This window comes from Streptomyces sediminimaris (assembly GCF_047049295.1).
Taxonomy (GTDB): Bacteria; Actinomycetota; Actinomycetes; order Streptomycetales; family Streptomycetaceae; genus Streptomyces; species Streptomyces sediminimaris.
This window is the reverse complement of the sequence record NZ_JBJWOT010000001.1, coordinates 1,566,662-1,792,837: the sequence shown is the minus strand read 5'-3', so window position 1 is coordinate 1,792,837 and position 226,176 is coordinate 1,566,662. Positions and strand designations below refer to the sequence as shown.

Annotated in this window: 204 protein-coding genes, 7 tRNA genes and 6 pseudogenes (2 of these 217 only partly in view); 140 read left to right on the top strand and 77 right to left on the bottom strand. The window is 72.2% G+C overall.

The window, feature by feature from the left end; genetic code table 11:
* Positions 1 to 188, bottom strand: partial view of a DUF5703 family protein gene (locus ACJ9NR_RS08345; RefSeq protein WP_005485166.1) — the 5' portion only. The gene continues 1 nt to the left of window position 1, outside the view; 188 of the gene's 189 nt are visible here — the first part of the coding sequence; the start codon lies at positions 186 to 188; its stop codon straddles the left edge of the window (only 2 of its three bases are visible, at positions 1 to 2).
* 47 nt (positions 189 to 235) lie between these two features.
* Here ACJ9NR_RS08345 and ACJ9NR_RS08340 point away from each other — a divergent pair, with 47 nt between their 5' ends.
* On the top strand, positions 236 to 955 hold the full coding sequence (locus ACJ9NR_RS08340) for a hypothetical protein (RefSeq protein ID WP_412488944.1): 720 nt from the start codon (positions 236 to 238) through the stop codon (positions 953 to 955).
* A 92-nt stretch (positions 956 to 1,047) separates the two neighbouring features.
* Here ACJ9NR_RS08340 and ACJ9NR_RS08335 read toward each other — a convergent pair whose 3' ends face one another.
* Positions 1,048 to 3,501 (bottom strand): helix-hairpin-helix domain-containing protein, encoded by a 2,454-nt coding sequence (locus ACJ9NR_RS08335; protein ID WP_412488945.1) that lies wholly within the window; start codon positions 3,499 to 3,501, stop codon positions 1,048 to 1,050.
* Complete coding sequence (locus ACJ9NR_RS08330; protein WP_412488946.1) at positions 3,498 to 4,484, bottom strand: aldo/keto reductase; 987 nt, start codon at positions 4,482 to 4,484, stop codon at positions 3,498 to 3,500. The genes ACJ9NR_RS08335 and ACJ9NR_RS08330 overlap by 4 nt, the downstream gene beginning before the upstream one ends.
* A 112-nt stretch (positions 4,485 to 4,596) precedes the next feature.
* Between ACJ9NR_RS08330 and ACJ9NR_RS08325 the strand changes: the two genes are divergently transcribed.
* Both ACJ9NR_RS08325 and ACJ9NR_RS08320 read left to right on the top strand, forming a co-directional pair.
* Positions 4,597 to 5,652 (top strand): LLM class F420-dependent oxidoreductase, encoded by a 1,056-nt coding sequence (locus ACJ9NR_RS08325; RefSeq protein WP_412488947.1) that lies wholly within the window; start codon positions 4,597 to 4,599, stop codon positions 5,650 to 5,652.
* Between the two features lie 253 nt (positions 5,653 to 5,905).
* Complete coding sequence (locus tag ACJ9NR_RS08320) at positions 5,906 to 6,694, top strand: ferritin-like domain-containing protein (RefSeq protein WP_412488948.1); 789 nt, start codon at positions 5,906 to 5,908, stop codon at positions 6,692 to 6,694.
* Between the two features lie 63 nt (positions 6,695 to 6,757).
* Here ACJ9NR_RS08320 and corA read toward each other — a convergent pair whose 3' ends face one another.
* Positions 6,758 to 7,756 carry a magnesium/cobalt transporter CorA gene (gene corA / locus ACJ9NR_RS08315; protein ID WP_412488949.1) on the bottom strand — a complete coding sequence of 333 codons (999 nt, stop codon included), beginning with the start codon at positions 7,754 to 7,756 and terminating at the stop codon, positions 6,758 to 6,760.
* A 62-nt stretch (positions 7,757 to 7,818) separates the two neighbouring features.
* Between corA and ACJ9NR_RS08310 the strand changes: the two genes are divergently transcribed.
* From ACJ9NR_RS08310 to mshC, 4 genes are all read left to right on the top strand, one after another.
* Complete coding sequence (locus tag ACJ9NR_RS08310; protein WP_412488950.1) at positions 7,819 to 8,505, top strand: histidine phosphatase family protein; 687 nt, start codon at positions 7,819 to 7,821, stop codon at positions 8,503 to 8,505.
* A gap of 110 nt (positions 8,506 to 8,615) precedes the next feature.
* Positions 8,616 to 9,206, top strand: coding sequence for a DUF3090 domain-containing protein (locus ACJ9NR_RS08305; RefSeq protein WP_412488951.1), 591 nt, complete (start codon positions 8,616 to 8,618; stop codon positions 9,204 to 9,206).
* Positions 9,170 to 9,988 (top strand): SCO1664 family protein, encoded by an 819-nt coding sequence (locus ACJ9NR_RS08300; protein ID WP_412488952.1) that lies wholly within the window; start codon positions 9,170 to 9,172, stop codon positions 9,986 to 9,988. Before ACJ9NR_RS08305 ends, ACJ9NR_RS08300 begins: the two co-directional genes overlap by 37 nt.
* A gap of 94 nt (positions 9,989 to 10,082) precedes the next feature.
* The gene (gene mshC, locus ACJ9NR_RS08295) at positions 10,083 to 11,312 is read left to right on the top strand and encodes a cysteine--1-D-myo-inosityl 2-amino-2-deoxy-alpha-D-glucopyranoside ligase (protein ID WP_412488953.1); all 1,230 of its coding nucleotides are present in this window, start codon (positions 10,083 to 10,085) and stop codon (positions 11,310 to 11,312) included.
* 82 nt (positions 11,313 to 11,394) lie between these two features.
* Here mshC and ACJ9NR_RS08290 read toward each other — a convergent pair whose 3' ends face one another.
* The 8 genes from ACJ9NR_RS08290 to ACJ9NR_RS08255 form a co-directional block, all read right to left on the bottom strand.
* Positions 11,395 to 11,997 (bottom strand): hypothetical protein, encoded by a 603-nt coding sequence (locus ACJ9NR_RS08290; RefSeq protein WP_412488954.1) that lies wholly within the window; start codon positions 11,995 to 11,997, stop codon positions 11,395 to 11,397.
* A 33-nt stretch (positions 11,998 to 12,030) separates the two neighbouring features.
* Positions 12,031 to 13,755, bottom strand: coding sequence for a S8 family peptidase (locus tag ACJ9NR_RS08285; RefSeq protein ID WP_412488955.1), 1,725 nt, complete (start codon positions 13,753 to 13,755; stop codon positions 12,031 to 12,033).
* 262 nt (positions 13,756 to 14,017) lie between these two features.
* Positions 14,018 to 14,998, bottom strand: a complete 981-nt coding sequence (locus ACJ9NR_RS08280) for a PAC2 family protein (RefSeq protein WP_412488956.1) — start codon at positions 14,996 to 14,998, stop codon at positions 14,018 to 14,020.
* A gap of 166 nt (positions 14,999 to 15,164) precedes the next feature.
* Positions 15,165 to 15,836: a FadR/GntR family transcriptional regulator gene (locus tag ACJ9NR_RS08275; RefSeq protein WP_412488957.1), complete on the bottom strand. Its 672-nt coding sequence runs from the start codon at positions 15,834 to 15,836 to the stop codon at positions 15,165 to 15,167.
* A 192-nt stretch (positions 15,837 to 16,028) separates the two neighbouring features.
* Positions 16,029 to 17,645: a glycerol-3-phosphate dehydrogenase/oxidase gene (locus ACJ9NR_RS08270; RefSeq protein WP_412488958.1), complete on the bottom strand. Its 1,617-nt coding sequence runs from the start codon at positions 17,643 to 17,645 to the stop codon at positions 16,029 to 16,031.
* A 57-nt stretch (positions 17,646 to 17,702) separates the two neighbouring features.
* Positions 17,703 to 19,262, bottom strand: coding sequence for a glycerol kinase GlpK (gene glpK, locus ACJ9NR_RS08265; RefSeq protein WP_412488959.1), 1,560 nt, complete (start codon positions 19,260 to 19,262; stop codon positions 17,703 to 17,705).
* A 51-nt stretch (positions 19,263 to 19,313) separates the two neighbouring features.
* On the bottom strand, positions 19,314 to 20,108 hold the full coding sequence (locus ACJ9NR_RS08260) for an MIP/aquaporin family protein (RefSeq protein ID WP_412488960.1): 795 nt from the start codon (positions 20,106 to 20,108) through the stop codon (positions 19,314 to 19,316).
* Positions 20,109 to 20,469: 361 nt separating this feature from the next.
* On the bottom strand, positions 20,470 to 21,234 hold the full coding sequence (locus tag ACJ9NR_RS08255) for an IclR family transcriptional regulator (protein ID WP_412488961.1): 765 nt from the start codon (positions 21,232 to 21,234) through the stop codon (positions 20,470 to 20,472).
* Between the two features lie 305 nt (positions 21,235 to 21,539).
* Here ACJ9NR_RS08255 and metH point away from each other — a divergent pair, with 305 nt between their 5' ends.
* From metH to ACJ9NR_RS08235, 4 genes are all read left to right on the top strand, one after another.
* The gene (gene metH / locus ACJ9NR_RS08250; protein WP_412488962.1) at positions 21,540 to 25,061 is read left to right on the top strand and encodes a methionine synthase; all 3,522 of its coding nucleotides are present in this window, start codon (positions 21,540 to 21,542) and stop codon (positions 25,059 to 25,061) included.
* Positions 25,062 to 25,233: 172 nt separating this feature from the next.
* Complete coding sequence (locus tag ACJ9NR_RS08245; RefSeq protein WP_412488963.1) at positions 25,234 to 25,929, top strand: HAD family hydrolase; 696 nt, start codon at positions 25,234 to 25,236, stop codon at positions 25,927 to 25,929.
* Positions 25,930 to 26,470: 541 nt separating this feature from the next.
* On the top strand, positions 26,471 to 28,075 hold the full coding sequence (locus ACJ9NR_RS08240) for an ABC transporter substrate-binding protein (RefSeq protein WP_412488964.1): 1,605 nt from the start codon (positions 26,471 to 26,473) through the stop codon (positions 28,073 to 28,075).
* Positions 28,076 to 28,146: 71 nt separating this feature from the next.
* Entirely contained in the window at positions 28,147 to 29,727 is a 1,581-nt protein-coding gene (locus ACJ9NR_RS08235) for an ABC transporter substrate-binding protein (protein WP_412488965.1), read from the top strand.
* A 146-nt stretch (positions 29,728 to 29,873) separates the two neighbouring features.
* On the opposite strand, the gene ACJ9NR_RS08230 is transcribed toward ACJ9NR_RS08235, so the two are convergent.
* Positions 29,874 to 30,545: a response regulator gene (locus tag ACJ9NR_RS08230; RefSeq protein ID WP_016434400.1), complete on the bottom strand. Its 672-nt coding sequence runs from the start codon at positions 30,543 to 30,545 to the stop codon at positions 29,874 to 29,876.
* 111 nt (positions 30,546 to 30,656) lie between these two features.
* Positions 30,657 to 31,661, bottom strand: coding sequence for a RecB family exonuclease (locus ACJ9NR_RS08225; RefSeq protein ID WP_412488966.1), 1,005 nt, complete (start codon positions 31,659 to 31,661; stop codon positions 30,657 to 30,659).
* Between the two features lie 175 nt (positions 31,662 to 31,836).
* Here ACJ9NR_RS08225 and ACJ9NR_RS08220 point away from each other — a divergent pair, with 175 nt between their 5' ends.
* From ACJ9NR_RS08220 to ACJ9NR_RS08210, 3 genes are all read left to right on the top strand, one after another.
* Positions 31,837 to 33,525 (top strand): site-2 protease family protein, encoded by a 1,689-nt coding sequence (locus ACJ9NR_RS08220; protein ID WP_412488967.1) that lies wholly within the window; start codon positions 31,837 to 31,839, stop codon positions 33,523 to 33,525.
* Between the two features lie 73 nt (positions 33,526 to 33,598).
* Positions 33,599 to 34,501, top strand: a complete 903-nt coding sequence (locus tag ACJ9NR_RS08215; RefSeq protein WP_412488968.1) for a tRNA (adenine-N1)-methyltransferase — start codon at positions 33,599 to 33,601, stop codon at positions 34,499 to 34,501.
* Positions 34,502 to 34,715: 214 nt separating this feature from the next.
* On the top strand, positions 34,716 to 35,294 hold the full coding sequence (locus tag ACJ9NR_RS08210) for a hypothetical protein (protein ID WP_412488969.1): 579 nt from the start codon (positions 34,716 to 34,718) through the stop codon (positions 35,292 to 35,294).
* Between the two features lie 55 nt (positions 35,295 to 35,349).
* Here ACJ9NR_RS08210 and ACJ9NR_RS08205 read toward each other — a convergent pair whose 3' ends face one another.
* Complete coding sequence (locus ACJ9NR_RS08205; protein ID WP_412488970.1) at positions 35,350 to 35,652, bottom strand: ferredoxin; 303 nt, start codon at positions 35,650 to 35,652, stop codon at positions 35,350 to 35,352.
* Between the two features lie 242 nt (positions 35,653 to 35,894).
* Between ACJ9NR_RS08205 and arc the strand changes: the two genes are divergently transcribed.
* From arc to prcA, 6 genes are all read left to right on the top strand, one after another.
* Positions 35,895 to 37,661 carry a proteasome ATPase gene (gene arc / locus ACJ9NR_RS08200; protein ID WP_412488971.1) on the top strand — a complete coding sequence of 589 codons (1,767 nt, stop codon included), beginning with the start codon at positions 35,895 to 35,897 and terminating at the stop codon, positions 37,659 to 37,661.
* Positions 37,662 to 37,895: 234 nt separating this feature from the next.
* Positions 37,896 to 39,407: a depupylase/deamidase Dop gene (gene dop, locus ACJ9NR_RS08195; protein WP_412488972.1), complete on the top strand. Its 1,512-nt coding sequence runs from the start codon at positions 37,896 to 37,898 to the stop codon at positions 39,405 to 39,407.
* Positions 39,408 to 39,563: 156 nt separating this feature from the next.
* On the top strand, positions 39,564 to 39,782 hold the full coding sequence (locus ACJ9NR_RS08190) for a ubiquitin-like protein Pup (RefSeq protein ID WP_412488973.1): 219 nt from the start codon (positions 39,564 to 39,566) through the stop codon (positions 39,780 to 39,782).
* Positions 39,783 to 39,955: 173 nt separating this feature from the next.
* A complete protein-coding gene (locus tag ACJ9NR_RS08185; RefSeq protein ID WP_412512686.1) occupies positions 39,956 to 40,336 on the top strand; it encodes an endonuclease VII domain-containing protein in 381 nt (126 codons plus the stop codon).
* Positions 40,288 to 41,133, top strand: coding sequence for a proteasome subunit beta (gene prcB / locus ACJ9NR_RS08180; RefSeq protein ID WP_412488974.1), 846 nt, complete (start codon positions 40,288 to 40,290; stop codon positions 41,131 to 41,133). Before ACJ9NR_RS08185 ends, prcB begins: the two co-directional genes overlap by 49 nt.
* Positions 41,134 to 41,194: 61 nt before the next feature.
* Positions 41,195 to 41,956: a proteasome subunit alpha gene (gene prcA, locus ACJ9NR_RS08175; RefSeq protein ID WP_412488975.1), complete on the top strand. Its 762-nt coding sequence runs from the start codon at positions 41,195 to 41,197 to the stop codon at positions 41,954 to 41,956.
* 57 nt (positions 41,957 to 42,013) lie between these two features.
* Here the strand turns inward: prcA and ACJ9NR_RS08170 are convergent, their stop codons facing one another.
* Positions 42,014 to 43,030: a LacI family DNA-binding transcriptional regulator gene (locus ACJ9NR_RS08170; protein WP_412488976.1), complete on the bottom strand. Its 1,017-nt coding sequence runs from the start codon at positions 43,028 to 43,030 to the stop codon at positions 42,014 to 42,016.
* A gap of 109 nt (positions 43,031 to 43,139) precedes the next feature.
* Here ACJ9NR_RS08170 and ACJ9NR_RS08165 point away from each other — a divergent pair, with 109 nt between their 5' ends.
* The 11 genes from ACJ9NR_RS08165 to ACJ9NR_RS08115 all read left to right on the top strand — a co-directional run bounded on the left by ACJ9NR_RS08165 (position 43,140) and on the right by ACJ9NR_RS08115 (position 54,539).
* Positions 43,140 to 44,399 carry an MFS transporter gene (locus ACJ9NR_RS08165; RefSeq protein WP_412488977.1) on the top strand — a complete coding sequence of 420 codons (1,260 nt, stop codon included), beginning with the start codon at positions 43,140 to 43,142 and terminating at the stop codon, positions 44,397 to 44,399.
* Positions 44,400 to 44,408: 9 nt separating this feature from the next.
* A complete protein-coding gene (pafA, locus tag ACJ9NR_RS08160; RefSeq protein ID WP_412488978.1) occupies positions 44,409 to 45,770 on the top strand; it encodes a Pup--protein ligase in 1,362 nt (453 codons plus the stop codon).
* 126 nt (positions 45,771 to 45,896) lie between these two features.
* Positions 45,897 to 46,901, top strand: a complete 1,005-nt coding sequence (locus ACJ9NR_RS08155; RefSeq protein ID WP_412488979.1) for an FKBP-type peptidyl-prolyl cis-trans isomerase — start codon at positions 45,897 to 45,899, stop codon at positions 46,899 to 46,901.
* Between the two features lie 61 nt (positions 46,902 to 46,962).
* Complete coding sequence (locus tag ACJ9NR_RS08150) at positions 46,963 to 47,334, top strand: FKBP-type peptidyl-prolyl cis-trans isomerase (RefSeq protein WP_412488980.1); 372 nt, start codon at positions 46,963 to 46,965, stop codon at positions 47,332 to 47,334.
* A gap of 132 nt (positions 47,335 to 47,466) precedes the next feature.
* Positions 47,467 to 48,444, top strand: coding sequence for a helix-turn-helix transcriptional regulator (locus tag ACJ9NR_RS08145; RefSeq protein WP_412488981.1), 978 nt, complete (start codon positions 47,467 to 47,469; stop codon positions 48,442 to 48,444).
* A 19-nt stretch (positions 48,445 to 48,463) separates the two neighbouring features.
* Positions 48,464 to 49,504, top strand: coding sequence for a helix-turn-helix transcriptional regulator (locus tag ACJ9NR_RS08140; RefSeq protein ID WP_412488982.1), 1,041 nt, complete (start codon positions 48,464 to 48,466; stop codon positions 49,502 to 49,504).
* A 69-nt stretch (positions 49,505 to 49,573) separates the two neighbouring features.
* Positions 49,574 to 49,867, top strand: a complete 294-nt coding sequence (locus ACJ9NR_RS08135; RefSeq protein ID WP_412488983.1) for a hypothetical protein — start codon at positions 49,574 to 49,576, stop codon at positions 49,865 to 49,867.
* 9 nt (positions 49,868 to 49,876) lie between these two features.
* A complete protein-coding gene (locus tag ACJ9NR_RS08130; protein WP_412488984.1) occupies positions 49,877 to 50,071 on the top strand; it encodes a hypothetical protein in 195 nt (64 codons plus the stop codon).
* A gap of 260 nt (positions 50,072 to 50,331) precedes the next feature.
* Positions 50,332 to 50,610 carry a Sec-independent protein translocase subunit TatA gene (tatA, locus tag ACJ9NR_RS08125; RefSeq protein WP_412488985.1) on the top strand — a complete coding sequence of 93 codons (279 nt, stop codon included), beginning with the start codon at positions 50,332 to 50,334 and terminating at the stop codon, positions 50,608 to 50,610.
* A gap of 92 nt (positions 50,611 to 50,702) precedes the next feature.
* Positions 50,703 to 51,587 (top strand): twin-arginine translocase subunit TatC, encoded by an 885-nt coding sequence (tatC, locus tag ACJ9NR_RS08120; RefSeq protein WP_412490489.1) that lies wholly within the window; start codon positions 50,703 to 50,705, stop codon positions 51,585 to 51,587.
* Between the two features lie 99 nt (positions 51,588 to 51,686).
* On the top strand, positions 51,687 to 54,539 hold the full coding sequence (locus ACJ9NR_RS08115; protein WP_412488986.1) for a DEAD/DEAH box helicase: 2,853 nt from the start codon (positions 51,687 to 51,689) through the stop codon (positions 54,537 to 54,539).
* Between the two features lie 94 nt (positions 54,540 to 54,633).
* Here the strand turns inward: ACJ9NR_RS08115 and atzF are convergent, their stop codons facing one another.
* Genes atzF through ACJ9NR_RS08095 form a run of 4 tightly spaced genes read right to left on the bottom strand, consistent with a single transcriptional unit; the run spans position 54,634 to position 61,298 of the window.
* Entirely contained in the window at positions 54,634 to 56,295 is a 1,662-nt protein-coding gene (gene atzF / locus ACJ9NR_RS08110) for an allophanate hydrolase (RefSeq protein ID WP_412488987.1), read from the bottom strand.
* A 34-nt stretch (positions 56,296 to 56,329) separates the two neighbouring features.
* Positions 56,330 to 59,842, bottom strand: coding sequence for a 5-oxoprolinase/urea amidolyase family protein (locus ACJ9NR_RS08105; protein WP_412488988.1), 3,513 nt, complete (start codon positions 59,840 to 59,842; stop codon positions 56,330 to 56,332).
* Complete coding sequence (locus ACJ9NR_RS08100) at positions 59,839 to 60,477, bottom strand: urea amidolyase associated protein UAAP2 (protein WP_412488989.1); 639 nt, start codon at positions 60,475 to 60,477, stop codon at positions 59,839 to 59,841. The genes ACJ9NR_RS08105 and ACJ9NR_RS08100 overlap by 4 nt, the downstream gene beginning before the upstream one ends.
* A complete protein-coding gene (locus ACJ9NR_RS08095) occupies positions 60,474 to 61,298 on the bottom strand; it encodes an urea amidolyase associated protein UAAP1 (protein WP_412488990.1) in 825 nt (274 codons plus the stop codon). Before ACJ9NR_RS08095 ends, ACJ9NR_RS08100 begins: the two co-directional genes overlap by 4 nt.
* Positions 61,299 to 61,957: 659 nt before the next feature.
* Here ACJ9NR_RS08095 and ACJ9NR_RS08090 point away from each other — a divergent pair.
* From ACJ9NR_RS08090 to ACJ9NR_RS08065, 6 genes are all read left to right on the top strand, one after another.
* Complete coding sequence (locus tag ACJ9NR_RS08090; RefSeq protein ID WP_412488991.1) at positions 61,958 to 62,593, top strand: TetR/AcrR family transcriptional regulator; 636 nt, start codon at positions 61,958 to 61,960, stop codon at positions 62,591 to 62,593.
* A 249-nt stretch (positions 62,594 to 62,842) separates the two neighbouring features.
* A complete protein-coding gene (locus ACJ9NR_RS08085) occupies positions 62,843 to 64,435 on the top strand; it encodes a sensor histidine kinase (RefSeq protein WP_412488992.1) in 1,593 nt (530 codons plus the stop codon).
* Positions 64,432 to 64,839 carry a roadblock/LC7 domain-containing protein gene (locus tag ACJ9NR_RS08080; RefSeq protein WP_412488993.1) on the top strand — a complete coding sequence of 136 codons (408 nt, stop codon included), beginning with the start codon at positions 64,432 to 64,434 and terminating at the stop codon, positions 64,837 to 64,839. Before ACJ9NR_RS08085 ends, ACJ9NR_RS08080 begins: the two co-directional genes overlap by 4 nt.
* Positions 64,836 to 65,246, top strand: a complete 411-nt coding sequence (locus tag ACJ9NR_RS08075) for a DUF742 domain-containing protein (protein ID WP_412488994.1) — start codon at positions 64,836 to 64,838, stop codon at positions 65,244 to 65,246. Before ACJ9NR_RS08080 ends, ACJ9NR_RS08075 begins: the two co-directional genes overlap by 4 nt.
* Complete coding sequence (locus ACJ9NR_RS08070) at positions 65,227 to 65,847, top strand: GTP-binding protein (RefSeq protein ID WP_412488995.1); 621 nt, start codon at positions 65,227 to 65,229, stop codon at positions 65,845 to 65,847. Before ACJ9NR_RS08075 ends, ACJ9NR_RS08070 begins: the two co-directional genes overlap by 20 nt.
* Positions 65,848 to 65,960: 113 nt before the next feature.
* Positions 65,961 to 67,445, top strand: coding sequence for a cytochrome P450 (locus ACJ9NR_RS08065; protein ID WP_412488996.1), 1,485 nt, complete (start codon positions 65,961 to 65,963; stop codon positions 67,443 to 67,445).
* A 106-nt stretch (positions 67,446 to 67,551) separates the two neighbouring features.
* Here ACJ9NR_RS08065 and ACJ9NR_RS08060 read toward each other — a convergent pair whose 3' ends face one another.
* Both ACJ9NR_RS08060 and ACJ9NR_RS08055 read right to left on the bottom strand, forming a co-directional pair.
* Positions 67,552 to 68,562, bottom strand: coding sequence for a terpene synthase family protein (locus ACJ9NR_RS08060; RefSeq protein WP_412488998.1), 1,011 nt, complete (start codon positions 68,560 to 68,562; stop codon positions 67,552 to 67,554).
* 631 nt (positions 68,563 to 69,193) lie between these two features.
* Positions 69,194 to 70,144, bottom strand: coding sequence for an RluA family pseudouridine synthase (locus ACJ9NR_RS08055; RefSeq protein ID WP_412488999.1), 951 nt, complete (start codon positions 70,142 to 70,144; stop codon positions 69,194 to 69,196).
* Between the two features lie 73 nt (positions 70,145 to 70,217).
* Between ACJ9NR_RS08055 and ACJ9NR_RS08050 the strand changes: the two are divergent.
* Positions 70,218 to 70,565: pseudogene (locus ACJ9NR_RS08050) on the top strand (GNAT family N-acetyltransferase); the annotation flags it as partial.
* 89 nt (positions 70,566 to 70,654) lie between these two features.
* Here ACJ9NR_RS08050 and ACJ9NR_RS08045 read toward each other — a convergent pair.
* The gene (locus ACJ9NR_RS08045; protein WP_412489000.1) at positions 70,655 to 72,214 is read right to left on the bottom strand and encodes an amino acid permease; all 1,560 of its coding nucleotides are present in this window, start codon (positions 72,212 to 72,214) and stop codon (positions 70,655 to 70,657) included.
* Positions 72,215 to 72,506: 292 nt separating this feature from the next.
* Here ACJ9NR_RS08045 and ACJ9NR_RS08040 point away from each other — a divergent pair, with 292 nt between their 5' ends.
* The 3 genes from ACJ9NR_RS08040 (at position 72,507) to ACJ9NR_RS08030 (ending at position 75,095) form a co-directional block, all read left to right on the top strand.
* The gene (locus ACJ9NR_RS08040; RefSeq protein WP_412489001.1) at positions 72,507 to 73,127 is read left to right on the top strand and encodes a PadR family transcriptional regulator; all 621 of its coding nucleotides are present in this window, start codon (positions 72,507 to 72,509) and stop codon (positions 73,125 to 73,127) included.
* 172 nt (positions 73,128 to 73,299) lie between these two features.
* Positions 73,300 to 74,322 (top strand): ATP-binding cassette domain-containing protein, encoded by a 1,023-nt coding sequence (locus ACJ9NR_RS08035; RefSeq protein ID WP_412489002.1) that lies wholly within the window; start codon positions 73,300 to 73,302, stop codon positions 74,320 to 74,322.
* On the top strand, positions 74,319 to 75,095 hold the full coding sequence (locus ACJ9NR_RS08030; RefSeq protein WP_412489003.1) for an ABC transporter permease: 777 nt from the start codon (positions 74,319 to 74,321) through the stop codon (positions 75,093 to 75,095). Before ACJ9NR_RS08035 ends, ACJ9NR_RS08030 begins: the two co-directional genes overlap by 4 nt.
* 230 nt (positions 75,096 to 75,325) lie before the next feature.
* Here the strand turns inward: ACJ9NR_RS08030 and ACJ9NR_RS08025 are convergent, their stop codons facing one another.
* The 10 genes from ACJ9NR_RS08025 to ACJ9NR_RS07985 all read right to left on the bottom strand — a co-directional run bounded on the left by ACJ9NR_RS08025 (position 75,326) and on the right by ACJ9NR_RS07985 (position 80,700).
* Positions 75,326 to 76,174: a siderophore-interacting protein gene (locus ACJ9NR_RS08025; protein WP_412489004.1), complete on the bottom strand. Its 849-nt coding sequence runs from the start codon at positions 76,172 to 76,174 to the stop codon at positions 75,326 to 75,328.
* A 145-nt stretch (positions 76,175 to 76,319) separates the two neighbouring features.
* On the bottom strand, positions 76,320 to 77,249 hold the full coding sequence (locus ACJ9NR_RS08020; RefSeq protein WP_412489005.1) for a 5'-3' exonuclease: 930 nt from the start codon (positions 77,247 to 77,249) through the stop codon (positions 76,320 to 76,322).
* Positions 77,250 to 77,340: 91 nt separating this feature from the next.
* A complete protein-coding gene (locus ACJ9NR_RS08015; RefSeq protein ID WP_412489006.1) occupies positions 77,341 to 77,580 on the bottom strand; it encodes a DUF4258 domain-containing protein in 240 nt (79 codons plus the stop codon).
* Positions 77,580 to 78,134, bottom strand: coding sequence for a hypothetical protein (locus tag ACJ9NR_RS08010; RefSeq protein ID WP_412489007.1), 555 nt, complete (start codon positions 78,132 to 78,134; stop codon positions 77,580 to 77,582). The genes ACJ9NR_RS08015 and ACJ9NR_RS08010 overlap by 1 nt, the downstream gene beginning before the upstream one ends.
* A 199-nt stretch (positions 78,135 to 78,333) precedes the next feature.
* Positions 78,334 to 78,546: a DUF7848 domain-containing protein gene (locus ACJ9NR_RS41740; protein ID WP_491074829.1), complete on the bottom strand. Its 213-nt coding sequence runs from the start codon at positions 78,544 to 78,546 to the stop codon at positions 78,334 to 78,336.
* Between the two features lie 14 nt (positions 78,547 to 78,560).
* Positions 78,561 to 78,812: a hypothetical protein gene (locus ACJ9NR_RS08005; protein WP_412489008.1), complete on the bottom strand. Its 252-nt coding sequence runs from the start codon at positions 78,810 to 78,812 to the stop codon at positions 78,561 to 78,563.
* A 5-nt stretch (positions 78,813 to 78,817) separates the two neighbouring features.
* Positions 78,818 to 79,009 (bottom strand): hypothetical protein, encoded by a 192-nt coding sequence (locus ACJ9NR_RS08000; RefSeq protein WP_412489009.1) that lies wholly within the window; start codon positions 79,007 to 79,009, stop codon positions 78,818 to 78,820.
* An 88-nt stretch (positions 79,010 to 79,097) separates the two neighbouring features.
* The gene (locus tag ACJ9NR_RS07995; protein WP_412489010.1) at positions 79,098 to 79,946 is read right to left on the bottom strand and encodes a helix-turn-helix domain-containing protein; all 849 of its coding nucleotides are present in this window, start codon (positions 79,944 to 79,946) and stop codon (positions 79,098 to 79,100) included.
* Between the two features lie 15 nt (positions 79,947 to 79,961).
* A complete protein-coding gene (locus ACJ9NR_RS07990) occupies positions 79,962 to 80,486 on the bottom strand; it encodes a DUF6879 family protein (protein ID WP_412489011.1) in 525 nt (174 codons plus the stop codon).
* Complete coding sequence (locus ACJ9NR_RS07985) at positions 80,458 to 80,700, bottom strand: hypothetical protein (RefSeq protein WP_389829301.1); 243 nt, start codon at positions 80,698 to 80,700, stop codon at positions 80,458 to 80,460. Before ACJ9NR_RS07985 ends, ACJ9NR_RS07990 begins: the two co-directional genes overlap by 29 nt.
* Positions 80,701 to 81,027: 327 nt before the next feature.
* On the opposite strand from ACJ9NR_RS07985, the gene ACJ9NR_RS07980 reads away from it, so the two are divergent.
* Complete coding sequence (locus tag ACJ9NR_RS07980; protein ID WP_412489012.1) at positions 81,028 to 81,342, top strand: hypothetical protein; 315 nt, start codon at positions 81,028 to 81,030, stop codon at positions 81,340 to 81,342.
* A 64-nt stretch (positions 81,343 to 81,406) separates the two neighbouring features.
* Here the strand turns inward: ACJ9NR_RS07980 and ACJ9NR_RS07975 are convergent, their stop codons facing one another.
* The gene (locus ACJ9NR_RS07975) at positions 81,407 to 82,891 is read right to left on the bottom strand and encodes a recombinase family protein (protein ID WP_412489013.1); all 1,485 of its coding nucleotides are present in this window, start codon (positions 82,889 to 82,891) and stop codon (positions 81,407 to 81,409) included.
* Positions 82,892 to 83,092: 201 nt separating this feature from the next.
* Here ACJ9NR_RS07975 and ACJ9NR_RS07970 point away from each other — a divergent pair, with 201 nt between their 5' ends.
* The 4 genes from ACJ9NR_RS07970 to ACJ9NR_RS07955 all read left to right on the top strand — a co-directional run bounded on the left by ACJ9NR_RS07970 (position 83,093) and on the right by ACJ9NR_RS07955 (position 88,738).
* Positions 83,093 to 84,142 (top strand): quaternary amine ABC transporter ATP-binding protein, encoded by a 1,050-nt coding sequence (locus ACJ9NR_RS07970; RefSeq protein ID WP_412489014.1) that lies wholly within the window; start codon positions 83,093 to 83,095, stop codon positions 84,140 to 84,142.
* Positions 84,135 to 86,747 carry an ABC transporter permease/substrate binding protein gene (locus tag ACJ9NR_RS07965; protein WP_412489015.1) on the top strand — a complete coding sequence of 871 codons (2,613 nt, stop codon included), beginning with the start codon at positions 84,135 to 84,137 and terminating at the stop codon, positions 86,745 to 86,747. Before ACJ9NR_RS07970 ends, ACJ9NR_RS07965 begins: the two co-directional genes overlap by 8 nt.
* 699 nt (positions 86,748 to 87,446) lie before the next feature.
* Positions 87,447 to 88,013 carry a helix-turn-helix domain-containing protein gene (locus ACJ9NR_RS07960; protein ID WP_412489016.1) on the top strand — a complete coding sequence of 189 codons (567 nt, stop codon included), beginning with the start codon at positions 87,447 to 87,449 and terminating at the stop codon, positions 88,011 to 88,013.
* A gap of 5 nt (positions 88,014 to 88,018) precedes the next feature.
* Positions 88,019 to 88,738, top strand: a complete 720-nt coding sequence (locus ACJ9NR_RS07955) for a helical backbone metal receptor (RefSeq protein ID WP_412489017.1) — start codon at positions 88,019 to 88,021, stop codon at positions 88,736 to 88,738.
* Here ACJ9NR_RS07955 and ACJ9NR_RS07950 read toward each other — a convergent pair.
* Complete coding sequence (locus ACJ9NR_RS07950) at positions 88,650 to 89,831, bottom strand: TDT family transporter (RefSeq protein ID WP_412489018.1); 1,182 nt, start codon at positions 89,829 to 89,831, stop codon at positions 88,650 to 88,652. The two genes, ACJ9NR_RS07955 and ACJ9NR_RS07950, sit on opposite strands and share 89 nt — an antisense overlap.
* 70 nt (positions 89,832 to 89,901) lie before the next feature.
* On the opposite strand from ACJ9NR_RS07950, the gene ACJ9NR_RS07945 reads away from it, so the two are divergent.
* Positions 89,902 to 90,828 (top strand): LysR family transcriptional regulator, encoded by a 927-nt coding sequence (locus tag ACJ9NR_RS07945; protein ID WP_412489019.1) that lies wholly within the window; start codon positions 89,902 to 89,904, stop codon positions 90,826 to 90,828.
* A gap of 446 nt (positions 90,829 to 91,274) precedes the next feature.
* On the opposite strand, the gene ACJ9NR_RS07940 is transcribed toward ACJ9NR_RS07945, so the two are convergent.
* Positions 91,275 to 91,979 carry a gamma-glutamyl-gamma-aminobutyrate hydrolase family protein gene (locus tag ACJ9NR_RS07940; protein WP_412489020.1) on the bottom strand — a complete coding sequence of 235 codons (705 nt, stop codon included), beginning with the start codon at positions 91,977 to 91,979 and terminating at the stop codon, positions 91,275 to 91,277.
* A 43-nt stretch (positions 91,980 to 92,022) separates the two neighbouring features.
* Positions 92,023 to 92,757: a FadR/GntR family transcriptional regulator gene (locus tag ACJ9NR_RS07935; protein WP_412489021.1), complete on the bottom strand. Its 735-nt coding sequence runs from the start codon at positions 92,755 to 92,757 to the stop codon at positions 92,023 to 92,025.
* Positions 92,758 to 92,852: 95 nt separating this feature from the next.
* On the opposite strand from ACJ9NR_RS07935, the gene ACJ9NR_RS07930 reads away from it, so the two are divergent.
* From ACJ9NR_RS07930 to ACJ9NR_RS07915, 4 genes are all read left to right on the top strand, one after another.
* Positions 92,853 to 94,226, top strand: a complete 1,374-nt coding sequence (locus ACJ9NR_RS07930) for a glutamine synthetase family protein (protein ID WP_412489022.1) — start codon at positions 92,853 to 92,855, stop codon at positions 94,224 to 94,226.
* An 11-nt stretch (positions 94,227 to 94,237) separates the two neighbouring features.
* Positions 94,238 to 95,617 carry an aldehyde dehydrogenase family protein gene (locus tag ACJ9NR_RS07925; protein WP_412489023.1) on the top strand — a complete coding sequence of 460 codons (1,380 nt, stop codon included), beginning with the start codon at positions 94,238 to 94,240 and terminating at the stop codon, positions 95,615 to 95,617.
* Between the two features lie 11 nt (positions 95,618 to 95,628).
* A complete protein-coding gene (locus ACJ9NR_RS07920) occupies positions 95,629 to 96,396 on the top strand; it encodes a 3-oxoacyl-ACP reductase (RefSeq protein WP_412490490.1) in 768 nt (255 codons plus the stop codon).
* 72 nt (positions 96,397 to 96,468) lie between these two features.
* Positions 96,469 to 97,374 (top strand): DUF2510 domain-containing protein, encoded by a 906-nt coding sequence (locus ACJ9NR_RS07915; protein ID WP_412490491.1) that lies wholly within the window; start codon positions 96,469 to 96,471, stop codon positions 97,372 to 97,374.
* Positions 97,375 to 97,390: 16 nt separating this feature from the next.
* Here ACJ9NR_RS07915 and ACJ9NR_RS07910 read toward each other — a convergent pair whose 3' ends face one another.
* On the bottom strand, positions 97,391 to 98,593 hold the full coding sequence (locus ACJ9NR_RS07910; RefSeq protein ID WP_412512685.1) for an amino acid deaminase/aldolase: 1,203 nt from the start codon (positions 98,591 to 98,593) through the stop codon (positions 97,391 to 97,393).
* 1,769 nt (positions 98,594 to 100,362) lie between these two features.
* Here ACJ9NR_RS07910 and ACJ9NR_RS07905 point away from each other — a divergent pair.
* Both ACJ9NR_RS07905 and mycP read left to right on the top strand, forming a co-directional pair.
* Positions 100,363 to 101,154, top strand: coding sequence for a hypothetical protein (locus ACJ9NR_RS07905; protein ID WP_412489025.1), 792 nt, complete (start codon positions 100,363 to 100,365; stop codon positions 101,152 to 101,154).
* The gene (mycP, locus tag ACJ9NR_RS07900; protein WP_412489026.1) at positions 101,154 to 102,398 is read left to right on the top strand and encodes a type VII secretion-associated serine protease mycosin; all 1,245 of its coding nucleotides are present in this window, start codon (positions 101,154 to 101,156) and stop codon (positions 102,396 to 102,398) included. Before ACJ9NR_RS07905 ends, mycP begins: the two co-directional genes overlap by 1 nt.
* A gap of 58 nt (positions 102,399 to 102,456) precedes the next feature.
* Here the strand turns inward: mycP and ACJ9NR_RS07895 are convergent, their stop codons facing one another.
* On the bottom strand, positions 102,457 to 103,416 hold the full coding sequence (locus ACJ9NR_RS07895) for a serine hydrolase (RefSeq protein ID WP_412489027.1): 960 nt from the start codon (positions 103,414 to 103,416) through the stop codon (positions 102,457 to 102,459).
* Positions 103,417 to 103,616: 200 nt separating this feature from the next.
* Here ACJ9NR_RS07895 and ACJ9NR_RS07890 point away from each other — a divergent pair, with 200 nt between their 5' ends.
* On the top strand, positions 103,617 to 104,345 hold the full coding sequence (locus ACJ9NR_RS07890) for an SseB family protein (protein ID WP_412489028.1): 729 nt from the start codon (positions 103,617 to 103,619) through the stop codon (positions 104,343 to 104,345).
* 157 nt (positions 104,346 to 104,502) lie between these two features.
* Here ACJ9NR_RS07890 and ACJ9NR_RS07885 read toward each other — a convergent pair whose 3' ends face one another.
* The gene (locus ACJ9NR_RS07885; protein ID WP_412489029.1) at positions 104,503 to 104,862 is read right to left on the bottom strand and encodes a DUF1844 domain-containing protein; all 360 of its coding nucleotides are present in this window, start codon (positions 104,860 to 104,862) and stop codon (positions 104,503 to 104,505) included.
* A gap of 346 nt (positions 104,863 to 105,208) precedes the next feature.
* Here ACJ9NR_RS07885 and infC point away from each other — a divergent pair.
* The 10 genes and pseudogenes from infC to ACJ9NR_RS07835 all read left to right on the top strand — a co-directional run bounded on the left by infC (position 105,209) and on the right by ACJ9NR_RS07835 (position 116,269).
* Positions 105,209 to 105,881, top strand: a pseudogene (gene infC, locus ACJ9NR_RS07880) (translation initiation factor IF-3).
* Between the two features lie 111 nt (positions 105,882 to 105,992).
* Positions 105,993 to 106,187, top strand: a complete 195-nt coding sequence (gene rpmI, locus ACJ9NR_RS07875) for a 50S ribosomal protein L35 (protein WP_007829094.1) — start codon at positions 105,993 to 105,995, stop codon at positions 106,185 to 106,187.
* A gap of 101 nt (positions 106,188 to 106,288) precedes the next feature.
* On the top strand, positions 106,289 to 106,672 hold the full coding sequence (gene rplT, locus ACJ9NR_RS07870) for a 50S ribosomal protein L20 (RefSeq protein ID WP_004933571.1): 384 nt from the start codon (positions 106,289 to 106,291) through the stop codon (positions 106,670 to 106,672).
* 95 nt (positions 106,673 to 106,767) lie between these two features.
* On the top strand, positions 106,768 to 107,616 hold the full coding sequence (locus ACJ9NR_RS07865) for a TrmH family RNA methyltransferase (RefSeq protein WP_412489030.1): 849 nt from the start codon (positions 106,768 to 106,770) through the stop codon (positions 107,614 to 107,616).
* Between the two features lie 54 nt (positions 107,617 to 107,670).
* Positions 107,671 to 108,816 carry a sensor histidine kinase gene (locus ACJ9NR_RS07860; protein WP_412489031.1) on the top strand — a complete coding sequence of 382 codons (1,146 nt, stop codon included), beginning with the start codon at positions 107,671 to 107,673 and terminating at the stop codon, positions 108,814 to 108,816.
* Between the two features lie 150 nt (positions 108,817 to 108,966).
* The gene (pheS, locus tag ACJ9NR_RS07855; RefSeq protein ID WP_412489032.1) at positions 108,967 to 110,088 is read left to right on the top strand and encodes a phenylalanine--tRNA ligase subunit alpha; all 1,122 of its coding nucleotides are present in this window, start codon (positions 108,967 to 108,969) and stop codon (positions 110,086 to 110,088) included.
* A complete protein-coding gene (pheT, locus tag ACJ9NR_RS07850) occupies positions 110,088 to 112,601 on the top strand; it encodes a phenylalanine--tRNA ligase subunit beta (RefSeq protein ID WP_412489033.1) in 2,514 nt (837 codons plus the stop codon). The genes pheS and pheT overlap by 1 nt, the downstream gene beginning before the upstream one ends.
* Before the next feature lie 332 nt (positions 112,602 to 112,933).
* Positions 112,934 to 114,028, top strand: coding sequence for a PP2C family protein-serine/threonine phosphatase (locus ACJ9NR_RS07845; RefSeq protein ID WP_412489034.1), 1,095 nt, complete (start codon positions 112,934 to 112,936; stop codon positions 114,026 to 114,028).
* A 279-nt stretch (positions 114,029 to 114,307) separates the two neighbouring features.
* The gene (locus ACJ9NR_RS07840; RefSeq protein ID WP_412489035.1) at positions 114,308 to 115,648 is read left to right on the top strand and encodes an NsdA family TPR-like regulatory protein; all 1,341 of its coding nucleotides are present in this window, start codon (positions 114,308 to 114,310) and stop codon (positions 115,646 to 115,648) included.
* 75 nt (positions 115,649 to 115,723) lie between these two features.
* A complete protein-coding gene (locus ACJ9NR_RS07835; protein ID WP_412489036.1) occupies positions 115,724 to 116,269 on the top strand; it encodes an NUDIX hydrolase in 546 nt (181 codons plus the stop codon).
* A gap of 27 nt (positions 116,270 to 116,296) precedes the next feature.
* Here the strand turns inward: ACJ9NR_RS07835 and ACJ9NR_RS07830 are convergent, their stop codons facing one another.
* Both ACJ9NR_RS07830 and ACJ9NR_RS07825 read right to left on the bottom strand, forming a co-directional pair.
* On the bottom strand, positions 116,297 to 116,554 hold the full coding sequence (locus ACJ9NR_RS07830; protein ID WP_412489037.1) for a hypothetical protein: 258 nt from the start codon (positions 116,552 to 116,554) through the stop codon (positions 116,297 to 116,299).
* A 221-nt stretch (positions 116,555 to 116,775) separates the two neighbouring features.
* Complete coding sequence (locus ACJ9NR_RS07825; RefSeq protein WP_412489038.1) at positions 116,776 to 117,651, bottom strand: 3-hydroxybutyryl-CoA dehydrogenase; 876 nt, start codon at positions 117,649 to 117,651, stop codon at positions 116,776 to 116,778.
* Between the two features lie 176 nt (positions 117,652 to 117,827).
* On the opposite strand from ACJ9NR_RS07825, the gene ACJ9NR_RS07820 reads away from it, so the two are divergent.
* Positions 117,828 to 119,051 carry a glycoside hydrolase family 10-like protein gene (locus ACJ9NR_RS07820; protein WP_412489039.1) on the top strand — a complete coding sequence of 408 codons (1,224 nt, stop codon included), beginning with the start codon at positions 117,828 to 117,830 and terminating at the stop codon, positions 119,049 to 119,051.
* A 1-nt stretch (position 119,052) separates the two neighbouring features.
* Here ACJ9NR_RS07820 and ACJ9NR_RS07815 read toward each other — a convergent pair whose 3' ends face one another.
* Positions 119,053 to 119,247: a DUF1918 domain-containing protein gene (locus ACJ9NR_RS07815; protein WP_412489040.1), complete on the bottom strand. Its 195-nt coding sequence runs from the start codon at positions 119,245 to 119,247 to the stop codon at positions 119,053 to 119,055.
* Between the two features lie 91 nt (positions 119,248 to 119,338).
* Positions 119,339 to 120,259, bottom strand: coding sequence for a DMT family transporter (locus ACJ9NR_RS07810; protein ID WP_412489041.1), 921 nt, complete (start codon positions 120,257 to 120,259; stop codon positions 119,339 to 119,341).
* On the opposite strand from ACJ9NR_RS07810, the gene ACJ9NR_RS07805 reads away from it, so the two are divergent.
* The 3 genes from ACJ9NR_RS07805 (at position 120,258) to ACJ9NR_RS07795 (ending at position 122,924) form a co-directional block, all read left to right on the top strand.
* On the top strand, positions 120,258 to 121,694 hold the full coding sequence (locus ACJ9NR_RS07805; RefSeq protein ID WP_412489042.1) for an aminotransferase-like domain-containing protein: 1,437 nt from the start codon (positions 120,258 to 120,260) through the stop codon (positions 121,692 to 121,694). The genes ACJ9NR_RS07810 and ACJ9NR_RS07805 overlap by 2 nt on opposite strands.
* 81 nt (positions 121,695 to 121,775) lie before the next feature.
* Positions 121,776 to 122,210, top strand: coding sequence for a GNAT family N-acetyltransferase (locus ACJ9NR_RS07800; protein ID WP_412489043.1), 435 nt, complete (start codon positions 121,776 to 121,778; stop codon positions 122,208 to 122,210).
* Positions 122,211 to 122,330: 120 nt separating this feature from the next.
* Positions 122,331 to 122,924 carry a histidine phosphatase family protein gene (locus tag ACJ9NR_RS07795; protein ID WP_412489044.1) on the top strand — a complete coding sequence of 198 codons (594 nt, stop codon included), beginning with the start codon at positions 122,331 to 122,333 and terminating at the stop codon, positions 122,922 to 122,924.
* Between the two features lie 80 nt (positions 122,925 to 123,004).
* Here ACJ9NR_RS07795 and ACJ9NR_RS07790 read toward each other — a convergent pair whose 3' ends face one another.
* A complete protein-coding gene (locus ACJ9NR_RS07790; RefSeq protein WP_412489045.1) occupies positions 123,005 to 123,448 on the bottom strand; it encodes a DUF6314 family protein in 444 nt (147 codons plus the stop codon).
* 337 nt (positions 123,449 to 123,785) lie between these two features.
* On the opposite strand from ACJ9NR_RS07790, the pseudogene ACJ9NR_RS07785 reads away from it, so the two are divergent.
* From ACJ9NR_RS07785 to ACJ9NR_RS07750, 8 genes and pseudogenes are all read left to right on the top strand, one after another.
* Positions 123,786 to 126,439, top strand: a pseudogene (locus ACJ9NR_RS07785) (YfhO family protein).
* A gap of 21 nt (positions 126,440 to 126,460) precedes the next feature.
* A complete protein-coding gene (locus ACJ9NR_RS07780; protein WP_412489046.1) occupies positions 126,461 to 127,411 on the top strand; it encodes a glycosyltransferase family 2 protein in 951 nt (316 codons plus the stop codon).
* Positions 127,411 to 127,806 (top strand): GtrA family protein, encoded by a 396-nt coding sequence (locus ACJ9NR_RS07775; RefSeq protein ID WP_412489047.1) that lies wholly within the window; start codon positions 127,411 to 127,413, stop codon positions 127,804 to 127,806. Before ACJ9NR_RS07780 ends, ACJ9NR_RS07775 begins: the two co-directional genes overlap by 1 nt.
* Before the next feature lie 44 nt (positions 127,807 to 127,850).
* Positions 127,851 to 128,879: an N-acetyl-gamma-glutamyl-phosphate reductase gene (gene argC, locus ACJ9NR_RS07770; protein WP_412489048.1), complete on the top strand. Its 1,029-nt coding sequence runs from the start codon at positions 127,851 to 127,853 to the stop codon at positions 128,877 to 128,879.
* Positions 128,876 to 130,027, top strand: coding sequence for a bifunctional glutamate N-acetyltransferase/amino-acid acetyltransferase ArgJ (gene argJ, locus ACJ9NR_RS07765; protein WP_412489049.1), 1,152 nt, complete (start codon positions 128,876 to 128,878; stop codon positions 130,025 to 130,027). The genes argC and argJ overlap by 4 nt, the downstream gene beginning before the upstream one ends.
* A complete protein-coding gene (gene argB / locus ACJ9NR_RS07760; protein ID WP_412489050.1) occupies positions 130,024 to 130,932 on the top strand; it encodes an acetylglutamate kinase in 909 nt (302 codons plus the stop codon). Before argJ ends, argB begins: the two co-directional genes overlap by 4 nt.
* Positions 130,929 to 132,134, top strand: coding sequence for an acetylornithine transaminase (locus tag ACJ9NR_RS07755; RefSeq protein ID WP_412489051.1), 1,206 nt, complete (start codon positions 130,929 to 130,931; stop codon positions 132,132 to 132,134). The genes argB and ACJ9NR_RS07755 overlap by 4 nt, the downstream gene beginning before the upstream one ends.
* A 7-nt stretch (positions 132,135 to 132,141) precedes the next feature.
* The gene (locus ACJ9NR_RS07750) at positions 132,142 to 132,681 is read left to right on the top strand and encodes an arginine repressor (RefSeq protein WP_412489052.1); all 540 of its coding nucleotides are present in this window, start codon (positions 132,142 to 132,144) and stop codon (positions 132,679 to 132,681) included.
* Positions 132,682 to 132,856: 175 nt separating this feature from the next.
* On the opposite strand, the gene ACJ9NR_RS07745 is transcribed toward ACJ9NR_RS07750, so the two are convergent.
* The 5 genes from ACJ9NR_RS07745 to ACJ9NR_RS07725 form a co-directional block, all read right to left on the bottom strand.
* The gene (locus ACJ9NR_RS07745; RefSeq protein ID WP_412490492.1) at positions 132,857 to 133,597 is read right to left on the bottom strand and encodes an FAD:protein FMN transferase; all 741 of its coding nucleotides are present in this window, start codon (positions 133,595 to 133,597) and stop codon (positions 132,857 to 132,859) included.
* Positions 133,598 to 133,652: 55 nt separating this feature from the next.
* Positions 133,653 to 134,540: an FMN-binding protein gene (locus ACJ9NR_RS07740; protein WP_412489053.1), complete on the bottom strand. Its 888-nt coding sequence runs from the start codon at positions 134,538 to 134,540 to the stop codon at positions 133,653 to 133,655.
* 30 nt (positions 134,541 to 134,570) lie between these two features.
* On the bottom strand, positions 134,571 to 135,953 hold the full coding sequence (locus tag ACJ9NR_RS07735; protein ID WP_412489054.1) for a ferredoxin reductase family protein: 1,383 nt from the start codon (positions 135,951 to 135,953) through the stop codon (positions 134,571 to 134,573).
* A 76-nt stretch (positions 135,954 to 136,029) separates the two neighbouring features.
* Positions 136,030 to 136,521: an FMN-binding protein gene (locus tag ACJ9NR_RS07730; RefSeq protein ID WP_412489055.1), complete on the bottom strand. Its 492-nt coding sequence runs from the start codon at positions 136,519 to 136,521 to the stop codon at positions 136,030 to 136,032.
* Positions 136,522 to 136,540: 19 nt separating this feature from the next.
* Positions 136,541 to 137,893, bottom strand: a complete 1,353-nt coding sequence (locus tag ACJ9NR_RS07725; RefSeq protein WP_412489056.1) for a ferredoxin reductase family protein — start codon at positions 137,891 to 137,893, stop codon at positions 136,541 to 136,543.
* Between the two features lie 149 nt (positions 137,894 to 138,042).
* On the opposite strand from ACJ9NR_RS07725, the gene ACJ9NR_RS07720 reads away from it, so the two are divergent.
* Together ACJ9NR_RS07720 and ACJ9NR_RS07715 are read left to right on the top strand one after the other, a co-directional pair.
* Positions 138,043 to 138,783 (top strand): response regulator transcription factor, encoded by a 741-nt coding sequence (locus tag ACJ9NR_RS07720; protein ID WP_412489057.1) that lies wholly within the window; start codon positions 138,043 to 138,045, stop codon positions 138,781 to 138,783.
* Positions 138,780 to 140,234 carry a sensor histidine kinase gene (locus ACJ9NR_RS07715; protein ID WP_412512684.1) on the top strand — a complete coding sequence of 485 codons (1,455 nt, stop codon included), beginning with the start codon at positions 138,780 to 138,782 and terminating at the stop codon, positions 140,232 to 140,234. Before ACJ9NR_RS07720 ends, ACJ9NR_RS07715 begins: the two co-directional genes overlap by 4 nt.
* On the opposite strand, the gene ACJ9NR_RS07710 is transcribed toward ACJ9NR_RS07715, so the two are convergent.
* The 3 genes from ACJ9NR_RS07710 to ACJ9NR_RS07700 form a co-directional block, all read right to left on the bottom strand.
* Entirely contained in the window at positions 140,221 to 140,937 is a 717-nt protein-coding gene (locus tag ACJ9NR_RS07710) for a L,D-transpeptidase family protein (RefSeq protein WP_412489059.1), read from the bottom strand. The two genes, ACJ9NR_RS07715 and ACJ9NR_RS07710, sit on opposite strands and share 14 nt — an antisense overlap.
* Before the next feature lie 3 nt (positions 140,938 to 140,940).
* Positions 140,941 to 141,528, bottom strand: coding sequence for a pyridoxamine 5'-phosphate oxidase family protein (locus ACJ9NR_RS07705; protein WP_412489060.1), 588 nt, complete (start codon positions 141,526 to 141,528; stop codon positions 140,941 to 140,943).
* Between the two features lie 158 nt (positions 141,529 to 141,686).
* Positions 141,687 to 142,568: a hypothetical protein gene (locus tag ACJ9NR_RS07700; RefSeq protein WP_412489061.1), complete on the bottom strand. Its 882-nt coding sequence runs from the start codon at positions 142,566 to 142,568 to the stop codon at positions 141,687 to 141,689.
* A gap of 310 nt (positions 142,569 to 142,878) precedes the next feature.
* Between ACJ9NR_RS07700 and argH the strand changes: the two genes are divergently transcribed.
* The 4 genes from argH (at position 142,879) to ACJ9NR_RS07680 (ending at position 147,842) form a co-directional block, all read left to right on the top strand.
* The gene (gene argH, locus ACJ9NR_RS07695) at positions 142,879 to 144,309 is read left to right on the top strand and encodes an argininosuccinate lyase (RefSeq protein ID WP_412489062.1); all 1,431 of its coding nucleotides are present in this window, start codon (positions 142,879 to 142,881) and stop codon (positions 144,307 to 144,309) included.
* Between the two features lie 341 nt (positions 144,310 to 144,650).
* On the top strand, positions 144,651 to 145,622 hold the full coding sequence (locus ACJ9NR_RS07690) for an aldo/keto reductase (RefSeq protein ID WP_412489063.1): 972 nt from the start codon (positions 144,651 to 144,653) through the stop codon (positions 145,620 to 145,622).
* Between the two features lie 130 nt (positions 145,623 to 145,752).
* On the top strand, positions 145,753 to 146,334 hold the full coding sequence (locus ACJ9NR_RS07685; protein ID WP_412489064.1) for a TetR/AcrR family transcriptional regulator: 582 nt from the start codon (positions 145,753 to 145,755) through the stop codon (positions 146,332 to 146,334).
* Positions 146,331 to 147,842: an MFS transporter gene (locus ACJ9NR_RS07680; RefSeq protein WP_412489065.1), complete on the top strand. Its 1,512-nt coding sequence runs from the start codon at positions 146,331 to 146,333 to the stop codon at positions 147,840 to 147,842. Before ACJ9NR_RS07685 ends, ACJ9NR_RS07680 begins: the two co-directional genes overlap by 4 nt.
* Positions 147,843 to 148,036: 194 nt before the next feature.
* Here ACJ9NR_RS07680 and ACJ9NR_RS07675 read toward each other — a convergent pair whose 3' ends face one another.
* Entirely contained in the window at positions 148,037 to 148,708 is a 672-nt protein-coding gene (locus ACJ9NR_RS07675) for a lysophospholipid acyltransferase family protein (protein ID WP_412489066.1), read from the bottom strand.
* 241 nt (positions 148,709 to 148,949) lie between these two features.
* Here ACJ9NR_RS07675 and ACJ9NR_RS07670 point away from each other — a divergent pair.
* From ACJ9NR_RS07670 to ACJ9NR_RS07660, 3 genes and pseudogenes are all read left to right on the top strand, one after another.
* Positions 148,950 to 149,069, top strand: a pseudogene (locus tag ACJ9NR_RS07670) (glycerophosphodiester phosphodiesterase); the annotation flags it as partial.
* Positions 149,070 to 149,144: 75 nt separating this feature from the next.
* A complete protein-coding gene (locus ACJ9NR_RS07665; RefSeq protein WP_412489067.1) occupies positions 149,145 to 149,663 on the top strand; it encodes a sigma-70 family RNA polymerase sigma factor in 519 nt (172 codons plus the stop codon).
* A gap of 44 nt (positions 149,664 to 149,707) precedes the next feature.
* On the top strand, positions 149,708 to 150,205 hold the full coding sequence (locus ACJ9NR_RS07660) for a GNAT family N-acetyltransferase (RefSeq protein WP_412489068.1): 498 nt from the start codon (positions 149,708 to 149,710) through the stop codon (positions 150,203 to 150,205).
* On the opposite strand, the gene ACJ9NR_RS07655 is transcribed toward ACJ9NR_RS07660, so the two are convergent.
* Positions 150,195 to 150,641 carry a hypothetical protein gene (locus tag ACJ9NR_RS07655; protein WP_412489069.1) on the bottom strand — a complete coding sequence of 149 codons (447 nt, stop codon included), beginning with the start codon at positions 150,639 to 150,641 and terminating at the stop codon, positions 150,195 to 150,197. The genes ACJ9NR_RS07660 and ACJ9NR_RS07655 overlap by 11 nt on opposite strands.
* Complete coding sequence (locus ACJ9NR_RS07650) at positions 150,622 to 150,981, bottom strand: hypothetical protein (protein WP_412489070.1); 360 nt, start codon at positions 150,979 to 150,981, stop codon at positions 150,622 to 150,624. Before ACJ9NR_RS07650 ends, ACJ9NR_RS07655 begins: the two co-directional genes overlap by 20 nt.
* Before the next feature lie 131 nt (positions 150,982 to 151,112).
* Between ACJ9NR_RS07650 and ACJ9NR_RS07645 the strand changes: the two are divergent.
* The 7 genes and pseudogenes from ACJ9NR_RS07645 to ACJ9NR_RS07615 form a co-directional block, all read left to right on the top strand.
* Positions 151,113 to 151,271 (top strand): annotated as a pseudogene (locus tag ACJ9NR_RS07645) (NIL domain-containing protein); the annotation flags it as partial.
* 162 nt (positions 151,272 to 151,433) lie between these two features.
* A complete protein-coding gene (locus ACJ9NR_RS07640) occupies positions 151,434 to 152,072 on the top strand; it encodes a GNAT family N-acetyltransferase (protein WP_412489071.1) in 639 nt (212 codons plus the stop codon).
* 125 nt (positions 152,073 to 152,197) lie between these two features.
* Positions 152,198 to 153,409, top strand: a complete 1,212-nt coding sequence (cbiE, locus tag ACJ9NR_RS07635) for a precorrin-6y C5,15-methyltransferase (decarboxylating) subunit CbiE (RefSeq protein ID WP_412512683.1) — start codon at positions 152,198 to 152,200, stop codon at positions 153,407 to 153,409.
* Between the two features lie 390 nt (positions 153,410 to 153,799).
* Complete coding sequence (cobT, locus tag ACJ9NR_RS07630; RefSeq protein ID WP_412489073.1) at positions 153,800 to 157,930, top strand: nicotinate-nucleotide--dimethylbenzimidazole phosphoribosyltransferase; 4,131 nt, start codon at positions 153,800 to 153,802, stop codon at positions 157,928 to 157,930.
* A gap of 139 nt (positions 157,931 to 158,069) precedes the next feature.
* Positions 158,070 to 159,314 carry a uroporphyrinogen-III C-methyltransferase gene (gene cobA, locus ACJ9NR_RS07625; protein WP_412489074.1) on the top strand — a complete coding sequence of 415 codons (1,245 nt, stop codon included), beginning with the start codon at positions 158,070 to 158,072 and terminating at the stop codon, positions 159,312 to 159,314.
* 54 nt (positions 159,315 to 159,368) lie between these two features.
* Complete coding sequence (locus ACJ9NR_RS07620) at positions 159,369 to 160,190, top strand: TrmH family RNA methyltransferase (RefSeq protein ID WP_412489075.1); 822 nt, start codon at positions 159,369 to 159,371, stop codon at positions 160,188 to 160,190.
* Between the two features lie 8 nt (positions 160,191 to 160,198).
* Entirely contained in the window at positions 160,199 to 160,591 is a 393-nt protein-coding gene (locus ACJ9NR_RS07615; RefSeq protein ID WP_412489076.1) for an NUDIX domain-containing protein, read from the top strand.
* A gap of 137 nt (positions 160,592 to 160,728) precedes the next feature.
* On the opposite strand, the gene ACJ9NR_RS07610 is transcribed toward ACJ9NR_RS07615, so the two are convergent.
* On the bottom strand, positions 160,729 to 162,111 hold the full coding sequence (locus ACJ9NR_RS07610) for a serine/threonine-protein kinase (protein ID WP_412489077.1): 1,383 nt from the start codon (positions 162,109 to 162,111) through the stop codon (positions 160,729 to 160,731).
* A gap of 627 nt (positions 162,112 to 162,738) precedes the next feature.
* Here ACJ9NR_RS07610 and ACJ9NR_RS07605 point away from each other — a divergent pair.
* The 3 genes from ACJ9NR_RS07605 to ACJ9NR_RS07595 all read left to right on the top strand — a co-directional run bounded on the left by ACJ9NR_RS07605 (position 162,739) and on the right by ACJ9NR_RS07595 (position 165,017).
* The gene (locus ACJ9NR_RS07605; protein ID WP_412489078.1) at positions 162,739 to 162,933 is read left to right on the top strand and encodes a hypothetical protein; all 195 of its coding nucleotides are present in this window, start codon (positions 162,739 to 162,741) and stop codon (positions 162,931 to 162,933) included.
* 735 nt (positions 162,934 to 163,668) lie between these two features.
* Entirely contained in the window at positions 163,669 to 164,622 is a 954-nt protein-coding gene (locus tag ACJ9NR_RS07600) for a phosphotransferase family protein (RefSeq protein ID WP_412489079.1), read from the top strand.
* Between the two features lie 80 nt (positions 164,623 to 164,702).
* Positions 164,703 to 165,017, top strand: a complete 315-nt coding sequence (locus ACJ9NR_RS07595) for a TFIIB-type zinc ribbon-containing protein (RefSeq protein WP_412489080.1) — start codon at positions 164,703 to 164,705, stop codon at positions 165,015 to 165,017.
* A gap of 60 nt (positions 165,018 to 165,077) precedes the next feature.
* Here ACJ9NR_RS07595 and ACJ9NR_RS07590 read toward each other — a convergent pair.
* From ACJ9NR_RS07590 to ACJ9NR_RS07570, 5 genes are all read right to left on the bottom strand, one after another.
* Positions 165,078 to 165,149 (bottom strand) — tRNA-Val (locus tag ACJ9NR_RS07590).
* A 34-nt stretch (positions 165,150 to 165,183) separates the two neighbouring features.
* Positions 165,184 to 165,255 (bottom strand) — tRNA-Val (locus ACJ9NR_RS07585).
* Between the two features lie 19 nt (positions 165,256 to 165,274).
* Positions 165,275 to 165,346, bottom strand: a tRNA-Val gene (locus tag ACJ9NR_RS07580).
* A 1-nt stretch (position 165,347) separates the two neighbouring features.
* A tRNA-Cys gene (locus ACJ9NR_RS07575) sits at positions 165,348 to 165,421 on the bottom strand.
* A gap of 39 nt (positions 165,422 to 165,460) precedes the next feature.
* A tRNA-Gly gene (locus ACJ9NR_RS07570) sits at positions 165,461 to 165,533 on the bottom strand.
* Positions 165,534 to 165,711: 178 nt separating this feature from the next.
* On the opposite strand from ACJ9NR_RS07570, the gene ACJ9NR_RS07565 reads away from it, so the two are divergent.
* Genes ACJ9NR_RS07565 through ACJ9NR_RS07555 form a run of 3 tightly spaced genes read left to right on the top strand, consistent with a single transcriptional unit; the run spans position 165,712 to position 168,481 of the window.
* Positions 165,712 to 166,785: a chorismate-binding protein gene (locus ACJ9NR_RS07565; protein WP_412489081.1), complete on the top strand. Its 1,074-nt coding sequence runs from the start codon at positions 165,712 to 165,714 to the stop codon at positions 166,783 to 166,785.
* The gene (locus tag ACJ9NR_RS07560) at positions 166,782 to 167,603 is read left to right on the top strand and encodes an aminotransferase class IV (protein WP_412489082.1); all 822 of its coding nucleotides are present in this window, start codon (positions 166,782 to 166,784) and stop codon (positions 167,601 to 167,603) included. Before ACJ9NR_RS07565 ends, ACJ9NR_RS07560 begins: the two co-directional genes overlap by 4 nt.
* A 53-nt stretch (positions 167,604 to 167,656) precedes the next feature.
* Positions 167,657 to 168,481 (top strand): GNAT family N-acetyltransferase, encoded by an 825-nt coding sequence (locus tag ACJ9NR_RS07555; RefSeq protein WP_412489083.1) that lies wholly within the window; start codon positions 167,657 to 167,659, stop codon positions 168,479 to 168,481.
* Between the two features lie 27 nt (positions 168,482 to 168,508).
* Here the strand turns inward: ACJ9NR_RS07555 and ACJ9NR_RS07550 are convergent, their stop codons facing one another.
* Complete coding sequence (locus ACJ9NR_RS07550; RefSeq protein ID WP_412489084.1) at positions 168,509 to 169,030, bottom strand: DsbA family protein; 522 nt, start codon at positions 169,028 to 169,030, stop codon at positions 168,509 to 168,511.
* A gap of 361 nt (positions 169,031 to 169,391) precedes the next feature.
* Between ACJ9NR_RS07550 and ACJ9NR_RS07545 the strand changes: the two genes are divergently transcribed.
* Both ACJ9NR_RS07545 and ACJ9NR_RS07540 read left to right on the top strand, forming a co-directional pair.
* On the top strand, positions 169,392 to 169,835 hold the full coding sequence (locus ACJ9NR_RS07545) for a hypothetical protein (protein ID WP_412490493.1): 444 nt from the start codon (positions 169,392 to 169,394) through the stop codon (positions 169,833 to 169,835).
* A gap of 154 nt (positions 169,836 to 169,989) precedes the next feature.
* On the top strand, positions 169,990 to 170,142 hold the full coding sequence (locus ACJ9NR_RS07540; protein WP_164932292.1) for a hypothetical protein: 153 nt from the start codon (positions 169,990 to 169,992) through the stop codon (positions 170,140 to 170,142).
* A 65-nt stretch (positions 170,143 to 170,207) separates the two neighbouring features.
* On the opposite strand, the gene ACJ9NR_RS07535 is transcribed toward ACJ9NR_RS07540, so the two are convergent.
* A complete protein-coding gene (locus tag ACJ9NR_RS07535; RefSeq protein WP_412489085.1) occupies positions 170,208 to 170,768 on the bottom strand; it encodes a CGNR zinc finger domain-containing protein in 561 nt (186 codons plus the stop codon).
* A gap of 244 nt (positions 170,769 to 171,012) precedes the next feature.
* Positions 171,013 to 171,426, bottom strand: coding sequence for an SsgA family sporulation/cell division regulator (locus tag ACJ9NR_RS07530; protein WP_004002642.1), 414 nt, complete (start codon positions 171,424 to 171,426; stop codon positions 171,013 to 171,015).
* 201 nt (positions 171,427 to 171,627) lie between these two features.
* Here ACJ9NR_RS07530 and ACJ9NR_RS07525 point away from each other — a divergent pair, with 201 nt between their 5' ends.
* The 4 genes from ACJ9NR_RS07525 (at position 171,628) to ACJ9NR_RS07510 (ending at position 173,886) form a co-directional block, all read left to right on the top strand.
* The gene (locus ACJ9NR_RS07525; protein WP_412489086.1) at positions 171,628 to 172,119 is read left to right on the top strand and encodes a TIGR02611 family protein; all 492 of its coding nucleotides are present in this window, start codon (positions 171,628 to 171,630) and stop codon (positions 172,117 to 172,119) included.
* An 88-nt stretch (positions 172,120 to 172,207) separates the two neighbouring features.
* Positions 172,208 to 172,279, top strand: a tRNA-Val gene (locus tag ACJ9NR_RS07520).
* Positions 172,280 to 173,328: 1,049 nt separating this feature from the next.
* Positions 173,329 to 173,775, top strand: a complete 447-nt coding sequence (locus ACJ9NR_RS07515; RefSeq protein WP_412489087.1) for an SRPBCC family protein — start codon at positions 173,329 to 173,331, stop codon at positions 173,773 to 173,775.
* 39 nt (positions 173,776 to 173,814) lie between these two features.
* A tRNA-Val gene (locus ACJ9NR_RS07510) sits at positions 173,815 to 173,886 on the top strand.
* Positions 173,887 to 174,028: 142 nt separating this feature from the next.
* On the opposite strand, the gene ACJ9NR_RS07505 is transcribed toward ACJ9NR_RS07510, so the two are convergent.
* A complete protein-coding gene (locus tag ACJ9NR_RS07505; protein WP_412489088.1) occupies positions 174,029 to 174,754 on the bottom strand; it encodes a 3'-5' exonuclease in 726 nt (241 codons plus the stop codon).
* Between the two features lie 169 nt (positions 174,755 to 174,923).
* Between ACJ9NR_RS07505 and ACJ9NR_RS07500 the strand changes: the two genes are divergently transcribed.
* From ACJ9NR_RS07500 to thrS, 3 genes are all read left to right on the top strand, one after another.
* Complete coding sequence (locus ACJ9NR_RS07500) at positions 174,924 to 175,490, top strand: DUF4365 domain-containing protein (RefSeq protein WP_412489089.1); 567 nt, start codon at positions 174,924 to 174,926, stop codon at positions 175,488 to 175,490.
* The gene (locus ACJ9NR_RS07495; protein ID WP_412489090.1) at positions 175,487 to 176,731 is read left to right on the top strand and encodes a hypothetical protein; all 1,245 of its coding nucleotides are present in this window, start codon (positions 175,487 to 175,489) and stop codon (positions 176,729 to 176,731) included. Before ACJ9NR_RS07500 ends, ACJ9NR_RS07495 begins: the two co-directional genes overlap by 4 nt.
* 111 nt (positions 176,732 to 176,842) lie before the next feature.
* Positions 176,843 to 178,819: a threonine--tRNA ligase gene (gene thrS, locus ACJ9NR_RS07490; RefSeq protein WP_412512682.1), complete on the top strand. Its 1,977-nt coding sequence runs from the start codon at positions 176,843 to 176,845 to the stop codon at positions 178,817 to 178,819.
* 32 nt (positions 178,820 to 178,851) lie between these two features.
* Here thrS and ACJ9NR_RS07485 read toward each other — a convergent pair whose 3' ends face one another.
* Positions 178,852 to 179,508, bottom strand: coding sequence for a potassium channel family protein (locus ACJ9NR_RS07485; RefSeq protein ID WP_412489091.1), 657 nt, complete (start codon positions 179,506 to 179,508; stop codon positions 178,852 to 178,854).
* 67 nt (positions 179,509 to 179,575) lie between these two features.
* Between ACJ9NR_RS07485 and ACJ9NR_RS07480 the strand changes: the two genes are divergently transcribed.
* Positions 179,576 to 180,136 carry an HIT family protein gene (locus ACJ9NR_RS07480; RefSeq protein ID WP_412489092.1) on the top strand — a complete coding sequence of 187 codons (561 nt, stop codon included), beginning with the start codon at positions 179,576 to 179,578 and terminating at the stop codon, positions 180,134 to 180,136.
* 123 nt (positions 180,137 to 180,259) lie between these two features.
* On the opposite strand, the gene ACJ9NR_RS07475 is transcribed toward ACJ9NR_RS07480, so the two are convergent.
* On the bottom strand, positions 180,260 to 181,921 hold the full coding sequence (locus ACJ9NR_RS07475; RefSeq protein ID WP_412489093.1) for an AbeC-like domain-containing protein: 1,662 nt from the start codon (positions 181,919 to 181,921) through the stop codon (positions 180,260 to 180,262).
* A 218-nt stretch (positions 181,922 to 182,139) separates the two neighbouring features.
* Positions 182,140 to 184,338, bottom strand: coding sequence for an elongation factor G-like protein EF-G2 (locus ACJ9NR_RS07470; RefSeq protein ID WP_412489094.1), 2,199 nt, complete (start codon positions 184,336 to 184,338; stop codon positions 182,140 to 182,142).
* A gap of 219 nt (positions 184,339 to 184,557) precedes the next feature.
* On the opposite strand from ACJ9NR_RS07470, the pseudogene pgsA reads away from it, so the two are divergent.
* The 14 genes and pseudogenes from pgsA (at position 184,558) to ACJ9NR_RS07400 (ending at position 197,155) form a co-directional block, all read left to right on the top strand.
* A pseudogene (pgsA, locus tag ACJ9NR_RS07465) lies at positions 184,558 to 185,296 on the top strand (phosphatidylinositol phosphate synthase).
* A complete protein-coding gene (locus ACJ9NR_RS07460) occupies positions 185,293 to 186,222 on the top strand; it encodes a phosphatidylinositol mannoside acyltransferase (protein ID WP_412489095.1) in 930 nt (309 codons plus the stop codon). Before pgsA ends, ACJ9NR_RS07460 begins: the two are co-directional and overlap by 4 nt.
* Positions 186,219 to 187,388: a glycosyltransferase family 4 protein gene (locus tag ACJ9NR_RS07455; RefSeq protein WP_412489096.1), complete on the top strand. Its 1,170-nt coding sequence runs from the start codon at positions 186,219 to 186,221 to the stop codon at positions 187,386 to 187,388. The genes ACJ9NR_RS07460 and ACJ9NR_RS07455 overlap by 4 nt, the downstream gene beginning before the upstream one ends.
* Before the next feature lie 111 nt (positions 187,389 to 187,499).
* Entirely contained in the window at positions 187,500 to 188,051 is a 552-nt protein-coding gene (locus tag ACJ9NR_RS07450) for a LemA family protein (protein WP_412489097.1), read from the top strand.
* Between the two features lie 116 nt (positions 188,052 to 188,167).
* On the top strand, positions 188,168 to 189,079 hold the full coding sequence (gene pdxS, locus ACJ9NR_RS07445) for a pyridoxal 5'-phosphate synthase lyase subunit PdxS (RefSeq protein ID WP_412489098.1): 912 nt from the start codon (positions 188,168 to 188,170) through the stop codon (positions 189,077 to 189,079).
* 20 nt (positions 189,080 to 189,099) lie between these two features.
* The gene (gene pdxT, locus ACJ9NR_RS07440) at positions 189,100 to 189,705 is read left to right on the top strand and encodes a pyridoxal 5'-phosphate synthase glutaminase subunit PdxT (RefSeq protein ID WP_412489099.1); all 606 of its coding nucleotides are present in this window, start codon (positions 189,100 to 189,102) and stop codon (positions 189,703 to 189,705) included.
* A gap of 49 nt (positions 189,706 to 189,754) precedes the next feature.
* Entirely contained in the window at positions 189,755 to 190,507 is a 753-nt protein-coding gene (locus ACJ9NR_RS07435) for a YebC/PmpR family DNA-binding transcriptional regulator (RefSeq protein ID WP_412489100.1), read from the top strand.
* A 121-nt stretch (positions 190,508 to 190,628) separates the two neighbouring features.
* Entirely contained in the window at positions 190,629 to 191,189 is a 561-nt protein-coding gene (gene ruvC / locus ACJ9NR_RS07430; RefSeq protein WP_412489101.1) for a crossover junction endodeoxyribonuclease RuvC, read from the top strand.
* Positions 191,186 to 191,791 (top strand): Holliday junction branch migration protein RuvA, encoded by a 606-nt coding sequence (ruvA, locus tag ACJ9NR_RS07425; protein WP_412489102.1) that lies wholly within the window; start codon positions 191,186 to 191,188, stop codon positions 191,789 to 191,791. The genes ruvC and ruvA overlap by 4 nt, the downstream gene beginning before the upstream one ends.
* A 32-nt stretch (positions 191,792 to 191,823) precedes the next feature.
* On the top strand, positions 191,824 to 192,894 hold the full coding sequence (gene ruvB / locus ACJ9NR_RS07420; protein WP_412489103.1) for a Holliday junction branch migration DNA helicase RuvB: 1,071 nt from the start codon (positions 191,824 to 191,826) through the stop codon (positions 192,892 to 192,894).
* Between the two features lie 190 nt (positions 192,895 to 193,084).
* On the top strand, positions 193,085 to 193,594 hold the full coding sequence (yajC, locus tag ACJ9NR_RS07415; protein WP_412490494.1) for a preprotein translocase subunit YajC: 510 nt from the start codon (positions 193,085 to 193,087) through the stop codon (positions 193,592 to 193,594).
* A 130-nt stretch (positions 193,595 to 193,724) separates the two neighbouring features.
* Positions 193,725 to 195,500, top strand: a complete 1,776-nt coding sequence (gene secD / locus ACJ9NR_RS07410; RefSeq protein WP_412489104.1) for a protein translocase subunit SecD — start codon at positions 193,725 to 193,727, stop codon at positions 195,498 to 195,500.
* A 3-nt stretch (positions 195,501 to 195,503) separates the two neighbouring features.
* Positions 195,504 to 196,619, top strand: a complete 1,116-nt coding sequence (gene secF / locus ACJ9NR_RS07405; RefSeq protein WP_412489105.1) for a protein translocase subunit SecF — start codon at positions 195,504 to 195,506, stop codon at positions 196,617 to 196,619.
* On the top strand, positions 196,616 to 197,155 hold the full coding sequence (locus ACJ9NR_RS07400) for an adenine phosphoribosyltransferase (RefSeq protein ID WP_412489106.1): 540 nt from the start codon (positions 196,616 to 196,618) through the stop codon (positions 197,153 to 197,155). Before secF ends, ACJ9NR_RS07400 begins: the two co-directional genes overlap by 4 nt.
* A 98-nt stretch (positions 197,156 to 197,253) precedes the next feature.
* On the opposite strand, the gene ACJ9NR_RS07395 is transcribed toward ACJ9NR_RS07400, so the two are convergent.
* Entirely contained in the window at positions 197,254 to 197,481 is a 228-nt protein-coding gene (locus ACJ9NR_RS07395; protein WP_412489107.1) for a hypothetical protein, read from the bottom strand.
* Between the two features lie 399 nt (positions 197,482 to 197,880).
* Here ACJ9NR_RS07395 and ACJ9NR_RS07390 point away from each other — a divergent pair, with 399 nt between their 5' ends.
* Positions 197,881 to 200,409 carry a RelA/SpoT family protein gene (locus tag ACJ9NR_RS07390; protein ID WP_412489108.1) on the top strand — a complete coding sequence of 843 codons (2,529 nt, stop codon included), beginning with the start codon at positions 197,881 to 197,883 and terminating at the stop codon, positions 200,407 to 200,409.
* Between the two features lie 91 nt (positions 200,410 to 200,500).
* Here the strand turns inward: ACJ9NR_RS07390 and ACJ9NR_RS07385 are convergent, their stop codons facing one another.
* Both ACJ9NR_RS07385 and ACJ9NR_RS07380 read right to left on the bottom strand, forming a co-directional pair.
* A complete protein-coding gene (locus ACJ9NR_RS07385) occupies positions 200,501 to 201,730 on the bottom strand; it encodes a DUF349 domain-containing protein (RefSeq protein WP_412489109.1) in 1,230 nt (409 codons plus the stop codon).
* A gap of 135 nt (positions 201,731 to 201,865) precedes the next feature.
* Entirely contained in the window at positions 201,866 to 202,720 is an 855-nt protein-coding gene (locus tag ACJ9NR_RS07380; protein WP_412489110.1) for a peptidylprolyl isomerase, read from the bottom strand.
* A gap of 190 nt (positions 202,721 to 202,910) precedes the next feature.
* Here ACJ9NR_RS07380 and ACJ9NR_RS07375 point away from each other — a divergent pair, with 190 nt between their 5' ends.
* Both ACJ9NR_RS07375 and hisS read left to right on the top strand, forming a co-directional pair.
* Complete coding sequence (locus ACJ9NR_RS07375) at positions 202,911 to 203,633, top strand: MBL fold metallo-hydrolase (protein ID WP_412489111.1); 723 nt, start codon at positions 202,911 to 202,913, stop codon at positions 203,631 to 203,633.
* 11 nt (positions 203,634 to 203,644) lie between these two features.
* A complete protein-coding gene (gene hisS / locus ACJ9NR_RS07370) occupies positions 203,645 to 204,907 on the top strand; it encodes a histidine--tRNA ligase (protein WP_412489112.1) in 1,263 nt (420 codons plus the stop codon).
* A 70-nt stretch (positions 204,908 to 204,977) separates the two neighbouring features.
* Here hisS and ACJ9NR_RS07365 read toward each other — a convergent pair whose 3' ends face one another.
* The 4 genes from ACJ9NR_RS07365 to ACJ9NR_RS07350 are packed head-to-tail and all read right to left on the bottom strand — an operon-like array spanning position 204,978 to position 208,645.
* Entirely contained in the window at positions 204,978 to 205,604 is a 627-nt protein-coding gene (locus ACJ9NR_RS07365; protein ID WP_412489113.1) for a response regulator, read from the bottom strand.
* The gene (locus ACJ9NR_RS07360; RefSeq protein WP_412489114.1) at positions 205,601 to 206,893 is read right to left on the bottom strand and encodes a sensor histidine kinase; all 1,293 of its coding nucleotides are present in this window, start codon (positions 206,891 to 206,893) and stop codon (positions 205,601 to 205,603) included. The genes ACJ9NR_RS07365 and ACJ9NR_RS07360 overlap by 4 nt, the downstream gene beginning before the upstream one ends.
* Positions 206,890 to 207,735 carry an ABC transporter permease gene (locus ACJ9NR_RS07355; protein ID WP_412489115.1) on the bottom strand — a complete coding sequence of 282 codons (846 nt, stop codon included), beginning with the start codon at positions 207,733 to 207,735 and terminating at the stop codon, positions 206,890 to 206,892. Before ACJ9NR_RS07355 ends, ACJ9NR_RS07360 begins: the two co-directional genes overlap by 4 nt.
* 43 nt (positions 207,736 to 207,778) lie before the next feature.
* On the bottom strand, positions 207,779 to 208,645 hold the full coding sequence (locus ACJ9NR_RS07350; RefSeq protein WP_412489116.1) for an ABC transporter ATP-binding protein: 867 nt from the start codon (positions 208,643 to 208,645) through the stop codon (positions 207,779 to 207,781).
* Between the two features lie 146 nt (positions 208,646 to 208,791).
* On the opposite strand from ACJ9NR_RS07350, the gene ACJ9NR_RS07345 reads away from it, so the two are divergent.
* The 3 genes from ACJ9NR_RS07345 (at position 208,792) to rpsD (ending at position 211,817) form a co-directional block, all read left to right on the top strand.
* Positions 208,792 to 209,454: a vitamin K epoxide reductase family protein gene (locus ACJ9NR_RS07345; RefSeq protein WP_412489117.1), complete on the top strand. Its 663-nt coding sequence runs from the start codon at positions 208,792 to 208,794 to the stop codon at positions 209,452 to 209,454.
* A 56-nt stretch (positions 209,455 to 209,510) separates the two neighbouring features.
* Positions 209,511 to 210,893 (top strand): replication-associated recombination protein A, encoded by a 1,383-nt coding sequence (locus ACJ9NR_RS07340; RefSeq protein WP_412489118.1) that lies wholly within the window; start codon positions 209,511 to 209,513, stop codon positions 210,891 to 210,893.
* A gap of 309 nt (positions 210,894 to 211,202) precedes the next feature.
* A complete protein-coding gene (rpsD, locus tag ACJ9NR_RS07335) occupies positions 211,203 to 211,817 on the top strand; it encodes a 30S ribosomal protein S4 (protein ID WP_062674288.1) in 615 nt (204 codons plus the stop codon).
* A gap of 24 nt (positions 211,818 to 211,841) precedes the next feature.
* On the opposite strand, the gene ACJ9NR_RS07330 is transcribed toward rpsD, so the two are convergent.
* Complete coding sequence (locus ACJ9NR_RS07330; protein WP_412489119.1) at positions 211,842 to 213,968, bottom strand: ATP-binding protein; 2,127 nt, start codon at positions 213,966 to 213,968, stop codon at positions 211,842 to 211,844.
* A 190-nt stretch (positions 213,969 to 214,158) separates the two neighbouring features.
* Here ACJ9NR_RS07330 and ACJ9NR_RS07325 point away from each other — a divergent pair, with 190 nt between their 5' ends.
* The 12 genes from ACJ9NR_RS07325 to efp form a co-directional block, all read left to right on the top strand.
* Entirely contained in the window at positions 214,159 to 214,614 is a 456-nt protein-coding gene (locus tag ACJ9NR_RS07325; protein ID WP_412490495.1) for a DUF948 domain-containing protein, read from the top strand.
* A 7-nt stretch (positions 214,615 to 214,621) separates the two neighbouring features.
* Positions 214,622 to 214,975 carry a hypothetical protein gene (locus ACJ9NR_RS07320; RefSeq protein ID WP_412489120.1) on the top strand — a complete coding sequence of 118 codons (354 nt, stop codon included), beginning with the start codon at positions 214,622 to 214,624 and terminating at the stop codon, positions 214,973 to 214,975.
* Complete coding sequence (alaS, locus tag ACJ9NR_RS07315; RefSeq protein WP_412489121.1) at positions 214,975 to 217,647, top strand: alanine--tRNA ligase; 2,673 nt, start codon at positions 214,975 to 214,977, stop codon at positions 217,645 to 217,647. The genes ACJ9NR_RS07320 and alaS overlap by 1 nt, the downstream gene beginning before the upstream one ends.
* 2 nt (positions 217,648 to 217,649) lie before the next feature.
* Entirely contained in the window at positions 217,650 to 218,114 is a 465-nt protein-coding gene (gene ruvX, locus ACJ9NR_RS07310) for a Holliday junction resolvase RuvX (RefSeq protein WP_412490496.1), read from the top strand.
* A gap of 122 nt (positions 218,115 to 218,236) precedes the next feature.
* Positions 218,237 to 219,931, top strand: a complete 1,695-nt coding sequence (mltG, locus tag ACJ9NR_RS07305) for an endolytic transglycosylase MltG (protein WP_412489122.1) — start codon at positions 218,237 to 218,239, stop codon at positions 219,929 to 219,931.
* Between the two features lie 27 nt (positions 219,932 to 219,958).
* Positions 219,959 to 220,774, top strand: a complete 816-nt coding sequence (locus ACJ9NR_RS07300; protein WP_412489123.1) for a shikimate dehydrogenase — start codon at positions 219,959 to 219,961, stop codon at positions 220,772 to 220,774.
* A 154-nt stretch (positions 220,775 to 220,928) separates the two neighbouring features.
* Positions 220,929 to 222,113 (top strand): chorismate synthase, encoded by a 1,185-nt coding sequence (gene aroC, locus ACJ9NR_RS07295; RefSeq protein WP_412489124.1) that lies wholly within the window; start codon positions 220,929 to 220,931, stop codon positions 222,111 to 222,113.
* On the top strand, positions 222,110 to 222,625 hold the full coding sequence (locus tag ACJ9NR_RS07290; RefSeq protein ID WP_412489125.1) for a shikimate kinase: 516 nt from the start codon (positions 222,110 to 222,112) through the stop codon (positions 222,623 to 222,625). Before aroC ends, ACJ9NR_RS07290 begins: the two co-directional genes overlap by 4 nt.
* Positions 222,622 to 223,713: a 3-dehydroquinate synthase gene (aroB, locus tag ACJ9NR_RS07285; protein WP_412489126.1), complete on the top strand. Its 1,092-nt coding sequence runs from the start codon at positions 222,622 to 222,624 to the stop codon at positions 223,711 to 223,713. The genes ACJ9NR_RS07290 and aroB overlap by 4 nt, the downstream gene beginning before the upstream one ends.
* Positions 223,714 to 223,900: 187 nt before the next feature.
* Positions 223,901 to 224,764, top strand: coding sequence for a Pro-rich N-terminal domain-containing protein (locus ACJ9NR_RS07280; RefSeq protein ID WP_412489127.1), 864 nt, complete (start codon positions 223,901 to 223,903; stop codon positions 224,762 to 224,764).
* Positions 224,765 to 224,917: 153 nt separating this feature from the next.
* The gene (locus ACJ9NR_RS07275) at positions 224,918 to 226,021 is read left to right on the top strand and encodes an aminopeptidase P family protein (RefSeq protein ID WP_412489128.1); all 1,104 of its coding nucleotides are present in this window, start codon (positions 224,918 to 224,920) and stop codon (positions 226,019 to 226,021) included.
* A 58-nt stretch (positions 226,022 to 226,079) separates the two neighbouring features.
* On the top strand, positions 226,080 to 226,176 hold the 5' end (the start) of the coding sequence (efp, locus tag ACJ9NR_RS07270) for an elongation factor P (protein WP_412489129.1). Its footprint extends 470 nt past the window's final position; the window shows 97 of its 567 coding nt (coding positions 1-97); its start codon is at positions 226,080 to 226,082; its stop codon lies off the right edge, out of view.

Here is a 226,176-nt window from a genome sequence, read left to right as displayed (position 1 = left end):
CACCACGTGGCGCGCACCTGGCGGATGATCCGCCGGCGCAACCGCACCCTGCGGCTGCCGTCGCGCAGCAGGCTCAGACGGTCCAACTCCCAGTGTCCGTACTCCGCATGGTCCGTCAGCAGGCGTGTGGCGTCCTTGCGGGAGACCCCGCGCGGCACGTACACGTCGACAAATTCGTATTCCGGCATCGCATCTATTGTGCGGGCTGGGGCCCGGTACGGATAGCGTCTGCACTATGTCTGATGCTGCGCAGCCCACCGCTGCCGAGGTACGAGCCGCCGCCGAGGCGGTCAAGACCGCGCTCGACCGCCACCTGGCCGCGGTCGAACGCAGGTCCGGGGAGGACGACCCGGCCGTCTACGAGGCGTTCAACGAGCTCGCCGCGGCCGCCGAGACGTACGACGAGCTGCTCTACGACCGCTACGACGAGGTCACGCCCTTCGAGATCCCCGGCGCGGAGGACGCGCTGCCGCCGTACAAGGGGCCCGAGGAGCCGAACGCGCTGAGTGTGCTCATTCGCCGCGACTACGCGGTGGTGGAGCCGCAGCGGCTGCTTGCGCAGGCACAGAGGGTGGAGGCGGCGGACTCCGACGACTCCCGGGGCGCCGGCGCCGAGGCGTCGACGACCGTGCACGGCGCGCTGGGCATCCTGTTCGGGGAGTTCGAACCGGACGAGATCGCCTCGCGGCACAAGGAGTTCGGGCTGGAGGAGGGCGACTCCACGCTCTGGGTGACGGCCACCGACGAACCGGCCGAGCCCGGCGAGTGGCTGGAGGCGCCGTTCGAGCAGATCGACCCGCAGCGGGTGGTCTGCCGCTTCGACGTCAGCGCGGTCTTCGACGACGATCTCGACGACGTCTCACTCGAGGACGCGGACGACGAGGATCTCGAGGACGACCTCGATCCGGACCTGGACGGCGAGGAGGACCTGGAGCCGCTGGACGCGGATCGCTGACGCCGCGCGGCGCCGCACACCTGCAGCACGGCCGGACGGCGGCGGCCCGGGGGGTGTTCCCGGGCCGCCGCCGTCGTCGTCGCGGCGGGGGGTCAGCCGGAGACCGGCACCTGTGGCGCCAGCAGGAGCGGCAGGCGGGTGGTGCGCGGCCTGGCCGCGACCTCGGACACGGCCCGGGCGAGCGCCTGTTCCACGCCGTGCACCACGGACAGGTGGCGCTCCGCCCTGCCGAACGCCGTGTACACCCAGGGGCGGCTCAGGGCCTGCGCCGCGTCCCCGGGCAGCACCACGACCGCCGCGGGCCACCGGTCGCCCACCGCCTGGTGCGCGGTCAGCGCCCACCCGTGCCGCACGGACTGCTCCACCCGCTCCTTCGGCACGACCACGGGGGCGCCCGCGCACGACAGGTGCAGCCCGTCGGCGTCGGCCTTCACGACGGTGCCCGGCACCGTACGGCCCGGCGCGGGGGAGTAGGCGATCCGGTCGCCCGGGTCGAAGCCGCCGAAGCGGCCGGGGCCGGGGTTGAGGCGTTCCTTCAGCGCCGCGTTGAGCGCCCGGGTGCCCGCAGCGCCGCCGTGGCCCGGCGTGATCACCACGGTCTGCTCGGGCGGCACGCCGATGGCCCGCGGCACCGAGTCGGCGACGAGCTGCACCGTCCGGTGCACGGCCTCGCCCGCGTCCCGCACGGGGACGATCACGATCTCCTTGCCGGGCGCCTCGACCTGCTGGAGTTCGCCGGCACCGATGCCGGAGACCAGTTCGCCCAAGGGGCCCGGATCGGGCCGCCGGGAGGCGATCCGGGGGCAGATCCGCGCCTCCAGCAGGTCGGCGAACACCCGCCCGGGCCCGGCGGACCACAGCACCGCCGGGTCACCGGCCAGCACCAGCCGGGCGCCGTCCGGGAGCGACTCGGTCAGCAGCGCCCCCGACTCGACGTCCAGCCGGGGCGCGTCGAGCACGACGAGGAGGTCGAGGCCCAGCGCGCCGTCGGCGTCCCGGCCGGGGCCCTCGGCGCCGGAGAGCAGACCGCCGACGGTGGTGACGGGGGCGGCGCCCGGCCCGGGGTCCTCCTCCCCCCGCCCGGCCCACAGCGCCGCGAACCGGTCGCGGCCACCGGGGGTGTGCGCCGCCGCCCAGGCGCGCAGCCCGAGGCCGGTCGCCGCCCGCAGAAGGGCCGCGGGTTCGGCCAGTGACGCCTCGCCGCCGGTGTGCAGCACCAGGCCGTGGCCGGCGACCGCGCGGACGAGTTCCGCGCCGGAGCCCGGTGCCGCGGCGGCGGCCCGTTCCCAGTCCTCGGCCGCACCGTCCTGCTTGGGCACCGAGTTGACCAGCCGGGCGAGACCGTCGGCGAGGCTCTCCTCCGCGAGGGCGTACCGCTCCAGGCCGATCAGCACCCGGACCGGACGCTCCCCGGCCTCCTCGCCGTCCTCGCTCGGCTCCGGCTCCGGGGCGACCGGGTCGAGGGCGTCCTGGAAGACCAGGGCCTCGCCCTCCGCGGCGGCGCCGGTCACGGCCGTCTCGGCGTCGGTGACGCCCCGTTGGGCCAGCGCCGCGCTGAGCGCGGGCAGCTCCAGCGCCGTGTGCCCGGCGAGGGCCGCCTGCTCCAGCAGCCACCCCGTCAGCGCCCGGCCCCGCCGCGCGTCGTCCGGTCCGCAGTCCGCGCCGAGCAGGGCCCGTGCGAAACCGTCGGCCTGCTCGGGCCGCACGCCGCCGACCCGCAGCAGGAGCCAGGGATCGGCCCGCAGCCGCTCGTCCGCGCCCTCGCCGAGGGCGGCGGCGACCTGCGGCGCGAGGGCCTGCGGAGCGCCGCCGTCGGCCAGGACGCGTCCCACCGCGTCGACCGCCTCCGGCGCGGGAGCGGCGGCCGGTGCGGCCGCCGGCGTGGGCTGCGGCCGCTGCACCGACTCCGGCGCGGGACGGCGGGGAGCGGGCTCGGGGTCGTCGAACACGGTGGCCGTGGGCTTCTGGCCGCTCTCCACGGCCCGCACCGCGGCGAGCAGGTCGGCGGCCTGGCCGCTGAGCTTCGCACCGCTGTCGATGCGCCCCGCCTTCCCGGCCTTCCGCCGCTCGATCCGCTCCCGCTCGATCCGCTGCGCCGCCAACTCGGCCTCGGCCTCGGAGGTGCCGGTCGCGGTGCCTTCGTCGTTGTCTGCGGGCGTGCCGGTCGGGGTGCCTTGGCCGTCGTCTGCGGAGGTGCCGGTCGTGCTGCCGTCGCCGTCGCCCCCGGAGGTGCCGGTCGTGGTGGTTTCGCTGTTGCCCTCGGAGGTGCCGGTCGTGGTGGTTTCGCTGTTGCCCTCGGAGGTGCCGGTCGTGGTGGTTTCGCTGTTGCCCCCGGAGGTGCCGGTCGTCGTGCCCTCGCCGTCGCCCCCGGAGGTCCCGGTCGCCGTGCCCTCGCCGTCGCCCCCGGACGGGTCCTCGCCCCCGGACGGGCCCCCGCCCCCGGTCGCCGGCTCGTCGGTGGCCGCCGCCTCCCGCGCCCCGCCCTCCGCTGCCGCGCCCGGCGTCCCCGGCTCGGCGTCCTCCGTGGTCTCGGGCTCCGTGCTCACAGCGTGCTCCAGTCGTGATCGGGATAGCGGTGCACGGGCGCCGACACGTCGTCGAGAGCCCGGCAGATCTCGTCAGGAAGACTAAGGGCCTCCACTGACAACGCCGCCGTGAGCTGCTGCGCGTTGCGCGGTCCGATGACGGGGGCGGTCACGCCGGGCCGGTCGCGGATCCAGGCGAGGGCGACCTGGAGGGGCGTCACCGCGAGCCCGTCCGCCGCGGTCCGCACGGCGTCCACGATGCGGCTCGCGGTGTCGTCGAGGTACGGCGCCACGAAGGGCGCCAGTTGCTCCGAGGCACCGCGCGAGTCGGGGGGCGCGGACTCACCCCGGTACTTGCCCGTCAGGACCCCGCGGCCCAGCGGCGAGGACGGCAGCAGGCCGATGCCGAGGTCCAGCGCGGCCGGCAGCACCTCGCGCTCCACGCCGCGCTGGAGCAGCGAGTACTCCATCTGCGAGCTCGCCAGCCGGGTACGGCCACCGGGAACCGCGAGCTGCCAGGTCGCCGCCTTCGCGAGCTGCCAGCCGCAGAAGTTGGAGACACCGGCGTAGCGGGCGCGGCCGCTGCTGACCGCCAGGTCCAGGGCGTGGAGCGTCTCGTCGAGCGGGGTGCGGGGGTCGAAGGCGTGGATGTGCCAGACGTCGACGTGGTCGGTGCCGAGGCGGGTGAGCGAGGCGTCCAGAGCGGAGAGCAGGTGGCCGCGCGAGCCGTCGACGCGGCGGTCCGGGTCCGGCACGCTGCCGGCCTTCGTCGAGATCACCAGGTCCCGGCGCGGGACCAGGCCCTCCATGAGGCGCCCGAGCAGGTACTCGGCCTCCCCGTCGCCGTACACGTCCGCCGTGTCGACGAGGTTCCCGCCCGCTTCCCAGAACGCCTTCAGGAGGTCCGCGGCGTCGTGCTCGTCGGTGCTCCTGCCCCAGGTGAGGGTGCCGAGCCCGATGCGGGACACGCGAAGACCGGTACGGCCGAGATGCCTCTGCTCCATGAACGCCGAGATTACTGGCCTGAACCTACGGTGTGGGGGCCTGTGGACAACCAGTTTCCACACGCTAGGGTCTGCCGAACAGGCACGTTACTGATCGGTAAGGGGAAGCGGCATGCAGCTCGGGATCAACCTCGGCTACTGGGGTGCCGGAATGGACGCGGACAACCTCGCGGTCGCCAAGGAGGCGGACCGGCTCGGGTACGCCGTGTGCTGGGCCGCGGAGGCCTACGGGTCGGACGCGGCCACCGTGCTCAGCTGGGTCGCCGCCCAGACCGAGCGCATCGACGTCGGCTCGGCCATCTTCCAGATCCCGGCCCGGCAGCCCGCGATGACGGCGATGACGGCGGCCACGCTGGACTCGCTCTCCGGCGGACGCTTCCGCCTCGGCCTCGGCGTCTCCGGACCGCAGGTCTCCGAGGGCTGGTACGGCGTCAAGTTCGACAAGCCGCTGGCACGCACGCGCGAGTACGTGGAGATCGTGCGCAAGGCGATGACCCGGGAGCGGCTGACGTACGAGGGCGAGCACTGGACGCTGCCGCTGCCCGGCGGCCCGGGCAAGCCGATCAAGCTGACCGTGCACCCGCAGCGTGAGCACATCCCGCTCTACATCGCCGCGATCGGCCCGAAGAACCTCGAGCAGACCGGCGAGATCGCCGAGGGCGCCCTGCTGATCTTCCCCTCCGCCGGCCACCTGGAGGAGACCACGATCAAGTACCTGCGCGCGGGACGCGAGAAGGCGGGCAAGACCCTCGAGGGGTTCGACGTCTGCCCGACCCTGCCGCTGGCCCTCGGCGAGGACAAGGACGTGCCCGCCCTCGCCGACGCCTTCCGCCCCTACACGGCGCTGTACGTCGGCGGCATGGGCAGCGGCAAGCAGAACTTCTACAACCAGCTCGCCCAGCGCATGGGCTTCGAGGCCGCGGCCGCCGAGGTCCAGGAGAAGTACCTGTCGGGTGACAAGCAGGGCGCCGCGGCCGCCGTCCCGCACGACCTGATCGACCGGACCACGCTGCTCGGCTCCGTGGACCGCATCGCCGACCGGATGAAGGAGTACGCCGCGGCCGGCGTCACCACCCTGAGCCTCAACCCGGCGGGCTTCACGCTCGAGGAGCGGCTCGCGTCGCTCCGCGCCGGCACCGAAGCCCTGGAGCGCGCCGGACTGGCGTGAGGGCCGGGAGGCCGGCGGGGCACTCCGCCGGTGAGGTTTCCGCGGCCGTGGTGGGGGCTCGGGGGTCTTCCCCGCCACGGCCGTCACTGTGAACAACGCGCCCCGCCCCCGGGAGTTACGCACCCGGGGCTTCCGCCGGTCCTCCTTTTGGCGGAGTTGTCCGACACAGCTGTTGCAGCACCTCTCGAGCCGCATTTGACTCGGTCTTCGCGGATCCGGCGCAATTCGCGAGGCCTGCAGAGAGGTGCCCACGATGCTTTCGGCGAAGAGCCTGTTCCAGGAGATCCTCGACGACGACGAGTCCTTTGCCCTGTTCTGCTCGATCGCGGCCAGCGGGGAGTCCCAGGGCGGCTGGGAGAACGCCCGCATCGCCGCGCTCGTACCGGAGAGCCAGCACCGGCTGGCCCCCAGGATCGCCCGCCACGGCGCCGACGAGGACAAGCACGGGCGGATCTTCAACGCCCTGATCAGGAAGCGGGGACTGGAACCCGTCCCGGTGCCGCCCGAGACCGACTACACGATGCTGCTGGAGAGGCACGGCATCGGGCTGGCCCACGACAAGCTCAAGGGCGAGGAACCGCTCACCGTGCCCGACATCGTCACCTATCTCGCCCACAGCCGGGTCACCGAGCAGCGCGCCTCCGAGCAGATGGCACTGCTGCGCAGGCACTTCGCCGACCACCCCGACATCGGCCGGGCGGTGAAGATGATCTCCAACGACGAGGACAACCACCTGGCCTACTGCCACGAGGAGTTGCTCCGCCTCGCGCACGCCGGGCACGGCCGGGTGATCCAGCGGACGCTGCGGGAGTGCGCGCTCGCCGAGATCCGCGTCTACCGCGACGTGAGCCTGGCCGTCATGGAGCACATGGGCCGCGTCCTCGGCTGGTCGGCGGCCAGGTCGGCGCTGCTGGCCGCGGGCATCCGGGCCGTCTACGTCTACGAGCGCGCCGCGGGCTGGCGCCGGATGGTCAGCCTGCGGATGCCGGACCGGCGCGACGCGCTCGGCGGACCCGCGACGACCGCGCCCGAGTTCGCCTGACGTCCCCGCGGCACCCCCGCGGCGGCCCGTGACGGTCCGCGACGGGCTCGTGCCGGCCGCGGCTCACAGCCAGCCCCGGCGCTTCAGCAGCCGGTACAGCAGCACCTCCAGGACGGCCATCAGCACGATCACCGCCGGGTACGACACCGTCCAGTGCAGCTCCGGCATGTGGTCGAAGTTCATGCCGTAGATCCCCGCGATCATGGTGGGGACCGCGGCCATGGCCGCCCACGCGGAGATCTTCCGCATGTCGTCGTTCTGCTGGACGCTCATCTGCGCCAGATGCGCGGACAGCACGTCCGACACCAGCCGGTCCAGGCCCTCCACCGCCTCGTTCACCCGGGTGAGGTGGTCGCTCACGTCCCGGAAGAACGGCCGGGCCTGCTCGTGCACGAAGGGCACCTTCCCGCCGAGCGGCCCGTCGCCCGCGAGCCGGGTCAGCGGCTGGGCCAGCGGGTTCGTGGCCCGGCGGAACTCCAGCACCTGCCGTTTGAAGGCGTAGATCCGGGACGCCGTGTTGCGGGAGCCGCCGGCGGTCGGCGAGAACACCTCCGCCTCCAGCTCCTCCAGGTCGGTGCCGAGTTCGTCCGCCACCTCCACGTAGTGGTCGACGACGGCGTCGGCGATCGCGTACAGCACCGCGGTGGGGCCGTGCCGGAGCATGTCGGGCTCCTCCTCCAGCCGGTGCCGCACCTCCGCGAGGGGCGACTCCTCGCCGTGGCGGACGGTCACCACGAACGAGTCGCCGAGGAAGACCATGACCTCGCCGGCGGTCACGATGTCGCTCCTGGCCTCGTACCCGACCGGCTTGAGGACCACGAACAGCGAGTCGTCGTACACCTCGAGCTTGGGCCGCTGATGGGCCTTCAGGGCGTCCTCCACGGCCAGCGGGTGCAGCCCGAACTCCCGCGTGACCCGGTCGAACTCCTTCCCGGTCGGCTCGTACAGGCCGATCCAGACGAAGGCGTCGAGCCCGCGGCGGCACAGGGCGAGGGCGTCGGAGACGTCCTCGGGTCCCTCCGTGCGACGCCCGTCGCGGTAGATGGCGCAGTCGACGATCACGGAGCGCATTCTCCCGCCGTCCGCCCGTGGACGCACCCGGGAGTGCGCCTACCCTTGGCCGCATGCCCACGCTGATCCTGGTCCGGCACGGACGTTCCACCGCCAACACCGAGGGAGTGCTCGCGGGCTGGACGCCCGGTGTCGCCCTCGACGACCGCGGGGCCGCCCAGGCCGCCGCGCTGCCCGGGCGGCTCGCCGAGCTGCCGATCTCCGAGGTGGTCAGCAGCCCCCTGCAGCGCTGCCAGGAGACCGTCCGGCCGCTCCTCGCGGCCCGGCCCGGGCTCACCGGCCACACCGAGGAGCGGATCGGGGAGGCGCACTACGGCGACTGGACCGGCCGCAAGCTCGCCGAGCTGGGGGACGAGCCGCTGATGCGGGTCGTACAGGCGCACCCGTCCGCCGTCGCCTTCCCGGGCGGCGAGTCGATGCGCGCGATGCAGACCCGCGCCGCCGAAGCCGTACGCGAGTGGAACGCGCGGGTGGAGCGCGACCACGGCGCCGACGCGGTCTACGTCATGTGTTCGCACGGTGACATCATCAAGTCGCTCGTGGCGGACGCACTCGGACTTCATCTCGACCTCTTCCAGCGGATTTCCGTTGAACCGTGTTCCATCACCGCGATCCGTTACACCCGGCTGCGGCCGTTCCTCGTCCGCCTCGGCGACACCGGTGACCTGACCTCCCTGGTGCCGCGCGAGGAACCCCCGGCCGACGACGCCCCGGTCGGGGGCGATGCGGGCGCACCGTGATCGTCGGGCGCAGTAGGGTGAAGCGGTCGCAGTAGCGCCGCACCCCTCCGCACCCGCGGTCCGTGCGGTCACCCGGTCCGATGCCGATCCATGAATCCAGGAGACAGGACGTGTCCCGTCAGGTGTTCCTCTACGACCCGCCGGACCGCTTCGTGGCCGGTACGGTCGGGCTGCCCGGACGCCGTACGTTCTTCCTCCAGGCCACCGCGGGCCCCCGTGTGACCAGCGTGGCCCTGGAGAAGACCCAGGTCGCCGCCCTCGCCGAGCGCATGGACGAACTGCTCGACGAGGTCCTGCGCCGCAGCGGCGGCAGCGCCGCCGTCCCGGCCGTGGCCTCCGCCGAGGTCACCGACACCGATCCGCTGGACACCCCCGTGGAGGAGGAGTTCCGGGTCGGCACCATGGCCCTCGCCTGGGACGGCGAGGAACAGCGCATGATCGTCGAGGCGCAGGCCCTCGTGGAGCTCGACGCCGACTCCGAGGAGGACCTCGCCGAGGCCGAGGAGCGCCTGCTCCAGGACGAGGAGAACGGACCCCCGATGCTGCGGGTCCGGCTGACCGGCGCGCAGGCGAGGGCCTTCGCCAAGCGCGCCCTCGACGTCGTCAACGCCGGGCGGCCGCCGTGCCCGCTGTGCAGCCTCCCGCTCGACCCGGAAGGACACGTATGTCCGCGCCAGAACGGATACCGCCGCGGAGCGTGACCGGCGTCGACCTGCTCGCCGACGGTGAGCTCACCGTCCGCGGCCGCATCCGCGAGGCCTCCAACGCCGCTCTGTACTGCACGGTCTCCCACGAGGGCAGGGAGGCGGCCTGCGTGTACAAGCCCGTCGCCGGCGAGCGGCCCCTGTGGGACTTCCCCGACGGCACCCTCGCCCAACGCGAGGTGGCCGCCTACGAGGTCTCCGAGGCGACCGGGTGGGGCATCGTCCCGCCGACCGTGCTGCGCGAGGGGCCCTACGGCGAGGGCATGGTCCAGCTGTGGGTCGAGGCGGCCCCCGAGTCGGAGCTCCTCGCCCTGGTGGACGGCGAGGAGCCCGAGCCGGGCTGGAAGGCGATCGGCCTCGCCGAGGTGGGCGAGGGACGCACGGCGCTGCTGGTGCACGCCGACGACGAGCGGCTGCGCCGGCTCGCCGTGCTCGACGCGGTGATCAACAACGCCGACCGCAAGGGCGGCCATCTGCTGCCCACGGCCGACGGCCGGCTGTACGCGATCGACCACGGGGTGACGTTCAACACCGAGAACAAGCTCAGGACCCTGCTGTGGGGGTGGGCGGGCGAGCCGCTGGCCCCCGAGGCGGTCGACGTCCTCAAGGCCCTGCAGGAGTCGCTGGGCGACCGGGGAGCGCTGGCCGCGCGGCTGTCGGGGCTGATCACCGCGGCCGAACTGGACGCCACGCGCGCGCGGGTCGCCGTACTGCTGGAGTCCGGCAGGCACCCCGAGCCCAGCGGTGAGTGGCCGGCCATCCCGTGGCCGCCCGTGTAGGGGCACACCGGCCGGTCCGGCGCAAGAGCGCCGTACCGGCCATCCGGACCGGTCCGGTTCGTATACGGAGCTTCCGTCCGGTTAGGCTCATGACATGCATGCCTGGCCTGCTTCCGAGGTCCCCGCCCTACCCGGTCAGGGCCGCGACCTGAGGATCCACGACACCGCGACCGGCGGTCCGGTCCGCCTCGACCCCGGTCCCGTCGCCCGTATCTACGTCTGCGGCATCACGCCGTACGACGCGACCCATATCGGTCACGCGGCGACCTACAACGCGTTCGACCTCGTTCAGCGCGTGTGGCTCGACACCAAGCGGCAGGTCCACTACGTCCAGAACGTCACCGACGTCGACGATCCGCTGCTGGAGCGGGCGCAGCGCGACGGCGTCGACTGGATCGCCCTCGCCGAGCAGGAGACGGCCCTGTTCCGCGAGGACATGACCGCCCTGCGGATGCTGCCCCCGCAGCACTACATAGGCGCGGTCGAGGCGATACCCGCCATCGTGCCGCTCGTCGAGCGGCTGCGGGACGCGGGCGCCGCCTACGAACTCGAGGGCGACCTGTACTTCTCCGTCGAGTCCGACCCGAACTTCGGCAAGGTCTCCCACCTCGACGCGGCCGCCATGCGGCTGCTGTCCGCCGAGCGCGGCGGCGACCCGGACCGCCCGGGCAAGAAGAACCCGCTCGACCCGATGCTGTGGATGGCCGCCCGGGACGGCGAGCCCAGCTGGGACGGCGGTTCGCTCGGCCCCGGCCGCCCCGGCTGGCACATCGAGTGCGTCGCCATCGCCCTGGACCACCTCGGCATGGGTTTCGACGTCCAGGGCGGCGGCTCCGACCTCGCCTTCCCGCACCACGAGATGGGCGCCTCGCACGCCCAGGTGCTGACCGGCGAGTTCCCCATGGCCAAGGCGTACGTGCACGCCGGCATGGTGGCCCTGGACGGCGAGAAGATGTCCAAGTCCAAGGGCAACCTGGTCTTCGTGTCCGCGCTGCGGCGCGACGGGGTGGACCCGGCCGCGATCAGGCTGGCGTTGCTCGCCCACCACTACCGCTCCGACTGGGAGTGGACCGACCGGGTGCTCGCGGACGCCGTGGCCCGGCTGGGCCGCTGGCGCGCCGCCGTCTCCCGGCCCGACGGGCCGCCGGCCGATGCCCTGGTCGAGCAGGTGCGCGAGGCGCTCGCCGACGACCTCGACGCACCGGCCGCCCTCGCCGCGGTCGACCGCTGGGTCGCGCGGCAGGACGCCGAGGGCGGCACCGACACCGGCGCCCCCGGTGTCGTCTCGCGCGCCGTGGACGCCCTGCTGGGCGTGGCCCTGTAGCGCTCCTCGCGCACCGGAAGGGGCGCTCCCTCCCCTCGGGTGGAAGCGCCCCTCGCGTCGCGGTGCCGTTCCCGGACGGCTGTCAGACCCGCTGGACGCGGACGCTGCGCAGCACGTTCGGCGAGCCGGAGTCCCACACGCCGATCACCTGATGGCCGAAGGCGAAGGCCTCCTGGATCTGCTGGTGGATGTGCGGGGTCGGGTTGTTCAGGACCCGGAACTGGTTGTTGATCCGCAGGAAGATCTGCTGCGGCTGCCCCGGGAGCGGCTGCACGATGTCGACGAAGCCGCTGGCCACGCCGGCCGCGAGCGCCTGGACCTGCTGGACGGCCTGCTGGACCACGGCCTGCGCGAGCTGCTGGATCTGCTGCTGGGCCTGCTGCTCCTGCTGCTGGGCCTGCTGGTCGTGCTGCTGTTGCTGGCCGGCGGGTTGCTGCTGCTGCCCGAGCTGCTGCAGCAGGTGCTGGTAGGGCTGCTGCTGCCCGAGCTGCTGCAGCTGCTCGAGCGAGCCGCCCATGCCCATGCCGGCGCCCATGCCCTGGCCCCCGCCCTGGCCCATGCCGAAGGGCTGCTGCTGGAAGGGCTGCTGCTGGTACGGCTGCTGCTGGTAGGGCGCCGTGCTCGGGAACTGCTGTCCCTGCTGTCCCTGCTGTCCCAGTTGACTCATCTGCGGGGTGGTGCTCATGCGGGTGTCACCTTCCCTGATGGTTGGGATACGTCAGCCGGTGACGACCAGGCCGACGATCTCGTCGTCCGAGAACCACACTCGGACGTCGGGCCGTCCCCCCGCGAAGGCGGAGTGCACCGCCTGGCGGATCTCGGGGGACGGGTGGTTGAGGTTGCGCCAGGCACCGGCCACGAACAGCCGCAGCCTCGGCGGGAGTTCGCGCGGATACGGCAGCAGCTCGTCCCAGTACCGCTCGGCCCGGCCCGAGCCGACCGACTGCGGCAGCAGACGGCCCACCGCCGCCTTGATGTCGGGCCGGCCGCCGATCCGCTGGGAGGCGGGCCGGCCCGGCGCGTCCTGCTGCGGCGAGCCCGTCGCACGCAGCACCTCACGGGCACGTTCCGGGGACATCGGCGCCTGGCCGGCCGCCTTGAGCATGCCCTGCAGCGCGGCCAGCGCGCCGGCCACGACCGGGGAGGCGGAGGACGTCCCCGAGAACGTGTCCGTGTACCAGGTGATCTCCTCGGGCCCGCCCTGCAGATCGCCGGGCCGGTCCCAGAAGCCACCGGTGGTCGTGACCTCGCGGCCCCAGCCCTGGGCGTCCACGCGGGCGCCGTAGTTGGAGAACGCGAGCCTCGACCGGTCCGGTCCGTGGTCACGGCCGTGGGTGCCGGGCGGCGGTGCGCCCGCGCCGACCAGGACCGCGCCGGAGGACTGGTTGGAGGGGTTGAACGGGTTGCGCCACCACTCGGGGAACTCGTCGGGGCGGCGCTCGTAGACCGCGTCGTCCAGCGACTCGCCGCCGTTGCCGGCGGCCGCGACGACGAGGACGCCCCGGGCGGTGGCATGCCGGACGGCGGCGAAGTCGTCCGGCCACCACTCGAGGGGGACGTAGCCGCGCTGGTCGTCGCGCTCGGCGTACTCCAGCCGCGGCCCCGGACGGTGGAGTCCGACCAGGACGAGGTCGCCGGGGCCGAGCCGCTCGGCCGCCGCGTGGATCGCCGCGGCCGTGCCGATGCCCTGGAAGGACGCGGCGGCGGTGGCCGCCTCGGGCACGATGCCGCACACGCCGTAGTCGTCGCGGTCGCCGCCGATCACGCCGATCACGGCGGTGCCGTGGTTGCGCCAGGCGAGGTCGGTCAGCGGGGTGCCGACCACGACGCCGGCCAGCTTGGCGGTCAGGTCCTCGTGCCCGAGCTGCCAGGCGCCCTCGACGTCGACGACCGTCACCCCCTGGCCCGAACCACCGGGCCGGTGCCAGGCCCAGTGCGCGTCGATCCCGTCGGGGGCGGGACGCAGATAGCCCTGCCGGCCGCTGAAGTCCGGTGTGACGGGGGCGCCTTCCTTCAGGCGGCGCTCGCCGCCGGCCACCGTGGCGGGAACGGCGCCCGGTTTCACGTACGCCGTGTCGATCCCCGGCAGTGCCGCGATCCGCGACCGCAGCTCCTGGGCGCGGCTCTCCCCGCCCCGCACCCGGTAGAACAGCGCGAGGTCGGGCACGGGCTGTCCGCCCGGCGCGGCGGAGGCCTGCGCCAGCCGCTCCTCGCCGCCGAAGAGCGGCTGCAGCCGCAGCTGTTCGTCGCTGAGGAACATGTTGAGGGCCGAGACGTCGGCACCGGCCGCGGAGCGGACGCCCTCGGTCCGGGCGCGCAGCCGGGCCTCGGCGCTCGCGACGACGATCAGCTCCTGCTCGGCTCCTCGATAGGTGAATCCCGCTCCGTCGGGTCCGGGCCCGCCGGCCCCGGGACCCTGTGCCGGCTGTACCTGGTCGCTCATCGGTGCCGCTCCCTTCGGTTCGGTCCGTGCGGGTGCGCCGTCGCTCCACAACCAAGCACGCGCACGCCGACGCGTAAAGGCTGTTTTCGCCAACTTGGTTTGAAACAAGTTGAATTGGGCAACGTGTGCAATCCGACCGGAAACAGCGGTCACGTCTCATTCCGGCCGAAGTCGCCGTCGTCCTGACGCGTCGGAGCGGCCGTACGGGCAACGAGAAGGGCGGTGCGCCTCGGCGCACCGCCCTCACCCGGCCTTCACCGGCTCATTCCTCCGAGGACTCGTCGTCGTCCGTCCCCGGTTTCGGCGGTTTCGGCGGCTTGGTCCGGCCGCTGGGGTTGTCCCGCAGGTAGGGCGGGCCGTCGCTGCCGTCGGCGGTGGCGTGCCCGCCGCCCGACGGGCCCGAGCCGTCACGGCGCCGCAGGTACCGCTCGAACTCGCGGGCGATCGCCTCGCCCGACGCCTCCGGCAGCTCCGCGGTGTCCCGGGCCTCCTCCAGGGTCTGCACGTACTCGGCGACCTCGCTGTCCTCGGCGGCCAGCTGGTCCACGCCCACCTGCCAGGCGCGCGCGTCCTCGGGCAGCTCGCCCAGCGGGATGCGCACGTCGATCAGGTCCTCCAGGCGGTTGAGCAGGGCCAGCGTCGCCTTCGGGTTCGGCGGCTGCGAGACGTAGTGCGGCACGGCCGCCCACAGCGAGACCGCCGGCACGCCCGCGTGCGTACAGGCCTCCTGGAGGATGCCGACGATGCCCGTGGGCCCCTCGTACTTCGTCTCCTCCAGGTCCATGCGCCGTGCCAGGTCCGCGTCCGACGTGGTGCCGCTGATCGGGACCGGACGTGTGTGCGGGGTGTCACCGAGCAGGGCGCCCAGCACGACCACCAGCTCCACGCCGAGTTCGTGCGCGAAGCCAAGCAGCTCGTTGCAGAACGAGCGCCAGCGCATGGACGGTTCGATGCCACGGACGAGTACGAGGTCGCGCGGCTTCTCGCCGCCGACCCGGACCACCGACAGGCGGGTCGTCGGCCACGTGATCTTGCGCACGCCGCCGTCCATCCACACCGTGGGGCGGTTCACCTGGAAGTCGTAGTAGTCCTCGGCGTCCAGCGCCGCGAACACCTCGCCCTTCCACTCCCTGTCCAGATGCGCGACCGCGGCGGAGGCTGCGTCGCCGGCATCGTTCCAGCCTTCGAACGCGGCCACCATGACCGGGTCGATCAGCTCGGGAACCCCCTCGAGCTCGATCACCCAGGCCTCCTTCCGACGTGCCCTCGCTTGACCACCCAACCTTACGGCGTGCGGCGGGGGCCTCCGCAGCCCCCTTGCACGGGCGGGTGAACGGATCCCTGCCCTGTTCGGCGGGCCGGAACACCCCGCGGCCCCCGCGCGCGGCCGCGGGCCGCCCGGGCGGAACTCACAGCGTGCTGCGCAGCCACTGCTCGACGCTCGCGATGTGCACCGTCGCCCACGACCGCGCCGCCTCCGCGTCCCGGTCGCGCAGCGCGGCGAGGATCGCCCGGTGCTCGTGCAGGGTGCGGCTGACGGCGTCCTCCTGGGTCAGACCGCGCCAGACACGGGCCCGGGTGGTCGGCCCCGACAGGCCGTCCAGCAGCGAGCAGAGCACGGAGTTGCCGGAGCTCCGCACGATGCCGCGGTGGAAGTCGAGGTCGCAGGCGACCAGCTCCTCCACCGACGGCGCGTCGCCGAGCTTGTCCAACTGGGCGGACAGTGCGTCCAGTTGCTGCTCGCTGATACGTGACGCGGCCATCGCGGTGGCGGCCGGCTCCAGGATGCGCCGCACCGCCAGGAACTCCAGCACCGTGTCGTCGCGGTGGAAGTCGACGACGAAGCTCAGCGCCTCCAGCAGCAGTTGCGGGTCGAGGCTGGTCACGTACGTGCCGTCGCCCTGGCGTACGTCCAGGATCCGGATCAGCGACAGGGCGCGCACGGCCTCCCGCAGGGAGTTGCGGGACAGCCCCAGTTCGGCCGCCAGCTCGCTCTCCTTGGGCAGCCGGTCACCGGGGCGCAGCGCGCCGGAGACGATCATCCCCTTGATCTTCTCGATCGCCTCGTCGGTGACCGCCATGTCCCGCCTCCCTGTCCTCAAGACATCCGATGTCTCACCTTATTACGGAGTTTCAGGGTCTCGGCCGTGCGCAGGCGAAAGGGGCGGCTCCGTCGGCGCGGAGCCGCCCCTTTCGCGGATCCGGCCCCCCAGGGGAAAGGGGCCGTTCCGCAGCCGTGCCGGCCCTGGCCAGGGGAAGGGACCGGCACGAGGTCACTTCTTGTCGAGCAGGTCCTGGACCTTCGCGCGGACCTCGTCCGTGGCCAGGCCCCGGATCGTCAGCGTCGTACGGCGGCGCAGCACGTCGTCCGGCGTCTCGGCCCACTCGTTGTCCCGGGCGTAGACCACCTGCGCCCAGATCTCCGGGGCGTCGGGGTGCACCCGCTCGCCCAGCTCCGGGTCCTCGTTGGCCAGCCGGGCGATGTCGAAGGCCAGCGAACCGTAGTGGGTGGCGAGGTGCCTGGCCGTGTCGGCGGCCATCCGCGGCCCCGGCGCCGGGTTGTCCACCAGCAGCCGGTGCGCGACCGCGCGCGGGTTGGCGACACCGGGCAGCGGCAGCTTCTTCGGCAGCGAGGCGATGGGCTCGAAGTCGTCGCCCAGCGGGTGGCCCGGCAGCGACTCCAGTTTCCTCATGACCGTACGGCCGATGTGGCGGAAGGTCGTCCACTTGCCGCCCGCGACGGACAGCATGCCGCCGCGGCCCTCCGTGACCACGGTCTCGCGCTTGGCCTTCGCCGTGTCGCCGGGGCCGCCCGGCAGCACCCGCAGACCGGCGAAGGCGTACGTGATCAGGTCCCGGGAGAGCTGCTGGTCACGGACGGAGAAGGCGGCTTCGTCGAGGATCTGGGCTATGTCCTTGTCGTTGACGGCGACGTCCGCCGGGTCGCCCTCGAACTCCTCGTCGGTCGTGCCCAGCAGCAGCATGTCCTCCCACGGGAGGGCGAAGGTGATGCGGTACTTGTCGATGGGGGTGGCCAGGGCGGCCTTCCACGGCGAGGTCCGCTTCAGGACCAGATGCGCGCCCTTCGACAGCCGGATCGACGGTGCCGCGTCCGGGTCCTCCATCCTGCGCAGGTGATCGACCCACGGGCCGGTCGCGTTCAGCACGAGCCGGGCGTTGACGCCGAACTCCTCGCCGGACACGCGGTCGCGCAGCTCGGCGCCGGTCACCCGGCCCCGGGTGAAGCGCAGGCCGGTGACCTCGGCGTGGTTGAGGACGACGGCGCCCGACTCGACGGTGGCGCGGACCGTCATCAGCGCCATGCGCGCGTCGTTCATCTGGTCGTCGCCGTACACGGCCACGGCCTTGAGGTTCTCGGTGCGCAGCTCGGGCACGTCCTGCGCCGCCTTGGCGGGGGAGAGGAGGTGGCCGACGCCGTCACCGAACGCGGAGAGCGCGGAGTAGGCGAAGACGCCCGCGCCCAGCTTCGCCGCGCCGTGCGGCCCGCCCTTGTACACGGGGAGGTAGAACGTGAGCGGGTTCGCCAGGTGAGGTGCCACCTGGCGGGAGACCGCACGGCGCTCGAAGTGGTTCTCCGCCACCAGCTTCACCGCGCCGGTCTGCAGGTAGCGCAGACCGCCGTGGAGCAGCTTGGAGGAGGCGGAGGAGGTGGCGCCGGCGAAGTCGCCGGCGTCGACCAGAGCCACCCTGAGGCCGGACTGCGCGGCGTGCCAGGCGGTGGAGATGCCCAGGATGCCGCCGCCGATCACAAGAAGGTCGAACGACGCCTTGGCGAGCTGCTCGCGGGTCTCGGCCCGGCTCGCGGTGGAACCGGAGGCCGGGCGCGTGCCCAGGGCAGGCACGGACTGCAGGGTGGACTGACTGGTCATTTCGGGTTCTTACTCCTCATCAGAGCCTCGAGGGCGCGCTCGCGAGCTCTCGTCTCGTCAGCTCTCGTCCTCGAGCCAGCCCATGGTCCGCTCGACGGCCTTGAGCCAGTTCTTGTACTCACGGTCGCGGGTCTCCGCGTCCATGCGGGGGGTCCACTCCGCGGCCCGGCGCCAGTTGGCGCGCAGTTCGTCGGTGCTGGACCAGAAGCCGACGGCGAGACCGGCGGCGTAGGCGGCGCCGAGGCAGGTGGTCTCGGCGACCATCGGACGCACCACGGGCGCGTCCAGGACGTCGGCGAGCGTCTGCATCAGCAGGTTGTTGGCGGTCATGCCGCCGTCGACCTTGAGGGTCACCAGCTCGTCGCCGGAGTCCTTCACCATCGCGTCGGCGATCTCGCGGGTCTGCCAGGCGGTGGCCTCCAGGACGGCGCGCGCGAGGTGCGCCTTGGTGACGTACCGGGTCAGACCGGCGATCACGCCGCGGGCGTCGGAGCGCCAGTGCGGGGCGAACAGGCCGGAGAAGGCCGGCACGAAGTAGGCGCCGCCGTTGTCCTCCACCGACAGCGCGAGTGTCTCGATCTCGGCGGCGGTGGAGATCAGGCCCATCTGGTCGCGCATCCACTGCACCAGGGAGCCGGTGACGGCGATCGAGCCCTCCAGGGCGTAGACCGTCGGCTGGTCCCCGATCTTGTAGCCGACGGTGGTGAGCAGGCCGGCGTAGGAGTTGATGATCTTGTCGCCGGTGTTCATCACCATGAAGGTGCCGGTGCCGTACGTCGACTTGGTCTCGCCCTCGGAGAAGCAGGTCTGGCCGAACAGGGCCGCCTGCTGGTCGCCGAGCGCGGAGGCGACGGGGATGCCGCCGAGCAGCTCGCCCAGCTTGCCGCCGGTGATCTCGCCGTAGACCTCGGCGGAGGAGCGGATCTCGGGCAGGATCTGCTGCGGGACGCCGATCGACTCGCAGATCTTCTCGTCCCACTCCATGGTGTGCAGGTTCATCAGCATGGTGCGGGAGGCGTTGGTGACGTCCGTGACGTGCTTGCCGCCGTCCGTGCCGCCGGTGAGGTTCCAGATGACCCAGCTGTCCATGGTGCCGAAGAGGATGTCCCCGGCCTCGGCGCGCTCCTTCAGGCCCTCGACGTTGTCCAGCAGCCACCGGGCCTTGGGACCGGCGAAGTAGGAGGCGAGGGGGAGGCCGGTCTCACGGCGGAAGCGGTCCTGGCCGACGTTGCGCCCGAGATCCCTGCACAGGGCGTCGGTGCGGGTGTCCTGCCAGACGATGGCGTTGTGGACGGGCTCACCGGTGGTCTTGTCCCACAGCACGGTGGTCTCGCGCTGGTTGGTGATGCCGATGGCCTTGATGTCGTCCCGGGTGATGCCGGCCTTGGCGATGGCCCCGGCGACGACCTCCTGGACGTTGGTCCAGATCTCGGTGGCGTTGTGCTCGACCCAGCCCGGCTTGGGGAAGATCTGCTCGTGCTCCTTCTGGTCGACGGAGACGATACGGCCGTCGCGGTCGAAGACGATGCAGCGGGAAGAAGTCGTGCCCTGGTCGATGGCGGCGATGAACGGGCCCTGCCCGTGGGTGGCGATGCCGGCGGTGTGGGCGTCGGTCACTGGTTGCTCCTGGGGTTCGCTGAGTTGAGAAGGGACTGTTCCACCGGTGCTCTAGGCGAAAGCGACGTTGTAGATGCCTGCGGCTATCGCGCCGCCGATCAGCGGACCGGCCACCGGGACCCAGGCGTAGCCCCAGTCGGAGCCGCCCTTGTTGGGCAGGGGGAGGAGGGCGTGCACGATACGCGGGCCGAGGTCACGGGCCGGGTTGATCGCGTAGCCGGTCGGGCCGCCGAGCGAGAGGCCGATGGAGACGACGACCAGCGCGGTGATCAGACCGCCCAGGACGCCGAGGCCGTTGCCCTTGTCGTTCAGGCCCTGCGTGAGCACGGCGAGGATCAGCACGATGGTGCCGATGATCTCGGTGAGCAGGTTCTGCACCGCGTGCCGGATCTCCGGGCCGGTGGAGAAGATGCCCAGGACCGGGCCGGCGCCCGTCTCCTGCGCCTCGACGGCCTTGACCTTCGTGGCCTGCGCGCCCGGACCGCCGACGATCTCCTTGTCGGTCAGGTGCGCGTGGAACTGGCCGTAGTAGGCGGCCCACACCAGGGTCGCGCCGATCATCGCGCCGAGCATCTGGCCGGCGAAGTACACCGGGACGTTGCTCCAGTCGCTGTTCTTGATGGCCAGGGCGACGGTGACGGCGGGGTTGAGGTGGGCACCGGAGAGCGGGCCGGAGATGTAGACCGCCGTCATGACGGCGAAGCCCCACCCGAAGGCGATGGCGAGCCAGCCGGTGTTACGGGCCTTGGAGGCCTTCAGCGTCACGGCGGCGCAGACGCCACCGCCGAGCAGGATGAGTATGGCGGTACCGATGGTCTCGCCGATGAAGATGTCGGAGCTGGACACCCGCGACTCCTTTGTCCTTCGTCCAGGGGACCGAACCCCGGGTCCCTCCGGGAGTTCGAGCTGCCCTCGGGGTGAGAGCGATGCCGGCCCTTGGCGTTGTCACACTCTAGCGCGTATTGCCGTTTGGTGTTCGACAATGCCGACCGATGGACGGGAGTCTTGCTCCGGCCTCACCTGCCCGTCAAGAGTCCTGTTGTCGAAAATGCGATCGTTATCGATCGCCGACCGCTGTCGATCTTGCAGGTCAGATGTGTACGACGGGGTGACGGGCGCGGTCGTACCGACCGGACGGTCGGCGCCGCGGGGCCGACGAGGGCCGACGAGGGCAGGGAGGGGGCGGGAGGAGGCGGGAGGAGGCGGGTCAGAACCGTCCGGCGCCCAGGTCCCGCGACACGGCGCGGGCGCAGTCGCGTACCGCGGCGACGATCTCCGGCCGCAGCTCGCCGTCCCGGCACAGCCGCTCCACGGCGCCGGTGACGCCCACGGCGCCCACCGGCATCCGCCGCCGGTCGTGGATGGGCGCCGCGACGGAGGCGACGCCCTCCCAGGTCTCCTCGACGTCGGCCGCGTAGCCGCGCGCCCGTGACATGTCGAGGATGTGCTCGAAGTCCTCCAGGTCGCACACGGTCCGGTCGGTGAACGCCTTGCGGTCCGCCTCGATCGCCTCGCTGTGCGCGACCGGGTCGTAGGCCGACAGGACCTTGCCGAGGGCCGTGGAGTGCAGCGGCTGCATGGCCCCGATCTCCAGCACCTGGCGGCTGTCGTCGGGGCGGAAGACGTGGTGCACGATCAGCACCCCGTGCTGGTGCAGCACGCCGAGGTAGACGCTCTCCCCGCTGGAGCGGGCCAGGTCGTCCGTCCAGACCAGGGCGCGCGCCCGCAGTTCGTGCACGTCGAGATAGGTGGTGCCCAGGCGCAGCAGCTCCGCGCCCAGCTGGTAGCGCCCGGAGGGCTCGTCCTGCTCGACGAAGCCCTCCTGCTGCAGGGTGCGCAGGATCCCGTGGGCGGTGCCCTTGGCGAGGCCCAGTGACGAGGCGATGTCCGAGAGGCCGAGCCGTCGCTCGCCGCCCGCGAGCAGCCGCAGCATCGCCGCCGCCCGTTCGAGCGACTGGATGTTCCGTGCCATCGCCGTGCTGCCTCCGTCCCCTTCGACCGTCGACGTGCGACGTCGCTGCCGCTGTTCGGCAATGCCGAACACTACCGGTCGATGCCGACCTCCCGCCAATGGTTCGGCCGTGACATGGCGAGATCCGTCGGGATCTGTTGCGTCACTCGTATCCCGCAGGCGACCTGCCCGTCATCCTCGTCCGCGTCGTGGACGCCCCGTCCGCCCCCGGACCGACCCGGTTACCCTGGCGGGGTGCGCCCTCCGCGGAAGATCCGCGGGCGGGCGCAAAGCCGACAGCCGTCGCACTTCAAGGGAGCCCTTTCATGGCCTCGTCGCCACCGACCCCTTCCGCCGACAGCCGGACCCGTGTGTCCGCGCTCCGCGAGGCGCTCGCCACCCGAGTGGTGGTCGCCGACGGAGCCATGGGCACGATGCTCCAGGCCCAGGACCCCACCCTGGAGGACTTCCAGAACCTCGAGGGCTGCAACGAGATCCTGAACCTGACCCGCCCCGACATCGTCCGCTCGGTCCACGAGGAGTACTTCGACGCCGGCGTGGACTGCGTCGAGACGAACACCTTCGGTGCCAACTACGCGGCGATGGCCGAATACGACATCCCCGAGCGGGTCCACGAGCTGTCCGAGGCGGGCGCCCGCATCGCCCGTGAGACCGCCGACGGCTACCTCGCGCGGGACGGCCGCCAGCGCTGGGTGCTGGGCTCCATGGGTCCCGGCACCAAGCTGCCCACACTCGGCCACATCGGGTACACCACCATCCGCGACGCCTTCCAGCAGAACGCCGAGGGCCTGATCGCGGGCGGCGCGGACGCGCTGATCGTGGAGACCACCCAGGACCTGCTGCAGACCAAGGCCGCCGTGATCGGCGCCCGGCGCGCCCGCGAGATCTCCGGCCTCGACCTGCCGATCATCGTCTCCGTGACCGTCGAGACGACCGGCACCATGCTGCTCGGCTCGGAGATCGGTGCCGCGCTCACCGCGCTGGAGCCGCTCGGCATCGACATGATCGGCATGAACTGCGCCACCGGGCCCGCCGAGATGAGCGAGCACCTGCGCTACCTCTCCCGGCACTCCCGCATCCCGCTGTCCTGCATGCCGAACGCCGGTCTCCCGGTTCTCGGCAAGGACGGCGCCACCTACCCGCTCACCCCGCCCGAGCTGGCCGACGCCCACGAGACCTTCGTACGCGACTACGGCCTCTCCCTCGTCGGCGGCTGCTGCGGCACCACCCCCGAGCACCTGCGCCGGCTGGTCGAGCGCGTCCGCGACGTCACCCCCACCGAGCGCGACCCGCGGCCCGAGCCGGGTGCCGCCTCCCTCTACCAGAGCGTGCCGTTCCGCCAGGACACCTCCTACCTCGCCATCGGCGAGCGCACCAACGCCAACGGATCGAAGAAGTTCCGCGAGGCGATGCTGGAGGGCCGCTGGGACGACTGTGTGGAGATGGCCCGCGACCAGATCCGCGAGGGCGCCCACATGCTGGACCTCTGCGTGGACTACGTCGGCCGGGACGGCGTCGCCGACATGGAGGAGCTGGCCGGCCGCTTCGCCACCGCCTCCACCCTGCCGATCGTGCTGGACTCCACCGAGGTCGACGTGATCCGGGCGGGCCTGGAGAAGCTCGGCGGCCGCGCGGTCATCAACTCCGTCAACTACGAGGACGGCGCCGGCCCCGACTCGCGCTTCGCCCGCGTCACCCGGCTCGCCCGCGAGCACGGCGCCGCGCTGATCGCGCTCACCATCGACGAGGAGGGCCAGGCCCGCACCCCCGAGAAGAAGGTCGAGATCGCCGAGCGGCTGATCGAGGACCTGACCGGGAACTGGGGCGTCCACGAGTCCGACATCCTCATCGACACCCTGACCTTCACCATCTGCACCGGTCAGGAGGAGTCCCGCAAGGACGGCCTGGCCACCATCGAGGCGATCCGCGAGCTCAAGCGCCGCCACCCGGACGTGCAGACCACGCTGGGCCTGTCGAACATCTCCTTCGGCCTCAACCCGGCCGCCCGCATCCTGCTCAACTCCGTCTTCCTGGACGAGTGCGTCAAGGCGGGCCTGGACTCGGCGATCGTGCACGCCTCCAAGATCCTGCCGATCGCCCGCTTCGACGAGGAGCAGGTCACCACCGCCCTCGACCTGATCTACGACCGCCGCCGCGAGGGCTACGACCCGCTGCAGAAGCTCATGCAGCTGTTCGAGGGCGCCACCGCCAAGTCGCTGAAGGCCGGCAAGGCCGAGGAGCTGGCGGCGCTGCCACTGGAGGAGCGCCTGAAGCGCCGCATCATCGACGGTGAGCGCAACGGCCTGGAGGCCGACCTCGACGAGGCGCTGGCCGAGCGCCCCGCGCTCGACATCGTCAACGACACCCTGCTGGACGGCATGAAGGTCGTCGGTGAGCTGTTCGGCTCCGGCCAGATGCAGCTGCCGTTCGTGCTCCAGTCCGCCGAGGTCATGAAGACCGCTGTCGCCCACCTCGAACCGCACATGGAGAAGGTCGAGGGCGACGAGGCCGGCAAGGGCACCATCGTGCTGGCCACCGTGCGCGGCGACGTGCACGACATCGGCAAGAACCTCGTCGACATCATCCTGTCCAACAACGGCTACAACGTCGTCAACCTCGGCATCAAGCAGCCGGTCTCCGCGATCCTGGAGGCGGCCGAGGAGCACCGGGCGGACGTGATCGGCATGTCCGGGCTCCTGGTCAAGTCCACCGTGATCATGAAGGAGAACCTGGAGGAGCTCAACCAGCGCAACCTGGCGGCCACCTACCCGGTGATCCTGGGCGGCGCGGCCCTCACCCGCGCCTACGTCGAGCAGGACCTGCACGAGGTCTACGACGGGGAGGTCCGCTACGCCCGCGACGCGTTCGAGGGCCTGCGCCTGATGGACGCGCTCATCGGCGTCAAGCGCGGCGTGCCCGGCGCGAAGCTGCCGGAGCTGAAGCAGCGCCGGGTCCGGGCGGCCACGCCCGCCGAGGCGGAGGAGCGCCCGGAGGAGGGCCACGTCCGCTCCGACGTCGCCACCGACAACCGCGTGCCGCGGCCGCCGTTCTGGGGCACCCGCGTCATCAAGGGCATCCAGCTCAAGGAGTACGCGACCTGGCTGGACGAGGGCGCCCTCTTCAAGGGCCAGTGGGGTCTGAAGCAGGCCCGCACCGGCGAGGGCCCCTCGTACGACGAACTCGTTGAGACCGACGGCCGGCCGCGGCTGCGCGGTCTGCTGGACCGGCTGCAGACCGAGAACCTGCTGGAGGCGGCCGTCGTCTACGGCTACTTCCCGTGCGTCTCCAAGGACGACGACCTGATCATCCTGGACGAGCACGGCAACGAGCGCACCCGCTTCACCTTCCCGCGCCAGCGCCGCGGCCGCCGGCTGTGCCTCGCCGACTTCTTCCGTCCGCAGGAGTCCGGTGAGACGGACGTCGTCGGCCTCCAGGTCGTCACCGTCGGCTCGCGGATCGGCGAGGAGACGGCGCGCATGTTCGAGGCGAACGCCTACCGCGACTACCTCGAACTGCACGGCCTGTCGGTGCAGCTGGCCGAGGCGCTCGCCGAGTACTGGCACGCGCGCGTGCGCTCGGAGCTGGGCTTCGCCGGTGAGGATCCGGGCCGGATGGAGGACATGTTCGCCCTGAAGTACCGGGGCGCCCGCTTCTCCCTCGGTTACGGAGCGTGTCCGAACCTGGAGGACCGGGCCAAGATCGCCGACCTGCTGGAGCCCGAGCGGATCGGGGTCAAGCTCTCCGAGGAGTTCCAGCTCCACCCCGAGCAGTCCACCGACGCGATCGTGATCCACCACCCGGAGGCGAAGTACTTCAACGCCCGCTGAGTACCGCCGACGGCGCAGCTCACAGCGCCCCCCGGCGTACAGACGGTGTGCCCCGGAGCACGCCGGATAAACGAGGCGTTCCGTCCACGGCGGACGTACACTGGTCGGTCCACTGCAGGCCGGTTCCCCGCACGGGAACCGGCCTGATCGTCCCTCAAGGAGGTGCGCCCGGATGACCAGTACGGTCCCTGCGCTCGGAACCCGTACGGCCGAAGGCTCTGCCCTGCAGGCCGTGCTCCTCGACATGGACGGAACCCTGGTGGACACCGAGGGCTTCTGGTGGGACGTCGAGGTGGAGGTCTTCGCCGGCCTCGGCCACACCCTCGACGACTCATGGCGCCATGTCGTGGTCGGCGGGCCGATGACCCGCAGCGCGGGGTTCCTGATCGAGGCCACCGGCGCCGACATCACCCTCGCCGAGCTGACGGTCCTGCTCAACCAGGGGTTCGAGGACCGGATCGCCGGCGCCCTGCCGCTGATGCCGGGTGCCGCCAGGCTCCTCGCCGAGCTCTCCGAGTACGAGATCCCGACGGCCCTGGTCTCCGCCTCCCACCGTCGCATCATCGACCGCGTGCTCACCTCGCTGGGCCCGCAGCACTTCGCCCTGTCGGTGGCCGGTGACGAGGTGCCGCGCACCAAGCCGCACCCGGACCCCTACCTGCTCGCGGCCGCCGGACTCGGCGTGGACCCGGCCAGATGCGCGGTCGTCGAGGACACCGCGACCGGTGTCGCGGCGGCCGAGGCGGCGGGCTGCCACGTCGTCGTGGTGCCCTCGGTGGCCCCCGTCGCCCCCGCCGACCGGCGCACCGTCGTCACCACGCTCGAAGACATCGACCTGGCGTTCCTGCGGGGGCTGATCGCCTTCTGACAGGGCCGTGGCAGCCCGACGGGAGATCCGATCACAGCGCGGTGACGGACCCGGTGACAGCCCGGCGACAGATGTGATGACAGAGCTAGTGGCAGATGTGATGACAGAAATGCGCCGAGCGTTCACCCAGTGTGCAGAGCCGATAGGACGGGAATTCCGGAGTCCGGCGTGCGAAGGAATTCGAATCAAGTCGACCGGCCGAATTACGGTGCCGATCGGGTCCATCGAGGTGTGACGTTCACCACTTGCGCAGGGCTCGACAGGCCGGGGTGTCTGTGCTGGCGGCCCCGTTTCGAGGCGGTCCGCTGTGCCCTTGTGTCCTGATTGATGGAAGGCTGCACTAATCCTTCCCGTCGCGGGCCTCCGGTCTGTCCACGGTCGGTTCCGCTGCGTGATGACGGCTCAACTCCGGTGGCTGCGAACCCTCGTGCAGGTGCGGACTAATCTCGTCGCGAGAACCATCGCCCCTACCCCCGTGATCCGCCGCGACACCCCTGCATGCCGGGTACACGGACCTGAACAGCTCTGGAGAAAAACGAGCATGAACCGCAAGACATTGGTGCTGCCGGCCGTGGTCGGCCTGCTCGCGCCCGTGCTCGCCGCCTGTGGTGGTTCCGACAGCGGCAGCAGCGGTGGGGACGCGATCGTGGTCGGGACGACGGACCAGTTCACCGCCACGAAGGACGCCCCTGCGCCGCTCGATCCGGCGTACGCGTACGACGTGGGCTCCTGGAACATCCTGCGCCAGACCGTGCAGACGCTGATGATCCAGCCGCGCGGCGAGGGCGAGCCCGTCCCCGAGGCGGCCGAGAGCTGCGGATTCACCGACTCCGGCAACGAGCGCTACGCCTGCAGGCTGCGTGAGGGCCTGAAGTTCAGCAACGGCGACGCCATCACCGCGAAGGACGTCAAGTACTCCATCGACCGCGTGCGGGCCATCAACGCCGAGGGCGGCCCGGTCGGCCTGCTCTCCACCATCGACACGGTGGAGACCAAGGGCGACCGCGACGTCATCTTCCACCTGAAGACCGCCGACGCCACCTTCCCGTACAAGCTGTCGACCCCGGTCGCCGGCATCGTCAACCCCGACGACTACGAGAAGAACAAGCTGCGCGACGGCTTCGCCGTCGACGGCTCCGGCCCGTACACCCTGCAGACCCAGGTCAAGGACGACGCCATCGTCAAGGCGACCTTCACCAAGAACCCCAACTACAAGGGGACGCTCAAGGTGAAGAACTCCAAGGCCGAGATGGTCTCCTTCGCGGACGCCGAGGCCATGGGCAAGGCGCTCGACAAGGGTGACATCGACGTCATGACCCGCACCATGTCGCCGGACCAGATCCAGAAGCTCTCCAACGACTCCGGCAACAGCGTCGACCTGGTCGAGATGGCCGGCCTCGAGATCCGCTACCTCGCCTTCAACACCGACGCCCCGAGCGTGAAGTCGAAGGCCGTCCGCCAGGCCATGGCCCAGCTGATCAACCGCGGCGAGCTCGTCTCCAAGGTCTACGGCACCCAGGCCGAGCCGCTGTACTCGCTGGTCCCGGCCAGCATCACCGGCCACTCCAACTCGTTCTTCAACAAGTACGGCGACCCCAGCACCGCCAAGGCGAAGTCCCTGCTGACGGCCGCCAACATCACCACCCCGGTGAAGCTGACGCTGCACTACACGACCGACCACTACGGCTCGGCCACCAAGAAGGAATTCGAGATCCTTCAGAAGCAGCTCAACGCCAGCGGCCTGTTCGACGTCAGCATCGAGGGCGCGCTGTGGAAGACCTTCGTCCCGGCCGAGCGCAAGGGCCAGTACGACGTCTGGGGCATGGGCTGGTTCCCGGACTTCCCCGACGCCGACAACTACCTGGCGCCGTTCCTCGACAAGGACAACTTCCTCAAGCTGCCGTACCGCAACGACAAGATCATCAACAGCCTCATCCCGGCGTCCCGCCGCGAGGCCGACCGCATCGCCGCCGCTCCCGACCTGACCCAGATCCAGGACATCGTCGCCAAGGACGTGCCGATCCTGCCGCTGTGGCAGGGCAAGCAGTACGTGGCCGCCCGCGACGACGTCACCGGAACCGCGTACGCTCTCAACTCCTCCTCGACTCTCCAGTTGTGGGAGCTCGGCCGTGGCGTGAGCGGCTGACCCTCGTTCCCGGGGGCCAGGGGCGCGCGCAGGGCCCTGGGAGTCCCGACACCGACGAGAAGGCACGTGCAGTGAAGATGCGCAACCAGTGGCCGGTCCTGCCCGTGGTGGCAGGGCTGGCCTCCGGCCTTTTGACGGGCTGCGGAGCCGGCAGCGGCCATTCCGGGGACACCGGACCCGCCGTCGTCATGGGAATGTCGGACGACGTACTGGCCACCGACCCCGCCTCCGGTTACGACCCGGGTTCCTGGCTGCTGTTCAACAACGTCTTCCAGTCGCTGCTCAGCTTCCCCGACGGGGGCACCGAGCCCGAGCCGGAGGCGGCCGAGTCCTGCGCGTTCACCGACGCCTCGGCCAAGGTCTACAAGTGCACGCTCAAGGACGGCCTGAGGTTCAGCAACGGTGACAAGCTGACCTCCGAGGACGTGAAGTTCTCCTTCGACCGCATGCTCAAGATCAACGACGCGGCGGGTCCGGCGATCATGTTCCCCATGCTGCAGCAGGTCCAGGCGCCGGACGCGAGGACGGTCGTCTTCCGGCTGAAGGATCCCGACGCCACCTTCCCGAGCAAGATCGCCTCCGGCGCGGGCTCGATCGTCGACCACACGCAGTACGACGGCGACAAGCTGCGCAAGGACGGCAAGGCGATCGGCTCCGGCCCGTACAAGCTGGACTCCTTCGACAAGGACAAGGCCGTCTTCTCGGTCAACGACACCTACAAGGGCACCGCCAAGGTCAAGAACTCCGGCGTGACCCTGAAGTTCTTCCACGGCGACCAGTCCGCCCTGAAGAAGGCCCTCCAGGACGGCAAGATCGACATCGCCTACCGCGGCCTGACCGCGAAGGACGTCGCCGACCTGCAGAACGCCGGCAACGACTCGAAGATCGAGGTCGTCGAGGGCAGCAGCGCCGAGGTCCAGCACCTGGTCTTCAACATGAAGGACCCGGTCGCCGGAAAACTCGGCGTGCGCAAGGCCATCGCCTATCTGCTCGACCGCGACGCCCTCATCAAGGAGGTCTACCAGGGCACGGCGACCCCGCTGTACTCGATCATCCCGGCGGGCATCGCGGGCCACAACACGGCGTTCTTCGACACCTACGGCGCCAGCCCCTCGCCGGCCAGGGCCGCCGCGGCCCTGAAGGCCGAGGGCATCACCGGCAAGGTGCGGCTCACCCTCTGGTCCACCCCGTCCCGCTACGGCCCGGCCACGGACCAGGAGCTGAAGGCGATCGCCAAGCAGCTCAACGCCAGCGGGCTGTTCGACGCCGACGTGAAGTCCGTCGCCTTCGACCAGTACGAGAAGGACATCGCCCACGGCAGGTACGGCGTGTACGTGAAGGGCTGGGTGCCGGACTACCCGGACGCCGACAACTTCACGGCGCCGTTCTTCGGCAAGGGCAACGTGCTGAGCAACCACTACAGCAACAGCACCATCACCGGCACGCTCATCCCGCGCACCGCCGCCCAGAGCGACCGCTCCGCGACCGACCGCGACTACGGCCGGCTCCAGGACATCGTCGCCGACCAGCTGCCGGTCCTGCCGGTCTGGCAGGCCAAGCAGTACGCCGTGACCCGGCAGAACGTCTACGGCCTCGAGTACTGCCTGGACGCCTCGACGGTCTTCCGGTTCTGGGAGCTCAGCAAGGACTGAGCGGCGGCGGACACGGAAGAAGGGCGTCCCCCGGCGGGGACGCCCTTCTTCCGTCGCGGCCGCGACCGTGCCGCACCGACGGCCGTCGTCACGGCCACCACACGCACCGCCCCGACGGACCGCCGCCACGGCGACGGCCGCGGGCCCTACTGCGCGCCGGGCCGCACCAGTCCGCTCTCGTAGGCGTACACGGCGGCCTGCACCCGGTCGCGCAGCCCCAGCTTGGTCAGCACATGACCGACGTGCGTCTTCACCGTGGTCTCGCTGACGAACAGGTCAGCGGCGATCTCCGCGTTGGACAGCCCGCGGGCCACCAGCTTCAAGACCTCCACCTCGCGGTCGGTGAGGGTGTGCAGCGTGTCGGGCACGGGCTCGTCGCCGGAGGGCAGATGGGTGGCGTACTTGTCGAGCAGCCGCCGGGTGATGCTCGGCGCCAGCATGGCCTCGCCGCCGGCCACCACACGGATCGCCTGCACCAGCTCGTTGGCCGGCGCGTCCTTCAGCAGGAACCCGCTGGCACCCGCGCGCAGCGCCTCCACCACGTACTCGTCGAGGTCGAAGGTGGTCAGCACCAGCACCTTCGCCGGGCCGTCCCGCCCGGGCCCGGTGATCTGCCGGGTCGCCTCGACCCCGTCCATGCGGGGCATACGGATGTCCATCAGGACCACGTCGGGCTGCAGCGCCCGCACCTGGTCGAGAGCCTGGAGGCCGTCTCCGGCCTCGCCGACGACCGCGATGTCCTGCTCGGCCTCCAGGATCATCCGGAAGCCGGTGCGCAGCAGCGGCTGGTCGTCGACCAGTAGGACGCGGATGGCCACGTAAGTCTCCTTCGCTCGTGCCGGCCCCATTCTGCCCTGCGCGCGGTCACCGGACCCGACCGCCCTCACCGGCGGCCGCGTCCTGCGGGGCCGGCCGGGGCCCGCTCCGGGTCACCCGCCGGCGGCCGGCGGACGGCCGGCCGGTTCCGCCCCGGCCGCCGTCACCGCCAGCGGGTACGGCGGGGGAGTGCCGCCGAACTCCGGGCAGTGGGACCGGTGGTCGCACCAGCCGCAGAGCTTGGTGGGGCGCGGGCGCCAGTCACCGGACTCCGTCGCCTTGCGGATCGCCTCCCACAGGGCCAGCAGCTTGCGCTCCACGCGCTCCAGGTCGGCGACGACGGGATCGTAGGTCAGTACGTCGCCGCTGCCGAGATACACCAGCTGCAGCCGCCGCGGGACGACCTTCTTCAGCCGCCAGACCACCAGGGCGTAGAACTTCATCTGGAACAGCGCGCCCTCGGCGTACTCGGGCCGGGGTGCCTTGCCCGTCTTGTAGTCGACGATCCGCACCTCGCCCGTGGGCGCCACGTCGACCCGGTCGATGATCCCGCGCAGCGTCAGCCCCGAGTCGAGCTCCGTCTCGACGAACAGCTCCCGCTCGACCGGTTCCAGCCGGGTCGGGTCCTCGAGGGTGAACCAGCGCTCGACGAGCTGCTCGGCCTCGCCCAGCCAGCGCGCCAGCCGCTCGCCCTCGGGGTCGTCCTCGAACAACTCCACCACTTCCGGCCTGCTCTCGCGCAGCCGGTCCCACTGCCCGGGGATCAGCGACTTGGCACGCGGCGCGGTCCGGTCCGCGGCCGGGGCGTCGAAGAGCCGCTCCAGAACCGCGTGCACCAGCGTGCCCCGGGTCGCCGCCTCGCTCGGCTTCTCGGGAAGCCGGTCGATGACGCGGAAGCGGTAGAGCAGGGGGCACTGCATGAAGTCACTGGCACGCGAGGGTGAAAGGCTCGCGGGCGCTATGGCCACCGGCACCGGCCCGCTCGCCGCGCCGACCGCGGCGGGTTCCACCGCGGCCACCGCCGGCACCGGCTCCGCACGCTCCTCAGGAACCGGCGCCCCCGCCGGCACCGCACCACTGCCGCCGGCTTCCGCCGTGCCCTCCGCACTCGTCTCCATGCCCCCAGACCTTACGGCCCGCCACTGACAGTGACCCAGCCGCGCCTGTGACGGGCGGGACGCCCGGGAAAACAGGAGGGGTGCCGGGGCGGAACACACCACGACGGCCGCATACCATCGACCTCAGACCCTTTCGCCCGGCAGGCGCGGAAGACGCTTCGAACGAGGGGACATCGTGGACGAGAGCGGCGGGAGCGGGCAGCCGCGGTCCGGCACCGACGAGCCGGCCGAGCACCACGCAGGGCCGGTGGCCCCGGCCGCCCCCTCAACCACCCCGGCCGACGGCGACGGACGTCCCGCGAAGGCCACCGAGGGGGAGGACGGCAGCGGGACCGGGGACGGGGGCGTACGGGACCGGGACGCCCCCCAGGACGCCACCGCCCCGAAGGCCCGCCCTGCGGACGGTGCCCGCGAGGAGCCCGCGGCCGGCCAGGACGGCGGGGACACCGCGGCCTGCCAGGACGGCAGGGACACCGCGGACGGCCACATCCCCGCCCGCACTCCTCCCGCCGACGACCGCTCCGCGGAGGACCGCACCTCCCGCCTATCCGACAACACCAACAGCTCAGACATCTCTGGCACCTCGGGCAGCTCAGGCAGCTCAGGCACCTCAGGCACCTCCGGCACCAGCCACCCCTCCAGTCACGAGCGCACCCTCGCCCACTCCGGCTCCACCAGGACCCGCCCGCCCCGGCGCCCCGAGTCCCCCCGAGGCGGCCTGCTGATGGGGCGGCCCTTCGGCGTCCCCGTCTACGTGGCGCCCAGCTGGTTCCTCGTCGCCGCCCTGATCACCTGGGTCTTCGGCGGGCAGCTCGACCGCGTGCTGCCCGGACTCGGCGCCGCCCGCTACCTCGTCTCCCTCTTCTTCGCGGTCGCCTTCTACGCCTCCGTCCTCATCCACGAACTGGCCCACACGGTCGCGGCCCTGCGCTTCAAGCTCCCCGTGCGCCGCATCCAGCTCCAGTTCTTCGGCGGCGTCTCCGAGATCGAGAAGGAGGCCGAGACACCCGGCCGGGAGTTCGTGCTGGCCTTCGTCGGCCCACTGCTCTCCCTGGTCCTCGCCGGCCTCTTCTACGCCGCCATGCAGCCCGTCGAGCCCGGCACCGTCCTCGGTGTCCTGCTGGCCGGGCTGATGATCTCCAACCTGATCGTAGCCATCTTCAACCTCCTGCCCGGCCTCCCCCTCGACGGCGGCCGGATGCTGCGCGCGGTCGTCTGGAAGATCACCGGCAAGCCCATGAGCGGCACCGTCGCCGCCGCCTGGGTCGGCCGCGCGCTCGCCGTCTCCGTCCTGATCGGCCTGCCGCTGCTCACCCAGTCCGGTGCCCTCGGCTCCACCGCCGAGGACAGCGTCGGCATGGACACGGTCACCGACGCCCTGCTCGCCGCGATCCTCGCGGCCATCATCTGGACCGGCGCCGGCAACAGCCTGCGCATGGCACGGCTCCGGGAGCACCTGCCGGAGCTGCGCGCCCGCAACCTCACCCGCCGCGCCGTCCCGGTCGAGACCGACACCCCCCTCTCCGAGGCCCTGCGCCGGGCCAACGCCGCCGGCGCCCGCGCCCTGGTCGTCGTCGACCCCGACGGCACGCCCCTGTCCCTGGTACGCGAGGCCGCCATCGTCGGCGTACCGGAGCACCGCCGCCCCTGGGTCGCCGTCAGCGGCCTCGCCCAGGAGCTCACCGACGGCATGCGCGTCTCGGCGGAACTGGCGGGCGAGGACCTCCTCGACGTCCTGCGGGCCACCCCCGCCACCGAGTACCTGGTGGTCGAGGAGACCGGTGAGATCTACGGCGTCCTGTCGGCGGCCGACGTCGAGCGGGCCTTCGTCAAGGCCATGGCCCGCCCCTCCCAGACCTCGTAGGCCCGGTCCGGTGGCCGGTCCGGTGGCCGGTCCGGTGGTCGGCGGTCCCGGCAAACCCCGGTAGGCTGTTCACATGTCCGAACCGACCGGTGCCGCCCGCAGGCGCGGGCCCTTCAAGGTCGGGGACCAGGTACAGCTGACCGACCCCAAGGGCCGCCACTACACGTTCACGCTCGAGGCCGGGAAGAACTTCCACACCCACAAGGGTTCCTTCCCGCACGACGAGCTGATCGGCGCTCCCGAGGGCAGCGTTGTCCGCACCACCGGTAACGTCGCCTACCTCGCGCTGCGCCCCCTGCTCCCCGACTACGTCCTGTCCATGCCCCGCGGGGCGGCCGTCGTCTACCCCAAGGACGCCGGGCAGATCCTCGCCTTCGCCGACATCTTCCCCGGCGCGCGCGTCGTGGAGGCAGGCGTCGGCTCCGGCTCGCTCAGCAGCTTCCTGCTGCGCGCCATCGGCGACCAGGGCATGCTGCACAGCTACGAGCGCCGCGAGGACTTCGCGGAGATCGCGCGGCAGAACGTGGAGCGCTACTTCGGCGGCCCCCACCCCGCCTGGCAGCTCACCGTCGGCGACCTCCAGGACAACCTGTCGGACGCCGACGTCGACCGCGTCATCCTCGACATGCTCGCCCCCTGGGAGTGCCTGGAGGCCGTCTCCAAGGCGCTCGTGCCCGGCGGCATCCTGTGCTGCTACGTCGCCACCACCACCCAGCTCGCCCGGACCGTCGAGTCCATCCGCGAGATCGGCTGCTTCAACGAGCCGACCTCCTGGGAGACCATGATCCGCAACTGGCACATCGAGGGCCTGGCCGTCCGCCCGGACCACCGGATGATCGGACACACCGGCTTCCTCCTCACCGCCCGCCGCCTCGCGGACGGCGTCGAGCCGCCCATGCGCCGCCGCCGTCCCGCCAAGGGCGCCTACGGCGAGGACTACGCCGGTCCCAACGCCGACGGAGGCTCCGGCCGCTAGGGCGTGCCGCACTCAACGAACGGGCGCCGGGGTCGAGTTCCGGAAGACATCCGGAACTCGACCCCGGCGCCCTTCTGTTGACATGGCGGAGCAAATCGAACAATCCCGGCGGGAAGTCGCCGAGGAACCGAACACCCCGCCGTTCCGCCCCACTGTGACGTGTGGCACGATGCAGCCACCCCCACCGGCACAGCCCTCACAGGAGACGCTCCTAGTGCAGCAATCCGCCGTTCCGGAACTGGCACACGCGCAGACCCGGCCCATCCACTGGGTCGCCACCGCCACGGCCGTAGCGGGCGTCATGGCCCTCTCCTCGCTCCTGCAGCCCGACTCGGCCACCGCCGCCCAGCCGCAGGCCGGCCGCCCCGGGTCCAAGGCCGCCCACGCGGTGGCCGCGCCCGGCACCGCCGGCGTCGCGTTCCCCCTGACGTGCGGCCCGGTGAAGGCCGTCGTGCGGAAGAAGGCCACCGGCGACCTCGACGGCGACGGCCGCCCGGAGACGGTCGCGGTGGTGCACTGCGACGCCCCCATGGGCACCCCACCCGACGGCGTCTACGTCCTCACACGCGCCAAGGACGGCACCCCCCGCGTGGTGGCCACCCTCACCGACCCCAAGGCCGGGGACACGGTGAGTGACCTGGCGGTGCGGGACGGAGCGGTCTTCGCCACCCTGCTCGGCTACTCCTCGAAGGACGTGCCGCGCTGCTGCCCGGACGTCACCGACCACGCGGAATGGCAGTGGAAAAACGGCTCGTTCGCGCGCTCGACATCCGCCGGGACGCACAGCGTCTGAACCGCGCGTGCGGCATGTGAGATTTCAGACAATCTGACGCTCCGTACTCGGACGGCTACGGTGCGTCCGGGCCGTGGACCTCCGCCCCGTCCGAGGCCCGCCGTACGTGGATGCACTCGCCCGGACACTCCCGGGCCGAATCCACCACGTCGGTCAGAAGCGGCAGGGGTACGGGCGTCGTGGCGCCCTTGGCCTGCAGGAGCTCGTCGTCCGGGCCCTTGACGTAGGCCAGCCCGTCGATGTCCAGCTCGAACACCTCCGGCGCGTACTGAGCGCAGATACCGTCGCCGGTGCACAGGTCCTGATCGATCCAGACCTCCAGCGTCTCGCCGGAACCGGCCTCTTGCTGCACGCTCATGTCTCCTGCCGTTTACAAGTCGGGCGGGCGGGAATCCGGCCAGCTCTGACGGGTGTTGAACACTTCGACCCTACCTGGGGCAGCTTTCCAATCATGTTCGGTGGGTATTCCCTGGCGTGAGGGAGAGCGCAAGGGTGAAGATCGGACACACCCCGACCGTCTTTGTGATCTAGGGGTTTCAATCGACACCCACCCAGGTAGGGTCTGGAAGCGTCCAGCTCCCCTTGGAGGAGGTGAGGACCGTGGCAGCCCACGACGACGACATGAACCGCGGCATCCGCCCGGGACGAGGGTCCGAAGACCCCGCCGGGCAGATTGCCTACCTTGAGCAGGAGATCGCCGTCCTGCGACGCAAGCTCGCCGACTCTCCGCGACACACGAGGATTCTCGAAGAGCGGATCGTCGAGCTGCAGACCAACCTGGCCGGCGTGTCCGCCCAGAACGAGCGACTCGCCAACACGCTCCGTGAGGCCCGTGACCAGATCGTGGCCCTCAAGGAAGAGGTCGACCGGCTGGCGCAGCCGCCCGCCGGGTTCGGCGTCTTCCTGCAGGCGAACGAGGACGGCACGGCCGACATCTTCACCGGGGGCCGCAAGCTCCGGGTGAACGTCAGCCCCAGCGTCGACCTCGAAGAGCTCCGGCGCGGCCAGGAAGTGATGCTCAACGAAGCGCTCAACGTGGTCGAGGCCATGGAGTTCGAGCGCGCCGGAGAGATCGTCACCCTCAAGGAGATCCTCGAGGACGGCGAGCGCGCCCTGGTGCTCGGGCACACCGACGAGGAACGGGTGGTACGACTCGCCGAGCCGCTGCTCGACGTGAACATCCGTGCCGGTGACGCCCTGCTGCTCGAGCCCCGCTCCGGCTACGTCTACGAGATCATCCCGAAGAGCGAGGTCGAGGAACTCGTCCTCGAAGAGGTGCCCGACATCGGCTACGAGCAGATCGGCGGTCTGGGCGGCCAGATCGAAGCGATCCGCGACGCCGTCGAGCTGCCCTACCTCTACCCCGACCTGTTCAGGGAGCACGAGCTGCGTCCGCCCAAGGGCGTACTGCTCTACGGGCCTCCCGGATGCGGCAAGACGCTCATCGCCAAGGCCGTCGCCAATTCGCTGGCCAAGAAGGTCGCCGAGGTCACCGGTCAGGCCGCCGGCAAGAGCTTCTTCCTCAACATCAAGGGCCCCGAGCTGCTGAACAAGTACGTCGGCGAGACCGAGCGGCAGATCCGCCTGGTCTTCCAGCGCGCCCGTGAGAAGGCCAGCGAGGGCACTCCCGTCATCGTCTTCTTCGACGAGATGGAGTCGCTCTTCCGCACTCGCGGCTCCGGCGTCAGCTCGGACGTGGAGAACACCATCGTCCCCCAGCTGCTCGCCGAGATCGACGGTGTCGAGGGTCTGCAGAACGTGGTCGTGATCGGCGCCTCCAACCGCGAGGACATGATCGACCCCGCCATCCTGCGCCCGGGCCGCCTGGACGTGAAGATCAAGATCGAGCGTCCCGACGCCGAGGCCGCCAAGGACATCTTCGGCAAGTACCTCACCGAGCGCCTCCCGCTGCACGGCGACGACCTGGGCGAGCACGGCGGCGACAAGGCGTCCACCGTCGAGAGCATGATCCAGACGGCGGTCGAGCAGATGTACGCGGAATCCGAGGAGAACCGCTTCCTGGAGGTCACCTACGCCAACGGTGACAAGGAGGTCCTGTACTTCAAGGACTTCAACTCCGGCGCCATGATCGAGAACATCGTCGGCCGCGCCAAGAAGATGGCGATCAAGGACTTCCTCGACCACAACCAGAAGGGACTCAGGGTCTCCCACCTCCTCCAGGCCTGTGTGGACGAGTTCAAGGAGAACGAGGACCTGCCCAACACCACCAACCCGGACGACTGGGCCCGGATCTCCGGAAAGAAGGGCGAACGGATCGTCTACATCCGTACCCTCATCACCGGAAAGCAGGGCGCGGACACCGGACGCTCCATCGACACGGTGGCGAACACCGGTCAGTACCTGTAAAAGACAGGGCGGCTGCGGGTGCCCTCACCGGGTACCCGCAGCCGACTGTTTTTCAGGCCACGGCTGGAGCAAGGCAATGACGCAAATGATCTCCCCACCAGCGCAAAGCCGTTCTAGGCTCTTCGGTACCGCCGAGTCGCGCAGTGCGGGGACGGGCACCGCACACGCACCGGAGCGCCAGCGGTACTTGAGCAGCGCCCCCGACCGAGGGCGCCGCCGGGCAAGGAGGGCCGCATGACCGTACGGCGAGTAATGGGCATCGAGACGGAGTACGGCATTTCCGTCCCCGGCCACCCCAACGCCAATGCCATGCTCACCTCGTCCCAGATCGTCAACGCCTACGCGGCGGCGATGCACCGGGCCCGCCGGGCCCGCTGGGACTTCGAGGAGGAGAACCCGCTACGGGACGCGCGGGGCTTCGACCTCGCGCGCGAGGCCGCCGACGCCAGCCAGCTCACGGACGAGGACATCGGCCTCGCCAACGTGATCCTCACCAACGGCGCACGGCTCTACGTGGACCACGCGCACCCCGAGTACAGCGCCCCCGAGGTCACCAATCCGCGCGACGCCGTCCTGTGGGACAAGGCCGGCGAGCGGATCATGGCCGAGGCGGCCGAGCGCGCGGCCCAGCTGCCGGGGGCGCAGCCGATCCATCTCTACAAGAACAACACCGACAACAAGGGCGCCTCCTACGGCACGCACGAGAACTACCTGATGAAGCGGGAGACCCCCTTCTCGGACATCGTGCGCCACCTCACGCCCTTCTTCGTCTCCCGCCAGGTCGTCACCGGCGCCGGCCGCGTCGGCATCGGTCAGGACGGCCACGAGCACGGCTTCCAGCTCAGCCAGCGCGCGGACTACTTCGAGGTCGAGGTGGGCCTGGAGACGACGCTGAAGCGCCCGATCATCAACACGCGCGACGAGCCGCACGCCGACGCGGAGAAGTACCGCCGCCTGCACGTCATCATCGGCGACGCCAACCTCTCCGAGATCTCCACCTACCTCAAGCTGGGCACCACCGCCCTGGTCCTGTCCATGATCGAGGACGGCTTCATCGCGGTGGACCTCGCCGTCGACCAGCCGGTGCGCACGCTGCACCAGGTGTCGCACGACCCTTCCCTGCGGCACCTGGTCACGCTCCGCAGCGGCCGCACGCTCACCGCGGTCCAGCTCCAGATGGAGTACTTCGAGCTGTCCCGCAAGTACGTCGAGGAGCGCTTCGGCTCCGACGCCGACGAGCAGACCAAGGACGTCCTGGCCCGCTGGGAGGACACCCTCAACCGCCTGGAGAACGACCCGATGAGCCTGGCCGGCGAGCTGGACTGGGTCGCCAAGCGGGAGCTCATGGAGGGCTACCGGCGCCGGGACAGCCTGGACTGGGACGCCGCCCGCCTGCACCTGGTGGACCTCCAGTACGCCGACGTACGGCCCGAGAAGGGCCTCTACAACCGTCTGGCGGCCCGCGGCCGGATCAAGCGCCTGCTGGGCGAGGACGACGTCGAGAGGGCCCGTACGAGCCCTCCGGAGGACACACGCGCGTACTTCCGCGGCCGCTGCCTCGAGCAGTACGCCGATGACGTCGCGGCCGCCTCCTGGGACTCCGTGATCTTCGACCTCCCGGGGCGGGACTCGCTGCAGCGCGTCCCAACCCTCGAACCGCTTCGCGGAACGCGAAATCACGTCAAGGAGCTCCTGGACCGCTGCCGCACGGCGGAGGACCTGGTCAGGGTGCTGTCCGGCAACTGACGGGGTACCCGGGGCCGATGCGGCCCAACAGGGTGGAAAACCTGGCGTAAGGGAATCATCGAGGTGGTCCCCGGACGTTGAGGGAACTGCGGGGCCGATGTCGGACCCTGCTTGTAGGGTCTGATCAAGAACGTCGAACCGAGCGGGGTGAGGGTTATGGCGACCAAGGACACCGGCGGCGGCCAGCAGAAGGCGACGCATTCCACCGAGGAGGTCGAGGAGCAGGCGCAGGACGCGCAGGGCTCCGAGGACCTCAAGGAGCGCCACGAGAAGCTGAGCGACGACGTGGACTCCGTCCTGGACGAGATCGACGACGTGCTCGAGGAGAACGCCGAGGATTTCGTTCGGTCGTTCGTTCAGAAAGGCGGCGAGTAGCCTTCAGTTTGAAGGGTGCGCGGGCCTGGGATCTCGGCAATCGGAGAAGGTGCGAAGTGCCGCGTGCGGTGCGGTCGGACCAAACCGCTCGCGGCGTTCGCTCGGGGACGGTCCGAGTCGGAGGGTTCGCCCCGACGTGGAGGTCCCAGAGGAGCGCAAGCTCTGTCTGAAGCGTGGTGAGGTCAGGCCGCGGGGCGAGTGGCACCGCAACGCGCCGGCTTCGCACGGGCGGGCCACGCGCCGCGAGGCGTGCCGGGCCACCGAGGGCCGGGCAGGCCCTCAAGCGCCGGTACGGCCGCACCGGAGCCGAGCGTGACGAGACGGTCGCCTCTCGGAGGGGGCTGCGCGTGATCTGCCCAAGGGTTCCCGCCGTGCATGTGGATCATTGCCGAAGGACGGGTAGGGTCCGAGGCGTACTGTGCTTCAACTGCAATTCGGCCATCGGCAAGTTGGGTGACGATCCCGACGCCGTCCGCCGGGCCGCCGCTTACTCGGAAGGAATCGCGTGGAAGCCAACACTCGTAGCACCGGGCGTCTGCCAGCTGCCTTCCTGACGCCTGGGTCCTCGTCCTTCATGGACTTCCTGTCGGAGCACCAGCCGGAGATGCTGCCGGGCAACCGCCGGCTGCCGCCCACCCAGGGGGTCATCGAGGCGCCGCACGGCACCACCATCGTGGCCGTGGCCTTCGCGGGCGGGGTCGTGCTCGCCGGTGACCGCCGCGCCACCATGGGCAACGTGATCGCCCAGCGCGACATCGAGAAGGTCTTCCCGGCCGACGAGTACTCGGCCGTCGGCATCGCCGGCACCGCCGGTCTCGCGGTCGAGATGGTCAAGCTGTTCCAGCTGGAGCTGGAGCACTTCGAGAAGGTCGAGGGGGCGCAGCTCTCCCTCGAGGGCAAGGCGAACCGGCTGTCGACCATGATCCGTTCCAACCTGGGCATGGCCATGCAGGGTCTGGCCGTGGTCCCCCTCTTCGCCGGGTACGACGTGGACCGGGAGAAGGGCCGGATCTTCTCCTACGACGTCACGGGCGGCCGCAGCGAGGAGCACGGCTACGCGGCCACGGGCTCCGGATCGATCTTCGCCCGCGGAGCCATGAAGAAGCTCTACCGGGACGACCTCGACGAGAGCCAGGCCACCACGCTCGTGGTACAGGCCCTCTACGACGCGGCAGACGACGACTCGGCGACCGGTGGTCCCGATGTCGCCCGCCGGATCTACCCGATCGTCACCGTGATCACCGAGGACGGTTTCCGCCGGCTGACGGAGGACGAGTCCTCCGAGATCGCCCGTTCCGTGCTGGAGCGGCGGCTGGAGCAGCCCGACGGTCCGCGGGCCGCGCTGCTGTAGCCGGCGGCCGGTTGTTATCAGGGTGATCCAGTTGACTTCGACAGAAAGGGACGGATAACCGGTGTCGACGCCGTTCTATGTCTCACCCCAGCAGGCCATGGCCGACCGGGCGGAGTACGCCCGCAAGGGCATCGCCCGCGGCCGCAGCCTGGTCGTGCTGCAGTACACCGACGGCATCGTCTTCGTCGGCGAGAACCCGTCCCGCGCGCTGCACAAGTTCAGCGAGATCTACGACCGGATCGGCTTCGCGGCCGCCGGCAAGTACAACGAGTACGAGAACCTGCGCATCGGCGGCGTGCGCTATGCCGACCTGCGCGGTTACACCTACGACCGTGACGACGTGACCGCGCGCGGTCTCGCCAACGTCTACGCCCAGACGCTGGGCACGATCTTCTCCTCGGCGGGTGAGAAGCCCTACGAGGTGGAACTGGTGGTGGCCGAGGTCGGCGAGACCCCGGACGGTGACCAGATCTACCGGCTGCCGCACGACGGCTCGATCGTGGACGAGCACGGCTCCGTCGCGGTCGGGGGCAACGCGGAGCAGATCAGCGGTTATCTCGACCAGCGCCACCAGGACGGCATGACGCTGGCCGAGGCGCTGAGGCTGGCCGTGACGGCCCTGTCCCGCGACACCAACGGCAGTGAGCGGGAGATCCCCGCCGAGCGGCTGGAGGTCGCGGTGCTGGACCGCACGCGCCCGCAGGCCCGTAAGTTCAGGCGGATCGTCGGCCGCCAGCTCTCCCGGCTGCTGGAGAGCGACGGTGCGGCCACCGCGGCGGAGGGCTCGGAGGGAGCCGAGGGCCAGGAGGCGGACGAGGAGTAGCCGGCCTCGCCCCACGTTCGTGTGCCCCGGCCGCCACGCGGCCGGGGCACAGGGCGTTCAGGGGGTGCCCGGGGGCGCCGTGGAGCCGCGTACGACCAGCTCGACGGGGATGTCGCCCGCCTCCGGCACGCGGCCCTCCAGGACGGCCAGCAGCGCCCGCATGCCGCGCTCGCCGAAGAGTTCGGCGTCCAGGCGCACGGTGGTCAGTTCGGGGTCGAGGGCGGTGGCGAGGGCGAGGTCGTCCAGGCCGGTGACGGAGACGTCGTCGGGGATGCGCAGGCCGAGGCGCCGGGCCGCCTTGTAGGCGCCCGCCGCGAGTTTGTCGTCGTCGCAGACCAGGGCCGTGGGCCGGGGTCCGGGCGCCGACAGGGCCGCCTCGGCGGCGGTCAGGGCGTCCTCGATGGAGATCGGCGCGCGCGCCGTGCGCACGGAGGTGCCGGGTACCGTGCGGGCGCGTTCGGCGAGCTCGCGCGCGCGGACGTCGAAGGTCCACGACGCCACGTCCGCGGCCAGGTGCAGGAAGCGCCGGTGGCCGAGGCCCAGCAGGTGGTCGAGGACCTGCCGGACGCCGTCCGCGATGTCGAGGTTCACCGTCGCCGCGCCGAGGCTGCCCTCCGGGTCGCTGTCGAGCATCACCAGGGGCAGCTGGTCGCCGCGGATGGCGGTGAGGGCGTCCGCGGCCATGGAGGAGGCGATGACGCCGTCCAGGGCCGCCTGGGCGGACGCGAAGGGGTCGCGGGCGGGGCCGATGCCCTCGGGGGAGGGGTACAGCACGACGCCGAAGCCGTGGTCGGCGGCGACGCGCGCGGCGCCGGTGTAGACGCCGGCGAAGAACTCGGTGGTCAGTGCCGGGACGACGAGCAGCACCGTGCGGGTGCGCCCCAGGCGCAGGTTGCGGGCGGCGAGGTTGGGCCGGTAGCCGAGTTCGCGCGCGGCCTCCCGTACGCGTTCGGCGGTGGTCTCGGCGACGCGGCCGTGCCACTTGCCGCCCAGCACCAGGGAGACGGCGGCCTGGGAGACGCCCGCCGCCCGGGCGACGTCACGGCTGGTCGGGCGCGTGCTGCTGCGTGCCACCGCGGGCCTGCTCTCTTCGTCTCGGTCGTTCGCCTGGACTGCGGACAGCGCACATGCTACGTATGGGGAGCCGGGTTATACGTACAACGTGAGGCGTGGAGGCGGGGGCATGGCCGCGGGATACCTGGAGATCCTCAGGGCGAGACACGCGGCCCGGCTGCTGGCGGGCACGCTGGTGGGCCGGTTGCCGAACGCGACCGCCGCGATCGCCCTGGTCCTCTTCGTCCGCGCCGAGGGCGGCACGTACAGCCTGGCGGGTGCCCTCGCGGCGGTGTACGGCGTCGCCAACGCCGTCGGCCAGCCCGTGCTCGGCCGGCTGGTGGACCTCCACGGCCAGCCGCGCGTCCAGCTGCCCGCAGCCGTCGTGTCGGCCCTGGCGATGGCGGGCTTCGCCTTCTCCGGCACCGACCCGCTGCCCCTCGCCTACGCGTGCGTGGCGGCCGCCGGGCTCTTCACGCCGCCCCTGGAGGGCGGTCTGCGGGCGCTGTGGCCGTCCGTGCTGCGGCGCGAGGAGCAGGTGCACACGGCCTACGCCATGGACGCCGTGGCGCAGGAGGTCATGTTCACGGTCGGCCCCTTGCTGGTGACCCTGTGCGTGGCGCTGTGGTCGGAGCGGGCGGCCCTGCTGGCGCTGAACGCCGTGGGTGTGCTCGGCGCGCTCTCGGTGGTCCTCTCGCAGCCCTCGCGCGCGTGGCGTTCGGCGCCGCGCGAGGCGCACTGGCTGGGCGCGCTGCGCTCCTCGGGGCTGCTCGCGCTGCTCGGCGCGTTCCTGTTCGTCGGTATCGCGCTGGGTTCCATCACGGTGGCCGCGGTGCCGTACGCGGACCGTCACGGCGGAGACGCCGTGTACGGCTGGCTGATGGCCGCCCTGGGGCTCGGCGCGCTCGTCGGCGGCACCGTCTACGGGGCGCGGCGGTGGACCGGAGAGCCCGCGCGCCGACTGCGGGCCCTGGTGGCCCTGCTGGCGGTGTGTTACCTGCCGCTGACGCTGCTGCCGGGCACGGTCGCCATGGTGCTGCTGACAGCCCTGGCCGGGCTCTTCCTGGCGCCCGTCATCGCGTGCGCGTTCGTGCTCGTCGACCGGCACGCGCCGGCCGGGACGGTCACCGAGGCCTTCTCCTGGCTCGTGACGACGTTCACGGTGGGGGCGTCGGTCGGAACGGGTGTGGCGGGGCCGGTCGTCCAGGCGGGCGGGGCGCTGTGGGGCTTCGCCGTGCCCGGCGCCGCGGGCGGTGTGTCCGTGCTGGTTCTGCTGGCCACCGGACGGGTCCTCGCAGCTCCCGCGGGTGGTGCGGTCGTTGCGGCTTCATCCGAAAATGATCCGAACCGAGCAGCCGAACCCCGTTTCAGCTCAGGGGATCGGGCGTAATGTTCACTCATGGACCGCCGCATCTTCGGGCTGGAGAACGAGTACGGCGTCACGTGTACGTTCAGGGGACAGCGCCGCCTGTCTCCCGACGAGGTGGCGCGGTACCTCTTCCGCCGTGTCGTGTCATGGGGCCGCAGCAGCAATGTCTTTCTGCGAAACGGCGCCCGCCTCTATCTCGACGTGGGCTCACATCCGGAATACGCGACACCCGAGTGTGACAACGTGACCGAGCTGGTCACCCACGACAAGGCCGGCGAGCGCATTCTGGAAGGGCTACTGGTAGACGCCGAACGACGCCTGCACGAGGAGGGAATCGCGGGCGACGTCTACCTCTTCAAGAACAACACCGACTCGGCGGGCAACTCCTACGGCTGCCACGAGAACTATCTCGTCGCGCGTCACGGGGAGTTCTCCCGGCTCGCGGACATTCTCATTCCGTTCCTGGTCACGCGCCAGCTGCTGTGCGGGGCCGGCAAGGTGCTGCAGACGCCGCGCGGCGCGGTGTACTGCGTCAGCCAGCGGGCCGAGCACATCTGGGAGGGCGTCTCCTCGGCGACGACCCGCTCGAGGCCGATCATCAACACCCGCGACGAACCGCACGCGGACGCCGAGCGCTACCGCCGTCTGCACGTCATCGTCGGCGACTCGAACATGTCCGAGACGACCATGCTGCTCAAGGTCGGGGCGACCGACCTGGTGCTGCGCATGATCGAGGCGGGCACCGTGATGCGGGACCTGACCCTGGAGAACCCGATCCGGGCGATCCGCGAGGTCAGCCACGACATCACCGGCCGGCGCAAGGTGCGCCTGGCCAGCGGCCGCGAGGCCTCCGCCCTGGAGGTGCAGCGCGAGTACTACGAGAAGGCCGTGGACTTCTGCGAGCGCCGGGGCATCCGCACCGGCACGGTCGAGCAGGTCCTGGAGCTGTGGGGCCGCACCCTGGACGCGATCGAGACCGAGGACCTCGACCGGATCGGCACCGAGATCGACTGGGTCATGAAGTACAAGCTCATCGAGCGGTACCGGGCCAAGCACAACATGACCATGTCCCACCCGAGGGTCGCGCAGATAGACCTCGCCTACCACGACATCCACCGCCGTCGTGGCCTGTACTACCTGCTGGAGAAGAAGGGTCAGGCAGAGCGGATCTGCAGCGACCTGAAGATCTTCGAAGGCAAGTCCGTCCCCCCGCAGACCACCAGGGCCCGGCTGCGCGGCGACTTCATCCGCAGGGCCCAGGAACAGCGCCGGGACTTCACCGTCGACTGGGTCCACCTCAAGCTCAACGACCAGGCGCAGCGCACGGTGTTGTGCAAGGACCCGTTCCGTTCGGTGGACGACCGCGTGGAGAAGCTCATCGCCGGAATGTGAGCCACGCGTTCCGGTGACAGCCCGGAACGCAACACGGGCGCCGTACGTTTCCAGTGCGGCGCCCTTCTCACGCCGTAGAGTTGCGCGCACGCCATCCACAAGATCGACCGATACGAGGCCCCCACCGTGCGCCGACGCTCCCTTCTCATCGCCGTACCCGCAGGACTTGTCACCGTCGCGGGGTGCGGCGGCGACAACAAGTCCGACTCGAGCAAGGCCAGCGACAGCGCCTCGCCCTCCGCCCCGGCCACCTCCGCCGCGCCGCCGCCGAAGATCGTCGGCGGTCCGCTGCCGGCCGTCACGGCGGGGACGAAGTTCGGCGAGAAGCCGGCCGTCGCCAAGGGCTCCGGGGACCCGTCGAAGCAGCTCGCGGTGAAGACGCTGATCGCGGGCGGCGGCAAGGCGGTCGCCGAGAACGACTACGTGCAGGCCCACTACCTCGGCCAGGTGTGGAGCACGGGGAAGGTCTTCGACAACTCCTACGACCGCAAGACCCCGCTGCTCATCCAGCTCGCCGAGGGCAGCATCATCGACGGCTGGCGGTACGCCCTGCAGGGCAAGAAGGTCGGCAGCCGCGTCCTGTTCTCCGTGCCGCCCACCTGGGGCTACGGCAAGGAGGGGAACTCCCAGGCGGGCATCAAGGGCACCGACACGCTGGTGTTCGTCGCCGACATCCAGGGCGCGTTCAACGCCTCCAGCTCCGCCAAGGGCACCGAGGTCCCGCAGAACGACGCGAGCCTGCCGAAGGTCGGCACCAACACCGACGGCAAGGCGCCCTCCATCGACATCCCCAAGAAGGACGCGCCCACCGGCCTGGTGTCGAAGTACGTCATCGAGGGCGACGGCGAGACGGTCGCCGCCAAGGACAGCGTCCTGGTGCAGTACAAGGGCGTCTTCTGGGACAACGGCAAGGAGTTCGACTCGACCTACGGCCGCAAGGCGCTGACGTCGTTCGGGCTGCAGCAGGTCGTCAAGGGCTGGGCGCAGGGCCTGGAGGGCAAGAAGGTCGGCAGCCGGGTCCTCATCGTCGTCCCGCCGAAGCTGGGTTACGGCGACAAGCCGCCGGCCGGCAGCGGCATCAAGAAGGACTCCGTGCTCGTCTTCTCGGTCGACATCCTCGCGAAGATGTAGCCCTCCCGTGATGTAAGACTGTGCGTGTTGCCTTTCCGCGGACAAGCAGGAGCTGAAAGACGTGAGCATGGACAAGCCCGAGATCGACTTCCCGGGCGGCGAGCCCCCGGCGGATCTCGAGATCAAGGACATCTGGGAGGGCGACGGCGCGGTCGCGCAGGCGGGTCAGACCGTCACCGTCCACTACGTGGGCGTCGCCTTCAGCACCGGTGAGGAGTTCGACGCCAGCTGGAACCGCGGCACCCCGTTCCGCTTCCCGCTGGGTGGCGGCCGGGTCATCGCGGGCTGGGACCGGGGCGTGCAGGGCATGAAGGTCGGCGGCCGCCGCCAGCTGACCATCCCCGCCCACCTCGCCTACGGCGACCAGAGCCCGACCCCGGCGATCAAGCCGGGCGAGACTCTGATCTTCGTGGTCGACCTCCTCGCGGTCTGACCCGCGGTTCCGACCGGACCCGGTCACCCGGGGGCCCGTGCCTGCCCAGGCACGGGCCCTCGGCTTTTGCCACGCCACTTCGGGGCGGTACGGTCAACGTCGACAAGCACCATAGGGAGGCGAAGGGCGTCGATGGCCATTGCCAAGGCCGAGCGGCTGATGAACCTGGCGCTGTGTCTGCTCGGGACCCGGCGGCCGCTCAGCAAGCGCGAGCTGCGCGAGTCCATCGAGGCGTACGTCGAGGCATTCGGGCCGGGACCGGGCACGGCGGGCAGCGACGAATCCTTCAGCCGCATGTTCGAGCGCGACAAGGACGATCTGCGCGAACTCGGCCTGGTCATCGAGACGGTGGAGAACCTCGACGGCGAGACGGGCTACCTGGCCCGCCGCGACAGCAATCGCCTCCCGCCGATCACCCTCGACGCCGAGGAGGCCGCCGCCCTCGGTCTCGCCGCCAAGGTGTGGCAGCAGGCCCGGCTCGCCGGAGCGGCCAGCGGCGCCCTGCAGAAGCTGCGCGCGGCCGGTCTGCCCGAGGACGTCGATCCGTACGAGGCCCACGGCGCCCTGGAACCGCGCATCCCGGTGCACGAGGCCGCCTTCGAACCGCTGATGCTGGCATGCCGCGACCGCCGCCCGGTCGTCTTCGACTACCGCAAGGCCACCGCCGCCCACCCCGAGCCGCGGCACGTCGAGCCGTGGGCGCTGGAGTGCTGGCGCGGCCACTGGTACCTGGCCGGCTTCGACCGCGACCGGGGCGCCGAGCGGGTCTTCCGGCTGTCGCGGATCACCGGCAGGGTGCGCAGCCGCGGCGGGCGGTTCACCGCCGCCGTACCCGACGTGGTCACCGTGCGGGAGACCGTCGCGAGCTGGGCGGGGGAGACCGCCGACCGCTCCGCGCTGATCCGGCTGCGCTCGGGGGCCGGGTACCCCCTTCGGGCGAAGGCCACCGCGGTGCGGGAACTCGGGGACGGCTGGGACGAGTTGGAGATTCCGTACGGGCACGGGCTGGATGCCTGGCTGGTGGAGTTCGGGCCGGACGTGGTGGTCCTGGAGCCGGCCGAGCTGCGTGCGGACGTGGTGGACCGGCTGCAGGCCGTGGCCAAGGGCTGAGGGGGAGCGGAGCAGGACAGTGGCAGGCAAACCGGTCAGGCCCGCGAGCGCCATCGACCAGACCCGGCGGATGCTCTCCCTGGTGACGTATCTCAAGGAGCGTCCGGGGGCCCGGGTCGAGGACGTGGCGCGCGCCTTCGGCATCACCGAGGACGAGCTGGCCTCGGATCTCGACGTGCTGCCCATGTGCGGCACCAGCTTCCGCGGCGGTGACCTCCTCGACATCGACACCGACGGCGAGCGCATCTGGTGGCACAACGCGGCCGCCCTCGGTGAGGAGGCGGCCGAGCCCCTGCGGCTGGCCGCCGACGAGGCGACCGCGCTGCTGGTGGCCGCCCGCGCGGTGTCCACGCTGCCCGGGCTGCGCGAGGGCGACCGGCAGGCGCTGCTGCGCGCCACCGCCAAGGTGGAGGCCGCGGCCGGCGAGGCGGCGGGCGCCAGCTCCCGGCTGTCGGTGACCTTCGAGTCCGAGGGCGGGGTCTTCGCCGACGTCGACCGTGCGATCGCGGAGCGCCGCCGGCTGTGGATCCGCTACTACTCGCCCGCGCGCGACGAGCTCACCGAGCGCGAGATCGACCCCATCCGGCTGGTCAGCGTCGGGCACACGTACGTGGAGGCGTGGTGCCGCCGTTCCGAGGCGCGCCGCACCTTCCGGCTGGACCGGGTCGCCGAGATCAAGATCCTCGACGAGCCGGCCGCGCCGCCGGAGATCGAGCTGCGGGACCTGTCCGAGGGGCTGGTGCAGCCGGCCGCCGAGGACCCGGAGGTCGTGGTCGAGGTCGGTCCGGGCGGCCGCTGGGTCGCCGAGTACTACCCGCACGACAGTGCGGATGAGCTTCCGGACGGCGGGCTGCGTATCAGCCTGCGTACGCCCGACCCGGCCTCGCTGCGGCGGCTGGCGCTGCGGCTCGGGCGCGACGGCCGGATCGTCGCCCCGCGCGAGCTCGCCGACAGCGCCCGCCGGGCGGCCCGCGAGGCACTGGCGGCGTACGACGGCGTGGACGCCCGGGGGCCGCACGGCGGGCTTGTGGTGGACGAGGGGCAGTACGACAGGGAGTGAGCCGTCGCCGCGGGCGGGCACCGGCCGCGGCGCCCGAAGGCGAACGACCCGGAACTAAGGAGCAGGAGCTTGAGCGAGTCGTCGGTGTCCGGTGTGCAGGAGATGTCGGTGGCGGCAGCCTTCGCCGGGATGAGAAGCGTCTCGCCGGTGACCTTCAGGGCGGGCTGCCCGGAGTGCCGCGGCAGCTTCGAGCTCGCCGCGGGTGCGCTGCGCCTCGCCATCGGCGCCACGAGCCGCACCACCTTCTACTCCTTCACCTGCCCCGACTGCGGCTCCTCGGTCCGCAAGCCGGCCGGGGAGCGCATCGTGGAACTGCTGACCGGCGGCGGGGTCAGGACACTGCGGCTGCACTCCGCCCTCTAGGCTCGACCCATGTTCTGGCCGATGTTCGCGGTAGCTGTGGGTTTCCTGGGTCTCGCCGTCCTCGGTGTGCTGGCCGTCCGGGTCTTCGTGGAGGCCGAGCGCCTCGGCAGGCAGGTGTCGGACTCCGCGCGCCGTATCAACGGGGCCGCCGAGGAACTGGAGCGGGCGTCGGTGGGCGTGGCGCGTGCCGCAGACTCGCTGTGAGGGCTGCCGAGGGGGCCTTGTGGGGCGTGGAGCCACAGCGTTCTGGGTCACTTCGCACTGTCACACGGGCCGCTGCGGCGGGTACGCTGCTGGTCGCGGTGCGGAGAACGAGGCCCGTATCGCTGACCGGGAGTACGCACAGGGATTGCCTCCGGTTTACCCCTGAGCGTTACGATCGCTGTCAGTGCGACTGCTCGGACATATGTCCGACTGGTCGGACAGCATCCCACCCAGCCGCCTCGGTGAGAAGGTAGAGACTTATGTTCGGAAGGCTCGGCGCTCCCGAGATCCTGCTCATCCTCGTTGTCGTCGTTCTGCTGTTCGGCGCTAAGAAGCTTCCGGATATGGCCCGCTCGCTCGGCAAGTCCGCGCGCATCCTCAAGAGCGAGGCCAAGGCGATGAAGGAGGACGGCAACTCCTCCTCCCAGACGGCCCCCACCGGGGAGCAGTCCTCCGCGCAGCGCACGATCCAGGCTTCCCCGGGCGACGTCACCAGCTCGCGTCCGGTCAACGAACCGACGGACACCACCAAGCGCTGACGCAGGGCCGGACGCATCCGGCCCGCCGCACGAGACGAGGACGTGGGGTGCTCAAGCCCGCCCGCAAGAAGGAGAAGGACCCCGAGGGGCGCATGCCTCTCGTGGATCACCTTCGCGAGCTGCGCAACCGGCTCGCGAAGGGCATGCTGGCGATCACGGTCGTGTCCGTCGTGGTCGCCTTCTACAGCCAGGATCTGATGAACTTCCTCATCGATCCGGTGCCCCGCTGCAAGACCGGACTGGGTGAGTCCACCGGCGGCGCCTGCGCCGTCATCGCCTACACCGACCTGCTGTCGCCGTTCACCACCACGGTGAAGGTCTGCTTCATGGCGGGCGTGATCATCTCCAGCCCCGTCTGGCTCTATCAGCTGTGGGCGTTCGTGGCGCCCGGTCTGCACCGCCACGAGCGGAAGTACACGTACTGGTTCGTCTCGGCGGCGGTGCCGCTCTTCCTCGCGGGCGCCTGGCTCGCCTACACGATCCTTCCCATCAGCATGCGGGTGCTGCTGGGCATCACACCCGAAGGCTCCGCCAACATCCTGCCGATGGACAAGATCCTGGACTTCGTCGTCCGGATGATCCTCATCTTCGGCGGTGCCTTCGAGCTGCCGCTGATCCTTGTCATGCTCAACTTCGCCGGTATGGTGTCCGGGCGCAGGATGGCGGGCTGGTGGCGCGGTGTGGTGATGGGCGTCTTCGTCTTCGGCGCCGTGGCGACGCCCACGACCGACCCCTTCGGCATGATCGCCCTGGCCGGCCCGATCGTCGTGCTGTACTTCATGGCGGTGGGAGTGGCCCTGCTCAACGACAGGCGCCGCGCCCGCGCGAACCCGGACGCGGAGCTGAGCGACGACGAGGCCTCCGAACTGGATCTCACCCCCGAGGACGTCGGGGAGATCGAGACGGTCTCCGCCAGCCGGGCGCTGCCCGAGCAGGCCAGCACGGACCGGGTCAACGGCTACGACGACGTGACCTGAGGCCTTCGCTCGCACACGCTCGGCAGGAGTTCGTGAGAGGTGCCCGCGTCCCTGGTGACGTCGGCGCCTCTCGCTGTCTGACGCACCGGGTTCCGGATAATGATCGTCCTGTTGTCAGTGTGGCCCGGTACGCTCGAAAGCACGATGACAGAGGACCTCTCCCCGGCCGAGCGGTACGCGGCTGCCCGCAGGCGCGCTGCCGAGCAGGCCACCGCGCTCGCCTCCTTCCGCGAGATGTACGACTTCGGCCTCGACCCCTTCCAGATCGAGGCCTGCCAGGCGCTCGAGGCGGGCAAGGGCGTGCTGGTCGCGGCGCCCACCGGCTCCGGCAAGACGATCGTCGGCGAGTTCGCCGTCCACCTCGCCCTCCAGCAGGGCAAGAAGTGCTTCTACACCACCCCCATCAAGGCGCTGTCGAACCAGAAGTACGCCGACCTGTGCCGCCGTTACGGCGCGGAGCGGGTCGGTCTGCTCACCGGCGACAACAGCGTCAACTCCGGCGCCCCGGTGGTCGTGATGACCACCGAGGTGCTGCGGAACATGCTGTACGCGGGCTCGCAGACGCTCCTCGGCCTCGGCCACGTGGTCATGGACGAGGTGCACTACCTCTCCGACCGCTTCCGCGGCGCCGTGTGGGAGGAGGTGATCATCCACCTCCCCGAGTCGGTGACCCTGGTGTCACTGTCCGCGACCGTCTCCAACGCCGAGGAGTTCGGCGACTGGCTCGACACCGTCCGCGGCCACACCGAGGTGATCGTCTCCGAGCACCGGCCGGTGCCGCTGTTCCAGCACGTGCTCGCCGGGCGGCGGATGTACGACCTGTTCGAGGAGGGCGAGGGCAGCAAGAAGGCCGTCAACCCCGACCTCACGCGCCTGGCGCGCATGGAGGCGAGCCGCCCCTCCTACCAGGACCGCAGGCGCGGCCGGGCGATGCGCGAGGCCGACCGTGAGCGGGAGCGCAGACAGCGCTCGCGGGTGTGGACCCCGGGCCGCCCTGAGGTCATCGAACGTCTCGACGCCGAGGGCCTGCTGCCCGCCATCACCTTCATCTTCAGCCGCGCGGCCTGCGAGGCGGCCGTACAGCAGTGCCTCTACGCCGGTCTGCGGCTCAACGACGAGGAGGCGCGCGGGAGGGTGCGCGCCCTCGTCGAGGAGCGCACGGCGTCCATCCCGACCGAGGACCTGCACGTCCTCGGCTACTACGAGTGGCTGGAAGGCCTGGAGCGCGGTATCGCGGCCCACCACGCGGGCATGCTGCCGACGTTCAAGGAGGTCGTCGAGGAACTCTTCGTACGCGGCCTGGTCAAGGCCGTGTTCGCGACCGAGACGCTGGCGCTGGGCATCAACATGCCCGCGCGCTCGGTGGTCCTGGAGAAGCTCGTCAAGTGGAACGGCGAACAGCACGCCGACATCACCCCCGGCGAGTACACCCAGCTGACCGGCCGTGCCGGCCGGCGCGGCATCGATGTCGAGGGCCATGCCGTGGTGCTGTGGCAGCGGGGCATGAGTCCCGAGCACCTGGCCGGGCTCGCGGGCACCCGCACGTATCCGCTGCGCTCCAGCTTCAAGCCCTCGTACAACATGGCGGTCAACCTGGTCGAGCAGTTCGGCCGGCACCGTTCGCGCGAGCTGCTGGAGACGTCCTTCGCGCAGTTCCAGGCCGACAAGTCGGTCGTCGGGATCTCGCGGCAGGTGCAGCGCAACGAGGAGGGGCTGGAGGGCTACAAGGCCTCCATGACCTGCCACCTCGGTGACTTCGAGGAGTACGCGCGCCTGCGGCGCGAGCTCAAGGACCGCGAGACCGAGCTCGCCAAGCAGGGCGCCGCCCAGCGGCGCGCCGAGGCCGCGGTCGCGCTGGAGAAGCTCAAGCCGGGGGACGTCATCCATGTGCCGACGGGCAAGTACGCCGGTCTCGCGCTGGTGCTGGATCCCGGCCTGCCCGCCGGGCGGTCCAACGGCCATCGCGGCTTCGAGCACCACGACGGGCCGCGCCCGCTGGTGCTGACCGCGGAGCGCCAGGTCAAGCGGCTGGCGTCGATGGACTTCCCGGTGCCGGTCGAGGCGCTGGAGCGGATGCGCATCCCCAAGTCCTTCAACGCCCGCTCCCCGCAGTCCCGCCGGGACCTCGCCTCGGCGCTGCGCACCAAGGCCGGGCACATCCCGCCGGAGCGGGCCCGCAAGAAGCGCTCCCTGGCCGTCGACGACCGCGAGATCGCCCGGCTGCGCACCGCGATCCGCGCCCACCCCTGCCACGGGTGCAACGATCGTGAGGACCACGCGCGGTGGGCCGAGCGCTACCACCGGCTGCTGAAGGACACCTCGCAGCTGGAGCGGCGCATCGAGGGCCGTACGAACACGATCGCCCGGACCTTCGACCGCATCGTGGCGCTGCTGACCGAGCTCGACTACCTGCGCGGTGACGAGGTCACCGAGCACGGCAAGCGGCTGGCGCGGCTGTACGGCGAGCTGGACCTGCTGGCCAGCGAGTGCCTGCGGGCCGGGGTCTGGGAAGGGCTCGGCCCCGCGGAACTGGCCGCGTGCGTCTCGGCGTTGGTCTACGAGGCCCGGGTCGGCGACGACGCGATGGCCCCGAAGCTGCCCTCCGGCAAGGCCAAGGCCGCGCTGGGTGAGATGGTGCGCATCTGGGGGCGGCTGGACGCGCTGGAGGAGGACTTCCGGATCACGCAGAGCGAGGGGGTCGGGCAGCGGGAGCCGGATCTCGGGTTCGCCTGGGCCGCGTACATGTGGGCCGGCGGCAAGGGGCTCGACGAGGTCCTGCGGGAGGTGGAGATGCCGGCCGGGGATTTCGTGCGGTGGTGCAAGCAGGTGATCGACGTGCTGGGGCAGATCTCCGCGGCCTCTCCTGCGGAGGGCTCGACGGTGGGGAAGGCCGCGCGCAGGGCGGTTGAGGGGTTGCTGCGGGGGGTTGTGGCCTACTCGTCGGTGGGGTGAGGGATGTTCGGCGGGTGCGGGCTGTCCGCGGCCGGTCGCACCCACCCGGCGGAGCCGTATGCCGGCACAGCCCCGTGCCCCTGAGGGCGCCCGTCTACCCGGCGCTCAGGAAGTTCCGCCAGCTCCCGTGACGCGTGATGTCCTCGGCGTTCTCCAGGGCGCTCGGTTCGCACAGGAAGCCGGGCGCGCGGGTGCCGTCCGACAGTTCGACGGTGCCCAGTGCCATCGGTCGGGGCAGCGCCGCCAGCAGGCGGCCCAGGCCTTCTGCCGGCAGGCGCCAGATCTCCGTCTCGATCTCGGCTCCGCCCTCGCCCACGTGCACCAGGCCGGGCTTGGGCGGCGTCGTCCGCAGCGCGTGCAGGCGGTAGACGGGGGCCGTGGTGGTCGTGCGGTCCAAGTGGGCGCCCAGGGCCAGGAGCTGGGGATTGAGCGGCTGGCCGGTCAGGTGCGCTCCCACCACCGCCAGCCGCGTCTCCGGCTGGAGCAGGCCCGCGATCCTCGTCAGGCGGTCGTCCGTGAAGGCCGGGCCGATCAGCATGACGCCGAACGGGAGGCCGTTCACCTCGCCGGCCGGGACGGCCACCGCCGCCAGGTCGAGGAGATTGGTGGAGTTGGTGAAGCGGCCGAGGCGGGCGTTGGCGCCCAGCGGGTCGGCGGCCACCTCGGCGAGGGTCGGGTGGCCCGTGGTGGTGGGGAGCAGCAGGGCGTCCGCGTCGGCCAGTTCGCCGAGGGCCCGGGTGCGCAGGGCCGCCAGACGGTCCAGGTCGGTGAAGAGGCGGTGGGCCGGGATGTCGCGGGCGCTGGTGACGACGCCGGCGACCGTGGGGTCCAGGGCCGCGGCGGCCGCACCCCCCTCGCAGGTCAACATGTCGATGAAACTCCCCACCGCCGCATAGCGCTCCGCCACGAACGCGCCCTCGTAGAGCAGCGCCGCCGCCTCGGTGAACGGGGTCAGGTCGAGGGTGCGTACGTCGGCGCCCGCCGCCCCGAGCTGCCGTACGGCCGCGTCGTAGGCCTGCGCCCAGCCCGCGTCCAGTACGCCCAGCTGCTCGTGTGCGGGGACCGCGACGCGCCACGGGCCCGGGGCGCGCCCGGGGAGGGCCGGCAGGTCCCGGGCCGGTGGCGCCGCCATGAAGGACAGTGCCTGCCCGGCCTCCGGGAGGGTGCGGGCGAACACCGTGACGCAGTCGAGGGAGGCACAGGCCGGGACCACCCCTGCCGTGGGGACCAGGCCCCGGGTCGGCTTCAGGCCGACGATGCCGTTGAGGGCGGCCGGCACCCGTCCCGAGCCCGCCGTGTCGGTGCCCAGGGCGAGGTCGGCGATGCCCAGGGCCACCGCCACCGCCGAGCCCGAGCTCGAACCGCCGCTGACCCGCGACGGATCGTGGGCATGGCGGACGGCGCCGTAGGGCGAACGCGTGCCCACCAGGCCCGTGGCGAACTGGTCCAGGTTCGTCGTGCCCAGCACGACCGCGCCCGCCGCGCGGAGCCGGGCGACGGCCGGTGCGTCGTGCTCCGGGCGGTAGGCGTAGGCCGGGCAGCCCGCGGTGGTGGGCAGGCCGGCCACGTCGATGTTGCCCTTCACCGCCAGCACACGCCCCGCGAGCGGCAGTCGCTCACCTGCCGCCACGCGTGCGTCGATCGCCCGGGCCTCCGCCTCGACCTCCGCCCGCGGGCGCAGATCGATCCAGATCTCGGGGCGGTCCACGGCCGCGGCACGCTCGTGCGCGGCGCGGACCCGGTTCACTGCGGACATCTCCCACTCCTCCGTTCCCGCTCCCGCGTGTGCTTCACCGGGCCGCCGGGGCCAGGATCACCAGCGCCGTCCCCGCCTGAACCTGGTCGCCCGGCCCGGCCAGGATCTCCGCGACCACACCGTCGGCCGGCGCGTGCACCCGGGACTCCATCTTCATCGCCTCCAGCGCCAGGAGCGGCTGTCCGGCCCGCACCTCGTCTCCGGGCCTGACGTTGAGCTGCCAGACGGAGGCGGCGAACTCGGCCTCGACGAGGCGGCCGCCCGGCGGGACCGTCACCTCCGCCGGGGCGGGCGCCGGTACCGCGGCCGCCTCTGCGCGCGCGAACTCGCCCGCCGCCTCCCAGGCGTCCCGCTCCGCGGCGAAGGCCGCCTGCTGCCGGGCTGTGAACTCCCGTATGGAATCGGCGTTGTCGGTGAGGAACCGCCGGTGATCGGCGAGCGAGAAGGTGCCTTCCTCGATCCGGGGCACGAAGCGGCCGGAGATGATGTCGGCGCGCAGGCCGAGGAGTTCGTCCGCGTCCACCGGATACCAGCGGATGCGGTCGAAGAAGCGCAGCAGCGAGGGCGATCCGGGTTCGAACGCGCCCCGCTGCCGCCAGCCCGACCACACCTGGGTCGTGCGGCCCACGAGCTGGTAGCCGCCCGGGCCCTCCATGCCGTAGACGCACAGGTAGGCACCGCCGATGCCGACCGAGTTCTCGGCCGTCCAGGTGCGTGCCGGGTTGTACTTCGTGGTCACCAGGCGGTGCCGCGGGTCCAGCGGGGTGGCGACCGGGGCGCCCAGGTAGACGTCGCCCAGGCCCAGGACCAGGTACTCGGCGTCGAAGACGGTGGCGTGGACGTCGTCCACCGACTCCAGGCCGTTGACCCGGCGGATGAACTCGATGTTCCACGGGCACCAGGGCGCGTCGTCGCGGACGCCCGCCGTGTAGCGGGCGATCGCCTCGCGGGTCGCCGGGTCGTCCCAGGACAGCGGGAGGTGGACGGTGCGGGAGGGGACGACGAGTTCGTCCGTGGGCGGCAGCGCCGCCGCGATCTCCCGCACCAGGGGCAGGAGTTCGCGCAGCGGCAGCCGGCCGGGGTCCGTCCGGATCTGCAGGGAGCGGATGCCCGGGGTGAGGTCCGTGACACCGTCGAGGTCCGCCGCGGCCACCGCTTCCATCAGCGCGTGGACCCGCATGCGCAGCGCCAGATCGAGCCGCATGGGCCCGAACTCGACGAGCAGGTTGTCGTCGCCGCCGCGGCGGTGGGTGACGTCGCCGTCCCGGGCCAGTACGCCGCCGTCCACGACGGCTGCGCGGGGCGAGCCGTCGACGGTGACCGGGGTGAAGCGCACCGTGTCGCCGGGCCGCAGCTGCCCGAGCTTCCAGCGCTCGCCGCTCAGGACGGTCGCCGGGCAGACGAACCCGCCGAGCGAGGGTCCGTCCGGACCGAGCAGCACCGGCATGTCGCCGGTGTAGTCGACGGCGCCGACGGAGTAGGGGGTGTCGTGGATGTTGGACGGGTGCAGGCCCGCCTCACCACCGTCCGCGCGCGCCCACCGCGGCTTGGGCCCGACCAGCCGGACGCCGGTGCGGGCCGAGTTGAAGTGGACCTTCCAGTCGGCGGCGTAGAAGTCGCGGATGTCCTCCGCGGTGAAGAACTCCGGTGCGGCGTGCGGGCCTTCGACGGCCCCGACGTGCCACACGGCACCGAAGTAGGGCCGGTCCCGGACGGGCACCGGGGCGCCGGTGGTGACCGTGCCTGCGTGCAGTACGTCGCCGGTACGCAGCGCCCGGCCGCCGTGTCCGCCGAAGCGGCCCGGCGTGAAGGTGCTCGCGCTGCCCAGGAAGTCCGGCACGTCGAGCCCGCCGGCGACGAGCACATAGGTGCGCAGGCCGTGCCCGGCCGGTGCGCCGATCCGCAGTACGGCGCCCGCGGGCACCGTGACCGGTTCCCACTGGGCGACCGGCGTGCCGCCGGCGGTGACCTCGGCCGCGGCGCCCGTCACGCACACGGTCGTCGGGTGCGTGAACCTCAGCGCCGGCCCCTGCAGGGTGCACTCGAGCCCCGGCGCACCCTCGTCGTTGCCGAGCGCGCGGTTGCCCAGCCGGAAGGACAGGTCGTCCATCGGCCCGGACGGCGGCACGCCGACCTGCCAGTGGCCGGTGCGGCCCGGCCAGTCCTGCACCGTGGTCAGGGTGCCGCCGGAGACGACCTCGATCCGCGGCGTGGGGTCGGTGACGGAGGCGAGCGTCGCCGTGGAGTGCACGGCCCCGGCGACGTCCGGGTCGGCGAGCGCCGCGCGGACCAGGCCCAGGTTGGTCTCGATGCCGTCGACGCGGGTGCGGGCCAGCGCCTCGTCCAGCCGCCGCAGGGCGTGGGCGCGGTCGGGGCCGTGCGCGATCACCTTGGCGAGCAGGGGGTCGTACGACGTCGTCACCTCGGTGCCGGCCTCCACCCAGCCGTCGACGCGGACGCCCGGCGGGAACTCCACCCGCGTCAGCAGGCCCGCGCCGGGCCGGTGCCCGCGCGAGGGGTCCTCGGCGTACAGCCGGGCCTCCACGGCGTGACCGCGGGGGGCGCCCGGTGCGCGGACGACGTCCGTCTCGCCGCGTGCCAGGCGCAGCATCCAGGCGACGAGGTCGATGCCGTGGATCTCCTCGGTGACCGGATGCTCCACCTGCAGACGGGTGTTGACCTCCAGGAAGTACGCCTCCTCGCGGGAGGCGTCGTAGACGAACTCGACCGTGGCGGCCGAGCGGTATGCGACGGAGGCGCACAGGTCGCGGGCCGCGGTGGTGAGCCGCGTGCGCACATGAGGGGGGAGGCCGGGCGCCGGTGCCTCCTCCACGACCTTCTGGTTGCGGCGCTGGAGGGAGCAGTCGCGGTCGCCCAGGGTCACGACCCGGCCCGTGCCGTCGCCGAAGACCTGTACCTCCACATGGCGGGCGGGCTCGACGAGCCGCTCGAGGAAGAGGCCGGCGGAGGAGAAGGAGGCCGCGGCGACGCGCCGCACCCGCTCCCAGGCGTCGGCGAGTTCGGCCGCGGACCGGCAGGCCGACATGCCGATGCCGCCGCCACCGCCGGTCGCCTTGAGCATGACCGGATAGCCGATGCGCCCGGCGGCCGCCGCGGCGGAGTCCAGATCCGGGAGCAGGCCCGTTCCCGGCGCCAGCGGCACCCCCGCCGCCTCGGCCGCCGCCCGCGCCGTGTGCTTGGCGCCGAACAGCTCCAGCTGCCCGGGTGTCGGACCCACGAACACGATCCCGGCGTCCTCGCAGCGGCGGGCGAAGACCGCGTCCTCCGAGAGGAAGCCGTAGCCGGGATGGATCGCGCCCGCGCCGGTGTCCTTGGCCGCCTTCAGCACCAGGTCGGCGTCGAGATAGGACTCCTTGGCGGGCGCCGGGCCGAGCCGTACCGCCTCGTCGGCGAGCCGGACGTGGGGGGCGGTGCGGTCCGGGTCGGAGTACACGGCGACCGTGCGCAGGCCGAGCGCGCGGGCGGTGCGGATGATGCGGACGGCTATCTCGCCCCGGTTGGCGACGAGGACGGTGTCGAAGGTCATGCGCCGTCTCCCCGGCCCGCGGCCCCGATCGTCATCTCCACCGCGGTCGGCTCGAAGCCGTTGCAGGGGTTGTTGATCTGAGGGCAGTTGGAGACCAGCACCAGCACGTCGCGTTCCGCGCGCAGGGTCAGCTTCCGGCCCGGCGCCGAGATGCCGTCGACGATGCCGAGGGTGCCGTCCTTCTCGACCGGCACGTTCATGTACCAGTTGATGTTGGAGACGAGGTCGCGCTTGCCGAGTCCGTACCGGGCGCCCTCCGCGAGGAAGTTGTCCACGCACGCGTGCTGCGACCAGGTGTGGTGGCCGTAGCGGAGCGTGTTCGACTCCTTGGAGCAGGCGCCGCCGAGGGTGTCGTGCCGGCCCACCTCGTCGTCGGTGACGGTCATCAGCGGGGTGTGCTCGTTGCTCATGAGCACGCTGCCCGTGGTCAGGAAGACGCCGCCGCGGGCCTGGATCGTGTCGGGCGCGCTGTAGCGCACGGACGTGTCCCGGGCGTCGTAGACGAGGAAGTCGACGGCCTGGTTGCCGTGCAGGTCGGTGATGGTCAGCGTGTGACCGGCGCGGATCACGGCCGACCAGGCGGCCCGGGCGGGAACGACGGCCCGGCGGGCGGCCGGCGGTGTGCTCGTGCTCATGCGAGCCCCCTCGCGGTGAGGTGTTCGGCGGTGTTCAGGAAGGCCCGGCGGCCCTCGGGCGTGGCCTGCCACAGCGGGTCGTCCGGGGCGGTCGGCGCGGCGCGCCAGGCCAGGACCTCCAGCGGGGTGCAGACGTAGTCGGGGCGCGGGTCGGCGGGGTGCGGCACGTTGGCGATCAGCACGGTCAGGTCCTGCTCGGCGCGGAGGGTGACGCTGCCGCCGGGGCCGGTGGAACCGGTGAACTCCAGGGCGCCGTCCTCGCGCACCTCGACACCCTGGAAGAAGGACAGCGACGGGGGCAGGTCGCGCGGCGTGAGGCCGTTCTTCGCGGCCGCCAGCTTCAGCAGCTCGCGGCCCGCGGGGGAGGCGGACTGCGGGGAGCCGTCGCCGTAGCGCTCGGTGTTGCGCACGAGGGTGGAGGTGCCGCACAGCGCGTCGTGCCGCCCGGCGGTGTCGGCGACGACGGAGGCCAGCACGCGGCCCTGGTCGGACAGCAGGAGGCGGCCCTCGCCGAGGTACGCGTTCCACTGGACCTTCACCGTGTCGGCGACGTTCAGCCGCTCCCAGGGCCGGTCGGCCACGTACAGCAGCAGGTGGGCGCAGGCGTCGCCGTGCGGGTCGGTCAGGCGCAGCTCGGTGCCGCGGGCCAGTACCCGGTGGGTGTAGTTTCCGCCCGCCACGGTCTCGGCCCACACCAGGTGGCCCGCCGCGCACGGCGGGTCGGGCCAGTCGGCGGCCGGAACGACGGGCATGGCCCGCGCACCCGCGCCCTCCTGGGCGCGTGCGTGGTCGCGGGCTCCGTACGGGGTGGCTGTCGCCATCGCGGGACCTCCGGCTCCGGGTTGTCGTGGTGAACGCGTGTCTCCGGCAATTTCTGTCGCCCGACAGAAATTAGGCGGCCGCCGGGTCGCCGGAATTGCCCGCGCGTTGCCGACCGGTTACCGAGCCCTCACGGGGCTCGGCGCCGAGCCTTCGGGGGTCAGTCCTTGTGGGGTGTGGCGGAGTGTTCGCGGGACGGCGGCCGAGTGCCGGCGGGGCTCGTCGCCGGGTTCTCGGGTGCCTGTCGCCGGGCTCGCGCCGGGTGGCGGCCGCCCGCACTCGTGGACGCGACCGAGCGTTCGCGGGCGGCGGCCGGGCCCGCAGGCCGCTTCGGTCGGGCCCTCACACGGCATCGGCGGGCCCTCGCACGGCATCGGCGGGCCCTCGCACGGCATCGGCGGGCCCTCGCACGGCATCGGCGGGCCCTCACGCGGCATCGGCCGGGCGCCCGCGTGATTGACCCGGGGGGTGCGTGCTCTGGGCCGGGTCCCCGCGTGGTGTGCCCGGGGGGTGCGTGCTTCTGGGCCGGGTCCCCGTGTGATTGGCCCGGAGGGCGCGTGCCCTGGGCCGGGCGCCCGCGTGGTGCGTCCGAAGATCGCGTCGGCGCCCGCGTGGTGCGTCCGAAGATCGCGTCGGCGCCCCGTGTGCGAGGATCGGGCGCATGGGGACGCCGGGTGGAGGAGGCGGCCGCCGGGTCGGGCGGCCGCGGGTGGCGCAGCGGCCGGACAGCGGGCTGCGGCCGCGTGAGGAACTGCTCGCGGCCGCCGCCGAGTTGTTCACCACCCGCGGCTACGCGGCCACCACCACCCGGGCGGTCGCCGAGCGGGCGGGCATGCGGCAGGCCTCGATGTACCACTACGTCTCCGGCAAGGAGGAACTGCTCGCCGCGCTGCTGGAGTCCACCGTCACGCCCTCGTTGACGTACGCCCGGCGGCTGCTGGCCGACGACGCCCGCCCGCCGGGGGAGCGGCTGTGGCAGCTGTGCCGGCAGGACGTCGAGCTGCTGTGCGGCGGACCGCACAACCTCGGCGGTCTCTACCTGCTGCCCGAGGTGCGCGCCGAGCGGTTCGCCGGCTTCCACGCCGTACGCGGCGAACTCAAGGACGCCTACCGGCAGTTGATCGCTGCCACCGCCGTCGGCGGTGCGCTCGCCGAGGGCGAGCTGGACCTGCGGACGGATCTGGTGTTCGGGCTGATCGAGGGCGTGATCCTCGTGCGCCGTTCCGATCCGGGGCGCCCGGTGCGGGCGTTCGCGGAGGCCACCGCGGACGCGGCGCTGCGGATCGCCGGAATCTGACCTTCACCCGTCACGGTGAGTGGTTCTCGCAAGCCCGTACGCTGTGACGTTCGGTGTTCGAGTGACACCTGAGCGTGTAAATGGACCGAGGGTACTCCTCGGACATGGCCTGTTTCAGGCGCTTGCTGAATATGACACGGCGATGATCCGGTCGGACTAAGCTCGCCCGCAGCGCACCGAGTTGATGTGTATTCGTGCGCTTGTTCCCCATATGTGCGACTCCCCGTCGATTCGTCTCAGAGGGCCTACATGGTGAGTGTCCAATCCCCTCCCCGGCGCCGTGAACTCCCGTATGCGCGCGTGCTGTTGCTGCCCGCCATAGTGATGGCCGCGGCGACCGGGGCAGCCGCCGCCGCGGTGGCCGTGCCGGCCCGGGCGGCCGTTGTCTGGTGCGGCGCCGTCGCCACGCTGCTGGTGGTCGCGACCGCGGCCGAAGCGGTCCGGCGCGGCCGCGCCCTGCACACCCTGCGCGAGGAGAGCGCCCGTCACACTGCGTATCTGGAACGGCGTGTCGCCGGCCACGAGCAGGAGATGCACCGCCTCGCGCACGAGATCGCCCCGACCGCCATCTACTACCTGCGCGGCGGGAATTCCCCCGTAGAGGTGATTCGCCTCCTCGGCGACATGGATCCCTCCTACCGCGACCTGTCCGCGGCACAGGTGGCGCTGCTGAGGAAGGTGCTCGACATCGTCGACACCGAGGAAGCGATGCGGGACTCCTCCCAGCGCTCCTTCGTCAGCATCGCCCGTCGTGTGCAGGCCATCGTCCACCAACAGGCCAAGGAACTCCGGGAGATGGAGGAGGACCACGGCCGCAACCCCGAGGTCTTCGACGACCTGCTGCGCATCGACCACGGCACCGCGCTGATCGGCCGGCTCGCCGACTCGATCTCCGTGCTCGGCGGCGGCCGCCCCGGCCGCCAGTGGCCGCAGCCCGTCCCGCTGTACAGCGTGCTGCGCGGCGCCATGTCCCGGATCCTGGAGTACCGGCGCATCTCCCTGGACAACATCGCCAAGGTCAACATCCGCGGCATCTCCGTGGAGCCGGTCATCCACGCCTGCGCCGAACTCCTGGACAACGCCACCCGCTACTCGCCTCCGCAGACCAAGGTGCATGTCACCGCGACCGAGGTGCAGACCGGCATCGCCATCGAGATCGAGGACGCCGGCATCAGCCTCAGCGAGGAGGCCCGCGCCCGGGCCGAGGGCATGCTGGAGCGCGCCCAGGCCGGCCTCGACCTGCAGGACCTGGGCGAGTCCCCGCGCCTCGGCCTCGCCGTCGTCGGGCGGCTGTGCAAGGCGTTCGACATGCAGATCTCACTGCGTTCCTCGGCCTACGGCGGAGTCCGCGCCGTCCTCGTCGTGCCGCGCGTGATGATGACCAGCGACCCCGCGCCCGGCCTCGCCCACGGCGTCGGCGCGACCGCCGCCCCCAAGCTCGACGTCGGCAACGTCGAGGCGCCCCAGCGCGCCCCCAAGAAGCGGCGTCCCACGAGTCCGCGCATCCCGGCCGGCGTGTCCATGGAGGACGAGGTCCCCGAGGTCACCGAATGGACCGTCGGTGGTCTGCCGCAGCGGCGCAGCCGCGTCAAGATCCCGCTCAGCCAGCGGCTCGCCGAACAGGCCGCGGCCGAGGAGGCCGAGCGGGCGGCCCAGGCGGCCCGGCCCTCCTGGACGGCCCCCGCGCCCGAACCCGAGCCGGAGGAGAAGGAGCCCGAACCCGGACTGTGGGTCGAGGCGTTCTGGGAGGGGCTCAAGGGCGACCCGGATCCGACCGCATTCACCCGGCCGGCCACCGAGCCGGCCCGCATCGAGGCAGACGACGAGAGGGACCACAAGTGATCCAGCAGCGAGCCAACTTCGACTGGATGCTCAAGGATCTCGCCGACGGAGTACCGGGCATCGAGATGATCGTGGTGCTCTCCGCCGACGGCCTGCGTATCGCTCGCCACGGGGGAGACCCGGACGCGGCCGACCGTGTGGCCGCGGCCTGCGCGGGACTGCAGAGCCTGGCGGGAGCCGTCGCCCACGAGATCCCCGGCAGCGACGGCCGGATGAAGCTGGTCATCATCGAGATCAACGGCGGCTACTTCTACCTGATGGCGGCCGGGGCCAACGCCTATCTCGCCGTCCTCTCCGACGTGGTCGCCGAACCCGGTCTGATGAGCAACCGCATGCGCGACCTCGTCGTACGGATCGGAGCCCACCTCACCAGTCCGCCCCGGCGCAACGGGCAGACCGTATGACTCCTCCGCAACGCCGACGGCGATACCCCAGTCAGGACAACGCGGAACCACCCCCGAAACCGAAACCCGCCAAAGAGGGCGACGCGAAGGCCCCGGAGCGGCTCTACGTGGTCGCCGGGCCGGACGGCGAGCGCGCGGACATCGACCTCGTCACGTTAATCGTGGCGCGCGCCGAACCGCCGCCCTCCGCCACCCCGGAGCAGACGGCGATGCTCCGGCTCTGCACGGCACCCCTTTCGGTGGCCGAGCTCTCGGCGTACCTGAGCCTGCCGTTCAGCGTGGTGACCGTGCTGCTCACCGACATGCTCTCGGCAGAGCTGGTGCAGGCGCGCGCCCCCATCGTCCGGCAGGCGCTCCCCGACCGTTCCCTCCTCGAAGCGGTGATGCATGGACTTCAAAGGCTCTGACACCATCCCCGGACCACGCACAGAGGATCATCTGCCGCACACGGCCCAGGCCGCGGTGAAGATCGTGATCGTGGGCGGCTTCGGAGTCGGCAAGACGACGATGGTCGGTTCGGTCAGCGAGATCAGGCCGCTGACCACCGAGGAGACCATGACGCAGGCAGGCGTCGGGGTCGACGACAACTACGGCTCCGACTCCAAGACGGCCACCACCGTGGCGATGGACTTCGGCCGCATCAGCATCACCGACCAGCTCGTGCTCTACCTCTTCGGCACCCCCGGCCAGGAGCGGTTCTGGTTCCTGTGGAACGGGCTGTTCGAGGGAGCGCTCGGCGCGGTGGTCCTGATCGACACCCGCCGGCTCGAAGTCAGCTTCGACGTCATAGGGCGCCTGGAGGAGCGCGGCGTGCCGTTCGTGGTGGCCGTCAACTCCTTCCCGGACGCGCCCCGTTACCCCGTCTCCGACCTGCGCGGCGCCCTCGACCTGGCCGAGGAGATCCCGATCATCGAGTGCGACGCGCGCCGCCGGGCCTCCAGCCGCGACGTCCTGATGACGCTGCTGCGCTTCCTGCACTCGCTGGCGCTGGCGAAGGCCGCCACATAGGCCCGCGCACCGCCCGGACCCCGGTGACCGCGTCCGCTGCCACCTCGCGTACGACCTCTCCCGCCCCCTCCCTCCCGTCAACCCCAGAAAACCTCAGCTTCGGAGCGACCATCGTGACGCCTGAACCCCTCTCCCGGACCGGTACGGACGAACCCCTCACCGGACCGCCCCCCGGCTGCCCCGCGCACGGCGTCGGCCCCGGCGGGCTGCGCCGGCTGTACGGCCCCGAGGCGGAGAACCTGGGAGCCGTGTACGAGAAGCTCCGCGAGGAGCACGGGCCGGTGGCTCCGGCGCTGCTGCACGAGGACGTGCCGATCTGGGTGGTGCTGGGCCACAGCGAGAACCTGCACATGGTGAGCACCCCCTCGCAGTACTGCCGTGACACCCGGCAGTGGACGGCCCTGCAGGACGGCACGATCAAGCCCGATCACCCGCTCATGCCGCTGGTCGCCTGGCAGCCCATCTGCTGCCACGCCGAGGGCGACGAGCACCTGCGGCTGCGCGGCGCGGTCACCGGCGCCATGTCGACCATCAACCACCGGGGCATCCGCCGCCACATCAACCGCTCGACCCAGCACCTCGTCAACAAGTTCTGCGAGGAGGGCAGGGCCGACCTGGTCAGCCAGTTCGCCGAGCACCTGCCGATGGCGGTGATGTGCCAGATCCTCGGCATGCCCGACGAGTACAACGACCGGATCGTGCACGCCGCGCGCGACATGCTCAAGGGCACCGAGACCTCCATCGCCAGCAACGCGTACATCATGGACGTGCTGATGCGGCTCGCCGTCCGCCGCCGGGCGGAACCCGAGGACGACTTCACCAGTCACCTGGTCAACCACTCGGCGGGGCTGAGCGACGAGGAGGTCGGCCAGCATCTGCGCGTGGTGCTGATGGCCGCGTACGAGGCCACCGCCAACCTCCTCGCCAACGTGCTGCGGCTGGTGCTCACCGACCCGGGGTTCCGCGCCCAGCTCAACGGCGGCCAGATGACGGTGCCCCAGGCGGTCGAGCAGTCGCTGTGGGACGAGCCGCCGTTCAGCACCCAGCTGCCCTACGTCGCCAAGCAGGACACCGAGCTGGGCGGCCGGCGCATCCGCCGGGGCGACGGTCTGCTGCTCGGCATCGCGCCGGGCAACGTCGACCCGCGCGTGCGGCCCGATCTGTCGGCCAACATGATGGGCAACCGCTCGCACCTCGCCTTCAGCGGCGGCCCGCACGAGTGCCCGGGCCAGGACATCGGCCGCGCCATCGCCGACGTCGGCGTCGACGCGCTGCTCAACCGCCTTCCGGACATCCAGCTCGACTGCGACGAGAACGAGCTGCGCTGGCGGACGTCGATCCTCAACCGGCACCTGGTGGAGCTGCCGGTGCACTTCGAACCGAGGCCCCGGCAGGACGTGACGGCGCGGCCCGCTCCGCCCGCCGTCCCGGCGCAGCGCACCGACTGGCACATCGGCGGCACCACGCGGCCCGATCCGGCCGCCGTTCCGGAGCCCCGGCCGGCGCCGCCCGGGCAGGAGGCCGCGCAGGCGACCGCGGAGCCGGACCGTCCGCTGGGTGCCTGGCGCCGTCTGCTGCGCTGGTGGCGCGGTTACTGACCGGCCGGGACCGGTGAACTCCGGTGTCCGCGCCGGCCGTCGGGGCAGGTGTCCGCGCCGGCTGTCGGGGCGGGCTCCGCGCCGGCCGTCGGGGCGGGCACCGCGGTCAGGCGGCGGACCGGTACCGCCCGGTGTCCTGGTGCCAGTGGTAGGAGCCCGCCGCCCAGCCCTGGATGGCCCGGGCGTGCCGCAGCACGGCGTGCCGGGTGGCCTGATCCGCGCGCAGGTCGCGCAGCGTCTGCGGGAGGTCGGACCGTACGGTCTCGTCCAGGGTCCTGACGCGCCCCGTCAGGATGCGGTCGACGATGGAGACCGCCTCGTGCAGCGGAACGGCGTACAGCTCCTGCGCCACCTGCACGATGTTGTTCCTGGCGGCGCCCTCGCGGACCTCCTTGGGGTAGGACACGATGTCGTTGTGCAGGTCGACCGTGTCCCGGAAGGCGTTGATCAGGACGGTGAAGGGGCGGGTCGCGCGAATCTCCTCGGTGATCTCCCAGCCCAGCGAGTGCTCCATCAGCAGCGCGCTGCACCCGGCCGCCCCGTAGTCGCGGCGCATCTCCGTCTGCTCGATGAGGTCGGGATAGCGCCCGCGGGTGAGGTTGTCCGCCTCCCACAAGGACGCCTCCAGGAACTGCCGTACGGACCTGGTGTACAGAACCCGCCACGAGCGTGAGGCCTCGGGCGCGGTGCGCTGCCACAGGTCCAGCAGCGCGCGTTCCAGCGGGTGCCGCGGTGCCGGGCCCGAGCCGTAGGAGCTGACCGGCAGGAAGGACATCAGCCGTTCGATGCGCTCCAGGATCCGCGCACGCTCGCCGAGAGCTTCACACCAGGGAAGGAAGACGTCGTCCAGGCACCAGATGACGCTGTGCCAGCTCGACAGCAACTCCAGTTCCCTCGCGGAGGCGTGAGGGTAGGTCAGCGCGGTGAACAGGGTGAAGTCCGCGCGGTCGAAGACCTCGGCGCTCCAGCCGCCGTGATGCGAGTCGGTGTGCTGTGGTTCGAGCAGACCCAATGACCATGCCCAGGCGCGGACGCGCGGCCGGACGTATTCCAGATGCGGATTCACCGTGGCCTTGAACGGCATGTAGAACGCGGGTAGTTGGAAGGTGTCCAACACGGTTGCCTCCTGTGTGGTGAGGTGTCCTTCTGCACCGCGCGGACTGGGCCTGCTGACGGAACGACCGGTCGAACGGGGGGTGGCCGGCCGAGTGCCGGACGCCGAACCGCACAGGCCCGTGGAGAGGCCGCCGTGCGGGGCGCTGTCCATGAGCCATGGGAAGGGGCACCGGGTCTGGTCCGCTGTTCCGAGCAGCCATGACGGCGGTCTCGACGGTAATTTCCGGTGTTACCTCGGAATACGACCCCGGCCCGCATTTCCGGCGAGTAATTCGGCTTTGTCCGGTGTCACACCGCATAAGTGGTGCGAACGGCGCGGAAATTCCTGCGCGAAGCCCTTCCAAGTCGGTATGTCACGGGTTGCTACCGCGAACTCAACGCGACTTGATGCCATGACCCGAGCCTCCGCAAGAACGTCCTACTTCTGGCCGTACTCCCAGCGTGCGTGCGGCCCCGGCGCTCGTGAAGGAGCGTATGAGGAGCGTATGACGGCACACGAGGGGCGCACTTGGTTGAAATGTTGTCATGCGTGGCATCAATCCGAAAGTGTTGGTTCTGATTCGTTCTTGGCTGTACGAGTGAACTGGTGTGAAACGCGCGACAGTTGTCGACTTCGGTCGCGAACGGCGTCGTCAGCGACCGGCCCAGTCGGCGTGGGAACTCCACGCCGTGAGGGCGCGCGCACTGCGGAACCGGTGCTCCGCCCCCGTGACCGGGTCGGTGAAGTCCAGCGCCCGCGCCAGCAGTTGCAGGGGCCGCCGGAAGTCACCGGCCGGCACCGGACCGGTCACCACGGGATAGAGCGGATCACCGAGGATGGGCACGCCCAGCGTGTTCATGTGCACGCGCAGCTGATGGGTCTGCCCGGTGCTCGGAAGCAGCCGGTACCGCGCCGGCCCGCCGGTCCGGTGCTCCATCAGCTCGACACGGCTGACGGCGTTCGGCTCGCCCTGGACCTCGTACGCGGCGAGCACACCACGGTCCTTCACGATCCGGCTGCGCACGGTCCGGGGAAGGACGAGAGAGGGATCGTACGGAGCGACCGCCTCGTACTCCTTGCGGACCCGCCGGTCGCGGAAGAGCGACTGGTAGGCGCCGCGTTCCTCGGGCCGCACCGTGAACAGCACCAGCCCGGCGGTGAGCCGGTCCAGCCGGTGTGCGGCGCCGAGGGCCGGGATGCCCAGCTCCCGGCGCAGCCGCGCGAGCGCGGTCTCGGTGACATGGCTGCCACGCGGGGTGGTGGCCAGGAAGTGCGGCTTGTCCACGACGACGATGTGCTCGTCGCGATGGACCACCTCCAGCGGGAAGGGCACCGGCACCTCGTCGGGCAGCTCCCGGTGGAACCACACGAACATGCCCGGTACGTACGCCGCGTCGGGCGCCACCGCCCGTCCGTCGGCGCCGACGATCCGCCCCGCGGCGAACAGCCCCTCGACGACGCCCGCGCCCGCCCCGCTCAGCCGCTCGGCCAGGTACTCCCGCGCGGTGGCCCACCGCCCCTCGGCGGGCAGCCGCACCCGCACCGGATCGACCCCGAGCCGCTGCGGCAGGGGAGAGGGCGGGATCCGGGACCTTCGGCTCATCACGGTGAAGCCTACGGCCCCCGAAACCCCGTCGGACCGCTCGCGTCCGGCGTGCAGGACGCGCACCACGGAGGAGCGCGTCGCGCTGCGGGCCGTGGCCGGCGCGGGCACCGGCCGGCTGCCGAGGCGGGTGGCGCTGCGCGACAGCGTGCTCGTCGACGGCCTGGCGAGGATCGCGTACGGGACGACGGCGGCGGCCCGCGGCCGGGGCGTGGCCGCCCGCGCGACGGCCGCGGTCACCCGCTGGGCCTTCGAGGAGATCGGCTTCCGCCGACTCGAGCTCCCGCACGCCACCGCCGACCAGGCCTCGTGCCGCGTCGCCGCGAAGACCGGCTTCCCGCTGGAAGGCGTGAGGCGCAGCGCCTTCCTGCACCCCGACGGCCGGTACGACATGCACCTGCACGCCCGCGTCCACCGGGACCGACCCGGACGCGGCCGGCACTCCGCAGGAGACGCCGGGGCTGCCGTCTGCCGTGTGCGGCTCCGGCGTGGCCGGCCGGGCCCCGGACCTCAGGCCCCGGCCTCCTGAACGGCCGCCTCCCGCACGGCGGTCCGGCCGGCCGCACGCCCGCGCCAGGCCCGGTAGCCGGCGCCGACCGCCAGGGTGGCGACCAGGAACAGCACCGTGAACCACTGGAAGTACCAGTGCCCGCCGGTCGGGTCGTACACCGCCGCCCGGGGCCAGGCCAGGTTGACGGTCATGAAGAGGCCGTAGACGAGGGCGAGGGCGTTGACCGGGACGCCCCAGCGGCCGAGCGAGAAGAGTGCGCCGCCGGCCTCGTCGCCGCCCTCGGCGGAGAACTGGCCGCGCAGCCGCCGGACCAGGAGCGGGCCGGTGACCATCGCGTACGCCAGGTAGAGCAGCACGATGCAGGTGGTGCCGATGGCCAGGAAGGCGTCCGGGGAGGCGAAGTTCAGCAGCAGCAGGGCCGCGGCCAGGACGCCGACGACCAGGGCGGGGGCGCTCGGCATGCCGGTGCGCGGGTTGACGCGGGCGAGGCGCGCGGAGAACGGGAGCCGGCCGTCGCGTGCCATGGAGAACAGCATCCGGCAGGCCGCCGTCTGGATCGCGAGCGTCGCCACCGTGATCGCCACCACCACGTCCGCGAGCAGGGTCTTGCCGACGCCGTCGCCGAGGCTGCTGGTCAGCACGTAGCTGAGGCCGTCGGCCCCCAGGCGCCCGTCGGTCAGACTGGGCGCGGCGAGCACTCCGCCGAGGACGACCAGGCCGCCGAGGAGCCCCGCCGCGCCCAGCGCGGTGAGGATCGTGCGGGGCGCGGTGCGGCGCGGACGGTGCGTCTCCTCGCTCATCTCGCCCGCGCTGTCGAAGCCGATCATGACGTACGCCGCCGTGAACGACCCGACCAGCAGCGCCCCCGCCAGGCCGGGCCCGGCGGCGCCCTGGGTGTGGAAGGTGATGCCGGGGGAGCGGCGGGAGTGGGTCAGCAGCAGCACCACGATCAGGACCGCGCCGATGATCTCGGCGGTCACGCCGACGCGGTTGATCAGCGACATCACCCGGTTGTCCACGGTGTTCACCAGCGTGGTCAGCACCAGCAGGATCACCCCCAGGACCGCCGCGTTCGCCGCGCCGTCGGGCGAGGTGGGCGCCGGGTCGCCGCCCACCAGCTGGAAGCCCGGCCAGATCGCCGGCAGCACCATCTGCAGCGCCAGCGCCGCCGCCGCGACCACCACGATCTGCCCGATCACCATGATCCAGCCGGCGAACCAGCCGAAGGTGACGTTCGCCAGGCGCGATGACCACTGGTAGACGGCGCCCGAGATCGGGTAGCGGGCGGCGAGTTCGGCGAAGCAGGCGGCCACCGCCAACTGCCCGGTCAGCACCGCCGGCCAGGTCCAGAAGAAGACGGGGCCGCCGAAGGCGTACCCGAAGGCGAAGAACTGGAAGACCGTCGTCAGCACGGAGATGAAGGAGAACCCGGCCGCGAAGGAGGCGTACCGGCCCAGGCTGCGGTGCAGCTCCTGGCGGTAGCCGAACTCGGCGAGGGAGCCGTCGCCGGGGGAGTGGGGCGGGTCGGGGCGTACGTCGGAGGGGGCGGTTGTCGTCATGTCGGCACCTGCCTTCGGCGCGGAGTCCTGGGAGCGTGAATTCCTGTCAGGCGACAGAAATTAGGGACGGGCCGTTTCGTGCGCGTCACGCCGGCGTGTCCGCGCCGGGCCCAAGTCCTCACGGGCCTCGCTCCGCGGTGCCCGCGCAACGGGTTGGCTCCGCGGCGCCCACGCACTTGCCCCGTACGTGAAAACGCGATACATCGTGTGTATTGACGCCTGTGCGTGGGTCGCGATATGTTCGCTCACGGATATTCGGGAACGAAGCGAGCGGCGGAATGAGGTGATGGTCATGGCGATGAAGCGCCGCAAGCTCGGCAATCCGCTGGCGCTGGCCGTGATGGTCACGCTCTGGCAGAAGCCGATGCATCCGTACGAGATCGCGCAGACGCTGCGCCGTCAGGGCAAGGACGTCAGCACGAAGATCAAGTACGGCTCGCTCTACACGGTCGTGCAGAACCTCGAGAAGCACGGCTTCGTCGAGGTCGCCGACGTCGAGCGGCAGGGCAACCGCCCCGAGCGCACGGTCTACGGGCTCACCGAGGCGGGGCGGGAGGAGATGGCCGACTGGCTGTCCGATCTGCTGGCCGTCCCCGCGAAGGAGTTCCCGATCTTCGAAACCGCCCTCTCACTGGTCGGCGCCCTGCCTCCCGACGAGGTGGTGCGGCTGCTCGAGGAGCGGCTGCAGAACCTCGACGTGGAGGTGGTGAGCGGGCGCGCGGCGCTCCAGAAGCTGAGCGAGACGCTGCCGCGGCTGTTCCTCGTGGAGGTCGAGTACCAGTTGCACATGGTCGAGGCGCAGGCGCGCTGGGTCCGCGGTTTCCTCGAGGAGATCGAGAAGGGCACACTGCCCGGCGTCGACGCGTGGCGCCGCTTCCACGAGACGGGGGAGCTGCCACCGGAGTTCACATGAACGAGAAGGACCCCGGCCGGGCTGTTGCAGCAGCGTGGCCGGGGTCGCGAACCCCGAGCTGACTCCGCCGTGCGGCGGCTCCAGGCGATCGAGGTGCGGCACACCCAGGATAGCCCGGCGCTCCCGGCACGGACGGATCAGCTGTCATCCGCTCATCAGGAGAGCTGTCGTCATGAGTAGTACCCGTGCGCCCGCAGTGGCGGCGCGCCAGCTGATCAAGACCTACGCCGGTGATGTCACCGCCCTGCGCGGCATGGACGTCACCGTCGAACCGGGCACCGTCTTCGGGCTCCTCGGGCCCAACGGCGCCGGCAAGTCCACCACCGTCAAGATCCTCACCACCCTCGCGAGGCCCGACTCGGGCAGCGCCACCGTCGCCGGGCACGACGTGCTGCGCCATCCCGACCGGGTGCGCCGCGCGATCGGCGTGGTCGCCCAGGGCTCCGGCGCCGACCCGGTCGCCACGGGCCGCGAGAACCTCCGGCTCCAGGGCAGGCTCTACGGGCTGAAGGGCGCCGGGCTGAACAGGCGGGTGGACGAGCTGCTCGACCGCTTCAGCCTCGCCGACGCCGCGAAGCGTCCGGTCAAGGGCTACTCCGGCGGCATGCGGCGCCGCCTCGACGTCGCCCTCGGCCTGGTGCACCGGCCCGAGGTGCTCTTCCTCGACGAGCCCACCACCGGCCTGGACCCCGAGGCCCGTACCGCGATGTGGGACGAGATCGACCGGCTGGCGGGCGAGGAGGGCCTGACCATCCTGCTCACCACGCACTACCTCGACGAGGCCGACCGGCTCGCCGAGCGCATCGCCATCGTCGACCGCGGCCGGGTCGTCGTCGAGGGCACTCCGGACGCGCTGAAGGGCGAGCTGCGCGGTGACGCGGTCCATCTGGAGCTGCGGGAAGTGCTCGGCGAGGCCGGCCGCACGCTCCTCAAGGGCGCCGTCGGCGGGCTGTCCGGGCTGCACGAGGTGCTGGTCGACGGGCGCCGCGTGAGCGTCCGCGCCGACGACGGAGCGGCCGCCGTGCCCGCGCTGCTCGGGGCCCTGGAGCGGGCCGGGGTCAGGGTCGCCGCGGCGACCGTCGCCCGGCCCTCCCTCGACGACGTCTACCTCCGCTATGTCGGCCGCCGTTACTCCGAGGCCGAGGCCGGCGCCGGAGCCACCGACCGCCTCGTCCCCGCCGGAGGTGCCCGGTGAGCACGGCCGTCTCCCAGACCTGGTACATGACCCAGCGCCAGCTGGTGGTCTTCACCCGGCAGCCGGCGTACGCGGTCATCACACTGATCCAGCCGGTGATCTGGCTCTTCCTGTTCGGCAGCCTCTTCAAGAAGGTCGTCGAGCTGGGCGGCTTCGGGACCACCACCTATCTCGACTACCTGGTCCCGGGCGTGGTCGCGATGAGCGCGCTCGGCTCCAACATGTGGGCGGGCATGGGCACGCTGGAGGAGATCCAGCGGGGCACGCTCGACCGCTTCCTGACCACTCCGGTCAGCCGGGCGGCGCTGATGAACGGCAACGTCGTCAACAACGGCCTGGTCACCGCGTTCCAGTCGGTCGTCATCGTGCTGCTCGCGCTGGCGGGCGGCGCCGACTACCCGGGCGGCGTCGCCGGCGTCGCCGTCCTGGTCGCCGCCTCCGTCCTGCTCGGCACGGTCTTCGGCGCACTGTCCAACGCGCTGGGCATGCTGGTGCGGGAGCGGGAGTCGATCATCGGCATCAACACCTTCCTGCTGCTGCCGCTGACCTTCCTGTCGAGCGCCTTCATGGCGCCGTCCCAGATGCCCGGCTGGATGCGGCACATCGCCGACTTCAACCCGCTCAACTGGGCGATGGTCGCGGGCCGTTCGGCGCTGTCGGAGCACCCCGACTGGGGCGACGTCCTCAGCCGCGGCGGGGCGCTGCTGGTGCTCGCGGTGGCGGCGGTGTGGCTGTCGATCCGCACGTTCCGCTCGTACCAGCGGAAGGTGTGAGCCCGGCGGCGCGCCGCGTGAGCACCGGGGCGCACGGCGTGAACACGGCCTGAGCAGCAGGGTGTGAACGCGGCCTGAGCAGGGCGTGGGCGCGGCCTTAGCAAGGCCGGGGGGCCTGAGCAAGGCCCCGAAGGCCACGAACCCGAACCGGGCTCTACGAAGAAAGGTGATGGGCGGCGCCTCGATCCGAGGTGCCGCCCCCGGCACGTCTCGCCGTGCGGGCGGCCGTCTCACGCCGCGGGCGCCGAGCCCTCCTGCTCCTGCTCGACGCGGGCGTTCCACTCCCGCTTGGAGGCCTGCCAGCCGTCCTCGTTGTGGCCGAGCCGCCAGTAGCCCGAGATCGACAGGTCCTCGCGCGGGATCCGCAGCTCGACGCGGAGCAACTGGCGCAGCTCCTTCACGAAGTGCGCCTCGCCGTGCACGAACGCGTGCACCCGGCCGCCGGGGAACTCCAGCGCCCGTACCGCCTCGCACAGCCGCTCGCCCACGGGACGCTCGCCGCGGTGCAGCCAAACGACCTGCACGTCGGAGTCGATCTTCTGCTCCTCCTCCGGCCCGGAGACCTCCACGAAGGCGTGGGCGGTGACGCCCTCGGGCAGCGACTCCAGGGAGCGGGCGATGGCGGGCAGGGCGCTCTCGTCGCCGGCCAGCAGATGCCAGTCCGCGCTCACGTCGGGGGCGTAGGCACCTCCGGGGCCCATGAAGCGCACGGTCTCGCCGGGCTCGACACGCGCCGCCCACGGACCGGCCAGGCCCTCGTCGCCGTGGATCACGAAGTCAAGCGTCATCTCGCGGGACTGCGGGTCCCAGGCGCGCACGGTGTACGTCCGCGTCACCGGCCACTGCTCGCGCGGCAGCTCCTCGCGGATGCGCTCCATGTCGAAGGGCTCGGGGTAGCTCACGCCCGGGGCCGGGGGGAACAGCAGCTTCACATAGTGATCGGTGCACGTGTCGGCCGCGAAGCCGGCCAGCCCCTCGCCGCCGAGGACCACACGCTGCATGTGCGGGGTCAGCCGCTCGGTGCGGACGACCTGCGCGGACTGCGCCCTTCGCGGCTTGCGAGCCGGGCGTTCTGCCATGGCGACCTCCATGCTCCCTTGCTTAGGCTTGCCTAAGTTAGCACCTCTCCGCCGTCAGTACGCCATCTGCCCCGGCAATCAAGGCGACATCAGGGCAACGTCGCGGCAACTCCGGGAGCGGCAACTCCGGGAGCCGGTACGGCGTTCACCCGCCCAGTGTGGCCAGCAGGCGCTTCAGCGACCCGCCGAGACCCCAGCGGGCCGCCAGCTCCTCCAGCGCCGCCGGGTCGCGCGGGGTGTGCGGCAGTGCCGTGTCGACGTCCGGCAGCGGGACGTCGCCGGCGACCCTGACGACCTTCGGCGCGACCGCGAGGTACGGCCGCGACTCCTCGAGCCGCTTGCGCTGCGACGGCGTGAGCTTCGCCCTCGGGTCCTCGACCGCGGCCATGATCCCGGCCAGGTCCCCGAACTCGGCGAGCAGCTTCGCCGCCGTCTTCTCGCCGATGCCGGGCACGCCCGGCAGCCCGTCGCTCGGGTCGCCGCGCAGCAGCGCCAGATCCGCGTACCCCTTGCCGTCGACCCCATACTTCTCGCGCAGCCACGCCTCGTCGGTGACCTGGAGCGTGCCGACGCCCTTGAGCGGATACAGCACGCGCACGCCGCGCGCGTCGTCCACGAGCTGGTACAGGTCGCGGTCGCCGGTGACGATGTCGACCGGGCCCTCCGCCCGGGCGGTGAACGTGCCGATCACGTCGTCCGCCTCGTACGGCTCCACACCCACGCGTGCGATGCCGAGCGCGTCCAGGACGGCCTCGATGACGGGCACCTGGGGGGAGAGGGTGTCGGGCACCTCCTCCTCGTCCGGCCCCGCCGCGTGCTCCTCGGCGACGCGGTGCGCCTTGTAGGAGGGGATGAGGCCGACCCGCCACTGGGGGCGCCAGTCGGCGTCCATGCAGGCCACGAGGTGGTCGGGGCGGTGGTCGCGGACCAGGCGGTCGATGAATTCCAGCAGCCCGCGCACGGCGTTCACCGGCGTGCCGTCCGGCGCCTTCACGGACTCCGGGACGCCGAAGTAGGCGCGGAAGTAGAGCGACGGGGTGTCTAGCAAAAGGCACTTTCCAGATCTGGTGGTCATGCGGTCAGGATCGCACTGCTGCCCGCTGGACGTCCCAAAACGGCGAACGCCCCCAGGATGTCCCGGGGGCGTTGCTCGTGCCGTCCTACGGTCAGCAGGCGCGGTCGATGACGTCGCGGTCATCCCAAGTGGTCGCGCGTCCACGAAGGAGGACGGTCACTATCGCGCCGTCCGCCGCTACGACGACGCACAGCGAACCCTTCACGTACCTGGTGCGCCCCTGGTGGGGCTCGGTTCCGTCCGGCCGCCGGATCGCTTCGCCGACCTCCTCGGGGGACACGTCGCGCTTCGCCATCTGCGCCAGGGCGTGCTTCGTGAAGCGGTAGCCCATCACTTGCCCGCCTCCTCGTCCTTCGCGGCGGCGACGGAGCGGCACCCCGAGCACCAGTCGGCCGACCGGCGGCGAGCCGTCCAGGCGGCGCGGTGCGTCGGGTGGAACTCCTGCTCGTCGTGCGTCACGCAGAGAGCCATCCACTTGTCGGCAGCGTCGACCAGGCCGTACTCGGCGCAGTTCACGGACGCGGTCAGTGCGCCGGTCGCGCGGACGACAGAGGCCCAGCGCACGCCGGGGATCGCTGCGGCGGCCTCCGCGTTGTGCGCGGCGGCGAAGACCTTCGTCGGCTCGGTGCGCGTGGTCGCCTTCGGCTTGGCGGCCTTCTTGGCCTTCGCCTTCCGCTTGGCCTTGGGCTTCGGAGCTTCGACCGGGGCGGCGGCGGTCGGCTTCATGAGCTCAGGGGCGCGGCGTTCGCAGGTCTTGCACGTCGCACCGGTGGTGACCGGCTCGCCGTAGACGCCCTGACGGCCGCAAGCGGTCCAGCTGGACGCGAGGACGACGTGCACAGCGGCGCCCTTGCCTATCGTGCGGTGCGTGTGTTCGGCGTTCATTTGGTGGCCCTCCCGGGTCGCTAGCGATAACGACTCGGGCATGTAAAAGCGCTGGTCACGGCCCTGGGAGGAGCCTCCGGGCAGGAAGTGGCTGGAGCCACAGACGACGAAGCCCCCGCCCATGCGTCACGGGGGAGACGCACAGACGGGGGCAGCCGACACGCTGAGCCTTGCTTGGGCCGTCCTCAGCGGGCCGGGGTCATTCGTCCCGCGTCACGCGGGCGTGATCGGTGTACTCGCGTCGGAACAGGTCATGACCAGTGCGCCCGGCGTGCCGTAGCGCCCAGTCCTGAGCTTCATCGGCGGTGTCCTTGGGGCCCGACGACTCGCCGCACCCCTCGGCCGCGCAGACCAGTTGCGCTGCGATGCCGCGCGCCGGGTCGTGCCTGATCGTGTGCGATACGTACCGCATCACTGAGCGCGGGCTCATCCGGTCGCCTCGGCCGACGGCGCGGGGGTGTCGTGCCTACCGGCCGTGCTCAACGGCAGGTCGTCCAGCAGCTTGCTCGCTGTGCCGACCCGGAATGCCCCAAGCTCGACGTACGCCCGCCCGGTGCTGGTCACCAGGGGGCGCACGCGTGCCGCTTCCGCCTCCGGGACACCTGCGCGGGTGAGTGCCGCCCGCAGCAACCCCGCAACGTGTTCCGCTTCCGCGCGGGCGCTCTTGTACTGGTCCATCGGGATCATGAGCGCCGCCGCTTGGGGTGCGGGTGCTTGCGGATCTCGACATTCACGTCCGAGACCTTGGACAAGTCGCCCTGCTGTCGCGCTTCCTCCCGCTCGGCGGCCGGCGCGCCGCACACGTCGCAGCCGGCTACCGGGTCCGGCGCGGTCATGAAGAGGTCAGCGGGTGGGCTGGAGTAGGCGTGGCTCATGGGCACCCCTCGGCGTCGTCCTGATGACGACCACGCTAGGAATCGGCCAGTCCGGGGCTCCACGAAGTTGCACGGAATTGCACGCGACTTACCCGAGGGTGCTGATGGCATCGGTGATCAACGCCCGTGCGTCGGCGCCGTAGACGGCGAGTTCCGCTGCGCGGGTGAACGCCTTTACGTACATCGCGATCTCGGACGGCGCCGTGACGTTGACTGCCGCAGTCAGTAGCTCGACCTGGGCTTGCTCGTTGTCATAGATCGAGAACGTCTCTAGCGGCCACATGCCGCGCTCAGCTGCGAACGGGACCACGCCGAGCGAGACCGCCGGAAGCGACATGATCGAGAGCAGGTGCCCGAGCTGCCCGGCCATCACCTCGGCGTTGCCCATGCGGTACCGCAGGACGGCTTCCTCGACGAGGATCGCGAAGCGGTGGTCACCCTCGCGCAGCACCCGCGCCCGGTCCACGCGGGCGGCGACGGCTTCGGCGACGTCGTTCGGGGTGCCTCGGAAGTCCGTGATCTCGGACAGCAGCGCCGTCGCGTATGCGGGCGTCTGGAGCAAGCCGGGCATCACGTTGGAGCAGTAGATGCGGAACACCCGGGTGCGCTCGAACAACGGCACGTAGGACTCTTGGAGTCGGCGCAGTCCGGTGCGCTGGACCCGCTTCCACTCGACGTACATCGACTCCGCCGAGCGTGAGGCGGCGATCAAGTCGGCGGCCTGGTCAGCGGCTTGGCAGATGCCGCACCACGCGCGGATATCGGCGTCGGACGGCGGGGTGACGCCGTTCTCGATGCGCGAGGACTTCGACGGGTGCCAGCCGGCTCGGAGGGCGACCTCCCGCCCCGTCAGCCCAGCGTCCAAGCGGATCTCCTGCAGACGGGCGGCGACCGCTTCGCGGGCAGCCTGCACGCTGGACGACGGGGAACGGGCCATCGGTGCTGCGGTGCCTCAGATCGTGTAGCGGTCGTGCGGGACGGCGCGCTCCCAGACGGCGTCGAACGCCGACGAGCAGAGCTTGACCACGGCGGGGCGATCGTCGACCTCGTCGCCGAGATACGCGCCGTCGCCGGAGAAGTAGCCGAACCGAACCAGCCGATCATCGAAGACCCAGAAGTCATTGCCCGGCAGGGCGAGGTCCGACGCGTTCCGCCGGGGAAGCCAGCGGATCTCCTCACCGGCGGCGATGTTGGTAAACGTGCCGTCGTACAGGTACCGGGTGTACTCGCTGACCGGCTCCGAGACGATCCGGGCACGCCGGATGACGACGCCACGGCCGACGGCTTCGGCGACCATGTCCAGCCACGGCCGCCACCAGGACTCCCGGTCGTTCGGGTTCGGCCGGTGACCGGACTTCCATGCGGCGACGCGCGGCGCCTCGTCGGGGTCGTCGTAGAAGTCGCGCATCTCCAGATGCACGGCGGAGCGCTGGCAGCTCGCCAGCAGTTCAGTGAACGGCGGTGCCGTCTGCGGCATCGCAAGCCTCCCGGATAGCGGCAACCATGCGCATCGGCAGCCGTACGACGGTCTCACTGTCGGGGATCGGGCCGGTCTTCAAGCACTCGTCGCGGGTGCCGTCGTCCACCGTCCACCCCTGGAACACAAGCTCCTGCTTCTCTTCGTCCACCCACACCGTCGGGCAGTTCGCCCCGTCCGTGTTCGGGTCCTTCGCGATGAACCGTAGCGTCATGATCCCCTCCGTCGTCCTCCGGTTGCACGGACTTCTACGAACCTTCCGAGCACGGCCCAAAGCGTCAAGGGCGCGATTCCGGCCACGCGTCGACGGCGGAACGCGAAAACGCCCCCGCCGGAGTCCCGCAACGGGGACCCTGACGGGGGCGTGTAAACGAGGTCAGGCGACGGCAGCCAGGTACCGGCGGGCGGCCCGTTCGGACACGCCGAGGCGTTCGCCCAACGCACGGCCGGTCGGCCGGACACCGGACGCAGTGGCGCAAAGTCGTGGAGGTTCAGCTATTCACAGGAAGGTGCTGAGGAAGAGGTTGATGAGATGGTCGGAATGCTGGACGAGCTCCAGGATTGGGCGGACATCTCGGGTGACCTGTTTGGGCTTAAACAACAGTGCGATGCTGTCAAGCGGTTCGAGGAGATCGTGCTTCGGGCGGCTGAAATTGGCTACGTCATCTATGCGCGCGAGCTCGCACTCCTCATGACCGGCGGTGCATACGAGGAACCGTGGTCCTGGAAACAGGTCGAGGTGTATGCACCGCGAGCGACAGTGCTCTTTGATGAGGTGGCCAAGCACATGAACTCCGCACCAGCCGATGACGGGGAAGGTACGGCCGCGCCGGAGCCGGGCCAGCCGGGCGCGTAGACGACGAGGGCGACGCCCCGGGACCATCACCCCGGAACGCCGCCCCTCGGTCGTCAGCTGGCCGTCAGTTGCGCCAGTGGATATCAACGCGATCGGGATCGATACCCCGCCGCCCGCGAACGCCTGGCTTGACCACGATGTGCTGAAGCGCGGACGACAGCAGGTCGCGCCGTCCGTCGGTGTCGCGCTGCTCCCATGCCTCCGCGAAGGTCATACCGAGGCTCACGTACTCGACCGCGGGTTCATCAGGCATGGCCAGCAGCTCGCGGCGCTTGGCCTTGAGCGTGCGGAGGTCCGACATCAGCTCGGCTTCGCGCTCGTCATCGTCCACGTCGGCGAGTTCCGCCGTGGTCGACTTGATGGCGGCTTCGGTCGCGGCCAGCTCGGCGATCTCGCGAACCGTCTCGCGGGCTTCGACGACTTCGAGCTTGCCGACCGTCGCGAGGAACGTGCGCTCCACGTGCTCTTCAAGCCGTTCGGCGACGATGGATGTCGCGCGGGTGCAGCCGGTGCCGTCCGAGCGGCCGTGGCAGGCGTACCGCGTGACGGGGTTGTGTCCGCCGGTCTTGTTGACCCGCATGGAACCGCCGCACGACGAGCACCGCAACAAGCCCGACAGCAGCCGGGCGCGCCGCTTGCGCTCGCCGCCTGGAGTCTTTGTCGGTGCGAGCAGCGCGCGGAGCCGCAGCACGTCCTCTTCGGGGAGTAGCGGTTCCCACACCTGCACCGGCTGGCCGTCGGCGTCGGTGACGACCTTCCCCTTGTGCGTCATGTGGCCGAGCGTCGCCGCCTGGGTGAGGACGATACGCAGCGACGTCATCGACCACGCCTTGGCCTTGCGTGGGACCGAGCCGGCTTCGTTGAGCACGTTGGTCGCGTAGTAGACGGACTTGCCGCTCAGGACCAGGTCGGCGGCCTTGCGGACGTACGCGGCTTCGACCGGGTCGACCTCAAGGGCCCTTCCGGCGCCGTCGGTGTTGTCAACGATGCGGTATCCGTACGGTGCCGAGCCTCCTGGCCATCGCTGGGCCTTCACCAGTGCGGCGCGGGCGGCCGTCACACGGTCCCGGATGGTGGCCGCTTCGAACTCGGCAAACACGCCGAGCAACTGGAGCAGCATGCGACCGGCTGACGTCGTCATGTCGAACGGTTCCGTAGCCGAAACCAGCGACACGTCGGTCTTCGCCCACTCCTCAGTGAGCGACGCGAGGTCGGACACGGACCGGGCGACGCGGTCGATGCGCCAGACCATGACCGTGTCGACGCGACCGGCGGCGACGGCGTCCCGTACCCGGGCAAGGCCAGGACGGTCGAGGCGGGTCTTGGTGGCGGATACGTCGACATCCTCGATGATGTCGGCGAGGGCCCATCCTCGTGCGTGGCACGTGGCCTGTATGACCTCTCGCTGGCGTTCGATGGACGTGCTCTCGTCCGTTGCCTTGGAGATCCGGGCGTACCCGATGACCCGTCTCGGCGCATGCTCAGTTGTCATGCGGGTGATGGTAAGACACGGCGAGGCGGTGTCGAGGAGCATCAGTCGTCCGGTCACGTCTCGCATCATGCCGTACGGCACTGACAGTGACCCGCGCGGCGACACCGCGTGACGCTCGCGCACACCGTGTGAGCCGGCCCACTGCGGGTTTGGGCCGGCCGACTCTGGGCAGGCGCCGCCCCGGAGTGATGGCGGTTGCACCTTCAACCGGTTACGCCGCGTCGCCTCCCCTTCCTGTCGTCGAGTCAAGAGGTACGCGTGTCATCCAGGCTTGAGGCCGAGCATCTCTACAAGGTGTTCGGCAGACAACCAGTCAAGGCGGTCGAACGGCTCCGCCGGGGCGCCGACCGCGAGGAACTGCGCGCCGACGGCATCACCGCCGCCGTGATCGACGCCTCCTTCACCGTGGAGCCCGGCCAGATATTCGTGGTCATGGGCCTGTCCGGATCCGGCAAGTCCACGCTGCTGCGCATGCTCAACGGGCTGCTGGAGCCGACCGAGGGACACGTCCGCTTCGGCGACCAGAACCTGACCTCGCTCGGCGACCGCGAACTGCGCGCGGTCCGCGCCCGGAAGATCAGCATGGTCTTCCAGCACTTCGCGCTGTTCCCGCACCGCAGCGTCCTGGAGAACGCCGCCTACGGCCTGGCCGTGCAGGGCGTGCCCCGCGCCGAGCGCGAGAAGCGCGCCGGCGAGGCGCTGGCCCTGTGCGGTCTGGCCGGCTGGGAGAAGTCCTGGCCCGATGAGCTCTCCGGCGGCATGCAGCAGCGCGTCGGTCTGGCCCGCGCCCTCGCCACGGACGCCGATCTGCTGCTGATGGACGAGTCGTTCAGCGCGCTCGACCCGCTGATCCGGCGTGACATGCAGGATCAGCTGCTCCAGCTGCAGAAGACCCTGAAGAAGACGATCGTCTTCATCACGCACGACCTCAACGAGGCCATGCGCCTGGGCGACCGCATCGCCGTCATGCGCGACGGCCGGATCGTGCAGACCGGCAGCGCCGAGGACATCCTCATCCGGCCCGCCGACGACTATGTCGCCTCCTTCACCAAGGACGTCGACCGCTCCCGCGTCCTGACCGCGTCCGCGGTCATGGACACCGAGGTGCGCGGCGACGAGGCCGACTGCGGCTGCGCGAGCGACTGCGAGACCGCCACACCCGACACGCCGTTCACCGAGCTCTGCGCGATGAGCGCCCGGGTGTCGCACCCGGTGGCCGTCGTCGACGACAAACGCAGACTCCTCGGAGTGGTCCCGCAGCAGCGCCTGGTCGGCTTCATCGGCGACGCGGAGGTGACCCGTGCCTAGGATCCCGCTCGGCAGCTGGGTCAACGACACGGTCGACTGGCTGCTCCACCACGTCTCCTGGCTGTTCGACTTCCTCAAGACCGTCTTCACGGGCTTCTACGACGGCGTCAACGCCGTCCTCCAGGCCCCCGAACCACTGCTGCTCGCGGGCATCTTCGCCGTGCTCGCGTTCTGGCTGCGCGGCGCGCTCGCCGGTGTCCTCACCTTCGCGGGATTCGCCTTCATCGACTCCCTCGAACTGTGGGAGCACGCGATGATGACCCTGTCGCTGGTGCTCGTCGCCACCGTGATCGCGCTGGTGATCTCCGTGCCCGTGGGCATCTGGGCCGCGCGCTCCGACCGGGTCAGCGGACTGGTCCGGCCGGTGCTGGACTTCATGCAGACGATGCCCGCGATGATCTACCTCATCCCGGCGATCCTGTTCTTCGGCACCGGCGCCCCCGCGGGCATCGTGGCTACCCTGATCTTCGCGCTCGCCCCCGGCGTGCGCATGACGGAGCTGGGCATCCGCCAGGTCGACAAGGAACTCGTCGAGGCCGCCGAGGCGTTCGGCACCTCGCCCCGCGACACCCTGCTGCGCGTCCAGCTGCCGCTCGCGCTGCCCACCGTCATGGCCGGCGTCAACCAGGTGATCATGCTCGGCCTGTCCATGGCCGCGATCGCCGGCATGGTCGGCACCGGCGGTCTCGGCGGCGACGTCAACGCGGCCATCGGCCAGCTCGACGTCGGCCTCGGCTCCGAGGCCGGTGTGGGCATCGTGATCCTCGCCATCTACCTCGACCGCATGACCGGCGCCCTCGGCACCCACGTCTCCCCGCTGGGCCGCCGCGCCGCCGCCAAGGCGCGTGCCGTGCGGGGCCCGAAGCTGTGGGCGTACCGGCCGAGCCCGCAGATCGCCGTGATCGGCGTCGTCGTCCTCGCGCTCGTCGCGGGCGGCATGGGCGTCTTCGGCGGCAACGGCGACGGCGGTGCCGTGGCCGACGGCGGGAACGTGGGCCAGGGCAAGAAGATCACCATCGGCTACATCCCCTGGGACGAGGGCGTCGCCTCCACCTTCCTCTGGAAGGAGCTCCTGGAGGAGCGCGGCTACCAGGTCGACGTCAAGCAGTTCGAGGCCGGGCCGCTCTACACCTCCCTCGCCCAGGGCAACATCGACTTCGAGACGGACTCCTGGCTGCCGACGACCCACGCGCAGTACTGGAAGAAGTACGGGAGCAAGCTCGACGACCTGGGCTCCTGGTACGGCCCCACCTCCCTGGAGCTGACCGTGCCCGCGTACATGAAGGGCATCGACTCCCTGGCCGACCTCAAGGGCAAGGCGGCCACCTTCGGCGGGAAGATCACCGGCATCGAGCCCAGCGCCGGCATGATGTCCCTGCTGAAGAACAAGGTGCTCAAGGCCTACGGCCTCGAGAAGGAGTACAAGGTCGTCGACAGCTCCACGCCGGCGATGCTGGCCGAGCTCAAGCGCGCCTACAGCAAGAAGGAACCGATCGTCGTCACGCTCTGGTCGCCGCACTGGGCGTACAGCGACTACAAGCTGAAGAAGCTGAAGGACCCCAAGGGCGCCTGGGGCAAGGGCGACGGCGTGCACACGCTCTCCCGCAAGGGCTTCGCCGGCGACGACCCCGTGGTCGGCAAGTGGCTGAAGAACTTCAAGATGAGCGAGAAGCAGCTCACCAGCCTCGAGGCCGAGATCAACAAGGCGGGCAAGGGCAAGCAGCAGGAGGCCGTCCGCGCCTGGCTGAAGAAGAACCCCGGCCTGGTCGACAAGCTCGCCCCGGTGCAGAAGTCCGCCGGGACCCCCGCCGAGGCCAAGCGCCCCCTGGACGTGGCCTGGTTCGCCTGGGACGAGGACATCGCCGTCACGTACCTGTGGAAGCACGTCCTGGAGCGCCGCGGCTACAAGCTGAACCTCAAGCAGATGGACGTCGGCCCGGTCTACACCGGCCTCGCCTCCGGTGACCTGGACGTCAACTTCGACGCCTGGCTGCCGTATGCCCAGAAGAACTACTGGGACAAGAGCAAGGACAGCCTCAAGGACCTGGGCACCTGGTACCAGCCCACCTCCCTGGAGGTCGCCGTGCCCTCGTACGTCAAGGGCGTGAAGTCCTACGAGGACCTCAAGGGCAAGTCGAAGCTCTTCGGCGGGAAGATCATCGGGATCGAGCCCGGCACGGGCGAGATGAACCTGCTGAAGAAGAAGGTCCTGCCCGGCTACGGCCTCGACAAGGAGTACAAGGTCGTCGACGGCTCCACGCCGGCGATGCTGGCCGAGCTCAAGCGCGCCTACGCCAAGAAGCAGCCGGTGGCCGTCGTGCTGTGGTCGCCGCACTGGGCCTACAGCCGCTACCACCTCACCAAGCTGAAGGACGACAAGAAGCTCTTCGGCGAGGGCAACACGATCCGCACCATCACCAACGAGAAGTTCCCCGAGCAGTACCCGCAGCTCACCAAGTGGATCAAGGGCTTCCACATGAGCGAGCAGGAGCTCGGCAGTCTGGAGAGCGCCATCAACCAGCAGGGCCAGGGCCATGAGGAGCAGGCGGTCGCCGCGTGGGCCGACAAGCACCCCGACGTGGTCGGCCGGATGACGTCGCAGTGACGCCGGGCACGGAAAGGATCCGGCCAACCACATAGCGCCAACTCCTCACCCGAGCCTCAGCGCCCGACCGTCCGGGGCGCCGACGGCTCCGCGCCCCCGGGCGCGGTGCCGAAGGCGCCCCGGACGTTGTCGTGTGCCGCCCGCCGGCCCCGCCCGGCCGGACGGCCGCCGACGGGCCGACCGCCCACCGCACCGCCAACCCCCGGCGGTGCCGCGGCACTTCTCATTCGCTCCGCCCGCCCTGATCACGGGCCCGAACCGCACCCGAGCGGGCGGGCCGGCCGCCGGGAACACAGGAGCGCACCGGCGCATTGAAACAGAGGAGGAGAAGGTCGTGCGGACCGCCGTTCGGGCCCTGCCGCGGGGCTCCCCGAGGCGGTGGACGCGGGCTCGCGCTCCTGTCGCCCGGCGCACGGGCGGGCGCGTGCTCCGTCGTCCGGACCACGGCGGTGCGGGCACCGTCCCCGCCGCCGGCGGGAACGGCCGTACGGCCCCCCTGGTCAGCGTCTTCGTCCCGAAGGAGGAATCCGCGCACGGCCGGCCGGACGCGCCCATCGGCCGTCGGTAGATGGCGAATTGACCGCATGCTGTGTTTACGAGTATGTGACGGGCGCGTGAAACGGTTTGCCGAACCTGCGTAAGGTGCAGAGAACTCAGCAGAAGCGCGCGGACCGACGAGCGAAGGAGGGAGCCGGAGCGATGGGCGACCACAAAGAACAGCCCTTGCGCGTGGGCGCGGCCGTACGGCGGCGCCGCCGGGCGCTGCAGCTCACCCTCGCCGTCGTGGCCGAGCGCAGCGGCCTGTCGGTCCCGTTCCTGAGCCAGGTCGAGAACGACCGGGCGCGGCCCAGCAGAGCGTCCCTGGAGAAGGTCGCCGACGCCCTGCGCACCACCGCCGTCGAACTGCTCGCGGCCGCCGACCCGGCGTGCAGCGTCGACGTCGTGCGCGCCGAGGTGTGCGAGCCGACCGCGGCGCCGCACCAGCGTTCCCTGGTGCGGGGTCATCACCAGATGCACGCCTCGGAGTTCACCGGCGACCACGACGCCGGCCGTGAATTCCGCTACCGTAACGACCAGTTGCTGTACGTCGCCGACGGCGCCGTGGAGATCGAGGCGGAGGGACGCGCCTACCGGCTCGGCCGCGGGGACACGCTGTATCTGACGGGCGGTGTGCGCCACCGGTGGCGGGCGACGGTCTCGGACACCCGCGTGGTCGTCGTCGCGGTGGCGGAGCACGTCGAGGCGGTCCAGAACCGGTCGCGGTAGTGCCGGTGCGCGTCGTCTCCCTGGTCCCGTCGCTGACGGAGGCGGTGGCGGTCTCCCTGCCGGGCGTCCTGGCCGGCGCGACGGACTGGTGCACCCACCCCGCGGACCTCGGCGTCCCCCGGGTCGGCGGCACCAAGAACCCCGGGCTCGACCGTGTCCTCGCCCTCGCCCCCGACCTGGTGGTCGCGAACGAGGAGGAGAACCGCGAGCCCGACCTGGCGGCCCTGCGGGCGGCGGGCGTCGAGGTGCTGGTGACCGAGGTGCGCAACGTGCCGCAGGCGTTCCGGGAGCTGGAGCGGGTGCTGCGGGCGTGCGGGGCGGACGCCCGGCCGCGCTGGCTGGACGAGGCCGAGGACGTCTGGTCCCGGCTGTCCCCGCCGCGGCGGCGCAGGACGGCGGTGGTGCCGGTCTGGCGCCGCCCCTGGATGGTGCTGGGCCGCGACACGTTCGCCGGTGACGTCCTCGCCCGCCTCGGCGTCGACCACCTGTACGCCACGCATCCCGAGCGCTACCCGCGCGTCCCCGCCGAGGAGCTGCTGGCCGCGGCGCCGGACGTCGTCGTACTGCCGGACGAGCCCTACCGCTTCACCGCAGGGGACGGCCCGGAGGCGTTCCCCGGGCTGCCGTGCGCCCTGGTCAGCGGACGCCATCTGACGTGGTACGGGCCGTCGTTGGCCGAGGCTCCGCGGGTGCTGGGCGCGGCGCTGCGAGCAGCCGTCCGCTGAGCAGACCGCGGGCGGTGTGCAGGGCGGCGGCGCCCCAGGCGGCGACGAGCAGGACGTACAGGCCGACCGTGAGCCAGTCGTAGGCGAGGAGCCCGGTGCGCCGGGCGAGAGCCTCCGCGCCCGTGACACACGTCCCGACGGGGAAGGTGAACGCCCACCACGTCATCGAGAAACCCATGCCGTGCCGCCGCGCCCGCAGCACGTGCGCCGCGGAGAACGCGAGCCACAGCAGCGCGAAGCCCATGACGGGCACGCCGTACAGGACGGCGAGCACGCCGAATCCGCCGCTGTACGGCGCCGGTACGACACCGGGCGCGGCGTCGGCGACCTTGCCCACGGCGGTCGTGGACTGCCCCAGCGGCCCCAGCACCAGGAACAGGGTGGGGGTCAGCGCCAGTGGCAGCGGCCCGCCGGTGATCAGCCGGGCGAAGATCAACGGCAGCATCACCAGGGTGGCGAGCAGGCTCAGCCCGAACATGGCCAGGCAGGCGAGCAGGAGCGTGGCCCGGGGCTGTCCGGCCGGCAGGTGCGGCACGAGCAGCGGCCCGACCGCCGCGGCGACCATCGGCGCGACGACGGGCAGCAGCCAGACGGGCGAGGCCTGCCCGGGCTCGATCCGGTGCCGTACGGCCATCAGGTACGGCACCGCGACGGCGGCCCCCAGCCCGGTGACCGTCCCGGCGGTGAACAGCACGGTGTCGAGGGCGACGGCGCCCGGCAGGCCGATCCAGTCCCGGCCGACCACCATGGCGCCGGCGCCGACGGCCAGCAGGCCCATGGACACACACCCGTAGAACGGCGCCGCGGCCGGGTCGAGGAGATGGGCGCGGGCCTGGTCGCGGTGGTACCTCCAGTGCAGGGCGCGGGCGGCGAGCACGGCGATTAGGAGACCGAGGGAGAGCGCCCACACGGCGGCGCAGGCGGTGCGCAGACCGGGGACGCGGAGCGGGAGCCCCGCGCCGGCGGTGCCGACGATGGCGGTCCCCATGACGGAGGCGTACCAGTTGGGTCCGAGGTGGCGAACGGCCGTGGCGCGGGCGCCACGCGGGGCACGCGGTGCGGCGTGCGGAAGGTGCTGGGCTGCGGTGACCATGCCTTCACCCTGGCGCCGTCGCAGGCGCGTCACCAGGGAGTATCGCTCTATCACGGCATAAGCTGGATTTATGAGTGACGTGGAGACGCAGACGGGGCCCGGCACGGGCCCGCTGGCGCACCGGGTGCCGGACCTGGGGGCGCTGGAGCTGCTGCTGGCGGTGGCACGGCTCGGGAGCCTGGGCGGGGCGGCGCGGGAGCTGGGCATCACACAGCCCGCGGCCAGCAGCCGGATCCGGTCCATGGAACGGCTGCTGGGGGTGGCCCTGGTCGACCGGTCGCCGCGCGGCTCCCGGCTCACCGACGCCGGTGCGCTGGTGACGGACTGGGCGCGGCGGATCGTGGAGGCGGCGGAGGCGTTCGACATCGGGGCGCAGGCGCTGCGGGACCGGCGGGACTCGCGGCTGCGGGTGGCGGCGAGCATGACCATCGCCGAGTACCTGCTGCCCGGCTGGCTGCTGGCGCTGCGCGCCCGGCGCCCGGACACGGCGGTGTCCCTGCTCGCGGGCAACTCGGCGACGGTCGCGGAGCAGTTGCTGTCCGGCGAGGTGGACCTCGGCTTCGTGGAAGGGGTCGATGCCCCGCAGGGCCTGGACTCCGCCGTCATCGCCCGCGACCGCCTCATCGTGGTGACGGCGCCGGCCCACGCCTGGGCCCGCCGGCGCCGCCCGCTGGCCGCCTCCGAACTGGCGGCGACCCCGCTGATCCTGCGGGAGAAGGGCTCGGGGACCCGCCAGGTCCTGGACGCGGCCCTCGGCGGCCTGGCGCGCCCCCTGATCGAGCTGTCCTCGACCACCGCGGTGAAGGCGGCGGCGGTGAGCGGGGCGGGCCCCGCGGTGCTCAGCGAACTCGCGGTGGGGGAGGAGCTGGCGATGCGGCGGCTGGTGCGGGTGCCGGTGGAGGGGATCGCGCTCGCGCGCGACCTGCGCGCCGTCTGGCCGACGGGGCACCGGCCGGCGGGCCCGGCCCGTGAACTGCTGTCGCTGACGCGGGGCTGAGCGCCGCCGGAGGCGCTGCGACGTGCCGTCCGCCGGGCGGGGCGCCGTGGTGGCCGGTCGCCCGGTTCCCTCCGGGGGCCGGGCGACCGTGGCCCCCGCTCGGTCCGCTCGGTCCGCTCGGCCCGTGAACTGCTGTCGCTGACGCGGGGCTGAGCGCCGCCGGAGGCGCTGCGACGTGCCGTCCGCCGGGCGGGGCGCCGTGGTGGCCGGTCGCCCGGTTCCCTCCGGGGGCCGCCGGACCGCGGCCTCCGCCCGGTCCGCTCGGTCCGCTCGGCCCGTGAAGTGCTGTCGCTGACGCGGGGCTGAGCGCCGCCGGAGGCGCTGCGACGTGCCGTCCGCCGGGCGGGGCGCCGTGGTGGCCGGTCGCCCGGTTCCCTCCGGGGGCCGCCGGACCGCGGCCTCCGCCCGGTGCGCCCGGCCCTCTCCGGCCCGTCCCGCCGCGGCGTTCAGGACACCGCCGCGGAACCCGAGGCCGCCTCCACCAGCCCGCGCACGACCCGCAGGTCCTCTCCCATCTCCGGATGCCACTGCACCCCCAGCACCCACCCGTCCGCGGGCGGCAGCTCCACCGCCTCCACCGTCCCGTCCGCCGCGTGCGCCGACGGCACGAGCCCGGCGCCCAGGCGGTCGACGGACTGGTGGTGGTACGTCGGGACGGACGTCTCCTCGGGGACGTACGAGGCGTACCGGGTCCCCGGCACCGGCTTGACCGGGTGGTGGCCGAAGACGCCCACGACCTCCGCGTGGCCGACGAGATGCTGGACGAGCGTGCCGCCGAGGGCGACGTTCAGCAGCTGCATGCCGCGGCAGATGCCCAGCAGGGGGACCCGCGCGGCCAGCGCGGCCCCGATCAGCGCCAGTTCCCAGGCGTCCCGGGCCGGGGCCGGCGGCCCGGTCCGGGGATCGCGCCGAGCGCCGTAGCGCGCCGGCTCGACGTCGGGCCCGCCCGCGATCACCAGGCCGTCCAGCCGGGCGACGACCTGTGCGGCCCGCTCCGCCGTGTCCGGCGGCAGCATCACCGCCACCCCGCCCGCCCGCTGCACGAGCCGCGGATAGCCGGCCGGCAGCAGCGCCGCCTCCAGCTCCCACACCCCCCAGCGCGCCGCGGCCTCCAGATACGTACTGATGCCGATCAGCGGCCCGCCCGCCATGTGTCCTCCCGCCCGGCGCAATGGATTCGATCCACACCTTTGGTCATGCCAGAAAGCCCCTGAGCAGTGCCGCCGTGCCCGCGCAGTGCTCCCGCATCATCTCCCGGGCCCCGTCCGCGTCCCGGTCCAGCACCGCCGCCACCAGCGCGACGTGCTGGCGCTGCGAGTGCTCGAGGTTGCGCACGAGCAGCGGGATGCAGTCGAGCAGGTCGTTCACCGTGGCCCGTACCGCCGCGTACTGCGCCGTCAGCGTCGGCGACCCGCACAGTTCCGCGAGCGTGAGGTGGAGCAGGGTGTCCAGCCGGCGGTAGTCGGCGAGCGGCGCGTCGCCGGTGCGGTCCAGCGCCTCGCGCAGCCGGTCCGCCCGCTCCCCGTCAAGGCCCTGCGTCGCGCACAGCCCCGCCGCCCCGACCTCCAGCACCTCCCGGAAGCGCAGCACGTCCTCGATGTCGACCTCGGCGATCCGGCGCCGCAGCTCGTCCTCGCCGCCCGCGTCCGGACGGGGCAGGACGAACGTTCCGCCGTACCGCCCGCGCCGCGACTCCACCAGACCCTGGTCCTGCAGCACCCTGAGCACCTCGCGCAGCGTCACCCGGCTGATGCCGAGCCGCTCCGCCAGCTCCCGCTCGGCCGGCAGCCGCTCGCCCCCCGGCACCAGGCCGAGCCGCACGACCTGCAGGATCTGCTCCAGCGCCTCCTCGAAGCCGTTGCCCGCGCGCACCGGCCGCAGCACCGGCGCCAACCGGTCCTCCGGACGGCCGTCCGGATCCACCGACACCCCGCCGCACCCCCTTCCCAAGCAATGGTTCTCGGCAATACCTTATGGCTTCCGGCCCGGTCGAAAAACCGCGCAGCAGCCGAAGGAGATCTCCCGTGGCAGACCGCACACCCCCGCTCGGCGTCGAGGAACTGCACGCCCTCGTCGCGAGCGGTGAGATCGACACTGTCGTCCTGGCCTTCCCCGACATGCAAGGGCGCCTCCAGGGCAAGCGGTTCGCCGCCCGCTTCTTCCTCGACGAGGTCCTCCACCACGGCACCGAGGGCTGCAACTACCTGCTCGCCGTCGACACGGAGATGAACACCGTCGACGGCTACGCCATGTCGTCCTGGGACCGGGGCTACGGCGACTTCGCCATGCACCCGGACCTCGGCACCCTGCGGCGCGTGCCGTGGAACGCCGGTACGGCCATGGTCGTCGCCGACCTCGCCTGGAGCGACGGCTCGCCGGTGACCGCCGCCCCCCGCCAGATCCTGCGCCGCCAGCTCGACCGCCTCGCCCAGCACGGCCTGACCGCCCGGGTCGGCACGGAGCTGGAGTTCATCGTCTTCAAGGAGACCTACGAGCAGGCCTGGGACGCCGGCTACCGGGGGCTGACGCCGGCGAACCAGTACAACGTCGACTACTCGGTGCTGGGCACCGGGCGCATCGAGCCCCTGCTGCGCCGCATCCGCAACGAGATGGCGGCCGCCGGCCTCACCGTCGAGTCCGCCAAGGGCGAGTGCAACCCCGGCCAGCACGAGATCGCCTTCCGCTACGACGAGGCCCTGGTCACCTGCGACCAGCACGCCATCTACAAGACCGGCGCCAAGGAGATCGCCGCCCAGGAGGGCGTGTCGATCACTTTCATGGCCAAGTACAACGAACGCGAGGGCAACTCCTGCCACATCCACCTCTCCCTCGCGGACGCCGCCGGCCACACCGTCATGCCGGCCGGGCCGGGCGGCGGCGCGGACGGCATGTCGGAGGTCATGCGGCACTTCCTCGCCGGACAGCTCGCCGCCCTGCGGGACTTCTCGCTGCTCTACGCCCCCAACATCAACTCCTACAAGCGGTTCCAGCCGGGCTCCTTCGCCCCGACCGCCGTCGCCTGGGGCCACGACAACCGCACCTGCGCCCTCAGGGTCGTCGGCCACGGCCGGTCGCTGCGCTTCGAGAACCGGCTGCCGGGCGGTGACGTCAACCCGCACCTGGCCGTCGCCGGACTCGTCGCGGCCGGGCTGCACGGCATCGAGCAGAAGCTCCGGCTGCCGGAGCCCTGCCCGGGCAACGCCTACACCGCCGAGTACGAGCACGTCCCGACCAGCCTGCGCGAGGCCGCCGAGCTCTGGGAGAACAGCCCGATCGCCAAGGCCGCCTTCGGCGACGAGGTCGTCGCGCACTACCGCAACATGGCGCGGGTCGAGCTCGACGCCTTCGACGCCGCGGTGACCGACTGGGAGCTGCGCCGCTCCTTCGAACGCATGTGAAAGGGTCCCCGTTGTCCCACGAGCACGAGCTGCACGTCCTCAACCCGGCCACCGAGGAGGTCGTCGCCACCGTCCCCGCCGCCACCGCGGCCGACGTGGACGCGGCCGTCGTACGCGCCGCCCGCGCACAGGAGCGGTGGGCCGCCCTGCCGCCCGCCGACCGGGCCCGGCTGCTGCGCCGGTTCGCGGTCGCCGTCGACGAACACCGCGAAGAACTGGCCCGGCTGGAGGTACGCGAGGCCGGCCACACCGTCGGCAACGCCCGCTGGGAGGCGGGCAACGTCCGCGACCTGCTCGACTACGCGGCCGGCGGCGTGGAACGGCTGACCGGCCGGCAGATCCCGGTGCCCGGCGGCCTGGACGTCACCCTCCTCGAACCCCTGGGCGTCGTCGCGGTGATCGCGCCCTGGAACTTCCCCATGCCGATCGCCGCCTGGGGCACCGCCCCGGCCCTCGCCGCGGGCAACGCGGTCCTCCTCAAACCCGCCGAGACCACCCCCCTGACCGCCCTGCGCCTGGCCGGACTCGCCCTGGAGGCGGGCCTGCCCGAGGACCTGTTCCAGGTGCTGCCCGGACACGGTCCCGTCGCGGGCGACGCGCTCGTCGGGCACCCCGGCGTCGCGAAGATCGTGTTCACGGGATCGACGGCCGTGGGCAAACGGGTGCTGGCCAAGGGCTCGGCGCTGCTGAAGCGCGTCACCCTCGAACTCGGCGGCAAGAGCCCCAACATCGTCTTCGCCGACGCCGACCTGGAGGCCGCCGCGGCCGCCGCCCCCATGTCCTTCCTGGACAACTGCGGCCAGGACTGCTGCGCCCGCACCCGCGTCCTCGTCCAGCGCTCCGTCCACGACCGCTTCCTCGACCTGCTCGCCCCCGCGATCGAGTCCGTCGTCGTCGGCGACCCCGCGGACGAGAAGACCGACATGGGCCCGCTGATCTCCAGGACCCAGCTGGAGCGCGTGCGCTCCTACGTCGACCCCGGCGCGCCCGGCATCCGGGGCACGGCTCCCGAGGGCCCCGGCTTCTGGTTCCCGCCCACCCTGCTCACCGGTGTCGAGCCGCACGCGCGCGTGGCCGTCGAGGAGGTCTTCGGCCCGGTCGCCGTGGTCCTGCCCTTCGAGGACGAGGCGGAGGCCGTGGCGCTCGCCAACGCCACCGACTACGGCCTCTCCGGCTCCGTCTGGACCCGGGACGTGGGCCGCGCGCTGCGCGTCTCGCAGGGCGTGAGGGCCGGCAACCTGTCCGTCAACTCCCACGCCAGCGTCCGCTACTGGACGCCGTTCGGCGGCTTCAAACAGTCCGGCGTGGGCCGCGAGCTCGGCCCGGACGCCCTGGCCGCCTTCACCGAGACCAAGAACGTCTTCATCAGCACGGAGGGCCCCGCACAGTGACCGCAGACAGCATGTGCCGGCGTCTCGTCGGCCGTACCGCCGTCATCACCGGAGCCGGCAGCGGCATCGGTCTCGCCACCGCCCGCCGGCTCGCCTCCGAGGGCGCGCACGTGGTCTGCGGCGACGTCGACGAGACCCGCGGCAAGGCGGCGGCCGAGGAGACCGGAGGGATCTTCGTGAAGGTCGACGTCACCGACGCCGACCAGGTCGAGGCGCTCTTCAGGGCCGCCTTCGACACCTACGGCAGCGTCGACGTCGCCTTCAACAACGCGGGCATCTCCCCGCCCGACGACGACTCCATCCTGGAGACCGGCCTGGAGGCGTGGAAACGCGTCCAGGAGGTCAACCTCACCTCCGTCTACCTGTGCTGCAAGGCCGCCATCCCCTACATGCGCCGCCAGGGCGGGGGCTCCATCATCAACACGGCGTCCTTCGTGGCGAGGATGGGGGCGGCCACGTCCCAGATCTCGTACACCGCGTCCAAGGGCGGCGTGCTCGCCATGTCCCGCGAACTCGGCGTGCAGTTCGCCCGCGAGGGCATCCGCGTGAACGCGCTCTGCCCGGGACCGGTCAACACCCCCCTGCTGCGGGAGCTGTTCGCGAAGGACCCGGAACGGGCCGCCCGCCGCCTGGTGCACATCCCGCTCGGCCGGTTCGCCGAGGCCGAGGAGATCGCCGCCGCGGTCGCCTTCCTGGCCAGTGATGACTCGTCCTTCGTCAACGCCACCGACTTCCTGGTGGACGGCGGGATCTCGGGCGCCTACGTCACACCGCTGTAGGCGGCGGACCGCGCTCCCGGCGGGACGGCGTGTACGGCTCGTCCGGCCCCGTCCTAGAGTGCCGGGATGAGCATGTCGCCGCCGCCCGGCTGGTACCCCGACCCCTCGGCCCCCCACCTGCAGCGCTGGTGGGACGGCACGGCCTGGACCGAGCACCGCGGCGCGGCCACCGTACCGCCGCGGCAGCCGGCCGGGGGCCGCGGTCCCGGCCGCGCGAAGACCGTCGCGCTGGTCGCGGCCGGGACCGTGCTCGTGGCGGCGATCGTCACCGGCGCGGTCTTCCTCGGCGGTGACGACGGGGACGGCACGGGTGTGCGGACCGCGCCGGACCCCGTCACCTCCGGCGCCCCGCCGACGAGTGAGCGGCTCTCGCCGTCGCGTTCCTCCGCGCCGCCGTCCACCGACGACCCCTCCGTCGTCACCGACCAGCTCGACGGCATCACCCTGCCCCTGCTCGACGGCTGGGTCAGGCCGCGCTACGTCGCCGAGGACGACGTCGTGATGACCACGGACGGGACGTACGACTGCCCCGGTGACTCCGGCGTGTGCCGGCACGGCCTCGTCATCTCGCGCACGGTGAGCCAGAGCGACCAGAGCTCCCCGCGGGTGCTCGCCGAGCAGGACATCGCGGACGCCGCCGACGCGGCCTACGACCGCGACCTCGTCGGCCGCCGGCCCTTCGGCGGCATCGAGTCCCACCGGCAGGTCGGCTCCGGGCAGATAGCGGTGGCGGGCCGGGCCGGCTACTTCGTGCGCTGGCGGGTCAGAACGGCCGAGGGACCCGGCGGTTACGTCGAGTCGCTCGCCTTCCCCTCCAGCGTCGGCACCGGCGCGCCGGTGATGGTCCGGTTCGTCTTCGACGCGGGCGAGGCCGGTCCGCCGCTCGCCGACATGGACCGCATCGCCCGGGGCATCCGCTCGGTCGACGACGCGGCGACCGGGGGCGGGGTCGGCAGCAGCATCGGCCCGGCGGGATGACCGGCCGGCCCGCGGCTCACAGGAAGGTGTGACCCTCCCCGCGGTACGTCGGGACCGTCGCCGTCACGGCCTCGCCCTCGACGAGACGCAGCACGTCGAACCGCTCGCACAGCTCGCCGGCCTTGGCGTGCCGGAACCACACCTTGTCACCGATCAGCAGGTCGTCGGCGGGGGAGCCGAGCAGCGGCGTCTGCACCTCGCCCGGCCCCTCCTGGGGGTCGTAGCGCAGTCCCTCGGGCAGGTGGGGAACCGGCAGCCGGTCCGGACCGGCCGCTCCGGAGGCGGGATAGCCGCCGCCCAGCACCGTCACCACCCCGACGCCCGGCCGGCGCACGACGGGCAGGGCGAACAGGGCCGCGGGACGCCCGCTGAAGGACGTGTAGTTGTCGAACAGCCGCGGCACGTACAGCCCGGAACCGGCGCCGATCTCGGTGACCGCGTCCTCCGCGGCGGTGTGCTGCACGCTGCCGGTGCCGCCGCCGTTGACGAACTCCAGGTCGGGCACGACCGCCCGCACCGCGCGCACGACCGCGCCGCGGCGCTCGGCCAGCTCCCGGCGGGCGGCGGCCTGCATGAGCCGTACGGCCCGCGACCGCAGCGGCTGCCCGGCGACGGAGTCGCCCACGCCCGCGATGTGCCCCTCGTAGGCCATGATCCCCACGACCTTGAAGCCGGGCCGGCGGGCCACGGCCCGGGCCAGGTCGGCGACCTGGGCGGGGGAGTGCAGCGGCGAACGGCGCGCGCCGACCCGCACACGTCCCCCCAGCAGCCTGAGCGAGGTGTCCAACTCCAGGCAGACGCGGATGACTTCACGTCCGCCGGCGCGCGCCTCGTCGATGAAACGGAGCTGCGCGGGATCGTCGATCATCACCGTCACGGCACCGGCGAGCTTGGGGTCGGCGGCCAACTCGGCGTAGGAGGCGCGGTCCGCGGAGGGATAGGCGAGCAGGACGTCGTCGAACCCGCCGCGCGCCAGCCACAGGGACTCGGCGAGGGTGAAGGCCATGATGCCCGCGAACCCGTCCTTCTGAAGGACCCGTTCCAGCAGGGCCCGGCAGCGTACGGACTTGCTCGCGACGCGGATCGGCTTGCCGCCGGCGCGGCGGACCAGATCGTCCGCGTTGGCGTCGAAGGCGTCCAGGTCCACGATGGCGAGCGGTGCGTCCAGGTGGGCGGTGGCCCGGTCGTAACGGGCCCGGTCGGCGGCGCGCGCAGTCATGAACGAAGCCTGCCAGACAGGATTACCGCAGGGTAGGGGGACGTTCCGGGCAGATCCCCCGGGCTCGTGGACTGGTTCCCGTCCGGACCGGAGCAACCCGTAGAGTGACGCGCACGTACGGCGGAACGACGTCGGCCGCTCACCGTGTACGGGGATGCCTCCGGTCCGGTACGGGTATGCGTGCCCCGGGACCGGCCGAAACCCGCTGCCGATTCGGTTGAGCGCGCGGACCGCGGCCCGCGTACAGGTAGTCGGCCCGGGCGCGAGGAAACGGGGGGTGCATGAGCACGGAAGCGCGGCACGCCTCCATCCCGCCACGCCCGTCCGAGCCCCCGACGGCCGGCCCCGGCCCGGCGGCCCCCGAACCCACGCGTGCCCCGCAGGACACCACCACGTCCGGCGGCGCCTGGTCCCCGTTGCGCACCTCCGAACCGTTCGACGCCTTCGCCCGCCGCGGACCCGCCGGTGACACCCCGGCCGGCCCCCCGGCGGCCCGGGGCCGCGGCGCCCGGACCGACGAGAACGCGCCGTCCGAACGCCCGGACCCCTCTACCGCCGCTCCACCGACCGCACGCGGGGCCGGAGCCGGGGCGGGGGCGCAGCATCGCCCCGGCCCGGACGGAGCGCATCGCCCCGGCCCGGATGCGGGGCAGCGCTCCGGCGGGGACGCGGGGCTTTCCGCGGGTTCGGACGGGCGGCGTGGCCCTGGCCCGGACGGGGCGCGGCAGCGTTCCGGCCCGGACGGAGCGCATCGCCCCGGCCCGGATGCGGGGCAGCGCTCCGGCGGGTACGCGGGGCTTTCCGCGGGTTCGGACGGGGGGCGTGGCCCTGGTCCGGACGGGGCGCGGCAGCGTTCCGGCCCGGACGGAGCGCATCGCCCCGGCCCGGAAGCGGGCCGGCGCTCCGGCCCGGATGCAGGGCATCGCACCGGCACGGACGCGGGGTACCGCAGCGGCCAGGGCGCAGGGCACCAGGCCGGCACCGGACCGGTGCATCGCAGCGACGCCGAAGCGGCGGCGTACCGCACCGGCACGGACGCGACAGGGCACCGCACCGGCCCGGACGCGGACGCGGCGGCGCACCGTACCGGCCCGGATGCGGGGCATCGCACGGACCCGGATGCGGCGCACCGTACCGGCCCGGGCGTGGACCGTGGCCCGGAACGCTCCCCGGACCACCGCACCCGCTTCCCGAGTCTCCGTGCGCCCTCCGCGCAGCGCGTCGGCCCGCCGGGCCCGCCCCCGCCGCAGGCCTCGGCCCGCTTTCCGGACGCTCCTCCGTCGGCCGGTCGTGAGGAACGGCGCGACGGCGCCGGTACGGACGCGCCGGGGCCAGGCGTTCCACCCCGCCCTGCGGGTACGGACGCGCCGGGGCCAGGTCTGCCGACCCGTCCCGCCGGTACGGACGCGCCGGGGCCAGGCGTTCCACCCCGCCCTGCGGGTACGGACGCGCCGGGGCCAGGTCTACCGACCCGTCCCGCCGGTACGGACGCGCCGGGACCGGCCGTGCCGCCACGCCCGGCCCACCGCCCCACCGTGCCGCCGCACCGTACGAGTGCCCCCGCGGACGGCACTCGGGAGACCATCGGGCGCCCGCGCCCGAGCCCGGCGGACGGCTCACCCGGAACGGCCGCCGCGCCTCAGGCGGGCCGGGCCCCCGCCCCGGCCGGGTCCGGCCGTGCCGAGGACGGGGCCGCACGCCCCGATCCCGCGCTCTCCTGGAGTGCTCCGGGCGTGCCCGGCGGGACGCCGGGGTCCGGGCGGCCCGTCGTGTCGTTCGGAAAGCCCGAGAGGTACGAGGAAGAGCCCAGGACGCGGCCGCGCACCGCTGTCGTCGCCGTCTGCCTCGTGCTCGGCCTCGGCCTCATCGGCGGTGCCGTGACCGGCAGTTGGCTGGCGGGGGACGGTGGCGACGGCGGTGCGCGGGACACCTACGCCGTGGCCGGCACGCTGTGGCACAGCGTGCCCGTGGACAAGCTGTTCCCGCCGACCGTGCGGGGCACGGGCGCGGGACCCGGCGGTGCCGACCGCACCTGGACGCGGGTCGCCGTCGCACCGGACACCGGCTGCGGGAACGCCTTCGACCCGCTGCTGCGCAAGGCCCTCGCCCCCGTCGGCTGCGAACGGCTGCTGCGCGCCACCTACACCGACGCCACCCAGAGCTTCGTCACCACCGTCGGCCTGATGTTCACCACGGCCGACGCCGCCGCCATGAACGCCCTCGCGGGGCGCTTCAAGAGCGAGGGGCTCGCCACCCGCACCGACCTGATGCCCCTCCCCTACGCCCGGAAGGGCACCGCCGCCGCCCGCTTCGGCCCCGGGCAGCGCGCCTCGTGGACCGTCTCCGTGCTCACCGACGCCCCCGTCGTCGTCTACGCCGTCTCCGGGTGGGCCGACGGCCGCAGCGTCGACACCCCGGTCCCGGCCGAGCAGGCCATGCAGTCCGGCGCCACCTCGGCCCCTGCCCAGGCCGGCCTCGGTAACGAGGCCCAGGGCCTCGCCGACCGCATCGAACGGTCCCTGCGCAAAGACGTCACCTCGCCCACGGAGAAGCCCTCGTGATGCGCCGTACCCGAGCGAAGGGCGGGGCCGCGGCGAAGCACCGCCTCGGAGCGCTGAGCGTCCTGCTCGCCGCCTCCGTCGCCCTCGTCCCGCCCACCGTCGCGCACGCCGACGGCATACGCGCGCAGCAGTGGGCCCTCGACGCCATGCACACCCAGCAGGCCTGGCAGACCACCAGGGGCAAGGGCATCACGGTCGCCGTGCTCGACACCGGCGTCGAGGCCGACCACCCCGATCTCGCGGGCAACGTCCTGCCCGCGAAGGACATGATCGGCTTCGGGGCGAAGCGGGGCGACCGGGCCTGGGCCCGGCACGGCACCGCCATGGCCGGGATCATCGCCGGGCACGGCCACGGCCCCGGCGACGGCGAAGGCGTCATGGGCGTCGCCCCCGAGGCGAAGATCCTGCCCGTCCGGGTGATCCTCGAGGACGGCGACCCGGCCCGCACCAGGGCCCGCACCACCCGCGGCAACGCCCTCGCGCAAGGCATCCGCTGGGCCGCCGACCACGGCGCCGACGTCATCAACCTCTCCCTCGGCGACGACTCCGCCTCCGCCCACCCAGAACCCGCCGAGGACGAGGCCGTCCAGTACGCGCTGAAGAAGGGCGTGGCCGTCGTCGCCTCGGCCGGCAACGGCGGCGAGAAGGGCGACCACGTCTCCTACCCGGCCGCCTACCCGGGCGTCATCGCCGCGACCGCGGTCGACCGCTTCGGCACCCGCGCGTCGTTCTCCACCCGCCGCTGGTACGCCACCGTCAGCGCCCCCGGCGTCGACATCGTCATCGCCGATCCCGACCACCGGTACTACGAGGGCTGGGGCACCAGCGCCGCCTCCGCGTTCGTCTCCGGGGCGGTCGCCCTCATCAAGGCCGCCCACCCGGGGCTGAGCCCCGCCCAGATCAAGCAGCTCCTCGAGGACACCGCCCGCAACCCACCCGCCGGCGGCCGCGACGACTCCCGCGGCTTCGGCATGATCGACCCGGCCGCCGCCATCAAGGCCGCCGGCCGCCTCCGGCCGGAGGGCCTGCACGCGGCGTCGTACGGCGAGAAGTACTTCGGGCCGGGCCCGGACGCCGCCCCGTCCGGCGGGGACACCAGCGGCTGGGCCGCGCCGCTGGCGGGCGGCCTCGGCGGGGTCCTGCTCGTCGTGGCCGTGGTCATGTGGCGTGCCCGCCGCGACCGCGACGAGGACGACGCGAGCAGCGAGGGCTTCGCGGGTTACGAGGGCCGCTGGACGCCGTAGCCGCGAGGAGACCCTCCCGGGCCCACGGACCGGCACCTGCATACCGTCCAGGCGGCGTCTAGGCGCCGTCGGCCAGCGCCGAGACCGCCGCCTTCGCAGCCGCCTCGACCAGCGAGATCCCCTTCTCCTTCGTCGGGTTGCCGTTCGACAGCACGGCCACCAGGCAGCCGCGGCCGTCCACCGTCACGCGTCCGATGCTGTTGACGTCCCACAATCCGGTGGTGCTGCGGGCCAGCCAGCCGTTCTTCAGCGCCCACCGTCCGCCGTCGGCCGCGGCCGACACCCCCCACCGCTGGTCGGCGGCGATCTGCCCCATCAGCCCCTGGAGGTATGTCCGCGATGCCTCGCTCAGCTCCGAGTCCTGCCCGAACACCTGGCGCAGCAGCGCGAGTTGGTCGGTGGCCGTGGTCTGGGTCAGTCCCCACAGGGTGCCGTCGCCGCCCTCGGTGTCCGTGAGCCCGAGCCGCGCGTTCGCGGCGTCGAGGCCGCCCGCCCGGCCGATGATCCGCCACAGCGCCGAGGCGGAGTCGTTGTCGCTGTTCTCGATCATCGCGGTGGCGTACGTCCTCTCGCTCGCGGTGAGCCGCCGCCCCGCGTCCTGAGCCTGCAGCAGCAGCGCCGCCAGGATGTCGACCTTGACGATGCTCGCGGTGTCGAAGGCGCCGTCCCCGAACGCGGCGCTCGCGCCGGAGTCCAGGTCCAGTGCCGCCACCGACACCTCCGCACCGTCCTCGACCGGGACCGCCTTCATGGCCGCGGTCAGCAGCGCGTCGTGGTCGACCGCCGCCCGTGTCACGGATTCCACCGGTTCCTCCCCGTCCGCCGCGGCCGAGGTGGAGGCCGACGCCGTCGCCGACGACGATACGGCGCCCGTGCCGGAGTGCGCGTGGTCCTTCACGTACACGGTCCCGGCGGCCGTGGCGCCCGTGACGGTCAGGACGGCGAGGGCGACGTGGAGCAGGGGCCGCGTCCTGGACGGACGCGCGCGGCGGCGATCACGGGCTCTGGGGGACTCCATGGCCGGGATGCTCGGGGCGGGGCCTGTGCGAGCCGTTGGACGGAAGTGAGAGGTGCGTCAGGGGACCCTGAGAAAGCCGTGAATGAGGTGAGCCGGGGTGTTGGCCGTGACGGTGTGGGGGGTGTGAGTGGCCGTGAGCGACCGACCGGTTCCCGGGGGCGCCCGAGCCCCGCTGCATCCCCCCTATAGGGTCGGTGACCGTGGCGAACAAGAACATTCCCGACCCCGGCTTCTCCGACGACGACGGCTCGGCCGACCCCCGGCTGAGCGCGGCGCTCACCGCCTGGGCCGAGGACCGCACCGCTGTGGGCCCGGTCCTGGAGGCGCTGAAGGGCGCCCGGCTGCTGGTGCCGGTGGTGGCCGTCCTGGGGGAGGCCGAGAGGGACGAGAACGGGCTGCGCCGCGAGAAGACCAGCGACATGGCCGTGCCGACCTTGAAGGCCGGGTCACGGACCGCCCTGCCGGCCTTCACCTCCACCGACTCGCTGGCCCGCTGGGACCCGGCGGCCCGCCCCGTCGCCGTACCCCTGCACCAGGCCCTGCAGGCGGCGGCCCACGAGAAGGCCGACACGGTGGTGCTGGACCTGGCAGGGCCGGTGCCGTTCGAACTGACCGGACCCGCGCTGCTCGCCCTCGCCGAGGGCCGTACGTCGACCGACCCGCTCGCCGACCCCGCGGTGCGGCAGGCGGTCCGCGCGGTCGTCGAGGCCGAGCCGTCCGTCGTGCGCGCCCACCTCGGGCCCGGCCGGGCCGACGGCACGCTGGCCCTCGTGCTCGACGAGTCCGCCGCGCCGGCCGAGGCCGCCCGCGCGGTGGCCGAGCGCCTCGCCGTCGACGACACACTGAGGGCCCGCCTGGTGCGCGGCCTCGACCTGGCCCTGCTGCCGGCCGGGGCGACGCCTCCGGGCGAGCCCTTGTACGTGAGATGAGCGCCCGGCAGGCTCACCGGTTTCCACGTGCCTCTGCCGGTTTCTGCGAGCTTCTGCCTTCTGCCTGCCTCGGCGCTTCCGCCTTCGCGCCGCTTTTCTGTGCGCCTTTCTGTGCGCCGCTTTCTTCGCGCCGCTTTCTTCGCGTTGCGTGGGGCTGCTAGCCGTAGACCGGCCCGGTGTACTTCTCGCCCGGGCCCTGGCCCGGCTCGTCCGGTACCAGGGACGCCTCGCGGAAGGCCAGCTGGAGCGACTTCAGGCCGTCGCGGAGCGGGGCCGCGTGGAAGGAGCTGATCTCGGTCGTGGAGGCGTCCAGCAGACCGGCGAGAGCGGTGACCAGCTTGCGCGCCTCGTCCAGGTCCTTGTGCTTGTCGCCCTCCTCGGTCAGCCCGAGCTTCACCGCGGCGGCGCTCATCAGGTTGACGGCGACCGTCACGATCACCTCGACCGCGGGGACCTCGGCGATGTCGCGGGTCATGGCGTCGAAGTCGGCGGGGGACTCAGGAGGCGTGTCACTCATGCCCCACACGATAGAGCCCGGTGCCCACCGGTTCGCACCACCCCCGGGGAGCTGCTAACCTTGTGTGACGACCGGCCGGACGCACGCGGCATGTGAGCGGCCCGGCCCACAAGTGGAGGCTCCGAACTCCCACCTGACCGTCCCCCGGGACGGCGGGTCACCCCGGTCAGGCGACCACCATCGTTCCGTACGGACGATGGAGTCGTCCGAAAGTGCGCCCCGCGGCATCGCGGCGGTGCTCCGGTAGTGCTTGGAGCCCCGCCTGTGATCGTCCGGGGCATTTTTTCTGCCTCGGTGCGGTTAGGTCTGTCGAGAAGAGACATACGCGGCTGTCCGCCAGACCGCCGTGTGGTGCTAACCGAGGAGGATCCATCAGCGCCGAGCCCCGCATCAACGACCGGATTCGCGTTCCCGAGGTGCGACTTGTCGGTCCCAGTGGCGAGCAGGTGGGCATCGTCCCGCTGGCCAAGGCACTGGAGCTTGCCCAGGAGTACGACCTCGACCTCGTCGAGGTAGCGGCGAACGCCCGTCCGCCCGTGTGCAAGCTCATGGACTACGGGAAGTTCAAGTACGAGTCGGCCATGAAGGCCCGTGAGGCGCGCAAGAACCAGGCGCACACGGTCATCAAGGAGATGAAGCTCCGGCCGAAGATCGACCCGCACGACTATGACACCAAGAAGGGTCACGTCGTCCGGTTCCTCAAGCAGGGCGACAAGGTCAAGATCACGATCATGTTCCGTGGTCGCGAGCAGTCCCGGCCAGAGCTGGGCTACCGACTGCTGCAGCGTCTCGCTGAGGACGTCCAGGACCTCGGTTTCGTGGAGTCGAACCCGAAGCAGGACGGCCGCAACATGATCATGGTTCTCGGTCCGCACAAGAAGAAGACCGAGGCGATGGCCGAGGCCCGCCAGGCGCAGGAGGCCCGCAAGGCCGACGCGAAGGCCAACCCCGGCAAGTCGCAGAACGCGGCGGACGCCGAGACCGCCGAGGCTCCTGCCGAGGCTTCCGCCGAGGCGTGACCCCGGGGGACGACAGTCCCCAGGACGTAACCGAAACAAGAGCGACGTTCCACCGTGCCCGGTTTCCGTGACCGGGCACCGGAACGCCACCGACGAGGAGATAACGGCGCCATGCCGAAGAACAAGTCGCACAGCGGTGCCAGCAAGCGCTTCAAGGTCACCGGCTCCGGCAAGGTGCTCCGTGAGCGCGCCGGCAAGCGCCACCTGCTCGAGCACAAGTCGTCGCGCCTGACGCGTCGCCTCACCGGCAACGCCGAGATGGCCCCGGGCGACGCCAAGAAGATCAAGAAGCTTCTCGGCAAGTGACCTGTACGGCGCCCGCAGTGCGCGCCGTACGTCTGGACCGGGACCCAATCGTTTCCGGGCCGCGTGAGTCCAACCGCGGCCCCGCTACAAGGAGTTAACAAGTGGCACGCGTCAAGCGGGCAGTCAACGCCCACAAGAAGCGCCGGGCGATCCTCGAGCAGGCCTCCGGCTACCGCGGTCAGCGTTCGCGCCTGTACCGCAAGGCCAAGGAGCAGGTCACCCACTCGCTGGTCTACAACTACAACGACCGCAAGAAGCGCAAGGGTGACTTCCGCCAGCTGTGGATCCAGCGCATCAACGCCGCTGCCCGCGCCAACGGCATCACGTACAACCGCTTCATCCAGGGCCTGAAGGCCGCCAACGTCGAGGTCGACCGCAAGATCCTCGCCGAGCTGGCCGTCAACGACGCCACCGCGTTCGCCGCGCTGGTCGAGGTCGCCCAGAAGGCGCTGCCCGCCGACGTCAACGCGCCGAAGGCGGCCTGACGCCGACACCGGCCCAGTGCCGACGTGACATGAGGGACCCGCAGGCTGAGGAAGCCTGCGGGTCCGCTGTTTCCTGAGCTGCCGAAGGTGAACCCATGCCCTCCGCCACCCCCGAGCTGATCTCCCCCCGCTCCTCCCGTGTCCTGGCCGCCCGGCGGCTCGCCAAGCGGAACTTCCGGGGCAAGGAGCGGCTGTTCCTCGCGGAGGGGCCGCAGGCCGTGCGGGAGGCCGCCGGGCACGGGGACACGCTCGTGGAGCTGTTCGCCACCGTCGAGGCCGCGGAGCGGCACGCCGACATCATCGGTGCCGCCCGTGCCGCCGGGGCCCGCGTCCATCTCGCCTCCGAGCAGGTCATCACCGACATCTCGACCACCGTCACCCCGCAGGGACTCGTCGGCGTGTGCCGGTTCCTCGACACCCCGTTCGCGCGGATCCTCGCCGCGCGGCCCCGGCTGGTCGCCGTGCTGGCGCACGTGCGCGACCCCGGGAACGCCGGGACCGTGCTCAGGTGCGCCGACGCCGCCGGGGCCGAGGCCGTCGTGCTGACCGACGCCTCCGTCGACCTCTACAACCCCAAGGCCGTACGGGCCTCCGTCGGTTCGCTGTTCCACCTGCCGGTCGCCGTCGGCGTCCCCGTGGCGGAGGCGGTCGCCGGGCTCAGGGGCGCCGGTGTGCGGATCCTCGCCGCGGACGGCGCCGGGACCGACGACCTCGACGAGGAGCTCGACAAGGGCACCATGGGCGGGCCGACCGCCTGGGTGTTCGGCAACGAGGCGTGGGGGCTCCCGGAGGAGACCCGCGCGCTCGCCGACGCCGTGGTGCGCGTGCCGATCCACGGCAGGGCCGAGAGCCTGAACCTCGCCACCGCCGCCGCCGTATGTCTCTATGCGTCGGCCCGTGCACAGCGCGCCCTCGGAGGGTGCCGCTCCGTCACCGCGAGCTAGTAGGGTGACCAGCCCGGGGGGCCACCTGCGCCGTCGGAGAGGTGGGGTTCGGGGATGAGTGTCGGCACGGGCGGTGCGAACAGGGCACTGCGAGAGCGTGACGCGCCCCGCGCCCCCGCGCCCCGGCGCGGCGGCCCCGCCGAACTCGGCGTCGACCCCGACGAACTGCCCGACGGCCTCGTCGTCGCCGACGAGCACGGCCGCGTCATCTGCTTCAACGCCGCCGCGCAGCGCATCACCGCGGTCCCCGCCGCGGACGCCCTCGGGCAGCGGCTGGAGAAGGCCCTGCCGCTGGAGGACCTGGAGGGGCGCCGCTGGTGGCAGCTGACCGACCCCTACGGCGGCCTCGCCATCCGGGTCCGCCAGCCCGAGCGGAACCTGCTGCTGCCCGGCGGCCGGGAGGTCCTCGTCTCGGCCCGGTACGTCCGCGCCGAACCCACCGGCCCGGTCCGCCGCGTGGTGGTCTCCCTGCGCGACACCGAGGCCCGCCGCCGTACCGAGCGCAGCCACGCCGAGCTGATCGCGACGGTGGCCCACGAACTGCGCTCGCCCCTCACCTCCGTGAAGGGCTTCACCGCCACCCTCCTCGCCAAGTGGGAACGCTTCACCGACGACCAGAAGCGGCTGATGCTGGAGACCGTCGACGCCGACGCCGACCGGGTCACCCGGCTCATCGCCGAGCTGCTCGACATCTCGCGCATCGACAGCGGGCGGCTGGAGGTGCGGCGCCAGCCCGTCGACATGGGCGCCGCCGTGGGCCGGCACATCCAGGCCTACGTCGCCGCCGGACAGCCCGCCGACCGCTTCCTGCTGCGCGTCGAGCAGCCCCTGCCCGCGCTGTGGGCCGATCCCGACAAGATCGACCAGGTGCTCAGCAACCTGCTGGAAAATGCCGTGCGGCACGGCGAGGGAACCGTCACGATCGACATCACGGCCACGGCGTCACCCCGTGAGGGAGAGGACACCGGCACGTCGGTCACGGTGAGCGACGAGGGGCCCGGCATCCCGGAGGAGTCCATGAACCGCGTCTTCACCCGCTTCTGGCGGGGCAGCAAGCGCGGTGGCACGGGCCTCGGCCTCTACATCGTCAAGGGCATCGTCGAGGCCCACGGCGGCACCATCACGGTCGGCCGGGGCCCCCAGGGCGGGGCCGAGTTCCGATTTACGTTGCCCGTGGCGGCCCCGGCGTATCTCACCTGAGCGCCGGCAAGGGCCCCACGGGCGCATTCGTACACCCCCACCCCGTTAGACTCGGCCTTTGGCACCCTTGTGTCCCATGGACGGCCCTCTGACCTCTGTGTGAGTCGGTGACGGGGACCTTCAGCCAGCCAATCGGAAGCACGGGAAGAGATGTCGGCACCGAATAAGTCGTACGACCCGGTCGAGGTCGAGGCGTTGAAACCGGAAGAGATCGAGCGCATGCGGGACGAGGCGCTCGCCGCCTTCGCCGCCGCGGACTCCCTCGACAGGCTCCAGGAGGCCAAGGTCGCCCACACCGGCGGAACCTCCCCGCTGGCCCTGGCCAACCGGGAGATCGGCGCCCTGCCCCCGCACGCCAAGGCAGCCGCCGGCAAGCTGGTCGGCCAGGCCCGCGGCGCCGTGAACAAGGCCCTCGCCGCCCGCCAGACCGAGCTGGAGGCCGAGCGGGACGCGCGGGTGCTGGTCGAGGAGGCCGTGGACGTCACACTGCCCTACGACCGCGTGCCGGCCGGTGCCCGCCACCCCCTGACCACGCTCTCGGAGCGCATCGAGGACGTCTTCGTGGCCATGGGCTACGAGGTCGCCGAGGGCCCCGAGATCGAGGCCGAGTGGTTCAACTTCGACGCGCTGAACATCGGCCCGGACCACCCGGCCCGCGGCGAGGCCGACACCTTCTTCGTGCAGGGCCCGGACGGGGGCACCGAGTCCGGTGTCGTGCTGCGCACCCACACCTCGCCCGTGCAGATCCGCTCGCTGCTCAGCCGTGAGCTGCCGGTCTACGTGATCTGCCCGGGCCGGGTCTACCGCACCGACGAGCTCGACGCCACGCACACGCCCGTCTTCCACCAGGTGGAGCTGCTCGCCGTGGACGAGGGGCTGACCATGGCCGACCTCAAGGGCACCCTCGACCACATGGTCCAGTCGCTGTTCGGCGAGGGCATGAAGACCCGGCTGCGGCCCAACTTCTTCCCCTTCACCGAGCCGTCCGCCGAGATGGACATGGTCTGCTACGTCTGCCGGGGCGAGTCCGTCGGCAACCCCGACCGGCCCTGCCGCACCTGCTCCTCCGAGGGCTGGATCGAACTCGGCGGCTGCGGCATGGTCAACCCGCGGGTGCTCACCGCCTGCGGCGTCGACCCCGAGAAGTACAGCGGCTTCGCCTTCGGGTTCGGCATCGAGCGGATGCTGATGTTCCGCCACAACGTCGAGGACATGCGAGACATGGTCGAGGGCGACGTCCGGTTCACCCGGCCGTTCGGGATGGAGATCTGATGCGGGTCCCGCTTTCTTGGCTGCGGGAGTACGTCGACCTGCCGGCGACGGAAACCGGCCGCGACGTCCAGGAGAAGCTCGTCTCGGCCGGGCTCGAGGTCGAGACCGTCGAGCACCTCGGCGCCGACCTCAAGGGCCCGCTCGTCGTCGGCCAGGTGCTGACCATCGAGGAGCTGGAGGGCTTCAGGAAGCCGATCCGCTTCTGCACGGTCGACGTCGGCCGGGCCAACGGGACCGGGGAGCCCCAGGAGATCGTCTGCGGCGCCCGCAACTTCGCCGTGGGCGACAAGGTCGTCGTGGTCCTGCCCGGCGCCACCCTGCCCGGTGGCTTCTCGATCTCCGCGCGCAAGACGTACGGCAAGACCTCCCACGGCATGATCTGCTCCAGCGACGAGCTGGGCATGGGCGACGACGGCACGCACGGCATCATCGTGCTGCCGCCGGAGACCGAGACCGGCAAGGACGCCATCGAACTGCTGGAGCTGGTCGACGAGGTCCTGGACATCGCCGTCACCGCCAACCGCGGCGACTGCCTGTCCATCCGCGGGGTCGCCCGCGAGACCGCCATCGCCTACGGCCTGCCGCTGCGCGACCCGGCCCTCATCGACGTACCCGGCCCGAACGCCTTCGGCCACCCGGTCCGCGTCTCCGACCCGGTCGGCTGCGACCGGTTCACCGCCCGCACGGTGACCGGGCTCAGCCCCGAGGCGCGCTCCCCGATCTGGCTCCAGCGCCGGCTGCAGAAGGTCGGCATGCGCCCGATCTCGCTCGCCGTCGACGTCACCAACTACGTGATGATGGAGCTCGGCCAGCCGCTCCACGCCTACGACCGCAACCTGGTCCAGGGCACCATCGGCGTGCGCCGCGCGCAGGAGGGCGAGAAGATCGTCACCCTCGACGGCGTGGAGCGGACGCTGCACGCCGAGGACCTGGTGATCACCGACGACCGCGGCCCCATCGGCCTCGCGGGTGTCATGGGCGGCGCCAACACCGAGATCGCCGATCACGAGGACGTCGAGAACGCCACGAGCGACGTGGTCATCGAGGCCGCGCACTTCGACCAGATCTCCATCGCGCGCACCGCCCGCCGCCACAAGCTGTCCTCCGAGGCGTCCCGCCGCTTCGAGCGCGGTGTCGACCCGCAGGCCGCGGCCGCCGCCGCACAGCGCACGGTCGACCTGCTGGTGCTGCTCGCCGGCGGTAGCGCCGAGGCCGGTGTCACCGAGGCCATCGCCCCCTCCGCACCGCACACCATCACCGTCGCGGCCGACCACCCGGACCAGGTGGCCGGCGTCGACTACGGCCGCGAGACCGTCGTGCGGCGGCTTCAGGAGATCGGCTGCGACGTCTACGGGCAGGACGAGCTGATCGTCACCGTGCCGTCCTGGCGGCCCGACCTCATGGAGATCAACGACCTCGCCGAGGAGGTCATCCGCCTGGAGGGCTACGAGAACCTGCCCTCCACGCTGCCCAAGCCGCAGCCGGGCCGCGGTCTGACCCACCGGCAGCGGCTGCACCGCCGGGTCGGCCGCGCCCTGGCCGGGGCGGGGTACGTCGAGGCGCCGAACTACCCGTTCATCGGCGAGCAGGTCTTCGACCAGCTGCTGCTGGCGGCCGACGACCCGGCGCGCCGTGTCGTGAAGCTGACCAACCCGCTCAACGACGAGGAGCCCGCGCTCCGCACGTCGCTGCTGCCGGGCCTGTTCGGCGCGTTGCGCCGCAACAGCGGCCGCGGCTCCCACGACCTGGCGCTCTTCGAGACGGGGCTGGTCTTCCACCCCGGCGAGGAGCAGCGGGTCGCCGCCGCCCTGCCGGTCGACCGGCGGCCCACCGACGAGGAGATCGCCGGGCTGGACGCCGCGCTGCCCGGGCAGCCGCGCCACGCCGCCGTCGTCCTCGCGGGCGCCCGCGAGCAGGCCGGCTGGTGGGGCAGGGGCCGTCCGGCGGACTGGGCCGACGCCGTCGAGGCGGCCCGGACCGTCGCCCGGGAGGCCGGCGCCGAACTGACCGTCCGCCGCGGGCAGTACGGGCCGTGGCACCCGGGCCGCACCGCCGAGCTGGTGGTCGTCCGGGACGGTGCGGAGAAGGTCGTCGGCCACGCCGGCGAGCTGCACCCGCGCGTGATCAAGGCGCTCGGCCTGCCCGAGCGCACCTGCGCGATGGAGATCGACCTGGACGTGCTGGAGGCGGTCGGCGACGACACCCCGCAGGCGCCCGGCATCTCCACCTTCCCGGTGGCCACGCAGGACGTCGCCCTGGTTGTCGACAAGTTCGTGCCGCACGCCGACGTCGAGGCCGCGCTGCGCGAGGGCGCCGGTGAACTCCTCGAGGGCATCCGGCTGTTCGACGTCTACGAGAACGACGACCAGCTCGGCGAGGGGCGCAAGTCGCTGGCGTACGCGCTGCGCTTCCGGGCCGGGGACCGGACGCTGACGGTCGACGAGGCGTCCGCGGCCCGGGACGCGGCGGTCGCCCTCGCGGGCGAGCGTACGGGGGCTGTTCTTCGGGGTTAGGGCGTGTCTCGAAAGTAGCGTCGTCCGCCCGCCGGGCAGGGGCGGGACTTTCGAAACACGCCCGAGCTCGAGGGGCGGGGGACTGCGGTTCGCCGGCGGCCGCGGATTCGTCGTGGCTCGCCGCGCGGTTCCCCGCCCCCGTAAGACGCCGCAGTTACCTCGTGAATATACCGTTCACCTGCATAAATGCGATCGGCCTGTGGGTGCTCACTCATTCGGGTGACTATCTCGGGTGATCTGGCCCCATCAGGCCATACGGTCGACAGAATCGGACCGGTCCTCAGGGGCCGGTCCGTCCGTGCTGTCGGGGCCTAAATGGGGGGCCAATCGGCATGATCCGCATCAAGCCCGGGGTTCGCCGCGGCGCGGGGAGGCGGCCGCTGGGCCGGGTACTCGCGCTGGGGCTGCCCACCGTGTGGGGCGCCATGGCGATCTCGTACAAACTGGCCTGTCCGCTGGCCCAGCAGAACGGGCTGGGCGCACGCGTCGTCACCAGCGCCGTCTTCTTCGCCGTCGGCACGGGGCTGATCCTGCACGTCCGGCACGCGCTGCTGCGGGAGCTGCGGCAGGCGCGACGGGTCGCGGGCGCCGCGCAGAGCGTGCTGCTGCGTCCCCTCCCGCCGAGGATCGCCGGGCTGGACGTCGCCGCGGCCCAGGTCTCCGCGGACCGCGGCGCGGCCATCGGCGGCGATCTGTACGAGGTCGTCGCCACCGAGTACGGAGTACGCGCCGTCATGGGCGACGCGCGCGGCCACGGTCTGGCCGCCCTCGGCACCGCCGCCGCCGTGCTCGGCAGCTTCCGTGAGGCGGCGCACGACGAGCCCGACCTCGTCCGCGTGCTGCGGCGGCTGGAGCGCGCCCTCGCCCGGCATCTGCGCGAGCGGGCGCGCGGCGAACACCCCTCGGCCGGCGCGGAGCCGGACCACCCGGCCGCCGAGGAGTTCGTCACCGTACTGCTGCTGGAGATCGGCCCCGGGGGAGAGCTGCGCCTGCTCAACTGCGGGCACCCCTGGCCCCATCTCCTGGGCGGGGGACGGGCGGAGCCCGTGGTCCGAGCGGATCCCCTCCCTCCGCTCGGACCGTTCCCGCTCCCGCCCGAACTGGACCTGCAGCACCGCGGCCGTCTGCTCCCCGGTGAGACCCTGCTCCTCCACACGGACGGCGTGGAGGACGCCAGGGACGGCCGTGGCCGGTTCTTTCCCCTGGGCGAGGTCTTGGCCCGATACGTGCGCGACACCCCCGTGGCCGTCCCCCGGGCGGTCCTCGGAACGGTCTTCACCGCGCTGCTCCGCCACACGGCCGGAGCCCCGACGGACGACGTCGCGTTGCTCGCGCTGACGAACGGCCGCCGACTGCAACCGGCCTCAGGGGCGCGGGGGACTGCGCGAACAGCCACGACGCACCCGCAGCCGACCACGCACCTGTGAAGCGACGGCGCCCGGTCGGACGGCCGAGCAGCCGGCGGGCCGTCCGCCCCGCCACGGAGTGTCGGGCAGGCAGCCGGGCGGACGGCGCGGATTCGGGCCGCCGCACTGTACGAGGGGGAGCCGGCGGCCCGGCCGGCCTCTTTGCGAGGCATTTCAGTCAACCGGCTGGAAACTCTCCGCGACAGTGTGCGTACGCTGCGGATCCGGGCACTCCGTTCACACCCCGTGTGAAGCCGTTCGCACTAGTCTGGCGGCACCGAGCCACCCTGGGGGGCATATATGCAGCCCAACACTCTGCTCGACGCGATCCTGGACGAGGCCGGGATCTCGCACGCGGGGCTGGCGGCACACGTCAATCAGGCGGGACGGGCGCGGGGCCTCGCGCTCCGTTACGAACACACCGCCGTGGCCCGGTGGTTGAAGGGGCAGCGACCGCGCGGCCAGGTCCCCGACCTGATCTGCGAGGTGCTCGCGGGCCGGCTGCACCGCCCCGTCACCCTCGACGACATCGGCCTCGGCGTACCCGGCGAACCGTCGGCGCCGCACGGCACCTCCCTCTCCGGCTTCGTCGAGCGGGCGACGGCGCTGTGGCGCTCCGACGAGCAGCAGCGCCCGCACATCCTGGGCGCGCCCGCGGTGACCGGCACGCCCGCGGTCATGCCCGTGTGGGAGTGGGAGAACCCGCCCGAGGACGTCGACGTCTCGCGCGGCGGCCGGCACCGGGTCACCCCCGCCGACCTGGAGATGCTGCGCGCCGCCCGCACCCACTACGAGCAGATGTACCGCAAGGCCGGCGGGATCGCGACCCGCACCAGGATCGTCGGCTTCCTCAACGCCGAGGCCGCCCCGCTGCTGCGCGGCAGCTACACCGACGCCACGGGGCGTCAACTGCACCGGGCGACGGGCGGACTGGTGGCGATCGCGGGCATCTGCGCCTACGACTCCGACGCGCACGGTCTCGCCCAGCGCTACTTCCACCAGGCGCTGCGGCTGGCCAAGGCCAGCGGCGACCGGGGACTCGGGGCGTACGTGATCGCGCTGCTGGTCAACCAGTCCCTGTTCATGCGGGAGTACCGGCAGGCGGTCGCCTTCGCGGAGGCCGCGCTGCGCGCCGCCGGCAAGCACATCACCCCGGCGCTCGCCTGCGACCTCTACGCGATGCAGGCCAAGGCGTACGCGCACCTGGGCGACGGCACGACCGCGCTGTCCTGCATCCGGCGTGCCGAGCAGGCCGCCGAACGCATCCGGCGCGGATACGAGCCGGACGAGACCGGCTATGTCCAGCCGGGGCTGGTCAACGTCCAGGTGGCGGAGGCACTGCTCAGCCTCGGTGAACTCGTGGCCGCGGGCGAGCACGCGGCGGCGGCCGTCGACAACCCCGCGCACGACCGCGGCAGGGTGCACCGGCTCGCCATGCTCAGCACGATCGAACTGCGCCGGGGCAACGCCGACAAAGCGGTGGCCACCGCGGTGCAGATGGCCGAACAGGCCCGGGGGATGGAGTCCCAGCGACTGCGCGACAGACTCCGGGCGGTACGCGAACACCTGGTGCGCAGCGGCTGTGCGGGCACCGCGGAGGCCGCCGAACTCATCGACGGCGCGCTGCGCGTACCGCTGTAGACCGTTTCCCGGGCACCGACGTACCACAGTCCCTGCTGCGATATTGCCACTTACTCGACGGAAGGTGGCAGAACCGTGCAGTGGACGAAACAGAACGAACAGACTGTGTATGCGAACCGCTGGTTCAAGGTCAATCTCGCGGATGTCGAGCTGCCGGACGGCCGGCACCTCGATCACTTCCTGATACGGCTGCGGCCCGTGGCCGTGGCCACGGTGGTCAACGAGGCCAACGAGGTCCTCCTCCTGTGGCGCCACCGCTTCATCACCGACAGCTGGGGGTGGGAACTCGCGGCGGGTGTGGTCGAGGACGGCGAGGACATCGCCGCCGCGGCCGCCAGGGAACTCGAGGAGGAGACCGGCTGGCGGCCGGGACCTCTGCAGCACCTCATGAGCGTGGAGCCGTCCAACGGCCTCACCGACGCCCGGCACCACATCTACTGGGCCGACGAGGGCGAATACGTCGGGCACCCCGTGGACGACTTCGAGTCGGACCGCCGGGAATGGGTCCCGCTCAAGCTCGTCCCCGACATGGTCGCCCGCGGAGAGGTCCCGGCCGCCAACATGGCGGCCGCCTTACTGTTCCTGCACCACCTCAGGCTGGGCCAGGACTCCCGGCCCTGATTTCCCCCGTCGCGTCCTGGTCCGGTGTCAGTGGCCCAGGGCCTGCCATATCGTCGCCACCAGCGCGCCCACCGCGGTCAGCGTCGCGATCGCGGGCAGTGGCCAGCGGGCGTGCTCCAGCGCGACGATCCGCGCGCTGAGATCGTCCATCTCCTTGTCGGTCTCCTCGGACCGGTGGTTGAGCAGGGCGAGTCCTCCCTCGACACGTGCGTACGCGACGTCGAGGCGACGGCGTAACTCTGCGAGTTCTCCATGGACCACGGGATGCTCGGGGTCGGCGGTCACGGTCCGCTCCTTTCCGTAGTCGTCACATCCCTTGCATGCGCATGAGGAGTCAACTCGCCTGGTGGACGCGTGGGGAGCGTGTGCGAGCGGCATATGCGGGCCCGCCGCGCACACGGTGTGTGAATGGCGCGGGCCCGGCACCCCGAAAGGTGCCGGGCCCGTGTTCGTCGCACTGCGTAGCCGGAACCCGGGACCGGGCACGGCGCACCCCGCCGGAGAGGTCAGCGGTAGCTGTAGAAGCCCGAGCCGGACTTCCGGCCGAGCCGGCCCGCGTCGACCATGCGCTGCAGCAGCGGGGGAGCCGCGTAGAGCGGCTCCTTGTACTCCTCGTACATCGAGTACGCGACGGACGCGACCGTGTCCAGGCCGATCAGGTCCGACAGCTTCAGCGGGCCCATCGGGTGGGCGCAGCCGAGCTCCATGCCGTTGTCGATGTCCTCGCGGCTGGCGATGCCCGACTCGAACATCCGGATCGCGGAGAGGAGATAGGGGATCAGCAGCGCGTTGACCACGAAGCCGGAGCGGTCCTGGGCCCGGATGGCGTGCTTGCCGAGCACCTTCTCGGTGAACAGCTGCGCGCGGCCGAGCGTGCCCTCGGAGGTGGTGAGCGCGGGGATCAGCTCCACCAGCCGCTGCACGGGCGCCGGGTTGAAGAAGTGGATGCCGATGACCTGGTCCGGGCGCGAGGTGGCGACCGCGAGCTTGACCAGCGGGATCGAGGAGGTGTTGGAGGCCAGGATGGCGTCGGGCCGGGTCACGACCTGATCGAGCACCTGGAAGATCTCCGTCTTGACCTGCTCGTTCTCGACGACGGCCTCGATCACCAGATCGCGGTCGGTGAACTCGCCGAGGTCGGTGGTGAAGCTGAGCAGCGCCTGCGTGGCGTCGAGCTCCTGCTCGGTGATCTTGCCGCGCTCGGCCGCCTTGCTCAGGGAGTTGAACAGCCGGGTGCGGCCGATCTCCAGGGCCTCGCCGGTGGTCTCGGCGACCTTGACCTCCAGGCCGGAACGGGCGCACACCTCGGCGATGCCGGCCCCCATCTGGCCGCAGCCCACGACTCCGACGCGCGCAATGTCTCCCGCCGGGATGTCAGTCACATCGTCCCCTTCGCTGGTCTACGGGTGGGCGGCAGGGCTCCGCGGTTCGGCAGCCTGCTCCGATCGTGCACGTTACTCCCAGGTATCGATGATCGATCGCGCGGGTACGGGCATCCTGGGGCGGCGAAGACGATCCGTGACCGCGCGGATCCGTACGGTATGGGGGTGCTCCCGGGATGGGCCGAGTCTCACGCAGGGCGTTCACGCTGGCCGCGCTCGCGACGCTGGCGGCGCCGCCGGACGCGGGCGCCGCGCCGCGCCGCCGAACCCCGGCCCCCGAGATGCGGGGCCTGTGGGTGGCGTCCGTGGCGAACCGGGACTGGCCCTCCCGGCCGGGCCTGACGGCGGCCGAGCAGTACGCCGAGCTCGTCGCGATCCTCGACCTGGCGGTGCGCGACCGGCTCAACGCCGTGATGTTCCAGGTCCGTCCGACGGCGGACGCGCTCTGGCCGTCCCCGTACGAGCCCTGGTCGGAGTTCCTCACCGGGACCCAGGGCGGGGACCCCGGCTGGGACCCGCTGCGGACGGCGGTGCGGGAGGCCCACGCCCGCGGCCTGGAACTGCACGCCTGGTTCAACCCCTACCGCGTCGCCAACCACGCCGACCCGACCCGGCTCGCCCCCTCCCACCCGGCGCGCCGGCACCCGGACTGGGTGGTGCCGTACGGCGGGAGGCTCTACTACAACCCGGGGCTGCCCGAGGTCCGCGCCTTCGTCCAGGACGCCATGCTCGACGCGGTCCGCAGGTACCCCGTCGACGCCGTGCACTTCGACGACTACTTCTACCCGTACCCGGTGGCCGGCCGGACCTTCGACGACGACGAGGCCTACGGCCGCTACGGCGGCGGCTTCTCCGACAGGGCCGCCTGGCGCCGCCACAACATCGACAGGCTGGTGCTGGAGACGGCCGCGCGCGTCAGGCGCACCCGGCCCGGCACCCGCTTCGGCATCAGCCCGTTCGGGGTGTGGCGCAACGCCACGACCGACCCGCGCGGCTCGGACACCCGGGCGGGCGTGCAGACCTACGACGACCTGTACGCGGACACCCGCAGATGGGTGCGGGAGCACTGGATCGACTACGTCTGCCCGCAGGTCTACTGGAACATCGGGTTCGCCGCCGCCGACTACGCGAGGCTCGTGCCCTGGTGGGCGGAGGTCGCGCGGGGCACCGGCACCCGGCTGTACGTGGGGGAGGCCCTGTACAAGGCCGGCGACCCGGCGCAGGGCGCGGCCTGGCAGGACCCGGCCGAGCTCTCCCGGCACCTGACCCTGGCCGCGGCCTGGCCCGAGGTGCGCGGGCACGTTTACTTCGCCGCCAGGGACATGGCGGCGGACCGTGTCGGGGCGATGGCGCGGGTCGTCGCCGACCACTACCGCCGGCCGGCGAGGCCCCCGCGCTGATCTACGACTGCGTTTCCTTGTGCCGGATCTCGGTGTCGGGGCCGGGGGAGCACACGCCCACGTGCCCGTCCTCGAAGCGGACGCGGAACGGCGGGCTGCCCTCCGGTCCCAGGACTTCGACGATCTCACCGACCTTGTCGTGCTGTCCGACCACCCTGCCGTGCTGGACAAGCTGGTCGCCCACGGTTGCCTGCATGTGTAGGGCCTCCTCACCGATGTGCGGGAGCAGCGGTCCGTGGCCGAGTCTACGGCGCCGGGGCCCGGGAGGGACCGATTCCGCGCGCCGGTCAGCCCCGCGCCCGCTGGGTGACGGCGATGCACACGAGGACCGCCGCGGCCGTCAGCGGTGCGGCGGCCGTCAGGTGCTCACCCAGCAGCAGCACCGACCACACCAGTGTGAGCAGCGGCTGCGCCAACTGCAACTGGCTGGCCCTGGGGACGCCGATCGCCGCCATGCCCCGGTACCAGACGACCAGGCCGAGGAACTGCGAACCCGCCGCGACCCAGAGCAACCCGGTCACGCTGTGCGCGGTCAGCCGCACGGGCTCCTGCGACAGCGCGAGCGCCGCGGCCGGCACGCTCAGCGGGAGGCACAGCACCAGCGCCCAGCCGATGACCTGCCAGCCCGGCAGGGCCCGGGCCAGCCGGCCGCCCTCGGTGTAGCCGGCCGCGCACACCAGCAGCGCGGCGAACAGGCAGAGGTCCGCGGCGGTCAGCGCGCCGCCGCTCTGCCGCACCGTGAAGGCGGCGACCGCGCCCGCGCCCACCAGGGCCGCAGCCCAGAAGGCGCGGGAGGGGCGGTGGCCCGTGCGCAGGGCGGAGAACAGCGCGGTGGTGAGCGGGAGCAGGCCCACCACGACGGCCGCGTGCGCGGTGGTGGACGTCTGCAGCGCGAGGGTGGTCAGCAGCGGGAAGCCGATCACGACCCCGGTGGCGACGACCGCGAGGCCGCGCCAGTGACGGCGGTCCGGCGGCCGTGTCCCGGTGGCGAGCAGACAGGCGCCCGCGACGAGCGCGGCCAGCACACCGCGGACGGCCACCAGCGACCAGGGCCCGAAGCCCTCGAGACCCCAGGCGGTGGCGGGGAAGGTGAGGGAGAAGGCGGTGACGCCGAGGGCGGCCTGGAGCGTGCCGCCGAGGGCCGGTGTGCCCGGCGGGGTGGCGACCGCTATCCGCTCCGAGGCGGTAGCGCTATTCTGTCCTGTCATGCAACAGCGTAGCAGCGTGGCCGAACTGGCGGATCAGCTCCGCCGGGAGCTGGAGCGCTACTCACCGGGTGGAAAGCTCCCGTCGAGCCGTTCCCTCGTCGAACGGTTCCGGGTCAGCCCGGTGACCGTCTCGCGGGCCCTGGCCCGGCTGGCCGCCGAGGGCCTGGTGGTGACCCGCCCCGGCGCCGGTGCCTTCCGCGCCGAGCCGCGCGGTGGGACCGACCCGGCCGGCGACACCTCCTGGCAGGAGGTCGCGCTGAGCGCGGACGGCGCCGCCGACCCGGTACCGCGCACGGTGGACGCCTCCGGCGTGGTGGTCTCGCTCGCCGCGCCGCCGCCCGGGGTCGTGGAGTTCAACGGCGGCTATCTGCACCCGTCCCTGCAGCCGGAGCGGGCGATGGCGGCGGCGCTGGCCCGGGCCGGCCGCCGCCCCGGCGCCTGGGGCCGGCCGCCGATGGAGGGCCTGCCGGAGCTGCGGGAGTGGTTCGCGCGCGGCATCGGCGGCGGGGTCACCGCGGCCGAGGTGCTGATCACCGCGGGCGGCCAGTCCGCGCTGACCACGGCCCTGCGCGCGCTGGCGCCGCCCGGCGCTCCGGTGCTGGTCGAATCGCCCACCTACCCGGGCATGCTGGCGATCGCGCGCTCGGCCGGTCTGCGGCCCGTGCCCGTCCCGGTGGACCCGGACGGCGTCCGACCACCCCTGCTCGCCGACGCCCTGCGCGCGACCGGTGCCCGGGTCTTCGTCTGCCAGCCCCTGTTCCAGAACCCGACGGGCGCGGTCCTCGCCGCGGACCGCCGCGCCGAGGTGCTGCGCATCGCCCGCGAAGCCGGCGCGTTCGTGGTGGAGGACGACTTCGTACGGCGGCTCGTGCACGCGGACGCGGGCCCGCTGCCGAGTCCGCTCGCCGCCGACGACCCCGACGGTGTCGTGGTCCACGTCGGGTCGCTGACCAAGGCCACCTCGCCCAGCTTCCGGGTGAGCGCGCTGGCCGCCCGGGGGCCGGTCCTGGAGCGGCTGCGCGCCATCCAGGTCGTCGACACCTTCTTCGTCCCCCGGCCGCTGCAGGAGGCGGCCGTCGAGCTCGTGGGTTCGCCCGCGTGGCCCCGTCATCTGCGCTCCCTCTCCGCGGAGCTGAGGACCCGCCGCGACACGATGACGGCGGCACTGCGGCTGCACCTGCCCGAAGCGGCCCTCCCGCACATCCCCTCGGGCGGCTACCACCTCTGGCTCCGCCTCCCCGACGGCACCGACGAACTCGCCCTCACCGCCGCCGCCCTGCGCGCGGGTGTGGCCCTCACCCCCGGCCGCCCCTACTTCAGTGCCGAGCCCCCGGCCGCGCACGCCCGCCTGAGTTTCGCGGCGGTCGCGGGCCCGGCGGAGATCACCGAAGGGGTACGGAGGCTGCGGACGGCGTTCGAGGAGGTCCGTGGCTAGAAGGCTCATGAAGGTCTTGGCGAGCCTTCCAGCGCCGGAAAACCGTTCGACGGCCCGCCCCCGGCCTGCGAACCTTCCGCCATGAGCGACACCGTGAGTCTTCCCGGGGGATACGAGATCTCGACCGACGCCGGCCGGCTCGACGTCGACCGTGTGCACCGGTGGCTGTCCACCGATGCGTACTGGGCGACGGGGCGGTCGCGGGAGAAGCAGGAGAGCGCGGTCGCCGGGTCGCTGAACTTCGGGGTCTACGACAGCGTTTCGGGGGAACAGGTGGCGTATGCCCGGGTCGTCACCGACCGGGCGACCTTCGCCTGGCTCTGCGACGTCTACGTCGACCGTCGCGTGCGGGGCAAGAACATCGGGACGGCCCTGGTGGGCGCCGTGCGCGAGCACCTGCGGCCCTACGGCCTGCGGCGGATCCTGCTGGCCACGCACGATGCCCACGGCGTGTACGAGAAGCTCGGCTTCCGGGAGCTGGCGAGGCCCGACCGGTGGATGGCGCTGGAGTTCTGAGCAGGCGGAATGCGGCACTTGTCCGCCAGGTCCTGACCCTGGGGTAAAGCTCTGGCCACCCTGGGTGACCCGGAGGTAACTTCCCTTGACCTGCGTACTTCCGCGACACACCATCGCCCCATGCAACTCAGGGCCACTTTCGTCGCCGCCGCGCGCAGTTCCCCGTTGCTCGCCGAGCACTTCCAGGACGACCGCCCGCTCGACCAGGCCGGCTGGGAGGAGGTGCAGCGCGTCGCCCACGACCTGATCCCGCTGGCGGCGGCGGAGTTGCGCTACTGCTCGCCCACGCCGCGCAGCCGCGCGACCGGCGACGCCCTCGGGTACGCGCCCCTGGTGCAGCTCGCCCTGCGCGACTGCGACATGGGCCGCTGGCGCGGGCTCACCCTCGGCGAGGCGATGGCCCGTGAGCCCGAGGCGGTCGACGCCTGGCTCGCCGACCCCAGGACCGCCCCGCACGGCGGTGAGTCGCTGCTGGCCTTCATCACCCGGGTCGGCAACTGGCTCGACACCCGCCCGGTCGAGGACGGCGGCCGTATCGTCGCCGTCGCCGAGCCGTCCGTCGTGCGCGCGGCCCTCGTCTACGCCCTCAAGGCCCCGCCCGCCACCTACTGGAACCTCGACGTCCGCCCGCTGTCGACCACCACGGTCACCGGCTGGGCCGGCCGCTGGAACCTCCGCTTCGACGCGCCCTCGGCGCAGACGTCCAGGGCGTAGGCGGTCCCGTCTCCGGGAGAGCGGGCGCTCGGGCGTGCGCCCGCGGTCGTCCGGTGCTGCCCCGGCCGCTCATGCTCCCCTCATGCTCCCCGTGCGTACTCGGTGACCAGCACCAGGTCCTTGGCCGGCCCCCGCACCCGCCACACGGTCCGCCAGTGATCCGCGTCCCGGACGGTGAACTCACCGCGGTACAGATCGGCCGCGCACGGATGGTCCGCGACGTACCGTCCCGAGGTCAGGTCCAGGTGGTGGAAGGGCCGCCCGTCGGCGAAGCGGACGTCCGCGGTACCGGGCGGCGTCCCCGGCAGGAAGCGCAGGGCGCGCTCGGCGGGGCGGGACACGCCCTGCCAGGTGAAGGTGCCGGACTCCTGGTGGAACAGGCCGCCGTCCGCCAGCGGGCTGAAGACGGTCGTCCCCCCGAACCGCCCTTCGGCCCCGCTCGCCAGATCCCGTACGGTCCTCTCGACGCGCCAGTGCCCGGCGAGATGGGCCAGGACGTCCGGCACGGGCCAGAACGCGTTCATGCCAGGCCCTTCTGACGACAGCGGATCCGGCGGCCAGGACGGCGCACGCCGGCATGACGACGGCCGGCGACCCGAGCAGGGCCGGGCGGGGCCGGGCAGGGCGGCAGCGCACGCATGCGCCCGAGCCTACGCCCGGCCGCCGGCGGCCCGCACACCGCGCCGGAATTCACGTGCGAAACACGCGACGGGGAAGTCGTGTTTCCCTGCCGTTCATTCTTTTATAAATCCCCGTGCGTATTCGGAACAGGCCCCACCACTTTCCGTGGACGGCACAACCAAACGGAAAGCCGGACCGTCTAAGCCGTCGAATCGATAAACCCGCGGGGAGAAACTAGGAATGGAACGCCCGACACTGTCCGCAGCCGTTTCGCGGGGCTCTTTCGCGCCGGGGAAGGCCGCCGCGCTGCTCGCCGCCGTCATCACCGGCGCCGCGCTCTGCGCCGCCGACACCGCCGCCCGCAGCCTCCGTTCGGCCCGAACACGCGCAGTGTCAACGACCTCGGCAACCAGTACGTGCCGTTCCACGCCCACCTGTGGGACCTGCTGCACGGACGGGCCGACGGCGGCCTCCTCGTCAACTGGCAGTCCGGCTACGGCTCCAGCTTCCTGCCCGACCTCGGCACCTATCTCGGCAGCCCGTTCGCGCTGCTGGTCGGCGTCTTCCCGCGGGACGAGATCGACCTCGCGGTGTACGTGATCACCGTGCTGAAGACGGCCTGCGCGGGCGCCGCCATGGCCTGGCTGCTGCTGAGCCTGCGCCGCGGGCGCTGGTGGGGAGCGGGGCTGCTGGGCGCCTCGTACGCCCTGTGCGGCTGGAGCGTCGCGGTCGGCTCGTACAACCCCATGTGGCTCGACGGCCTGATCGCGCTGCCCCTGCTGTGCCTGGTCGGCGAGTGGACACGGCGGCGACGGCACCCCGTGCTCGGCGTGCTGGTGGTCGCCCTCGCCTGGACCGCCAACTTCTACACCGCCTACATGGCCACCCTCGCCGCCGGCCTGGTGCTGCTGCTCAGGCTGTGGCTCGCCCGGCTCACGGGCCGGCAGCGGCTGGCGGCCGCGGGCCGGGCCGCCGGCACCGTCGTGCTGGGCATGGGCCTCGCCGCCCCGCTGCTGACCGTCGTCTACCTCGGCACCAGGCACGCCTTCCCGGGCCGGCACGTGCGGTTCCGGCCCGTGCCGGCCGAGGACCTGCTCGCCCGGCTGCTGCCGGCCACGTACAGCTTCAGCAGTCCCGCGGTCTACGCCGGCACCGCGGCGCTCGTCCTCGCCCTCGCCCTGCCCTTCCACCGCAAGGCTCCCCGGCGGGTGCGCGCCGGCTGGACGCTGCTGACCGCCGCGGTCGCGCTGTCGCTGCAGTGGGGCCCGACCCAGCTGGTCTGGCACGCCTTCGCCACCCCGCAGGGCAGCGCCTACCGCGAGGCCTTCGTGCTGTGCGCGCTGCTGGTGATCGCCGCCTGGCACACGCTGTCGTACGGACCGCCGGACCCGCGCGCCCTGGGCGCGGCGGGCGGACTGATGGTACTGATCACCGCCGCGGCGAGCCGCAGCGCCCTGGTGCACCCCGTCACCTGGGCGGTGTCCCTGCTCGCGGTCGCCGGCGCGCTGGGCGGACTGGCCCTGCTGCGGTACGCGGACGGGGGACGGGGCGCGGGGCCCAGCGCGGCCGGCGGGCGCCGCACCGTACTGGCCGGGCTCGCCCTGGCGCTGCTCTTCGGCGGGCAGTTCGGCGAGGCGATGGCCACCTCCGCCGTCGACACCCGGCTGCGGCTCGGGCACATGGACGACTACGCGCCCTGGGGAGCGCGTCAGCAGGCCCAGGCGAAGGCGGTCGCGGGAGCCGACGGCTGGCCCCGGTACCGCACCGACCCGGGGCGCGAACAGACCGTCGGCAACGACCCGCTGATGGTCGGCGGCCAGGGCGCCCAGTACTACAGCAGCCTCACCTCGGACGTCCTCAGCCGCACGCTCACCGCTCTCGGGGGCGGCTGGAGCTCCCGCGGGCGCAGCGTGCAGAGTCTCGACAACGCCGTCACCGACGCGATCTTCTCCGTCGGCGCACGGGTGCGCTCCCCGCCGGACCCGCACCAGAGCTGGTCCGAGCAGGACGGCGGCCGGCCCACCGTGACCCGGCAGGACGTGCCGCCCCTGGTCACCGTGCGCCCCTCCGGGGCGGGCCCGGCCGGCTGGGGCCCGTCGCCGTACCGCAACCAGGAGCTCCTGCTGGGCGCCCGCGTCTACACCGTGCCCCGGATCACCGTGCGGACCAGCAAGGGCCGGCCGCCGAGCCGGGACCCGCGGCACCCCGGGGTGCTCGTCGGCGTGCCCGGCCCCGGGTCCACCCGGCAGCCGACCATCACGGCCGCCTGCCCGGCCGGCAGCGGGCTCTACCTGTGGGCGCCGCACTTTCGGGGCACCGCGCGGCCGGCCGGCGGCGGCCCCACCGGGCGGTTCCGGTCCGACACCCGCGCCACCAAGATCGCCGCCATGCAGCGGCTGGGCACCGTACCGGCCTCCGGACGGGTGCGCATCGACCTGGCTCCGAAGGCCACCGGCACCGTCCCGGACGGCGCGGTCGGCTGCCTGGACACCGCCCGGCTGCACGCCGCCGTCGCCCGCCTGAAGGCCACCGGCGCCACCCGGGTGACCGTCTCCGGCGACTCCGTCCGCGCCGAACTGCCCGGCGGCAGCAGGGGAATCGCCGTCGTGGCGGCGCCCCGCATCGCCGGCTGGCGCTGCGCCACGGGCGACGCCGACCCCGTACCGGCGGGCGAGTACCACGGCCTGATCGCCGTGCCCGTCGACGGCTCGGCCACGAGTCTCACCTGCACCTTCCACCCGCCCGGGCTGCGGCTCGGCACCGCCGTCGGGGCCGCCTCGCTGCTGGCCCTGGCCCTGCTCGGCGTCCTCGCCGCCCTCCGCAGGCGGCGGGTCACCGTGCCACCGCCCATCACGACCACCGGACCGCGCGAGTCCGTGACCGGCGCCCGCTGACCGTCCTCGGGGAGAACACCCATGCTCATATCGATCGTCGCGCCCTGCTACAACGAGGAAGACGTCATCGAGCTCTTCCACGACCAGGTCCAGCAGGTCGCGGACCGGTTGCTGCCGCTGGGCCACGACATGGAGTTCGTGTACGTCGACGACGGCAGCCGGGACCGGACGCTGGCCGCCCTGCAGCGGCTGGCCGACCGGGACGCGCGCGTGCGCTACGTCTCCTTCAGCCGCAACTTCGGCAAGGAGGCGGCCCTGCTCGCCGGCCTGCGCCACGCCTCCGGCGACTGCGTGGTCGTCATGGACGCGGACCTCCAGCACCCACCCGAACTGATCACCCGCATGGTGAAGCTGCGCGAGGACGGCTACGACCAGGTCATCGCCAGGCGCACCCGGACCGGCGACCGGATGACCCGCACCCTCACCGCCCGCCTCTACTACCGGATCGTCAACCGCCTCGTCGACATCGAACTCGTCGACGGCGTCGGCGACTTCAGGATGCTCTCGCGCCGCGTGGTGGACGCGGTCGTGAACCTCAGCGAGTACAACCGCTTCTCCAAGGGCCTGTTCGCGTGGGTCGGCTTCCCGAGCACCACCTTCGAGTACGAGAACGCCGCCCGCGAGGCCGGCCGCAGCTCCTGGAGCTTCCGCGGCCTGCTCAACTACGGCCTCGACGGGCTGCTCTCCTTCAACAACCGGCCGCTGCGCGCCGCCCTCCACCTCGGCATGGGCCTGCTGGTGTGCGCCGGGCTGTACACGGCGTGGATCGTGGGCGCCGCGCTCGTCAACGGCGTGCAGACGCCCGGCTACGTCACGATCATCACCGCCCTCACCGGGCTCGCCGGGGTGCAGATGATCATGCTGGGGGTCATCGGGGAGTACACCGGCCGCATCTACTACGAGGTCAAACGGCGCCCGCACTTCCTGGTGAAGGCGACCAATGTGGACCGGGCGAAGGACCTCATTCCCTGATGTCCGGACAGACGAACAGGCAGCTGTTCACCTTCGCCGTGATCGGTGTCGTGAACACCGGAACGTATTACTGCGCCTATCTTCCGCTGCTCACCCGCTTCCCTTATCTCGCCGCGCATGTTCTGGCCACCGCGATCAGTATGACGGGGTCGTTTTTCCTCAACGCGCGCTTCACCTATCGCACCCGCCCGACGCTGCGGAAATTCCTGCTGTTCCCCCTGACCAACGCGGCGAATTTCCTCGTCACGACGGCGGGCGTGTACGTACTGGTCGACCAGCTGCGCCTGAGCAGCCGGTGGGCACCGCTGCTCGCCTCCCTCGGGGCGATCCCGGTGACGTTCGTCGTGTCCCGCTGGATCATGCTTCCCAAGGCCGAACCGGCCCGGATTGCATAAACCTGCAGTGAAACGTATAGTCATGCCACCTGGAGGAGGGTGACATGACGGTACGTGTGGCGGTGGCCGGAGCGAGCGGATACGCGGGCGGGGAACTCCTGCGCCTGCTCCTGGCGCACCCGGAGACCGAGATCGGGGCGCTGACCGGCAACGCCAACGCGGGTCAGCGGCTCGGCACGCTCCAGCCGCACCTGCTGCCGCTGGCCGACCGGATCCTCGAGGAGACCACCCCCGAGGTCCTCTCGGGCCACGACGTGGTCTTCCTCGCCCTGCCCCACGGCCAGTCCGCCGCCGTCGCCGAGCGGCTCGGCCCGGACGTGCTCGTCGTCGACATGGGTGCCGACTTCCGGCTCGAGGACGCGGCCGACTGGGAGCGGTTCTACGGCTCCGCACACGCCGGGAGCTGGCCCTACGGCCTTCCCGAACTGCCGGGTGCCCGCGCCCGGCTCACGGGGTCCAGGCGCATCGCGGTGCCCGGCTGCTACCCGACCGCCGCCACGCTGGCCCTGTTTCCGGCCTACGCCGCCGGCCTCGCGCGGGCCGAGGCCGTGATCGTGGCAGCCTCCGGCACCTCCGGCGCCGGCAAGGCACCCAAGCCGCACCTGCTGGGCAGCGAGGTCATGGGGTCCATGACGCCGTACGGCGTCGGCGGCGGCCACCGGCACACGCCCGAGATGATCCAGAACCTCAGCGGGGTCGCCGGCGAGCCCGTGCGCGTCTCCTTCACGCCGACCCTCGCGCCGATGTCCCGCGGCATCCTCGCCACGTGCAGCGCCCCCGCCGTCGCGGGGGCGACGGCCGAGTCCGTCCGCGCCGCCTACGACAAGGCCTACGCCGACGAGCCCTTCGTCCACCTGCTGCCCGAGGGCCAGTGGCCCGCCACGGCGTCCGTCCACGGTTCCAACGCCGTTCAGGTGCAGGTCGCGTACGACGGGGCCGCGGACCGCATCATCGCGATCAGCGCCATCGACAACCTCACCAAGGGCACCGCGGGCGGTGCCGTCCAGAGCATGAACCTCGCCCTCGGACTCGACGAGTCCACGGGGCTGACGACGATCGGAGTTGCGCCGTGAGCGTGACGGCAGCGAAGGGATTCACGGCCGCGGGCGTCGCCGCCGGGATCAAGGAGAACGGCAACCCGGACCTGGCCCTCGTGGTCAACACCGGGCCCCGCCGCGCCGCCGCCGGCGTCTTCACCTCCAACCGTGTGAAGGCCGCGCCGGTGCTGTGGTCGGAGCAGGTGCTCAAGAGCGGACAGGTTTCGGCGGTGGTCCTCAACTCCGGCGGCGCCAACGCCTGTACGGGCCCCAAGGGTTTCCAGGACACCCACGCCACCGCGGAGAGGACCGCCGAGGTGCTCGGGCGCGCGGCGATCGAGGTCGCCGTCTGCTCGACCGGCCTCATCGGCGTGCTGCTCCCGATGGACAAGCTGCTCACCGGAGTCGAGACGGCCGCGGCCCGGCTCTCCGAGCACGGCGGCGAGAAGGCCGCCATCGCCATCAAGACCACCGACACCGTCCACAAGACGTCCGTCGTGACCAAGGACGGCTGGACCGTCGGCGGGATGGCCAAGGGCGCGGGCATGCTCGCCCCCGGACTCGCGACCATGCTGGTCGTCCTCACCACGGACGCGGTCGTCGACGGCGACGTACTGGACAAGGCGCTCAGGGCCGCCACGAAGGTCACCTTCGACCGTGTCGACTCCGACGGCTGCATGTCCACCAACGACACCGTGCTGCTGCTCGCCTCCGGTTCCGCCGGAGTCACCCCGGAGCACGGCGAGTTCGCCGAGGCCGTACGGCAGGTCTGCGACGACCTCGGGCAGCAGCTGATCCGGGACGCCGAGGGCGCCAGCAAGGACATCAAGGTCGAGGTGATCAACGCGGCGAGCGAGGACGACGCCGTGGAGGTGGGCCGCTCCATCGCCCGCAACAACCTCCTCAAGTGCGCGATCCACGGCGAGGACCCCAACTGGGGCCGTGTGCTCTCCGCGATCGGCACGACGCGGGCCGCCTTCGAGCCCGACCGGCTGAACGTCGCGATCAACGGCGTGTGGGTGTGCAAGAACGGCGGCGTCGGTGAGGACCGCGAGAAGGTCGACATGCGCTACCGCGAGGTGCACGTCGTCGCCGACCTCGCCGCCGGGTCCGAGACGGCCACGATCTGGACCAACGACCTCACCGCCGACTACGTCCACGAGAACAGCGCCTACTCCTCATGAGCACCACGCGAAAGCACACCGCGCTGCCCAAGGCGCAGATCCTCATCGAGGCGCTGCCCTGGCTGGTCAAGCACAACGGCAAGACGGTCGTCATCAAGTTCGGCGGCAACGCCATGATCGACGAGGACCTGAAGGCCGCGTTCGCCCAGGACGTCGTCTTCCTGCACCACGCCGGCCTCAAGCCGGTCGTCGTGCACGGCGGCGGCCCGCAGATCAGCGCCGCCCTCGACAGGCACGGCATCGTCAGCGAGTTCAAGGCCGGCCTGCGCGTCACCACCGAGGACGCCATGGACGTCGTACGGATGGTGCTGGCCGGGCAGGTGCAGCGCGAGCTGGTCAACCTGCTCAACGAACACGGGCCACTGGCCGTGGGGCTGACCGGTGAGGACGCACACACCATCAGTGCCACCAAGCACCAGCCCGAGATCGACGGCGAGTTGGTCGACATCGGGCGGGTGGGCGAGATCACCGCGATCGACACGGGCGCGATCGAGGCCCTGCTCGCCGACGGCCGGATCCCGGTCGTCTCCTCGATCGCCCGGAGCCAGGACGACGGACATGTCTACAACGTCAATGCTGATACGGCGGCTGCGGCACTCGCTGCTGCGCTGGGGGCCGAGACGCTCATGGTCCTCACGGACGTCGAGGGTCTCTACGAGGACTGGCCCCGCTCCGACGAGGTGATCAGCCGCCTCACCGCTTCCCAACTGGAGAAGCTGCTGCCGGAGTTGAGCGCCGGCATGGTGCCGAAGATGGAGGGCTGCCTGCACGCCGTGCGCGGCGGCGTCAACACCGCCCGCGTCATCGACGGCCGGGTCCAGCACTCGATCCTGCTGGAGATCTTCACCGACGAGGGCATCGGCACGATGGTCGTGCCCGACGAGCAACAGGGGGGTGCCGTATGACGGGCACGGCGACGAACGCGGAGTTCGGCGAGCGGTGGCAGGACGCGCTCATGAACAACTACGGCACGCCGCTGCTGCCCCTCGTGCGCGGCGAGGGCACCAGGGTGTGGGACGCCGAAGGCAAGGAGTACCTCGACTTCGTCGGCGGCATCGCGGTCAACGCGCTCGGCCACGCCCACCCGGCGATCGTGGCGGCCGTGAGCCGGCAGATCGCCTCCCTGGGCCACATCTCCAACTTCTTCATGGCCGACCCGACGGTCACACTCGCCGAGCGGCTGCTCCAGCTCTTCGGCCGCGAGGGCCGGGTCTTCTTCTGCAACTCGGGCGCCGAGGCGAACGAGGCTGCCTTCAAGATCGGCCGGCTGACCGGGCGGACGCATGTCGTGGCCACCCAGGACGCCTTCCACGGGCGCACGATGGGCGCCCTCGCGATGACCGGCCAGCAGGGCAAACGGGAGCCGTTCCTGCCGCTGCCGGGCGAGGTGACGCACGTGCCGTTCGGCGACGCACAGGCCCTCGCGGCCGCCGTCACCGAGGAGACCGCGCTGGTGATCCTGGAGCCGATCCAGGGCGAGATCGGCGTCGTCACCCCGCCGCCCGGCTATCTCAAGGCCGCCCGCGCGATCACCGCCGCGACCGGAGCGCTGCTCGTCCTCGACGAGGTGCAGACCGGTGTCGGCCGCACCGGGCACTGGTTCGAGTACCAGGCGCACGAGGGCGTCCTGCCGGACGTCGTCACCCTCGCCAAGGGCCTCGGCGGCGGACTGCCGCTCGGCGCGACCGTCGCCTTCGGCCGGGCCGCCGACCTGCTGCGGCCCGGGCACCACGGCACCACCTTCGGCGGCAACCCGGTCGCCTGCGCCGCCGGCCTCGCCGTGCTCGACACCATCGGGAACGAGGGGCTGCTGGAGAACGTCAAGCGGCAGAGCGAGAAGCTGCGCGAGGGGATCGAGTCCCTGGGCAGCCCGTTGATCTCCCATGTCCGGGGGGCGGGCCTGCTCCTGGGTATCGTGCTCACCGAGCCCCTCGCGCCCCAGGCGCGCCAGGCGGCTCAGGAGGCCGGATTCCTGGTGAACGCGCCCGCGCCCGACGTCGTACGGCTGATGCCGCCGCTGAATCTCGGCGACGACGAGGTGGACGCGTTCCTCCGGGCGCTCCCCGGCGTCCTGGAACAGGCACACGGGGACGGATCCGGAGAATGAGACGACGATGAGCCAGGCGCAGGACGACGACCAGCACGCCGGGCCTGCCGTGCCGCAGACCCGCACCGCACGCCACCGCCGGATCGTGGACATCCTCAACCGGCAACCGGTGCGCTCCCAGAGCCAGTTGGCGAAGCTGCTCGCCGACGACGGGCTGACCGTCACGCAGGCGACGCTCTCCCGGGACCTGGACGAGCTCAACGCGGTGAAGATCCGCAACAACGACGGCGACCTCATCTACGCGGTCCCGAGCGAGGGCGGCTTCCGCACGCCTCGGGCCCCGCTCGGGGAGTCGGCGAAGGAGGAGCGGATGCGGCGGCTCTCCCAGGAGCTGCTGATCTCCGCGGAGGCCTCGGCGAACCTGGTGGTGCTGCGGACGCCCCCGGGCGCCGCCCAGTTCCTCGCCTCGGCCATCGACCAGGCCGAGCTGCAGGACATCCTCGGCACCATCGCGGGCGACGACACACTGCTGCTGATCAGCCGCGAGCCGACCGGCGGCCAGGCACTCGCGGAGCACCTGCTGCGGCTCGCCCAGAACGGCCACTGAGCGCAGGCGGTGGCTGGGCGCGGACGGGCACCGGGGGCGGACGGGCACCGGGGGCGGACGGCCGCCGGCGCCGACGAGTCCGGGGCGCGCGGTCGCACCGTGCGCCCCGGACTCGCATGGGGGTTCCAGCCCCGCCCGGTTCTCGTCCCGGCAGGGTTTCTCTCTCCGGCGGGCCTCAGCCCAGGCGGGCCGCCAGCCCTCCCGTGCAGCGGACCTCGTCGCCCGCCGTGATCAGGAGTGCCTCCACGTCCGGAAGGGACTCCAGCCAGCGCAGCCCGTCCCGCGAACCCCGCGCGAACGCGGCCGTGGCCCAGCAGTCCGCCCAGGTCAGCCGGGGGGCCACTACGGTCACCGCCACCAGGTCGGTCACCGCGGACCGGCCCGTGCGCGGGTCGACGATGTGGGTGCCGCGCTCGGCGGTGCCGGACGTGGCCACCGCCAGCTCCTCCGCACCCGCCGCGGACACGACCGCCGCGAGACCGCCCGGGCGCAGGGGGTCGGCCACCCCGACCCGCCAGGGCCGGTGCGGCTCGGGCGAGCCGAGCAGCTGGACGTCGCCGCCGCCGTTCATGCTCACCCCGCACACCCCGGGCGTCGCCGCGAGCAGCCGTGCCGCGCGCTCGGCGGCCCAGCCCTTGACGATGCCGGTCGGATCCAGCCGCCCCTCGTAGCGCATGCTGAACCAGCCGTCGCTGACCCGTTCCGCCTCGGCGCCCAGTTCCAGCACCTCGGCGACCTCCGGGTCGCAGTCCCGCAGGCTGAGCTCGCCGCGCGAGAGGCGGGAGAGCTGGCTGTCGTCGCGGTACATGCTGAACACCTCGTTCACCCGGTGCAGTCCGGCGACCGCCTCGGCCAGCGCCGCCCGCACCGCACCGGGTTCCCCGCCGCGGACGTCGAAGGAGAAGACGGTCCCCATGACCTCCTCCGCGTGACGCACCGCGGCGGGAGCCTCCGCCGATTCGGCCACCGGCTCAGCCACCGGCCTGGTCCAGCGCCGACTGGAGCGACTGCTTGTATCCGGTGCTGGTGTAGGTGGCACCCGACACCGAGTCGATGTTCGCGCTGCCGGCCGCCACCGCCTCCTGGTTGAGCCTGGGCACGGACATCGCGGTCTTCTGGTCGCTGAGGCCGCCCTTGGGCGCCTGGACGGCGTCGGCCTTGGTGATCCTGCCGTTGCTGACGGTGATACGGACCTGCACGGGGCCGTACTCGGTCTGCTCGACCTTGCCGGTGACGGTCCTGGCCTGGGTGGCGCCCCCGGAACCCTGGGACGAGCCGCCGCCCTGAGCGGAGCCACCGCTCTTGGACGATCCACCGCTCTTGGACGATCCACCGCTCTTGGACGAGCCGCTGCTCTTCGCCGCGCCGCCGCCCTTGGACGATCCCGCGCCCCGCGCGGAGCCGGCGCCCGCCTTCATCTTGTCGATCGCCGACTGCAGCGACTTCTTGTACCCGGTGCTGGTGTACGTCGCGCCGGACACCGAGTCGATGTGCGCGCTCTGCGCGGCGACCGCCTCCTGGTTGAGCTTGGGCACGGACATGGCCGTCTTCTGGTCACTGGTGCCGCCCTTGGGCGCCTGGACGGCGTCGGCCCTGGTGATCCTGCCGTTGCTGACGGTCAGGCGGACCTGGACCTTGCCGTACTGCGTCTGCACCACGTCGCCGTCGACCGTGCCGGACCCGGCCGCGCCGGTGCCGCCCTGCGGCGACTCCTGCGCGGCCGCGGTCTGCTGCGGGGCCGCGCCGGCCGCCGAGGCGTGCGGGTCGGACGCCGGCTTCAGCGACAGCAGCAGTACGACGCCCGACACGGTGGCCGCGGTGGCCAGCACGACACGCCGGATGGGGTGACTCTTCTTCATCGCTTTCCTGAGCTCCTGAAGTCCCGTCGCTCACATCTCGAACGACTCGTGATGGATGCGGCGGGCGGGCACTCCCGCGCCGCGCAGTGCTTCGTAGACGGACTGGGCGAACCCGGCCGGGCCGCACATGAAGACGTCGTGGTCGTCGATGTCGGGCAGTTTCTGCCGCAGCCGCTCCGCGGAGATGTCGGGGCGTTCGCCGTCCGGGCTGTTGACCGCGTACATCAGGCGGGCGCCGCGGTCGTCGGCGATGGCGGCGAGCTCGTCCCACAGGGCGAGATCCTGGGTGGTGTTGGCCCGGTAGAGCAGCGTGATGTCGCCGGCCGCGCCCGGCAGCGTCTCGAACAGCGCCCGCATCGGCGTGATGCCGACGCCGCCCGCGACCAGCAGCACCTTGCCGCGGCTGCGCCGCTGGGCGGTCATCGCGCCGTACGGGCCCTCGGCCCACACCGTGGTGCCCGGCGTCAGCTCGCGCAACCGGGCGCTGTGGTCGCCGATCGCCTTCACGGTGATCCGCAGCACGTCGGGGCGGGGCGCCGCAGACAGCGAGTACGGGTGGGAGCTGAACCGCATGCCCGGCGCCAGGAAGCGCCAGCGGAAGAACTGTCCCGCCTCGGCGCCCATCCGGTGCAGCTTCCGCCCGCTGATCAGCACCGACACGATGCCCGGCGTCTCCTCGATGACGGCCTCGACGCGCATGCGGTGGCGCAGGTTGAGCCGGATGGGGGTGAGGACCCGGTACCAGATCACCAGCGCGGTCACGACGCCGTACAGGGCGTACCAGAAGGTCTTCGCCATCGGCTCGACCGCGAAGTCGTTGCCGGTGGTGATCTGGTGCCAGAAGGTCAGGAACACCGCCCCGTACGTCAGCAGGTGGACGTGGTACCAGGTGTCGTACCCCATCCGGCGGCGCACCGGGCCGATCGAGGTCAGCCCGATGAGCACGAACAGACCCGTGCCGAGGGCCGCCTTGCCCATGTCCGGCAGCTGGTTCACGGAGTCGATCGTCTGCTGGACGATGCCGCCGAGCGACTTGCCCGCCTGCAGCGCGTAGCCCCACATGGTGAGGAAGACGTGCGCGGCGACGAGGCTCAGCGTGTAGCGGCCGCTCATCGCGTGCCAGCGCGCCACCCGGTCGGAGCCGACGCGCCGCTCCAGCGCGGGCACCCGCGCCATCTGCAGCACCACCAGCGCCATCAGATAGCCGGCGAGCAGACCGGTGATCCGGCCCGCGTTGAGGATCTTGCCGTTGCTGTCGGCGATGGAGGGCGTGTTGTGCCACCACAGCCACAGCACACCGACCGCGCCGGCCCCGACGGCCAGCAGCAGGACGGTCGCCGGGGAGCGGCGCGGGCGGATGCGGCGCATCGTCTGGCGGCGGGCGGCGCGGCCGCCTGCGAGCGTGGTGGTCACTGTTCCTCCGGGGCGGGGGCAAGGGGGGTGGGCGTGGTCCCTTGGCCCTGGAATACGTGCCACGGCGTCTGTGCGTTCAGCCACGTGCCGAGTCGAGTGCGGACTGAAGTGACTGGCGGTAACCGTCACTCGTGTAGGTGGCGCCCGAGACCGTGTCTATGTCGGCGCTCTGGGCCTGCAGGGCCTCGCTGCGCAGCCGCGGCAGGGCGAAGCTGTTGATCTCCTGGTCCCGGGGGTTGTCCGTCGGGTAGCTGACGGCGGTGACGTCGGTGAGCTTTCCGTTCTTCACCGTGATCCGGACCTGGACGGGGCCCCAGCGGGTCTGCACCGTGTCGCCGGTGACCGTCTTCGTGCCGGTGACGGCGCCCCCCGAGCTTCCGGAGCCACCGGAGCTCCCGGAGCCGCCGGAGGTGCCGGCGCTGGAACTGCTGGAGGGCGCGGGCACGGCCAGGCCCACGTCCGGGGTCGAGTGCGGCTTCAGCGACAGCAGCAGCACCATTCCGGAGACGGTGGCAGCACTCGCCAGCACGATCCGGCGCAGGGGGCGGTTCTTCTTCAACGCGTGCACGTCTACGGCCTCGCAGCTCTCAGAGTTCGAACGACTCGTGGTGGATACGGCGGTCCGGGACCCCGGCGGCGCGCAGCGCCTCGTATAGCTCGCGGGCGAAGCCGTGCGGCCCGCAGATGTACACGTCGTGTCCGGCCAGGTCCGGGACGCTCGCGCGCAGGGAGCGGGCGGAGAGGCTGGGACGCCGTCCGTCCGGTCCGTTCAGGGCGTACAGCACCTTCGCGCCGCGCCAGCGCGCGATCGCCTCCAGCTCCGCGCCCAGGGCCAGGTCCTCGGCCGTACGCGCCCGGTAGAGCAGGGTGACCTCGCCGGGCAGTGTCTCGAACAGGGCCCGCAGCGGGGTGATGCCGACGCCGCCCGCGATCAGCAGCGACTTCGGCGCGGTCTGCCGGTCCGCGGTCAGGGAGCCGTAGGGGCCCTCCGCCCACACGCGGGTGCCGGGCCGCAGCAGGGCGACGGCGGCGCTGTGGTCGCCGAGCGCCTTGACGGTGATCCGCAGCAGGTCCTGCCGCGGCGGCGCCGACAGCGAGTACGGCGTCGACGTCCAGCCCAGGCCCTCACCGAAGAACCGCCAGCGGAAGAACTGCCCGGCCTGCACGTCGAGCTCGTCCAGCCGGTGGCCCCGCACGACGACCGAGAACACACCCGGTGCCTCCCGGTGCACCGACTCCACCCGCAGCCGGTGCCGCAGGTTCAGCCGCACCGGCTCCAGCACCCGGTACCAGACCACCAGGGCCGCGACACCGAGGTAGAGCGCGTACCAGGCAGCCGTGGCGAGGGTGTGGCCGTTGAACTCGTTGCCGATGGTCAGCTGGTGGAAGAAGGCGAGGAAGACCGCGAGGTAGGTGAGCAGGTGGACGTAGTACCAGAACTCGTGGCTGATGCGGCGGCGCGCGGCCCGGGCGGAGGTGATGCCGACCGCGAACAGGATCAGCGTCCCGAAGGTCGCCTTCAGCATGTCCGGGTAGTCCAGCACCACGGTGGTCGTCTCGTGCCAGAGCGAGGCGCCGTCCTGCGCGGCGTAGCCGAGGAGGATCAGCACGATGTGCGCCACCAGCAGGGAGACCGTGTAGCGGCCGGCCATCGCGTGCCAGCGGGCCACCCGGTCGGAGCCGATGCGCCGCTCCAGCAGCGGCACCCGCGCCATCAGGCCGACCAGCACCGCGCAGGCGTAGCCGGTCAGCAGCCCGGCGATCCGCCCGGCCCCGGTCAGCCAGCCGGCCGCGCCGACCACCGACGTGGTGTCCACCCACCACATCGCCACCACGGCGGCGGCCCCGGCCCACAGCAGCGCGAGCACAGCACCCGCGGGGGAACGCCGGGCGGGCGGCGCCACGGCGGGTGCCGCCCGTCGCTCGTACATGGTGGTCATATGTGCGTCCTTTCACCTGTTCCGGACGCAACTGTGCCGGGCGAACCTCTCAGCAAGCTCTGAAAGGGACCCCGCCGAGCCCACTCAGAGGAAACTCAGAGCGCCACCCGTCGCCCGCCCGCCCCGGGAGGAGCGATGCTGGTAGGGCCATGAACACCACCCGCTCGGGCCGCCCCGCCCTGACCCGCCCCGACGGCACGCCGCTGCGTGTCCTCGTCGTCGACGACGACCCCGACCTCGCCGAGGTCCTCAGCGGCGCCCTGCGCTACGAGGGCTGGCTGGTCCGCTCGGCGGGCGACGGCGCCGCCGCCCTCACCGAGGCCACGGAGCTGATGCCGGACGCCGTCGTCCTGGACGTGATGCTCCCGGACACCGACGGCTTCGCCGTGCTGCGCTCCCTGCACGCCGTGAAACCGGACGTCTGCGTACTGTTCCTGACCGCGCGGGACGCGGTGGAGGACCGGATCGCGGGCATCACCGCGGGCGGCGACGACTACGTCACCAAGCCCTTCAGCCTGGAGGAGGTCGTGGCCCGGCTCCGCGGGCTGCTGCGCCGCGCCGGCATGGCCCGGCAGCAGGAGGAGGGGCCGCGGATGACCGTGGGCGACCTGGTCATGGACGAGGAGGCCCGCGAGGTGACCCGGGCCGGCGAGCTGATCGAGCTGTCCCCGACCGAGTTCGAACTGCTCCGCTTCCTGATGCGCAACCCCCGCCGGGTGCTCAGCAAGGCGCAGATCCTCGACCGGGTGTGGTCCTACGACTTCGGCGGCCGCGCACACGTCGTCGAGCTGTACATCTCGTACCTGCGCAAGAAGGTGGACGCGGGCCGGGAGCCGATGATCCACACGGTGCGCGGCGCCGGTTACGTCCTGAAACCGGTGAGCCCGTGACCCTCCCGCGGCGTCTGCCGCGCCCCCGCACGCTGCGGGCCCGGCTGACCTTCGGCCTGGTCGTGCTGCTCGCGGTCAGCTGCGCCGCGGTCGGCGTGGCCGCGGTGATCGAGCTGGACGGCTTCCTCATCAGCCGCCTGGACCAGCAGCTGGCCCAGGCGGGCACCCACTTCCCGGAGAGCCTGGAGCACAAGGGGCAGCTGCCCGACGACAACGACGGCGACGAGCACGGCGACACGCGCAGGCAGGCCACCGGCACGTTCGGCGCCCGCCTGGTGGGCGACGACGTCACCAACGCGGCGGTGGTCCGGCCGGGCGCCGTGACCGACGTCCCCCTCACCGAGGGGGACAGGGACCAGCTCCTCTCGGTCCCGCCCAACGGCAAGGCGCACACCGTGCGCCTGTCCACCCTGCGCGCCTACCGGGTCGTGGCCTATCAGGGGCTGGACGGCGACACCCTGATCACCGGTCTGCCCCTGGAGCCGGTGGAGGCCGCCGTCCACCGGCTGGAGCTGGTCGCGGCGATCGTCTTCGGCGCCGCCCTCACCGTCACCGGTGTCGTCGGCGCCTTCTGGGTGCGCTGGTCGCTCCGCCCGCTCAGCCGGGTCGCGGCGACGGCCACCCGGGTCAGCGAGCTGCCGCTGGCCAGCGGTGAGGTGGCCCTGCCGTCCCGGGCCCCGGAGTCCGACCCGCGCAGCGAGGTCGGCAGGGTCGCCGCGGCCTTCAACCGGATGCTGGGCCACGTCGAGGACGCGCTGACCAAACGGCACGCGAGCGAGGAGCGGCTGCGCAGTTTCGCCGCCGACGCCAGCCACGAGCTGCGCACCCCGGTCGCCTCGGTGCGCGGGCACGCGGAGCTCGCCCTGCTGCACCCCGACCCGGTGCCGCCGGCGATCACCCGCGCCCTGGAGCGCATCGCCGCCGAGTCCGGCCGGATGGGCGCGATGGTCGACGACCTGCTGCTGCTGGCCCGGCTGGACGCCGGCCGTCCCCTCGAGCGCCTTCCCGTCGACTTGACCCGTCTGGTCCTCGACGCCGTCACCGACGCCCGCGCCACCGGCCCCGGCCACCGCTGGACCCTGGAGCTGCCCGAGGAGCCGGTCACCGTCACCGGCGACGACCACCGCCTCCACCAGGTCCTGGCCAACCTGCTGGCCAACGCGCGTACGCACACACCGGTCGGCACCAAGGTGACGGTGTCCCTGGAGACCGAGGGCGCCACGGCCGTCATCATGGTGCACGACGACGGCCCGGGCGTACCCGAGGACATCCGCTCCGGCGTCTTCGAGCGCTTCACCCGGGCCGACCGCCGCCGCTCCGGCGCCCCCGGCGCCGGAGCGGGCCTGGGCCTGTCGATCGTGGCGGCGGTGGTGGAGGCGCACGGCGGGAGCGTCGGTCTGGAGAGCCGGCCGGGCTCGACCACCTTCACCGTGCGGCTCAGTACCGCCTGATCGCCGTACGCCCGCCCGTCGTCCCGATGGCGATGTGCGGGCCGCCCGCGGGGCGCACCCAGGTGAGGATCCGCCGCATCGCGTCTGCCGGCACGGACACACAGCCGGCCGTCGCCCCGCGCCCGTCGACGTGCAGGAAAATACCGGCGCCGCGGCCGCGCACCCGCGTGCGGTAGTTGAAGCCGATGACGAGCGCGTGCGCGTACTGCGTCGGATACGAGACCAGACGCTCCGACTCCGACGCCCGGCAGTCGGCCGGACGCGGTTCGGTCCAGCGGTTGTAGGAGCGCGAGGCGTTGTCCTCGCACCACCATGAGTCCCGGTGCACCGGGCGGTACGCGTAGCGGGTCCCGGCCGGTGCGGCCTCGATGCCGAAGGCGAAGGGCAGGTCGTACAGACCGGTGGGCGTGGTGCTGGTGTTCTGCCTGCGGGACGCGCCCTCGACCAGCCCCTTGGCCCCGAACCGGGCGGCGGCCGAGCCGGCCCGCACCCAGCGCCCGCCCCGCCGGTCCCACCAGGTCACCGTGCCGGTCGTCGAGCCCGTCCCGGCCGCCACGGCGGTGATCAGCTGTGTACCGCCCCCGGTGTCGGCCATGCGCGCGGGCAGCGGCGGGCCGGCGGCCGAGGCGGGCGGTACGGCGCCGAGCACGAGCACGAGGAGGGAGGCGGACACCAGGGCACCCGCGGCCGGAGCGGTTCGCATGGCTCAGACCGTAGACGGGGGCAGCGGCAACGGCAGCCCGGGTAGGCCGTCCAGGCTCGTGGCGATGTGCTCCTTCCTGGTGAAGTACGCGTCGAGCGAGACGTCGTCCTCGCGCGCGAAGCGCCTGCCGTGCAGGTCGCGGTCCTCCTCGTAGGCCATGAAGGGCACCGCGTAACCGCAGGTGTCGCGGATGAGCTCCGCCGTCACGACGATGATCGCGCGCAGTCCGTGCCGGAAGCCGTCGATGTCCGGGAAGCGGGTGAGCAGTTCCTTGAAGCGCGGGTCGTCACGGAAGACCGGCTCGCCCCGGCCGTGCACCCGCACGATGTTCGGCGGACCCTGGAAGGCGCACCACATCAGCGTGATCCGCCCGTTCTCCCGCAGGTGCGCGATCGTCTCCGCGTTGGATCCGGCGAAGTCCAGGTAGGCGACGGTGTGTTCGTCGAGCACCACGAAGGAGCCCTTGAGGCCCTTGGGGGAGAGGTTGACCGTGCCGTCGCCCGACAGGGGCGCGGTCGCGGTGAAGAAGAGGGGCTGCTCCTCGATGAAGGTGCGCAGCCTGCCGTCGATGCCCTCGTATGTTTTTCCCACGCTTCATGAGTATGCGCGCAAGTCTTTCGTCTGTCTAAGGAATTCTCTCTGAGGGATTGCGCCGATGTCCACGGACGTGCGCCGCCGACCGGTCGGCGGCGCACGTCCGTGGCCGCCCCGGCCGGCGCTCAATCGGGGCGGCCACAGCGCCTGTCACCTCACTTCGTGAGCGTGCAGGCGGCCAGTGCGTCGAGGCCGGTGGGCTTCTGGGCGGTGCGGCCGATCGCGGTGGCGATGCGGTCGACGGTCGACTTCCGCTTGTCGGCGAGGGGGCCGAGGATGGCGTTCTGGACGAAGTTGGGTCCGCCCTGGCCGACGGTGGCGGCGAGGCGTTTATTGGCCTCGTCGATCTGGGTGGTGAGCAGGGCGAGGTTGCGGTCGACCTCGGCCTGGGCGGAGGCCGGGACCGCGGGCAGCTGCGAGGCGACGTCCGGGCAGGTGATGGTGCCGGCACCGGTGTTCCCGCTCTGGCCCGCGGCGCCGGCGCCGGCCGTGGCCGCCGCGCTCGGCGTGGCGGTGGCCTGCCCGCCCGTCCCGGCCCCGCCGCCCGGCTGGCCGCCCGAGCCGGTGGCGGAACCCCCGGCGGAACCGCCGGCCCCGAGCGTGCAGGCGGCCAGTGCGTCGAGGCCGGTGGGCTTCTGGGCGGTGCGGCCGATCGCGGTGGCGATGCGGTCGACGGTCGACTTCCGCTTGTCGGCGAGGGGGCCGAGGATGGCGTTCTGGACGAAGTTGGGTCCGCCCTGGCCGACGGTGGCGGCGAGGCGTTTGTCGGCCTCGTCGATCTGGGTGGTGAGCAGGGCGAGGTTGCGGTCGACCTCGGCCTGGGCGGAGGCCGGGACCGCGGGCAGCTGCGAGGCGACGTCCGGGCAGGTGATGGTGCCGGGGGAGGCGGCCAGCGTGCGGGCGCCGGTCCCGTCGCCCTTGGACGGCGTACCGGCGAGGGCGGTACCGGCGATGACGGCACCGGACAGTGCCACCGCGGCGGCACCGCCGACGATCGCCACACGACGCTTGTTGTACTTCGGAAGAGCCCTGGACATGCGGATGCCTCACTCGGGTCTGGAGCGACGGATGTGTCACTGCTGTGGCCGGTGTGTACAAACGCGGCGCCTGCGTTCTTGCGTGAGGTACGAGAAAGCGGTTGTGGGCGTTCAATGGTCCCCGGCATTGCTCCGGAGCCCGCCCGTCGGCGCCGCCCCGGCGCCCGGCTTCCGGATTGACGAATCATGCAGAGCTCTGCATACTCATGCAGAACGGCGAAGTGCGGGCCGAGCCCGGCACGGCCTCGCCCGAGACCCTCGCCCGGCATCCCGGCCCGACACCGGCCCATCCTCCCTAGGAGCAGATCCAGTGAGCAGCAACAGCGGTGACGTACGGCTCTGGGGCGGCCGTTTCGCCGACGGTCCCGCCGAGGCCCTGGCGAAGCTGTCCGCGTCCGTCCACTTCGACTGGCGGCTCGCGCCGTACGACATCGCCGGTTCACGAGCCCACGCGCGCGTGCTGCACCGGGCGGGCCTGCTCACGCAGGACGAGCTGCAGCGCATGATCGCCGGCCTCGACCGGCTCGAGGCCGACGTCGCCGACGGCTCCTTCGTGGGCACGATCGCCGACGAGGACGTCCACACCGCCCTGGAGCGGGGCCTGCTGGAGCGTCTCGGCCCCGACCTCGGCGGCAAGCTGCGGGCCGGCCGCTCCCGGAACGACCAGGTGGCGACCCTCTTCCGCATGTACCTGCGCGACCACGCCCGCACCATCGGCGGGCTGATCGCGGAGCTCCAGGACGCGCTGATCGGGCTGGCGGAGGCCCACCCGGACGTGGCGATGCCCGGCCGCACCCATCTCCAGCACGCCCAGCCGGTGCTGTTCGCCCATCACGTGCTCGCCCACGTGCAGTCCCTGTCCCGGGACGCCGAGCGCCTGCGCCAGTGGGACGAGCGCACGGCCGTGTCGCCGTACGGCTCGGGCGCGCTCGCGGGCTCCTCGCTCGGCCTGGACCCGGAGGCGGTCGCCAGGGACCTCGGCTTCGAGCACGGCAGCGCCGCGAACTCCATCGACGGCACCGCCTCCCGGGACTTCGTCGCCGAGTTCGCCTTCGTCACCGCGGTGATCGGCGTGAACCTCTCGAGGATCGCCGAGGAGGTCATCATCTGGAACACGAAGGAGTTCTCCTTCGTGACGCTGCACGACGCCTTCTCCACGGGCTCGTCGATCATGCCGCAGAAGAAGAACCCGGACATCGCGGAGCTGGCACGCGGCAAGTCGGGCCGCCTGATCGGCAACCTGACCGGTCTGATGGCCACGCTCAAGGCCCTCCCGCTCGCCTACAACCGCGACCTCCAGGAGGACAAGGAGCCGGTCTTCGACTCCATCGACCAGCTGGAGGTGCTGCTCCCGGCCTTCACCGGCATGATGGCGACGCTCACCGTGCACCGCGAGCGGATGGAGGAACTGGCGCCGGCCGGCTTCTCCCTCGCCACCGACATCGCCGAGTGGCTGGTCAAGCAGGGCGTGCCGTTCCGTGTGGCGCACGAGGTCGCCGGCGAGTGCGTGAAGGCCGCCGAGGCCGAGGGCAAGGAACTGGCCGACCTGACGGACGAGCAGTTCGCCAAGATCTCCTCCCACCTCACCCCCGAGGTCCGCACGGTCCTCGACGTCCCGGGCGCCCTCGCCTCCCGTGACGGCCGCGGCGGCACGGCCCCCAGCGCGGTCGCGACCCAGCTGGCGGAGGTGAAGGCCGACGTGGCGGCCCAGCACGCCTGGGCGACGGCCAGGAAGGGCTGAGCGGCGGGGCAGTGGTCAGGAGGGCCTGAGCGGTGGGGCAGTGGTCAGGAGGGCCTGAGCGGTGGGGGCCTCGGCTTCAGGAGCGCGGGGCTGCGGCCGGTGTGCGGCTCCGCCGCGTGGGCGCGAGCGCCCGCGCCCGCCGTGATCCCCGGGCCCGGGCCCGCGGGTGACCCCCCGGGCCCGCGCCCTCCGTGTCACACAGGGCCCATGCCTGCGCGGCGCCCGCGCCCGCGCCCGCCCCGTCCCGCTCCGCGGCACCCGTGCCTCCGGGGCCATGCCGGAAGGTCATCGCGGGTACGTTGGTCGCAAGCCGTACCGGAGCCGACCGAACGGAGCCCGCGATGCCCTTCGCCCGACTGGCAACAGTGACGACCCCCACCTGCCACATCGGCCTCGGTCTCGCCGCGATCGGCCGCCCCGGCTACATCAACCTGGGCCGCACCGAAGACCTCGGGGAGGACCGCAGTGTCGAGGCGCTGCGCACCCGTACCCACGAACTCCTCGACGCCGCCTACGCCCAGGGGGTCCGCTACTTCGACGCGGCCCGCTCCTACGGCCGCTCGGAGGAGTTCCTCGCCGGCTGGCTGAAGGCCCGCCCGGACGCCGACGACATCGTCGTCGGCAGCAAGTGGGGCTACACCTACACCGCGGACTGGACCACGGACGCCGAGCAGCACGAGGTCAAGGACCACACGCTGGCGACGTACGAGCGCCAGCGCGCCGAGAGCGCCGAACTGCTCGGCGACCGCCTGGACCTCTACCAGATCCACTCGGTGACCCCGGACAGTCCGGCCCTCACCGACAAGGAACTGCACGCGAAGCTGGCGGAAGCCGCAGCCCAGGGCACCACCGTCGGCTTCTCCACCAGCGGCCCGGCCCAGGCGGACGCCATCCGCGCGGCCCTCGCCGTGACGGTCGACGGCGAACCCCTCTTCCGTACCGTCCAGTCGACGTACAACGCCCTGGAGACGTCGGCCGGACCCGCGCTCGCCGAGGCGCACGACGCCGGGCTCACGGTGATCGTCAAGGAGGCCATGGCCAACGGCCGCCTCGCGGGCGCCCACGCTCCCGACGCCCTGCAGGCCGTCGCCGCGGAAGCGTCGCTCGGCTGTGACGCTGTGGCCCTCGCCCTGGTCCTGCGCCGGCCCTGGGCCGGCGTCGTCCTCTCCGGCGCGGCGACGCTCGGCCAGCTCGCCTCCAACCTGCACGCGGCGGTCGTGGACCTGGACGACGACCAGCTGGACCGGCTCGCGGCGCTGGCGGAGGACCCGGAGGCGTACTGGGAACGGCGCAGCCGTCTGCCCTGGCACTGACCGGAACGGGAACCCCTGGCGCTGACCGGAACGGGAACCGCCGGCGCTGACCGGAACGGAAACCGTCGGCCACTGAGGCGCGCACGCCCACGGTGAGACATTCATGTCTCATATGGGTTATGATTGTCTCATGCCTGTCGACCGTGACCACGTACTGCGCACCGCCGCGGCCCTGCTGACCCGCAAGGCCACCGCGACCATGGACGAGGTCGCCCGCGCGGCCGGGATCAGCCGCGCCACGCTGCACCGGCACTTCGCCGGACGCGACGCGCTCGTACGGGCGCTGGAGTCGCTCGGCATCGCCGAGTGCGAGGCGGCGCTGGACACGGCCCGCATCGAGGAGGGGCCCGCCGCCGATGCCGTGCACCGGCTGGTGCGCGCGATCGAGCCGTCCGCCGGCCTGCTGGCCTTCCTCTACACCGAGAACCAGCTGTTCGAGGGCGAGGAGCAGAACGCGGGCTGGGCCAGGATCGACGACCGCGTCGCCGCCCTGTTCCGGCGCGGTCAGGCGGCCGGCGAGTTCCGTATCGACCTCACCCCGGCCTGGCTCACCGAGGCGCTGTACGGCCTGCTCGCCTCGGGCGCCTGGGCGGTGGCCGAAGGCCGGGTGGCTCCCAAGGACTTCACCCACATGATCGTCGAGCTGCTGCTCGGCGGCGCACGGCGAACCGGCGCACAGCACACCGACGCTTCACGAAGAGAGGAATCATGACCAGCACCCTGCAGCCGGCGATCCCGACCGAGGCGGTGAAACGCCCGGGCCGCTGGCTCGCGCTGTCCGTCCTCGTGCTCGCCGTGCTGCTGGTGGCCGTCGACGCGACCGTCCTCGGCCTGGCGACCCCCTACATCAGCGAGGACCTCCAGCCCTCCGGCACCCAGCTGCTGTGGATCGGCGACGTCTACTCCTTCGTCATCGCCGGCCTGCTCGTCTCCATGGGCAGCCTCGGCGACCGCGTCGGCCGCAAGCGGATCCTGCTCGGCGGCGCCGCCGCGTTCGGCGCGATATCCGTCCTCAACGCCTACGCGTCGACACCGGGGTTGCTGATCCTGGCCCGCGCCCTGCTGGGTGTCGCGGGCGCGACCCTGATGCCCGCCACGCTCGCCCTGATCCGCAACCTCTTCCACGACCCGCGCGAGCGCAGCCTCGCGGTCGGTATCTGGGGCGCGGCGGCCTCCGCGGGCACGGCCATCGGCCCGGTCGCCGGCGGCTTCCTGCTGGAACGTTTCTGGTGGGGCTCGGTCTTCCTGATCAACCTGCCGGTGATGGCGGTCCTGGTCCTGGTCGGCATCCGGCTGCTGCCGGAGTCGCGGAACCCGGACCCCGGGCCCTGGGACCTGGTCAGCGTCGTGTTGTCGCTGGTCGGCGTGATCGCCGTCGTCTACGCCGTCAAGGAGACGGCGACGCACGGCCTCTCGTGGGGCACGGCGGGCGCGGGCCTGCTGGGCGGGACGGCCCTGTACCGGTTCGTCCGCCGCCAGCTGACGCTCCCGGCCCCGCTGCTGGACATGCGGCTGTTCGGCAACCGCGGCTTCAGCGGCGCCGTCCTGGCCGACCTGCTGACCATCCTGGGCCTGTCGGGCCTGGTCTTCTTCCTCTCCCAGTACCTGCAACTCGTCCAGGGCAGGGGCCCGTTCGAGGCGGGCCTGGCCGAACTGCCCGCCGCGGTGGGCGCGGTGGCGGCGGGCCTGGTGGCGGGCCGTACCGCGCGCCGCTTCTCGGTGCGCGCGGTGGTCTCGGGCGGCCTCGCGGCGGTGGGCCTGGCCCTGGCGGGCCTGACGCTGATCGGCGAGTCGACGGGCTACCCCCCGCTCGGCGCCGCCCTGCTGGTCGTGGGAGTGGGCGCCGGCTTCTCCTTCACGGTGACGGCCGACGTCATCCTCTCCTCCGTGCCGAAGGAACAGGCGGGCGCGGCCTCCGCCGTCTCGGAGACGGCCTACGAACTCGGCGCGGCCCTCGGCATCGCACTCCTCGGCACGATCGTCACGGGCGTCTACCGCGGCTTCACCGCTCCGGCGGGCACCCCGCAGAAAGCGCACGAGTCACTGGGCGGCGCGGTGGAGGCGGCGTCGCGTCTCCCGTCGGACACCGCCCGGGAACTGCTGACCTCGGCCCGGGAGTCGTTCGTGACGGGCCTGAACATGGCGTCAGGTGTGGGCGCGGCGGTCCTGCTGGCGACAGCGGCGGCGGCCTGGTTCCTGCTGCGCGGGCAACGCCTCTAAAAAAGGGGGGGCGTGGGCGCGCGGGCGCTTCTGAAAGGGGCGCGGGGGCGGGGGCGCGGGGGCGCTGCGCGGCTTTGCCGCGTGAGCGCGGGCGATCATCCCCGGGAGCAACCGCCGCCGCCGGCGATCACCGCCAAGGGCGACCACCGCCGAGGGCAACCCGTACCGCCTCGACGCCGCGCCCGGGAAAACCCCTACGCGGCCTTCGCCTTGGTCGCGTACATGTCCACGTACTCCTGCCCCGACAGCCGCATGACCTCGGCCATCACGGAGTCGGTCACCGCACGGAGCACATAGCGGTCCCGGTCCATCCCGTCGTACCGCGAGAACTCCATCGCCTCGCCGAAACGGACGGTCACCTTCGCCGGCCGCGGCATCCCCGACCCGCCCGGCTGGATCTTGTCCGTTCCGATCATCGCGAACGGCACCACGGGCGCACCGGTCATCAGCGTCAGCCGCGCGATACCGGTGCGCCCCCGGTACAGCCGGCCGTCGGGCGACCGCGTGCCCTCGGGGTAGATGCCGAAGACCTTGCCCTCGTCCAGGACACGGCGGCCGGTCATCAGGGCGGCGACACCGCCCTTGCCGCCGTCGCGGTCGACCGGGATCATGCCGACGCCGGTGAAGAACCAGGCCATCAGGCGGCCCTTGAGGCCCTTGCCGGTGACGTACTCGTCCTTGCCGATGAAGAAGACCTGACGGTCGCAGACCAGGGGAAGGATCATCGAGTCGATGAACGTCAGATGGTTGCCGGCCAGGATGACCGGACCCTCACCCGGGATGTGCTCGGCGCCTTCCACCCGTGGGCGGAACATCAGGCGCATGATCGGTCCGAGCACTGCCTTGATGAGCGCGAAGCGGGACAACGGGCCCTCCGGTGTCAAGGGATTCGGTATGAGTCTGTGCAGGTGAGGACGATACTCGCGGTTCCCGGGGTCGCGCACATCGGGTTCACCCGGTTCTCACGCACTGTTGAACCCCGTTCACCTGCGGTGATCCTCCGGCGGCCGCGGTGACCGGGCCGGTCCGATGTGACGGAGATCGCGTGTGCCCAGGTCGGACGCGTTCCACGGGTTCCCGCCCGACATCCCGGGTCGCGGCGGCGCCGACGGGTACGGCGACGCCTTCGGTGCCTTCAGGACGTACTTCGCGACCGGCATCGACGGCGTCTTCACCGACAACGCGGACACCGGCCTGCCGGCCCGCGAGGACTTCGTCAACGGCTGAGCCCTCAGTCCCCGGTCGGGGTGAACGGCGGCCGCAGGCGCAACCTCACGCCCCGGCGGCCGCGTCGTGTCGCATATGACGCACGACCTCGTCGCCGCCCTGCGCCCGCTGCTCACCGCCGAGGCCTCCGCGGAGGCACATGCCTCGGGTGCCGAGCCGGGCGACCTGGAACAGGCGGTCTGGCTCCGCCTGCTGGAACACCTCGAGGCGGACGGCCCGCCGCCCGACCCGCCCCGCTGGCTGCGCAGTGCCGTCCGCTCCGAGGCCCGCCGCAGCCGGCGCAGAAGCCACTTCGAGCGGCCGTACGGCACCGGCCCCGCCGGCGACCCCGCGGACGACCCCGACCACGGCCCCGAACTCCTGGCCCTCGCCGCCGCCCGCCGGCGGGCCCTGCGCGAGGCGGTCCGCCGGCTGCCCGGCCGCTGCCCGCGGCTGCTGGAGGCGCTGCTGTCCCCGAAGGACCTGACATACCGGGAAATCGCGGGGGAGTTGGGTATCTCACAGGGCAGTCTCGGCCCGGAACGTTCCAGATGCCTGGGATGTCTCCGTCGATTGCTCACGGCGGAGGTTGCGGCGCGCGAACCGCGGGGATAGGAGTGTGTACGACCGGCGATCAGGTGAGCGGGAGGCGTGCGCACATGGGCATGAGCGTGACCATCTCGGTGGCGACCGAGCAGGATGCAGAGCAGATCTTCAAGCTCCAGTACCTGTGCTTCCAGAGCGAGGCGGCGCTGTACGGCAACTACCGGATCGACCCGCTCGTGCAGAGCCTCGACTCGCTTCGGCAGGAGGTGGCCGCGGACTGCGTCTATGTCGCGCGGCTCGGCGAGGAGGTCGTCGGCTCCGTGCGCGGCCGGGTCACCGAGGACGGCTCCGCGTCCATCGGCAACCTCTGCGTCCACCCCCGCCTCCAGGGCCACGGCATCGGCGCGCGGCTGCTGCGCGCGGCCGAGTCGGCCCTCGAGCGGGAGCGCGGCGCGAAGCTGTTCCGCCTGCACACCGGCCACCGCAGCGAGGGCAACCTGCGGTTGTACCGCAAGGTGGGCTACGAGGCGGTGGGCACCTCCCAGGGCGACGACGGGGTACCGATGATCGTCCTGGAGAAGGCGGCGGGCACCTACGCGGCTACGGCGTGACGGGGCGGCGCGACCTGCGCAGCCAGTACAGGGCCGACAGCGGCAGCAGTACGGGGATGAAGACGTACCCCATGCCGTAGTCGGACCAGACCGTCGCGTCCGGGAAGGCCGAGGGCTCGACCAGCGTCCAGGTGCCGACGATCAGCACGCCCGCGAGTTCGGCGGCGCAGCACACCTGTGCCGCCCTGCGCGCGGTCTCACCGCCGCGCACCAGGGAGTACGTGATGAAGCCGTAGACGACACCGGCGACGGCGGACAGCGTGTAGGCGAGCGGCGCCCGGTCGAACTCGGTCGCGATCTGGTACGCGGAGCGCGACACGGCCCCGACCACCATCACGCCGTAGAACCAGACGAGCAGCATGCCCGGCCCGCTGATCAGCCGGGTCCTCGTCGGCTTCTCCTCCGTCGCGGCCACCTCAGCCTCCCCAGATGTCATAGAGCCGCACCTCGAGCACGGCCAGCACCACACCGCCGGCGGCGACCGTCACCGAGCCCCAACGGGTGCGCTCCGCCAGCGACATGAACCCCGCGGCCGGGACGCACAGGAAGGCGCCCAGCAGATACGCCACGAAGATGGTCGTGCCCTGCTCCGGCTTCTCGCCCCGCGCCAGCTGCACGACCCCGATCACCAGCTGCGCGGCGGCCAGGAGCGACACCACGCCCATGCCGATGAAGTGCCAGTCCTTCGTCGGCTGGTCGCGGTAGGCGGCCCAGCCGCACCAGACGGCGAGCAGCAGCGCGGCGACGCCGGTCACCAGCGTCAGGACATCAACCATGCCGCGACCTTATTACGGCGGAAAAGGGCCGGGGCGGTCGGGCCCGCCGTGCGCCGCCGGCCGAGGGGTGCGGACCCGCGCGCCGGCCTCGCCGGCGGCACGAACACCGTGGTCCATCGTGGTCCTGACCGGCCGGCGCGCCGTTCCCGGTCGGCGGCGAGGCCGCCGGCGCGGACCGTACGGTCCGCGACGTCACCTTCCGGGGCGAGGCCGCCACCCGGCCCGTCGTCTCGCAGCTCTCGCGCACCCACGACATCGACATGTCGATCCTCGGCGCCTCCCTCGGCACCGCCGCCGCACGCACGGGGCACACTCGCTCACCACCCGGGGGGTGAGCTCACACCCATGGGGTAGTGGGGGGAGGGCCCCGTCGTGCGGAGCGGCGGTCTCATGCTGCATGCTGGGCAGTTCAGCAGGCCCCGAAGGTTCTTCCGAAGGTTACGGAGCGGCGCATGACTAGCACCTTCCCCAACATCTCCATCAGCACGGAGCGGTTGGTGCTGCGTCCCCTCGACGAGGACGATGTGCCCGCACTGGCCGCGATGATGAACGACGAGCAGGTGGGCGCCTGGACGGACGTCCCCCAGCCCTACACCGAGGACCGGGCCCGTGCCTGGGTCACCGAGCACGCGCCCGCGGAGCGCGCCGCCGGCCGCGGGCTCGACCTCGCCGTCGCCGAGTTCCTCACCCAGCGCCTGGTCGGCGTCGTCCAGCTCGCCAGGACCGACTGGCACGTGCGCTCCACCGAGATGTCGTACATCGTCGCCCCGTGGGCGCGGGGCGAGGGCTACGCCTCGGAGGCGGCGCTCGCCACCGCCCAATGGCTGCTCGGCGACGAGAAGTTCGAGCGCGTCGAGCTGCGCACGGCGGCCGACAACACCGCCTCCCAGCAGGTCGCGCAGAAGATCGGCTGCATCAGCGAGGGCGTGCTGCGCAACGCCTGCATAGCGCACGTCCGGGGCGACGACGGCACCTGGAGCGATGTGCGCACCGACTACATCGTCTGGAGCCTGCTGCCCGAGGACCTCGACGGCGCCGGCGAGCAACTGGCCGACTCCCGTGGTTTCACGTCCTTCCCCGACTGGAACTGAACCACCACCGATCAGGAGCGGACGGGCACGCGCCGGGCGCCCCCACCGGCTCCACCAGGTACCCTCACCAAGCCCGCCCGGGCTGCCTCCGACGACCTGCGCAGAACCCCTGGAGACTTGACACGATGGCCGACCGCGTCACGGTGATCGGCTGGGACGGCTCGCCGCTGACCGCCGCCGCCCGCTCGGCTCTGGGCGCCGCCACGCTCGTGGCCGGCGCCGCCCACCATCTGGCGCTCCCCGAGGTGCCGCCGGGCGCCGAGCGCGTCCGCCTCGGCAGCGTCGCCCTCGCCGCCCGCAGGATCGCCGGCCACCGCGGCACCGCCGTCGTGCTGGCCGACGGTGACCCCGCGTTCTTCGGTGTCGTACGGACGCTGCGCGCCCCCGAGTTCGGCCTCGAGGTCGAAGTCGTGCCCGCCGTCTCCTCCGTGGCCGCGGCCTTCGCACGCGCCGGCATGCCCTGGGACGACGCCCTGGTGGTGGTCGCACACCGGCGCACCCTGCGACGCGCGGTGAATGTGTGCCGGGCCCACACCAAAGTCGCCGTCCTCACCTCACCGGGCGCCGGGCCCGCCGAGCTCGGCCTGCTCATGGAGGGCGTGCACCGCACCTTCGTCATCTGCGAGGAGCTCGGCACCGAACGCGAGCAGGTCACCGTCGTCACCTCCGACAAGGCCGCCGACCACACCTGGCGCGACCCGAACGTCGTCATCGTCGTCGGCGGCACGGGCGCCGTGGCGGACGGCCCGGGCTGGATCGCCGGCCGTGACCCCGGCGCCGGACCGCGCGGCTGGACCCTGCCCGCCGAGTCCTACGGCGGCCTGGTGGGCGAAGGGGAGCTCGAGCCGCTGCGCGCGGCCCAACTCGCCCGGCTCGGCCCGCGCGTGGGCGACCTGATGTGGGACATCGGCTGCGGCAGCGGCGCCTTCGCCACGGAGGCCGCCCGGGCCGGCGCTGGCGTCATCGCCGTCGACAGCGACCCGCGGGCCTGCGGGCACACCGAGTCCAACGCGCGCACGTTCGGGGTCCAGCTCCAGGTGGTCCAGGGAGCCGCCCCGCACGTCCTGGAGAACCTCCCCGAACCCGACGTCGTCCGCGTCGGCGGCGGGGGAGCGGCCGTGGTCTCCGCGGTCGCCGACCGCCGCCCGCAGCGCATCGTCACGCACGCCGCCACCCGCGACGCGGCCGAACTCATCGGCCGCGACCTGACGGAGCACGGCTACGAGGTCGAATGCGCGCTGCTGCAGTCCGTCGAACTCGACACCCGTGCCTGGACGGAGAAGGAGCGGAGTGTGGCGTTCCTGCTCAGTGGGGTGCTCCCGGAGCGCACAACGTGAACCGGGCGCCGTCCCAGTGATCCTGTTGTCCGTCCTACCGGTGATCCTGTAGTCGTATCGCTCGCGGTAGGCTGGCCGACCGTCGCACCGCACCGGGTGGCCCGCTTTTCGTTCGCCAATGTCCGGAAAACGCGCCCCTTTTGGGGCGGGTGTGGTACGGCAGAACCGGAGGACGCGCAACGTGGCGCAGTCCACAGCGGACCGTCGCGGATCAAGCTGTCGTGACGGCGGAACGACCGGGACAATGCCACTGAATGGCTTTGTCGCCTTTTAGGGGCGGGTCGTTCGTGCCGCTGGGCACGGACGCTCGTTCTTCACTGCGGGGGCGGTCGGTGCGCCGTTCCCGAAGAGCTGGACCGAGAAGCACTAACCGATGGGCGAGGGGTACGCATGACCGACACCGGCCAGGTCCCGGGCGAGGGGCTGCCGGAGAGCGCAGGCACGGTGGAGCAGCCGGGCGTCCCCCCGCACGGCGCGTACACCTACCTCTCCGAGACGACCGCAGAGGACGAGGACCTGCTGTTGCTGCCGGGCGCACAGAGCCCGTGGGGCAACGAGGTCGCCCCGCCCGCCCCGGAGCCGGTCGTCGAGACCGTGCACGAGCCCGGCGCGCACGAGGCGGGGGGCCGCGACAGCGGCTCGGTCGACCTCAACGGCGTCCGGCTGCCCGATCCGGCGCCGCCGACGTCGCGCCGTCCGCTGCACCTCGGCCCGCCGATCCCCGACGCCTCGGCCAGCCCGGTCCGCTCCCTCGCCGACCGCGGCCCCGCGGGCGCGCCGGTGCGCCCGTCCGGGCCGCCGACGAGCGGTCCCGAGTACTTCGACGCCCTCCAGCCACGCGAGACGGCCCCGCAGAGCGGTGCCCCCTGGGGAGCTCAGGCCCAGGCCGCGGTGCAGGCTCCGGTGGGCGCGGAGGCCCCGGCTGCCGAAACGGTTATTCCGGCAGTGCGGACGCAGGACGCAGGCCTCGCCCACGGCGCGCAGCCGGCGGGCGGCCCGGAGCGCCCGTACGAGCCGCACGCGACGCCCGCCGTCGGCACGGCGCACGGCCCGGAGGCCGCGCAGGCGGCCGCCGCGGCGTATGACCCGCAGGCCGGGCAGGTCCCGGTCGGCGTGTCCGCCGTGGAGGGCGACCGGGCCGGCGGGGTCCCCGCGGGCATGATTCCCGCGGACGGTGGATCTGTGGCCGTCGGCGGACTGCCCGCGGAAGGTGGACCCTTCGCCGGCGGTGGACCCGTCGCCGAGGGCGGTCAGACCGATCCGGGCGGTCCGCCCGCCGGGAACGGACAGGTCGCCCCGGGCATGGTCCCCGCGGACGGCGGGTCGGTGGGCGCCGGCGGACTGCCCGCGCAGGGTGGACCCTTCGTCGGTGACGGGTCCGTCGCCGAGGGTGGACCTTTCGCCGGCGGACCTGTCGCCGAGGGCGGTCAGGTCGGCCCGGGCGGTCTGCCCGGAGGCGACGGCCAGGTCGGCCCGGGCGGTCTGCCCGCTGAGCAGGGCCAGGTCGACCCGGGCCTGGTCCCCGCGCAGGACGCGCACACCGCTTCCGGTGAGATCCCGGCGGACGGCGGGCAGCCGGCCCCGGCGGATGGCGGCGCCCAGCCGTCCCCGGCCGCGCCCACCGCTGAGAGCGAGCCGGTCGCGCCCGCGGAAGCCGCCCCGGGCGCCGTGCCCGCGCATGCCGTGGACGCCGGGCAGGGCGCCGTACCGCTCCTGCACGCCGCGGACGCCGGGCAGGGCGCCGTGCCCCTGCACGCCGCGGACGCCGGGCAGGGTGGGGCCGGCGCAGTGCCGGAAACCGCCCCGGCCCCCGGCGCAGGGGGCGCCCCGGAGGGCGCGCCGGCTCACGGTGCCGTACCTCTGGCGGAGGCCACCCCCGCCCACGGGACGAGCCCGATGCCCGAGGCCGTACAGGCTCCGGAAGCGGCGCGAGCCGCGTCCGCCGACGAGGCCGGCACGCCGGTCGCGGAGCCCACCGGGCCCGCTCAGGCCGCCGATCCCACCGCGGCCGCCCCGGCGCCCGAGGGCGCCCGGTTCGCGCCGCCCGAGGTGCCCGAGGGCGAAGGGATGCCCGGGACGCCCATGCCCGAGGCCGCCCGGTTCCTGCAGCCCGGCGCGCCCGGGTCCACGCCGCCGCACGGCGCCGCGCCCGAGCAGGCTCCCGAGGGACCGGCCCATGACGCGGGCCGAACAGCCCAGGGCGCCGCCGCCGACGCACCGTCGCCCGTGCTCCCCGACGCCGCCCAGGCCGCCGAGCCGGCCGTGCTCGCCCCGTCCGCGGACGCCTCCGCGCCGGCGCCCGCGGACGCGACCGCCGCGCCCGGGCAGGCGCCCCGGGAGCAGGCCGCGCACCCGGCCGCGGCGGACACGGACGTGCCGTCGCCCGCCGACGACCAGGCCCTTCCCGCCGCGGTTCCCCCGGCCCCGGAGGAGGGCGCCCCGGCCGACGCCGACGTTCCGACGGAGCAGCCGCACCTGGCCGAGACCCCGGTCCCGGCGCCCGAGCCGGACGAGGCCGGCCCCCGGCCGCCCGCCGCGGACGAGCCCACCGGCCGGTTCGTACCGGTCGACGGCAACGTGCCGACCACCCCCCACCTCGCCCCGACTCCGCCGCACGCCCTGACCCTCCCGCCGGAGGAAGGGGGGACGCCGGAGCCGGCCGCCGGGGTTCCCGCCCCGCGGGAGGCCGACTCCGCACTCGTGCAGAACGCCGAGGACCTGGACACCCGGGCCGCCGATCAGGAGGAGGAGAGCACGGCCGCCGCGCACGAGGCGCCACAGCCCGCCGGCCCGGCCGCGCCCGCCTACGACGACGCCGAGCGCGAGGCCGTGCTGAAGGTCATGCGCGAGCGCCGCGACATCCGCAACGGCTTCCGCAGCGACCCGATCCCCCACGAGGTGCTGCTGCGCGTCCTGGAGGCCGCGCACACCGCCCCCTCCGTCGGGCACTCGCAGCCCTGGGACTTCGTGGTCATCCGCTCCGCCGACACCCGGCGCGGCATGCACGAACTGGCCATGCGCCAGCGTGACGCGTACGCCAAGTCGCTCCCCAAGGGCCGGGCGAAGCAGTTCAAGGAACTGAAGATCGAGGCCATCCTCGACACCCCGGTGAACATCGTCGTCACCGCCGACCCCACCCGCGGCGGCCGGCACACCCTCGGCCGGCACACCCAGCCGCAGATGGCGCCGTACTCCGCCGCGCTCGCCGTCGAGAACCTCTGGCTCGCCGCCCGCGCCGAGGGCCTGGGCGTCGGCTGGGTCAGCTTCTTCGACGAGCGGGAGATGGTCCGCGCGCTGGGGCTGCCCGAGCACCTCGAGGTCATCGCCTACCTGTGCGTGGGCTACGTCGACGAGTTCCCGGACGAGCCCGAGCTGATGCAGGCCGGCTGGTCCAAGCGCCGCCCGCTCTCCTGGGTCGTGCACGAGGAGACCTACGGCCGCCGTGCCCTGCCCGGCGAGGAGCCGCACGACCTGCTCGCCGAGACGGTCGCCCAGATCCGCCCGCTGGACGCCAAGGCGCTCGGCGAGGCCTGGGAGCGGCAGAAGCGGATGACGAAGCCGGCCGGCGCACTCGGCATGCTGGAGATCATCTCCGCGCAGCTGTCCGGGCTCTCGCGCCAGTGCCCGCCGCCGATCCCGGAACCCGCGGCCGTCGCCATCTTCGCCGGCGACCACGGCGTGCACGCCCAGGGCGTGACCCCCTGGCCGCAGGAGGTGACGGCCCAGATGGTCGCCAACTTCCTCGGCGGCGGCGCGGTCTGCAACGCCTTCGCGGGCCAGGTGGGCGCCGAGGTCTGCGTCGTGGACGTGGGCGTGGCGAGCGAGCTTCCCGCGACGCCCGGCCTGCTGCCCCGCAAGGTCCGCGCGGGCACCTCCGACATGACCGCCGGGCCCGCGATGAGCCGCGAGGAGGCCAAGCAGGCCATCGAGGTCGGCATCGAGACGGCCCGGGACCTGGTGGCGGCCGGCAACAAGGCGCTGCTGACGGGCGAGATGGGCATCGCCAACACGACGGCGTCCGCGGCGCTCATCTCGGTGTTCACGGACACCGACCCCGCCGAGGTGACCGGCCGGGGCACCGGCATCAACGACGAGACACTGGCCCGCAAGACCGAGGTCGTGCGCCGTGCCCTCGAGGTCCACCAGCCGGACCCGGCGGACCCCATCGGTGTCCTCGCCGCGATCGGCGGCTTCGAGCACGCGGCGATGGTGGGCCTGCTCCTGGGCGGCGCCTCCCTGCGTACGCCGGTGATCCTGGACGGCGTCAGCGCCGGTGCCGCCGCGCTGGTGGCCCGCGCGATCGCCCCCGAGGTGCTCGCGGCCTGCATCGCCGGTCACCGCAGCGCCGAGCCCGGCCACGTGGCGGCGCTGAACAGGCTGGGCCTGCGCCCGCTGGTCGACCTCGACCTCCGCCTCGGCGAGGGCACGGGCGCCCTGCTCGCCCTGCCGCTGGTGCAGAGCACGGCGCGGGCCATGCACGAGGTGGCGACGTTCGACTCGGCGGGCGTCACCGAGAAGTAGCCCCGGACCGGGGCGGGAGACGCACCCCTGCGTGCACCCCGCCCCGGCCGTACGCTGAACCCACCTCTAAAATCCGCACGTCAGGGCTGCTCCAGCGCCGTAGCGCCCATCGCACAGCCAGGACGAGGAGCCGCACCTCATGGCCGAACATCCCGCCTATCCCGTTGGCCTCCGCCTCACCGGGCGCAAAGTGGTCGTCCTCGGCGGCGGCCAGGTCGCCCAGCGCCGTCTCCCGGCCCTGATCGCGGCGGGCGCGGACGTCCTCCTGGTGTCACCGGAGGTGACGCCGTCCGTCGAGGCGATGGCGGAGGCCGGCGAGATCACCTGGCGGCGGCGGCCGTACGCCGACGGCGACCTGGCGGAGGCCTGGTACGCGCTGATCGCCACCAGCGACCACGAGGCCAACACCGCCGCCTCCGCGGAGGCCGAGCGCGGCCGCGTCTGGTGCGTGCGGTCCGACGACGCCGACGCCGCCACCGCGTGGACGCCGGCCACCGGCACCAGCGAGGGCGTGACGGTCGCCGTCCTCACCAGCCGCGCCCGCGGCCGCGACCCGCGCCACACCGCCGCCATCCGCGACGCGGTCGTGGCGGGCCTGCGCGACGGCACCCTCGTCGCCCCCCACCACCGCACCCGCACGCCGGGCGTCGCCCTCGTCGGCGGCGGGCCCGGCGACCCGGACCTGATCACGGTCCGCGGCCGCCGCCTGCTCGCGGAGGCCGACGTGGTCATCACCGACCACCTGGGCCCCCGGGACCTGCTCGCCGAACTGCCCGCGAGCGTCGAGGTGATCGACGCGGCGAAGCTGCCGTACGGCCGCTTCATGGCCCAGGAGGCCATCAACAACGCCCTGATCGAACACGCCAAGCAGGGCAAGTCGGTGGTACGGCTCAAGGGCGGGGACCCGTTCGTCTACGGCCGCGGGATGGAGGAGGTCCAGGCGCTCGCCGAGGCCGGCATACCGTGCACCGTCGTCCCCGGCATCTCCAGCTCGATCTCCGTGCCGGGCGCGGCCGGCATCCCGGTCACCCACCGGGGCGTCGCGCACGAGTTCACGGTGATCAGCGGGCACGTCGCCCCCGACGACGAGCGCTCCCTGGTCGACTGGCCGTCGCTCGCCAGGCTGACCGGCACGCTGGTGATCCTCATGGGCGTCGGCACGATCGGGAAGGTCGCGGAGACCCTCGTCGCCCACGGCAGGTCCCCCGACACCCCGGTCGCCGCCGTCCAGGAGGGCACCACGGCGGGCCAGCGCCGCGTCGACGCGACGCTCGCCACGATCGCCGAGGCCGTGCGCACCCACGAGGTCAAGGCCCCGTCGGTCATCGTCATCGGCGAGGTCGTCGGCGTCGGCCCGCGGCCCTCCTCGGGTAACCCCGGGTAACCCGACCCTGTTCCAGCCGTTGGCACCGCACCCAGGACAAGGCAGTATCACCCTGTGGCCGATCTCATCACCGTTGAGGATCCCGACGACCCGCGCCTGCGCGACTACACGGGCCTGACCGACGTCGAGTTGCGCCGCAAGCGCGAACCCGCCGAGGGCCTGTTCATCGCGGAGGGCGAGAAGGTCATCCGCCGGGCGAAGGGCGCCGGGTACGAGATGCGCTCGATGCTGCTGTCCGCGAAGTGGGTCGACGTCATGCGCGACGTCATCGACGAGCTGCCGGCCCCGGTCTACGCGGTCAGCCCGGAGCTCGCCGAGCAGGTCACCGGCTACCACGTGCACCGCGGCGCGCTGGCCTCGATGCAGCGCAAGCCGCTGCCGGCGGCGGCCGAGCTCCTGCAGACCACGCGCAGGGTCGTGGTCATGGAGTCGGTCAACGACCACACCAACATCGGGGCGATCTTCCGCTCCGCCGCCGCCCTCGGCATGGACGCGGTGCTGCTCTCCCCGGACTGCGCCGACCCCCTCTACCGCCGCAGCGTCAAGGTCTCCATGGGCGCGGTCTTCTCGGTCCCCTACGCCCGCCTCGACTCCTGGCCCAGGAGCCTGGAGTCGGTCCGCGAGGCCGGCTTCAGCCTCCTCGCGCTCACCCCGGACGAGAAGGCCAAGCCCCTCGACGAGGCCGCCCCGCACACGATGAACCGCGTCGCCCTGATGCTCGGCGCCGAGGGCGACGGCCTGTCCACCCAGGCCCTGGTCGCCGCCGACGAATGGGTCCGCATCCCGATGTCCCACGGCGTGGACTCCCTCAACGTGGGCGCGGCGGCGGCCGTCGCCTTCTACGCGGTGGCCACCGGCCGCCCCGGGGTCCGGTAGGCGCCCGCGTGGAGCGGCGCGAGGCGATCGTCGCGGTGCTGCGCCGGGCCGGCCGGGTGCTCGCCGTCCGGCGCGGCCCGACCGTCCCCCGTCCCGGCTACTGGCAGCCCCTCAGCGGCAAGGTCGAGCCGGGGGAGACCCAGGAGCAGGCCGTGGTGCGCGAGGTCTTCGAGGAGGTGGGCCTCACCGTCTGCCCGGGCGCCAAGGTCTGGGAGTCGGAGACCGACGACGGCTGCTACCGCCTCCACTGGTGGACGGCGGACGCGGACAGCGGCGAGGTGGTGCCCGACCCCGTCGAGGTCGCCGAGACCCGCTGGGTCACCCCGACGGAGTTCCTCGCGCTGGAGCCCGTCTTCGACGGCGACCGCGAGTTCTTCGAACGGATCCTGCCGACCCTGTAGGCCCGGGCCGGCGGTGCAGCCGTGCAGCCGTGCAGCCGTCAGCCGTGCGCCCGGGTGGGCTACCGCCGTACGGCTCTGCGGCTCTGCGGCTCCGGGGCTCCGGGGCTCCGGGGCTCCGGGGCTCCGGGGCTCCGGGGCTACACGGCAGCGACGCTGCCCGGTTCCCCGTGCTGCTGTTGCTGATGGTGCTGCTGCTGGCGTACGGCACCGCCGTCCCCGCCCAGCCCGCGCGACGGTCCCTGGCAGCCCTGCGCCGCGGCGATGCCGAGCGCCACGAGCAGCGTCACGACGACGAACACGAACAGCCGCTGCCGCAGCAGCCGCGGATTGGCGGGCCGCCGCCCCGTTCCCGTGGTCCTGGGGCCCGGCCGGCCGGTACCGCTGCGTGGCCCGGGCCGGCTGCCGGTGGCCGGCCGGGACGCGTTCCGCGAGGAGGGCGTGGGCCGGGACCCCGGGCGCTGGGACGCCGGACCACTCCGGGAAGCGCCGCCGCCTCGCGCCGGAGCGGCCCCGCCCCGCACGGACGAGGGCCCGCGGGATCCGGTGGACGTACCCCGGGAGGCCGGGTTCGCCGGCCCGGCCTGCGGGCGCCGGTGCTCGCGCGGCTGTCCGGGGTAGGTGTCGGCGAGCCGCCCCGTGGGCCGGTCCGCCTCAGCGGCGCGCGGCGCGGGCGGACGTGTGTCGGCCAGCCCCTGTGTCTCGCGCGCGGCGATCTCCTTGAGCCGCAGCGACAGCTGGAGCGTGCTGGGCCGCTCCTCGGGGTCCTTGGCGAGACAGGCGCGCAGGAGCGGAGCAAGCGCGTCCGGAACGCCGTGCAGCTGTGCCTCCTCGTGCACGACGCGGTACAGCATCACCTCCGAACTGCCATGCCCGAAGGGCGAGTCGGCCATGGAGGCGTACGCCAGCGTCGCGCCGAGCGAGAAGACGTCGGTCGCGGGCGTGACGGCGGCACCGCGCACCTGCTCCGGTGCGAGGAAGCCGGGCGAGCCGACGGCCGTGCCGACGTGCGTGAGGGTCGATGCGCCGGTGGCCCAGGCGATGCCGAAGTCGATGATCCGCGGCCCCTTCGGGGACAGCAGGATGTTGGACGGCTTGAGGTCCCGGTGCACGACCCCCGCCTCGTGCACGGCGACGAGCCCTTCGGAGAGGGCGGCCCCCACGGCCGCGACGTCGGCCGCGCTCAGCGGCCCCCCGTCGGCCACCTTGTCGTGCAGCGAGGGCCCGGGCACGTACTGCGTGGCGAACCACGGCCGGTCCGCCTCCAGGTCGGCGGCGACGAGCCGCGCCGTGCAGCCACCCCTGATCCGCCGGGCCGCCGAGACCTCACGCGCGAACCGCGACCGGAACTCCTGGTCCTCCGCCAGATCCGGCCGGATGACCTTCAGCGCGACACGCTGCCCCTTCTTGTCGGAGCCCAGGTACACGACGCCCATGCCGCCCGCGCCGAGCCGCCTGTGAAGCCTGAACGAGCCGACGACGCGCGGGTCCTCGCGCCTCAGGCGCATCATCGCCATGTTCATCCCCGCTGCCCGGTCCGTATGACGTGGCACAGCTTACGTTTCCACGGCCGCCCGCGCGCAGAGGCCGCGCCCTCTCGGCCCGACGGATTGTCAGCGCCGGGTACGAAAGCCGAAGACCGGTCAGGGAGCGCCTGAACTGCGGGACTTTGTCCCGGTCATGATCCCAATCACCCATCGTTCACAGGGGATTGAACGCGTGAGCGGTGGCCGCGGGCAGACGCCGCCGGCCGCGGGGGACACGAGCCGCACCTGTGGGGCGGTGGCGGGCGGAGCGGGGTGCGGGGCGGGGACGGCGGTGCGCCGAGGAGGCGCGGAAGTGATCGAACTCACCCACCGGTGCTCCCGTGCCCTCCGAGGAGTGGGGCTCAGGACGGCTCGGTGAAGACGGGGCACTCCGGGCGCCCCCTCCGGGAAGACCCTGAGACCTAGGTCCACGTCTCCACCCAGGGGAGTACTCGGCAGGTCACTGCTCATCCTCCGGGAGGCCCGGCAATCGGTACGAGGGCATGACGTGCGATGAGTCCCGGACGCCTAGATTTGAGGTCAAGCGGCGGGTGCAGCACTCGTCCCCCGAGGTCAGACACCCGCCGCTGCCAACGGCAACAGAGATCGGTCAGGAGAGGGACCATGGCCCACACGGCACCGCGGACACTGATCCGCAGCGAGGAGCGCTTCACGCTCCGCCGCCGCACGGGCCGCCGTCACCCGCTGGTGGCGACCCTCATGGTCCTCCCCCTGGCGGCCCTGCTCTTCTTCGTCTTCGACGGCTGGGAGACAGTGGCCACACAGGCGTCGTCCGTGGGCGTGATGCTGGGGCGCTGAGCGGCGACCCCAGGCCCGGAAGAGCGGTCCGGGCGGGGACATCCACCCATGAAACCCCGTGGGGACGGGGGTGCGGCGGACGGCAAGAATGCCGGCGCAGCTGGGGAGCTGCGCCGGCATTGCCGTGTCCGCCTCCGCGACGACGCCGACCGATGCGCCTGCGCGACGACGCCGACGGGTGCGCCTCCGCGCCGCCCGACCGGTGCGCCTTCGCCGCCCCGTCCGGCGCTCGCGTCACCCAACCCCATCACCTGATCCATCCCCGATCCCGTCACAGGACCCCGCCGCCCGCGCCGTGCCTGGCCGCACCTTCGTGTGACCCCCTGTGCCGCGCCTGGCCGTACCTTCGTGTGACCCTGTGCCGCGCCTGGCCGTACCTTCGCGGGAGCGCCCGTTCCGCGCCTTCACGTGAGCCCCCGCCCGCCCCCGACCGTACCCTTCGCGTGAGCCCTGTGCCGCGCCCGCTCGTACCTTCGCGTGAGCCGCCCCCGCCCCGCCGCCCACCGCGGCCGTACCTTCGCGTGAGCCCCCGCTCGTACCCTCGCGCGAGCCCCCGCCCCGCCCACCGCGGCCGTACCTTCGCGTGAGCCCCCGCCCCGCGCCCGCTCGTACCCTCGCGTGAGCCCCCGCCCCGCCCACCGCGGCCGTACCCTCCCGCGAGCCCCCGCCCCGCCGCCCACCGCGGCCGTACCCTCGCGGGAGAACCCGCGCCGTGCCCCAGGGAGCCCCGTGTCCATGCCCCCCTTGCTCTCCGCTCTCGCCGCCAGAGCCAAGGCCGGCGCCCACGCGCGTGGGCAGACCTGCCACTGCGGGGCGGCGACCCTCGCCCACCGCCCGGACGCCGCCGTCGTCCGCCACGCGGACACCGTCGCCAAGGCCCACGCCCCGGGCACCTCCCTCGCCGACCTCGTCTCCCGCCTCACCGCCGCCACCCGTCTCCCCGGCATCCTCCTGCCCCCGCTCAGCCCGGCTCCCGTGGCACTGGACCCCGTGGCACTGGACCCGCACACCCGCCTCGCCACGCTCTGGCCCTACGGCACCCCCGTCGATCCGGACACCCCCGAGGCCGCCCCCTGGGAGCCCGCCGCCACCCTCCTCGCCCGCCTGCACCGCACCCCCGCGCCGACCCCCCTGCCGCCCATGAGGGGCCCCGCCAAGGCGGCCCGGGCCATCGCGCGGCTCACCGCGGCGGCCCCCCGCCACCCCGCCACGCCCCCCGTACTGAAGGCCTGGTCCGGGCTCCCCGCCTGGGCCCGCGCCGAGGCCCCCATGCCGGACACCGCCACCCTCTGCCACGGCGACCTCCACCTCGGCCAGCTGGTCCGCCACCCGGCCCCCGACGGCCCCTGGCTGCTCATCGACGTCGACGACCTCGGCACCGGCGTCCCCGCCTGGGACCTGGCGCGTCCCGCCGCCTGGTACGCCTGCGGTCTCCTCCTGCCCGACGAATGGACACGCTTCCTCACCGCCTACCGCGCGGCCGGCGGCCCGGCCGTGCCCGCCGACGGCGATCCCTGGCCCGCCCTGGACGTCCCGGCCCGCGCCCTCACGGTGCAGACGGCCGCCCGCGCGATCGCCAAGGCGGTGGCGGAGAACCGTCCCCTGGACGAGGCCGAAACGTCCATGATCGACGCATGCGCCCGAATGAACGCCGCTCCGCCGGAGTTGAGTCCGGGCCGTGCGAAGTAAGGTGCAACCGACCACAGCCGGACGGAGTCTGTCCTGGCGTGACGCGAAACAGGACCGACGGGCGAGGAGTTGAGCCGACCATGCAGTGTCCGAAGTGCCATGCGCCGATGCACACGTACAACCGCAACGGTGTCCAGATCGAGCAGTGCAGCGGTTGCCGGGGGATCTTCCTCGACTACGGAGAGCTGGAGGCGCTGACCCGCCTGGAGTCCCAGTGGGCCCAGCCCGCGCCGCCGCCCCCCGGTGTCCCGCAGGCGTACCCGACCCCGCCCGCGCCCGCGTGGGGCGCCCCGCACGGCGGCCATGGCGGCGGCCACTACGGCGGTCACCACGGGGGTCACCATGGCGGTCACCACCGTCACAAGAGCTTCGGTCACATGCTGTTCTCCAGCTGACGCCGGACGCGACCACGAGGAAGCCCCCGGCCGTACGGGACGGCCGGGGGCTCCGGTGTGTGGACGATACTGGGATTGAACCAGTGACCTCTTCCGTGTCAGGGAAGCGCTCTCCCGCTGAGCTAATCGTCCTCGGGACCACAACCCGCAGGTCATGGGTGCTGCGTGCGCGATACTGGGATTGAACCAGTGACCTCTTCCGTGTCAGGGAAGCGCTCTCCCGCTGAGCTAATCGCGCGGGGGATCCGAAGATCCGGTGGACGATACTGGGATTGAACCAGTGACCTCTTCCGTGTCAGGGAAGCGCTCTCCCGCTGAGCTAATCGTCCTTGGAGGTGGAGACGGGATTTGAACCCGTGTAGACGGCTTTGCAGGCCGTTGCCTCGCCTCTCGGCCACTCCACCAGGAGTGCGGGGGTCGGTAAGATCCCCTCGTTTCCTTCGAGCGGACGACGAGGCTCGAACTCGCGACCTCAACCTTGGCAAGGTTGCGCTCTACCAACTGAGCTACGTCCGCCTGTCGTTTCGGTCCGCTTCCGCGTCCCGGCGACGAGGTGAACTCTAGCGGATTCCGGGGCCAGTACAAAAACGCGTTTGCGCAGCGTGCTGCCCCGCACCTGCTCAGGGGCGTGGCCGGGGTTCCCGGACGGTCATGACCGGGTCACCCGCGCGACACCCGTCCTAGACTCGACCGCGTGCTCGCCCTGCCCCCTCTCGCCCGCTTCGGTGACCGCGTCGCCACCGGGCTCCTCGACGTCACCGACGATCCCGCCGCCCTCGACTCCACCGGCTTCTGGGCCGTCTCGGCGGACTTCGAAGGGCGGCTGACCTGCGCCCGCTTCCGGGACGTACGCAAGGAGCCCGTCCCCGCGCCGGTGCCGGGCCGCTGGCGCGGACCGGCCGCCGCCGACTGGACGTCCTCGCTCGACCGTGAGGCGTACACGGCGGGCGTGCGCCGGATCCGCGAGCACATCGCGGCCGGCGAGGTCTACCAGGCGAACCTCTGCCGGGTGCTGTCCGCGCCGGTGGCCGCCGACGCCGACGTGGACACCCTGACCGCCGTGCTGGCGCGCGGCAACCCGGCGCCGTACGCAGGAACGATTCGGCTGCCCGCGCACGGGGTCGAGACGGCCACGGCCTCGCCCGAACTCTTCCTCCGGCGGGACGGCCGGGTCGTCGAGTCGGGCCCGATCAAGGGGACCGGGCGCACCGAGGCGGACCTGCTGGAGAAGGACCACGCCGAGAACGTGATGATCGTGGACCTCGTCCGCAACGACATCGGGCGCGTCTGCGCCACCGGCAGCGTCACCGTCCCCGACCTGTGCGCCGTGGAGAAGCACCCGGGGCTCGTCCACCTGGTCTCCACGGTCCGCGGCGAGCTGCGCGACGGCGCCGGCTGGCCCGAGCTGTTCGACGCCGCCTTCCCGCCCGGTTCGGTCACCGGCGCCCCCAAGTCCAGTGCCCTGCGGATCATCGAGGCCCTGGAGACCGTGGAGCGCGGCCCGTACTGCGGGGGCATCGGCTGGGTCGACGCCGACCGCGGGACGGCCGAGCTGGCCGTCGGCATCCGTACCTTCTGGATCGACCGGTCCTCCGGGGGCGCGGCGGGCGGGAGGATCGGGGCCGTGCTGCGCTTCGGTACCGGCGCCGGCATCACCTGGGGCTCGGACCCGGAGGCGGAGTGGCGCGAGACCGAGCTGAAGGCGGCCCGGTTGCTCGCGGTAGCGTCGGGGAGGTACGGGGCGAGTGGAGAGGGAATCACGACGTGAAGATCTGGCTCGACGGCGGGCTTCAGGACACCGAGACCGCCCGCGTCTCCGTCTTCGACCACGGACTGACCGTGGGCGACGGCATCTTCGAGACGGTGAAGGCGGTGGAGGGCCGTCCGTTCGCGCTGACCCGGCACCTCGACCGGCTCACCCGCTCGGCGCGCGGCCTCGGCCTGCCCGACCCCGATCACGAGGAGATCCGCCGCGCCTGCCGGGCGGTCCTCGAGGCCAACCCGATGGCCTTCGGCCGGCTGCGCATCACCTACACCGGCGGCCACGGTCCCCTCGGCTCCGACCGCGGTGACCGCGGCCCGACACTCGTCGTGGCCCTCGGCGAGGCCACCCGCCGCCCCGAATCCACCGCGGTGATCACGGTGCCCTGGACGCGGAACGAACGCGGCGCGCTGACCGGCCTGAAGACGACCTCGTACGCCGAGAACGTCGTCGCCCTCGCGCGTGCCCACCAACACGGCGCGTCCGAGGCCCTGTTCGCGAACACCCTCGGGCAGCTCTGCGAGGGCACCGGCTCGAACGTCTTCGTGGTCCTCGACGGCGAGATCCACACCCCGCCGCTCGCCTCCGGCTGCCTCGCGGGCATCACGCGCGCGCTGGTGGCCGAGTGGACCGGGGCCGGGGAGACCGACCTGCCGCTGGACGTCCTGCGGCGCGCGGACGAGGTCTTCCTCACCTCCTCCCTGCGCGACATCCAGGCCGTGCACCGCGTCGACGACCGTGAACTGCCCGGCGCGCGGGGCCCGGTGACCGCCAAGGCCGTACGGATCTTCGACGAGATGTCCGGGCACGACCAAGATCCGTGAGCGGCCCGGAAATCGGGCTGACACGAGCGGGCACGGCGGGTAGAACACCCCTGATGACCACGACCCTGCGGCCGACCGAGCCGCTCCAGCGCGCCGCCGACGGGACCCGTTCACGTCGCTACCAGGTGTGCGTGAACAGCCGCCCCGTCGGCACCGTCCACCTCGCCACCCGGCCCCGCTTCGGCGACTTCATGGCCCGCATCCTCGATCTGCGCATCGAGGAGCCGGACCGCCGCCGGGGCCGGGGCACGGTGGCCGCGCTCGCCGCGGAGGAGGTGGCCCGCGGCTGGGGATGCCGGCAGATCGAGGCACGGGTGCCGGCCGGCGCCGACGCGGCGCTGCGGCTCGTCGGCGCGCTCGGCTACGTCCACCGCAACCGCGGCATGGAGAAGCGGCTCGGTGACACCCCGCCCGCCCTGCCGGCCGGCAGCCGCGGGCGCCCCATGACCGAGGCCGAGTACGCGGAGTGGATCGCCGAGGAGAGCGGGACGTACGCGCGCGCGTGGATCGAGCGGGGCGTGCCCGAGGCCGCCGCGCACGAGATGTCGCGGCGCGAACACGCGGCACTCCTGCCGCAGGGGCTCACCACCGAGGGCATGCGGTTCACCGTGCTGGAGCACGAGGGCACCCGGGTGGGCACGCTCTGGGTGGCCCTGACGGAGGACCAGGCCTACGTCTACGACGTCCGGACCCGCGCCGCCCACCGCGGCCACGGACACGGCCGTTCCCTCATGCTCCTGGCGGAGGCCCAGGCCATCGCCGCGGGCCGGCGCGTCCTCGGCCTCAACGTGTTCGCCGGCAACACCCCGGCCGAGCGGCTCTACGAGTCACTCGGCTACGAGACGACACGCCACGTCCTCTACAAGGACCTGCTCTGAGGAGGAACCCGCCCCGGCGCCGGCGTTTCAGGCACCCTCGGCCAGCAGCCGGTCCGCGATCTCCTCGACGCGCTCGCGCAGCCCCTCCTGGCTCTTCCCGCCGTCCAGGCGCTCGCCGCCGATGACGTACGTCGGCGTACCGGTCACGCCGATCGCCTTGCCCTCGGCCTGGTCGGCGTCGACGACGAGGATGTGCCGGCCGTCGATCAGCGCGGTGTCGAACTCCTCGGTGTCCAGGCCGAGCCGGCCGGCCGTGTCGACCAGGAGGCGCTCGCCCTCGCGGTCCAGCTTCCCGGCCTCTTCCAGTACGGCCTCGACGTAGTCCCAGCCCTTGCCCTGCTCGAAGGCCTCCTCGGCGGCCTGCGCGGCGGCGAAGGCGTGCCGGTGCTTCTCCAGCGGGAAGTGCCGCAGCCGCAGCTCCAGCCGGTCGCCGTAGCGGGCACGCAGGGCGCGCAGGTCCGCGAGCGCGCTGCGGCAGTCGGGGCACTGGAGTTCGCACCAGACGTCGAGGACGGGCACGGCGGGAGGCACGGGGGAGGAGTCGTTCATGACCGCAGTCTTCCAGCCCGGCGCCCGACCGCCCCCACCGGACCGGCCCCACCACCGGACCGGCTCGACCACCCGCCCCGGACCGGCTCGACCACCCGCCCCGGACCCGGACCGGCTCGATCACCCGTCCCGGACCGGCTCGACCACCCGTCCCGGACCGGCTCGACCACCCGCCCCGGACCGGCTCCGTCATCCGTTCCCGCAGTCCGGATCCGCACCCGGGTGCTGCTCTGACCGGCACCTGCGGATGAGCCGACCCGGAGATCTCCCTGATGTCCGCCGGGAGCATGGCCCCGCGGGGGCCGGACGGTGCAGGATGGAAGGGACGAACCACCCGACCGAGCCCCGCCTGGAGGACCGGATGATCGCCGAAACCGTCTGTTCCGCCGTCGCCGCGGTCGGCCTGGGCATCGCGGCGGTCACGGCGTACCGCAAGCGCTTCCTCTCGGCCGCCCGCATCGCCGCCTACGCGCTCGTGCCCCTCGGCCTGGTGATGACCGGCACCGTGCAGTGGCTGGCGGACACCGCCTTCAGCCCGACGGCCTGGGCGGGGTTCGGCGTGCTCGGCGTGGCCTGGCTGTTGTTCTCCACCACGCGTGCCGTGGAGCGCCGCCGTGGCGGCACCCGCAAGGAGCGCAAGCAGGCCAGGGCCGCGCAGCAGCGCGAGGCGGTGGCCCCGGAAGCCTCGGCGCCCTCCCTCGGGCCGGGGGCCCGCGCGTCCGGCAAGCCCGCGAGCGCGCCGCGCGGCGAGCAGGCGGAGGACTTCAGCGACATCGAGGCCATCCTGAAGAAGCACGGCATATGACCTGCGCATGACGGCTGAAACGACACAGTGGATCAACGGGCTGCCGCCAAGCGGTCACGACCGGTACCGGACTGGGGCCAATCCGGAGTACAGCCGCTCAATCCCTGCGTGTTGATCGCGCCGGGCGTCCGGTCTGCGCCATCATCGCCGCGAGATGCTGGACACGACACAGAGCGATGCCGCGCCGCCCAAGGATGAGCCGCGCGGATGCCTTTTCGCCCTTTCCCAGCCACCGCTGATGATCTTCCTAGCGGTGATCGGGTGTCTGCTCCTCATGGCTGCGCTGCACGACCTGCTGTTGCTGTGAGCCGTACCCGTGGTCCCCGGCGTCACCCGCCGGGGCCACGTCGCATCCACCGTCCGGCCCGGCGGTCAGCCCGCCGCCTCCTTGCGGCGTGCCCGGTAGGCGGCCACGTGCAGCCGGTTCCCGCAGGTGCGGCTGTCGCAGTAGCGCCGCGAGCGGTTGCGGGAGAGGTCGACGAAGGCGCGCCGGCAGTCCGGGGCCTCGCAGCGGCGCAGCCGCTCCTGCTCACCGGCCACGACGAAGAAGGCCAGCGCCATCCCGCAGTCGGCCGCGAGGTGATCGGCGACGGAGGCACCGGGCGCGAAGTAGTGCACGTGCCAGTCGTAGCCGTCGTGGTCCGTGAGCCGCGGGGTGGTGCCCGCGGCGGCGACGAGCTCGTTGATCAGCCCGGCCGCGGCACGGGCGTCCGGCGCCGCGAAGACCGCGGCGAACCGCCCGCGGATCTTGCGCACGGCCGAGAGGTCGAACTCCGAGAGTGTCCCGACGTCACTGATGTCGTGGTTCTGTACGAAGTCCTCGAGAGCCGCGACGTCGGGCAGTGCGTCCGGTGCCGCGCCGTCCTCCGGCGCGGTGTTCACCAGATCCACCACGGTGTCCAGCGCGCACCGTGTGTCGTGGGTGATCAGCACGTTCAGCTCCCTGGCCTGTGGGTCGGGCGGACGCCCGCCTCATGCTGGCCGATGGTAGTGGCTCCGCGTCCGGCTGCGGGCGGTCGTGCCGCCCCGGTTCCGCCTCGGATCCCCGGCGCACACACCGGCGCCGCCCCGCGACGGAAACCGCGGTGGCGGCGCTGATGCGTACCGTATGCAGTTGTGCTGAGCCCGAGCCGTCACCCCGAGTCGACGGCGCCGGGCGGCTTCGAGTGCCTCGCCCCTAGCTCTCCGCCAGGATGTGCGACAGTTCCTGATCGAGGTCGAAGTGCCGGTGTTCCGTGCCGGGAGGCACGGCGGCGTCCGTTCGCTTCAGGAAGGACTCCAGTGCCCGCGCCGGGGCTTCCAGCAGCGCCTCGCCCTCCGGGGAACTCAGGGCGATGCACACGACGCCCTGACCGTGACTGCGCGACGGCCAGACTCGGACGTCGCCGGTGCCCGTGGGCCGGTGGAGGCCTTCCGCGAGGAGGTCGCGGGCGAACACCCACTCGACGGTCTCCTCGGCTCCGGTGTGGAAGGTGGCGTGCACGGCGTAGGGGTCGGCCGTGTCGTACCGCAGGCCTGCGGGGACAGGCAGGGAGGACTCGCTCGACACAACGAGGCGCAGGTGCAGCTCGCAGCTGACCGTGGTGTTCATAAGCGCCAGGGCCTTTCGCTCAGTGTGCGCTCGGGGATTCGCACGTCGGCGAAATCGACATGCCACCTACGGTGCCGTTGTAAACCCCTCTGAGTGTTTTGCGTGCCTTTACGTAACTCTTCCGGCCGAAGGTTCGTTCGCACCGTACGCCCATTCCGGTGACTGGTTCCCGTTGCTTAAAGTAAGGTAAAGTTTGGCCGTATGAATACGGGGAGTGACGGGCTCGAGGGCGGGCCGGGCGAGGTCGCCGTGGTGGAAGAATCGAACACGGGCGCGGCGGACGCGGACCGGGCGAAGGCGGACGGGGAGCGGAGCGGACGGGGGCTCGGCTCCAGGGCGCCCGCGTTCATCAAGAGGCGCCGCGCGCTGCACCTCAGCTGGCAGGTCGGCGTCTTCGTCATCGGGCTCGCGGTCGTGGCCGCCGGCGTCGTCATGCTGCCGCTGCCCGGACCCGGCTGGGTCGTGATCTTCGGTGGCATGGCCATCTGGGCGACCGAGTTCGTATGGGCCCAGCTCGTGCTGCGCTGGACCAGGCGCAAGGTCACCGAGGCGGCCCAGCGGGCCCTCGATCCCAAGGTGCGCCGCCGCAACATCATGCTCACGGTGACCGGCCTCGTGATCGTGGGAGCGCTGGTCGGTGTCTACCTGTACGAGTTCGGCTTCGCGATGCCCTGGAACATCGAGGACCAGTGAGCGCAGGGGACGGGAGGCGGGCGGTCGGCTGCGCGTTCCCTCTGGTCACGGGCCACCCCTGACATGGGGTAACCTTCTTCCTGCGCCCGGGCGATTAGCTCAGTGGGAGAGCGCTTCGTTCACACCGAAGAGGTCACTGGTTCGAACCCAGTATCGCCCACCCGGACCGACGGCCCGTCTGCGAGAGCAGGCGGGCCGTCGGCGTCTGCAGGAGGGCTGCCGGTGTCTGCAGGCGCCTTCCGGCGTCCCGGGAGAGCTTCCCGCTGGCGCACGCGAGCCGCCGGTCGGTGTTCGGTGGCCGTCCGCGGAGGTTCGGGCCCGTCGGCCGCCCGTGGCCGAATTCCTTGACGCAGACCGGCAAGTCCGTCGCACTCTTCGAGAAGAACTCCCCGAAGATCAAGGCGAAGGCGGACTTCCAGGACTACGCCTCTTTCCGGGATGAGTTCCCGAAGCGGGCCTCCGGTGGGAAATCCCCGGGCGTTTTCCAAAACGCCGTCACTTTCCTTGGTGAGTACGGCAGAAGAAGCATTCTTCCCTGCGTCACCGGCAACGGCCGGGCGTGCAGCCGAGGCCCAAGGCCCAAGGTCCGCCCAAGGCCCAAGGGCGTCAAGGCACCTGGCGCCACGGGCCGAGGTGCAGTCCGGAAGGGTGGACGAGGGCGCGCGGTACATGGAAACCCGGTCGAGGTCCGGAGTGATCCGGCAGGCCGACCGCAAGGAGAGCGTAATGCCCCAGCCGGACACGACGGTTCACGAAGGGAATGCCGTCAGTGAAAGCGGCCGCCTGAACCTGCCGGAGATCGGCGATGTCGAGGTGAGCCGCCGGGCGGCGCCCAGCGCGATGGCAGCCGCGGGGAGGAGGAGCGCCGCCGCACGGGCGGCGGCGCTCGGGCCGGCCGCTCCCCGGGAGAGCCGGCCGGCCGTCAGTGCGCCCCGGGCGCCCGTGCCGCACGCGCCGACTGCGGCGCCGAGGCGTACGGACCGGGCGGTCACGCGGAGCGCGGCGGCCGGACGGCGGCGGAGCGGCAGCCTGCCCGGGCGGGCGTCCGGTCGCCGCGGCCCGGCGTCCAGGAGCCGCGCGTCCCGGCCGGGGCGGAACACGCGTCATGCCAGGGAGTGTGCTCGGCGCCACGTCACGCGACATGAGTGCGCGTACTCAGGACGTACTCAGATCCCGGCGGAACGTGCCGCGTGCGGGCACACTCCTCGCATGGACTGGACGCACTACCGCTTCCGCAGTCTCTGGTCTCTGCCCGCGGCTCCCGCCACCGTCTACGAGGCGCTGGAGCGGGCCGAGGAGTACCCCCGCTGGTGGCCCCAGGTGCGGGAGGTGACCCGTCTCGACGACACCACCGGCGTCATCCGGATCCGCTCGCTCCTCCCGTACGACCTGCGGCTCACCGCCCGCGAGACCCGCCGCGACCCCGGCGCGGGCGTCCTGGAGATCGCCATGACCGGCGACATCGAGGGCTGGGCCCGCTGGACGGTCACCGCGGCCGGCGCCGGCACCCTCGCCCGCTACGACCAGGTCGTCGACGTCCACAAGCCGCTGCTCAGGAGGTTCGCCGTACCGGGACGGCCGGTGTTCCGCGCCAACCACCGGCTGATGATGCGGGCCGGGCGGCGGGGGCTGGCCGCCCACCTGGAAGCGGTTTGATGCAAGCGCGCGGAGACCTGTATTGTTCAGTGCGTTCCCGGGCGATTAGCTCAGTGGGAGAGCGCTTCGTTCACACCGAAGAGGTCACTGGTTCGAACCCAGTATCGCCCACGTTCGGGAGAGTGACGTGTGTCCGCAGACAGTGCGGACCACGTCGCTCTCTTCGTGTTGTGTGCGGCTCCGCCGCGCCGAGTGGGGGCCTCCGCCACCCGCGTTCCCGGGCCGCCGTGCGGGTCGGCCTCGCCGGGTGCGACTATGCCGCCGCGGGCAGGTCCGGCCGCAGCGGCCACTCCGTGTTCACGATCTCCGCGGTGCCGCTCTTGGCGAACCACGCCTGCAGGCCCCGCGCCTGGGCCGCGTGCCAGGTCGTCTGCAGGGAGTGCAGCTCGGCGGGGGAGAGGCGTTCGAGGCGGGCGGCGAAACGGCGCCCCACTGCCCGTACGACGTCCAGGGCGGCCAGGGCGTCGGCCGCCGCGTCGTGCGCGCCCTCCAGGGTGACGCCGTAGTGCGCGCACAGGTCGGTCAGGGTGCGGCGGCCCTTGCGGTAGCGGTCGAGGTGTTTGTCGAGGACGCGCGGGTCGAGCACGCGCAGCGCCGACGCCTCGAACCAGCGGTCCAGCGAGGAGGCGCGATGGCGGCGCAACTCGCGGTCCAGCAGCGTGAGATCGAAGGGCGCGTTCATCACGACCAGCGGGCGGGCCATCGCCGCCTGCTCGGCCAGCTCCTCCGCTATCTCGTGCATCACCGGCGCCGGCCAGCGGCCGTTGCGCGCCAGGTGCTCCTCCGTCAGCCCGTGCACCGCCGTCGCCGCCTCCGGCACCGGCACACCCGGGTTGACCAGCCAGCGGCTCACCCGGGGCCGGCGGCCCGGGGCGTCCTGGACGACGACGGCGGCCGACACTATGCGGTCGGTCTCGACGTCGACGCCCGTGGTCTCCGTGTCGAAGGCGGCCAGCGGCCCCTCGTACCAGCACGTCATCTCTGCACAACTCCTCGTCCGCGCACGGCAGCTGACGTTCCGTCTTCTGCCCGTTTGGTGATACCCGGGCTGTTTGCGGCGTACGCCGGAAGGACACAACAGGAGTGCGGGTCTTTGCAGTTCAGCGGCCCGCAGCGGGGAAACACTTGGCTTGGAAGGCTGTTTGGTCATGGCGATAGCGCAGCCCGAGCGGGGCGGGCTGCTGCCCGAACGCACGGGCCCCCTTCGCGGCACACTCGCCACCACCGCCTGCATGGAGACGCTGCAGGTGGGTTATCTGCACGCGGTCGCCGCGGCGGCCGGCTGCTCGCTGTCGCAGCCCTTCCCGGACAACGGCATCGACTGGCACGTCAGCCACGGTTCGCCCGGACACACCGTCGACGACGAGGTCACCATCAAGGTGCAGCTCAAGTGCACCTACCAGGTCGCGCCCAACCCGCCGGGACGGTTCTTCTCCTTCACGCTCGACAACGACCACCTGCGCAAACTCGCGCGCACCCCCGTGTCGGTGCACAAGATCCTGGTGGTGATGCTCGTCCCGCGCGCCAGGGGCGACTGGCTCAGGGCGAGCCACGACCGGCTGGACCTCAGGCACTGCTGCTACTGGGTCAACCTCGCCGGGCACCCGGTCACTGGCCGGACCCGGTCCACCGTGCGGATACCGACCGCGCGGATCTTCGACGACCGTGCGCTGTGCGAGATCATGGCGCGGGTCGGGACCGGAGGCAGACCATGACGCACCGCCCCCTGGAGGAACCGGCCCGTCCGGTCAGGTCGCACCCCGATGACACCACCGCCGCCTTCTGGCACCGTCCGCCCGAGCCGGGCCGCGTCGACCCGGCCGTCCTCGGCGCCCTGCTGCACCGGCACGGCTGGCGCCGCCGCGGCGGCGCCGCCGGACGCTACGGCCGCTGGACCCCGCCGGGCCCCGGCGGCGGCGGTACGAGCCTGCTCGTACCCGAGAGCCGGGCCTTCCCCGACAGCGACGACCTGCTCGGCGAGGCACTGCAGGCACTCACCCGCAGTGGCACGCCCTCCGCGCGCGAAGTGCTGGTCGCCCTCGCGGTGCCCAGCGACGAGATCCGCTGGTGGCGGGACGCGCCGACCGGCCCCGCCGACTCCCCGCCCTGGACGGTGGAGGAGCAACTGCGCACCGCCGCACGCCGGATGCTGCTCGCCGCCGCGCTCGCCACCCGCGCGCGTGCGGGCTATCACGGCGCCCGGCACCGCCGGGGCGCCGCCGCGCTGCTGGAGGACATCCTCGTCGGGCCGGCGGCCGGCGACGGCCGGCTCACCGCCTTCGTCCCCGTGGTCACCGGACGGCCCCTCGCCGTACGACTCCACCAGGCCCTGTACGCGGCCCGCGAGGCCGTCGACTACCGGCGCGCGACCGGCGGCATGGACGTCTTCGACGGCGCCGTCGAGGCGGGCGTGAGCCGCGAGCTCACCGAGGCGCTGACCACCCTGGTGAGCGGGACCGAGGGAGCCAGGATCGGGGTGGAGTGGGCGCCCGCGGCCGGGGTGCCGCGGGACTGCGTGGCGGGGGCCGAGCCGGTGGAGTTCTCACCGGGCGATCTGCCGGTGCTGCGCGAGGCTGGCGCCCGCTATCTGCGCCGGGAGCCGTCCGTGCCCGTCCGGATCACCGGCACGGTGGTGCGGATGCGCAGGCCGGGGCCGCGCGGCGAGGGCAGCGTGCGGCTGCGCGTGATCGCGGGCGCCGAGGTCCCCTACGTACGGATCACACTCGGCGAGGAGGACTACCGCGTCGCCGGGCACGCCCATCTCGTCGGGCTGCCGGTGCGGCTGCACGGGCGGCTGGAGTCCCGGGGCGGCTTCCGGCGGCTGACCGGGGCGTCGGGCGTGGCACCGGTCCAGGTGGAGGAGGCGGAGCGGGACAGGCTGATGAAAGCGCTGCGGGAGCACACGGAGAAGGGGGTCTTCTTCGGTGAGGCCTGCGGCGGGCGGGAGTGCGACTGATCCCGGACGGTGCGTGACCGTTTCGCGGTCGGCGGGTCGGGGTCGGTACGATCCCCTATTGCGCGCGCTCCTGGTATGGCGCCGCACCCCGCCTTCAGTCAGGAGAGACCGGTGTCAGACGTCCGTGTGATCATCCAACGCGATTCCGAGCGGGAAGAGCGCGTGGTGACGACGGGCACTACGGCCGCCGAGCTCTTCGCCGGCGAGCGCTCGATCGTCGCCGCGCGTGTGAGCGGGGAGCTCAAGGACCTCGCGTACGCGCCGGCCGAGGGCGAGGTCGTGGAGCCGGTGGAGATCTCCTCCGAGGACGGTCTCAACATCCTGCGCCACTCCACCGCGCACGTCATGGCGCAGGCCGTACAGGAGCTGTTCCCCGAGGCCAAGCTGGGCATCGGCCCCCCCGTCAAGGACGGCTTCTACTACGACTTCGACGTCGAGAAGCCGTTCACGCCCGAGGATCTCAAGGCCGTCGAGAAGAAGATGCAGGAGATCCAGAAGCGCGGGCAGCGCTTCTCCCGCCGCGTCGTCACCGACGAGGCGGCCCGCGAGGAGCTCGCCGACGAGCCGTACAAGCTGGAGCTGATCGGCCTCAAGGGCGCCGCGTCGCACGACGACGGCGCGGACGTCGAGGTCGGCGCCGGCGAGCTGACGATCTACGACAACCTGGACGCCAGGACCGGCGAGCTGTGCTGGAAGGACCTCTGCCGCGGTCCCCACCTGCCCACCACCCGCAACATCCCGGCGTTCAAGCTGATGCGCAACGCCGCCGCCTACTGGCGCGGCAGCGAGAAGAACCCGATGCTGCAGCGCATCTACGGCACCGCCTGGCCGACCAAGGACGAGCTGAAGGCGCACCTCGACTTCCTCGCCGAGGCCGAGAAGCGCGACCACCGCAAGCTCGGCAGCGAGCTCGACCTGTTCTCCGTCCCCGAGCAGATCGGCTCCGGCCTCGCCGTCTTCCACCCCAGGGGCGGCATCGTCCGCCGGGTGATGGAGGACTACTCGCGCCGCCGGCACGAGGAGGAGGGCTACGAGTTCGTCTACACCCCGCACGCGACGAAGGGGAAGCTCTTCGAGACGTCCGGGCACCTGGACTGGTACGCCGACGGCATGTACCCGCCCATGCAGCTCGACGAGGGCGTGGACTACTACCTCAAGCCCATGAACTGCCCGATGCACAACCTGATCTTCGACGCGCGCGGCCGCTCCTACCGCGAACTGCCGCTGCGCCTCTTCGAGTTCGGGACCGTGTACCGGTACGAGAAGTCGGGCGTCGTGCACGGCCTCACCCGCGCGCGCGGCTTCACCCAGGACGACGCGCACATCTACTGCACCCGCGAGCAGATGTCGGATGAGCTCGACAAGACGCTCACCTTCGTCCTCGGCCTGCTGCGCGACTACGGCCTGACCGACTTCTACCTGGAGCTGTCCACCAAGGACCCGGAGAAGTTCGTCGGCTCCGACGAGGCGTGGGAGGAGGCGACGGAGACGCTGCGCGAGGTGGCCGAGAAGCAGGGCCTGCCGCTCGTGCCCGACCCGGGCGGCGCCGCCTTCTACGGTCCGAAGATCTCCGTCCAGACCAAGGACGCCATCGGCCGTACCTGGCAGATGTCCACGATCCAGCTCGACTTCAACCTGCCCGAGCGCTTCGATCTGGAGTACACCGCCGCCGACGGCTCCAAGCAGCGCCCGGTGATGATCCACCGTGCCCTGTTCGGCTCGATCGAGCGGTTCTTCGCGGTGCTCCTGGAGCACTACGCGGGCGCCTTCCCGGCGTGGCTGGCCCCGGTCCAGGGCGTCGGCATCCCGATCGGCGACGCACACGTCGAGTACCTGGAGAAGTTCGCCGCGGCGGCCCGGAAGAAGGGCCTGCGCATCGAGGTGGACTCCTCCTCCGACCGGATGCAGAAGAAGATCCGCAACGCCCAGAAGCAGAAGGTGCCCTTCATGGTCATCGCGGGCGACGAGGACATGTCGAACGGCTCGGTGTCCTTCCGCTACCGCGACGGCTCCCAGGAGAACGGCATCCCGCTCGACGAGGCCATCGCCAAGATCGTGAAGGTCGTGGAGGAGCGGGCGCAGGTCTGATCCTCCGCTCGCCCCGAAGGCCCCCGGGAGGTTCAGCCCCCCGGGGGCCTGTCGTCGTCCTCGCGGGAGAAGCTCTGCAGCAGCCAGGAGGCGAACGTGCCGGTCACGGCACCGAGGAGGGCGAGGCCCATGCCCATCATCCCGACCGCGATCACCCGGCCCATCGGGGTCACCGGGACGACGTCGCCGTAGCCGACGGTGGCCAGGGTCGCGCAGGCCCACCAGACCGCGTCCCCGAAGGTGCGCATCGTGGCGCCCGGCGCCCCGCGCTCCTGCTGGAACACGGCGAGCGCCCCGGCGAAGCCCAGCAGCACGGTGGACAGCCCGGCGTACGCCATCACGCGCGCGTGCAGGGCGAGCCGCGGTCTGCCGTGCCGCCGCTGCACGGCCTCGTAGACCTTGACGACCCGCAGCGGGCGCAGCAGGGGCAGGAAGAGTACGACCGTGTCCAGGAGATGGGTCCGCACGAAGCGCAGCCGTTGCCCGCTCAGCCGCCAGCGCACCGCGTAGTCCACGCCGAACAGCGCCCAGGCGGCCAGCAGCACCGCCAGGTCCAGGGTCCGCCAGAGCCCGGGCAGACCGGGGGCCAGGACACGGACCGCGTACGCGGCGAGGAAGACCATCGACGCCGCGACGAGCGGCAACTCCACGAGCTCTTCCCAGCCGGCCATGCGCCTGTCATCGTCCACCGGCCCAGCTTGGCGCGGCAGGCCTCACCCGCAACCCCGCCGACACGATCCGAACGGGCGACGCCATATGCTGCACTGCATGACGAGTGAGCCGGAGCAGCAGTGGGGAGTGGGGACGCGGGACGCCTTCCAGCGTCTGTGGACGCCCCACCGGATGGCCTACATCCAGGGCGAGAACAAGCCGACCGGCCCGGGTGCCGGCGACGGCTGCCCCTTCTGCTCCATCCCGGCCAAGTCCGACGAGGACGGGCTGGTCGTCCGGCGCGGCGAGCAGGTCTACGCCGTGCTCAACCTCTACCCGTACAACGGTGGCCACCTGATGGTCGTGCCCTACCGTCACGTCGCCGACTACACGGACCTGGCGGACACCGAGACCGCCGAACTGGCCGCGCTGACCAAGCAGGCGATGACGGCGCTGCGCACGGCCTCCGGGGCGCACGGCTTCAACATCGGCATGAACCAGGGCGCCGTCGCGGGCGCGGGCATCGCGGCCCACCTGCACCAGCACATCGTCCCGCGGTGGGGCGGCGACACGAACTTCATGCCGGTCGTCGGCCACACGCGCGTGCTGCCCCAGCTGCTGGCGGACACCAGGAAGATGCTCGCGGAGGCATGGCCGGCCGGATGAGGAACCGCGGCCGGTCCGGCGCCTGAGGACGGGACCGAAGGCCGGCAGTGCGGTCCGGGACGCGGCCGCCGGATCCGCGGCCCCGCCCGCCCGGCACCGGACGACGGCCGGACCGCCGGCGGCCTACGCGTCGTAGACGTCCGCCTTCCCCGGCGTCGGGTCCTGCACGGCCGTCGACAGGAACGCCGACCGCGAACCGAACTTCTCCGTGTCCACGCCGTTCTCCGCCAGCACCCGGATCGCCGCGGAATGCACCACCCGCAGCACCGGCGTGGCCGCGCGCAGGGCGTCGTCCGCCATGAAGCGGTGCCGCCACGGCTGGTCGGCCCACGCGTGCCGGAGCCCGAACGGCTCCGGGAGACCTATCGTGCCGCCGAGCCAGTTCAGCAGGGGCGGGTACCAGGAGATGGGGGCCCGGACGGACAGCCGCACCACCTCGTCGCTGTCGACCAGCGGCAGGCTCACCTTCCGGGTCTCCCACGGCTTGAAGGACTTCTGGACCTCCTTCGTGGGCGCCTCGGGCTTGCTGGTGAACAGCGAGTTCACCGGGCCCAGGGCGTGGCCGGTGATCTCGATCCGCAGCGTCTCGTGCAGCACGGTCACCGTGATCATCATGGTGATGACCAGCTGCCCGTCCCACAGCGTCCACTGCACGCCCAGGTAGTGCCGGTCGCCCGCGCCGAACTGCTGCTTGTTGCAGATGTCCTGTATGGCGTGGGTCCTGACCTGGTACGCCTCCACGTCGGTGCCCCCGGGACGGGAGACCGCCTTCGCCCCCTCGCCGATCGGCGTGACGATCCAGTGCCGTATGGAGGGCTTGGGGAAGCCGCCGGTGTTCAGGGTGTTCCGCTCCAGCATGGTCAGCTGGTCGTGGATCGCGCGGATGACGTCCCAGCTGCGGAACGGGTGGATCTCCCGGGTGGGGTCGGCCGGCACCAGGTCCTCCGCGAGCTGCCAGCTGCCCCAGCGGGTGCCCATGCCGAGGATGCCCTTGGGTCCGGCGTAGAAGACGGAGTTGGACTGCTGTTCGGCGGCGAGCCTGGCCAGGGACTGGCGCAGCGCGTCCGCCTTGGTCTCGCCGGGGCCGGTCGGCACCGCCTCGGGGACCTTGGCGCCGACGCTGCTGCCGGCGAGCAGGCTGTCCCAGCGTCCGCGCAGGTCCTTCGCCGTGCGCTCGCATATCTGCTTGGCCCAGAACCAGCCGATGACCGGCATGACGACGCAGGCGCGCGCGTACCAGGCCCAGAAGCCCGTGAACGGCATCCGGATCAGGAAGATCACGGCGAGCGCGCCCGCCGCGACCAGCAGGGTCGTCGCCAGTGCGCCGGTCCGCCTGTCGTCGTTCCTGGCCACGGTCGTACGGATGGAGAAGACCAGCAGCCAGACGAGCAGCCCCGGCAGGAACAGCAGGCCGCACAGCACCATGACCACGGACAGCCGGTTGTCCCGCTCCTTGCGGATGTTGTTCGCCGCGAGGGCGTGCTCGACGACGACCTGCGGCTCGGCGCCGAAGGACTGGATGAGCGGATTGCGGCCGGGGCCCAGCATGCGGTCGACGACGGCCCGTGAGTAGGCCTCACCCAGGTTGGGCCGGAATATGCTCGTCCACTTCAGGCCCGGCTTGATCGTGGTCTGATGCCACTCGTTGTCGGCCTTCTTGATCTCCGCGACCGGGTTGTCCCGGTAGGCCGCCGAGGCCAGCGCGTACGTCGCGGTCTGGCCCTCGTCGCCCGTGCGCGGCACCTGGGGCCCGAAGATGTCCCCGTAGCCGCCCTCAACGGTCATGCCCGCCCCCGATCGCCGCTCGACGTCGCCTCTGCGGCTCTTCCCGACTTCCTTGTCCCGCACACCTGTTGATCAGGACCGCGCGCAGAATCCCGCGCCGACTTGATCACGCCATCAGCGTATCCGCAGGCACCGACATCCGTCGGCGGACGGCCGAAGCCGCCCGCCGACCGGAGGGGAACGCGCCGGGAGAGCGCCCCGGGCGCGCCCGGCGCCGGCTACGAGGCCTCGCGCGCCTCCTCGCGGATCCGCTCCGCGATCTGCGCGGGCATCGGCTCGTGCCGCGCGTACGCGCGGTTGAAGCGCGCGGTGCCGTGCGAGAGGGAGCGCAGGTCCACCGCGTACCGCCCGATCTCGATCTCGGGCACCTCGGCGCGGATCAGCGTGCGGTTGCCGCTGGTCTGCTCCGTGCCCAGCACCCGGCCGCGCCGCCCGGACAGGTCGCTCATCACGGCGCCCACGTAGTCGTCGCCGACCAGGACGGAGACCTCGGCCACCGGCTCCAGCAGATGGATCTTCGCGTCGGCCGCGGCCTCGCGCAGCGCGAGCGCCCCGGCCGTCTGGAAGGCCGCGTCGGAGGAGTCCACGGAGTGCGCCTTGCCGTCGAGCAGGGTCACCCGCACGTCGATGAGCGGATGGCCGGCCGCGACCCCCTTGGCGGCCTGGGCCCGCACGCCCTTCTCGACCGACGGGATGAACTGCCGCGGCACCGCGCCGCCGACGACCTTGTCCACGAACTCGATGCCCGAGCCGCCGGGCAGCGGCTCCACCTCGATCTCGCAGATCGCGTACTGCCCGTGCCCGCCGGACTGCTTCACATGACGCCCGCGCCCCGCCGACCTGCCCGCGAACGTCTCCCGCAGCGAGACCACGTGCGGTACGACGTCGACCTGGACGCCGTAGCGGCTGCGCAGCCGCTCCAGCGCGACGTCCGCGTGCGCCTCGCCCAGGCACCACAGCACCACCTGGTGGGTCTCCTGGTTCTGCTCGAGCCGCATGGTCGGGTCCTCGGCGACCAGCCGGGACAGCCCCTGGGAGAGCTTGTCCTCGTCCGCCTTGCTGTGCGCCTGGATGGCGAGCGGCAGCAGCGGGTCGGGCATCTCCCACGGCTCCATCAGCAGCGGGTCGTCCTTGGCCGAGAGGGTGTCGCCGGTCTCCGCGCGGCTCAGCTTCGCGACGCACACCAGGTCTCCCGCGATGGCGTGCGTCACCGGCCGCTGCGCCTTGCCGAAGGGCGTGGACAGCGCGCCGATGCGCTCGTCGACGTCGTGGTCCTCGTGCCCGCGGTCGGACAGGCCGTGCCCGGAGACGTGCACCGTCTCGTCGGGGCGCAGGGTGCCGGAGAAGACGCGGACCAGGGAGACGCGGCCGACGTAGGGGTCGGAGGACGTCTTCACGACCTCGGCGACCAGCGGTCCTTCGGTGTCGCAGGCCTTGATCTCGCGCGGCGTGCCGTCGATGGTGGTGACCCCCGGCGTGGAGTGCTCGAACGGCGTCGGGAACCCGCCCGTGACCAGCTCCAGCAGTTCCACCGTGCCGATCCCCTGCCGGGCGCCCTCGGCAGCGGGGGCGGCGGCCAGGACGGGGAAGAAGACCCCGCGCGCGACGGCCCGCTCCAGGTCCTCCACGAGCGTCTTGTAGTCGATCTGCTCGCCGCCCAGATAGCGGTCCATGAGGGTCTCGTCCTCGCTCTCCGAGATGATCCCCTCGATCAGCCGGTTGCGGGCCTCGCCGATCTGCGGAAGCTGCTCCTCACCCGGCTCGGACTCCTTGCGCTCCCCGGTCGAGTAGTCGAACAGCTTCTGCGACAGCAGGCCGATCAGGCCCGTCACGGGCGCGTGCCCGTCGGCCCCCTGCGGACCGTGCAGCGGCAGGTACAGCGGCAGTACGGCGTCCGGGTCGTCCCCGCCGAACGTCTCGGCGCAGACCCGCGTCATCTCCTCGAAGTCCGCGCGCGCGGACTCCAGATGCGTGACCACGATCGCCCGCGGCATGCCGACGGCCGCGCACTCCTCCCACACCATGCGGGTCGAGCCGTCCACCCCGTCCGAGGCCGAGACGACGAAAAGGGCCGCGTCCGCCGCGCGCAGACCGGCCCTGAGTTCTCCGACGAAGTCGGCGTATCCGGGGGTGTCCAGGACATTGATCTTGATGCCGTTCCATTCGACCGGCACCAGGGAGAGCTGGACCGAGCGTTGCTGCCGGTGCTCGATCTCGTCGTAGTCGGAGACGGTGCCGCCGTCCTCCACGCGGCCCGCCCGGTTCACGGCTCCCGCGGTGAGCGCGAGAGCTTCCACCAGAGTCGTCTTGCCCGATCCGGAGTGGCCGACCAGCACCACATTCCGTACGGACGCGGGGTGGTCGGCCGCTGTAGCCCTGCCGGCGGCTCCGGGGTGTGCGTTTGCCTTGTCGCCCATGGCCTTGCCTCCCGTGCACGGTGAGGTCTCTGCGGGCGCGGGCATTGCGGGCCGCGTGCGGTGCGGCTCCGATGACGCCCGCGGTTCTTCGAGCTTTCCACTCCCGTCACGGTGCGTCCATACGAAGGACGCGATCGCGGCGCCGTTACCCGGATGCCTCCGTGCCGTGACAACGGCGTGCGGGTGCCCGACCGTCGCACACGCGCGCGCGTGGCTACGATGGGCCAGCCGGTGGCCAGCAGGGGCCGAGCCGGCCACACCGACCCTCGGGAAGGCCATGCTGAACAAGTACGCGCGTGCATTCTTCACGCGTGTCCTCACGCCGTTCGCCGCGTTTCTGATCCGCCGGGGCGTCAGTCCCGACACGGTGACGCTCATCGGTACGGCCGGCGTCATGGCCGGCGCGCTGGTCTTCTACCCCAGGGGCGAGTTCTTCTGGGGCACGGTCGTGATCACGCTGTTCGTCTTCTCCGACCTCGTCGACGGCAACATGGCCCGCCAGCTGGGCCGCTCCAGCCGCTGGGGCGCCTTCCTCGACTCCACCCTGGACCGGGTGGCCGACGGCGCGATCTTCGGCGGCTTCGCCCTCTGGTACGCGGGCAACGGCGACAACGACGTCCTGTGCGCCGTCTCCATCTTCTGCCTGGCCAGCGGCCAGGTGGTGTCGTACACCAAGGCGCGCGGCGAGTCGATCGGCCTGCCGGTCGCGGTCAACGGTCTCGTCGAGCGTGCCGAGCGCCTGGTCATCTCGCTGGTCGCGGCCGGGTTCGCCGGACTGCACACGTTCGGGGTGCCGGGCATCCAGTACCTGCTGCCCGTCGCCCTGTGGATCGTCGCCGTGGGCAGTCTGGTCACCCTGGTCCAGCGGGTCGTCACCGTCCGCCGCGAGTCGGCCGAGGCCGACGCCGCCGCGGACGCCCCGGAGAACGCCTCGCACGGCAGCGAGGCGGCGAAGTGAGTGCCCGCGACCGGCTGACGGACGCGCTGTACGGCCTCGGCTGGAGCGCCGTGCGGAAACTCCCCGAGCCGGTCGCCGTGCGCCTCGGCCGGGGCATCGCCGACCTCGCCTGGAGGCGGCGCGGCAAGGGCGTCCGGCGCCTGGAGAGCAACTACGCGCGCGTGGTGCCGGGCGCGGGCCCCGAGCGTCTCGCCGAGCTCTCGCGCGCGGGCATGCGCTCCTACCTGCGCTACTGGATGGAGTCCTTCCGGCTGCCCGCCTGGAGCGAGGAGCGCATCAAGGGGGGCTTCGACCCCAAGGACCTGCACCATCTGACCGACGGCCTCGCCTCCGGCCGGGGGGTGATCCTCGCGCTGCCCCACATGGCCAACTGGGACCTGGCCGGCGCCTGGGTCACCACCGAGCTGCGGACGCCGTTCACCACGGTCGCCGAGCGCCTGAAGCCCGAGACCCTCTACGACCGCTTCGTCGCCTACCGCGAGGGCCTGGGCATGGAGGTCCTGCCGCACAGCGGCGGCACCGCCTTCGGCACGCTGGCCCGGCGGCTGCGCGACGGCGGCCTGGTCTGCCTGGTCGCCGAGCGCGACCTGTCGGCCTCGGGCGTCGAGGTCCGGTTCTTCGGCGAGGCCACCCGCATGCCGGCCGGCCCCGCCCTGCTCGCCCAGCAGACGGGCGCGCTGCTGCTGCCGGTGACACTCTGGTACGAGGACGACTCGCCGGTCATGCAGGGGCGGGTGCATCCTCCGATCGAGGTACCCGAGACAGGTGACCGGCCCCAGAAGACGTCTGTCATGACACAGGCGCTGGCCGACGCCTTCGCCACGGGAATCGCGGACCATCCGGAGGACTGGCACATGCTCCAGCGATTGTGGCTCAAGGACCTCCAGCCCCGCCCGGCTGACGGTGCGGCCGGTGAGCGGCCGTGAGGATCGGCATCGTCTGCCCGTACTCGTGGGACGTGCCGGGCGGCGTCCAGTTCCACATCCGCGACCTCGCGGAGTACTTCATCGGGCTGGGCCACGAGGTGTCCGTACTGGCGCCCGCCGACGACGACACGCCGCTCCCGCCGTACGTCGTCTCGGCCGGCCGCGCGGTCCCGGTGCCCTACAACGGCTCGGTGGCACGGCTGAACTTCGGCTTCCTGTCGGCGGCACGCGTGCGCCGCTGGCTGCACGACGGCCGCTTCGACGTGATCCACATCCACGAGCCGACCTCGCCGTCCCTGGGCCTGCTGACCTGCTGGGCGGCGCAGGGCCCGATCGTGGCCACGTTCCACACCTCCAACCCCCGCTCCCGCGCGATGATCGCCGCGTACGCGATCCTGCAGGCGGCCCTGGAGAAGATCAGTGCCCGGATCGCCGTCAGCGAGTACGCGCGCCGCACGCTGGTGGAGCACCTCGGCGGCGACGCGGTCGTCATCCCGAACGGCGTCGACGTGGACTTCTTCGCGAGGGCCGAGCCCGACCCGCGCTGGCAGGGCGGGACCATCGGCTTCATCGGCCGTATCGACGAGCCCCGCAAGGGCCTGCCCGTCCTGATGAGGGCCCTGCCGAAGATCCTCGCCGAGCGCCCGGGGACCCGGCTCCTGGTCGCCGGCCGCGGTGACGAGCAGGAGGCGGTCGAGTCGCTGCCCGCCGAACTGCGCCCGCGCGTGGAGTTCCTGGGCATGGTCAGCGACGAGGACAAGGCCCGCTTCCTGCGCAGCGTCGATCTGTACGTCGCCCCCAACACCGGTGGCGAGAGCTTCGGGATCATCCTCGTCGAGGCGATGTCGGCGGGGGCGCCGGTCCTGGCCTCGGACCTGGACGCCTTCGCGCAGGTGCTGGACCAGGGGGCGGCCGGCGAGCTGTTCGCCAACGAGGACTCCGACGCGCTGGCCGAGGCGGCGGTGCGGCTGCTGGGGGACCCGGAGCGCCGCGCCGAGCTGCGCAGGCGGGGCAGCGAGCACGTGCGCCGCTTCGACTGGTCCACCGTCGGGGCCGACATCCTCTCCGTGTACGAGACGGTGACGGCGGGCGCGGCGGCGGTCGCGGCCGCGGAGGACGGGCGGGGGCCCGGGCTGCGGGCGCGCTTCGGGCTGGCGCGCGACTGACCGGGCGTCCCGCAGCGCCCGCGGGGAGGTCCCGCAGCTGACCCGGCGTCCCGCGGGAGGTCCCGCAGCTGACCGCGGCTGCCCGTGAGCGCCCGGGTAGCCTGTGCCCCCGTGACCGTCACCCTCATCTGGATCCTCGCCGTCCTCGCCGTCGTCGGCCTGTACCTCAGCTGGACGGCGGGCCGGCTGGACCGGCTGCACGCGCGGATCGACGCCGCCCGCGCGGCGCTCGACGCGCAGCTGCTGCGCAGGGCCTCCGTGGCGCAGGAACTCGCCACCTCCGGCGTCCTGGACCCGGCCGCCTCGATCGTCCTGTACGAGGCCGCACACGCGGCGCGGCAGGCCGAGGAGGAGCAGCGGGAGGTCGCCGAGAGCGAGCTCAGCCAGGCCCTGCGGGCCGTTTTCGCGGAGGCGCAGCAGGTGGAGGCGGTGCGCGAGGCACCCGGCGGCGAGGCGGCCGCACGCGAGCTGACGGAGGCCGTGCGCCGCGTCCCGATGGCCCGCCGCTTCCACAACGACGCCGTAGGCGCGGCCCGCCGCCTGCGTGAGCACCGCAAGGTCCGCTGGTTCCGGCTGGCCGGGCACGCCCCCTTCCCGATGGCCTTCGAGATGGATGACGAGCCGCCGGCGGCCCTGGTCGACCGGGCCCCGCAGCAGTCGTAGCGTCGCCGCGGCCGCAAAAGGATCCACCGGCTTGTCATTGGCCCTTGCTGTGGACTGGCCCCATCGCGTTTCCTCGGTGCTTGCAGCAACCCTCTTTCACTTCAGCGAGGTCACCCGTGTCCAGCACGCTCTCCGAAAACCAGGCCCCCGAGACCGGCACCGCGCGCGTGAAGCGCGGCATGGCCGAGCAGCTCAAGGGTGGCGTGATCATGGACGTCGTCACGCCGGAGCAGGCGAAGACCGCCGAGGACGCGGGCGCCGTCGCCGTCATGGCCCTCGAGCGGGTGCCGGCGGACATCCGCAAGGACGGCGGCGTGGCCCGGATGTCCGACCCGGACATGATCGAGGGCATCATCGAGGCCGTCTCGATCCCGGTCATGGCCAAGTCCCGCATCGGCCACTTCGTCGAGGCCCAGGTGCTGCAGTCGCTGGGCGTCGACTACATCGACGAGTCCGAGGTCCTCACCCCGGCCGACGAGGTCAACCACTCCGACAAGTGGGCCTTCACCACCCCCTTCGTCTGCGGCGCCACCAACCTGGGCGAGGCCCTGCGCCGGATCGCCGAGGGCGCCGCCATGATCCGCTCCAAGGGCGAGGCCGGCACCGGCAACGTCGTGGAGGCCGTCCGCCACCTGCGCCAGATCAAGAACGAGATCGCCCGCCTGCGCGGCTACGACAACCACGAGCTGTACGCCGCCGCCAAGGAACTGCGCGCCCCCTACGAGCTGGTCAAGGAGGTCGCCGAGCTCGGCAAGCTCCCGGTGGTGCTGTTCTCCGCCGGCGGCGTGGCCACCCCCGCCGACGCCGCGCTGATGCGCCAGCTCGGCGCCGAGGGCGTCTTCGTCGGCTCCGGCATCTTCAAGTCCGGCGACCCGGCCAAGCGCGCCGCCGCCATCGTCAAGGCGACCACCTTCTACGACGACCCGAAGATCGTCGCGGACGCGTCCCGCAACCTCGGCGAGGCCATGGTCGGCATCAACTGCGACACCCTCCCCGAGACCGAGCGCTACGCCAACCGCGGCTGGTGAGGACCCCTGGTAGCCACCTCATGAACACTCCTGTCATAGGCGTCCTGGCCCTCCAGGGCGACGTACGGGAGCACCTCACCGCACTGGCCACGGCCGACGCCGTGGCCAGGCCGGTGCGGCGCCCCGAGGAACTCGCCGAGGTGGACGGCCTGGTCATCCCCGGCGGCGAGTCCACCACCATCTCCAAGCTGGCCGTCCTGTTCGGTGTGATGGAGCCGCTGCGCGCGCGTGTGCGCGACGGACTGCCCGTCTACGGCACCTGCGCGGGCATGATCATGCTCGCCGACAAGATCCTCGACCCGCGCTCGGGTCAGGAGACGATCGGCGGCATCGACATGATCGTGCGCCGCAACGCCTTCGGGCGGCAGAACGAGTCCTTCGAAGCGGCGGTCGACGTCCGGGGCGTCGAGGGCGATGCTGTAGAGGGCGTCTTCATCCGCGCCCCCTGGGTGGAGTCCGTCGGCGCCGGGACCGAGGTGCTCGCGGAGCACGACGGCCACATCGTCGCGGTCCGCCAGGGCAACGCGCTCGCCACGTCGTTCCACCCGGAACTGACCGGCGACCACCGCGTGCACGCGCTCTTCGTCGACATGGTGCGCGCCTCCCGGACACCGGAGTCCTTGTAGGATCTCTGGAGTTCGTTGCAGAGATGGGTTACGCGAAGGAGACAGGCAGATGTCCGGCCACTCTAAATGGGCCACGACGAAGCACAAGAAGGCCGTGATCGACGCCAAGCGCGGCAAGCTCTTCGCGAAGCTGATCAAGAACATCGAGGTCGCCGCGCGCATGGGCGGAGTCGACCTCGACGGCAACCCGACGCTCTACGACGCCGTCCAGAAGGCCAAGAAGCAGTCGGTCCCGAACAAGAACATCGACTCCGCGATCAAGCGCGGCGGTGGTCTCGAGGCCGGTGGCGCCGACTACGAGACGATCATGTACGAGGGCTACGGCCCGAACGGTGTCGCGGTGCTCGTCGAGTGCCTCACCGACAACCGCAACCGCGCCGCCTCCGACGTGCGCGTCGCCATGACCCGCAACGGCGGTTCCATGGCCGACCCCGGCTCGGTGTCGTACCTGTTCAACCGCAAGGGCGTCGTAATCGTCCCCAAGGGCGAGCTGTCCGAGGACGACGTCCTCGCCGCCGTCCTGGACGCCGGTGCCGAGGAGGTCAACGACCTCGGCGAGAACTTCGAGGTGCTCAGCGAGGCCACCGACCTGGTCGCCGTCCGCACCGCCCTCCAGGACGCCGGGATCGACTACGACTCCGCCGAGGCCAACTTCGTCCCGACCATGCAGGTCGAGCTGGACGAGGAGGGCGCCAAGAAGATCTTCAAGCTGATCGACGCGCTCGAGGACAGCGACGACGTGCAGAACGTCTTCGCCAACTTCGACGTCAGCGACGAGGTCATGGAGAAGGTCGACGCGTAACGCCGCGGCGGACCGAGCGGTTCCGGCGGGCCGGATGGGACACGTCCCACCGGCCCGCCGCCGTTGTCGGTGGCAGCGGATAGCCTGGCGGGAAGTCGAAGATCACCGAGGGGAGGGGCGCGTGCGGGTACTCGGAGTGGATCCCGGACTGACGCGCTGCGGCGTCGGCGTGGTCGAGGGGGTCGCGGGCCGGCCGCTCACCATGGTGGACGTCGGCGTCGTACGCACGCCCGTGGACGCCGAGCTGGGGTCCCGCCTCGTCGCCATCGAGCAGGGCATCGAGCGGTGGCTGGACGAGCACCGGCCCGACGTCGTCGCGGTGGAGCGGGTCTTCAGCCAGCACAACGTGCGCACCGTGATGGGCACCGCGCAGGCCAGCGCCGTCGCCACCCTGTGCGCCGCCCGGCGCGGCCTCCCCGTCGCCCTGCACACCCCCAGCGAGGTCAAGGCCGCGGTCACCGGCAGCGGCCGGGCCGAGAAGGCCCAGGTCGGCGCCATGGTGACCCGGCTGCTCCGGCTCGACGCGCCGCCGAAGCCGGCCGACGCCGCCGACGCCCTGGCCCTGGCCATCTGCCACATCTGGCGCGCCCCGGCCCAGAACAGACTCCAGCGTGCCGTCGCCCTGCACGCGGCCAAGGCATCCCCGGCATCCCCCGCGTCACCGAAAGGCCGTCTCGCATGATCGCGTTCGTCAGCGGCCCGGTCGCCGCCCTCGCACCCGACTCCGCCGTGGTCGAGGTGGGCGGCATCGGCATTGCCGTCCAGTGCACCCCCAACACCCTCTCCGGGCTGCGCACGGGCCAGCCGGCCAGGCTCGCCACCTCCCTGGTGGTGCGGGAGGACTCGCTCACCCTCTACGGCTTCGTGGACGACGACGAGAGACAGGTCTTCGAACTGCTGCAGACGGCGAGCGGGGTCGGTCCCCGGCTCGCCCAGGCGATGCTGGCCGTCCACAGCCCCGACGCCCTGCGCCGCGCCATCGCCACCGGCGACGAGAAGGCGCTCACCGCAGTCCCCGGCATCGGCAAGAAGGGCGCCCAGAAGCTGCTGCTGGAGCTGAAGGACCGCCTCGGGGAGCCGATCGGCGCGCCCGCGGTGGGCGCACCCGTCACCCAGGGCTGGCGGGACCAGCTGCACGCCGCGCTGATCGGCCTCGGATACGCCACCCGCGAGGCGGACGAGGCCGTCTCCGCCGTGGCCCCGCAGGCCGAGGCGGCCGGGGGCACGCCCCAGGTCGGCCAGCTGCTCAGGGCGGCCCTGCAGACCCTCAACCGCGCCCGCTGACCCGCCTGCGCCACGCCAGCTAGGAGACTGCAGTGAACTGGGACGACCCGACCGACGCCCCCGCCTCCGAGCGGCTCGTCGGCGCGTCCGCCGACCGTGAGGACCAGGCCGTCGAGGCCGCCCTGCGCCCCAAGGACCTGGGCGAGTTCATCGGCCAGGAGAAGGTCCGCGAGCAGCTCGACCTCGTCCTGCGCGCCGCACGCGCGCGCGGCGCGACCGCCGACCACGTGCTGCTCTCCGGCGCTCCCGGTCTCGGCAAGACCACCCTGTCGATGATCATCGCGGCCGAGATGGGCGCCCCGATCCGCATCACCAGCGGCCCGGCCATCCAGCACGCCGGCGACCTGGCCGCGATCCTCTCCTCTCTCCAGGAGGGCGAGGTCCTCTTCCTCGACGAGATCCACCGCATGTCCCGGCCCGCCGAGGAGATGCTGTACATGGCGATGGAGGACTTCCGGGTCGACGTGATCGTCGGCAAGGGCCCCGGCGCCACCGCCATCCCGCTGGAGCTGCCGCCGTTCACGCTGGTCGGCGCCACCACGCGGGCGGGCCTGCTGCCACCCCCGCTGCGCGACCGCTTCGGCTTCACCGCCCACATGGAGTTCTACGAGCCGGCCGAGCTGGAGCGCGTGATCCACCGCTCCGCGGACCTGCTCGACGTGGAGATCCGGGCCGACGGCGCCGCGGAGATCGCCGGCCGCTCCCGCGGCACCCCCCGCATCGCCAACCGGCTGCTGCGCCGGGTGCGCGACTACGCCCAGGTCAAGGCCGACGGCATCGTCACCCGGGAGATCGCGGCGGCCGCCCTCGCGGTGTACGAGGTGGACCCCCGCGGCCTCGACCGCCTCGACCGGGGCGTCCTGGAGGCCCTGCTCAAGCTGTTCGGCGGCGGTCCGGTGGGGCTGTCCACCCTCGCGGTCGCGGTGGGGGAGGAGCGTGAGACCGTCGAGGAGGTCGCCGAGCCGTTCCTCGTCCGCGAGGGCCTGCTCGCCCGGACGCCGCGCGGACGGGTCGCCACCCCCGCGGCATGGGCGCATCTCGGCCTCACGCCGCCCCGCTCGGCCACTGCGGGAAACGGACAACAGGACCTGTTCGGGACGTGACGGCATCGTGACGGTGCGGGCATTGGCCCGGCAAGGAACCCAGGTGCCATGCTGAACGTTGTTCCATGCGCGCGGACTCGCTTAGACTCCGCCGATGCCGCCGTTGTCGGCGGTATACATACCCCCATCCATGAGGCCGCTCTCCATCGCGGTCGTGCGAAGGAAAATCCGTCCCGTGAATAACATCGGCATGCTCCTCCCGTTCATCGTGCTCATCGGGGCCATGTTCCTCATGACCCGCTCGGCCAAGCGCAAGCAGTCGCAGGCCGCGCGGATGCGCAACGAGATGCAGCCCGGCAGCGGCGTCCGCACGATCGGGGGCATGTACGCGACGGTCAAGGAGGTCAACGAGGACACCGTCCTCCTCGACGCCGGCCCGGGCGTCGAGCTCCTCTTCGCGAAGAACGCCATCGGTTCCGTGCTCAGCGACGACGAGTACAACCGCATCGTGCACGGCATCGAGCACGACCTGAAGTCCGACGCCGACCTGGTCCCGGACGACGCCTCCTCCCTCACCGAGACCGACGACTCCGTCGGCGAAGCTGCCGCCGCCTCCGACGACAAGTCCGTCGACCTCGGCAAGAAGGACGCGCCCGAGGAGCCGGCCGACGACACCCCGGCCGACGAGGCCGAGCCGGCCGCCGGGGCCGCGTCGGACGCGGAGCCGAAGAAGACCGAGGGCGAGTCCGGGGCGAAGTAAGGGGCGCTCCGCGGCGTGCGGCCAGGACCGCCCGCCGCGGACCCGCACAGCTCGCAGCGGATCCCGACACCATGTCATGGCCGCCCGCCCCTGACCCGGCGCTGGGCGGCCCGAGAGGGAGTACGAGAAGGTGGCAGCACCTAAGAGGGGCCGGAGCGGGAGCGCCCAGAGCAAGCCGTGGCGCCCGCTGGCCCTCATTCTGATCGCCATCGTGGCGCTCACCGGGGGGATGTTCGCCTCCGGGCAGACCACTCCGCGTCTCGGCATCGACCTGGCCGGCGGCACGAGCATCACGCTTCAGGCGGAGAACGAGCCGGGCCAGCCCAACGCGATCAACAAGACCAATATGGACACCGCGGTCGCCATCATGAACCGCCGTGTCAACGGTCTGGGCGTGTCCGAGACGGAGGTCCAGACCCAGGGCACCAAGAACATCATCGTCAACATCCCCAGGGGCACCAACTCCGCGGAGGCCCGCAAGCAGGTCGGCACCACCGCCAAGCTGTACTTCCGCCCGGTGCTCGCCACCGAGGTCTCCGGGGCCGCCGCCACGGCCACCCCGAAGCCGAGCGCATCGAGCAGCCCCTCCGGCAAGGCGACCGGGAAGCCGAAGGCGACCTCGTCCTCCTCCGCGAGCCCCTCGGCCACCGCGACCTCGCAGGGCCGCGCCGTGACCGACGCGCTGAAGGCCGGCTCGACGCCGAGTGCCACCGCCTCCTCCGGCACCAAGGCGTCCTCCAGCCCCTCCCCGTCGGCGAGCGGCAGCTCCGCCGCCAGTGACGGGGCCGCCAAGCTGCAGGCGCAGTACGCCGCCCTCGACTGCACCAAGAAGTCGGTGCAGACCACTGCCGGCAAGGACGCCAAGGCCAGCGAGCCCACCCTCGCCTGCGGCAAGAACTCCTCGGGCCAGTGGCAGAAGTACATCCTCGGCCCCGCGGCCGTCGACGGCACCGACGTCAAGAAGGCCCAGGCCGTCTTCAACACGCAGACCGCCGCCGGCTGGACCGTCACCATGGAGTTCACCGGCAAGGGCACCAAGAAGTTCGCCGACATCACCGGCCAGCTGGCGCAGAAGCAGTCCCCGCAGAACCAGTTCGCGATCGTCCTCGACGGCGAGGTCGTCTCCGACCCGTACGTGAAGCAGGCGCTGACCGGCGGCAACGCGGAGATCTCCGGCAACTTCACCCAGGAAGAGGCCCAGAGCCTCGCCAACATGCTGTCCTACGGCGCGCTCCCGCTCTCCTTCAAGGAGCAGAGCGTCACCACCGTCACCGCCGCGCTCGGCGGCGAGCAGTTGCACGCCGGTCTGATCGCCGGCGCGATCGGTCTCGCCCTGGTCGTCATCTACCTGTTGGTCTTCTACCGCGGTTTGTCGATCGTCGCGATCCCCTCGCTGCTGGTGTCCGCGATCCTCACGTACGTGATCATGGCGCTGCTCGGTCCGGCGATCCACTTCGCGCTGAATCTGCCGGCCGTCTGCGGCGCGATCGTCGCCATCGGTATCACGGCGGACTCCTTCATCGTGTTCTTCGAACGGATCAGGGACGGGATCCGCGAGGGCCGCTCGCTGCGTCCCGCCGTCGAGCGGGCCTGGCCGCGCGCCCGGCGCACCATCCTGGTCTCCGACTTCGTGTCGTTCCTCGCCGCCGCCGTGCTCTTCATCGTGACCGTCGGCAAGGTCCAGGGCTTCGCGTTCACGCTCGGTCTGACCACGGTCCTCGACGTGGTCGTCGTCTTCCTCTTCACCAAGCCGCTGATGACGATCCTCGCCCGCCGTAAGTTCTTCGCGAGCGGCCACAAGTGGTCGGGGCTCGACCCCAAGGGCCTGGGCGCCAAGGCCCCCCTGCGCCGCACCCGCCGTCCCTCCGGCCCCGTCGCCGGCCATGCCGACCCGAAGGAAGCGTGAGCGATGTCGAAACTCGGCAGCCTCGGCGCCCGACTCCACCGCGGCGAGATCAGCTACGACTTCGTCGGCAAGCGCAAGATCTGGTACGGCATCTCCATCCTGATCACCATCACGGCCATCGTCGGCCTGGCGGTGCGCGGCCTGAACATGGGCATCGACTTCCGGGGCGGCGCCGTCTTCACCACCGGGAAGACCAGCGTCTCGGTGGCCCAGGCGGAGACCTACGCGTCCCGGGCCGCCGGCCACGACGCGGTGGTGCAGAAGCTCGGCACCGGCAGTCTGCGGATCCAGATCGCAGGCATGGACACCGCGAAGTCGGACGCGACCAAGGCCCAGCTGGCCAAGGACATGAACGTGCCCCCCGAGTCCATCGCCGCCGACCTCGTCGGCCCGAGCTGGGGTGACCAGATCGCCAACAAGGCCTGGGAGGGCCTCGGCATCTTCATGGTCCTCGTGGTGATCTACCTGGCGATCGCCTTCGAGTGGCGGATGGCGCTCGCGGCCCTGGTCGCGCTGATCCACGACATCACCATCACGACCGGTATCTACGCCCTGGTCGGTTTCGAAGTCACGCCTGGCACGGTCATCGGCCTGCTGACGATCCTCGGTTACTCGCTCTACGACACGGTCGTCGTCTTCGACAGCCTCAAGGAGCAGACGAAGGGCATCACCAAGCAGACCCGCTTCACCTACAGCGACATCGCCAACAAGTCGATCAACGGTACTCTGGTCCGTTCGATCAACACCACGGTCGTCGCGCTGCTGCCGGTCGCGGGCCTGCTGTTCATCGGCGGCGGCTTCCTCGGCGCGGGCACGCTCAACGACATCTCGCTGTCGCTGTTCGTCGGCCTCGCGGCCGGTGCCTACTCCTCGATCTTCATCGCCACGCCGCTCGTCGCCGACCTCAAGGAGGCCGAGCCGCAGATGAAGGCGCTCAGGAAACGCGTCCTGGCCAAGCGCGCCCAGGCCGCCGCGCAGAGCGAGCAACCGCAGCCGGAGACGGTGATCGACACCAGCTCCGACGAGCCCGAGGACGCCGCGGCCGCGGTCGTCGGCCCGCGCAACCAGCCGGCGTCCCGCAACCGCGGCCGCGGCCGCCCCTCGGGGAAGCGCCGATGACGGACATCGAGGAGCTGCTCCTCAGCCGCATCCGCGACGTGGCCGACTACCCGGAGCCGGGCGTGATGTTCAAGGACATCACGCCGCTCCTGGCGGACCCGGCGGCGTTCACGGCGCTCACCGACGCGCTCGCCGGGGTCGCGACGAACACGGGCGCCACAAAGGTCGTCGGCCTGGAGGCCCGCGGCTTCATCCTGGGCGCCCCGGTCGCCGTCCGCGCCGGCCTCGGCTTCATTCCCGTCCGCAAGGCGGGCAAGCTCCCCGGAGCGACCCTCGCCCAGGCCTACGACCTCGAGTACGGCTCGGCGGAGATCGAGGTCCACGCGGAGGATCTGTCGCCGGACGACCGCGTGCTGATCGTCGACGACGTCCTCGCCACGGGCGGCACCGCCGAGGCGTCCCTCCAGCTGGTCCGCCGGGCGGGCGCCGAGGTCGCGGGTTTCGCCGTCCTCATGGAGCTCGGGTTCCTGGGCGGCCGTGTCCGCCTGGAACCGGCCCTCGACGGCGCTCCCCTGGAAGCCGTACTCACCATCTGAGGAAATTTCCGAGAACGGTTCAGCCCCGAGTGCGACTGAGCGCACTCGGGGCTGAACCGTTTTCCGCTGTCACTCATGCCATCCGGCCGACTGCGGGATCAGCAGTCCTCGATGTCCTGGGTCTTGATGGTGCCGGACTCCTTGAGGTGACCCTTGGCCCCGCCGCGCGCGGTGATGCGGTGGAGGTTGTTCTCCTTGCCGTCCTTCCACCAGACGCACAGGTGCTCCGTCGTGCTGCACGTGTTGTGGTAGTAGATGGTGGCCGTGGTGGTCCCGTCGGCCCAGGACCAGTTGAAGCACCCCGAGCTGCCCCGGTGTATCGACATGGGCGCCACGGTCGCCGCCTGAGCGGGGAGCGCGAAAGCGGCACTCAGGCCCACCGTCACGGCTGCGGCGGCAACTGTCTTTCCGAACATCTTCATGTTCTCATCCCGTTTCTGTTTTTTGAAGCGGCGGAAAAGTGACCCTTTTCCGCCGCTGGTCGAAATTCACCTTATCCGACAGTTGATCTTCGGGTCAATTGCTTTTCTGTTCCGCTCGATCGATGACTTACCGGAAAAATGGTGAATTTCTCACATAGTCCATTGGAATTGTGGCAACGCCCCCGGCGTTGCACCGTCGGAAGGCCCTCACATCGGCCTGAAGGCGATCCTGGGGCGCAGGATCGCTACCATGGGGTCTCCGGAGCCTGACCGGGGGACCCGGATCGCGCACGAGGAGTCCTCTTGCCAGACGAGGCCCAGCACCTGACTGCCGCCAAGCCCGAGTCAGCCGCGGCCAAGCCCGCGCCGAACACGCCGCACGCGAAGAACGACGCGGGCGGGCCGGTCGAGCACGCCCAGTCCGCGCCCGTCGACAAGTCGGCCGAGCAGTCGCGCCCGAAGCCCGCCCCCGCCGAGCCCTCCGCGGCGACGCCCCCCGCGGTTCGTCCGAACTCCGGCCAGCCGCCCCGCTCGGGCTCCTCCAACCGCGTCCGCGCCCGCCTCGCCCGCCTCGGCGTCCAGCGCTCCAACCCCTACAACCCGGTGCTGGAGCCGCTGCTGCGGATAGTGCGCAGCAACGACCCGAAGATCGAGACGGCCACGCTGCGGCAGATAGAGAAGGCCTACCAGGTCGCCGAGCGCTGGCACCGCGGCCAGAAGCGCAAGAGCGGCGACCCGTACATCACGCACCCCCTCGCGGTGACGACGATCCTCGCCGAGCTGGGCATGGATCCGGCCACGCTGATGGCGGGTCTGCTGCACGACACCGTCGAGGACACCGAGTACGGCCTCGACCAGCTGCGCCGCGACTTCGGCGACTCCGTCGCCCTGCTCGTCGACGGCGTCACCAAGCTGGACAAGGTCAAGTTCGGCGAGGCCGCGCAGGCCGAGACCGTGCGCAAGATGGTCGTCGCCATGGCCAAGGACCCGCGCGTCCTGGTCATCAAGCTCGCCGACCGCCTGCACAACATGCGCACCATGCGCTACCTCAAGCGCGAGAAGCAGGAGAAGAAGGCGCGCGAGACCCTGGAGATCTACGCGCCGCTCGCCCACCGCCTGGGCATGAACACCATCAAGTGGGAGCTGGAGGACCTCGCCTTCGCGATCCTCTACCCCAAGATGTACGACGAGATCGTACGGCTGGTGGCCGAGCGGGCACCGAAGCGTGACGAGTACCTGGCCATAGTGACCGACGAGGTCCAGCAGGACCTGCGCGCGGCCCGCATCAAGGCGACCGTCACCGGCCGCCCGAAGCACTACTACAGCGTCTACCAGAAGATGATCGTCCGCGGCCGTGACTTCGCGGAGATCTACGACCTGGTGGGCATCCGCGTCCTGGTGGACACCGTCCGCGACTGCTACGCGGCCCTCGGCACCGTCCACGCCCGCTGGAACCCGGTTCCGGGGCGGTTCAAGGACTACATCGCGATGCCCAAGTTCAACATGTACCAGTCGCTGCACACGACGGTCATCGGGCCCAACGGCAAGCCGGTCGAGCTGCAGATCCGCACCTTCGACATGCACCGCCGCGCCGAGTACGGCATCGCCGCGCACTGGAAGTACAAGCAGGAGGCCGTCGCCGGGGCCTCCAAGGTGCGCAACGACGTGCCGAAGGCCGGCAAGAAGGACGACCACCTCAACGACATGGCGTGGCTGCGCCAGCTGCTGGACTGGCAGAAGGAGACCGAGGACCCGGGCGAGTTCCTGGAGTCCCTGCGCTTCGACCTGTCGCGCAACGAGGTCTTCGTCTTCACCCCCAAGGGCGACGTCATCGCGCTGCCGGCCGGGGCCACCCCGGTCGACTTCGCCTACGCCGTCCACACCGAGGTCGGCCACCGCACCATAGGAGCACGGGTCAACGGCCGTCTCGTGCCGCTGGAGTCCACCCTGGACAACGGCGACCTGGTGGAGGTCTTCACCTCCAAGGCGGCCGGCGCCGGCCCGTCCCGGGACTGGCTCGGCTTCGTCAAGTCACCGCGGGCGCGCAACAAGATCCGGGCCTGGTTCTCCAAGGAGCGCCGCGACGAGGCGATCGAGCAGGGCAAGGACGCCATCGTCCGCGCCATGCGCAAGCAGAACCTGCCGATCCAGCGCATCCTGACCGGCGACTCCCTCGTCACGCTCGCCCACGAGATGCGCTACGCCGACATCTCGGCGCTCTACGCGGCGATCGGCGAGGGCCATGTCTCCGCGCAGAACATCGTGCAGAAGCTGGTCCAGGCGCTCGGCGGCGAGGAGGCGGCCACCGAGGAGATCGACGAGTCGGTCCCGCCGACCCGCAGCCGCAGCCGCAAGCGCCGCGCCAGTGCCGACCCGGGCGTGATCGTCAAGGGCGTCGAGGACGTGTGGGTCAAGCTGGCCCGGTGCTGTACGCCGGTCCCGGGCGACCCCATCATCGGCTTCGTCACGCGCGGCAGCGGCGTATCGGTTCACCGCAGCGACTGCGTGAACGTGGATTCGCTGTCCCGCGAGCCCGAGCGCATCCTCGAGGTCGAGTGGGCGCCCACCCAGTCCTCGGTCTTCCTGGTCGCCATCCAGGTCGAGGCGCTGGACCGCTCCCGGCTGCTGTCGGACGTCACCCGCGTCCTGTCCGACCAGCACGTGAACATCCTCTCGGCGGCCGTGCAGACCTCCCGCGACCGCGTGGCCACCTCCCGCTTCACCTTCGAGATGGGCGACCCCAAGCACCTCGGACACGTCCTGAAGGCGGTACGGGGCGTGGAGGGCGTGTACGACGTCTACCGGGTGACGTCGGCGCGCAACCGGTCGTAGAGCCGGCCGCGGGACCGCTCGCAGAGCCGGCCGCAGGACGAGAAGGGGCCCGTACCGTGAGGTACGGGCCCCTTCTGCGTGCGGCGTGCGGTCAGCCGCCGAACTCCTGCAGACCCTTCAGCGCCTGGTCGAGCAGGGCCTGGCGGCCCTCCAGCTCCCGCTCGAGCTTGTCGGCCCTGGCGCTGTTGCCCTGGGCCCGCGCCTGCTCGATCTGGCTGCGCAGCTTGTCCACGGCCGCCTGCAGCTGTCCGGTCAGGCCCTCGGCACGCGCGCGTGCCTCCGGGTTCGTCCGGCGCCACTCGGCTTCCTCGGCCTCCTGGATGGCGCGCTCCACGGCGTGCATCCGGCCCTCGACCTTCGGGCGGGCGTCCCGCGGCACGTGGCCGATGACCTCCCAGCGCTCGTTGACCGAGCGGAAGGCGGCGCGGGCCGACTTCAGGTCCGTGACCGGGAGGATCTTCTCGGCCTCCTCGGCCAGTTCCTCCTTCAGCTTCAGGTTCTCGGCCTGCTCGGCGTCCCGCTCGGCGAAGACCGAGCTGCGGGCGGCGAAGAAGACGTCCTGGGCACCGCGGAAGCGGTTCCACAGGTCGTCCTCGTGCTCGCGCTGGGCGCGGCCCGCGGCCTTCCACTCCGCCATCAGCTCGCGGTAGCGCGCCGCGGTCGGGCCCCACTCCGTGGAGCCGGAGAGCGCCTCGGCCTCCGAGACCAGCCGCTCCTTGGTCCTGCGGGCCTCCTCGCGCTGGGCGTCCAGCGCCGCGAAGTGGGCCTTGCGCCGCTTGGAGAACGCCGAGCGGGCGTGCGAGAAGCGGTGCCACAGCTCGTCGTCCGACTTGCGGTCCAGGCGCGGCAGGCTCTTCCAGGTGTCCACCAGCGAACGCAGCCGCTCGCCCGCCGCCCGCCACTGGTCGGACTGCGCCAGCTGCTCCGCCTCGGCGACCAGGTCCTCCTTGGCGTGCCGCGCCTGGTCGGACTGTTTGGCGCGCTGCTGCTTGCGCTCCTCACGGCGCGCCTCGACGGTCTCGACGAGCTTGTCCAGACGGGTGCGGAGGGCGTCCAGGTCGCCGACCGCGTGGTGGGCGTCGACCTGCTCGCGGATGTGATCGATCGCGGCCTGGGCGTCCTTGGCGGACAGGTCGGTGGTCTTCAGTCGCTTCTCGAGGAGGCCGATCTCGACAACCAGGCCCTCGTACTTGCGCTCGAAGTAGGCCAGCGCCTCCTCGGGGGAGCCGGCCTGCCAGGATCCGACGACCTGCTCGCCGTCGGCCGTACGCACGTACACGGTCCCCGTCTCGTCGACGCGTCCCCACGGGTCGCTGCTCACAGCGCCTCCTCCACATGATGCCTGCGGAGGGCCTCAGCACCCCCGGGCATCGTCCACAGTTTCGTCACGGCCAACATAGGCGACCGGCGGGTGACCTGTCCGCATCCCGCGCGACCGAAATTTCGCACTTGACGCTCAGGACTTGGTGACCGTCGCCTTGTTGATCACCACGGTCGCGTTCGGCGCGGTGTTGCCGGTCGTGGGGTCGGCCGCCGCGGCTCCCGCGGCGGCGATCTTCGTGAGGACCTTCATGCCGTCCTTGGAGATCGTGCCGAACGGGGTGTAGTCGGGCGGCAGCGGGCTGTCCCGGTAGACGAGGAAGAACTGGCTGCCGCCGGTGTCGCGGCCCTTCTTCGTCTGCGCGTTGTACTGGTTGGCCATGGCGACCGTGCCCGCCGGGTACACGTTGCCCTTGAGGCTCTTGTCCTTGAGGTTCTCGTCCGGGATCGTGTAGCCCGGCCCGCCGGTGCCGGTGCCCGTCGGGTCGCCGCACTGCAGCACGTAGATCCCCTGGGCGGTCAGCCGGTGGCACTTGGTGTGGTCCAAGTAGCCCTTGCCGACGAGGAAGTTGAAGGAGTTGACGGTGTGCGGCGCCGCCGACGCCTTCAGCGCGATGTCTATGTCACCGCAGGTCGTGGCGAGGTGCATGGTGTACTTCGCCGACTTGTCGATGGTCATCGCCGGTTCCTTCTTCCAGCTGAGCTTCTTCACGGAACCCTTGGCCGGCTTGGCGCACGGGTCCGGAGCCTTGCTGGTCGCCGCGGCGCTCGGGGTCGTCTGCGCACTCGCGTTGGCCTTGTCGTCGCTCTTGCCGCCCTTGAGCACCCCGGTCGTGTAGAGGGCCACGCTGCCGATCAGGATCACGCCGAGCACCGACGCGATCACCGAATTGCGCATCCTGGCCTTGCGCCGCGCGGCCGTGCGCCGCTGCTGCTGGCGCAGGAACTTCTCCCGGGCGAGCTGGCGCTTCCGCTGTTCCTGGGTGACCACCGGGTTCTCTCCTCATGCGTCTCGTGCGTCGACCGGGGCGCGTGCGTCCCGTGAGCCGACCGCCTGCGTGTGCCCCGTACCGTATATGGGTTCGCTGAGGATTCGGCAGCGCCGGTAGGCTCTGACAGCGGCCGAAGCCATCCGTGACAGCCGCCGCAGCCGCCTGGAACCGACACAACGAAGGACGATCGTGCTCATTGCCGGGTTCCCCGCCGGGGCCTGGGGGACGAACTGTTATCTCGTCGCCCCCGCCGCCGGTGAGGAGTGCGTGATCATCGACCCGGGCCATCAGGCCGCCGAAGGCGTCGAGGAGGCGCTGAGAAAGCACCGGCTGAAGCCCGTCGCCGTCGTCCTCACCCACGGCCACATCGACCATGTGGCCTCGGTCGTCCCGGTGTGCGGCGCGCACGACGTACCGGCCTGGATCCACCCCGATGACCGCTACATGATGGCGGACCCGGAGAAGGCGCTCGGCCGCTCCATCGGCATGCCGCTGATGGGGGAGCTGACCGTGGGGGAGCCCGACGACGTCAGGGAGCTGGCCGACGGCGCGCGGCTGTCGCTCGCGGGTCTGGACCTCTCCGTCGCGCACGCGCCCGGACATACCAAGGGGTCGGTGACGTTCCGGATGCCCGAGACGAGCGACATCCCGTCGGTCTTCTTCTCGGGGGACCTGCTCTTCGCCGGCTCCATCGGACGCACCGACCTGCCCGGCGGTGACATGGCCGAGATGCTCGACTCGCTGGCCCGCGTGTGCCTGCCGCTCGACGACTCGACCGTGGTGCTGTCCGGCCACGGCCCCCAGACGACCATCGGCCAGGAGCGCGCCACCAACCCGTATCTGCGGCAAGCGGCCGCGGACGGCCAGGACCACGGTGCGAGCACCGACGCCGCTCCCCGACGAGGAATGTGACGAGACCTTCCGTGAGCACCTTCAAGGCCCCCAAGGGCACGTACGACCTGATCCCGCCGGACAGCGCCAAGTACCTGGCGGTCCGCGAGGCGATCGCCGCGCCCCTGCGCACCTCCGGCTACGGCTACATCGAGACGCCCGGCTTCGAGAGCGTCGAGCTCTTCGCGCGCGGCGTCGGTGAGTCGACCGACATCGTGACCAAGGAGATGTACGCCTTCGAGACCAAGGGCGGCGACCGGCTCGCGCTGCGCCCCGAGGGCACGGCGTCCGTGCTGCGCGCGGCGCTGGAGGCCAACCTGCACAAGGCGGGCAACCTGCCGGTCAAGCTCTGGTACTCCGGCTCCTACTACCGCTACGAGCGCCCCCAGAAGGGCCGCTACCGGCACTTCTCGCAGGTCGGTGCCGAGGCGATCGGTGCCGAGGACCCGGCGCTGGACGCCGAGCTGATCATCCTGGCCGACCAGGCCTACCGCTCGCTGGGCCTGAGCGACTTCCGCATCCTGCTCAACAGCCTGGGCGACAAGGAGTGCCGTCCGGTCTACCGGGCCGCGCTGCAGGACTTCCTGCGCGGCCTGGACCTGGACGAGGACACGCTGCGCCGGGCCGAGATCAACCCGCTGCGTGTCCTGGACGACAAGCGGGAGTCGGTCCAGAAGCAGCTCGGTGACGCCCCCCTGCTGCGTGACTACCTCTGCGACGCCTGCAAGACGTACCACGAGGAGGTCCGCGAGCTGATCACGGCGGCGGGCGTGGCCTTCGAGGACGACGCGAAGCTGGTCCGGGGCCTGGACTACTACACCCGTACGACGTTCGAGTTCGTCCACGACGGTCTGGGCTCGCAGTCCGCGGTGGGCGGCGGCGGGCGCTACGACGGTCTTTCGGAGATGATCGGCGGCCCGGCCCTGCCGTCCGTGGGCTGGGCGCTCGGCGTCGACCGCACCGTTCTCGCCCTGGAGGCGGAGGGCATCGAGCTCCAGCTCCCCTCCGCCACCAGCGTGTTCGCGGTCCCGCTCGGCGAGGAGGCACGGCGCGTGCTGTTCGCCAAGGTGACCGAGCTGCGCAAGGTCGGTATCGCGGCCGACTTCTCCTACGGCGGCAAGGGCCTCAAGGGCGCGATGAAGAACGCCAACCGCAGCGGCGCCCGCTACACGATCGTCGCCGGCGAACGCGACCTCGCCGAGGGCGTCGTCCAGCTCAAGGACATGGAGTCCGGCGAGCAGACCGCGGTCGGCGTGAACGAGGTCGTGGCGGAACTGGAGTCCCGGCTCGGCTGAGGCGCGTAGACCGAGCCGGCGCGCGTCCACCAAGGGTGCCGGGTGCCCGCAAGGGCCCCGGCACCCTTCGTCATCGCTCGAGCAGTCCGTGCCGCATGGCGTGGGTGACGGCGGCGGTGCGGTCGTCGACGCCCAGTTTGCCGAAGGCGCGCAGGAGGTGGGTCTTGACCGTCGACTCGCCTATGAACAGGCGACGGCCGATCTCCGCGTTCGTGCAGCCCTCCGCCACCAGGCGCAGGACCGCGGTCTCCCGGTCGGAGAGGCGGGGGCGCTCCGGTTTCGTGCGGAGCCGGTCGACCAGCCGGGCCGCCACCGACGGGGCGAGCACCGTCTCGCCGCGGGCGGCGGCGCGGACCGCCTCCGCCAGCTCGGCGCGCGGCATGTCCTTGAGCAGGTAGCCCGCGGCCCCGGCCTCCACCGCCCGCAGGATGTCCCCGTCCGTCTCGTACGTCGTCAGGACGATCACCCGGCACGGCAGCCCGGCCTCGTTCATCCGCACGATCGAGTCCACGCCCCCGCCGCCCGGCATCCGCAGGTCCATGAGCACGATGTCGGGCCGCAGCTCCGCCGCCAGTGCCTCCGCCCGCGGCCCGCTCGCCGCGTCCGCGACCACGTCCAGGTCCGGCTCGGCGCTGAGCATCGCCCGCAGACCCTCCCGTACGACGGGGTGGTCGTCGGCGAGGACGATCCGGATCACTGCGAGCTCCTCGAAGGTGATACGGGCGATACCGGTGGTACCGGCAATACCGGTGGTACCGGTGTCATCGGCGATACAGGCGATACAGGCGATACAGGGGAAACGGGCAGGCGCACCGTCACCGTCGTGCCGTCGCCCGGCGCGCTGCGCACCCGCGCCCTGCCGCCGACCTCGGTGGCGCGGGCGCGCAGTCCCGCGAGACCGTAGCCCTCGCAGGGGGCGTCCGGGTCGAAGCCGCGGCCGTCGTCCCGGACGGACACGGTGAGCGCGTCCTCGGAGGACGCCAGTGCGATGCCCACGGCCGCGGAACTCCCCGCGTGCTTGCGGGCGTTCGCCAGGGCCTCCTGGCAGGAGCGCAGGGCCACCACCTCGGGTCCTGCGGGCAGCGGGCGTACCGGACCGGTCACCTCCAGCGCCGCCCCGTGCCGCGCGGCGAGCCGGCGCAGCGCGTCCGGCAGCGAGGTTCCGTCGAGGTCGGCGGGCGCCGCCCCGGCGACCAGGGCACGGGCCTCGGCGAGGTTCTGCCGGGCCGTCTCGTCCATCAGGGCCAGATGACGGCGGGCCTGCGGGACGTCGTGGTCGAGCTCCGCCTGCACCGCCTGGATCAGCATCAGCAGGCTGGTGAACCCCTGCGCGAGGGTGTCGTGGATCTCGCGGGCCATGCGCTCCCGCTCGGTCAGCGCCCCGTGCGCGGCGGACAGCCGGGAGACCTCGTGGCGGCTGGCGTCCAGTTCGGCGATCAGCGCGGCCCGTTCCTGGCTCTGCTCGATGATCCGGATCACCCAACTGCCCACGGCCACCGAGAAGACGAGCGTGACCACCGCGAACAGGCCGTTGAAGAACACGTCCTGGTCGCTCGGCCACCACAGCAGCGCCCAGCCCGCCACCGGCACCACGTTGATCACGGCCACCGTCGGGATCGCCCACCGCATCCGCAGGGTCATGAAGCACTGGGGGACCAGCGCGAAGGTCATCAGCCGGGTCTCGCCGACCAGGATCGACGACGGCAGGAACAGGGCCATCATCGCGGCGAGGTAGAGCAGCGCCCGGCGTTCGGGCGGCGGATCGCCCCGCAGCAGGGGACGCCCCACCCACACGAACAGGGGGATCAACGGCACCAGCAGCGCCACCGCGACCAGGCGCACCGGCCACACCGGGTGTCCCGTGCCGAGCACGAACGCGAGCGTGGCCAGCCAGATCAGCGCGAAATAGGTGTCCCAGAGCCGGAACGAGCGGTCCCAGGTGTACGCGCCGAGAGGCTGAGCCGGACTGTTCGTCCCGCGTGTCATCCCTCGCGCCGGTTCTTCCACCGGAAGGTCAGCAGGCACAGCACCAATCCTCCGACGCACCAGGCCCCGAGCACCAGTGCGACCTTGCCGAACTCCCAGCTCCCGGCCTGTTCCAGAATCCGCGCCGAGTCCGGCAGGAACACCCCGCGCAGCCCCTGGCACATCCACTTCAGCGGGAACAGCGCCCCGATGTCCAGCATCCAGCCGGGGATGGTGCCGATCGCTATGTAGACGCCCGAGATGAACTGCAGCACCAGGAAGGGCAGCACGACCACGGAGGTCGCGCTCCTGCCCGACCCCGGCACCGAGCTGACCGCGATGCCGAGCAGCGCGCAGGCCGTCAGGCCGAGGACGAAGATCCAGGCGAGGTCGAACCAGCGGGCCGGGTCCGCGGGCAGGTCCACGCCGTAGAACGTGATGCCGACGAGCAGCAGGACCGCCGTCTCCAGGACACCGGTGCACAGAACAAGCCATATCTTGCCGAGGAAGTACGCGGCCGGCGGCATCGGCGTCCCGCGCAGCCGCCGCAGCACCTTCTCGTCCCGCTCGATGGCGATCGAGATGCCGAGCGACTGGAAACTCGTCGACATGATGCCGGCGGCCGTCATCGCCGGGACGTACAGCTGGGAGGCGGTGATCCCGGCGCCCTTCACGTCGTCGCTGAAGATCGACGCGAACAGGAACAGGAACACCACCGGGAAGGCGAAGGTGAACACCACCTGCTCGCGCTGCCGGAAGAACTGCTTGATCTCCAGGGCGCCCCGCTGCAGCCCCAGCCCCCAGGCCCCGGGCAGCCGCACGGCGGTCGTGCCGGTCCCGGTCGGTGCGGCGGTCGCGGTCACTGGTCCACCATCCTTTCTGCGGGCGCCAGTTGGAGGCTCGTGGTCATCGGACGTCCTCCTGCCCGGTCAGCCTGAGGTAGACGTCCTCCAGCGTGGGGCGGCTGATCCGCAGGTCCGGGATCTCGCCGTCGAAGCGGCGCGTCAGCTCCGCGACCGTCCTGGTCGGGGTGTCCGTGCGCTCGGTGCGGACGGCGCCGTCGGGCTCGGTCCACTCCACCGTGGCGCCGGTGCCGAACCGCTTGCGCAGCTCGCCCGGTTCCCCCGCGGCGACGACCCGGCCCCGGGCCACGACGGCGAGCCGGTCGGCGAGTGCCTCCGCCTCCTCCAGGTAGTGCGTGGTCAGCAGGATGGTCGTGCCCTCGGCGGCGAGCAGCCGGATCAGGTCCCAGAACTGCCGCCGCGCCGCGGGGTCGAACCCGGTCGTCGGCTCGTCCAGGAGCAGCAGCTCGGGGCCGCCGATCACCCCCAGGGCCACGTCGAGACGCCTGCGCTGGCCGCCCGACAGCGCCTTGGTGCGGCTGTCCGCCTTGGCCTGCAGACCGACCAGGGCGATGACCTCCTCCGGATCGCGGGGCCTGGGGTAGTAGCGCGCGAAATGCCGTACGGTCTCGCGGACCGTCAACTCGGCGGGCGCCGATTCGTCCTGCCAGACGATTCCCACACGGGACCTCCACGCGCGCGTGGCGGCCGCCGGGTCGGACCCGAGCACCGACACCTCGCCCGCGTCCCGGCCGCGGTTGCCCTGGAGGATCTCCACCGTGGTCGACTTGCCCGCGCCGTTGGGTCCGAGCAGGCCGAACACCTCGCCCGCGCGGATCCCGAGGTCGATGCCGTCCACCGCGGTCACGTCCCCGTACCGCCTGCGCAGCCCTCGTACGTCCACCGCGAGTTCGTACGCCTGTGTTGTCATGTACCCAAGGTTCGGCCGGAACCGAACGCTCGGGGACGACCATGCGTACCTCCTTATGTCCACCGAACGGTGGACACGGGGCCGAGTACGGCACAATGGCCCCTGCCCCAAGCAGGTCCCACTCCCCAGCAGACGGAATCGGCGTGATGAGCAAGACCACAGTCAAAGACGTCTCCACCGAGCCCGAGCCCGCCTCCGGCAGCGGCTCCACCGGTCCACGGACGGTGGGCGGCAGCCGTGCCTTCGCCCTGCTGCTGGTGATCACCGGCGCGGCCGGCCTGCTCGCCGCGTGGGTCATCACGCTCGACAAGTTCAAGCTCCTCGAGGCCAAGGTCGAGGGCAGGACCTTCACCCCGGGATGCAGTCTCAACCCCGTGGTCTCCTGCGGCAGCGTGATGGAGTCCAAGCAGGCCTCCGTCTTCGGCTTCCCCAACCCGATGCTCGGCCTGGTCGCCTACGGCATCGTCATCTGCGTCGGCATGAGCCTGCTCGCCCGCGCCCGCTTCCCGCGCTGGTACTGGCTCACCTTCAACGCCGGCACCCTCTTCGGCGTGAGCTTCTGCGCCTGGCTGATGTTCCAGTCGCTGTACCGCATCAACGCGCTGTGCCTGTGGTGCTCGCTGGCCTGGGTCGCGACGATCATCATGTTCTGGTACGTGACGTCGTTCAACGTCCGCAACGGCTTCCTGCCGGCGCCGCGCTGGCTGAAGAGCTTCTTCGGCGAGTTCACCTGGGTCCTGCCCGTGCTGCACATCGGCATCATCGGCATGCTGATCCTCACCCGCTGGTGGGACTTCTGGACCAGCTGACCCCGGGGGCCGAGGGCCCGGAGGGATTGTCGGTGCGGTGAATTAGGGTTTGGGACGTGGAGCCCGACCTGTTCACCGCAGCCGCAGAAGAGCGCCAGGAGAAGGACCCGGCAGGGAGCCCCCTGGCGGTGCGGATGCGCCCGCGCACCCTCGACGAGGTGGTGGGCCAGCAGCACCTGCTCAAGCCCGGCTCGCCGCTGCGCAGACTGGTCGGCGAGCAGGCGGACCGCAGGGGCGCGGCCGCGGGCTCCCCGGGCCCCGCCGGGCCCTCCTCGGTGATCCTCTGGGGCCCGCCCGGCACCGGCAAGACGACGCTGGCGTACGTCGTCTCCAAGGCCACCGACAAGCGCTTCGTCGAACTGTCGGCGATCACCGCGGGGGTCAAGGAGGTCCGCGCGGTCATCGACGGCGCCCGCCGCGCCACCGGCGGATACGGCAAGGAGACCGTCCTCTTCCTGGACGAGATCCACCGCTTCAGCAAGGCCCAGCAGGACTCCCTCCTGCCCGCGGTCGAGAACCGCTGGGTGACCCTGATCGCCGCGACGACGGAGAACCCGTACTTCTCGGTGATCTCCCCGCTGCTCTCCCGCTCCCTGCTGCTCACCCTCGAACCCCTCACGGACGACGACGTCCGCGGGCTGCTGAAGCGGGCGCTGAGCGACGAACGGGGCCTGAAGGACGCGGTCGTCCTCCCGGACGACACCGCGGACCATCTCCTGCGCATCGCGGGCGGCGACGCCCGCCGCGCCCTGACCGCCCTGGAGGCCGCGGCCGGGGCCGCCCTCGACAAGGGCGAGCCGGAGATCTCCCTGACGACGCTGGAGGAGACGGTCGACCGGGCGGCGGTGACGTACGACCGCGACGGCGACCAGCACTACGACGTCGCCAGCGCCCTCATCAAGTCCATCCGCGGCTCGGACGTCGACGCCGCGCTGCACTACCTGGCCCGCATGATCGACGCCGGCGAGGACCCCCGCTTCATCGCCCGCCGCCTGATGATCTCGGCGAGCGAGGACATCGGCCTCGCGGACCCCAACGCGCTGCCGATCGCGGTCGCCGCCGCCCAGGCCGTCGCCATGATCGGCTTCCCCGAGGCCGCCCTCACCCTCAGCCACGCGACCATCGCCCTCGCCCTGGCCCCCAAGTCCAACTCCGCGACGACGGCCATCGGCGCCGCCCTGGGCGACGTGCGCAAGGGACTGGCCGGCGCCGTGCCGCCGCACCTGCGCGACGGCCACTACAAGGGCGCCGCGAAGCTCGGGCACGCGCAGGGGTACGTGTATCCGCACGACCTCGCCGAGGGCATCGCCGAGCAGCAGTACGCCCCGGACGCGATCAAGGACCGGGAGTACTACACCCCGAGCCGGCACGGCGCCGAGGCGCGGTACGCGGACGCGGTGGAGTGGACCCGCAAGCACCTCGGTCGCAGGCGGTCCTGAGCACCCTGTAGACTGCGTCGGAGCGCCGAGTCCCGTGCCGTTAGAGCGGGACGTCCGGCCGGAGACCCGGTCCCCACGGACCGGCTCCAGGAGCGTCGCGCACCGTCGAAAGGTGTCGCGGGCAGCCCACCACCACCCGTCGTACGGCGGGAGAGGCCGGTGGGCCACTCGCGTGCTGCACGTATGTGCCCAGACCAGGGGAGCGGCTGCCCGCCCCGCCCACCAGGGCGAGGAGGGATTCCCCGGCTGCGGATGCGACCTCCCAGAACCCTGACAAGCCGGAAACCTTGAGAGAAGAGACCCAAGACAGTGGCGAACCAGTCCCGCCCCAAGGTCAAGAAGTCGCGTGCCCTCGGCATCGCGCTGACCCCGAAGGCCGTCAAGTACTTCGAGGCCCGTCCCTACCCGCCGGGTGAGCACGGCCGCGGCCGCAAGCAGAACTCGGACTACAAGGTCCGTCTGCTCGAGAAGCAGCGTCTGCGCGCGCAGTACGACGTGTCCGAGCGCCAGCTCGTCCGCGCCTACGAGCGTGCCTCCAAGGTCCAGGGCAAGACCGGTGAGGCCCTGATCATCGAGCTCGAGCGCCGCCTCGACGCCCTGGTCCTGCGTTCGGGCATCGCCCGCACCATCTACCAGGCCCGTCAGATGGTCGTGCACGGCCACATCGAGGTCAACGGCCAGAAGGTCGACAAGCCGTCCTTCCGCGTCAAGCCCGACGACGTCGTGATGGTCCGTGAGCGCAGCCGTGAGAAGACCCTCTTCTCCATCGCCCGTGAGGGCGGCTTCGCCCCCGAGGGCGAGACCCCGCGCTACCTCCAGGTGAACCTCAAGGCCCTGGCGTTCCGCCTGGACCGTGAGCCGAACCGCAAGGAGATCCCGGTCATCTGCGACGAGCAGCTCGTCGTCGAGTACTACGCCCGCTGATCACCGGCAGGCGGCGGCACCACCTCAGCCCGCCGTCTCCCCGCCCTTCCGGGCGCGGGAGGCGGCGGGCTCGTGCATGTCCGGGCCGGCCGTCGCCGCACGCCGGACCGGACCGCGCGGCGCCGGGACGGCGTCCAGCGGCCGCTCCAGCGCACGGGACACCGCCGCCTCCCGCACCAGCCGCGCCCCCTGCGCCACGCACTCCGCGTACCGCTCGTCGCCCAGCCGCTCCCGGGCCGCCGCCTCGCACCGCTCGTGCGGGGTGTTGAAGTACGCCGAGCCGAACAGCGGCAGGCCCACCGACCGCCACATCCGGGACGCCGCGCCCTGCAGCACCGCCGCCTCCGCCGCGTCGCCCTGCGCCACGGTGACCAGGGCCAGCAGTTCCACCGCCAGCACCGAGCCGAGCAGATCGTGGAAGGCGTGGGCGCCGGTGAGGCATTCGGCCAGCAGGGCACGCGCCCGCGGCAGGTCGCCGCCGGCCCAGGCCGCGTACGCCAGGACGTAGAGCGCGTAGCCGCGGGCCCACCGCTCGCCGTGGTCCTCGCACACCCGCCGTACGTCCTCGCACAGCCGCACCGCCTCCGGCAGATCGCCCTGGAAGGCGCGTGTCATCGCCAGCTCGACCTGGCCCATCAGCACGTTGCTGTTGAGCTCGCCGATCTCCCGGTAGCGGTCCAGCGCCGACTGCAGCAGCGTCTGCGCGCGCTCCATGTCGTCGCTGACCAGGGCCAGGCATCCGGTGCGGTGCTCGGCGTACGCCACGGCCGTCGGGTCGCCGGCGCGCTCCGCCTCCTCGCGGCACTCCTGCAGCGCCCCCAGCGCGCCCACCGTGTCGCCCTGCAGGATCGCCACATAGCCGAGCACCCACAGTGCCTTCAGCCGGGACTGCTCGTGCCCGGTGTCCAGCCGCACCATCTGCTCCAGCCAGTGCCGCCCCTCCGAAAGCCGTCCGCAGCCCGCCCAGAGGAACCACAGCGAGCCCGCGAGGTACTGCCCGAGATGCGCCTCCTCCGGCTCGCCCAGGCAGTGCTCCAGCGCGCCGCGCAGATTCGGCAGCTCCGCCTCCGCGCGCGCGGCCACCTCGGCCTGGCGCGGTGAGAACCAGTCGAGCTCGCACCATGTGGCGAGCCCCAGGTACCAGTCGCGGTGCCGCCGCCGCAGCCGGGCCGCGTCGCCCGTCGCCTCCAGCCACTCGGCGCCGTAGGCGCGCACCGTGTCCAGCATCCGGTAGCGCGCGCCGGCCGGCGTCTCCTCGCGGGCGAGGACCGACTGCGCGAGCAGTTCGGTGAGCACGTCCAGGACGTCGTCGGCCCGCAGACCGTGCCCGCTGCACACGTACTCGACGGCCTCCAGGTCGAACCCCCCGGCGAACACCGACAGCCGCGACCACAGCAACCGCTCGCGGGGCGTGCACAGTTCATGGCTCCAGCCGATGGCCAGGCGCAGGGTCCGGTGGCGGGGCAGCGCGTCCCGCCCGCCGCCGGTCAGCAGCCGGAAGCGGTCGTCGAGCCGGTCCAGCAGCTGTCCGGGGGACAGGGCGCGCAGCCGCCCGGCGGCCAGCTCGACCGCCAGCGGGATCCCGTCCAGGCGCCGGCACACCTCGCGGACCTCCGGGCCGTCCGCCGGTGCCGGGCCCTGCTCCGACGCCCGGTTCAGCAGCAGTTCGACCGCCTCCTCCTCAGCCAGGGGGGCCAGCGGGAACACCCGTTCACCGGCCACGGCCAGCGGCCTGCGGCCCACCGCGAGCACCCTGAGCCCGGGCAGCCGCCGCAGCAGGTCGCCCACCAGCTCGGCGCACGACGTGACCAGGTGCTCGAAGCCGTCCAGCACCAGCAGCAGCCGGCGCTCGGCGAGATGCGCCAGCAGGGTCTCGCGCGGCGCCCGGGTGGTGTGGTCGGTCAGCCCCAGCGCCTCCACGACGGCGTAGTCGACGAACTCCGCGTCCCGCACCGGCGCCAGCTCCACCCGCCGGACGCCGTCGCACGGGGCGCACCGCGCGGCCGCCCGCGCCGCGAGCCGCGACTTGCCGACACCGCCCGCCCCCGTCACCGTCACCAGCCGCGCGGCGCCGAGCAGCCGCGCCAGTGCGGCGAGTTCGGCCGAGCGCCCGACGAACGCGTTGAGCTCCAGGGGTAAGTTGCCGTCCATGAGTCCGTCGCTCCGTCGATGATCCCGCATGGGATACGGAGCGTACTGAACTGTAATCACTCCGTACAATCGCTTCGCGCGACCCCGCGGCGCGGGACGGTAATCCGGTGCGGAGCCGCGCCCCTGGCGCGATAGGCTCGGTCCATTGCTTTTCGATGTTCAGGCACGTTTCAGGGAGCGGGTGCGCGAGGTGTCCGGTGGAGAGGTGGCCGGGATCCTGGTGGCCGTCTTCTGGGCGATCCTGGTCTCCTTCCTCGCCGTGGCACTGGCGAGGCTGGCCCAGACGCTCAGGGCGACCACCAAGCTGGTCGCGGAGGTGACCGACCAGGCCGTGCCGCTGCTGTCCGACGCGTCCACCGCGGTGCGCTCGGCGCAGACCCAGATCGAGCGGGTCGACGCCATCGCCACCGACGTCCAGGAGGTCACGTCGAACGCGTCGGCGCTGTCCACCACCGTCGCCTCCACCTTCGGCGGCCCGCTGGTGAAGGTCGCGGCCTTCGGCTACGGCGTCCGCCGCGCCCTGGGCACCCGCAGGGAAGGCGCGCCCGCCGGGACGCCGGGCCGGACCGTGGTCGTCGGCCGCACCGTCCCGGCCGCCCGGCGGGAGAGGCGCAACAGGCGGAACAACCAGGGAAAGAAGGACTGAGCCACCGATGTTCCGCCGTACCTTCTGGTTCGGCACCGGCGTCGCCGCCGGTGTATGGGCCACCACCAAGGTCAACCGCAAGCTGAAGCAGCTGACGCCCGAGAACCTCGCCGCGGCCGCCGCCGGCAGGGCGATCGACGCGGGCCACCGGATCAAGGACCGGGCGGTCGGCTTCGCGCTGGACGTGCGCGACAACATGGCGCGGCGCGAGGAGGAGCTGGGCGAGGCCCTCGGCATCAACGCGGCCCCCGAGCTCCCCGCGCCCCGGCGGCACGCCGCCATCGAGAACCGCAGCACACCGAAGTACGTCGAGGGCTCGGCGTACCGGACGTACTCGTACAACCGGAATGAGGACCACTGATGGAGTCGGCCGAGATCCGCCGCCGCTGGCTGAGCTTCTTCGAGGAGCGCGGGCACACCGTCGTCCCTTCGGCGTCGCTCATCGCGGACGACCCGACTCTGCTCCTCGTGCCGGCCGGCATGGTGCCCTTCAAGCCGTACTTCCTGGGTGAGGTCAAGCCGCCGTTCGACCGCGCCACCAGCGTGCAGAAGTGCGTGCGCACGCCCGACATCGAAGAGGTCGGCAAGACCACGCGGCACGGCACGTTCTTCCAGATGTGCGGCAACTTCTCCTTCGGCGACTACTTCAAGGAAGGCGCCATCAAGCTCGCCTGGGAGCTGCTCACGAGCCCCCAGGACAAGGGCGGTTACGGCCTGGAGCCGGAGAAGCTCTGGATCACCGTCTACCAGGACGACGACGAGGCCGAGCGCATCTGGCACGAGGTCGTCGGTGTGCCCATGGAGCGCATCCAGCGCCTGGGCATGAAGGACAACTTCTGGTCCATGGGTGTCCCCGGCCCCTGCGGCCCGTGCTCCGAGATCAACTACGACCGCGGCCCCGAGTTCGGCGCCGAGGGCGGCCCCGCCGTCAACGACGAGCGGTACGTGGAGCTCTGGAACCTCGTCTTCATGCAGTACGAGCGCGGCGAGGGCACCGGCAAGGAGAACTTCGAGATCCTCGGAGACCTGCCGAGCAAGAACATCGACACGGGCCTGGGCCTGGAGCGCCTCGCCATGGTTCTGCAGGGCGTGCAGAACATGTACGAGATCGACACCTCCATGGCCGTCATCAGGAAGGCCACCGGGCTGACCGGCGTCCACTACGGCGCCGCCCACGCCTCCGACGTCTCGCTGCGCGTGGTCACCGATCACATGCGCACGTCCGTGATGCTCATCGGCGACGGCGTCACCCCCGGCAACGAGGGCCGCGGCTACGTCCTGCGCCGCATCATGCGCCGCGCCATCCGCAACATGCGCCTGCTCGGCGCCACCGGCCCGGTCGTCCTGGACCTCATCGACACCGTGATCGGGATGATGGGACAGCAGTACCCCGAGCTGATCACCGACCGCGAGCGCATCGAGAAGGTCGCCGTCGCCGAGGAGAACGCCTTCCTCAAGACGCTGAAGGCCGGCACCAACATCCTCGACACCGCCGTCACCGAGACCAGGGCCGCCGGTTCCACGGTCCTGCCCGGCGACAAGGCGTTCCTGCTCCACGACACCTGGGGCTTCCCGATCGACCTCACCCTCGAGATGGCCGCCGAGCAGGGCCTGTCGGTGGACGAGGACGGCTTCCGGCGCCTGATGAAGGAGCAGCGGGAGCGGGCCAAGGCCGACGCCCAGGCCAAGAAGACCGGCCACGCCGGCGCGGGCGCCTACCGCGAGATCGCCGACAAGGTCGGCGAGACCGACTTCATCGGCTACGGCGAGACCGAGGGCGAGTCCACCATCGTCGGCATCCTCGTCGACGGCGCCTCGTCCCCGGCCGCCACCGAGGGCGACGAGGTCGAGATCGTGCTCGACCGCACCCCGTTCTACGCCGAGGGCGGCGGCCAGATCGGCGACACCGGCCGGATCAGGGCCGACTCCGGTGCCGTCATCGAGGTCCGCGACTGCCAGAAGCCGGTTCCGGGCGTCTACGTCCACAAGGGCGTCGTCCAGGTCGGCGAGGTCACCGTCGGCGCCAAGGCCCACGCCGCCATCGACGGCCGCCGCCGCAAGGCCATCGCCCGCGCCCACTCCGCCACGCACCTGACCCACCAGGCGCTGCGCGACGCCCTCGGCCCGACGGCCGCCCAGGCCGGTTCCGAGAACCAGCCCGGCCGCTTCCGCTTCGACTTCGGTTCGCCGTCCGCCGTTCCCACGGCCGTGATGACCGACGTCGAGCAGAAGATCAACGAGGTGCTCGCCCGCGACCTCGACGTCCGTGCCGACATCATGGGCATCGACGAGGCGAAGAAGCAGGGCGCCATCGCCGAGTTCGGCGAGAAGTACGGCGACCGCGTCCGCGTGGTGACCATCGGCGACTTCTCCAAGGAGCTGTGCGGCGGCACGCACGTGCACAACACCGCCCAGCTCGGCCTGGTCAAGCTGCTCGGCGAGTCCTCCATCGGCTCGGGTGTCCGCCGTATCGAGGCCCTCGTCGGTGTGGACGCCTACTCCTTCCTCGCCCGGGAGCACACGGTCGTCAACCAGCTGACCGAGCTGCTCAAGGGCCGCCCGGAGGAGCTGCCGGAGAAGGTCTCCTCGATGCTCGGCAAGCTGAAGGACGCCGAGAAGGAGATCGAGAAGTTCCGCGCGGAGAAGGTGCTCCAGGCCGCCGCCGGTCTCGTCGAGTCGGCCAAGGACGTCCGCGGCATCGCCGTCGTCACCGGCCGGGTCCCGGACGGCACCACCGCCGACGACCTGCGCAGGCTGGTCCTCGACGTGCGCGGCCGCATCCAGGGCGGACGGGCCGCCGTGGTGGCCCTCTTCACCGTCGGCAACGGCAAGCCGCTGACGGTCATCGCCACCAACGAGGCCGCCCGCGAGCGCGGTCTGAAGGCCGGTGACCTGGTGCGCGCGGCCGCCAAGACGCTCGGCGGCGGCGGTGGCGGCAAGCCGGACGTCGCCCAGGGCGGCGGCCAGAACCCGGCCGCGGTCGGCGAGGCCGTGGACGCCGTCGAGCGGCTCGTGGCGGACACCGCGAAGTGACCATGCGCACAGGCCGCCGGCTCGCGATCGACGTCGGGGACGCCCGGATCGGGGTCGCCTCGTGCGACCCCGACGGGATCCTCGCCACGCCGGTGGAGACGGTGCCCGGGCGGGACGTTCCCGCAGCTCACCGGCGGCTGAAGCAGCTCGTCGAGGAGTACGAGCCGATCGAGGTCGTCGTCGGCCTCCCTCGCTCGCTCAAGGGGGGCGAGGGACCGGCCGCGGTCAAGGTACGCGGCTTCGCCCAGGAGCTGGCCAGGGGCATCGCCCCCGTCCCGGTGCGGCTCGTCGACGAGCGCATGACGACGGTGACGGCGAGCCAGGGGCTGCGGGCCTCGGGCGTGAAGTCGAAGAAGGGCCGCTCGGTCATCGACCAGGCCGCCGCAGTGATCATCCTCCAGCAGGCGCTCGAATCCGAACGGGTGTCAGGTAAAGCACCCGGCGAGGGCGTCGAAGTGGTCATCTGATCGCGATACGGTAACGTTCCGCGCGATTGCGCCGCTGTTCGAACAGCGGCTGCACAGCAAGAGGCGGGACGGCTGCCCGGCCACAAGCCGCGTAACCGCCGCCTCGCGGCTCTAGGGGATCGATGACTGAGTATGGCCGGGGCCAAGGCTCCGAACCGTGGAATCCGGAGGACCCGCTCTACGGGGACGACGGATGGGGAGGACAGCGGGCCCAGACGGACCCGCAGTCCCCCTACGGCGGCCGGCCGCAGCACTATCCGCAGCAGCAGCCGCAGCAGCAGCACTACGGTGACTGGAGCGAGGGCGGCCAGTCCGCGTACGGCCAGGGGCAGCAGCACTACCAGGGCTACGACCAGCAGTACTACGCGGATCACGGCCAGCAGCAGTACCACCGGGACCAGCAGCAGTACCAGGGGCAGCAGCAGTACCAGGGGCAGCAGACCTACGACCAGGGTGGCTGGGGCACCGGCCCGCACGTCCAGTACACCGACCCGGCCGACCCCTACGGCCGGCAGACCGCCTCCTACGGTGGCGAGCAGCCCGACCCCTACGGCACGCCCGACGCCTATCCCCCGCCCGTGCCCCCGGCCCGCAGGCAGGCCGAACCCGAACCGCCCACCGACTGGGACCCAGGCCCCGACCAGGGAGAACACGCCTTCTTCGCGGACGGCGAGGACGACGACGAGGACGAGGACGCGCCGGGCGGCCGCAAGGGCCGCGGCGGCAGGAAACCGAAGAAGCGCCGCAGCGGCTGCGCCTGTCTCGTGCTGGTGGCGATCTTCGCGGGCGCTGTCGGCGGCGTCGGCTACTTCGGCTACCAGTTCTACCAGGATCGTTTCGGCCCGGCGCCCGACTACGCGGGTGACGGCAACGGCGAGCAGGTCACGGTCGTCATCCCCAAGGGGGCCGGCGGCTATGTGATCGGCCAGAAGCTCAAGGAGGCGGGCGTCGTCAAGAGCGTCGACGCCTTCGTCTCCGCGCAGCAGTCGAACCCCGACGGCAAGAAGATCCAGGACGGCGTCTACACGCTGCACAAGCAGATGTCGGCCGCGAGCGCGGTCGAACTCATGCTCAGCCCGAAGAGCCGCAGCAACCTGATCATCGCCGAGGGCTCGCGCAACACGGCGGTCTACTCACTGATCGACAAACGCCTCGGAGTCGCCGACGGCACCACGGCGAAGACGGCCGAGAAGGACTACAAGAAGCTCGGCCTGCCCGCCTGGGCGCTGAACCACCCGAACCTCAAGGATCCGCTGGAAGGATTCCTCTACCCCTCCAGTTACGCCGTCTCCAAGGGGCAGAAGCCCGAGGCCGTGCTGAAGGACATGGTCTCCCGGGCCAACGACACCTACGCGAAACTCGGCCTGGAGAAGAAGGCGAAGAGCCTCGGCCTCTCCGGCCCGTGGCAGCTGCTCACCGTGGCGAGCCTGGTCCAGGCGGAGGGCACCAGCCACGACGACTTCCGCAAGATGGCCGAGGTCGTCTACAACCGCCTCAAGCCCGGCAACCCCGAGACCTACGGCTCGCTCGAGTTCGACTCCACGTACAACTACGTGAAGAACCAGAGCAAGATCGACCTGAGCATCGCCGAGCTGCGCAAGTACAACAACCCGTACAACACGTACTACATCAAGGGCCTGCCGCCCGGGCCGATCGACAACCCCGGCGCCGAGGCGATCAAGGGCTCGCTCGACCCGACGCACGACGGCTGGTACTACTTCATCTCGTTGGACGGCAAGACCAGCAAGTTCACCAAGACGCTCGCGGAGCACAACAAGCTGGTCCAGCAGTTCAACGCGTCGAGGAAGAAGAACTGATGCCGCTGATCCGAGGAAACTGAACCGATGACGACGACCCGGCGGGCGGCCGTGCTCGGCTCGCCCATCGCCCACTCCCTGTCGCCTCGCCTGCACACCGCGGGATACCGGGCGCTCGGCCTGGAGGGATGGTCGTACGACAGGTTCGAGATCGACGAGGCGGCGCTGCCCGGGTTCCTCGGCACGCTCGGGCCCGAGTGGGCGGGGCTGTCCCTGACCATGCCGCTGAAGCGGGCGGTGATCCCGCTGCTCGACGAGATCACCGACACGGCGTCCTCGGTCGAGGCGGTCAACACCGTGGTGTTCCGGCCCGACGGTCGCCGGGTCGGCGACAACACCGACATCCCCGGACTGGTGGCCGCGCTGCACGAGCGCGGCGTGGAGAAGACCGAGTCGGCGGCGGTCCTGGGGGCGGGGGCCACCGCCTCGTCCGCGCTCGCGGCACTCGCCCGCGTCTGCACCGGCGAGGTCACCGTGTACGTGCGCAGCGAGCGGCGCGCGGACGAGATGCGGCGGTGGGGCGAGCGGCTCGGCGTACAGGTCCGCCCGGCCGACTGGGCCGATGCCGTACGGGCCTTCGACGCGCCGCTGGTGATCTCCACGACGCCGGCCGGCGGCACCGACGCGCTGGCGGGGCGGCTGCCCGCCCAGGTCGGCACCCTCTTCGACGTGCTCTACGACCCCTGGCCCACGCCGCTCGCCGCGGCCTGGCAGGAGCGGGGCGGGCAGGTGCTCAGCGGCCTCGACCTGCTGGTGCACCAGGCGGTCTTCCAGTTCCGCCGGTTCACCGGTGACCCGCGCTCCCCGCTCGCCGCGATGCGTGCGGCCGCGCAGCCGGGCTGATCTGTCCGGTTGCCGGACGGGGATCGGAGCCCTGACCCGGACGTGGGAGGATCGGAGGTGGCGGGCCGGGGCCGCGCACCTGGTCACGCCGTCGCCGTACGCGAGGACGCGCGTACGCAGGGCAGTACCAGGGCGCGAGCACTGAGGAGCACCGTTGAGCAGGTTGCGCTGGCTGACCGCGGGGGAGTCCCACGGTCCCGCACTCGTGGCGACGCTGGAGGGCCTTCCGGCCGGCGTGCCGATCACGACGGAGATGGTGGCGGACCACCTGGCCCGGCGCCGGCTCGGCTACGGACGCGGCGCGCGGATGAAGTTCGAGCGGGACGAGGTGACCTTCCTCGGCGGTGTCCGGCACGGCCTCACCCTCGGTTCCCCGGTCGCGGTCATGGTGGGCAACACCGAGTGGCCGAAGTGGGAGCAGGTCATGGCGGCCGACCCGGTCGATGCGGAGATCCTCGCCGGTCTGGCCCGCAACGCCCCGCTGACCCGCCCGCGTCCGGGGCACGCGGATCTGGCGGGCATGCAGAAGTACGGCTTCGACGAGGCGCGGCCGGTGCTGGAGCGGGCCTCGGCGCGGGAGACGGCGGCCCGGGTGGCGCTGGGCGCGGTGGCGCGGTCGTATCTGAAGGAGACGGCCGGCATCGAGATCGTCAGCCATGTGGTGGAGCTGTGTGCGGTGAAGGCCCCGGCCGGGGTGTACCCGACGCCGGCGGACGTGGAGCGGCTGGACGCGGACCCGCTGCGCTGCCTGGACGCCGACACCTCCAAGGCGATGGTCGCGGAGGTCGACCAGGCCCACAAGGACGGCGACACCCTGGGCGGCGTGGTGGAGGTCCTCGCGTACGGCGTGCCGGTCGGTCTGGGCTCGCACGTGCACTGGGACCGCAAGCTGGACGCGCGGCTGGCGGGTGCGCTGATGGGTATCCAGGCGATCAAGGGCGTCGAGGTCGGTGACGGGTTCGAGCTGGCGAGGGTGCCGGGTTCGCAGGCGCACGACGAGATCGTGAACACGCCGGAGGGCATCCGGCGGGTGTCGGGGCGTTCCGGCGGTACGGAGGGCGGGCTGAGCACGGGCGAGCTGCTGCGGGTGCGGGCGGCGATGAAGCCGATCGCGACCGTGCCGCGGGCCCTTCGGACGGTGGACGTGACCACCGGCGAGGCCACGCAGGCGCACCACCAGCGCTCCGACGTGTCCGCGGTGCCGGCGGCCGGCATCGTGGCCGAGGCGATGGTGGCGCTGGTCCTGGCGGACGCGGTGGCGGAGAAGTTCGGCGGCGACTCGGTCGCCGAGACCCGCCGCAACGTGCGCTCCTACCTCGAGAACCTGGCCATCCGATGAGCGCTGCGCGGGTGGTCCTCGTCGGGCCGATGGGCGTGGGGAAGTCGACGGTCGGGCAGCTGCTGGCCGGGCGGCTCGGTGTCGGCTACCGGGACACCGACGACGACATCGTGGCCGGGCAGGGCCGCACGATCGCGGACATCTTCCTCGACGAGGGCGAGGCGGCCTTCCGGGCGATCGAGAAGCAGGCGGTGCGGCGGGCGCTGGCCGAGCACGACGGCGTGCTGGCGCTGGGCGGCGGCGCGATCCTGGACGCGGACACCCGGGCGCTGCTCGCCGGACACCGGGTCGTCTACCTCTCGATGGACGTCGAGGAGGCGGTCCGCCGCACCGGCCTGAACGCCGCCCGCCCGCTGCTCGCGGTCAACCCGCGCAAGCAGTGGCGCGAGCTGATGGAGGCCCGGCGTTCGCTGTACGAGCAGGTCGCCACGGCGGTCGTGGCCACCGACGGCCGCACCCCCGAAGAGGTCACCCAAACCGTGCTGGACGCAGTGGAGTTGAAGGAAACATGAGCGAGGCAGTCACCCGCGTCCAGGTCGGCGGGAGCGCGGGCAGCGACCCGTACGAGGTTCTGGTGGGCCGTCAGCTCCTGGGCGAACTGGCCGGTCTGGTGGGGGAGCGGGCCAAGCGGGTCGCGGTGATCCACCCCGAGGCGCTGGCGGAGACCGGGGACGCCCTGCGCGCCGATCTCGCCGCGCAGGGGTACGAGGCGGTGGCCATCCAGGTGCCGAACGCGGAGGAGGCCAAGACCGCCGAGGTCGCCGCCTACTGCTGGAAGGCGCTGGGCCAGTCCGGCTTCACCCGCACTGACGTCATCGTCGGTGTCGGGGGCGGCGCCACCACGGACCTCGCCGGTTTCGTCGCGGCGACCTGGCTGCGCGGGGTGCGCTGGATCGCCGTTCCGACCACCGTGCTGGCGATGGTGGACGCAGCTGTCGGCGGCAAGACCGGCATCAACACCGCCGAGGGCAAGAACCTGGTGGGCGCCTTCCACCCGCCCGCCGGCGTGCTGTGCGACCTGGCCGCGCTGGACTCCCTCCCGGTCAACGACTACGTCTCCGGGCTCGCCGAGATCATCAAGGCCGGCTTCATCGCCGACCCGGTGATCCTGGAGCTCATCGAGGCCGATCCGCAGGCCGCGCGCACTCCGGCCGGCCCGCACACGGCCGAACTCATCGAGCGCTCGATCCGGGTCAAGGCCGAGGTCGTCTCCTCGGACCTGAAGGAATCGGGGCTCCGGGAGATCCTCAACTACGGTCACACGCTCGGGCACGCGATCGAGAAGAACGAGCGCTACACGTGGCGGCACGGCGCCGCCGTCGCGGTCGGCATGCACTTCGCGGCCGAACTCGGCCGTCTGGCGGGCCGCTTGGACGACGCGACCGCCGACCGGCACCGCAGCGTCCTGGAGTCGGTCGGGCTGCCGCTGCACTACCGCCACGACCAGTGGCCCAGGCTGCTGGAGACGATGAGGGTCGACAAGAAGTCCCGTGGCGACCTGCTGCGCTTCATCGTCCTGGACGGCCTGGCCAAGCCGACCGTCCTGGAGGGCCCCGACCCGGCCGTGCTGCTCGCCGCGTACGGCGAGGTGGGGGAGTAGGTCCGCCGGGGCGGCGCTCGTCCGATCCGCCTTGTGGACGTGGGCACTTCGGGCCCTCCCGGGCCGTTCACCAAACGGCGGCCGGGGAAGGTACCGTTCGGTAGGGAGCGGGACTCGCGCCGCGCTGACGGCGCCGATCGCCCGCGGCGACACCGAGCCCATTGAGAACGAGACGGAGTGGCACCGGATGCAGCACGCAGTGGGTTCTCCGCTGCCGCCGCCCCACCAGCCGGGGCACGGACCGGCCGCCGGCTGGTCGCCGGCCGCGCACCACCCGGGTCCGCATCAGGCGGACCCGCACCGGGGCCCGGCGGCTCCCGCGCCCCCGCCGCCCCCGGCCCCGGGCCACCCCCAGGCGCCCGCGGTGCCGGCCCCGCCGCGGCACGCCCCGGCACCGCCGCCCCCGGACACCACCGGCCATGTCCCGCTGCCGCCGGGCGGCCCGGTCGCCATGCCCAGCGCGCCGCAGACCACCGCCGTCCCCGACCCGGCGGGCACGACCCTCGCGGTGCTGCTCATCGGCCCCGCGGGCGCGGGCAAGACCAGTGTCGCCAAGTACTGGGCCGACCACCGCCGCGTCCCCACCGCCCACATCAGCCTCGACGACGTACGCGAATGGGTGCGCTCCGGCTTCGCCGACCCGCAGTCGGGGTGGAACGACAACTCGGAGGCGCAGTACCGCCTCGCCCGCCGCACCTGCGGCTTCGCCGCCCGCAACTTCCTGGCCAACGGCATCTCCTGCATCCTCGACGACGCCGTCTTCCCCGACCGCCCGGTCGTCGGACTCGGCGGCTGGAAGCGCCATGTGGGCCCCGGCCTGCTGCCGGTCGTCCTGCTGCCCGGCCTGGAGATCGTGCTGGAGCGCAACGCGGAGCGTTCCGGCAACCGCCGCCTCACCGACGAGGAGGTCGCCCGCATCCACGGCCGCATGGCGGGGTGGTACGGCTCCGGCCTGCCGATCATCGACAACTCCCAGCTGGACGTGCCGGCGACGGCCCGCGTCCTGGACGACGTACTGGCGAGATCGATCGCGAGTCCCCCGAGCTGGTAGCGGACGTGCGCCGGAGCGCCGTGAGGGGCGCGGGGAACCGCGTGACGCTTCCCGCCGCGCCGTACCCGGCACTCGACGGGACGCGGCAACCCGCTAGCCCGATCGGCACTCCCTGAACCGGCACAAATCACCCACGGCTCCTACGCTCGTCTCATGTCAGAGATGTGCGCAATCCGCCGAACCCGGCTGAGGGAGCAGTGCAACGCGGCCGGCCACGCGGCAGCGATCGTCTCCCGCCCCGCCAACGTCCGCTACCTCGCCGGCGCCACCCCGCACGGCGCCGTCCTCCTCCTCGGTCGTACCGAGGACCTCCTCGTCTGCACGGGCCCGCGGGACGTCCACCCCGCCGAGGACCGCCCCGACGACACCCTGCGCCTGCATGTCCTCGCCGGCCCCGGCGACCCCGCGGTCGCCGCCGCGGACCTCGCCGGGGCGCAGGGCGCCGACTCGCTGGCCGTGGAGGAGCACCACCTCACCGTGGCCCGCCACCGCGCCATCCGCTCGGTCGTCCCGCGGCTGCGCCTGACCGATCTCGCGGCATCGGTCGAACAGCTCAGGGTGGTCAAGGACGAGGAGGAGATCTCCTGCCTGCGCATCGGCGCGGAGATCACCGACCAGGCCCTCGGCGAACTGCTGGAGTCCATCCTGGTCGGCCGGACCGAACGGCACCTCGCCCTCGAACTGGAGCGGCGCCTCGTCGACCACGGCGCCGACGGCCCCGCCTTCACGACCTCCGTCGCCACCGGGCCCAACGCCGGCCGGCGCGGCCACCGGCCCACCGACCGACGGGTCGAGGAGGGCGACTTCCTCTCCGTCTGCCTGGGCGCCGCCTACCGCGGCTACCGCTGCGAGATCGGCCGCACCTTCGTCATCGGCACGTCCCCCGCGGACTGGCAGATCGAGCTCTACGACCTGGTCTTCGCCGCTCAGCGCGCCGGCCGGGAGGCGCTGACGCCCGGCGCCGCCTGCCGCGACGTGGACCGGGCCGCCCGCCAGGTGCTGGGCTCCGGGGGGCACAGCGAGGGGCTCCCGCCCGCGACGGGGCACGGTGTGGGACTCGAAATCGACGAGGACCCGCAGCTGGCCCCCGCGGCCATGGGTAAACTGGACGCTTGCGTGCCGGTCACCGTCGAACCCGGGGTCCACCTCCCGGGGCGGGGCGGCGTCCGGATCGATGACACGCTCGTCGTCCGCCCCGAGGCGGACGGCGGACCCGAGCTACTCACCATCACGACCAAGGAGCTGCTCGCGCTTTAGCTGCCGGCTGTGCGCGTGCGCCGGGGTCGTCCACGTCAGTCCAGGAGATTCCGCAACCGTGGCTTCCACGAACGACCTCAAGAACGGCCTGGTGCTCAAGCTCGAAGGCGGCCAGCTCTGGTCCGTCGTCGAGTTCCAGCACGTCAAGCCCGGCA

Coding starts and splice junctions, on each gene's coding strand:
- ACJ9NR_RS08340 (WP_412488944.1), top strand. CDS start 236: ATGTCTGATGCTGCGCAGCCCACCGCTGCCGAGGTACGAGCCGCCGCC.
- ACJ9NR_RS08330 (WP_412488946.1), bottom strand. CDS start 4,484: ATGGAGCAGAGGCATCTCGGCCGTACCGGTCTTCGCGTGTCCCGCATC.
- ACJ9NR_RS08325 (WP_412488947.1), top strand. CDS start 4,597: ATGCAGCTCGGGATCAACCTCGGCTACTGGGGTGCCGGAATGGACGCG.
- ACJ9NR_RS08320 (WP_412488948.1), top strand. CDS start 5,906: ATGCTTTCGGCGAAGAGCCTGTTCCAGGAGATCCTCGACGACGACGAG.
- ACJ9NR_RS08310 (WP_412488950.1), top strand. CDS start 7,819: ATGCCCACGCTGATCCTGGTCCGGCACGGACGTTCCACCGCCAACACC.
- ACJ9NR_RS08300 (WP_412488952.1), top strand. CDS start 9,170: ATGTCCGCGCCAGAACGGATACCGCCGCGGAGCGTGACCGGCGTCGAC.
- mshC (WP_412488953.1), top strand. CDS start 10,083: ATGCATGCCTGGCCTGCTTCCGAGGTCCCCGCCCTACCCGGTCAGGGC.
- ACJ9NR_RS08290 (WP_412488954.1), bottom strand. CDS start 11,997: ATGAGCACCACCCCGCAGATGAGTCAACTGGGACAGCAGGGACAGCAG.
- ACJ9NR_RS08285 (WP_412488955.1), bottom strand. CDS start 13,755: ATGAGCGACCAGGTACAGCCGGCACAGGGTCCCGGGGCCGGCGGGCCC.
- ACJ9NR_RS08275 (WP_412488957.1), bottom strand. CDS start 15,836: ATGGCGGTCACCGACGAGGCGATCGAGAAGATCAAGGGGATGATCGTC.
- ACJ9NR_RS08270 (WP_412488958.1), bottom strand. CDS start 17,645: ATGACCAGTCAGTCCACCCTGCAGTCCGTGCCTGCCCTGGGCACGCGC.
- ACJ9NR_RS08255 (WP_412488961.1), bottom strand. CDS start 21,234: ATGGCACGGAACATCCAGTCGCTCGAACGGGCGGCGGCGATGCTGCGG.
- metH (WP_412488962.1), top strand. CDS start 21,540: ATGGCCTCGTCGCCACCGACCCCTTCCGCCGACAGCCGGACCCGTGTG.
- ACJ9NR_RS08245 (WP_412488963.1), top strand. CDS start 25,234: ATGACCAGTACGGTCCCTGCGCTCGGAACCCGTACGGCCGAAGGCTCT.
- ACJ9NR_RS08240 (WP_412488964.1), top strand. CDS start 26,471: ATGAACCGCAAGACATTGGTGCTGCCGGCCGTGGTCGGCCTGCTCGCG.
- ACJ9NR_RS08225 (WP_412488966.1), bottom strand. CDS start 31,661: ATGGAGACGAGTGCGGAGGGCACGGCGGAAGCCGGCGGCAGTGGTGCG.
- ACJ9NR_RS08215 (WP_412488968.1), top strand. CDS start 33,599: ATGTCCGAACCGACCGGTGCCGCCCGCAGGCGCGGGCCCTTCAAGGTC.
- ACJ9NR_RS08205 (WP_412488970.1), bottom strand. CDS start 35,652: ATGAGCGTGCAGCAAGAGGCCGGTTCCGGCGAGACGCTGGAGGTCTGG.
- dop (WP_412488972.1), top strand. CDS start 37,896: ATGACCGTACGGCGAGTAATGGGCATCGAGACGGAGTACGGCATTTCC.
- ACJ9NR_RS08190 (WP_412488973.1), top strand. CDS start 39,564: ATGGCGACCAAGGACACCGGCGGCGGCCAGCAGAAGGCGACGCATTCC.
- ACJ9NR_RS08165 (WP_412488977.1), top strand. CDS start 43,140: ATGGCCGCGGGATACCTGGAGATCCTCAGGGCGAGACACGCGGCCCGG.
- pafA (WP_412488978.1), top strand. CDS start 44,409: ATGGACCGCCGCATCTTCGGGCTGGAGAACGAGTACGGCGTCACGTGT.
- ACJ9NR_RS08145 (WP_412488981.1), top strand. CDS start 47,467: ATGGCCATTGCCAAGGCCGAGCGGCTGATGAACCTGGCGCTGTGTCTG.
- ACJ9NR_RS08130 (WP_412488984.1), top strand. CDS start 49,877: ATGTTCTGGCCGATGTTCGCGGTAGCTGTGGGTTTCCTGGGTCTCGCC.
- tatA (WP_412488985.1), top strand. CDS start 50,332: ATGTTCGGAAGGCTCGGCGCTCCCGAGATCCTGCTCATCCTCGTTGTC.
- tatC (WP_412490489.1), top strand. CDS start 50,703: ATGCCTCTCGTGGATCACCTTCGCGAGCTGCGCAACCGGCTCGCGAAG.
- ACJ9NR_RS08115 (WP_412488986.1), top strand. CDS start 51,687: ATGATCGTCCTGTTGTCAGTGTGGCCCGGTACGCTCGAAAGCACGATG.
- atzF (WP_412488987.1), bottom strand. CDS start 56,295: ATGTCCGCAGTGAACCGGGTCCGCGCCGCGCACGAGCGTGCCGCGGCC.
- ACJ9NR_RS08105 (WP_412488988.1), bottom strand. CDS start 59,842: ATGACCTTCGACACCGTCCTCGTCGCCAACCGGGGCGAGATAGCCGTC.
- ACJ9NR_RS08100 (WP_412488989.1), bottom strand. CDS start 60,477: ATGAGCACGAGCACACCGCCGGCCGCCCGCCGGGCCGTCGTTCCCGCC.
- ACJ9NR_RS08095 (WP_412488990.1), bottom strand. CDS start 61,298: ATGGCGACAGCCACCCCGTACGGAGCCCGCGACCACGCACGCGCCCAG.
- ACJ9NR_RS08090 (WP_412488991.1), top strand. CDS start 61,958: ATGGGGACGCCGGGTGGAGGAGGCGGCCGCCGGGTCGGGCGGCCGCGG.
- ACJ9NR_RS08085 (WP_412488992.1), top strand. CDS start 62,843: ATGGTGAGTGTCCAATCCCCTCCCCGGCGCCGTGAACTCCCGTATGCG.
- ACJ9NR_RS08075 (WP_412488994.1), top strand. CDS start 64,836: ATGACTCCTCCGCAACGCCGACGGCGATACCCCAGTCAGGACAACGCG.
- ACJ9NR_RS08070 (WP_412488995.1), top strand. CDS start 65,227: ATGGACTTCAAAGGCTCTGACACCATCCCCGGACCACGCACAGAGGAT.
- ACJ9NR_RS08055 (WP_412488999.1), bottom strand. CDS start 70,144: ATGAGCCGAAGGTCCCGGATCCCGCCCTCTCCCCTGCCGCAGCGGCTC.
- ACJ9NR_RS08045 (WP_412489000.1), bottom strand. CDS start 72,214: ATGACGACAACCGCCCCCTCCGACGTACGCCCCGACCCGCCCCACTCC.
- ACJ9NR_RS08040 (WP_412489001.1), top strand. CDS start 72,507: ATGGCGATGAAGCGCCGCAAGCTCGGCAATCCGCTGGCGCTGGCCGTG.
- ACJ9NR_RS08035 (WP_412489002.1), top strand. CDS start 73,300: ATGAGTAGTACCCGTGCGCCCGCAGTGGCGGCGCGCCAGCTGATCAAG.
- ACJ9NR_RS08025 (WP_412489004.1), bottom strand. CDS start 76,174: ATGGCAGAACGCCCGGCTCGCAAGCCGCGAAGGGCGCAGTCCGCGCAG.
- ACJ9NR_RS08020 (WP_412489005.1), bottom strand. CDS start 77,249: ATGACCACCAGATCTGGAAAGTGCCTTTTGCTAGACACCCCGTCGCTC.
- ACJ9NR_RS08015 (WP_412489006.1), bottom strand. CDS start 77,580: ATGGGCTACCGCTTCACGAAGCACGCCCTGGCGCAGATGGCGAAGCGC.
- ACJ9NR_RS08010 (WP_412489007.1), bottom strand. CDS start 78,134: ATGAACGCCGAACACACGCACCGCACGATAGGCAAGGGCGCCGCTGTG.
- ACJ9NR_RS41740 (WP_491074829.1), bottom strand. CDS start 78,546: ATGCGGTACGTATCGCACACGATCAGGCACGACCCGGCGCGCGGCATC.
- ACJ9NR_RS08005 (WP_412489008.1), bottom strand. CDS start 78,812: ATGGACCAGTACAAGAGCGCCCGCGCGGAAGCGGAACACGTTGCGGGG.
- ACJ9NR_RS08000 (WP_412489009.1), bottom strand. CDS start 79,009: ATGAGCCACGCCTACTCCAGCCCACCCGCTGACCTCTTCATGACCGCG.
- ACJ9NR_RS07995 (WP_412489010.1), bottom strand. CDS start 79,946: ATGGCCCGTTCCCCGTCGTCCAGCGTGCAGGCTGCCCGCGAAGCGGTC.
- ACJ9NR_RS07990 (WP_412489011.1), bottom strand. CDS start 80,486: ATGCCGCAGACGGCACCGCCGTTCACTGAACTGCTGGCGAGCTGCCAG.
- ACJ9NR_RS07985 (WP_389829301.1), bottom strand. CDS start 80,700: ATGACGCTACGGTTCATCGCGAAGGACCCGAACACGGACGGGGCGAAC.
- ACJ9NR_RS07980 (WP_412489012.1), top strand. CDS start 81,028: ATGCTGGACGAGCTCCAGGATTGGGCGGACATCTCGGGTGACCTGTTT.
- ACJ9NR_RS07960 (WP_412489016.1), top strand. CDS start 87,447: ATGGGCGACCACAAAGAACAGCCCTTGCGCGTGGGCGCGGCCGTACGG.
- ACJ9NR_RS07950 (WP_412489018.1), bottom strand. CDS start 89,831: ATGGTCACCGCAGCCCAGCACCTTCCGCACGCCGCACCGCGTGCCCCG.
- ACJ9NR_RS07945 (WP_412489019.1), top strand. CDS start 89,902: ATGAGTGACGTGGAGACGCAGACGGGGCCCGGCACGGGCCCGCTGGCG.
- ACJ9NR_RS07940 (WP_412489020.1), bottom strand. CDS start 91,979: ATGGCGGGCGGGCCGCTGATCGGCATCAGTACGTATCTGGAGGCCGCG.
- ACJ9NR_RS07920 (WP_412490490.1), top strand. CDS start 95,629: ATGTGCCGGCGTCTCGTCGGCCGTACCGCCGTCATCACCGGAGCCGGC.
- ACJ9NR_RS07915 (WP_412490491.1), top strand. CDS start 96,469: ATGTCGCCGCCGCCCGGCTGGTACCCCGACCCCTCGGCCCCCCACCTG.
- ACJ9NR_RS07910 (WP_412512685.1), bottom strand. CDS start 98,593: ATGACTGCGCGCGCCGCCGACCGGGCCCGTTACGACCGGGCCACCGCC.
- mycP (WP_412489026.1), top strand. CDS start 101,154: ATGCGCCGTACCCGAGCGAAGGGCGGGGCCGCGGCGAAGCACCGCCTC.
- ACJ9NR_RS07895 (WP_412489027.1), bottom strand. CDS start 103,416: ATGGAGTCCCCCAGAGCCCGTGATCGCCGCCGCGCGCGTCCGTCCAGG.
- ACJ9NR_RS07885 (WP_412489029.1), bottom strand. CDS start 104,862: ATGAGTGACACGCCTCCTGAGTCCCCCGCCGACTTCGACGCCATGACC.
- rpmI (WP_007829094.1), top strand. CDS start 105,993: ATGCCGAAGAACAAGTCGCACAGCGGTGCCAGCAAGCGCTTCAAGGTC.
- ACJ9NR_RS07865 (WP_412489030.1), top strand. CDS start 106,768: ATGCCCTCCGCCACCCCCGAGCTGATCTCCCCCCGCTCCTCCCGTGTC.
- ACJ9NR_RS07860 (WP_412489031.1), top strand. CDS start 107,671: ATGAGTGTCGGCACGGGCGGTGCGAACAGGGCACTGCGAGAGCGTGAC.
- pheS (WP_412489032.1), top strand. CDS start 108,967: ATGTCGGCACCGAATAAGTCGTACGACCCGGTCGAGGTCGAGGCGTTG.
- pheT (WP_412489033.1), top strand. CDS start 110,088: ATGCGGGTCCCGCTTTCTTGGCTGCGGGAGTACGTCGACCTGCCGGCG.
- ACJ9NR_RS07845 (WP_412489034.1), top strand. CDS start 112,934: ATGATCCGCATCAAGCCCGGGGTTCGCCGCGGCGCGGGGAGGCGGCCG.
- ACJ9NR_RS07840 (WP_412489035.1), top strand. CDS start 114,308: ATGCAGCCCAACACTCTGCTCGACGCGATCCTGGACGAGGCCGGGATC.
- ACJ9NR_RS07820 (WP_412489039.1), top strand. CDS start 117,828: ATGGGCCGAGTCTCACGCAGGGCGTTCACGCTGGCCGCGCTCGCGACG.
- ACJ9NR_RS07815 (WP_412489040.1), bottom strand. CDS start 119,247: ATGCAGGCAACCGTGGGCGACCAGCTTGTCCAGCACGGCAGGGTGGTC.
- ACJ9NR_RS07805 (WP_412489042.1), top strand. CDS start 120,258: ATGCAACAGCGTAGCAGCGTGGCCGAACTGGCGGATCAGCTCCGCCGG.
- ACJ9NR_RS07810 (WP_412489041.1), bottom strand. CDS start 120,259: ATGACAGGACAGAATAGCGCTACCGCCTCGGAGCGGATAGCGGTCGCC.
- ACJ9NR_RS07800 (WP_412489043.1), top strand. CDS start 121,776: ATGAGCGACACCGTGAGTCTTCCCGGGGGATACGAGATCTCGACCGAC.
- ACJ9NR_RS07795 (WP_412489044.1), top strand. CDS start 122,331: ATGCAACTCAGGGCCACTTTCGTCGCCGCCGCGCGCAGTTCCCCGTTG.
- ACJ9NR_RS07790 (WP_412489045.1), bottom strand. CDS start 123,448: ATGAACGCGTTCTGGCCCGTGCCGGACGTCCTGGCCCATCTCGCCGGG.
- ACJ9NR_RS07780 (WP_412489046.1), top strand. CDS start 126,461: ATGCTCATATCGATCGTCGCGCCCTGCTACAACGAGGAAGACGTCATC.
- ACJ9NR_RS07775 (WP_412489047.1), top strand. CDS start 127,411: ATGTCCGGACAGACGAACAGGCAGCTGTTCACCTTCGCCGTGATCGGT.
- argC (WP_412489048.1), top strand. CDS start 127,851: ATGACGGTACGTGTGGCGGTGGCCGGAGCGAGCGGATACGCGGGCGGG.
- argB (WP_412489050.1), top strand. CDS start 130,024: ATGAGCACCACGCGAAAGCACACCGCGCTGCCCAAGGCGCAGATCCTC.
- ACJ9NR_RS07755 (WP_412489051.1), top strand. CDS start 130,929: ATGACGGGCACGGCGACGAACGCGGAGTTCGGCGAGCGGTGGCAGGAC.
- ACJ9NR_RS07750 (WP_412489052.1), top strand. CDS start 132,142: ATGAGCCAGGCGCAGGACGACGACCAGCACGCCGGGCCTGCCGTGCCG.
- ACJ9NR_RS07745 (WP_412490492.1), bottom strand. CDS start 133,597: ATGGGGACCGTCTTCTCCTTCGACGTCCGCGGCGGGGAACCCGGTGCG.
- ACJ9NR_RS07740 (WP_412489053.1), bottom strand. CDS start 134,540: ATGAAGAAGAGTCACCCCATCCGGCGTGTCGTGCTGGCCACCGCGGCC.
- ACJ9NR_RS07725 (WP_412489056.1), bottom strand. CDS start 137,893: ATGACCACCATGTACGAGCGACGGGCGGCACCCGCCGTGGCGCCGCCC.
- ACJ9NR_RS07720 (WP_412489057.1), top strand. CDS start 138,043: ATGAACACCACCCGCTCGGGCCGCCCCGCCCTGACCCGCCCCGACGGC.
- ACJ9NR_RS07710 (WP_412489059.1), bottom strand. CDS start 140,937: ATGCGAACCGCTCCGGCCGCGGGTGCCCTGGTGTCCGCCTCCCTCCTC.
- ACJ9NR_RS07700 (WP_412489061.1), bottom strand. CDS start 142,568: ATGTCCAGGGCTCTTCCGAAGTACAACAAGCGTCGTGTGGCGATCGTC.
- ACJ9NR_RS07690 (WP_412489063.1), top strand. CDS start 144,651: ATGCCCTTCGCCCGACTGGCAACAGTGACGACCCCCACCTGCCACATC.
- ACJ9NR_RS07685 (WP_412489064.1), top strand. CDS start 145,753: ATGCCTGTCGACCGTGACCACGTACTGCGCACCGCCGCGGCCCTGCTG.
- ACJ9NR_RS07680 (WP_412489065.1), top strand. CDS start 146,331: ATGACCAGCACCCTGCAGCCGGCGATCCCGACCGAGGCGGTGAAACGC.
- ACJ9NR_RS07665 (WP_412489067.1), top strand. CDS start 149,145: ATGACGCACGACCTCGTCGCCGCCCTGCGCCCGCTGCTCACCGCCGAG.
- ACJ9NR_RS07660 (WP_412489068.1), top strand. CDS start 149,708: ATGGGCATGAGCGTGACCATCTCGGTGGCGACCGAGCAGGATGCAGAG.
- ACJ9NR_RS07655 (WP_412489069.1), bottom strand. CDS start 150,641: ATGACATCTGGGGAGGCTGAGGTGGCCGCGACGGAGGAGAAGCCGACG.
- ACJ9NR_RS07650 (WP_412489070.1), bottom strand. CDS start 150,981: ATGGTTGATGTCCTGACGCTGGTGACCGGCGTCGCCGCGCTGCTGCTC.
- ACJ9NR_RS07640 (WP_412489071.1), top strand. CDS start 151,434: ATGACTAGCACCTTCCCCAACATCTCCATCAGCACGGAGCGGTTGGTG.
- cbiE (WP_412512683.1), top strand. CDS start 152,198: ATGGCCGACCGCGTCACGGTGATCGGCTGGGACGGCTCGCCGCTGACC.
- cobT (WP_412489073.1), top strand. CDS start 153,800: ATGACCGACACCGGCCAGGTCCCGGGCGAGGGGCTGCCGGAGAGCGCA.
- cobA (WP_412489074.1), top strand. CDS start 158,070: ATGGCCGAACATCCCGCCTATCCCGTTGGCCTCCGCCTCACCGGGCGC.
- ACJ9NR_RS07610 (WP_412489077.1), bottom strand. CDS start 162,111: ATGAACATGGCGATGATGCGCCTGAGGCGCGAGGACCCGCGCGTCGTC.
- ACJ9NR_RS07605 (WP_412489078.1), top strand. CDS start 162,739: ATGGCCCACACGGCACCGCGGACACTGATCCGCAGCGAGGAGCGCTTC.
- ACJ9NR_RS07600 (WP_412489079.1), top strand. CDS start 163,669: ATGCCCCCCTTGCTCTCCGCTCTCGCCGCCAGAGCCAAGGCCGGCGCC.
- ACJ9NR_RS07595 (WP_412489080.1), top strand. CDS start 164,703: ATGCAGTGTCCGAAGTGCCATGCGCCGATGCACACGTACAACCGCAAC.
- ACJ9NR_RS07555 (WP_412489083.1), top strand. CDS start 167,657: ATGACCACGACCCTGCGGCCGACCGAGCCGCTCCAGCGCGCCGCCGAC.
- ACJ9NR_RS07550 (WP_412489084.1), bottom strand. CDS start 169,030: ATGAACGACTCCTCCCCCGTGCCTCCCGCCGTGCCCGTCCTCGACGTC.
- ACJ9NR_RS07545 (WP_412490493.1), top strand. CDS start 169,392: ATGATCGCCGAAACCGTCTGTTCCGCCGTCGCCGCGGTCGGCCTGGGC.
- ACJ9NR_RS07540 (WP_164932292.1), top strand. CDS start 169,990: ATGCTGGACACGACACAGAGCGATGCCGCGCCGCCCAAGGATGAGCCG.
- ACJ9NR_RS07530 (WP_004002642.1), bottom strand. CDS start 171,426: ATGAACACCACGGTCAGCTGCGAGCTGCACCTGCGCCTCGTTGTGTCG.
- ACJ9NR_RS07525 (WP_412489086.1), top strand. CDS start 171,628: ATGAATACGGGGAGTGACGGGCTCGAGGGCGGGCCGGGCGAGGTCGCC.
- ACJ9NR_RS07515 (WP_412489087.1), top strand. CDS start 173,329: ATGGACTGGACGCACTACCGCTTCCGCAGTCTCTGGTCTCTGCCCGCG.
- ACJ9NR_RS07505 (WP_412489088.1), bottom strand. CDS start 174,754: ATGACGTGCTGGTACGAGGGGCCGCTGGCCGCCTTCGACACGGAGACC.
- ACJ9NR_RS07500 (WP_412489089.1), top strand. CDS start 174,924: ATGGCGATAGCGCAGCCCGAGCGGGGCGGGCTGCTGCCCGAACGCACG.
- ACJ9NR_RS07495 (WP_412489090.1), top strand. CDS start 175,487: ATGACGCACCGCCCCCTGGAGGAACCGGCCCGTCCGGTCAGGTCGCAC.
- ACJ9NR_RS07480 (WP_412489092.1), top strand. CDS start 179,576: ATGCTGCACTGCATGACGAGTGAGCCGGAGCAGCAGTGGGGAGTGGGG.
- ACJ9NR_RS07475 (WP_412489093.1), bottom strand. CDS start 181,921: ATGACCGTTGAGGGCGGCTACGGGGACATCTTCGGGCCCCAGGTGCCG.
- ACJ9NR_RS07470 (WP_412489094.1), bottom strand. CDS start 184,338: ATGGGCGACAAGGCAAACGCACACCCCGGAGCCGCCGGCAGGGCTACA.
- pdxT (WP_412489099.1), top strand. CDS start 189,100: ATGAACACTCCTGTCATAGGCGTCCTGGCCCTCCAGGGCGACGTACGG.
- ACJ9NR_RS07435 (WP_412489100.1), top strand. CDS start 189,755: ATGTCCGGCCACTCTAAATGGGCCACGACGAAGCACAAGAAGGCCGTG.
- ruvA (WP_412489102.1), top strand. CDS start 191,186: ATGATCGCGTTCGTCAGCGGCCCGGTCGCCGCCCTCGCACCCGACTCC.
- yajC (WP_412490494.1), top strand. CDS start 193,085: ATGCTCCTCCCGTTCATCGTGCTCATCGGGGCCATGTTCCTCATGACC.
- secF (WP_412489105.1), top strand. CDS start 195,504: ATGTCGAAACTCGGCAGCCTCGGCGCCCGACTCCACCGCGGCGAGATC.
- ACJ9NR_RS07400 (WP_412489106.1), top strand. CDS start 196,616: ATGACGGACATCGAGGAGCTGCTCCTCAGCCGCATCCGCGACGTGGCC.
- ACJ9NR_RS07395 (WP_412489107.1), bottom strand. CDS start 197,481: ATGTCGATACACCGGGGCAGCTCGGGGTGCTTCAACTGGTCCTGGGCC.
- ACJ9NR_RS07360 (WP_412489114.1), bottom strand. CDS start 206,893: ATGACACGCGGGACGAACAGTCCGGCTCAGCCTCTCGGCGCGTACACC.
- ACJ9NR_RS07350 (WP_412489116.1), bottom strand. CDS start 208,645: ATGACAACACAGGCGTACGAACTCGCGGTGGACGTACGAGGGCTGCGC.
- ACJ9NR_RS07345 (WP_412489117.1), top strand. CDS start 208,792: ATGAGCAAGACCACAGTCAAAGACGTCTCCACCGAGCCCGAGCCCGCC.
- ACJ9NR_RS07330 (WP_412489119.1), bottom strand. CDS start 213,968: ATGGACGGCAACTTACCCCTGGAGCTCAACGCGTTCGTCGGGCGCTCG.
- ACJ9NR_RS07320 (WP_412489120.1), top strand. CDS start 214,622: ATGTTCCGCCGTACCTTCTGGTTCGGCACCGGCGTCGCCGCCGGTGTA.
- alaS (WP_412489121.1), top strand. CDS start 214,975: ATGGAGTCGGCCGAGATCCGCCGCCGCTGGCTGAGCTTCTTCGAGGAG.
- ruvX (WP_412490496.1), top strand. CDS start 217,650: ATGCGCACAGGCCGCCGGCTCGCGATCGACGTCGGGGACGCCCGGATC.
- mltG (WP_412489122.1), top strand. CDS start 218,237: ATGACTGAGTATGGCCGGGGCCAAGGCTCCGAACCGTGGAATCCGGAG.
- ACJ9NR_RS07300 (WP_412489123.1), top strand. CDS start 219,959: ATGACGACGACCCGGCGGGCGGCCGTGCTCGGCTCGCCCATCGCCCAC.
- ACJ9NR_RS07290 (WP_412489125.1), top strand. CDS start 222,110: ATGAGCGCTGCGCGGGTGGTCCTCGTCGGGCCGATGGGCGTGGGGAAG.
- aroB (WP_412489126.1), top strand. CDS start 222,622: ATGAGCGAGGCAGTCACCCGCGTCCAGGTCGGCGGGAGCGCGGGCAGC.
- ACJ9NR_RS07280 (WP_412489127.1), top strand. CDS start 223,901: ATGCAGCACGCAGTGGGTTCTCCGCTGCCGCCGCCCCACCAGCCGGGG.
- ACJ9NR_RS07275 (WP_412489128.1), top strand. CDS start 224,918: ATGTCAGAGATGTGCGCAATCCGCCGAACCCGGCTGAGGGAGCAGTGC.